The sequence below is a fragment of the Bacillus sp. FSL R7-0646 genome (genome assembly GCF_037969865.1).
Classification (GTDB): Bacteria; Bacillota; Bacilli; order Bacillales; family Bacillaceae; genus Bacillus; species Bacillus licheniformis.
Genome location: NZ_CP150217.1, coordinates 732,843 through 963,528, shown reverse-complemented (window position 1 = coordinate 963,528; position 230,686 = coordinate 732,843). Strand labels below are relative to the sequence as shown.

The window sequence follows — 230,686 nt, the reverse complement described above, 5'->3', positions numbered from 1 at the left end:
CAAATCCCCAAGACCGCCTGCACCAATCGCACCAGCCATCGCCGACGCCCCGACCAATCCGACCGTTGCCACCGTAAAACTCAGCACAAGCGAACCGAGCGCTTCTGGAATCAGAAACCTGAAGATGATCTGTCTCGGAGTCGCTCCCATTGCTTCAGCGGCTTCAATGACTCCCGGATCCACTTCAAGCAGAGAGTTCTCGACGAGTCTAGCGATGTAAGGCCCCGCATAAAAAGTCAAGGGAACAATCGCTGCCGATGTGCCGATCGACGTCCCTACAATCAGCCTTGTCACTGGAATTAAAGCAACCATTAAAATGATAAACGGGACGGACCGGAAAATGTTAATGATCATATTGACAAACGTAAAAACTGCCGGATTCTCAAGCAGATGCCCCTTTCTTGTGACTACCAGCAAAATGCCGAGCGGAATGCCGATCACGCTTGAAAATAAAAGCGAAAAAACCGTCATTTGAATCGTCTGAACCAGTGCGTCAATGATTTGGTCATATGTAACTAGCATGCTTATACCTCCCTGATGCGAATGTTTTCCCTGCGTATATATTCGAGCGCCCGCCCGATTTCACCATCTTCCCCCTGCAGCTCGACCGTCATGCTGCCAAACGGAATTCCCTGAAGCTCTGTAATCGTTCCGTGCAGAATGTTGACTTCTACGTCATACCGCTTTGACACTTGAGAAAGAAAAGGCTTCCCAGAAGATTCGCCGACAAATTGAAGCTGGTAGAGGTGCTTCAGATTTAATTTTTGAATCGATTCAGGTATCTCGTGGTCGATGGCTGATTTGACAAAGCTTTTGGCCGTTTCGGTTTCCGGCGCGGAAAATACGTCAAACACACTGCCGGATTCAATGATTCTTCCTTTTTCAATTACCGCAACTTTGTCGCAGATTTCTTTTGCCACATTCATTTCATGAGTGATTAACAGAATCGTGATGTTATATTGTTCATTGACGCGCTTCAGCAGCTTCAAAATATCGCCGGTCGTCTGCGGGTCAAGCGCTGATGTCGCTTCATCACAGAGCAGAACCTCCGGATTTGTCGCCAGCGCCCGGGCAATCCCGACGCGCTGCTTTTGTCCGCCCGAAAGCTGATCCGGATAATCGCGGGCTTTATCCTCAAGTCCGACAAAACGGAGCAGCTCCGTCACTTTTTTCTTTATGTCGGCTTTCGGTGTTTTAACAAGCGCAAGCGGCTCAGCGACATTAGCGAAAATCGTCTTTGAATTTAACAGGTTAAAATGCTGAAAAACCATGCCGATCTTCCTTTTCACAGTTCGTATCTCAGCTTTCGACAGGGACATTAAGTCTCTTCCGCCGACGAAAACCTTTCCGGCCGTCGGTTTTTCAAGGAAGTTCACACAGCGGATCAGCGTGCTTTTTCCTGCGCCGCTGAAGCCGATGACGCCGTATATTTCCCCTTTATCCACATGAAGGTCGATTCCATTGAGCGCATGGACCTTCTGTCCGCCGCTTTCATAGACCTTTTCAACGCCTTCAAATGTAATCATGATGATCTCCTCCTCTTTTAGGGCTAACAAAAAAGGCTTCCTCTTAAAAAATAAGAAGAAGCCTTTGACGACACAAAGTAAATAGAGTGAGTCCGCTCTCTTCTTATCTTCCAAGCCCGTACGGCTTGTTGGATGTGGCACAGTATTCTGCTGTATGCAGAACCCGCTGCCGAGGTTTCACAGGGCCAATTCCCTCCGCCTCTCTGAATAAGAAGTATAGTTGCATGAAGTTTTACCTAACTTTACAGCTTCTTTGAAATGTTGTCAATCAGATTCGTGAAAATTTCAAAAACTCCCTTTTTACTCATTGTTTTTCACCCTGAGCATTAAATTTCACTTTTTTTAAAAAAATTGTGTTTAGCAGTTGTAATTTCGTTTAAACACTGGTAAAGTAAAGGTAATTATTTTTGTTCGAACTATCTTTAAGAAGAAAGTTTTGTAAGAGTTTTCGTCTTGGAAGTTTGTTTTAGAGCAAGAATAGTGAATTTAAGCGTTATCGCTTTAGGAGGAAATTTCATGCTAGAAGGTAAAGTAAAATGGTTTAACTCTGAAAAAGGTTTCGGATTCATCGAAGTTGAAGGACAAGACGATGTATTCGTTCATTTCTCTGCTATTCAAGGCGAAGGCTTCAAAACTTTGGAAGAAGGCCAATCTGTATCTTTCGAAATCGTTGAAGGAAACCGCGGACCACAAGCTGCTAACGTAACAAAAGCGTAAGCTGTGAACCGCTGATCTTCATACAGGACTGCTGACCGAATGTCAGCAGTCTTTTTATATTTAAAAAAAGCCTGACGCCCGGAAACCGGTGTCAGGCTTTTTTTAAACGTATACCGCTTATGAAGCGATGTCTCTCTTTGTGAATACAACAAAGGCGAGCACATGAAAAACGATAAAATAGACAGCCAGCATCACAATCGAGAATCCCAGCGTCATGTCTGAAACAACCGGAGATCCGTCAAAGTATTGAGTGAGGTCCGTGTTGGCAAACAGGATGTATTTCGCCCAAGCAAATTTCGTCGCGAGCAGGCCTGTCACCGTTCCGCCCATAACCAAAAGGAAAATCGAAATACCTACGGCGAGCGAGCTGTTTCTGAAAACCGCTGAAATCATAAAGGCCATTGTCGCCATCATCAAAAGCGAAATCGAATTCAGCAAATAGCTGCCGGCCAAATGCAATAGCAGGCTTTTTTCTTCAACCGTTCCACCGACATACACCAAGTGAACCTGGCTGCTGTCGCCTGCCCCGAATAAAGCAAGGCCTGTGATCCCTGCGCTTGCGAACAGAATGAAAAGCAAAGCCAATGCGAAAAGCAGGACCGTAAAATATTTTGCCAGCAGGATTTTAAAGCGGCTGATCGGCCTGATGACAAGCAGCTTCACCGTTCCCCAGCTGAATTCATTCGCAACGATTCCCGCCGCCACCGTGATTACAAACAAACCGGCGAGCGAGATGAGCCCGCTCGTATCGCTGATGAAAGACAGAGCTGAATAATCCCCATCTGCCGGTAAATCGTGCTTGATTCGATACTCATTAATTGCGATCGACTGTTCATAATTTTTTTCAAGTGTTGGATTGCTGTTCCCTTTAAGCTGTTCCTTCATGTCCTTATTTTCCTGCGCCAATTCCTTTTTCCAGTCCGTGTTTTGGTCTGTCTCTCCGATCGTCTTTGTGAGAACGCCCAGCCCGATGACAGCTAACAGCAAAATTCCGATCATGACGTATGTGCCTTTTCGATTAAAAATTTTGATCCATTCATTTACGATGAGATTAAACATGCTGAGCTTCCTCCTTATCTGCGGTGATTTCCAGGAATCGGTCTTCCAGCGATTTGTTCACAGCCTTCACTTCATATAAGCGAACACCGCTGTCTGTCAAGTGTTTAATCAAATCAGGCACTTCATCCTTTTGAATGCTGAGCTCTATCCCGCCTTCCGCTTCGTCAACCTTCACCTTTCTGAAAGCAGCCGCTTCCCGTGTGAGAGCCTGGGTGTCGTCCGCTTGAATATAATAGCGCTTCTTCTCATCCCGAGCGGGTCCGTGCACATGCTGAATATCCCGGAGCTTTCCGTTTTGAATAATGGCGATCCTGTCGCACATCAGCTCCATTTCTGAAAGCAGGTGGCTTGAAACGATGACCGCCATTCCCTTTTCTCTCGTCAGCTTTCTTAAATAGTCACGGATTTCCCGGATACCTGCCGGATCAAGCCCGTTCGTCGGCTCATCGAGAATCAACAGCTTTGGATCGTGCAAAAGGCTTTGGGCAAGGCCAAGCCTTTGTCTCATTCCTAACGAATACGTTTTGACCTTGTCGTTGATCCTGTTTTTCAATCCGACGAGCTCGACGATTTCGTCAATTTTCTTTTTCGTCACGCCTTTCGTCATGCGCGCGTATTGCTGAAGGTTTTGGTAGCCCGTTAAAAATTTATAAAGCTCCGGGTTTTCAACGATCGCTCCGATATGCCGTGCAGCCTTTTCAAAGTTTTCTTTTACGCTGACGCCGCACACGGCGATTTCACCGGCGGTAATGCTCATATGTCCGACAATCATCCGGATCGTCGTCGTTTTTCCGGCGCCGTTCGGCCCCAGGAAGCCGAATATCTCGCCTGCCCGCACGTCAAAACTCAAGCCCTCGATGATCTTTTTCCCCCTGATCGTTTTTGATACATTTTTTAATTCCAAAAGTGTTTCCAATGTTTCTCCTCCCGCTTTTTCAATTTTTTTCTTTAATAAACCGTTTCAGCCATTCCAAAAGCGACATTCCGGATTCCTCGCGCAGCTGTTCGACATCCTTTTTTGCTTCAATTCGGCCATTTAAGACGACATCCAATATTTGTTCAATTTCATAGGTGGCGATGGCGATTGTCTGCTTGTCAAGCTCCAAATATGTAAGAAGGCTTTTGACTGTCGACTCCCTCACCATCGGAGACCGGATGGTTCATCAAACAGCACGACCGCTGCATCGCTCGCCAATGTGAGCGCTAGCTTCAGCCTGCCCCGGTTCCCTTTGGAAAGCTTGCCGATTTTTATATCCCTGTCGATTTTTCTTGTCCTTTAACAGGTTCCACGCTTTGTTTATACGGAAATCGGAAAAATTGGTTTCATAATAGTGAATATATCCTTGACCCGAAATGGACGCAGAACATATCAAGCTCTGTTAAATAGAGACGTTCTTCGTCTCCTTTCTGGCTGTTCATCATGAAATTTGAAATCAGCATTTAAAGAAATGCTCCAGAATCTCTGCACTTTCTGGAATAAGCCGCTCTTGATGAACAGCGCCTCGAATAATCCATAAGCATCGTAGATCAACAAGGAAATGTCCCGGATGATTTTTTGATAGCCGAATATTTTCTGAGCGCTCATCTATCGTTCGAAAGAACATCACTCATGTGGAAAAAAACACGCAGCCTAAACAGACAGCGATATTGACGAGAAGCAAATGACGCGGAAAACAGGCTGTTGCTGCTTCGGATCAGAACGTTTCTGACAATCAGCTCGAAAATGAATAAACGGCGCGAAATATCAATTGGTATACAACAGCAATAACGCATTGTTGTTCGAATTTATAACTAAAGCTGCGTCTTCCCTTCCAGACCGAGCTGTATCAGAGTACTGCATCAGTAGTGCGGGGGGAATCGGAAGTAATATTGCAAAAAAAGCGCAAATAAAAAAGCAAACCCGCTGGTGCCCAGCGAATTTGCCTTTAATCCTGTTCCCGTTTTTTCATGGATTTTAATGCGTTTCGGTAATCCATATCGTCCATTTCCGTCTTCTCGGGATATTTTTTTTCCTCTTTTGGTTGTTGAAGTTTTTGCAGGATCGCCCGATAGGTTTGATCATTCATTTCGAACGGATCTTGCTGATCGGCTTTAACCTGCTCAGGCTCTTCTTCTTCCTGAACCTGAGGAATGCCAGCCGCAGATGCAGCTTTATCCTCATGTTCGGGTTTATCCTGAGAAGACGCCGACCGCACATTAAATACCACCAGACCGATAATGACGAGGACAGCAGCGATGATGGTCAGTATAATGGTCATGTCAAATCGCTCCTCACTGTCCTGCTGTAAAGCGGTCTGTCACCTGGGCGACGCGTCTGCCTAAAGCCCGGCCCAGCTCCAGGCCTTCCTCGCCGATCAATTCGTCACTGTCGACAGGACACGTGATGCCTGCACCGTAATAAGACCCGTATAAAGCATTTTCAGGTACATTTCCAGGCAAGCCGACGACCATCATGCCTTGATGAAGCATCGGTGTTATTAAGTTGAGCATTGTCGCCTCAAGACCGCCGTGGGTCGTCGCCGTTGTGCAGAAGACTGCGCCGATCTTATTGATCAGCTTTCCTTCCGCCCAAAGGTAGCCCAGCCTGTCGATCCAAGTTTTTAATCCGGAGCTGATTGTACCGAAATGGCCCGGGCATCCCCAGATGATAGCGTCCATTTCTTCGAGCTTTCTAATATCCGCCTGGCTGACATGATCGATCCGCACGTCTGCAGCATCATGTTCCCCCGCGCCTTCTGCAATGGCTTCAGCCAGCTTTTTCGTATGCTCGCCTTCACTGTCGTAAACAACATAAATTTTCATGTCAGAACCTCCTCATTTTAAGATTCTTTCGCTTCTTTAGGAGCCGGAAGCAATGTCAGCTCCTGCGCTTTGTTCTTCCTGCGCAGCTTGTCTTTTCTGACATCCCTCAAAAACAGGCTGAGAACGAGACCGATGACACAGAACCCGGCCGCCCACATAAACGCGTCATTAATACCCATGACGTTCGAGTTGAGCTGCGCCTGTCCGGTCAAATATTTCACGACATATTGTTGTGCTTGTTCGAGAGATATATGCATCGATTGCGCGGTTGACTGAATCGTTGACTGCAATGTGCTCATAAATGACGGATCAGCCGTATTTGTCTGATCGGCCATTGATGCATAGTGGAATGTCGTACGATTCGTATAAATCGTCGTGATCAAGCTCGTTCCGATCGAACCGCTGATTTGGCGAAGCGTATTCGACATCGCCGTTCCGTGGCTGTTTAGATGCTGCGGAAGCTGGTTCATGCCGGCAGTCATAATCGGCATCATCAGCATAGACATCCCAAACGCCCGAATCGCATAGATCAGCACGATGTACATATACGGCGTATCGATCGTAAGCGTCGTAAATTCGTAGGTCGTCACAACGGTGATCAATAAACCGACAATCGCCAGCGGCCTTGGGCCGACTTTATCAAATAAAATTCCTGAGATCGGCGACATCACAAGCATGACGAGTGCGCCCGGCAGCATAAGAAGCCCCGACTGAAGCGCTGTAAAACCGACCAGGTTTTGCAAATAAATCGGAATCAGGAACATTCCGGCATACAAAGCAACCGTAATGATGGCGTTGATCACGCTTGACAGTGAAAACATATCGTATTTGAACACTCTGAAGTCAAGCATCGGTTCTTTCGATTTCAACTGCTGGATGATAAAAGCGGCAATGCCGATTACACCGATCACAACTGTAGAAAGTACGATCGGATCATCCCAGCCGTCTGAGCCGGCTTCGCTCACGCCATACAGCAACGCCGCAAATCCGACGACTGAAAGAATCGCGCCTGCTGTATCCAATTTGATTTTTTTAGGTTCCGTCATATTTTTAAATAGGAAAAAACCGAAAATGATGACGATGACACCAACCGGCACAAGGCTGTAAAACATGATCCGCCAGCTGTAGTTTTCAATGACCCAGCCGGATAGAGTCGGACCGACAGCAGGAGCAAACATCATCGCAAGGCCAAAGATCCCCATTCCTTTCCCGCGGCTTTCCGGAGGAAAGATAAAGAGAATCGTCGTCATGACCAAAGGCTGAAGTATGCCTCCGCCGACTGCCTGAATGAGGCGTCCGGTTAACATCGTCGAGAAATTAGGCGAAATTCCGCATATCAGCGTTCCGGCCGTAAACAGCAGCATGGCCGTTAAAAACAGGCTCCGTCCGCCGAACCGCATAATCAGAAAGGCTGATAAAGGAATCAAAACGCCGTTGACAAGCATATATCCGGTTGTCAGCCATTGAATCGTTGTGGCGCTCACATTGAACTCTGTCATGAGATGAGGCATCGCCACATTCAGCAGCGTTTGGTTTAAAATGGCCAGAAACAAGCCGGCCATTAATATGATAAGCAGTGACATATTTCCTTTTTTCTGAGAAGCCACTTATGACATCCTCCTTTCGCTCGTTTTTATTTCCCCCGGTTATTTTGAAATTTTCACGGATGCGTTCATTCCCGGCAGCACTTTGTCAGACGGGTTTTTGATTGAAATTTTCACAGGTACTTTCTGCGTTACTTTCGTGTAGTTTCCGCTTGAATTGCTTTGAGAAAGCAAGTCAAATGTTGAGTTTGTCGCATAGCCGATTTCTTCGACATTTCCTTCAAATGTAGTGCCTGAATCACCGTCAACGACGATATCGACTTTGTCCCCTTTTTCGATGTCTTTCAGGTCGTTTTCTTCAATGTTAGCAGTAATGTACAGATGATCCATGTCGATTGTTTTCGCAAGCGTTTGACCGGCTTGTACGATCTGGCCTTCCTTCGCTTCGTTTTTGACAATCGTTCCGTCCATGATCGACTTCACGTCAACCGTTTGTTCCCCTTTGATTTTCGCTGTTTTTTCGTCCTTCGAAACTTTTGATCCTTCTTTCAAATCCCAATCTGCGAGCTTCCCTGATGCAGGCGCCGTAATATCGGCCATCTCGCCTGCCACGTGCGCTTCATCGGTTTTCACATAGCTGATGCTGTCATAATAGAAATACGCACCTCCTGCTAAGATGGCAAGCACGATGATGAGTCCGATAATGTTCGTCGCAATTAAACGTCCTTTGCTCATGTTTTATTTCTCCTTTCATATCCTTATATTTTGGGTGAAGCCGGTTTGAACGGCTCCCTCGGTTTTGCTTTTCCTATTTCCTGCTCAGCAGCTTGCGGGACGTGTACTGAATAAGTTGTTCAAAACTGAGCAAGAAAGATCGGAAACGGTAAATTTGTTTTTACCTCTGCACAACAAAATAAATAGTTAACAAGATTAAATATTAGTTAAAGTAATAAAGAATGTCAATAACCTTGCACTTAAAATTTTGATTTAAATATTTTCCAAACAAAAAACCTCCGGCAGCGGAGTGGAGAGACCCAAATAAATGAGACAAGGAAAAAACACCCCCTGAATCGTATTAATACAATATGATTCTTAGGAGGGTGTTTTTCTATGGGCACAAGAGTACATTACGCAGAAGAAGTAAAATGGGAAGTAATTAAAATGAAACAAGCTGGAATGACAAACAAAGAAATAATGGAACAACTGGGGATAAAAAATAAGACTCAAATTAAAACATGGATGCGATGGTACAAAACAGGCCAAACCTATCGATTTTCGCAACAAGTTGGAAAACAATATTCCTACGGTAAAGAATCGGAGGAAATGAGTGAGCTAGAAGAATTAAAACTAAAGAATAAACAGCTAGAGGCTCAATTGGCAATTATAAAAAAGTACCAGGAGATCGAAAGGAGTTGGAGCCACGAGTCATTGTCCAAGTTGTAGAAGAACTCTCAGCCACTTTTAAAATAATTGATATTCTTGGAGTATTAGGCATACCTAAGTCAACATATTACCGTTGGAAAAAGAAGTATAAAAAAGTTGAGCTAACTTCATTAGAAGAGCTAGTAATCAAGCTGTGTAAGAAAAACTTCTATCACTATGGTCATCGTAAAATTAAATCCATCTTAAACAGAAAGTATGGGATAAATGTAAACCGCAAAACTGTACAAAAAATTATGCAAAAGTTTGAGATTCAGTGTCAAGTTAAGAAGAAGCGACAAAAGTACATTTGTGGTGAGAGTAATATTATTGTGCCGAACACTCTCAATCGTAATTTTAAAGCAAGCCGATTAAATGAAAAATGGGTAACCGACATTACCTACTTACCTTATGGCTCGACTATGTTATATTTATCAACGATTATGGACTTATATAACAACGAAATAGTGGCTTACAAAATAGGTACGAGCCAAGATATTAACCTAGTATTAGACATATTGAGGGAAGCTGTAGAATTACGTAAACCAGTAGGGTTACTTCTTCATAGCGACCAGGGATCTGTCTATACTTCACATGCATATCAGAATTTGGCCAAAGAAAAAGGCATTACCACAAGCATGTCTCGAAAAGGAAACTGCCATGATAATGCCGTCATTGAATCCTTTCACTCCTCGCTAAAGTCGGAAGGATTTAACGCTCAAAGTAGAGCATCTATATCCAATTCTAAAGTAGTACAAATTGTAAATCAATACATGTATCGATATAATCATGTACGAATTCAGGCAAAATTAAACTACCTGTCCCCACTGGAATACAGGGGACAGGCAGCATAGGTGTTTTTTCTAAGTCTCATTTTAACGGGTCAGTTCAGAGGTTTAATTCAGGTTTTTTCATGTATATTGGTGCCGTTCTTCATTGTTGAAGAAGCTCTTCAGAGCCTGAAAAACATCGGCTTTCTGTTTCAGCACATAATACTTGAATTTTTCATTTTTAATATTTTTGTAGGCTGACATTAAAGTTGAATGTCTGTTGTACTGGTTGACTTCGCCGTAGCAAAATATATTCGCTTTCTCCATAATCTCTCCGACAAGCTTGACGCACCGCGCGTTGTCGGATGTCAGATTATCGCCGTCCGAAAAATGAAACGGATAAATGTTATAGCGTGTCGGATGGTATTTGTCTTCGATCAGCTCGAGGGATTTGCGGTATACAGATGAACAAATTGTTCCCCCGCTTTCCCCTTTCGAAAAGAAATCTTCTTCTGATACCACTTTGGCCTCTGTATGATGGGCGATAAACTCGATATCGACCGTTTCATACTTTGTCCGTAAAAAACGTGTCATCCAAAAGAAAAAACTTCGCGCCATATATTTTTCCCAAACGCCCATCGATCCGCTCGTATCCATCATGGCGAGCACAACGGCTTTTGATTCAGGCTTTACAGAGTCATTCCACGTTTTAAATTTTAAGTCTTCGGGATAGATTGGATAAAACGACGGTTTTCCAGTCATTGCGTTTCGCTTAAATGCGCTGAGCATCGTTCTTTTCTTATCGATGTTGCCCGTCAAACCCGTTTTGCGGATATCGTTGAATTCAATATCTTCGACAACGATATCATCGCGCTCTTTCTGTTCTAAATTCGGCAGCTCCATTTCGCTGAAGAGCGCCTCTTCCAAATCGATTAACGAAACTTCCGCTTCATAATAATCTTCACCGGCCTGATCGCCCGCTCCCTGGCCTTTGCCGGCGCCCCGCTTATCAGAGCCGTCCCTTGCGACGATATCTCCTACTTGGCTGTCGCCGTCTCCCTGGCCGGCATGTTTATTTTTATCATAGTTATAGCGGATTTTATACTCATCCAACGAGCGAATCGGAATTTTGACAATATCTTTGCCGTTGGACATAATGATGCTTTCTTCTGTAATCAGGTCAGGCAGATTGTTTTTGATCGCGTCCTGCACCTTTTTCTGGTGACGCTGTTGGTCATCATACCCTTTTCGGTGGAGGGACCAGTCTTCCTGAGAAATAATAAAATGGCCATTGTCTTTATGGGACATGAATTCCCCTCCTTATTGATAATCCCCTTAAATGGCTTCGGTTTATAGGTCAAAGTCCTGCGGATGCAAGTCTAAAAGTGTTTATTGTTATCTTATGCAGGTGCAAATAACTTTTGACAAACAATTTTGAAAATGGGACAAAAGGACCCGCCCTTCTCCGGACGGGTCTTCAAGCTACCGGTTTAATAAGCTTCCTACATATTTTAAGAGTTCGTTTGCGCTTGTCGAGTTGTAGCCGTGCTCATCAATGAGACGGGCGACGACCTCGTTGATTTTCTTGAGCTGCTGTTCGTCCGGCGTTTTTGTCGACGTCGTGATTTTGACGACATCTTTCAAGTCTGCAAACAGCTTTTTCTGAATCGCTTCCCTGAGCCGCTCATGGGAATTATAATCAAATCGCTTCCCTTTTCTTGCATAGGCAGAAATGCGGATGAGAATTTCTTCTCGGAATGCCTTTTTCGCATTTTCGGAAATGCCGATTTGTTCTTCTATTGACCTCATCAGCTTTTCATCCGGATTCATCTCTTCTCCTGTCAGCGGATCGCGGAGCTTAATTTTATTGCAGTACGCTTCGACATTATCAAGATAATTGTCCATCAGCGTTTTCGCCGACTCCTCATAAGAGTATACAAACGCTTTTTGGACTTCTTTCTTCGCCATTTCGTCGTACTCTTTTCTGGCGGCGGAAATAAAGTTCAAATAGCGCTCGCGGTCTTCTGCCGAAATCGACGGATGCTGGCCGAGTCCTTCTTTTAAAGAACGGAGGACATCGAGCGCATTGATCGACTCCATATTTTTGCGGATGATCGTCGACGAGATCCGGTTGATGACATAACGCGGATCGATTCCGCTCATTCCTTCATCAGTGTATTCTTTTTTCAAATCCTCGACATCGACTGAATTGTATCCTTCAACGCTCTCTCCGTCATACAGCCTCATTTTTTTGACGAGATCAATGTCTGACCTCTTCGGCTCCTTCAGCCTTGTCAAAATTGAAAACATCGCGGCCACTTTTAGCGTGTGCGGCGCAATATGAACATCAGACACATCGCTTTCAGCGATCATTTTCTCATAAATTCTTTCCTCTTCCGATACTTTTAAATTATATGGAATCGGCATGACGATAATCCGCGAATGGAGCGCCTCGTTTTTCTTATTGGATATAAATGAACGGTATTCGGTTTCATTCGTGTGGGCTACGATCAATTCATCCGCTGAGATGAGCGCGAACCGGCCCGCTTTGAAATTCCCTTCCTGTGTAAGCGATAAAAGGTGCCAGAGGAATTTTTCATCGCATTTCAGCATTTCCTGAAATTCCATCATTCCTCTGTTCGCTTTGTTTAATTCTCCGTCGAACCGGTATGCGCGCGGATCGGATTCCGATCCGTATTCGGCAATCGTCGAGAAATCAATGCTTCCCGTCAGATCGGCGATATCCTGCGATTTAGGGTCTGACGGACTGAACGTGCCGATCCCCGTCCGTTTATCCTCTGAAAAAAAGATTCTTTCAACCTTCACGTCTTCTATTCTTCCGCCGTATTCCTGTTCAAGCCTCATCATGTTCAACGGGGACAGGTTTCCTTGAATGCGGATGCCGTATTCATTGTAAAAATCGTCCCGCAGATGCTGAGGGATTAAATGAAGCGGATCTTCATGCATTGGGCAGCCCTTAATCGCATAGACAGCCCCTTCATCTGTAAGAGAGTATGCTTCAAGCCCCCTTTTCAGCATGGTGACCAAAGTCGATTTCCCCCCGCTGACAGGCCCCATCAAAAGCAGGATTCTTTTTCTGACATCAAGGCGTTTCGCGGCCGGATGAAAGTATTCTTCAACAAGGCGTTCCAAAGGCTCTTCAAGACCAAACAGCTCTTTGTCAAAGAAGCTGTATACTTTTTTGCCGTCTTTCTCTTCAATGCCGCTGTCTTTAATCATATTGTAAACGCGGGAATGAGCAGATTGCGCGACAGTCGGATTTTCTCTTACGATTTCCAGATATTCAGCGAAGGTTCCTTCCCATTTCAGACGCTGCTCTTCCTCTCTATACTGTTCAATCTTTTTTAATATATCCATAAGAACCTCCTATATGATGATAAATGCAAGGTGCCAAGTGAATCACTGTTACATTCACTCTATGCGAAGATGTCCCTTTAGATGCTTTTCATATGAAAAATGAAATGTACTTTCCTCGAATTGACAAGGCTGGAGCAAACCATTCATAATAAGAGCAGAAAAGTTCCGTCCGCATGTGCTCCTGCGGAACGGCTCGCCGCATCGGTGCAGATGACAACAAGGGATCAAGGATGAGAGGGGGATTTTAATGAGAACGCTGATCATGATGGGGGTCATCCTCGCGTTTCTCGTATCCATATTTACTGCCGGATACGAAAGCAAACCCGGAAAGTAAAATTAAAAAAGAAAAAAGGATGGCTCACTTTTAAAGCCATCCCTTTTTTCACAACATAACACTGTTTTATTGCTGTTGATCCTCATTTACCTCAGACTTCGGAGATACCCGGTAGCTGCTCTTGTATTCAACTTTCTCAATCTTGCATCCCGGTCCTATATGCACGCGGTTTCCTCTGACCATTCGGGCCGCCGTGTTTTCCAGGTAAATATCGTCTCCTTCAATCGTCCCTGCCGAGAGAGTACCTCCGTTTCTATTAAACAACAGCCCGCGTTTATTGACGATCTTAATATCCGTACCGCCGATATCGCCAATCGAACTGTTTCCGTACTTTAAGCCGATGTCAATCACACCTGCGTTCAGGAGGCCCTTTACATCCAGGCTGCCCGTCAGTTTAAAATCCTCTGCCTCGCAATCGCCTCTTACGTTCAGGGCGCCTTTGACATCGCAAGTGTCAGCCGTCATATTTCCCCCGATATTGATGATGCCTTTCACGGCTGCATCGCTGATCTCGGCGTTCTCAGAAACATCCGCCGTGCCGTATACTCTGGCTTTGTCAGCTTTCAGCCTCCCCCGGATCTCTGTTTCCCCGTGTACACTAAAGCTTTTAATTTTCGCGTCGCCTGACAGTTCGCTTGTACCGTGTGTACTGAATTTTTCGCAATCAATGTTTCCCGTGATCATTCCTTCACCTCTAATGAGAACACGATGGAATGATCCGCCCCCCGCGCTTCCGGATCCGTGTATTTTCAAGTCGTGTTTCTTCATGTCCTATCCCTCCGCTATAATTTCCTTTTCTCTCCGACTTTTGCCGTTTCGGCCACCCGGATATCTTCCTTATACTCAATCAGGCCGATGTCGCAATTTTCGCCGATGATAACCGAATTGCCGCGGACAACTTTTGCGGTCGTATTGGCAAGTTCGATATGATCCCCTTCAATCAGCTCGGCAGACAGCCTTGGAGGAGAAATAAGCTCCGATAAAAACGAGAACAGCTTCGATTGATGTGCAGTGCAGACGATCCTCCGGCAGCCGATTTCTTTCACTTTACTTTCGCCGCCGTGAACCTTAATTTCGATTTGCTCCGCGTTTAACAGCCCGTCGATTGTAAAATAGCCTTCTGCAGAAAAATGTTCCACTTGGCAGTCTTTGCCGATCGACGTTTTTCCGCGAACGATCGCTTCGTCGCCTTTCACATGTCCGCTAATGCCGGCGTAGCCTAAGATTTTAAGCTTTTCTGCTTCGACATCGCCATCCACTTTTGCAGAACCATCAATTCTAACCTTTGAAGCCTCGATGGCGCCGTTTAGTTTTGCATGGCCGCTGATTCTCAGCTCATCCGCTTTTACGTCTCCGTTTACAGTCCCGGTGCCGCTGCAGCTGAACCTTTCGCAGTCAATATCGCCGTTAATCGTACCTTTGCCGTTTAACTCAACCGTTTGATACGCGCCTCCGCCTGAACTGCCGAATCCGTTTATCAATAAATTCTCCATCTTTGATCCTCCAATTACATGAATTTTGTTTTCAATTCTTCACTGCTCGCCGCCAGATTGATGTCAGCGGCTACCTTGACTCCCTTTTCCAACACAATGCTGCCCTCGGCAATCAGACATGTTGCAACGCCGAGCTTCCGGAGCACAAGCAGCCTTCCCTTGTTTTCCGCCTCGTTCGACATGATGACATCCAGCACCATTTTCCCTTCATCCAGGCTGATGTCGCCGGATTGAAGCAAGCCTTCCAGCACATAAGCCGCAAGTGCTTCTGTCAAATTAAATGGATGATCGCGTTTTCCGGTGCATTCTTCAAAAAACGCCATGACCGCTTCTGAAACGATGCCTTTTTTTAGCAGCTCCCCGCGGCTCGCGTTTAGTTCGGTCAAATCGGGCGAAAACATTTCCGCCATCTCATCAAGGGAAAGGTTTTCTTTCATGCTTTGAATGGTTTCAATTCTTTTTAAAATGTCTTCCCTCGGAAAAAACGTTTCTTGTCCGGTGAACGTAGACTTCCGGATAAACCACTCTTCAGGTATTAAATTTTTCCGTTTCCATCTATAGAGCTGTCCGTACGAGATCGAAGTCAAATCCAGCAGCTCTTTTTTTGAAATTAAATCATCCTGAACCATCTGTTTCAGCTCCTTCACACACATTGTAACATAACACTGTTACATTGGAAAACAAAAAAAGAGCCCCTTTTGAAAAAGGGCTCTTTACCTATTAAGTCAAATCTCTGTAATTCTGCTGGCGAAGCGCCTCATACACGAGGATTGCCGCAGTGTTTGATAAGTTCAGTGATCTGACGTGCTCTGTCATCGGCAGGCGCAGACAGCGATCCATGTTTTGTTCGATCAGCTCTTTCGGCAAGCCGTTCGTCTCTCTGCCGAAGACAAAGAAGTAATCTTCGTTTTGATCTGAATAATCAAATGAAGTGTGCGGTTTTTGACCGAACTTTGTAATGAAGAAAAAACGGCCTTCAGGATGGGCATCAAACAATTCATCCAATGAGTCGTGGTAGACGACATTGACGAATTCCCAATAATCAAGACCTGCCCGCTTGAGCATTTTATCGTCGGTTGAAAAGCCGAGCGGTCTGATTAAATGAAGTGTTGCATCTGTTGCTGCACAAGTCCGTGCGATATTTCCTGTGTTTGCAGGAATTTCTGGTTGATATAGTACGACATGCAATGCCAAAGTATTCACCTCTGTTTTTCTAATCCGCTGTTTATTATACCACTCATTTCGATTTTGTCGTATCATCTGATATATGAAAAAACGCATATCGAATCGATGAAGTATAAGCAGGCGAATCTTCGTAAGACCAGTACCTCATCCGGCAGTCGTGCGTTTGCGCGTTCACCAGCGGCATATTGCTTTTATCCTTCGCTGTCACAAGGGCCACGTGGTCAAATCTGCCGTCTCCGTTAAAATCATAGCAGATGACATCGCCTTCGATCAGCTCTTTCGCAGCCGGCTTTTGAACCGCTCGGAGACCGGCTTTTGAATGCTTCAAAAAGGTTCTGAGCGAATGAGCGACAGTCCAGCTGTAGCTCCAGGAATGGTTTTGCATCCACCAGCCCTTGCCTCTGTTCGGATAGCCGCGCATCGGCGCATCTCCGGCCCTTATGCACTGGGAAATAAAGTTTGTGCAATTGTCTTCAAAGTTTTTATAAGCAGGATTTCGTTTATTCCAATACGTTTCAGCATAGCGCACCGCGGCAAGCCGGTCATAGCGGAACGCCCTTCCCAGCAATTCGCGCATATCTTCATCGCCGTTTTCAGGCTCAGGATGAGACTGTGCGGCCGGACGCAGGGCCTCGGAGTCTTTAATGACCATCTGATCATACAAAAGGGCGTTTCTGTCTTCCATATGTTCTTCCATATACATATCATCCCCGTCTTTGCACAAATATGCGGTATGGGTTTGATAGTTCACATGTGACGCGCCGTCTTCATCAAGCCAATGCTCTTTTACAGCCGCTTCTATATTGGCCTTCACGATATGCACGCCGCGTTTTTGAAAAAGCCTCCGCTTCCGTTCAATGACTTCAAAACCTCCGGCATCCCGCCAGTTTGTTTCATCATTGCCGTTAATTAAGTATTGAAGTCTGGCTTTCAGGAGCTGCTCGATGATCTGTTTCAAGGGCTACACCACCATATGTTTGTTAATTCGTTTCTCATCATTAAACATATGTCAGGACAGCCCTCAATTAGTCGCACTCGTTTCTTTTAACAGGCCGATGCCTTTTTGAATTTCAGCTTTTGCGTCTTCATCCTGCTCGTGCGCGAGCGCGCGCTCCAATTCACTCATCACATCCGCTCCGCCGATCTTTCCGACAGCCCATGCGGCGGTTCCCCTGATGACCGGCCGCGGATCTTTGTGCATCAGCTCAATCAGTTCAGGGAGAGCGTCCGTTTCTTTAAAATGGGCAAGTGCGATAATCGCATTTCTCTGAATCGGCTTTTTGCCTCTCCATGAGCCGGCCACGTGGCCGAACTTTTCTTTGAATTCGCGATTCGACATCGTCAGAAGCGGCTTTAAAAGCGGCTTGGCAATCTCAGGGTCCGGCTCCATTTCAGGATGCAGATGAAAATCGACCCCTTTATTTTTCGGGCATACCATCTGGCACGTATCACAGCCGTAGATCCTGTTTCCGATTTTCGTACGGAACTCGTCAGGCAGAAAACCCTTTGTCTGCGTCTGAAAAGCGATGCAGCGCTGGGAGTTGAGCTGCCCAGGCTTGACGAGCGCGCCGGTCGGGCATGCCTCGATGCACTTGTTGCATGAGCCGCATTGGTCTTCGATCCTCTCATCAGGCTCAAAGGGAATATTCGTAATCATTTCCGCCAAGTAAACGTAAGATCCGAATTCAGGCGTAATGATCATGCAGTTCTTTCCGCTCCAGCCGATGCCCGCACGCTCTGCGACAGCTCTGTCTGAAAGCTCACCGGTGTCCACCATCGACTTCGTTCTGACATCGCTTCGCTGTGCTTTCAAAAATTCTTCAAGCTGATCAAGCTTTTCGCGCAGGACATGATGATAATCCTTTCCCCAGGAAGCTCTGCAAAAGATGCCCCTTCGTTCGCCTTTCTTGCTTCTCGGCGCGTCTTTCATTTTTGAGGGGTATGCAAGGGCGATGGCGATAATCGACTTCGCCTTCGGCAAAAGCAGATCCGGGTTCGTCCGTTTTTCAAGATCGGGTTCTTCAAAGCCTGATTCATAGCCAAGGGCCCGGTTCTCAATCAATCGTTCTTTTAATGTTTCAAATGTATCTGCACTGGCGAACCGGATTTTATCAATGCCGATTTGCTGTGCGAATTCGATGACATCCTGTTTCAGTTTTTTCACATCCATCGCGCAGAGCCTCCTTTCTTTGTTTTCGTTTTCGCTCTCTGTATAATAGAGTGTACCATGACACGGGAGTTGAATTAAAATTGGAACTTCGTTTGCAAATTGCGCCTGCTATTTTAAACCGCATTCCTTCATTTAAGGTTGGCGCTGTGTTATATCAAGGTATTGAGATCAACGGCTCCCCGCAAATGCTTAAAGGCCGGCTCCGCCTTTTTCAGGAATCGCTGTTTTTTGACTATGCCGACCGCAGTATCGAAGATGAATCGGCCGTAAAAGAATGGCATGATGCCTTCAGGGAGCTGAATCCGTCTTTTTCAGGCCGGGAAAGCGGACTCGAACGGATGCTGGAAGACATCAAAGAGCAGCGCTTTGTCGAGCCGAAAAATTCAGCGGTTGATCTGAGCCGTTTTTTCTCTCTCAAATATTTGATTCCGGTTCATATATATGACGCCCGGAATTTGAAGGGGCCGATCAAAATCGAACCCGGCGGCCCGGACGAGATCATCACGTTCTCCGATGATGCGGGAGCATTCGGCACGATCACCGAAAACCTCAGTCTTCATCATGCAGGAGCGGACACAAAAGATGCCTTGCAGCTCGTCTTTTTCAGGCCGTCATTATCTAAAGAAGAAGCCAGCCGGCTGCTCGATTCTTTGACAAAAATGTTTGAACAAATTCACGGCGGCAGGCACATTTCAGCCGTCTTTCCGTAAAAACCTGTTCTTGAAAAGAGCAGGTTTTTTATGATGATTTCATACATGAAAAAACGCAATGCTTCGTTTAATCTGAGAAACGAAACACTGCGTTATAAACAGTATGTATGGAGCGGGTGATGGGAATCGAACCCACGACATCAGCTTGGAAGGCTGAGGTTTTACCACTAAACTACACCCGCATATGATCACTAAAAACAACATCATCGTTTTGACTTTTATTATGTTACACGTTTATTAAAATTTCGTCAAGGGTATATTAAAAATTTGTCGAAAAAAAACGCCGATTTAACATCGGCAGCTTTTTTCCGGACATTGACAGATTACCAGCTGGATTTCTTCACACCTGGAATCTGGCCTTTATATGCTAATTCTCTGAACGCGATCCGCGACATTTTAAACTTTCTCATATATCCTCTCGGCCTTCCGGTCACTTCGCAGCGGTTATGCAGCCTTGCTGGCGCCGAGTCGCGCGGAAGCTTGCTCAAAGCTCTGTAATCGCCTTTTTCTTTTAGTTCTTTTCTGAGTTCTGCATATTGTTCAACAAGCTTTTGGCGCTTTTTTTCTTTAGCAATTTTTGATTTCTTGGCCACTCTGAGTATCCTCCTTTATTCCAAAGCGTAATGATTACGATTTAAATTTACCACAACCTGACTGCCGATGCAAATAAAAAAAGCCTGCCTCAGGGAAGCAAGCTCTTTTAAGATTCACCCTTTTTTTTCTGATAAATTGATGAAATCGCAGCCGTTATAATAAAAATGCCGATAAACAGCCCGATCATAATGAAGAAAAAGTTTGGCTTCACCTGGAATGAAAAAGCCGATTCGCTCTCCATGACAAACGACAAACTGTTAAACAAGATATCATTGCTCGTTTGATTTGAAAAAAGGTGATAAAACAAAAGCGCAGTCGCAAGCATCGGAAATGCGAGAAAGCTTGAGAAACTGGCAAAGATTAGTCCCTGCTTTAAAGAGTTTGTATTCATGATGATTTACCTCCAATTCCTCTGATCATCAGCTGTTTCATAATCGACTTTCCGTCACCCATAAACGGAAGCAGATACATCATATGCAAAGCATAGGTGGAAAAGAACAGCAGCACTCCGACGGAAACCGCGTTTTCCTTAAGAAAAAAGACCGTAAACAGCACGCCGGCTATTCCGAGCACACCTGGAACAAGCGGTCCCAACGCCGTAATCCAAATCGACCTTTTATCATGCAGCGACATGACAGGGCGGACAAATTTGACTGACATCATATCAGCCGCTAAAAACCCCTGCGGGCCGTTCCTGCCGGCAGCTTTCCGGTGCGCGATGCCGTGCATCACTTCATGAAGCGCCGTTCCGGTAATCAACCCGAAATAGATGACGGAAAAATAAGCCGCGATGCCGACGATCGATCCATCCGGAACAACGGTGTACGCTGCAAGCGACAACATCAAAAAGACGAGCCAGAACACGATGATTTTCTTAGAAATCACTTGCAGAAACTTTATGTACAACAGCAGAAACGAATCAGAATGGCTTGAAAACCTCTCCTTGTAGCGGATATGATACTGGCTGAAGAATTGATAAAGCACTCCCGCAAAAGACGGGCCCTCTCCGTACCTCCAATTGATCAAATAACGGCGGTTGAGCCCTGTCAGCAATTCGTGCAAATCTTTCTGCAGCACCTCTTCCCTGACATTAAACACACCTTTGAGAGCTTCGGCAATCTCCAGCTCGTCTTTTTTCCCGTCGACTTCCTTCAGCATTTGATAAGCAGTCGGATTAATGGGAAAATCAGCATCAAGATCATGATCTGAAATATGCTTCCGATTCAGTGTCACATGCTCTGGGAAATAGGGAATTTTTTTGATTCCGGCCAGCGATTTCAACATATTAATGATCATAATGGTACCTCCATTTAAACCCTCCGTATAAAAGCAGGATCAGCAGTAATTCAAGGCACGGTATGAAAAACAGCAGCGCTTCGCCCGTGACGTTATCAACCGCATAATTCACGATGAAAAACAGCGGAATCAAAAAGAGCAGGAGCATTCCGAAAGAAAAGATCCCCATATAAGGGTTGTTTCGGTCAAGCGGAAAAATAATGCCCGCTAAATAGAACATCGCAATCGAGTTTAAGATCACAGCAACCGTCTTTAAAAAGACCGGAAAGCTCTCCGGGAAAGTCCACGTCAGCACGGAAAACAAAAAGAGCTGAATGAGGCCGAGCATACAGAGCCCGAGATATTTTGACCACAGTACCGTTGCCGTTTTTAAATGAAGCGCCTTATACATCTGCATCATCCGCAGATCGTTGCCAAATGAATTGAAGGCGATGATACCTGTCACGCCTCCCAGAACCAAATAGCTCTCACCGGTAAATCCAAACTGAAACTTGTATTTCAAAAAGCATAGAGCCAAAAGCAAAAAAATGAAGTTTAAAATATTTTCTTCATTTCGGGCTTGAGACTTTATTTCTTTCACCGCCAAAGACAGCGGCTTTGATGACGGGATTTTAATAAATGAAAACAGTTTAGATGATTTTTTTTCAGTGAGGATCGGCACAACATTCAGCGACATAAAAGAGGCCGTGACTGCTGCTGTCAAGATCAGCACAATCGGAATGACGCCGGCATCCGACGCCTGACCGTTCAGCATGAGAAACAGCGGCGCTGCAAAATATGTCAAATGATAATCAAAAGACGAATAAGCGTTCTGAATGTTTCCAAGATCGAATGATGTGATTCCGTAAAACACGGCTAACACGACAAGGACAAACATTGAAAAAAACTTTTGCAGCGGAAAGCCGAATTTTAAAATCAACATATACACCAAGTTATAGACAAGATTGAGAAGCGAAAAGAAAAAGATGATCTGTACAAAAAGAAGTGCAAAAAACGCAAAAGCAAACCAAAACCCAACACCGCTGGCGACAAAGTTCGGAATCAGCAGAATGAAAATCATAAACAGGACAAGAAATGAAACCGCTCCGGCAAACGGGATGAAATATCCGAGGCTTCTCTGGAAGGCCGTCAGCGGAAACCAGCTGAGCTGCATGGAAAAGCTGTGCTGCTCTGGCGTCCTTACTTTAAATAAAATGAAGAAAACAAATGTAAAAATCGACGCGTTCATAAACATGGAAATCACGAACAATCCGAGAGAACGAACTTCGCCGTTCAGAAACGCGCTTAAAAACATGCCTGTAAAACTGTAGCCGATGATGCTTCCCATCGTTACCGCCAAAAGCAAAAAAAGCACGGCGATCGCTTTTTTTGTACCGGTATTAAAGAGCTTGCCCATTTCCTTCTGCCACATTTTCAGCATCATTTTAGAAATTTCGAATGATTTGATCAAAATGAGCACCCCTATCACTCAGCATCGAAGCTTTTAAGAATACTTCTTCAAGTGAATCGCTGTTATATTTAGCCTTCAATTCTTTCACTTTTCCTTCATCCATTTTGACGCCTTTTGATAGAATTGCTATCTTATCGCACAGTTCTTCCGCAGAAAGCATGTCATGGGTGGCCAGCAGTATCGACCCTTGCGTGGCCGCATAGCGCTTCATCAGCTTTTTCGTATTGATGACCGCTTCTATATCGAGCCCGCGAAACGGCTCATCCATAATGACAAATTCGCTCTCCAGCATAAAAGCGGCGATCAGCTGCGTCTTTTTTTTCATTCCGTGCGAGTACGTTTCAATCGGCTCCTGCAAAGCCTCTTTCATATCGAAAAGCTCGATTAATTGTTTCCGTTTTTCATTTGATGTACAATGATACATAGAAGATACAAAATCCAAATATTCTGCGGCTGAAAGGGCGTCCGGCAAAAGGAGTTCATCGGGAACGTAGGCGAATTTCTGCTTGAATTCCGCCGTCGTGTTCGGCAGGTCATCCAACAGAATGGTTCCTTCGGTAGGCGTGATGATTCCTAAAATGGAGTTAATGATCGTCGTCTTCCCTGAACCGTTCGGACCCGCTATCGCGACGATCTGGTTTTTTTCGATTTTTATATGAAACCCGCTAACGGCAGTCACATTGTTTTTATATGTTTTAGACAGATGATCTATTATAAACATAATGCCTCCAGGGTATGATTAATGTCAGGAAAAGCTTAACCGCCCCCCACAGACGGTTAAGCCTCATCAAATATGTCTTGTTGTTGTGAACAGATACTTAAGTATGGCTATTTCCTACATTCGATGCTGACCTGCAAACCGCTGACCCATTTGACGGATCCCGTGAAGCTGCCGTTTCCGTTAGCCACACACCATACAGCGGCGCCAAGAACAACAGTTGCTCCAAGTGCCAAAAGCACTGCAACAAACACCAAGAACCAAGCCTGATCTTCGATCGACGGATTGACAGAATAGTCAACCTGAGGTGCTGCGTATGTCATTTTTCCCCCTCCTTTCTATCAAGTAACCAAAGAGTAACATATCCAAAATCATACTGAAATCTATGAAATTTCCTATTTCATAAACACTACGTTCCAACTATTTATTTAAGGATCTCTTGGTTTTTCAATCTAATGTCCCACCCTTTTCGGCTTGAATGAGAAAATTTAAGCCCCGTTTCCATTTTACGAAGCCTGTATAATCTATTTGTCTTATTTTCCCGCCTTCTTTTTCTCTTATTTTTTCTCTTTATAAATCTCGCGCCATACAAGGAGTTCGAGAAAAAAGAACTGGATAATAAGCCCTTTCTTCTCCCGGAATCCAGAAGCCAAAATACCCTCAAAGTCCTTTTTTTAAAAAAACGAGATGATTCTATTTTATCTATTCCATTTCTGTTATTTTTATGTATAAATTTAAATGTTGCCGTTACAAACCTGCCGATCCTAGATCAAAAGATATTGATTACATTGTAAAAACAAGTTAACATTATGTCAAATCTATTTAACAATATGTCAAATATACTATATAAACGAAGAATTGCAGGTGGTAGGATGAACAACAGGGTAAGAGAATTGAGAGCAAGATACGGGTATTCACAGGAAGCCCTTGCAAAGGCGATCGGGGTTACAAGGCAGACGGTTGCGGCCATTGAAAAAGGCAATTACATACCGTCGCTTCTTTTGGCTTTGAAAATTTGCAAGGAATTTCAATTAAAAATGGAAGACGTATTTTGGCTAGAGGGGGACAAAAACGAATGAATATGATAACACGGACTTTCTTTCACATCCTTCTGTTCGGACTCGCATGCTGGACGTTTATAACCTTTTTCCACACATCGGAACAAATTGCCAAAAGCCTGAAAACAAACGATTCAGAGCTTCATTTTGTGTTTAATCTGATTCCCATCCTTCTCTTTGGGCTCGTCCTTTCGATTTACACATACTTGGAGAAAAAAAGCGGTTCACGCAAGCAGCGCTTTATGCTCGTCCCCGACGAATTTAAAGAGCAGGATGAAAGAGAGCAGATGATTACCGCAAAAGCATGCAGAACATCATATATCGTGCTGTATGTGGCGATGCCGGTCGCAGCGCTTTTATTGATCTTTTATCCGTTTTTCCAAGTCAGGATTCCGTCTTTTCCGATTATCGTCATCTTTATGCTGATCATTATTCAGCATCTTTCATATATGTTTTCATTTTATAAAAACAGATAAAAAACTCCAGAATGTCTGGAGTTTTTTTATTTAAACGGTTTTTTCTTTTTGCCTCGACGGAAAATGGTCATTTCCGATGACTTCGCCTGATGCTTTACTTTGAAGTTTCGTTCGAAACGGAAGGAGCGGAAAAACCTTTTCTGCAAAATGGTACGCTTCTTCAAGATGTGGATAACCTGAGAAGATAAAGGACTCAATGCCGATGTCGGCGTATTCTTTTATTCGGCTGGCTACCGTTTCCGGATCACCGACGAGCGCTGTTCCCGCTCCGCCTCTGACCAGTCCGATCCCCGCCCAAAGATTCGGGCTGATCTCAAGATTGCTTCTGTTTCCCTGGTGAAGCTGAACCATCCTCTTTTGTCCTGATGAATCCATCCGTTTCATCGCGTTTTGGGCTGCGGCAATCGTTTCATCCTCCAAGCGGCTGATCAGTCTATCCGCCGCCTGCCAGGCCTCTTTTTCCGTTTCCCTGACGATCACGTGCAGCCTGATTCCAAAACGGACGGTTCTCCCTTCTTTTTCAGCCTTCTTTTTGACAGATTGGATTTTTTCTTTGACGAGATGAGGCGGCTCTCCCCATGTCAAATAGACGTCCGCGTGTTTGGCGGCAGTCTCCTGCCCGGCCTTTGACGAGCCGCCAAAATAGATTGGCGGATGAGGCTGTTGGGCGGGCGGGAAAAGCAAGCGCCCGTTTTCAGTCTTCAGGTGTTTCCCTGAGTAGCTGACGGTCTCGCCTTTTAAAAGCGACCGCCATATGTCGAGAAACTCATTTGTCGCTTCATACCGTTCATCATGGCTGATAAACAGGCCGTCGCCGGCTAATTCATACGGATCACCGCCGGCGACCACATTGATGAGAAGCCTGCCCTCTGCAAGACGATCGAATGTCGAAGCCATCCGCGCCGCAACCGACGGCTGCATCAAACCGGGTCTTACAGCGACCAAAAACTTCAGATTTTTCGTGACTGACGCCAGAGCGGCTGCGGTAATCCACGGGTCTTCGCACGATCTTCCCGTCGGAAGAAGAACCCCTGTATACCCAAGCCTGTCAGCCGCCTGCGCCACCTGCTGAAAGTAGGTGTGATCTGCGGCTCTTCCTCCCGTGTTTGTACCAAGATAACGTCCGTCGCCATGAGTCGGAATAAACCATAAAATGTCCAAAAAGATCTCCCCTTTACTTTTTGTTTCCTTGATAGCTGTTTCTCCAGCCAAGGCACTTTTTTTCCAGAATTCTGACGAATGAATCCGTCAGCTTGCCGACGGCGGCAAAAATCAAAATCCCGACAAACACCTTATCGGTTTGCGAAAACTGTCTGGCATCCATAATCATATAGCCGACTCCAGCGCTTGATCCCATCAGCTCGGCAACAACAAGGCCCAGCCACGATACGCCGAGCGACAGGCGGATGCCTAAGAGAATGTTCGGGAGCGATGCAGGAAGAATGAGCTTTGTCACCTGCTTCAGCCAATGGAACTCCAATACCCTCGCCACATCGAACAGTTTCGAATCGACGCCCCTGATCCCTGAAAATGTGTTGATATATACCGGGAAGAAAGCCCCAAGAGCGATCAAGAGCACCTTTGACAGCTCATCGAAACCGAACCATAAGATAAACAGCGGCGTGACGGCGAGATGCGGAACGGTTCTCAGCATTTGCAGAGAAGGATCGAGGTAATCCTCGGCAATTTTCGAAAACCCGATTACAAGCCCCAGCAGGAGCCCGAGCCCGGCCCCCAGGAAAAAGCCGAGCGCGGCGCGCTGAATGCTGATGCCTAAATGAGTGAAAAGCTCTCCTGATACGATAAGATCCCGAAATGTAAGCAATATATCTAAAGGAGCCGGAAGCACGGTTTTTGATATGAGCTCCAATGACCCGACAAGCTGCCATAATAAAATCAACATGACGGGTAATACAAATCCCTTCCCCCATGCCAGCCGAAAAGCGGCCGGTCTCAGTTTTGCGCCTGTTTTCGGCTGGATCGAGGGGGTGCTTGATGAAACAGCTCTCATTTGTCATCTCCTTCTTTCAGCGCTATTTTTATAAATGAATTGTCGACCACTTCTTTTACATCAATCTCTTTGTTAATCGCTTTTAATTTGTATTGAAAATCGGCGGTCTCCTGCTGTGTTTGAATGATGCGGTCTGTGATCGGCTCATTTAACGGTTCGGTGTTATTCAGCACGTTTTCAACGACCTCTTTGTCGAGGTTTTTAATTTTTGCGTACGCTTCAACCGCTTCTTTCTTATGGGTTTTCTGCCATTTCACGGCCTTGTCATACACCTTCAGAAAACGAATCACCTCATCCGGATGCTGTTCGGCGAATTTGCTTCGTACAAGCGTAAAACCCGGGGAATACTTGTCGATTTGTTCCCCGTCAACCAATATGTCCGCGTCACTTTTGATCGTTTTAAGAGACAAAAACGGCTCCCAAATCGACCAGGCGTCAATCGCTCCGCTGTCAAATGCCGGCATGGCTTCGTCAGGCTGAAGCTGAATGATGTTGACGTCTGTTGGCTTCAGACCCGCTTTATCGATCACTTTATACAGGAAATCGAACCCGCTGCTGCCTTTTGCCACCGCCACCTTCTTTCCTTTCAAATCTTTTATGTCATCGATTCCGCTCCCTTTTTTCACAAGAATGCCGTTCGCCTTTAAACCGTCTTGAGAAAGGCCGATTTCTTTAAAATCAATGCCAGCCGCCTGCCCTGCGATCACCGGTGAATTTCCGACTTGGGAAAAATCGAGTTTATCCGCGGCAAGACCTTCAAACTGCGGCGGACCGCTTTGAAACTCTGTCCATTTCACTTTAATTCCTTCTTTTGCGAACTCTTTTTCAAACCAGCCTTTTTCTTTCGCAAGGAGCAACGGGCTTAAGCTTTGCTGCACTCCGATGTTGATCTCTTTTAAATCTCCGCCCCCTTCACTTGATTTGGCTGCTGAACAGCCCGCAAGAAGCAACAGGCAGCCCAGCACATACAACGGCCATTTTTTCACGTTTTTCCGCTCCTTTCTGCTCAAATTCCTGAACCTTCCTGAAAGCTGAATGTTTCCGTTGTCTCGAACTCTTTCAGCACCTTTTGTCTAATTGTTTGAAAAACGGGCGATGTTCTGCTGCGCGGAAAAGGCAGATCGACCGGAATCAGCTTGTGGATTCTCCCCGGCTTTGCCGTAAGAATTGCGATCCGGTTGGCTAAATACACCGATTCGTCAATATCGTGCGTCACGAGGATCATCGTCATCTTCTTTTCTCTCCAAATGTCTGTCAGTACATCCTGCAGATGCTTTCTCGTAAAGGCGTCCAAGGCACCGAAGGGTTCATCAAGCAGCAAAATCTCAGGCTCCCTGAGCAAAGCCCTGGCAATCGCGACCCGCTGCGACATTCCGCCGGACAGCTCGCGCGGGTACTGTTTCTCCGCACCTTTCAGCCGTACCGTTTCAATCAATTCATCGACTTTTTTTCGCACTGCTGGTTCTTTCAGGCTTAAATCTGCGGCGATATTTTGCTCAACCGTCATCCATGGAAAAAGCCGATGCTCCTGAAAGATGAAGCCTTGCTGAATCCCCGGGCCCTTGATTTCTCTTCCTTTCATGCTGATTCGTCCTTCATAATCCCCGTCAAGACCGGCAGCGATTTTTAAGAGCGTACTTTTTCCGCACCCGCTCGGACCGATGACAGTCAAAAATTCGCCGTTTTCGACCGTAAGCTTCACGTCTTGGAGCACGCTTGTTTTAAAGCTGCCTTTTCCAAATGCTTTTTCATTCACACGAATTGATAAAGACATCTTGTTCTCCTTTCTTTTCTAAAACTGAAAATAAAAAGCTCTTATCCCAATTGAGATAAGAGCCTTCGGTTGACCGATCAGCGCTGATGGAATTTTCCGAAATATTAAATAACATACTAATTCATATTATTCCGACCTGTCAACCCTATATTATAAAAAAACAGATGAAAGGTTCCCCTTTCATCTGCTGTATTGCCCGCTTTTAACTGTAAATGCTGCCGCCTGCTTTTTTAAATTCCTTCGCCTTCTCTTCCAATCCTTTTTGGATAGCCTTTTCTTCATCAAGGTTGTTTTCCTTGGCGTAGTCGCGAATATCCTGAGAAATCCTCATGCTGCAAAATTTAGGCCCGCACATTGAACAAAAGTGTGCCGTTTTGGCGCCTTCCGCCGGAAGGGTTTCATCATGGTATTCGAGCGCTCTTTCCGGATCGAGCGACAAGTTGAACTGATCCCGCCAGCGGAATTCAAAGCGCGCCTTTGAAAGCGCGTCATCGCGGATTTGCGCGCCGGGGTGCCCTTTTGCAAGGTCAGCCGCATGGGCCGCGATTTTGTATGTTATGACGCCTTCGCGGACATCATCTTTGTTCGGCAGTCCCAAATGCTCCTTCGGCGTCACATAGCAAAGCATGGCCGTTCCGTACCAGCCGATCATCGCCGCTCCGATCGCCGATGTAATATGGTCGTAGCCCGGTGCAATATCGGTCGTCAGCGGACCGAGCGTGTAAAACGGTGCCTCTTTGCAAATCTCCATCTGCTTGTCGACATTCTCTTTGATTTTATGCATCGGCACGTGTCCCGGTCCTTCGATCATTACTTGAACATCATGCTTCCAGGCGATTTCCGTCAGCTCGCCGAGCGTCTCCAATTCGGCAAATTGGGCCTCATCATTCGCATCGGCAATCGAGCCGGGACGAAGACCGTCTCCGAGCGAAAATGCGATATCGTATGTTTTCATAATCTCGCATATCTCTTCAAAATGGGTGTACAGAAAGCTTTCCTCATGATGAGCCAAACACCACTGCGCCATGATCGCCCCGCCGCGGGATACGATTCCGGTGACGCGCTTTGCTGTTAACGGCACATACCGGAGAAGGACGCCGGCGTGAATCGTGAAATAATCAACGCCTTGCTCAGCCTGTTCGATCAATGTATCGCGGTAAATGTCCCAAGTAAGATCTTCCGCGACGCCGTTTACTTTTTCAAGCGCCTGATAAATCGGGACTGTTCCCACAGGCACCGGACAGTTGCGGATGATCCATTCTCTCGTTGTATGAATATCTTTACCTGTGGACAAGTCCATCATCGTATCAGCGCCCCAGCGGATGGCCCATGTCATTTTTTCCACTTCTTCTTCAATCGAAGAGGTGACAGCGGAATTGCCGATGTTGGCATTGATTTTGACGTGGAAGTTGCGGCCGATAATCATCGGTTCGCTTTCCGGATGATTGATGTTTGACGGAATAATCGCCCGTCCGCTTGCCACTTCATCACGAACAAATTCGGGGGATACGTGCTCTCGGATCGCGATAAATTCCATTTCGGGCGTAATGATCCCCTTTCTTGCGTAATGCAGCTGCGTGACATTTTGCCCTTTTTTCGCGCGCAGCGGTTTTCGTTTCAATCCTGGATAGCTGTGGCTCGCTTTCTCTTTGCTTTTGTAGCCGTTATCCTCCGGCCTTATTTCTCTGCCTTCATATTCCTCGGTATCGCCGCGCTCCCTGATCCAAGTCGCCCGCAAAGGTTTCAGCCCCTTGAGTATATCAACGTCCGCATTGGCGTCCGTATAGGGACCGCTCGTATCGTAGACGCGGACAGGCTGATTTTCCTCGTCGCCAAACGAACCCGTCGTCGGACTTAAAGAAATTTCTCTCATCGGCACTTGAATGTCAGGACGCGACCCTTCGACATACACTTTCCGGCTCCCTGAAAAACTTGACATGATCGAGATGTTTGTTTGCTGTACTGACTCCTGTTTCATGTAAAAATCCTTCCCCTCTAAAAAATTGATCAGGACGAAACTCCGGAACAGCACCAGCACAAAAAACCAGGCTCATATGTTGAACCTGGTTTTACAGTCAGTAAAATCGCTAGAAGACAGACGGACCATACCCATTCCCCATCTTCTCTCGAATCCTTTTTACTTCCCCACGCTGGTACGAACCAGATCAGGTCCAAAGGGTTAAGAAACGCGTGTCTCTCTCTCAGCCCGCATTCGGGCACCCCTAGTAATGCTATTAAATTTCGTGATTATCGTATCACAACCCATTATGAATGAAAAGGGAAAGTTAAAACGATTCCGAAAAGAAAGATAAATGAGTCGTTAGGACTACGAAAAAACTGACAAAGGAGCCGGCTGTCAGCCAGGCTCCTCTCAATCATCAAGTTATAAATTGCGATGCAATATATGAAGGATTTCCTTGAGCTCACCAGCTGCAATCTGCCCCGGTGCTGAAGCTTTCTTTGCGGCACCGAACGTCATTGCTGAACCGAATACCTCGCCCGCCAGGCGGCTGATGATACCTTTGCCGGCCATTGACATCGTAATAATCGGCCGATCTGCATACTTCTCATTCATCGTGCAAGTGGCTTCAAGCAGACGCAAGACATCAGCCGTGGTTTCCGGCATCACCGCGATTTTAGGCAGATCAGCCCCTAATTCCTGTGCTTTTCGCAAACGGGAAACAATTTCTTCTGCAGCTGGTGTCTTTTCAAAATCATGATTAGATATAATCACGGACACTTCATGACCATGTGCTGTTTCCACCAGCGCTTTCACTTGCTCTTCGTCATTGAACAGCTCGATATCAATCACATCGGCAAGCCCTGTTTTAACAACCGCTTCATTTAAAGAAAAATATCGCGCTGTGCTGATCTCTTTTTCTCCGCCTTCGGCGGCGCTGCGGAAAGTGAAAATGAGCGGAGTGTCCTTTAAAAGGCCGCGGATTTCCGCCAATGCCGCGCAGACTTGATCAACGTCATCTACATCTTCATAAAAATCAGCACGCCACTCCGCAATATCGGCATCAAGCGTTTGAAAATAAGCCGCTTCTTCTTTTAATTGGGCAAGGTTTTTTCCGACAAGCGGCACACAGATTTTTGGCCGGCCTTCACCCAATGTAATTCCTCTGACCTTCACCAGTTTCTTCAATGTTTCAGCTCCCGTCTTTCTGTATTCGAATTTCCTTTATCAAATCACTGTGACTACTGAATGTCAACTGTTCGTGCAAGTAAAATTTTTTATGCGAACCACTGCATATTCTCCGCTCTTCATTTTATTGCACAAGTATGCTGACCTTCAATAGCTATAACATAGAGGCCCGCCAATCGGAAGCTTTCTAACTGGAAGAAAGGACGATGCTGCCATAGACCAAGAAAAAACTGCCCTTCGGATCAAGGGCAGTTTTTAGAGCCTTGCTATTTAATGCGTGATGCGACTGAACATTTCTTTACTAACGATAACATGCTTCAGTTCTGCTTCCGACGCCTTGGACGAGACGCCTCCTGCGAGCCGTTTGAACTTTAGCTTTCCAACCTCTCACCGTTTTGATGATGGAGCATTGTCAGTTTTTCCGGGAGCGGCATTGAAAATCGAATTAGCCAGCAACCGATATTGATGCTGCGGATGATCGTCATTGGTTAAATCGTTAGCGAAAACAGTTAAGTTCTTGTTGTGATCTTTATACGTGAAGGCCATAATCTTCCCTTTGGCAGCATCATAAGCGATAAAACCGACATCAGATAACACTTTGTGCACGATTTCTTAAACACATCCCCATTTCTTAATATTTTCAAATTGTAATAAGAGAAAAGACGATACAAGGGTGAGGGGTCTTAGCTGGATTTCATTTATAGATAAACAAAGGCCTGTAGAACTTTTGGTTATACAAGTTTCCTCGGACTCTGGTTCAGCATGAACTCATCCACTGCATATTCCTCTCGACAGGCTAAAATCCTGAAGGAGCTGCCTCTCGGTTCCTTCAGGCAACATGTTGAAGACCGCCTATCTCAGTCTCGCCGGTCCCGTGACGGGTCCCAAATTGCTGAATGCCCGGTCAAAGCGTCGCATCGCTGTCTCGAGCGGACCGGTAGGAAGCCGTGCAATCAGCCACCCTGTCACCGTCGCCACGGCCGCGACGAACAGATCACCGAATGGAATTGCCCCGATATCATACTTGGCCCCCGAGATTTCAAGAGCCCATATGACAACAAACTGAGCTGCATACATCGTCAACGCTACACGTCCGACTCCCGCGAACGGCTTTAGCACTGCAGAAATCTTCTGCGGCACGAGACATACCATTCCTAGAACCAGAAAGGCAGCCCCAAGCCCCAGCATCGTCTGGAAAGTTGACGCACTGTGCGGAGCTATCGAAAGAAGATTGTGCCAAAGCGGCGGTGCCACGTTGTGCGGCCAGATTGCATACTGATCCGGCTCGGCGCCGGCGGTGCCTTGAACACTTACGAGCCATTCTTCGAAGGAACGGCTCAGCCAAGGAAGAACGAAAACGCCCAATAACTTAGAGACGATAAGCATGACTGCGCCGCTGCTTACTAGCGAAAGTGCCGTACGCATCCTGGTCAGATCAAAGCGCCCGATTGCCATACCGGCGACGAAAGCGGGTGCAAGTGCGAGCGCCGACATCGGGCCGCCTGCAATATCGCCAAGCAAGTTTGCTCCCGACAGGACGCTCCCTCCGAGAATCATCAGCGGCGGGCTCACCGCAAGCAAAACAGCTGCTGTTGTAACGAGCACACGCGTCGAACGGCGAATCAGCACCAATGCCAGCACAAAAAGTGCAGCATAAGCCGGCAAAATCACCCCGAACGGAGTATTCAGCATGATGAGCAGATATCCTATCATATCGATAAATACCGCGCGGGCAAGCATCCGCGTCCGAAATGCGGCCGGCTCCATTCCTCTGTCCATCATGCGCCCGGCCATGATCGAATAGGAGATTCCGCCGCAAAGCACAAATAGAAGCGTCGTATTCCCGGAAACGATCGAACCGTTCGTTTCGTTCAAGGCGAAGTGCTGCAAATACATCCCGATGACCGCCAGTCCCCGTGCTGCGTCAAGTGCCACAATACGCCCTTTCCCCCGCGATTTTTCACGCACGATCTTCTGTCCTTCTGCTGAGTCCCGGGTGACAATTTCAACGAGTGCACCGTCCTGAAGCGGAGTTGATAAATCTACAAGCTTTCCGTTTAATTTACCTGCAACCGCATGTTCCAGACCGCAGCTAATGGAAGCAGCAACATCTTCAATACTTGCTTCCTCCTCAAATTCTCTGACGGACCCGTCAGGCAGTTTAATGCGAATTGACAACTGTATTCCTCCTCAAAAAAAAATTAATCCTTTTCCTATATTTAGGTGAAGCCATGCTGTATTCAATATAGCGGGCAGATGTCGCTAAAGTTTGATCAACTTGTAAACAAAACGTAAAAAGGCGGTCGGAGGATCGGAACACATCATTGGTATAAAGAAAAGCACCTTGTCGATGACAAGGTGCTTCATTCTTACTGACTTACTGAGTGTGATCTTGATTGAATGGACTTCAATGAAGGGACAACTGTTTGAACGGTATGCATCATTTCACGGTGCGCTGAATGAAGAGTGAGAGTGCGGACAACAGTTGGTCATTGCGTTTATGTTGGCGGCTCTCCGCTTTGATGAGGAATAAACAAAAAGAGCATTCCTTGTGTAAGGAACGCTCTTTCGTCGTTTGGCAATACGGTTTTTAGCGATATCGGTGGTCGTGGTTGAATATACCCATAGAACCATTGATATATCAAGGTTTTTGTCTGCCTTTGTATAAAATTTGTGCAAAAAATTTAAAATTGTTAATAATGCGGACAGCCGCATATTCAAATATTGATATGATGAAAATTCCAACACAAGGGACGAAGAAAGATGAGTATTAACACAATCGTTCTGGTTTTCAAACTAAAATAATTCTTTCACCAAAAAGGCAGGCCATCACATGACCTGCCCAAACACAATTATGTTGCGAGCCTAGATGCTACAGAAAATTCTGCATGTTGTTGTTCAACAGATGTGTGAATGGAAGCGCTCGACACGACCAACAAGCCCAAAGCAAGGGTCAGCGAAAGAAACAGCTTAGATTTCATACAGAAAGTCGCCCCTTTTGATTTGTTTCTGAGCCTGCACCATCTGATCATAAAAAAATATGGAATCATTTGGCCGCTCATTCCTAGTATAGAATAGAGCTGCTTCTAATGCCAGTTCCTCAAGATAGGGGTAACCACGACTATCCCGTAATGGTTTCATTGTTTCTAGTACCTCTGACTTATTAGCTGATTTTATAAACAGTGCCTCTAAAACATCCAACAGACACAGGAATAATTCATCTTCAAATACCCGCGCACTTTCAAGCGCCTTTTCATAAAATTTTCGTCCTTCAATATTTTCGTTATTTCGAAAGTGAATTAATGCCAAATCATAATAAGCCTGAGTCAGTTCTTTTGCCTTTATTTCCTTTGCTACATCAATCGCCTTATGAAAGTATTCAATAGCTTTTGTTGGTCTCTCCATTGCATTATAACAATATGCTACATTTAAAAGAGCCTTTGCAACGATCGCCTTGTTTTGAATGTCTTCCGCGGATTCCTTAGCGCTTAAAAGATGCGGTAAAGCTTGATCATGGGTTGATAAATCAATGTAATTCCCAGCAACAACGAATAGACAATTAATTCTTCGAATCACATATGCATCATAGGATTTATAAATATCATAAGCGAGAGACACATAATACATTGACATATGAGTCTGTTTCATATGATAAAACACTTCCGCCATCTTATAATAGAATTCAGCCTTTTCTATTTTATCTGAAACTTTCGTCAACTTTTTTTCTGCTGCTCTATATGCCTTGATTGCCTTTATGTATTTTCCGCGAGAAAAATGATACATTCCGGTGAAAAAGGAAAAATAGTATTCGAGCAAGCCTGACAATTTTCTTCCCTGTCCCTCAATTTCCCTAAGATAATCAGATTTGCTCAGCTTTTTTTCTGCCGGGAAAAGATATTCCAACATTAACTCATGTCTAAAATTCATAAGCTGATAATAGGAAAGCAAGTCCTGATCTTCTTCCATTCTTTCTATAGCTAAGTGAACTTCCGCCTTTAATCGTTCTGCTTCTATTACGTTTAATTTTTGAATTTCGTTGTACCAGCGGTTTATTTTGATTCCAACTTCTGAAGACGGGATAGTCTCCAACTGCCATCATTCCCTTCCAGCTAACATCCTTTTTATGTTAAAGATTAACATACAATTCATAATTGCAAAACTTCTATCAGCCCAAAAAACGAAATTTTCGTGATACCGAAAGACCAATTTAAAACAAATGGCTTTTTGGTTTAGTCACAGAGCCTAAAGAATGCTACAACAAACTTGTTTACGGTAATCGAAATGAATCAATAGAAATAATGACCTAAGCCCAATGATTCATTTTCATGGTTGAACAGGATATATTCACCAAGTACTTTCTATAAAGTGGTAAACTATATACTGATTGTAATGAAAAGGATTAGAGGAGAATGCCATGAAGACTCTTGATGTTCAGGCGCTGCACAATGCAATAGATCAAACGCTGGAACAATTAAAACAACAATCAGACGAAATCGCCAAAGTCAAAAAGGCTGTTGAGGGCATCACATCACTTGATGATGCTTTAAAGGGAAAAGGCGGCGACGCGATCCGCGCCTTTTACGAGGAATGCCACACCCCTTTTCTACAGTTCTATGATACTTTTATAGAGGAATACAGTTCCGCGCTGAAGAAAATGAAAAGCGCGCTGAATTCCCTGGAACCAAACCATAACGGATTTATTTCACAGTCCTTTCTCGGGCATGAGTTGGAGAATGGCTTGAATGCCGCTGATCGCACAACGAAACATTTGGTTTCTAAAACCAACGCCACGATCGCAAAAGTCAGCCATATTGTCGATTTACCGGATTTGAATGACAGCGGTTTTCATGAACAAAATCAGAAAGCGTTAAAGGAAATCAGCACGACTCTTGAAAAGCTCCATGCGTTTGACCGCGGGCAAACCAACGCCCTCAAAACGGCTGAAAACGATCTTGAGACGATGCAGAGATACATGGCGCGGCTCGAAAAGATGTATACCGGACCAAAAATTGAAATAACCGGCTATCAAAAAGGTTCGATTTTAAAGCCGGATGAGATGGATACCTTGAGTGGAAATCAAGAAACAGCGATGGGTGTCATGTTGAAAAAAGTCGGAGACAAAGAAGATGCGGACATTAACACTCTCGCCGATCCAGATCGATTAAAAAAATTGGCGACACAAGTGTCCAAAAAAGTGTATACTGACGAAGAATTAGAAAACCTGAGTGAAAAAGAATTAGAAAAACTAAAAAAGGTTTATAAATATGTGAATGGTCATAAATACTGTTATTATTTAGATGGTAAATATGTCGTCGGCATACAGTTGGTTGACGATCCTCCTGCAGAGGATAAAGAAGTAAGTGATTTAGAGAAATATTCAAGAATTGGCTTGGAGCTCTTAGGTGAAAGTGACTTTGAACGAGCTGCATTGGGATATGATCCTGATACATACAAAAAGCTTTCTCTCTTTGAACGGTTCGAGGCCGCTGTTAATTTAACGCCTCCATTGAGGATTGTCAAATGGATTCGCAAGGGAGATAAGCTAGCAAAAGTTTCGAAGGTGGATAAAGGGGCTAAAACAGCTGGAGATGTTGGTAAGAAGACCGCTCCCGTTGCAACCAAAGAAAAAAACACTAAGCTGGGAAGTATAACAGGATACAAGTTTAAAAAAGGTATAGACTTGGATTTTAGAGGAACAGGTAAGACATATAAAGATGCATTAGATGAAGCCTTTAAAAGAACTGGAGTACCTAAAAAAGAATTTAAAGTTACAAAATGGGGAAAAGACGAAAATGGAAAATCATTCCCTGTTGAATGGAGATCTAAAAATGGGGCGGAAGTTAATATAGATGTTGGCCATACCAAAAACGGCCCGGATGTTCCTCACACTGGATATCAAACCGCTGGGAAAAGAGGTGGCGGAGGAGCAATTAGAGGTCATATTTTAGTAGACTCAGTCCCTATAAACAGATAATTTTGGAGGAGTTAGTATGTGGGATCTTAAAGAACAAATTTTAACTGCCGCTAAGTCAGTTGACATTAAGGTAAATGAATTATCAACAAATGATACAGAAATCATATTTCATAATTTGGCTAATAAATACGCGAATGGGAAAAAGCATTTTCCGTTGTGGGAGTTTGTAGAGAAAGATTTTTCTGTACAAAACCAAGATGCTTGGCAATGGATAGCCGATTATATTGCAGATTCTGAAGCAATTCTAATGTTTAACCCTTCAGATGAAAAATCTTCCTATAAAATTGATGGGGGGAATAATGTAGTAAAGATATTATCTGAAATGTTTAATGTCGAATTCTATGTCACTAATAAAAACAATGATTATTTATTAAGTTTTAACCATCACGATATACTAAGTGCATGTGGAAATGCAAAAGAATGGTTAAAACAGTATAACCCCCAGCAACAAGATTAAATATGTCAGTATGAATTCGTTTAAAAAGTAGGCTCTCTGTGAAAAGAGGGCCTTTTTCATTACTTCAGTAACGGTTCAATTTAGCCTTCATTTTTAGTCCGTAAATCCCATCAGAAAACATCGTTCATCAGCTGGAATCGTTTGACTTTATTCGCCACACGGTTAACGTCGTGAATGGGTTTAACAATTGAAAATACATTTTATAGTACCAATTATCATAATCACTTTCATTATATGTATTGTGGTCTAACTTCTTTTTTTCCTGTAGCTACAACACTTCTAAAACTTAAAGCTGCAGTATCAAAAAAATAATCAATTAAATCTAAATAAAAGTCTATTTTACTCATTGAAACTTTTGTCCACTTTACTTCAAACCAAGAGCTTAAACCATGATTAACTTTAATTTGACGAATGCGATTATAGATATCAGGAAGAAAACGAGCATCAACTTTCATTTCTCCTAATACCATTACATCACTATTATCCTTTTCTAAATGGCAACTCTCATCACAATATATATTAAACAAGGGCGGACCTCCTGGATCTTGAAAAATGCTTTACTGGTAATTATATCATGGTTTTCCATCCTCGAAAACCAATTAAGATCTTTTAAGCTATTAAAGCTTCTAAAAAATCAAGATCGGTTTATTCTCAAAAACAATAGTATTTAGGTTTATAGACCTGATCAATAAGATTCATTTTCATGGATGAACAGGATTTATTCCCCAATTGGTTTCCGTATAGTGGTAAACTCTATACTGATTGTAACCAAAAGGATTAGAGGAGAATGCCATGAAGACTCTTGATGTTCAGGCGCTGCACAATGCAATAGATCAAACGCTGGAACAATTAAAACAACAATCAGACGAAATCGCCAAAGTCAAAAAGGCTGTTGAGGGCATCACATCACTTGATGATGCTTTAAAGGGAAAAGGCGGCGACGCGATCCGCGCCTTTTACGAGGAATGCCACACCCCTTTTCTACAGTTCTATGATACTTTTATAGAGGAATACAGTTCCGCGCTGAAGAAAATGAAAAGCGCGCTGAATTCCCTGGAACCAAACCATAACGGATTTATTTCACAGTCCTTTCTCGGGCATGAGTTGGAGAATGGCTTGAATGCCGCTGATCGCACAACGAAACATTTGGTTTCTAAAACCAACGCCACGATCGCAAAAGTCAGCCATATTGTCGATTTACCGGATTTGAATGACAGCGGTTTTCATGAACAAAATCAGAAAGCGTTAAAGGAAATCAGCACGACTCTTGAAAAGCTCCATGCGTTTGACCGCGGGCAAACCAACGCCCTGAAGACGGCTGAAAACGACCTTGAGACGATGCAGAGATACATCGCAAGGCTCGAAAAAATGTATACCGGTCCCAAAATAGAAATCACCAGTTATCAAAAAGGCGCGATTTTAAAGTCGGATGATAACTCTACAATAAACGGACTACCTGGCGGACTTCAGGGCCAACTGGAGAATGTCGAACCGTCTCCGATGGAGATGATGCTTGAAAAGCTCAACAAAAATAAACGATCTAATGTGGATACGGTGATTAGGGAAGACAATAAAGAAAATATCAATCAAGACGTTTATGCGAACGATTTTGATTTGAATGCGTTGCAAAACGAAGCAGAAAAATATCCGAAGGTTTATGGAGATATTCGGGTCATTGATGGTAAACTATATAATCATAAAGGATGGAAAAGGGTCAAAACAGTTGATGTCGCCGATGAAGTGGTTCAAAATCCGGCAGACATTAAATATATCGGTGGGCGTTACCATGTATATGAAAATGGTCAAATCGTAAGAGAGTACATTGTAAACGGTAAAGTAGAGATGGAAGCTGTTAAACGTATTCCAAAAAGTCGAAGCCAAGGGAATCTTAAGCGAGATTTTGAAGGAACTCCTTTAGAACCAGTAAATGATATAGGGGATTTTGTTGCAAAAGAAATAGCGGGCGGTAATGATGCGGTTCGGGTCATAACAGGCAGAGATCCGGACACAGGTGAAAAAGTCTCTAATGTCGAGCGTGCTGCGTCCGGAACTTCTTTAACACCTGTTGGTCGGTTGCTAAAGTACGGGAAAAAAGGATTTAAGTTATTTAAAGGTGAAGAGGCGGGAAAGAAAGTTGCGAAGGTAGATAAAACACCTTCCTATGGCAAACAATCCGTACCAAAAGGTCCGTACCGTGAAGTAAATGGTTTCCCTGCAAAAGTTAAACCAGGAGCTCAAGAAAAACATATTCCAGGAACACCAAATTATAAACAAGAAGTTGCAAATGGCAGAACCAAGAGTATCTTCTACGGGGATAATAAAAAAGCGCAAGAGTTGCTTGATAAATATGCTGGCACAGGAGATATGTTAAAAAAAGGAAACAAAGAAAGAGTGGATTTTGGTCAAGTAATAGTAAAATACTATAATACAGAGACCCGTAAATATGAAGAGACTACAAGAGGCATGATACATTATGGAAAAAACGGCGCTCATATAGTACCTTCACAACCGTCTTAAATAAATATAGGAAAAGAGGATATACATGGAACCTGATTCTTTATTCAAAACATTATTAAAATACAAAGATAGAGAACTTATATTAGAATGGGAAAATGGATTAAGAGTAATTGGTAAAACTGATACATTTTTCGAAACAGACAACGGTCTGGAGGATGATGATATCAATTATAAAGAATATTACGCAACGGCTTTTCAAGTAAATAAGGTTTTATCTCCTCCCGTTAATAATGAAGAAGATAGTCTATATAATTGGCTATTGGAAGAGAAAAACTCCCTAGTTGAAATTTCTCTTTATGAAGATACACCGAATAAGATCTTAGTAGACGGTAACACAATATGGGAATTAGACAGTGATGAATAACAATTGACACGTTGGAATTTATAAAATCTAGGCCCTCTTGAAAGAGGGCCTTTTTGTATTAAACCAATAGCGACTCGAGCTGCGCCTTTGTCTTCGTTCCGTAATAGACATCAATGCCGTTATTTTTAGCGCCTTTGTCCGGATAGAAATAGAGGGCAGCTAAAGCCTCCTGAATCTGTCGGACGGCCGTTCCCTTCATAATTAGGCTTTTGTAAATTCCGGGCGGAATGGGTACTTTTTTGCTCCTGCTTTTTCGTGCTTTCTTTTTCGGGGCCGATGTTGCCGGTTGCTTGATCCACCACAAAGGCCGAGATATTTCGCAATACCTGTTCAAAAATTGCCTGGTAAAATTCGTCTGTCTGCTCCCGTGAGCATCCGGCAATAAATACCCGATGCATCCCCTCAACATGTCTGAACCTGCCGCGCCCATTCGTAAAAATCCAGCACCGCTTCAGCATCAAAATAATAGGGGCAATCCGGGTCCGCTAACACCTCGACATCTTTAAAAAATCGCTGCACAGCCCATTTATGCTTTTGACAAGCCTTTATCTCACCGGAAAGTATTTTTTCGCTAAGCCCATAACGCTCAATCAGAATTTCAGAGGTGACCTCTTGCATTACATCCGGCCCCCGAACCGCTCTTCCTCTTTTGATTTCGGCTTGTCGTCATCCTTTTTAGGAATCACGAGCTTGCAGCGCGAGGAAATGGTTAAAGCCCGCCGTGACTTTCGGCAGAAGATCATCTGGTACTTGCAGAAGAACCACTCTGTAATTAAGCGCCGCCTTTGCCTCTTTTAAGAATTTGCTTGTTTTTGTCCGTAATCTCTCGCCAAAAGCGCTCAGAGTGCTCCTGCGTTTTTTCAAGGTGGTTTTCTTTTATTGGGTTTCATGTCTTCTTCTCCTTTCACTAAAACCACATGCATGACAAATAAAAAACGGACACCAAACAAACAGCGTAAAAGCTGTAAGTTCAGTGTCCGCAGGCATTCCATCTTGGACTTAATTATTAATTTTCTCAATCTTAATGGGTACTTTATATAGTTCCTCTAATTTCATTACACAGCGTAGGCTCAGATTCGTTTCCCAATAAAATGACTTCCTTATTGATTGGATGCAATATATACCAAACTTGATTATTTTCATCCTCTATGAATACATTTTTCTTAGTTGACTAGTCAACCGTATTTAATACAATTGTTGAAAAGATAGGCACTGAGCACAAGCAATAAAATACATTACTATCCCAACAGTTAAAGATTTAACATCATTAAACTGAGAAAAAGAAAGCAACAAATATATCTCAGTATAAAAAATGAATAAAAAAATCAAATATGAACAAGTCATGAAAAATTTGAAGTATCTATTAGACTTTATTTTAAATAAAGTATGCTCTGGTTTTTTTACTAGATTCAAAGTTAAAAGAACAAAGACGTTTACTGCAATTAATATTTCAGCCGTACAGACAAATTTTCGTTATAATCCAAATTAAACTTTTTTTTAATGTCTCACCTAAAGATACAAAAATGACCATCCAAGCAAACGTATAAACCACATACATACATGCTCTGACAATGAACATTCTTTCCTTTGAAAAAAGCTTTTGTTCAAAAACAACTGAAGAAAACAAAGTATCGGCTGGAATACTCTAAAAGCTGTTATTATAAATAAAATAAAAAAATAACAACGGTCGGAACTCCAAAAGAACTCAATAATTCATTAAAGATTTCCAAAAGATTCACTTATTAACACCTTCTTTTTCTTTATCCTACTAATTTTATCAAGATATGATATCCTCCTCAATGCCCCTTGCTGCACCCATAGTTGGAACAGCAGGCCTTTTTACTCACGTCAGCTGTATTCGATCAACACCAACATCCCCTCAAATTCATTCAAAAAGTGATCAATGTTGAGCTAATTCTCGTTGAAATCAACTTCCTCCACCGTCTTCCCGGACTTATGAAGAAAAGCATTATTTTTAAAGTGCGGGAGCCGCCTGATGAGTCAATCTATTTCCACCGCGTCATTCCATGAAACTGGATCTTTTATATTCATATTTTGCCATGTATTGAAAACATGGAAAGGACAGCCGATACAATTAGATTTTGCATGTGTTATAAACCCCTCGCGTTCAACATAAGTGATGTAGCGCGATCGATCTATGAAAGCCACATCAACCAGTGGATGCTCAGCTATCTGCCAGCATTCCCGACTCGGCTTAACTCTTTGAGTCTCGTCAGTGCTGATCCCTTTACAAAGATGTACTACTTCTTTTATGAGCTGCCTTAGCTTGTAGCCAAGCAACAAGCGAATTTCCCTGTTTACAGGCTGTATTTTATATTCACTTGTACATTGCCGGCGCGCGATACCAATTTCACCGTTTGAATCCCGAATATAGAATGGCGTACTAGCGAAATTGAGTATTTCAACCGACTACAATTCATGGATTAAGGCACACTCACAAGCGTGCAGCTTTATAGAAAGGTGTCAATTTATTATGTAAGTGAAATTAGGACATGCTGATATAGAAACCACGTCAAATACATATGCTCACTTAATTAAAGAGCTTCGGGAAAGAGATGAAACTGAGACAGTAAACATTTTTGAAGATAGGCTGTTGAGGAAGTTGAAAAGCCTGAAGAAGTTGAGGATGTGTATGTGTAAAGAATGTGCAAAACCATTTCAAATCATAACGTTTTCTATCCAATTCTTTAAAAAGAGCTAAGGATTCCGGTGGTCGGGGTCAACCGACACTCTCGAAGGAACACGAATTTGAGTCGTGCCGATTCTATCGGAAAGCCCTAGCCCGCGGTATATTCGATATAATAAGCCATTACGGTCTAGCATAGCGTTAACTTCGCATTTTAGATATAACTATAGTATAGCATTCAAGTTACCAAGAAAACTGAAATCATAAAAAAGACGGCTGTAATAGCCGCCCTCTTACTGTTGTATTTTTGTTTTATGAGCCCGCTCCTCTTGAGGCAAGTAATGTTACTGAGTCTGCTGTTTGGATACTTTCTGCGAGGAAGTCTGCTGCGCTGGTTAAAACGAGTCCAAGCGATGCAGTAAGGAAAGCAGTTACAATAAGTTTTTTCATTTAAAGAACCTCCTTTCCTGTTAGTTTACTTGATTTTATTGCTTTTTCCAAGAATTATGTGGAATATTTGTAATTATTTAATGAGCTGTAGACGTTGGCCACATCCTCAGCAAGCGCCTCAATGTCTACGTAAGCCTCTCTCTCCTCGAGCATTTCGATAAACTCTTTTACTTGCGGTACACCCTCGATGGGAGCGCTATAGCATATATTTAGAATCGAGAATTTGAGCGAAAAGTTGATATTATCCGTTTTCTGAGCAAACTCAAAACCAAGATGAACCCACTTAAGCGCCTTATCAACCTCACCTATCTTATAAGTTGACCTAGCTGACTCGTATATGCACTGCATGTACATAATAGGCGCATTTTTTTCGATATCATCCGTTTTAAATGAGAGGTCGAAATACTCGAGTGCTTCTTCATGTTTATCCTCTTGAATTTTTAAAAAGCCGAGATCATAGTAGACAGCCGCCAGCAGATGATTATCGCCCATCTTGATCAGTCTTTCTGCGCAACTCTTAAGCATATTTTCAGCTCTTGTTAAACGTCCGTCGTCTATATAATTGAGTGCGAGCAGCACCGTACAGTTTATCGACTGTGTCTTATATTCTTCATAAGCCCTATAAATGCTCTTCGCGATTGAAAGATGATGAAAAGAAAGTAGAGTTGTTTTCGTAAAATAATAGAGATTTCCAAGCTTATAATGAAACTCGGCCTTTTCGATTTCATCTTCGACATTATCGAGCTGCCGCTCGGCAACTCTAAAACAATTAAGCGCTTTAGAGTAGTTGCTCCTCGCACTTTCATACATTCCTTTAAAGAGAAAGTAATAGTATCGTAACAAACCGTCTGTCTTCGCCTTATCTTCAGCAATAGGCGGAAGCTGCGGCTCCCCCGCGACGTCTTCCATTAATACTCTGAACCTGTAATCAAGTAGATTAAAGTAAAGCAAAACATCCTGATCTTCTTCCATTACGTTTAAAAGGCCTTTTATTCTGTCCCTAAGTTCTACGGCATTTGAAACATCTCTCTTTTTTATGTGAACATACCACTGATTGATGAGATTGGCTACGTTCACAGAGGCTGCTGCTTTCATTGTCAAACCTCCCACACTTTACTGCCTCTATCGCTATGAGAACATTTTACAGAAAGTTACCAATCTTTGCAAAGAAGTTTGTATCAATAATTTACTTTTCGCCCTATAAATAGATAATAAATCATCAGATATATTTTTGCTTTTGTAAAAGTTTCTGCACCGTATTAAGCTCATTTCGATAAATCTCACGGTATGTTCCCGTAGCTTCCGGAGCTCGCAGTCCTTAAGAAAAAATTCTTACGGCTTCGTTCCAAGATAAGGAATAAATAAAAAGAGCGCTCCTTTTGTAGGAACGCTCTTTCATCGTTTGGCAATACGATGTTTAGTGATACCGGTGGTCGGGGTCGAACCGACACTCCCGAAGGAACACGATTTTGAGTCGTGCGCGTCTGCCAATTCCGCCACACCGGCATGTGTGTGATCAATGGTGCCGAGGGCCGGACTTGAACCGGCACGGTAGTCACCTACCGCAGGATTTTAAGTCCTGTGTGTCTGCCAATTCCACCACCCCGGCACGGGAAATAAGGCGACACCCGGATTCGAACCGGGGATAAAGGTTTTGCAGACCTCTGCCTTACCACTTGGCTATGCCGCCATCATTTAAGAATTGGAGCGGAAGACGGGATTCGAACCCGCGACCCCCACCTTGGCAAGGTGGTGTTCTACCACTGAACTACTTCCGCATTTTAACTAATATTCATCTTATCATATGCAGGATGATAAAGAAAGATGAAAACTGGGCTAGCTGGATTCGAACCAGCGCATGACGGAGTCAAAGTCCGTTGCCTTACCGCTTGGCTATAGCCCAATATTAAGGGCGATTGATGGGAATCGAACCCACGAGTGCCAGAGCCACAATCTGGTGCGTTAACCACTTCGCCACAACCGCCATAAATTGTGAATTAAAATTGGCAGGGGCAGTAGGAATCGAACCCACACCGGAGGTTTTGGAGACCTCTGTTCTACCGTTAAACTATGCCCCTAAAAACATGGTGGAGGGGGACGGATTCGAACCGCCGAACCCTGAGGGAGCGGATTTACAGTCCGCCGCGTTTAGCCACTTCGCTACCCCTCCAAAACAGTGCCGGCCAGAGGACTTGAACCCCCAACCTACTGATTACAAGTCAGTTGCTCTACCAATTGAGCTAGACCGGCAAATGGTGGCTCGGGACGGAATCGAACCGCCGACACACGGATTTTCAGTCCGTTGCTCTACCAACTGAGCTACCGAGCCTCTATTTAAATGGCGGTCCGGACGGGACTCGAACCCGCGACCTCCTGCGTGACAGGCAGGCATTCTAACCAACTGAACTACCGGACCATTAATGAGTAATTTGGTTGCGGGGGCAGGATTTGAACCTGCGACCTTCGGGTTATGAGCCCGACGAGCTACCGAACTGCTCCACCCCGCGATAATATGATTTTCATAGAAATGGTGGAGGATGACGGGATCGAACCGCCGACCCTCTGCTTGTAAGGCAGATGCTCTCCCAGCTGAGCTAATCCTCCGAAGTACAGGACCTACAAGTGCATGCGTTGCAGCAGGACGTTGCGATCTTAGCATGCCTTCCTTTAAAAAGCTTTGGTGTAAACCTGATACTTTTCAGCGTGCTGTCCAAAAAAGAATGGTGACCCGTACGGGATTCGAACCCGTGTTACCGCCGTGAAAGGGCGGTGTCTTAACCACTTGACCAACGGGCCAGATGTATTTAAAGTGGCGGAGAGCAAGGGATTCGAACCCTTGAGACGGCGTTGGCCGCCTACACGATTTCCAATCGTGCTCCTTCGACCACTCGGACAGCTCTCCAATAAATGGCTCCGCAGGCAGGATTCGAACCTGCGACCGATCGGTTAACAGCCGATAGCTCTACCACTGAGCTACTGCGGAATAATGCCTGCCTGGCGATGTCCTACTCTCGCAGGGGGAAGCCCCCAACTACCATCGGCGCTGAAGAGCTTAACTTCCGTGTTCGGCATGGGAACGGGTGTGACCTCTTCGCCATCATCACCAGACAATTTAGTGACAAAGATCATTATACTATGTATTTGAAAAAATGCAAGTGCATTTTTTGAGAAATTATTCTCTCAAAACTAGATAACGGGCAGACGAGGCCCACAGGATGTGGGTCATGCAGGCGTTGCCACACGATGTGGCGTATTTAGCCAGCGTTCACTTATTTTATTAGGTTAAGTCCTCGATCGATTAGTATCTGTCAGCTCCATGTGTCGCCACACTTCCACCTCAGACCTATCAACCTGATCATCTTTCAGGGATCTTACTTCCTTATAGGAATGGGAAATCTCATCTTGAGGGGGGCTTCATGCTTAGATGCTTTCAGCACTTATCCCGTCCGCACATAGCTACCCAGCGATGCCCTTGGCAGAACAACTGGTACACCAGCGGTGCGTCCATCCCGGTCCTCTCGTACTAAGGACAGCTCCTCTCAAATTTCCTGCGCCCGCGACGGATAGGGACCGAACTGTCTCACGACGTTCTGAACCCAGCTCGCGTACCGCTTTAATGGGCGAACAGCCCAACCCTTGGGACCGACTACAGCCCCAGGATGCGATGAGCCGACATCGAGGTGCCAAACCTCCCCGTCGATGTGGACTCTTGGGGGAGATAAGCCTGTTATCCCCGGGGTAGCTTTTATCCGTTGAGCGATGGCCCTTCCATGCGGAACCACCGGATCACTAAGCCCGACTTTCGTCCCTGCTCGACTTGTAGGTCTCGCAGTCAAGCTCCCTTGTGCCTTTACACTCTGCGAATGATTTCCAACCATTCTGAGGGAACCTTTGGGCGCCTCCGTTACCTTTTAGGAGGCGACCGCCCCAGTCAAACTGCCCACCTGACACTGTCTCCCTGCCCGATAAGGGCAGCGGGTTAGAAGGTCAATACAGCCAGGGTAGTATCCCACCGATGCCTCCACCGAAGCTGGCGCTCCGGTTTCCAAGGCTCCTACCTATCCTGTACAAGCTGTACCAACATTCAATATCAGGCTGCAGTAAAGCTCCACGGGGTCTTTCCGTCCTGTCGCGGGTAACCTGCATCTTCACAGGTACTATAATTTCACCGAGTCTCTCGTTGAGACAGTGCCCAGATCGTTGCGCCTTTCGTGCGGGTCGGAACTTACCCGACAAGGAATTTCGCTACCTTAGGACCGTTATAGTTACGGCCGCCGTTTACTGGGGCTTCAATTCGCACCTTCGCTTACGCTAAGCGCTCCTCTTAACCTTCCAGCACCGGGCAGGCGTCAGCCCCTATACTTCGCCTTACGGCTTCGCAGAGACCTGTGTTTTTGCTAAACAGTCGCCTGGGCCTATTCACTGCGGCTCTCTCGGGCTTGCACCCTAACAGAGCACCCCTTCTCCCGAAGTTACGGGGTCATTTTGCCGAGTTCCTTAACGAGAGTTCTCTCGATCACCTTAGGATTCTCTCCTCGCCTACCTGTGTCGGTTTGCGGTACGGGCACCTCTCACCTCGCTAGAGGCTTTTCTTGGCAGTGTGGAATCAGGAACTTCGCTACTATATTTCGCTCGCCATCACAGCTCAGCCTTACGGGAAACGGATTTGCCTATTTCCCAGCCTAACTGCTTGGACGCGGATATCCAATACCGCGCTTGCCCTATCCTCCTGCGTCCCCCCATTGCTCAAATGGTGAGGAGGTGGTACAGGAATATCAACCTGTTGTCCATCGCCTACGCCTTTCGGCCTCGGCTTAGGTCCCGACTAACCCTGAGCGGACGAGCCTTCCTCAGGAAACCTTAGGCATTCGGTGGAGGGGATTCTCACCCCTCTTTCGCTACTCATACCGGCATTCTCACTTCTAAGCGCTCCACGAGTCCTTCCGGTCTCGCTTCACAGCCCTTAGAACGCTCTCCTACCACTGTTCGCAAGAACAGTCCGCAGCTTCGGTGATACGTTTAGCCCCGGTACATTTTCGGCGCAGAGTCACTCGACCAGTGAGCTATTACGCACTCTTTAAATGGTGGCTGCTTCTAAGCCAACATCCTGGTTGTCTAAGCAACTCCACATCCTTTTCCACTTAACGTATACTTTGGGACCTTAGCTGGCGGTCTGGGCTGTTTCCCTTTCGACTACGGATCTTATCACTCGCAGTCTGACTCCCAAGGATAAGTCTTTGGCATTCGGAGTTTGACTGAATTCGGTAACCCGGTAGGGGCCCCTAGTCCAATCAGTGCTCTACCTCCAAGACTCTTACCTTGAGGCTAGCCCTAAAGCTATTTCGGAGAGAACCAGCTATCTCCAGGTTCGATTGGCATTTCACCCCTACCCACACCTCATCCCCGCACTTTTCAACGTGCGTGGGTTCGGGCCTCCATTCAGTGTTACCTGAACTTCACCCTGGACATGGGTAGATCACCTGGTTTCGGGTCTACGACCACGTACTCATGCGCCCTATTCAGACTCGCTTTCGCTGCGGCTCCGTCTTTTCAAACTTAACCTTGCACGGGATCGTAACTCGCCGGTTCATTCTACAAAAGGCACGCCATCACCCGTTAACGGGCTCTGACTACTTGTAGGCACACGGTTTCAGGATCTCTTTCACTCCCCTTCCGGGGTGCTTTTCACCTTTCCCTCACGGTACTGGTTCACTATCGGTCACTAGGGAGTATTTAGCCTTGGGAGATGGTCCTCCCGGATTCCGACGGAATTTCACGTGTTCCGCCGTACTCAGGATCCACTCAGGAGAGAACGAAGTTTTGACTACAGGGCTGTTACCTCCTATGGCGGGCCTTTCCAGACCTCTTCATCTACCTCGTTCTTTTGTAACTCCGTACAGAGTGTCCTACAACCCCAAGAGGCAAGCCTCTTGGTTTGGGCTGTTCCCGTTTCGCTCGCCGCTACTCAGGGAATCGCATTTGCTTTCTCTTCCTCCGGGTACTTAGATGTTTCAGTTCCCCGGGTCTGCCTTCTCATATCCTATGAATTCAGATATGGATACTGCTCCATTACGAGCAGTGGGTTTCCCCATTCGGAAATCTCCGGATCAAAGCTTGCTTACAGCTCCCCGAAGCATATCGGTGTTCGTCCCGTCCTTCATCGGCTCCTAGTGCCAAGGCATCCACCGTGCGCCCTTTCTAACTTAACCGTTAAAAAGAATCACTACGTGATATCTTGCATTACAATTGAATGTGAATGTCTACTTTCGTTATCTAGTTTTCAAAGAACACGCTTTGAAGGAATGATCCTTCAAAACTAAACAAGATCCAAACGCACCTGTCTATAAGACCGCAAGGTCTTATATTCCGTATAATATCCTTAGAAAGGAGGTGATCCAGCCGCACCTTCCGATACGGCTACCTTGTTACGACTTCACCCCAATCATCTGTCCCACCTTCGGCGGCTGGCTCCAAAAGGTTACCTCACCGACTTCGGGTGTTACAAACTCTCGTGGTGTGACGGGCGGTGTGTACAAGGCCCGGGAACGTATTCACCGCGGCATGCTGATCCGCGATTACTAGCGATTCCAGCTTCACGCAGTCGAGTTGCAGACTGCGATCCGAACTGAGAACAGATTTGTGGGATTGGCTTAGCCTCGCGGCTTCGCTGCCCTTTGTTCTGCCCATTGTAGCACGTGTGTAGCCCAGGTCATAAGGGGCATGATGATTTGACGTCATCCCCACCTTCCTCCGGTTTGTCACCGGCAGTCACCTTAGAGTGCCCAACTGAATGCTGGCAACTAAGATCAAGGGTTGCGCTCGTTGCGGGACTTAACCCAACATCTCACGACACGAGCTGACGACAACCATGCACCACCTGTCACTCTGCCCCCGAAGGGGAAGCCCTATCTCTAGGGTTGTCAGAGGATGTCAAGACCTGGTAAGGTTCTTCGCGTTGCTTCGAATTAAACCACATGCTCCACCGCTTGTGCGGGCCCCCGTCAATTCCTTTGAGTTTCAGTCTTGCGACCGTACTCCCCAGGCGGAGTGCTTAATGCGTTTGCTGCAGCACTAAAGGGCGGAAACCCTCTAACACTTAGCACTCATCGTTTACGGCGTGGACTACCAGGGTATCTAATCCTGTTCGCTCCCCACGCTTTCGCGCCTCAGCGTCAGTTACAGACCAGAGAGTCGCCTTCGCCACTGGTGTTCCTCCACATCTCTACGCATTTCACCGCTACACGTGGAATTCCACTCTCCTCTTCTGCACTCAAGTTCCCCAGTTTCCAATGACCCTCCCCGGTTGAGCCGGGGGCTTTCACATCAGACTTAAGAAACCGCCTGCGCGCGCTTTACGCCCAATAATTCCGGACAACGCTTGCCACCTACGTATTACCGCGGCTGCTGGCACGTAGTTAGCCGTGGCTTTCTGGTTAGGTACCGTCAAGGTGCCGCCCTATTCGAACGGTACTTGTTCTTCCCTAACAACAGAGTTTTACGATCCGAAAACCTTCATCACTCACGCGGCGTTGCTCCGTCAGACTTTCGTCCATTGCGGAAGATTCCCTACTGCTGCCTCCCGTAGGAGTCTGGGCCGTGTCTCAGTCCCAGTGTGGCCGATCACCCTCTCAGGTCGGCTACGCATCGTCGCCTTGGTGAGCCGTTACCTCACCAACTAGCTAATGCGCCGCGGGTCCATCTGTAAGTGGTAGCTAAAAGCCACCTTTTATGATTGAACCATGCGGTTCAATCAAGCATCCGGTATTAGCCCCGGTTTCCCGGAGTTATCCCAGTCTTACAGGCAGGTTACCCACGTGTTACTCACCCGTCCGCCGCTGACCTAAGGGAGCAAGCTCCCGTCGGTCCGCTCGACTTGCATGTATTAGGCACGCCGCCAGCGTTCGTCCTGAGCCAGGATCAAACTCTCCATGAAGTAATGGAGCGCAGATTAAGTTCGTCACATCCTGTGACAACATCTGCATGACCTGCATCGTGCAGGCCCCTGACTACGCACATTCGCATGTACGATTTATTTAATGAATTAACAGGTACGTTTTGTCTTGTTTAGTTTTCAAAGATCATTTCCGCTTCTGTCCGAAGCGACTTTATTAGTATAACATTTTCAACGAGAAGTGTCAAATGTTTTTTTGATTTTTCGTCGCTGCTGCTTTCTGTTCAAAAACCGTTCCGCTAACAGCGACGCTTAATAATATATCACCGTTATAAATTAGTGTCAACACTTTTTTTAATAAAATATCCTCGGTGAAAAATCTTTTGGCCCTTTGTCTCTATCGGCTTTACTCCGACTAAATCCTTTTCAGCCAAGAACTCCAGTATAACTCCCAGGTCTGTCGTGAAATACTTGAGATCCGGATGTTTAAGAAGTTCGGCAAATTGCCAAACCGATTTTTCATCCATGACATTGAGAATATAGGCAGCCCCTATTTCGGCTTTTGAATGAATGAGAAAATCGCTTGCGAGGAATAATAACTCCAGCCGTTTTTGCAAGCTTTCATTGCTTTCAATTAATTCCTTATACAATTTATAAACCTGAGGTTCCATGTGGCGGACTTGGTTCCATACCGTAACTTCAGGGTGAAACCCCTTATCGATCACTTCGATTCTGGCCAAATGGTGGAGGGCGTGTACGATGGAATTGTAGGCATCCAAAAATTGACCGTCCTCAAAAAACGATTTTCCTTCTATATATCTTCTGATTAATTTCCCGTATTCAAGTCCGATTTTTAGTTTTCTTTCTGAAAACGGAAATGTATTGAGCTGATCAATCAGCTTGGCGATAAATTCGTTTCGGTCGAAAAGCACCTTTCCATTGAGAACCCAGTCTATGATTCTCCTGTTTGTTCCAAGCAGAATCCATTCCTGAAGCTGTTCAACAGAAATAATATGAAGAGAAGCCGTTTTTCCGTCGAACTCATAATGCTTCACGAATACAGGGTCTTCAGCCTTATTAACGATAATCAACAATGCCGCATCAAAATTATCTGTTGCAGATGAAGTTTGATTTCTCCTCTCAATCAGCATGACAGCGAGTGTGTCAGGGCGGCTTGCTCTTTCTTGGTAAATCGGACGGAGAAGATTTTCCATCACCATTCCTCCAATACGATGTAAATACGTTGCATAAAAGCTTCTCTCTTGTTTCTACCTATTTCTACGAGCCAATAAAAACTCCTTTATTTTGAAAACACATTGAATTATTATAATCAATTTCCCCAAAACTCTCTATAGAAATTTTCCAATTGATTCGTTTTAATTAAAGAATAACACATCTTTGATATGCTATATTAGAGACAGGGGGATGGATATGGCCAAATACTCTAGTAAAATCAACAAAATCAGAACGTTTGCGTTGAGCCTTGTATTTATAGGCTTCATTATTATGTATGTCGGGGTCTTTTTTAGGTCCTCGGTCCTCTTGATGTCGGTGTTTATGATCTTGGGGGTATTGTCTATCTTGTTGAGCACAGCGGTTTATTTTTGGATCGGCATGCTTTCAACGAAAGCGGTTCAAGTCGTCTGTCCAAACTGTGAAAAACCGACCAAGATTTTAGGCCGGGTTGATATGTGCATGCATTGCAGGGAGCCTTTGACATTGGACAAAAACCTCGAAGGAAAAGAGTTTAACGAATCGTATAATCGAAAGTCTCAGTAAATGCTGCAACAAAAATAAGCTGACCGTTAAAAAAGCGGCCAGCTCTTTTTAATGGCTTTCTTTTTTGTCGCATTCCTGACATAAACCGTATATCTCCAGTCTATGGTGACTGACTTTAAATCCTGTCACATGTGAAGCAAGCTGCTCCACTTCGTCGAGGCCGGGATAATGAAAGTCGACGATTTTCCCGCAGCGTTCGCAAATTGCGTGATAATGCTCGGAAGTCACGAAGTCAAACCGGCTGGAGGAATCTCCGTACGTTAATTCCTTAACGAGCCCTGATTCCTTAAAAACCCGCAAATTGTTGTAGACCGTTGCTACGCTCATGTTTGGAAATTTCCCTTCCAGAGCTTTATATATATCATCTGCAGTTGGATGAGACATAGAATTCACGAGAAATTCCAGAATGGCATGACGTTGAGGAGTAATTCGCACCCCGGTTTCCTTCAACGCTTCCAACGCTTCTTTCAGGTTATGTTCAGCCATCGTCATGCACCTCTCTTCTAAAAAAAATTCTTACATTATAACGTTTATAATTAGTGTAACTCCTGATCAGAATCTTTGTCAATTCCAATCCCTGTGAAAAAGCTATTTTTAAGGCGAAAAATGCCGCTATGATCAGCATGGCCGATCAGACAGGCGAATATGAGCGTAAAAAGAGACCAAACTAAAATACAGTCCGGCCTCCCCAGCGAGCTTTATGCTTCCGCGATTTCTTTTACTGCTTGAAGCGCTTCTGCGACATGGTCTTTTACCTTTACTTTCCGCCACTCTTTCACAAGGCGGCCTTCTTTATCAATCAGGAATGTCGACCGTTCGACACCCATGTATTCCTTGCCGAAATTCTTCTTCAGCTTCCATACGTCAAAGCTTTCAGCGAGCTTGTGTTCATCATCGACGAGCAGCAGAAACGGCAGATCGTGTTTTTGCTTGAATTTTTCATGCCTTGCCTGATCGTCGGGGCTGACTCCGATAATGACGGCATCAAGTTCCGCAAAGCTTTCATGACGGTCTCTGAAATCGCACGCTTCCGTTGTGCATCCCGGCGTCATATCTTTCGGGTAAAAATAGAGCACGACATACTTTCCTTCAAAATCCGACAGCTTTACTTTTTCTCCGTGATCGCCCAGCAGTTCAATATCAGGCACCTTTTGTCCAATTTCAACAGTCATTGTTTTGCCTCCTGTTATGTTTAATCGCTTGCTTTCCCCCATTATAAAAAACAGCGCCCTCTTGTTCAAATGTTCGGCGGCTTCTTTTTTGCGCTCTGTCCGCCTCGTGTTACAATATAGAAAATATAGAAATAGATAAAGGTGCAAAAATGAGGAGGATATTATGCAGCATACTCAATCTGAAAAGCTTCATGAAGAAGCTCTTCAACATATAGTCGGAGGCGTCAACAGCCCCTCAAGGTCTTACAAAGCGGTCGGCGGAGGTTCTCCCGTCGCGATGGAAAGGGGAAGCGGCGCTTATTTTTGGGATGTGGACGGCAACAAATACATAGACTACCTTGCCGCGTACGGACCGATTATTACGGGCCACGCCCACCCGCATATCACGAAAGCGATTCAAACAGCTGCTGAGAACGGGGTGCTTTACGGTACGCCGACAAAGCATGAAGTGACATTTGCCAAGATGCTTAAGGAAGCGATTCCTGCCTTGGATAAAGTGAGATTCGTCAATTCGGGAACGGAAGCTGTGATGACGACGATTCGCGTCGCCCGGGCCTATACAGGCAGAACGAAAATCATCAAGTTCGCCGGCTGCTACCACGGCCATTCCGATCTTGTGCTGGTGGCGGCCGGTTCAGGACCGTCAACGCTCGGCACGCCTGATTCCGCCGGGGTTCCAAAAAGCATCGCCAACGAGGTGATTACCGTTCCTTTCAATGATATCGACAGCTATAAAGAAGCGCTCGATAAATGGGGGAACGATATTGCGGCAGTCCTCGTTGAACCGATTGTCGGAAACTTCGGGATCGTCGAACCGAAGAGCGGATTCCTCGAGCAGGTCAATGAACTGACACATAAGGCGGGAGCCCTGGTCATCTACGATGAAGTCATTACCGCTTTCCGCTTTATGTACGGCGGCGCCCAGGATCTTCTTGGCGTCAAACCTGATTTGACGGCGCTCGGCAAAATCATCGGCGGCGGCCTGCCGATCGGCGCCTACGGAGGCAGAAAAGAGATTATGGAACAAGTCGCACCGCTCGGACCTGCTTATCAAGCGGGCACGATGGCGGGGAATCCGGCTTCCATCCTCTCTGGCATCGCCTGCCTTGAAGTGCTGAAAGAAAAAGGCACATACGAAAAACTTGACCGCCTCGGCGCCATGCTTGAAGAAGGCATCCTGGCACATGCCGAGACCCACGGCATCGACATCACTGTCAACCGTCTAAAAGGCGCGCTCACCGTATACTTCACGAACGAAAAAGTCGAAAACTATGAGCAAGCCGAAAATACGGACGGAGACATGTTCGCGGCCTTTTTCAAACTGATGCTTGAGCGCGGAATCAATCTTGCGCCTTCAAAATATGAAGCATGGTTTATCACCACCGCGCACACGGAAGAGGACATTAAAGATACGCTCAAAGCCGTGGATGACTCATTTAAACAATTGAAACAGCGCATGTAAAAAGAGAGCGGATCCGCTCTCTTTTTTATCAAATGCGGAGCACTTTGAAAGCGCGGTGAACAGGCACTTTCCGCCGGCTTGTCTTTCTTTTTTGTCAATGATTTGTTTTTTCTTAAAAATGGGTTGAATATTTCGGAAGATCGCTGTATATTACTTTATTGTTTGGCAAATTAACAGAGAGGGAATGTTCACTACAATTCATTTTCTGTAAAGAACGAATTTTATTATAGAAAGGGATGCAAGTACAGCCTAATGAAACTTGGTGCCCGTATTTTCAAAACAGGCATTGCCATTACGCTTGCGCTTTACCTCGCGTCTTGGCTCGGCCTTCCGACTCCTGTCTTCGCGGGAATCGCGGCTATCTTCGCGATCCAGCCTTCGATCTATCGTTCATTTTTGACGATTGTCGATCAAGTGCAGGCGAACATTATCGGAGCAGCCACAGCCATTATTTTTGGACTTATTTTTGAACCCAGTCCGATCATCATCGGATTGACGGCGGTAATCGTCATTACGATCAACTTGAAGCTGAAGATCGAGAACACGATTTCGATCGCTCTTGTCACCGTTATTGCCATACTGGAGAGCTCCGGCGACAACTTTTTATGGTTTGCTTTGGTGAGAACCGGAACGGTTATTTTGGGCGTGTTGTCTGCGTTCTTGGTCAACCTGATTTTTCTGCCGCCTAAATATGAAACGAAGCTCGTCAGCCATATTGTTGAAAATACAGATGAAGTCATTAAATGGATCAGATTGTTGACGCGGAAGACAACGGAACATTCCATGCTGAAAGAAGACATTGAAAAACTGAAAGAAAAAATGATGAAGGTTGACCACCTTTACTTGCTCTACAAAGAAGAAAGAAGCTATTTAAAACGTTCCACATATGTAAAACAGCGAAAGCTCGTGCTGTTCAGACAGGCGATCATTGCATCCAACCGTGCGCTTGATGCCCTGAAAAAGCTGCACCGGCTTGAAAACGAGTTTTATCACATGCCTGAAGAATTTCAAGAAACGCTGGTCGAAGAGCTCGATTATCTCCTCCATTGGCACGAACGAATTTTAATGAGATTCGTCGGCAGGATCAAAACGCAGGATCACGTCGACCTGCACGAAGAAGGAGACGTGTACAAACAGCACTTGACCGAATCATTCCTGAAAAACCAGGACAAATTAAAAGAAGAACTGTTGGACTACAATATGCTGACCATTATGGCGAGCACTGTAGAATACCGAGAACAGCTTGAGCATTTGGAAACCTTGCTCTCAAGCTTTCAGACGTACCACAAAAAAGACAGCGAGCTTGAAGTTGAGGAAGAATAAACCGGTTAAAGAATATGTTAACCGGTTTTTTATTTTCCTTCCTTCATTTTCGGATCAAGGGTGTCGCGCAGGCCGTCTCCCATCAGATTAAAGCCGAGAACGGTCAGCATGATCGCAAATCCCGGAAAAAACAATGTCCATGGAGCCTGCGCCAAGTAAGGCCTGGCATCCGCAAGCATTTTTCCCCACTCGGGGTTCGGCGCCTGCGCCCCCAACCCTAAAAATCCGAGCGCGGCCGCTTCTATAATCGCGGTTCCAATATTCAGCGTCGCTTGAACGATAACCGGGGCCATGCTGTTGGGGAGAATGTGTTTAAACATCAGCCTTATATTGGACATCCCGACAGCACGCGCTGATAAGATATACTCCTCCTGCCTGATGCTGAGCACTTTTGAACGAACGAGCCTGCCAAACGTCGGAACGTTGATGATGGCGATGGCAATCAGGGCATTTTCAAGAGAAGGCCCCAGAATCGCTACAATGGCGATCGCCAGCAGAATGCTCGGAAACGCGAGCATGATATCAAACAGCCGTGAAATCAATGCATCAGCCCATCTGCCGTAAAAACCGGCGATCAGCCCTAGCAGCGTCCCCGCCAAGGCCGATGCCAAACAGGAGAAAAAGCCGACCCATAAAGACAGCCTTGCGCCGTAAAGCACCCTAGAGAAAATATCCCTGCCAAAGTCATCCGTGCCAAAAAGGTGTTCCGCAGACGGAGCGGCGAGCCTGTCTGACAGTGACTGGTCGTTTATTCCGTATGGTGCGATGAGCGGCGCGAAGATGGCTAGCAGGATAAACAGCGCGACTAGAATCGTGCCGGCGGCAGCCAATTTATGCTCAAAAAACCGCCGAATATGTTCCGCCAAAGGCGAACGCACCTTCACGTCCTCCCTCTGCTGTTCATTTTGAAGCACAACCATGTTTCCCGCCTCCTAATATTTAATTCTCGGATCGATGACGGCGTACAGCAGATCAACGATGAAGTTAATCATGACGAAGATGAAGGCGATCACGAGGATGCCCGATTGGATAACCGGGTAGTCGCGGTAGCTGATCGCATCATAAATGTACCGGCCGATGCCGGGCCAGGCAAAAATAGTCTCTGTTAAAATTGCGCCGCCCAGTAACAGTCCGGTTTGCAGGCCGATGACGGTCAATACCGGAATGAATGCATTTTTTAAACCGTGCTTATAGATGACGAAAAACATATGCACGCCTTTTGCTTTTGCCGTGCGGATATAATCGGACTGCAGCACCTCTATCATGCTGGCTCTCGTAATTCTCGCAATGATCGCTGCGGGAATGGTGGCAAGAGCCGTTCCCGGCAGAATTAAATGGCGGATGGCTTCTGCAAACTGATCAAATCTTCCGTGCAAAAGGGTGTCCAATGTATGAATGTACGTAATGGCTTCGACCGGATTTCTGACATTCTCCCTTCCTGTTGTCGGCAGCCAGCCGAGCTCGATCGAAAAAAACCACTGGCCCATCAAACCGAGCCAAAAAATCGGCATCGACACGCCGATTAAAGCCACCAGCATCGCGATATAGTCGAATACCGAGTTCTTAAACCACGCGCTGATGATTCCGGCATTCACGCCGACAAACACTGCGATCAGCATCGCGAAAAAGGCAAGTTCGAGAGTGGCGAACAAATATGGCTTTATTTCTTGCGTAATCGCCGCTCCCGTGCGGATTGATGTCCCGAGATCCCCTTTCAGCAAATCCCCTATATATCTGGCATATTGCATATACCACGGCTGATCAAGGCCGAGCTGGACGGTCAGCTGCTGCACCGCTTCCTTTGTCGCCCTCTGGCCGAGAATAACCTGGGCGGGGTTGCCGGGAATAAAGCGGATGATCGAAAAAACGACCAATGTCATGCCGATGAGAACGGGGATCAGCATGGCCGTCCGTTTTAAACAGTACGCAAGCAATGGCTGTCACCACCTATTTAAACTCTACGCCGGACAATACTTCACTCCCTGTCGGGTGCGGAACATATCCGTCGATATCTTTTGAACCGGCCAAAATCGGCGTGGAATGGACAAGCGGAACCCAAGGCGATTCTTCATGGAGGAGCTCCTGCGCATCTTGATACAGTTTATTTCTTTTCTTTTGATCAGGGTCTGACTGCGCCTCGATTAAGATGTCATGAAGCTCATCATTGCTGAAGTACGTATAGTTGTTACCGCCGATATTATCTTTATCAAGCAGCGTATAAATGAAGTTGTCCGGATCTCCGTTGTCGCCGGTCCAGCCCATTAAAAACGCATCAGCTTCCCCTTTGCTCACCTTATCCAAGTACGTCGCCCAGTCGTAAGTGACGATTTCCGCTTTGACTCCGATTTTTTCAAAGCTTGATTGAATCACTTCGGCTATTTTCATACCGTCCGGCATATACGGCCGCGGTACCGGCATTGCCCAAAGCTTCATTTTAAACCCGTCCGGGTAGCCGGCTTCTTTTAAGAGTTCTTTTGCCTTTTTTAAATCATACGGATATTCCTTAACCTGGTCGTTGTACCCTTCGAGCGACGGAGGAAGCGGGTTTTTTGCAGATTCAGCGAGACCTCCGTAGAAGGAGTCGATAATCGCCTGTTTATCGACAGCATGGTTCAGCGCCTGGCGGACCAGCTTATTGTCAAATGGCTTTCTCGTCGTTGTCATTCCGAGATACCCGACGTTCATTGAAGGCCTTTCAAATATTTTCAGATTGGCGTCTGCTTTGATGCTTTCGATATCAGACGGATTGACGCCATCCATTAGGTCGATTTCGCCCGTCTTCAATGCATTTAAGCGGGCTGAGTTTTCAGGAATGGCTCTGAAAATGATCTTCTGCAATTTCGGTTTGCCTTGATCCCAATAGTCTTCATTTTTCTCAAGGACGATCCGGTCGTTCGGCTTCCATTCGACAAATTTGTAAGGGCCAGTGCCGACGGGGTGCTCCCTGAATTTTTCGCCGTATTTTTCAATGGCGGCAGGACTTGCAATCCCGAAAGAAGTCATGGCAAGGTTCTTTAAAAACGGCGCTTGCGGGCGTTTTAAAATGAACTGAATCTTATGGTCGTCGAGAACTTTTATGTCTTTGATGACGTGCCCCTCATCTTTCTTATAGCCTCCGAACATGCCGTAGTAAGGAAATTTTTCTTCATCCCCGTTCATCCACCGCTCAAAATTGTATTTGACGGCTTCTGCATTAAAATCCGTTCCATCATGGAATTTCACGCCTTTTCTCAGCTCCAATGTGTAGGTCAAACCGTCATCTGAAGCGTCCCATTTCACCGCGAGGCCTTCCTTCAGCGTTGTGTCTTGTTCCCCGTAATTCAGCAAGGTCTCAAACATATTGATCGTCACTTTAAACGCTTCGCCTTCTGTCGTTGTGATCGGATCAAGCGATGTCGAATCACCTCCTCTGCCGATGATCAGCGTATCTTTTCCGCCGTTCGTCCCTCCGTCGTTCTTTCCGCTTTCGTTACCGGAGCATCCCATTAAAAAAGCGGAAACAGACAGAATCATTCCCAAACAGATCAGCCAGCTTTTCTTTTTCATCGTACAGCCTCCTTATTGGTAAAATGGCATGCAGCATAATGCCCGTCCGCAGTCTCTTCAAGAAGCGGCTCCGCTTCAAGGCAGACGTCCGCCCGCTTCATGCATCGGCTGTAAAAAGGACAGCCCTTTTCACTCATGCGGGGCGCGGCAATATCCGGCGCCGTATGAACCGCCTCTCCTTTGCCGATGACGGGTACTGCCGCTAACAGTGTTTCTGTATAGGGGTGTTTCGGTTCTCTAAATAAAGAGTCGGCGTCCGCCATCTCGACAATCTTTCCGAAATACATCACGGCTACCCTGTCGCTGATATAGCGGACGACCCCGAGATCATGCGAAATAAACAGAAACGTTAAATTGAATGCCTCCTGCAGATCAGACAGCAGATTTAAGATCTGCGCCTGAACGGATACATCAAGCGCGGAAACAGGCTCATCGGCAATGATTAATTTCGGCTTTGTGATCAGCGCTTTTGCAATACCGATCCTTTGCCTCTGGCCGCCGCTGAATTGGTGTGCATATCGGTCGCCGTATGAAGCATCAAGACCGACAATTTCAAGCATCGAGCGAACGACTTCTCTCCTTTCCGCCTTCGTTCCGAGTTTATGAACGATCAGCGGTTCCTCCAAAATATCTTTTATTTTCATGCGCGGATTCAATGAAGCGTACGGATCTTGAAAAATCATTTGTATATGCCTTCTCATGTTGCGAAGCTGTTTTGCATCAAGGCCGGTCATCTCCCGCCCGAGAAACGTCACCTTTCCAGAAGTCGGTTCGGTCAGCCGCAGTATCGATTTTCCCAAGGTTGATTTTCCGCAGCCGGATTCCCCGACGATCCCTACGATTTCGCCTTTTTTGACTGACAGTGTAACATCATCGACCGCTTTGACGATTTTCTTGCGGGACACGCGGTAATACGTTTTCAGCTCTTGGACGTTCAGCAGTTCATGATTCATGTGAAAGCACCTTCCTCTTCGTAGAGAAAGCAGCTTACAGCATGGTCATCCGCCAGCCTGTTCAATCCAGGCTCCTCCTCTACGCAGCGTTCGCGTTTATGAGGGCACCTCGGCGCAAACATACAGCCTTTTTTTATCGACCCCGGTTTCGGCACCTGCCCCTCAATCGAAGACAGACGCTCGGATTTGCCTGTGAATGCCGGAATAGAGGCGAACAAGCCTTTTGTATAGGGGTGTTTCGGGCTGTCAAAAACAGCGGTGACACCGCCTTCTTCAACGATCCGCCCGGCATACATGATCATCACGCGTTCACATGTATTGTGAACGACGCCAAGGTCATGGGTAATAAGGAGAATGGCTGTGTTAAATTCGGCATTCATTTTTTTCAAAAGGGACAGAATCTGAGCCTGGATGGTGACGTCGAGAGCTGTTGTCGGTTCATCGGCAATCAGCAGTTTCGGTTCGCAAATTAATGCCATTGCGATCATGACCCGCTGCCTCATGCCTCCCGACAGTTCGTGGGGATATTGCTTCATCAGCTGGTCCGTCCTCGGCAGGCCGACGGTATCCAGCATTTGAACGGCTTTTCTTCTTGCTTCTTTTTTATGAATATTGGTATGGCTGGAGAGTGCTTCTGTTAGTTGATCGCCAATTGTAAAAAGGGGATTGAGGGAGGTCATCGGCTCTTGAAAAACCATCGCGATGTCATTGCCGCGCATCTGTCTCCATTCTTTTTCAGACTGCATGAGAAGGTCTTTGTTTTGAAACTTGATCCGGCCCGTCGTCCGGGTGTTTGCGTTCAGCCCCATTAAAGCCAAAGAGGTGACGCTTTTGCCGCAGCCGGACTCTCCGACGACTCCCATGATTTCTCCGGGATGGAGATCGAAAGAAACGCCTTGCACAATCGGGGTTTCGGACTTTTTCTTTTGAAACGAAATCGATAAATCCGATACTTCAAGCAATTTTTCTTTTGTCACTTATACACCTCCGGAGCTTGTATTTTTTAAATTGTATTTAAACGAGATAGGAAATATGTACGAAATTTGCGGGGAAAGAAAAAGCCTGACATCCGTTCAGCTTCAAACGAAAGTCAGGCTTTTTGCGGTTTTAGTTTAATTTTTGAATGGTGAATAAATGCTTATAGTGCCCGTCGCGGCTCATTAGTTCGTCATGTGTGCCGATTTCCGCGACACGTCCGTTTTCGATGACAACGATTTTGTCAGCGTGGGTAATCGTCGACAGTCTGTGAGCAACGATAAAGGTCGTCCGGTCTTTCGCGAGCTTTTCCATCGCTTCCTGGATATAGTGCTCGCTTTCAAGGTCAAGCGCTGACGTCGCTTCATCCAAAATTAAGAGCGGCGGGTTCTTCAGGAACACCCTGGCGATTGATATCCGCTGTTTTTGGCCTCCGGACAGCTTGACTCCCCTTTCTCCGACCTTTGTATCATAGCCTTGCGGCAGCTCCATAATAAAATCATGGGCATTCGCAGCTTTTGCCGCTTCAATGATGTCTTCCATCGAAGCTTCGGGATTCCCGATCGATATGTTTTCGCGTACCGATTCGCTGAATAAAAACGTATCCTGGAGAACCATGCCGATTTGGTTTCTAAGGCTTCGCGCCTCATAATCGCGCACATCGATGCCGTCGATCTCCAGGCTTCCGGCTGAGACATCGTAGAATCTCGGAATGAGGCTGACAAGCGTCGATTTGCCGCCTCCGCTCATCCCGACGAGCGCAACCGTTTCGCCCCGTTCGGCTTTCAAAGAAAGATCCTGCAAAATCATTTCCTCCGATTTTTCGTATTGAAAGGAAACGTTTTTAAATTCAACAATCCCTTTTAATCGCTCTGCTTTTACAGCATTGGGCTTATCTTTTAAATCATACGGTTCATCAATAAATTCAAACAGCCTGTCCATTGATGCGATCGACTGCGTCAATGTTGTCGAGGAATTGATCAGGCGGCGCAGCGGGTTGTAGAGGCGTTCGATATATCCGAAAAACGCCACCATCGTTCCTACAGTAAGGTTCCCGTGAATCACATGATAACCTGCAACCGTAATGATGATCAGCGGAGCGAGGTCTGTAACCGTATTGACGACGGCAAAGGTTTTGGCATTCCAGGCCGTATGGCGGATTGCTTTACCGAGAAAATTCCCGTTCTCGTGATCAAATTGCTTTTGTTCATAATCCTCGATCGCAAAACTCCTGATGACAGGCATTCCCTGAACCCTTTCATGAAGATGGCCCTGCACTTCGGCCAGCGCTTGGGAACGTTCTCTCGTCAGCTTTCTGAGCCTGCCGTAGAAGAATTTAACAGACAGTCCGTAAAGCGGAAACAGCACGATCGAAATAAGCGTCAGCTTCACGTCCATCGTCATCATAATGGCGATGGCGATAAAAATCGTCATCACGTCAAGCCATACATTCATCAATCCGATGATGACGAATTCCTTCGTCTGCTCGACATCATTGATGACCCTTGAAATAATTTCTCCTGCGCGGGTGTTCGCATAATACCTGAGGCTCAGCTTTTGTATATGCGCAAAAAGCTTGTCCCTGATATCATAAAGCACCTTGCTTGCCGTCCACTGCGCGAAATACTGACGGTAATATTCGACAGGCGGCCGAAGCACCAAAAAAATGGCGAACATAACCGCCATTACCATGAATAATGTGGATGTTTTTTCCTCAGCAGTCCCGCTCCCCTGGATGATGTCGTCCACGACGTATTTCAGCAGAAGCGGGATGACCAGCGGAATAGAAAATTTAATAATACCGATTAAAACCGTCAAAACGATTTTCCATTTATACGGCTTCACAAATTCCATGTACCTTCTGATTACCCCCACACGTCTTCCCCCCTCTATATCTTGATGTGTGAGTACACCGCAAAAAACCTGTTGGCCTCAACAGGTTTTTTAGGATTATTTTGTATAATGCAAATACCGTTCATACCAAATATCAATAAATTCAGATGCAAACGGGCCTTTTCTTTGGTGTATCCAATGCAGCAGCGTATTTAAGTGGTACCTTAAAATGCCGTCGATTTCCTTCGGATAATTCATCGCCTTTTTATGATCCGCGTACTCATCTTCATCAAGAATATGATACGTCATATCCGGGAAGACCTTTACATCTAAATCATAGTCGATGTATTTGATGGCTTCATCGTCCAAAGCAAACGGCGAGCTGATGTTGCAATAGTAATAAATCCCGTCTTCACGAAGCATGCCGATGACGTTAAACCACTGCTTTGCATGGAAATAACAAATGGCGGGCTCTCGCGTCACCCATGTCCGGCCGTCAGATTCCGTGACCATTGTCCGGTCATTGGCGCCGATGATGCACAATTCCGTTGCTTTTAAAATCGTTGTTTCGTTCCAAATCCGATGAATCTGCCCATTGTGCTTATAGCTATGAATTTGAATGGTTTCTCCTTCCTTGGGAAAGCCCATGTTTTCTCCCCTACTTTCTTTGCAAAAGCCTTACAAGTCAGTGTGTCACATCGCCTGTCCGACAGTTCTTTTATTTATTATAACGTTTGAAAATAAAAAATGAAAATAAAAGAGCCACTCCCGAACAGGAATGGCTCTTTTCTAAAAAACGATAAAGAGAGGCTCATGCCTCGATTCTTTGATAAGCCTGAATCACCTGCTCCGTCTGCTTTTGGAACAAATCCTGAATCTGAGCAAGATCTTTCCGCTTCTGGGATATATCTTCCCGGATCGATAAAAGCTGGGCTTTCTTTTCAAGGGCAGCCAGTTCTTTTTCAATTTTCTGGCATCTTTCAATCTCCGCTTGCAGATACAACAGCTTATCCATAATCTCCATCTGCCCCTGAACCAAATTTTCAAATTCCGGCATTCGGGATCCTCCATTCTATGCTCTACTCCATTTATTGCCTAAGTATCATTTCTCTATACATGCCGGATGTCCTTTGACTGATTCTGGCTAAGATTCGGAAGTTTTGTCGGAACAAAAAGAAAAAAGCACCTCATCCGATGGTGAAGTGCTTTTTCCTGTTTCAGTGATTAGCTGTTTTGCTGTTTTTTTTGCTCAGCTTGTTGGTTATTTTGTCTTACTTGCTGCGCGTCAGTTTCGCTGGCAAATTCAGTGCCGAACTGACCACCTTGTGCAGAAGCTTGGTTTTGTTGTCTTACTTTTTGTGCGTTTGTTTTGGATTGTTGGTTAGCCATTGTATATCACCTCCACGACCATTAGATTGTGCAGGAGGGTGATATCCTATTCATTGAACGCGAAAAATTTATACGAGCAGTGAACGGCCGCCGTCAATAATGATCGTCTGTCCGCGGATCATGTCCGCTTTCCCTGACGTTAAAAATTCCACCGCATCGACCATGTCGCTGATCTCTACCATGCGGCCGGCAGGCGTATTTTGCCGGGCATCTTCCAGAAGCTCTTCGCGGTTCGGAAAATGCTTCAGGGCGTCTGTATCAATCGCGCCTCCCGAAACCGCATTAACGATGATGTTTTTCTGCGCAAGCTCTACGGCAAGATATCTCGTCAATGATTCAAGCGCAGCTTTTGAAACGCCTACTGTCGTATAGTTTTCCAAATAACGGATTGAACCGAGCGAGCTGATGCTGACAATGTGGCCGCCTCCCGTTTTCTCCATCAGCTTTGCCGCTTCCTGCGCGCAGAATAGCAGAGCTTTCGCATTGATGTTCATCGTCCAGTCCCAATGGCTTTCCTCAAGCTCCATGACAGGGCGCAATACGCCGGATGCAGCATTGTTGACGAACACGTCCAGTCTGCCGAACGCCTCCTCGATTTGCTGAAACATATCTTTTATTTTCGCCGGCTGTCCGACATTCGCCTTGACGACCAATGCTTTGACACCGAGCTTTTCGATTTCTTCAGCCGTCTCAAGGGCCGCTTTTTTGCTTCTAGCATAGTTGATGACGATATTGTAGCCGTTTTCGGCAAACCTCAGCGCTGCTGCTTTGCCGACGCCGCGGCTGCTTCCTGTAATAAGGGCACATTTTCTTTGTTCCATCTGTCATTCATCTCCTAGTATAGTGATTGAAAATCTGATAAAAAATAGCTCATAACACGATCAAAAAGGAGGCATTCGCCTTATGTACGTAGGACGCGATATGAGCGAGCTCGACCACACGCCGAAAAACGAGTGGAAAGATGCGGAGCTTCTCTATTTTCACCGCGCCTTCCAGCAAATCATGCCATTTCTCAATGAAGAAGGGCATGCCGAGTACCTGGAGGTTGTGAAAGAAATTCAAGCAAGAGGCGGACTGTGCCGCCAGGAAGCCGATTATACGCACGGCACCACCATCCAGTACGACTAACGGGCAGCATGCACAGTCAAGCTGCCTATTTCATATACATATTCCATATTTTCTGATGCGAAACCGGGAAGGCGTATTCAGCAAGCTCTTCTTTCGTGACCTTTTTAAAGTATGAATCATCCGGTTGATCGAGAGTTTTCCCGAAAAAGACAGAAATGTTCCAGACAAGGTGTGTAAACACATGCTCTACGACTCCTTCGAGCGGACCGATTTCAGCTTCTATTCCGGCCTCTTCTTTCAAAAACGCCGCAAGCTGCTCGCGCTCGTACTTCAGGCCTTTCTGCGTTTCTGTGTTTGGGAATTCCCAAAGGTTTGCCAAAAGACCTGATGCCGGTCTTTTATGGATATAGATGTATCCTTCTTCATCAGTCAGGACGACAGCTGCAAGGGTTTTTACCGAAGGTTTTTTCTTTTTGCTTTTAACCGGAAGCTCTTTTTCACAGCCTTCTGCAAAAGCAGAACAGTGCTCTCGGACCGGGCAGAGAAGGCATGATGGCGATTTCGGCGTACAGATGACAGCGCCCAGCTCCATCAGCCCCTGGTTAAACTCGGACGGTTTTTCCTCAGAAATAAACGCTTCGACAATTTTTTCAAACAGGGTTTTGGTTTTAGGCTTTGCAATATCATCCCATACGGAAAGAATCCGTGACATGACCCGCATGACATTTCCGTCTACCGCGGGGACCGGCTGATTGTAGGCGATGCTCAGCACCGCGCCTCTTGTATAAGGGCCGACGCCTTTTAAGCTGCCGAATTCCTCTTTTGAAGGAGGGACCACACCCCCGTATCGTTCGTGAACTTCCCTGACAGCGCTCTGCAAGTTCCGAACCCTTGAATAGTATCCCAGTCCTTCCCAGGCTTTAAGCACTTTTTCTTCGTCGGCTTCAGCGAGCGCTTCCACGGTCGGAAACTTTTCGATAAAGTTGTTGAAGTAAGGAATCACCGTGTCCACTCTCGTCTGCTGAAGCATTACTTCCGACACCCACACCTTATAAGGGTCGCTGTCTGAGCGCCAAGGCAGATCCCGTTTTTCTTGCTCATACCAAGAAATTAAATCTTCTTGAAATTGTTTGATGTTTTTTTGCTCTAATTTCTTTTGCAGATCCATCATGAAACTTCTCCTTGCCTGTGCACGTCACATTTGCATACCGATCTTTTGTTACTTCGGCTTTTTGTTGTAAACTATATGCATATACGATAACATGTTACATTAAAAGTGAAGAAAGCAAAAGCGTTAAATATTTCAGGCAAGGTCCATCGTTCGTTCTGTTTTTGGAAAATAAAAATGATTTTCTAGCACCATTAGGGGAGGTCACCAATGGATACTGGCACACATGTTGTCATGGGCGTTGCACTCGGAGGCATCGCGACGCTTGATCCAGTTGTCGGAATGGACCCATCAATGGCTCAAGCCGTGATGATTGCGACAATCGCCGGATCTCAGGCTCCGGATATCGATACCGTTTTGAAATTGAAAAACAACGCTGTTTATATTAGGCACCACAGGGGATTCACCCACTCCATCCCCGCTGTTCTCGCCTGGTCGCTGATGATTCCGGGCATTCTCATGCTGTTTTATCCCGAAGCCAATCTGCTTCACCTGTGGCTTTGGACCCTTGCCGCGGTCGCGCTTCATGTGTTCGTGGATATTTTTAACGCATACGGGACACAGGCGGTCAGACCGTTTTCAAGGAAATGGGTAGCGCTCGGCTTGATTAATACATTTGATCCGTTTATTTTCGTCAGCCATCTCATAGCCATCGCCTTTTGGCTGGCAGGCGCGCATCAAGGCTATACATTTTTGGCTCTTTACATCGTCTTGGCCGGTTATTATCTGGTGAGGTATTTCATGCAGAGGAAAATCAAGCATGAGCTCCGTGAAAAAATCGATGATATTGAAGAAATCATTATTTCGCCTACGATGAAATTCAGGCAATGGCGAATCGCCGTCAAAGCAAAATCGGCTTTTTACGTCGGACGGAGCATGGATGGAAACGTCGTGATCGTCGACACATTCAACAGGGTGCCTTTACCGGATACGGATGTGATGAAAGCGGCGAAACAGGATAAGAACATTTCGGCGTTTCTTTCGTTCTCACCGGTTTACAAATGGGAGATCGATACGTATAAGGATCATTACGAAGTCCGCTTTATCGATCTGCGATACCGCAGCAAAGGACACTACCCTTTCGTGGCGATCGCACACATCGACAGGGACACGCTCGAATTAATCACCTCCTATACCGGATGGATTTTCAGCGAGGAAAAACTTCAAAAAAAATTAAAGCTTGGCTCTGTTTAAGAGCCAAGCTTTTTTCTCCTTCTGCTGTACCAGATTCCGATGATGAGGCTGATGACTGTAACCGCCAAGGTAGCTTTGAAGTACGGCGGGTAATAAACGAGACGGATGTTGTTCTTCCCTTTTTCGATGGGGATTCCAATAAACGCGTAATTTGCCTTTTGAACGGTTTGCGTTTTTCCGTTTACAGTGACTTCCCAGCCTTTTTCGTACGGAACCGGCAGCACCATGTAGCGGTCTCCGTTTTGATTGTCAAAGCTGATGGACACTTGATTGTTCCGCCAGTTCAAGTCGGCGGCCGGCGTTTTTTTGGCGGCGGCTTTTTTCAGCAATTGATAGTCTTCCTGGTGCAGCCTCAAATGGTCCAATTGATATTTCCCTTTTGGCAGCCTGATTGAAATTTTATCTGTTTTCGGCACCCTGATCGTTAAATCGTAAACACCTGTTTTGTAAATCGACTGGTTTGACTTTCTTGATGTTACATAATCATTGACCCGCAAGTTGAAGAACTGGTCTTTTGCAAGGCTTTTTAAATAAAATCCGACATAATAGTCGCCTTCTTTTGGAACCCCGCCTTCGGGAATGAGATCGATGCCTCCGTTTTCAGCGGTGACGTCGAGGAAGCCGTTATGATAGCTCGCCCCCTCGGTTTTCAGCTTCGTCTGCTTCATCAAATCAGGAACGCTCGGCGGCTGCTCTTTTCCGTTACCGCCATTCTCAAGCACGATTCCTTCAAGCATCGCATGCTCCCGCGCTAAAACTGGCGCATCTGCTAAAGCTTTTTCCGTAAACAACGTTCGCGCCGTCCGGATAAACGGCAAGGTGTATTTGTTTTTATAAACTGTGTAGTGCTCTGATTCATCCGTTTGAATAAACCCGTACGGAACATTGGCGGCATTGTCTTTTTCCGTCATGTAATACTTGCCGTACAGCAGACTGTACAAGTTGGCCCGGTCGCCCATCGATGCGTAGCGGCTGACGCTTTCCCTTCCCATATCGATTTGAAGGTCTTCCCAATAAAACAGAAGAAGATCGCGATTGAGAATGCTTGAGTAGGCGCTGAAGCCGTTAAAATCCTGCATCAGCGGAGTATTGTTGCGGACGCCGTTCATCCAGTCGATCCTTGTATAGGGGTCACCCTTATCGTCTTTTCGAATGTTGTTCAGGAGGCGGCGCTGTTCTTCGCCATTGTACTCATTGCTGGTCAAATAGCTTTTCGTGACGTTTTTAATGCCGCTTGACTCAGACAGAACATACTTTTGATACGTGTTCGCCACGAGGACGGACGATAATAAAATGCAGACGTGCAAAAAAAGCTGCGATTTCTTATATTGAAACCCCGCCGCCGTAAATATGGCGATTGTCAGGAACAGAAGCACAATAATGCTCCAATTTTGCATAAGTGATAAATCCAAGTCTTTCCGCCAAATGACCGCGATATAAACCAGAAGGACAAGCAGGATAGACCATATCATCTCTTTCCGCCTGATGTTTTTCAGTTCGGTCATTCCTGCGGCCGCCGCTCCCCCGATCGTAAAAGCGAGCAGGTATTCAAAGCGGTTCTGCGGAGCGGAGAAACCGTTGAATGCGCTTGCCGCAAGCGGGCTGTAATGCAGAAGCACAAGCAGCACACTGATTGAGGCAAACAGCCTGAACGTTTTATTTTTATAGAAGGAAAATGCGAACAAGAACAGCATAAAGACAGCCGGCAGCAAGACAATGCGGCTGGAAAACAGAATGTTGTCCGTCAGATCGTATACAGCGACAGCCTGGTCATACGGCGGCCGCAAATTGTTTAAAAAGCCGTAAACTGCAGGCACAAAGGAAATCGCGCTGATTCCGAAAGAAATCAGGCCTGAAGCGGCGAACATTCTGAATTGTTTCCACCTCGGCGCCTCCTTTTCCGGGTCAAGCCTGATCAGCCAGCGGAAGATGATATAGATCGCAATGAAAATCAAGTTGATATAGGCAAAGTAAAAGTTATTGATCAGCGTCAAAGAACAAGCGGTAATAAACAGTGCTGTCCGCTTTTCTCTGATGACTTTCTCAGCTCCGGCGACAAGCAGCGGCAGCCACAGCATGGCGTCGCTGAAAAATTCCCAGAACACCGTGTGCCTGAAATAGATTACCGATGTGCCATACAAAACCGCACCCGTAAAGGCGGCAAGCTTGTTTTTCACCATTCCGTTTAACGCATACGCTGCCGCTAAAATGATCAGGCTGAGCTTGATGACACTGATGAATACGGCGGCCTGCGCCCAAAACAAAGGATCCGCATCCCCGGCCAAATGCAAAAGCTGCATCAGAAAAACGGCCGCGAATGAAGCGATGAAGACAAAAGAAGTCGTGAAATAATAGCCGAGCTGGCTGTAGATGCCGCCCCCGAGACCGAAAGAATACGAATAAAAGAAGTTCCCTTGTTTGTATTGCTCAAAAAGAAACGACTTAAAAATGATCATTTGTGCAAGTCCGTCGCCGTTCCCCGTCATATAACGGTCATGCGCCCATTCATACAGAAAAAAAGAATGGGCGGCCACGGAAACTGCAATGCTTGCGATCACAAATAGAAAAACTGTTTTCTTCATACTCTTCCCCTGTCTTTTTTCAAAATCTTCCCTGTCACTAAAAATGTCAGAGGAACGGTTAAAAACATGGAGGCAAGCGGAGCTGCCTCACTGTTCATCTTGAAAAAATTCACAAACGTGTAGACGAACAAAGAAGATACCGTCAAATTAAAGAGCTGTGTCAGCGGAAATTGCAAAAACTTTGCCAGCGTCGGCTTGATTTTAAAAGTAAAATAGCAGTTCAGAAAAAAGGAAATCACAAGGCTGACGAAAAAAGCTGCAATATGCGAAACCATATAATTCAACTGAAGCAAAACATGCAGCAGCAAATAAACCGCATAGTAATTCAAAGTATTCACTACACCGACAACGGCAAAGCGAATAAATTCAGGATTCACGATTTTCATGAGTTTCTCCATGAGCGATGTTTGCCTCCTGTATCAAGTAATGAGGCCGCTTTTTCGTCTCATAATAAATGCGCCCGATGTATTCGCCGATAATTCCGAGGCTGAGAAGCTGAACGCCGCCGAGAAACAGGACGGCGGAAATAATCGTAAAATAGCCGGGAACAATCACACCGTATTTTAAGATCCTGATGAATGTGGCCGCGATATAAATAAGCGATAGAAAAAGGATAAAAATACCGGCGTAAAAACACATTCTCAGCGGTCTGTTGTTGAACGACACAATCCCGTCGATTCCATAGTTCAACAAGTGGCGGAACGACCACTTGGATTTTCCGTTTTTCCTTTCGACGTTCTCGTAATAAACAATCTTTTGGTCAAAACCGATCCAGCAAAACAGCCCTTTTGAGAACCTGTTGCCTTCGCTCAGCTTCAGCATCGCATTAACGGCTTTTCTGCTTAAAAGACGAAAATCGCCGACGCCGTCCCTTAAATCAACCTCTACCGCATTGTTGATAAAGCGGTAATAAAGGGATGACAAATAGGAGCGCACGGGGTTGTCTCCCTTTCTGTTGCGCTGGGCGACCACTTGATCATAGCCTTCCTCATACCCTTTAATAAAATCGTGCAGGAGGTATGTCGGGTGCTGCAAATCCGCATCCATCACCACAACAGCATCGCCGCGGGCATGCTGAAAACCGGCAAGGATGGCTGCCTCCTTGCCGAAATTCCGTGAAAACGAAATATATTTCACATGCTCGCTTTTTTCGGCTAGTTTTTTAATTTCCTCCAATGTTCGATCAGTGCTTCCATCATTTATGTAATAAATTTCATAATCATAATCAATGGATTGAAATTCGTTCCTTAACGATTCATAAATCAATTTAATATTGCTTGCTTCATTGTATGAAGGAATAATGATTGAAACGAATCCTTTCTTCACTTAAAGGCACCTCTTTTGGACATAATAAAATTGCATCCGGCATCCGCTTGGCAGGATACTTGCATCTAGCCGCTTCCCACACAACAAAAGGAAAACTGTGGGCACGCTGTACTATTTTCTACAAGATTATTTTGTCATTATATCAGACATCTATGAACAAGTGGTAAAAAAATGATATTCCTTTAGCTTCAATCAGGGCAACATAACAATTTTTCCTTTTGCGACATTTTTCACATAAGTTCAATCTTCCCCGAAACCAAAGCAGCCGCAAGAGAACTTGCATCAGGACTGATTGTTAGGGGCCAAACCCCGCCGCCGCAATCAAATCCGTTTCCTTGATATGTTCGGGCAAAAGGGAGCAAGTCTTTGTCATCGGGCGAAAACCGGATCTGGCTCCGCCGCCGGCCGTTTTCGCATGACAGCTTCACTTTCCCATTCCGCAAAACGGCAACATGTTTTCTGCCGCCCGAAGGAGAGCTTTTCTGCTCTTGCTCGGCTCTCTCTGCAAGCGGAGGAAAAAGCTTTCTTCTTTCACAGTTCGTTAACCGGACGATTTGACCTCGCGGCGCGAAAGCCGCTTCATTTTCTTTATATTTGCTGACGCGGAGCGCACCTGTTTTAGTGTGCCCTTACCGTCCTCATCCAGTAAGGCCAGTGCCAGGCGGCACAGTCAGACAATGCATCATTTCCTTCTAAAGCAATGCTTAATGAAGCAGCCCGCGGGCTCCGGAGAACAGATCCTGGTAAGAAGGCTTGTCATTTTGAAATAAATGCAACTGGCTGCCGTAGTGCTCAATCCACTCTTTGACGACTCGCTCTGTCAGCTCTTTTCCTCTGTACGGGTGGCCGGCCTTTGCAAATGTCGCCTCGAAATCGCCCCACAGCAGTTCAACCCATGTTCTGGCTTGTGCGTAGCTCAGCATATGATTTTTTTCAAGAAGCGCATTTGTCAGTTTTTCAAAGTACTCTTCCACTTGGCTTTTCCCCCTTTCCCTAAGGAAAAAACTTTCTTTTTGAAAACGTCGTCCTTTTCATATACTAACCTTACGTCTTCCGAACCGAAGACGCAAATATTATGGACTTGATTGGAGGAGCCTAAAAAGAGATGCGAAATAAATCAAGAGGCTTTCCGAACATGAACAACAATAAATTTGAAGGCGAGCCCCGGGCCAAAGATGATTTTGCTTCAAAGCGCCCTGACGGAAGCACAAATACTCATCCTCAAGAAAGAATGAGGGCTTCCGGCAAACGCTAAACTTTTCTGGGATGGAGTGATTTCTGTTGTGTGCAAATCGCAAACCGTATACAAACGATTTTAACCAGATGAAAACGCAAAACTATCCGCAGCCATGGGCAAACACAAAGCATGCGCGCGCACAGGTGAACGGAGAAACGCAGCAGACTCAGGACCTCATCATTCTCCAGCGCAACACGCGCATCCGGACAAGATAGCAGTTATGAAAAGGGTTTAGGCTTTTTGTCTTAGCCCTTTTCTTTTAATAAAGAAATTGGCAGAGCCTCTTCATGATCCGGTGACGAAAGACGGTATCCCCAGGCGAATACGCCGTTTAAATAGCGGATATGGAAATCGTCGCCCCCATCTTCGATTTCGTATACGTTGCCGGCTTTAAAATCGGCCGGATCAAGAAGGTAGGCTTTCGCCATCGCGATTTTCCGTTCGTGAACGGCCAGTTCATTCACAATCCCCATTTGTTCTGCTTTTCTTGCCTTTTCGGTCAGACCCGCAATTTCCTGGTGCAGTTCGTGTGCAGTCATTTCACTGTATCTTTTCTCCATCTTCTCATCCCTTTTCATCTAAAAATTGGTCAATCAAGTCAATTGAAAATCCTTTTCTAAACAGATACTGTTTGACCTTCATTTTCGTTTCGTATGATCCGTCATAACCGTACCTCTTCATTGCTTTTTCTCCTTGCTTCTCAAGCGCTTCTCTCTCAGCGCCATCGTCGTTTTCGTAATCGGTTTCCTGAAGCGCGGCCGAAATGACATCGAAGGAGAAACCCTTTCTGACAAGGTGCTGTTCGATGGCCTGCTTCGTCTCTTTGGAGGACAGCTTTTTTTCTTTTTTCAGTACTTTTTCCGCATGCTTGACCGCGGCCTCGACCTGATCGGAAAACGAAAACGAACTGAGCGCTTCATGAATCAGTTCATCATCGATCCCTTTCAATTTAAGCTCTCTGAATAAGACATCAGGGCCTTTGCCGCTCGTTTTTCTGTGGGTGCTGACATATGCAGCCGCAAATTCGCGGTCGTCCAAATATTTATAACCTTTAAGCATATGCAGAATTTCTGTGATCGCGGAGTCTGCGACGCCTTTTTTCTTAAGATGGTCTTGAACTTCCTTTGTCGAGCGCATCCGGTATGACAAATAATCGAGCGCTTTTTTGAACCCTTTTTTAACGTCGTCTCCGTATTGAATCTCAATGATATCAAGCTCATCAAGCTCTTTGCCTTTTCGCAGGTCAAACTTGACGAGCACGTCCAGGTCGACGCTGAACGCATATTTTTCATCCAGAAAAATATTGACCCGCTCTTCATTGTTTTTCTGGGCAGAAATCTTTGTAATATATGGCATAAATAACTCCCTTCTTTTGTTTTCTTCTTTTACAATAAGGTTAATGATCATGAAAGGGAGGAATCATGATGAAGATTGCGATTGCCGGGGGGACAGGTTTTATCGGCAGACATTTGACAAACGCCTTAACCGCCCGGGGACATCACGTCTATATTTTAACAAGAAAACCGGCCGAAACCGAACAAAAAAACACTTCTTTCGTTCTCTGGCAAAAAAACGGCGCCCGTCCTGAAAAAGATCTGACCGATATCGATGTTTGGATCAATTTAGCCGGAAAATCGCTTTTCGGCCGTTGGAATGAAAAAACGAAGGCGGAGATCGCGACAAGCCGCCTCCGCTCTGTGGAGGAGTCGGCCCGCATCATACAAAGTCTTCAGAAGAAGCCGAACACCCTCATTCAGGCGAGCGCAGTCGGAATTTACGGAACCAGTCTTGAACAGACATTCACGGAGGAATCTCCAGTTTCGGCTGAGGATTTTTTAAGCAGAACGACAGCTTTGTGGGAACAGGCAGCCGAACCAATCGAAGCGCTTGGCATCCGCACCGTCTGGATGCGTTTTGGCCTTGTGCTTGGAAAAGACGGAGGCGCGCTCCCGAAAATGGCGCTCCCCTATCAATTGTTTGCAGGCGGACGCATCGGCTCGGGGCGGCAATGGGTGCCATGGATTCATATCGAAGACGCCGTCGGCATGATTTTATCTGCGATTGAACAGACGCTGATGTCCGGCCCCGTCAATGTCACGGCACCGAATCCCGTTCAGATGGATACATTCGGGCAAACCGTCGCGAAAGTAGAAAAACGCCCACACTGGCTCCCGGTTCCCGAATTTGCGATAAAAGGCGTACTTGGAGAAATGAGCATGCTCGTGCTGAAAGGACAGCGCGTCCTCCCGAAAAAAGCGCTTCAGAACGGCTATCATTTCTTATATCCCGATCTGGAAGATGCCCTGCACAACCTTCTGGCATAAAAGGCGTTTTCCGGCAAAATCCTTGTAGCTTTTCCTTTCCCAGCTGCGTAAAATGTAAGTATCTTTTTAGCAGCATACACGTACAGGGAAGGCAAATGGTGCGCCACCAGATCTCTGGTTTTAGTGGGTTCGATTCCCACCCCGAATTTTTTAATGGATGTGCAAGATACGCGGACAACTGCTTCCGCTAATTAAAAAATTCCGAGGGTGGATTCACGCGTCCCGTTCTGCTGTAAAAGCCGCCCTCAAACTAAGGAGGGGCTGCCATGCTGAAGAAACGGGAACTGACCGACTGCTATGCACTTTTTGAACTGATGATTCATCCGGATGTCTTCCCTTTTGTCAGAAATAAAGCGGAGACGATTGAAGAGTATATGTTTCATGTCAAAAACATGATTGAAGAGGAAGAACAGGGAAAGCTGATATCGCGAACAATACTTGATGAATGGGAAAACCCGATCGGCTGCATCAGCTTGTATGAAATCGAAGAGCAAAAAGGCTTCCTCGGCACATGGCTCGGCAAGCCTTACCATGGAAAAGGCTATAACCAGCGGGCGAAAGACGCGTTTTTTTGCGAGCTTTTTTATGAAAAGCAAATTGAAGCCGTTTTTATGAAAATCAGAAAAACAAATATGCGCTCCCTCAAAGCCGCGGAAAAGCTCCCATATGCCGTCAAGACTGATCTTGACTGGGCCGGCAGCGATACATTTCACCTGTATGAAATCCCGAAAGATTTGTACACGCTGTACAGCATGAGAACATTCGAGGAGGAAAACAGCCGGTTAAAAGAAGCTTAAAACTTGTATAAATGCCGCGGAAACGGACAGCCTGTGAATAACTTAGGTTTTTAGGAGGCTTAAAAGATGGCTGACAAGAAAAAACGCGAACGTTTTAAATCCACTCTGAACAAGACGCAGGAAGTCAGATATTCGCGCGAATTTAAAATGGCAGAGCGCGCCGCAAGGGAAAAATCGTAATGCATAGCGGGAGCCTGATCAGCGAACAATAAGGCTTGACCGGCCGATTATTGATGAGGAGTGATCATATGGGCAGAAATGCAATCCACAAAAACCGGGATAAAAACAAGCAAAAACTCCCTCAAGTTCCTGATCAGTATAAGCGAGAAGCTGACGGAGTGTATGAGGAATATTCAGCAGAACTCGCCGATCAGGATGACCGCGAAGCACAAGCCCGCATGCAGGCAGCTGATAAGCGCGCGAAAAAGCGGCAGTCAAAATAATAATCGAGGCCCGGGATTCGACGTTCCGGGCCTCATTCTTTAAGTTAATTCGGTAAAAAGCTGTGCGGCCGGCGTCCTGTGCTTCGCTTCAGGAATTTCCGCAGGATATCCGATCTGCAAGAGAGCTGCTACCTGCTCATCGCGCTTCAGTCCCATTAACCTGTGCAGTGTTTCATGAGAGAGAACTTCCCCGCTTTTCCATACCATGCCGATGCCTTTTTCCCAAGCGAGCAGCTGCAGATTTTGGATTAAACAGCTGACGGCTGCAAAATCATCCCGTCTGACCCGTTCGTTTTCGTCTTCTTTCATAATAACGAAGAGAAAAGCCGGAACGCTGAGAATATGCTCCCTGAACTTATTGATTTGTTCTTCCTGCATATTCGGCTTGAGCTCTTTAAACGCCGCTTTTAAATTGTCGGCATGCTTCTTTTTCCCGTTTTCCGTCCCGATATAAATGAATCGCCACGGTTCTGTCAGCTTGTGGTTCGGAGCATAAATCGCATCTTCCAAGAGTTCCAGCACCACTTCCTTCGGCACCGGATCCTGTTTAAACTTTCGAATCGTTCTTCTATTTCTGACGCAATCGCGAATACTTTGGATTTCTAGCGTGTCGTTCATGTGGCCGCCCCCTTAATGAAAATGATTATCATTGTTGATTATAATGTTAACTGCTGGCGTTTGCAATGATCTCCACTCGCTAAAAAAGGCGGTGTTTGTTTACACTTCAAAGCTTTGCTTTTCAGCAAATACAGCGGTTCCTGTCATGCGCACTTTCATGATGCCGTTTTGTTCCGCAACTTCGATTTTCACTTTTCCGTCTTTCCCCATTTCCTGGCCCTGTTCGATCTGAAAATCAGTCTGGCCCTCTTCACAGAATTCCTTTCCGAACGTTTTCATATAAGCGCCCATCACTCCTGATGCCGTTCCTGTGACAGGATCTTCGCTCGTTCCGGAATAAGGCGATGAAAAATGCCTGCCGTGAAGCTGGCAATCCCGATGGATCGTCTCCAGGCAAAACGGGTGGACAGATGCTCGCGGCATCTCGGTTAAAACGTTCGGAAATTCAGCTTGAACGGGCTTCATCCTGCGGATTGCGGCCAAATCTCTCACCGGCACAAGCAATGTCCATATACCTGTGCTTCCATAAACAACGGGCAATGCTTCATGAAAGTCCGCTTCGCTGATCCCCAGCGCTTCCGCCAATTGGCTTCTGCTTCCTGTGAAAGACTGAAAACACGGGGGCGCCTGCTCCAGCGTCACCAAAAAACGCCGATTGCCGTCTGAGGCGGTATACACAGAAAGGACGCCCGCTTTTGTTTCGACCTTCAGCTCCGCGCCAGCTTCAATCGCGCCTTTTTCCAAAAGCGCATAAAGAGAAGCAACAGTCGCATGTCCGCATAAATTCATTTCATGGCCCGGCGTAAAGTAGCGGATCCTTATGTCGGCCGACTCGCTCGGCAGCAGGAAAGCCGTTTCATTATAGCCTGCCTGTTCAGCGATCTTCTGCATCTCCCAATCGGTCAACCCGTCTGCTTCAAGCACGATGCCCGCCGGATTTCCTTGACCCGCAGTCTTTGAAAATGCGTCATATCTTAATACTTCAATTGGCTTCATTTTGATCCCCCATTTGTCGATTCGATCCTTCCCTTCCAATCATTTGCAGTATACCGCCTTTTGAGTGCTTCTTACAATGGCAATATAAAAAAAAGGCCGTTTTAATAAACGGCCTCATTTCGTTCTCCTTCCGATCAGCCTTGTCACAAGGATCATCGTTACCGGGAGAGATCGGTTTTTCCGATAGGCTAAATATTTCCCCCGCCAAACCGGCTTATATTTTTCTTTAAAAGACCGCAGTCCGCTGAAACTGTACATGTAGCTGACATTGTTGAAAATCACGGCGGCCAGCCGCTCCGTCCAGAATGACTGAAACGTTGTCCCTACATTCGATAAAGGGGCCATTCCCATATTGAAGGCCGTGTAGCCCTGTTCTTTTCCCCATTGAAATAAATAGATGAACAGCGCATCCATGATTCCTTTCGGCGCCTTTTTCGAATAGCGCATCAGATCGATGGATATTTCCCCTTCGCGGTACATCGGCATGATATTCATAAACGCGACGATCTCGCCTTCTTCGCTTTTTAAAACGGCAATTGGCGCCTTTTGCAAATAATCTTCTTGAAAAAACCCGAGCGAAAAGCCTTTTTCTTTTTTGCGGCCGAGCCATTCATCAGACACCTGCCTCAGCTCGTTGAGGAATTCTCTCGAAAACGGCGGCTGTTCGACATGGAACGTATACCCTTCCCGTTCAAAACGGTTGTAGATCGCCCTTAGTCCGGCCCGCTTTTTTCCGCTGATTGTAAAGGTGTCAAGGTCGACAATCGCCTCTTCTCCAAGCTTGAAAAAGCGGTATCCGAAGTCATGATAGAGCGCCATGTCTTCGCGTTCGATCTGATAGAAAATGACAAGATACCCTTTTTGGTCAGCCGCATGAAGGAATTCTTTGATCACGAGCGGAAACGAGTCTTCCCGGCCGGACGGGTCGCCGAGCACAACGAGGCGCTGGCCGACTTTGGCGAATTGAATCAGCGCATTCCCGTCGCTTGAATAAAAAAACCGCTTGTCCCCTAAAAAGCCTAAATGGCTCAAAGCGTTGCCGCCTTTTTCTTCTAAGAATGCCTCCAGTTTCTCCGGATCAGGCTCTTCACCGATCTCTTTCGTTTTCCTGTTAAACGCCCAGATGAAAACAGCGAAATACAGCGGAACGAAAAATAACGCAAAAAACGTCGCGAAGTCGACATGGCGTTCACTGTGAATGAAATAATCTTTCACAAGAAGATGGCCGAGCGCCTCCCAAATGTGTGAAGCGATAATATTGTAATTCAATAAAGTAAAGAGGAAGATAAAAGCTCCCCATGCGATTTGCCCGAATGTGTAGACAGCCCGCTCCCTTGTAAACTGCCCCCTCAGCAATACAAACAGGGCAAACACCACAGGAATCATGAAGACGGCGCTAATATTAAAGCCTTTAAAAAGCGTGAACAGAAAGGCAAGCGCCAAAGCGGTCAGCGTCATATAATAAGATCTCTTTGTCCTCCGATAAAGTTCAAGCGGCAGAATCAGCAAAATCAAGCCGAAACTGAGGGACAAACCGTTAAAAAACACCAGCATGAACTTCGAAATATTCGGTATCAATGTAATCCTGTCAATCGGCAGCGCCACAGATGCGATCACAATCGCTCCGCTGCAAAATGCGATGACTGAAAGCGAACCGTTCAGCAGTCTGAATAGGAGCGCTCTGTGTAAAATCAACAGAATATTGGTCGTTTCTATTGCCGGGGCAATAATCGGTTTTTCTTCGAGCCTCTTCATCGTATTTCCAGTCAAATCGGCTGCTGCAAAAATAAGACCGAACACAAAAGGGATAAACGAATAGGCGATCCGGTAGAGCACAATCGCCGTCAGAGTGATTTCCTGATCAACCCCCAGCTGGCTCATTCCGACCAAAAAAAGCAGGTCGAACGAACCGAATCCGCCGGGAACGAGACTGATCATTCCGGCCACCGAAGCAATCGTAAAAACGCCGATGACGGTTTTTAAGTCCAATTCGACGCCCATCGTTGCAAGGGAATAATACATGACCGCTGCTGCGGCAACCCACTCGATCACCGATGCACCCAGATAAGAAAAGAAGACCGAAAGCCGCATGCCCTTTTCGGCTCCTCTGCTTCTCTTCTTTTTGATCATTAAAATGACGGCCGCACCGGGAGCGATCATCGCCGTACCGGCAACAGCCAGCAGCACCCACGTTTTTTCTGTAAACAGATCCCCGGCAGGCAGAATTCCGGCAAGGACGAGAAGGCTGAGGACAGACAGCCCGAGAAGAACCGAAGACGCAAGCCAAGCGATCCCCCTGATCAGCTTCTTCACATCATCAACATGCTCTTTGTAAAGGATCGTTCTCAATCCTGCACCGGACAATCCGCCGAACCCGAGAACATTGTTAAGTGAGTTGGCGATCCATGATACTTTGATCGTTTTCCATTTCGAAACCTTCATTCCGAGGGAGCGGACCAGAACAAAATCGTATAATGTCATCGCCAAAATGGCGGCAAGTCCGAGAAAAACAAGGATGAATAGGTCAATCCGATTAATTTGATCGATAATCAAAAATGTTTCTTTAAAAGACAGCCCGGCCAGTTCTTTTTTCGCTTGAAAAAAGACAAACAAAAGAACAGCCGCCGGAATCACGATCCTTAAAATCGCCAGCGCATTTTTTTTCATGAAAAACCACTTCTCTCTAATCTAATCGCAAGATAAATCCATCACGTTTTGGGTGATAACTCATATATCTTACCTTAATTTACCGGCTAGAAAAAGCAATAACCAACGATTCCGCTGTTATGTTATTGTTAACAATCCCCTCTGAAAACAAACGGCAAACAAAAAACGCGCCCGCGGCGCGTTTTTTTCAATTCCAGCCCATTCTTTTTCGATGCGCTTTAATATGGGCAATATGGTGTTGTGAGTGCCACACATAGAGAGCAAGCGCTTGATACAGCTTCATCTCCTCACCTGTGCCAGGATAAATGTACGCTTTTTCAAAATCCGCTTCTGTCAAAGATTCAAAAAAGAGCAGCCCAGCGCAGATGCAGCGTGTCTAAAAGCGCCAGCGACAAATCCGGATCCAGCGTTCTGGCATCGGTAAGCCCGGCCCAATTCTGTTCGTCAAACGTGCGGATCAAAGGCGTCTCTTCTGTCAGCGCCAATTTGCTTCGAATATAGCCGTTCATATGGCTGTCGGCAAGATGGTGAACGACTTGGCGGACAGCCCAGCCTCCGGTCCGGTACGGCGTATCAAGCTGTTCTTCATTTAGTTCCGCCGCCGCGCTTCTCAGGAGATGCGGCGCTTGCTTCAGATCCCCGATCCATTTTTCCAGTTCCCTTTCGTCCGCTTCAAGCGGTTTGGAAAAGGTGCCGATCGGATATTTCAACTGATCCATTGTCTGTTCCTCCCTTAGTCGCAATACACTTCATCATGCTTTTCAAAAAGATATTCGATCTGTTCATAGGTATTCCTTGCTGCCGATAATTCAGGCAGATTCTCCAATGAGAAAAAACCAAGGTTTTGTGTTTCAGTCCCCGCTTCCGCCTTGCCTCCGACAATTTGACAGGAGATAAACAGCTTATAGATGTGGAAGGCGGAAGGGGGGTGGTTGTGGCGCTTTTTATCCATGACCGCCAGAAGTTTATGCGCCTTGACTTTCAAACCTGTCTCTTCAAGCGTTTCTTTAACCGCGATTTCTTTCGGCGTAAAGCCGATGTCTGCCCATCCGCCTGGCAGCGCCCATTTGCCGTCTGCTTTTTCCTGGACAAGGAGGAGCTTATGATCTTTAAAAATTACGGCTCTCACATCGACTTTAGGCGTTTGATAGCCCGATTCCCCGGCAAAAAGCTCTTTCACTTTAGAGAAGTCCGTTTCCGTATAATCGGCGATGATTTCGCAGCTCAGCTCGCGAAGCTGCTCAAAACGTTCACGATCAAAGTCATCTTTTGTATAGGCAAGCCCCGCCTGGGCGATAGCTTGAATTTCCTTTGCCCAATCCAGCCACTTCATCTCCTTTGTCATTTGCTGATCCCCCGATCTGCAGGAGCTATAGACCGGTAGACACGGTCAAGCCATTGCGTGCGTTTTTCTTCAGAGCTGTCTTTCACGCCGGCAAACAGCAGGCGCTTTACCCGCCGTACGCCGCAAAACTTCAACATCACATCTTTAACCGTCACCCAGTCGGCATCCCGCTGCCAAAACCGCAAATACCAAGACGGAGCGTCAGCCGTGTAGTAAACTGATGCCGTGCGCGCCTTCAGCAGGCCTTTTGGCAGCTTTCCTTGATATGTATAGGCTTCTCCGGCGGCAAAAACGCGGTCAATAAAGCCTTTCATGATCGCTGGCATTCCGCCCCACCAAAGCGGATAAATGAAAATCAGATGGTCGGCGTTTTTGACAATTCTTCGATATTCGGCAGTTTCCGGATCGCGATTCATATCTGAGCGCCTTTTCTTTTCATCAAATAATAGAACGGGATCAAACCGGTCTCTATACAAATCAATGACGTCATAAAAATGCTTACCGTCCTCAAGCGCCTTTATGACTTGATTTAAAATGGCTCCGTTGAAACTGTTTGGATTTGGGTGTGCATATATAACGGCAGTCTGCATATCGCTTCCTCCTTTTCGTCCTATGATGGAATTATATTGTTTATTTTGCAGAATTTAAAGAAAATGAACTTGGAGCGAATACGATGAAAAACCCTTTCCTTTTCAAAAAAATGGAAAGGGTTTTCTGTTTAGTTTGCTTTTTTCAGATCTTCATTCAGTTCTTTCATGATCTTTCCGCCGCCATGCTTCTCCCATTTCAGGACTGCCTGGTCAAAGCTTTTTCATTGATTTCCCCGAGAATAAATTGAAATGTGGCGTCATCAATGATTTTCTTCAATTCTGTTCCCCTGTCCATCTGTGCGGCAGAATACAGCGGTTCGGCCGGATTCTGGACTGCGATTGCCCGGTTGTCCTCCTCAAGCTTTTCATTTTTGGCGCGGAGCGGATCTTCAGCGCTTTTTAAAGCTTGTTTATTGACGCCAATCAGCTGGTTTAACGGCTGAATTTCCGCTTCCCACAGATGGTAGTTTTCCTGCTTTCGAAAATAGCCGCTCCCCCCTTTCTTTTCATAGTGTACGCCTTCTATTCCATACAACATCAAATTGTTGAGGTCTTCTTCAGCGATTCTGTCAAAAAATGCGAGGATTTTTCTGACCTCTTTTTCAGTCTTGACGCTTGATTTCGAAATGGCGAACATCCCGCCATGCCCGCCGAGCGCCCATGTGCGCTCCTTGCCGTCGGGGCCCTTGATCCGGTTTGCGATATCAAGCTGAAAGCCGGGGTTCAAAGCGAGTCCCTGATCACGCAAGTTCATGGCATCGCTCATCGCGCCGATATAGATTCCCGCTTTCCCCTGAATCACTAAATCCTGCTGCTGCGTTTTGCTTGTCACCGCAAAGTCCCTGTTCATCAGGCCTTCTTCATAAAGCTTTTTCATGTATGCCATTGCGTCTTTATAGGCCTCATGCTTAAAATAGGGGAAGAGATTTCCGTCTTCGTCCGTTCCCCATTCGTTCGGCGCGCCAAAGTACGAAGCCAGGGTTTTAAACGCTCCGAAGGTGAGATCATTGCGGTCGGCGAGACCGAACGTGTCGTCTTTTCCGTTTTGATCGGGGTCCTGTTCTGTAAATGCTTTCGCTATTTTATAAAGGTCATCAACGGTTTCCGGCATTTCCAATCCGAGATTGTCGAGCCAGTCTTTCCGAATCACGACTCCCTGCCTGGCCATCGGCCTTTCTCTATAAATCCCGTAAACTTTGCCATCAACCGAAATATTTTTCAATATAGTTTTATCAAGTTTTCTTAAATTCGGATAGTCTTTGAAATACGGTCCGATTTCCCAGAACATTCCCGAGCGCAGCGCGCTGACAACCGCTGAATCTTCAAGATCAGGCAATGTCATTACTTTAGGCATGTTTCCGCTTGCAAGGGTTGTATTGATCCGCTCTTCTTTTGTTGAATCCGGAACCCAGATGAGCTTCAGCTTTGTATTCGTTTTGTCTTCAATGATGTCAAGCGCCTTCTCTTTCGGAGGCTGCGGTGTGTGGAGCGGTACGAGCCAATTGATTTCAAGCGCCCCGTCCTCTTCCGTTGATGCCTTTTGCTGAGTACAGCCCGCGGAAAAAACCAAGACCAAGATCAGGCAACATAACTTTTTCATACGATCCCTCCCGTTTGTTAAGAAAACGCTCTCAAGGAGGAATGCCCGACATGCTCCATCCTAAATATTTCATAGCCGAGCATTCTTTTTCGATTCAATATATGCAGAGAAAAGGATTTACCGAGATGAACGCGCCGCATGTTCATGAAGGCTATGAACTGTATTATCTGCTGAGCGGAGAACGCACGTATTTTATTAACCAAAGCGTCTATACCGCGGAAAAAGGCACGATGATCATCATCAATCCCCACGACCTCCACCGAACGTCAAGCACGGAAGTTCAAGAGTTCGAACGCATCCTGATTAATTTCTCGCACGATTTCATAGAACCATTGCTGAAGTGCAGCCATTATCGGCTTCTTCCGTTTCCGGAAAATCAAAACTTCATCGCATTTTCCCTGCGTGAACAGGCCGCAGTCGAACATATGCTGATGGAGATGAAAAAGGAGTGCAAGCTGAAAAAAGAAGGACACGAGGATGTCGTCAGGGCGCTGCTGTTTCAGCTGCTTTTCACCATTTACCGGAGCCTTGCGGGCGGCGGCCGCAATCAAACACGGCCGCTTCACCCGATGGATGAAAAAATCTCGGAAATCGCTTCATATATCAATTGCAGCTTTCAAGAAACGATGACGTTAGACGGATTGGCCGGACAATTTTATATCAGCCCATCCTATTTAAGCAGAGTGTTTAAAAAAGTGACCGGCTTTCATCTTCAGGAGTATATCCGGCACATCAGGATCCGCGAAGCGAAAAAACGGCTTCGTGATACAGACGAGAAAATATTGGACATCGCTGCGGATACCGGTTTTAAGCATATCAGCCATTTCAATAAAGTGTTTAAAGAGATCGTCGGCATCCCGCCGCTTCAATACAGGAAAAAAAGCAGAGACATTTAATATGCAATATAGCGGAACCAGTCAAAATCAGCGGCAGCCTTTCTGCCGCTTCCGCCGTTATTGGCGAATATCCCGACCATCGTTCCCGTATGTCCCTTTGCGTCACGCGAACCCTCATCGCTTAAAAAACTGGCGTCCTCTGTACCGCCCGCGTGGTGCCAATGCTTCCCTTCATAACTGTAGTAAAAATCCCTCTTTTGCTTATTGATGACAGCTTTCAGAAACAGCGGGCCGGCCTCGGCATGTTTTTTCCCCAGCGTTTTTTGGCAACCGGAGCGATTTTCCACGACCTTGATCTTCAATCCTTCTTCATAGATCAAGCAGCATTTCAAATAATTATTCGTGCTGTAGTAGCAGACGATCCCCGCTTGCTCTCCGGAGGCCGAAGGTGAAAAGTCGAGTTTCACGCCGGCGCTGTATAGGTGGTGCTTTTCCCTTCTGACGACCGTATTTTTTGCACGGATGTCATGTAGATCCCAATCACCTGTCCACAGCCTGAGATATCCCGGTCTCTCGGTCAAAGACCAGCTGGAATGATCGGGATTCCTGACAAACTGCCAGTCAAGACCGAGCGTATCCTCGTCAAAATCGTCGAAATTCTTTTCATCCCATTTGACTTGGGGGAGGTTTGGAGCGCGCTGAACAAGACTCGGGCCCTTCAGGCTGTTGATGACAAACCAGCCGTCATCCGTCCATTCGACGGGATCCAAAGCGGTCTCCCTCCCAACCGTTGTATAGCTACCTTGATTGGGCCGTCCGCATAGATACACCGCCCACCATTCTCCATTCTGGGTTTCAACGAGCTTGCCGTGTCCTGCTCTTTGAATCGGAGCATCCGGGTCTGTCTGCGTTAAAATCGGATTATACGGGCAGGGCTCATAAGGACCGTACAAATGCGTTGAGCGGGCTGTCGTAATCGAGTGGGAATATCCGGTTCCTCCTTCTGCCAATATCGCGTAGTAATAACCGTCTTTTTTCAGCAAATGCGGCCCTTCAGGCGCCCTTCTCCCAGTCCCTTCCCATATCTGAACCGGCTCGCCGGAGATGTCTGTGCATTCTTCATTTAGAGGAAAGAGCGTGCAGGCAGGACTGAGCAGCATATAGTGTTTCCCGTCGCCGTCAACGAAGTGAGAAGGATCGATGCCGCTGCCTTCATCAATGAAAACGGGCTTTGAATAAGGCCCTTCGGGGCGGCTGGACTTGATCATAATCTGTCTGCGGATCAGCTTTCGGCCGTTGATGACAGTCGGTCCGTTCAGCCTGTGCGTCGCGAAGATGTAGAAGGTTCCGTTATGATACGAAATATCAGGCGCCCAAATGCCGTGCGAATCATTGATATCCGACAGGTCCAATCCTTCATTTTCCGTGATTCCGTGGCCGATGATCTTCCAATGGACTAAATCTTTAGAGTGGGAAATAACGATTGCCGGGAAATACTGGAACGTTGAGTTCACCATGTAATAATCTTCCCCGACTCTGATAATTGAAGGGTCCGGATGAAAACCGGTCAACACCGGGTTCGTATATGTGTGTTCACCGCTCATGGCATTCCCCTCCTGCCGGTTCGACACTGAACCATTCGATATCGCACCATCCGTCCTGTCCGTCTTCTCCGCCGGTATCGGCGCAATATACACCTGCTTTGGCACCCGTCCACAGTCCGGGAACAGCCTGAAACGAATTCCCAATCTGTGTGAAATGACGCCGGTCCATGCTGCAGCTGAAACGGCAGACCGCCTGTTCATCAACAGTCACGCGCAAATAGACCATTTCCGCATGTACGCCGCGCTCTTCTGTTTTGACATCTTCCTGATCACCTTCTATACGGCCTTCGTATACAGAAAGCCGATAACCGTTTTCTGATTTCGAGAAGCCGAGATAGGCGTATTCCCTTCCCATGACAGCCAAGCCGGCCATCATAGTTTCCGACAAGGCGTTTAGCGACAATTTGACCGTTGCTGTGAAGCTTGGCCCCGAAAATTTCTGCATCAGAAGGTTCGGCAGGCGGCTCAGTTTGAACGGATGAGCGATGCCGCGGCTGTATAAGCGAAGCCGGCCGGGACTGGCGCTGAGAGAGTACCATTCTTGCTTCGGATTCGCTTCCCATTGCCAATGAAGCGCAAGGCGGTCTGAAGAAGAAAAATCATCATTGCCATGATCAAAGGGCAGTTTCACTTCTTTGGCGCCCGTCTTCGGCTTTTCCCAATGCAAAACCGGTTCTCCGATCCCGTCGCCGTTTATGTCTTCACCCATCAGCGGCCAGCCGTCGAACCAGCGGACAGGTTGAAGTTGCACAACTCTGCCGAATGCTCCGCGATCTTGAAAGTGGATAAACCATGACTCTCCGGAATCAAGTTCAACCCAGCCTCCCTGGTGCGGACCGTTAATGACCGTATTTCCTTGGTGAAGGACAACCTTGTCTTCATAGGGACCGTAAATCTGCTTGCTCCGCAAAACCGTCTGCCAGCCTGTCTTCACCCCTCCCGCCGGAGCAAAGATATAATAATAGCCGTCTTTTTTATACAATTTCGGTCCTTCAATCGTAGGGTGGTTCAGCGTGCCGTCAAAGACGATTTCTCCATCGTCTTCCAAAGCCGTTCCGTCTTTTTTCATTCGGCAAAGATTCAGCTTGCTCTTGATCCCGATTCTGCTGTTTGCGTAAGCATGGATCAGATAGGCATTTCCATCGTCATCCCAAAATGGACAAGGATCAATCCAGCCCTTTGTCTTTTTGACCTGTATGAGAGGCTCCCATCCTTTAAACGGATCTGATGTTTTGCTCATGAAGATTCCTTCATCAGGCGTTGCGAAATACACCCAGAATTCTCCGTTATGGTATCGAATGCTCGGCGCCCACGCTCCTTTGCCATGAGCAGGGGCCTCATATTCGCCGAAGGGGAGCTCGTCAAACACATGGCTGATCAATGACCAGTTCACCAAATCTGTCGAGTGCAAAATGGGAATTCCGGGAAAACAGGAAAAACTTGAAGCCGCCATAAAAAAGTCGCTGCCTTTCCGAATGACATCCGGATCTGAGTAGTCCATGAAAAGAACGGGATTGCAAAACCGCCCGCCGTCAATGTTCGGATTCCAGACAGGCGGATGATGTTTCGCCTTGCCAGTCAGGCTTTTTGCCATCAACCTTCACCCCTCATTTCCAGATTTTCAAATTCATGTTAGCATAGCTGCTGCCCCTGAATCTTTGTTATTAATGTCTGTTTCTTCTCATTCTTTGCTTTTGTTGTCCTTTGATTGAATGGCATAAAAAAAGGCGAAACTGGAGTTTCACCTTTTCAAACGGTCAATCTGATATCAATACCTGATGCCGGGTCTTTAACAAACCATGCGTTTTCTTGATGCTCAACGGCATAACCCGAGCTTTTCAGTTTTTTTGCAATTCGGTCAAGTTCCGCTCGATTCGGTAAAAGAACCGTGTAATACGCCATGCCTGCCGCATCAAGCGGGGCAAATGGCGCATGCTGTCCGGCCCAGATGTTTAAGCCGATATGATGATGGTAGCCTCCGGCAGAGACAAAAAGCGCTGACATGTGTTGATAATCTCCTGTGATATCAAATCCCAGTACAGAGTGGTAAAATTCTTTCGCCTGCTTCAAATCCCGGACGTGAAAATGGACGTGTCCGATTTTTGTTTCCGGGGGAAGACCTTGCCATTCGTGGCCATCGGCTTCTTCCAGAAGTCCTTGGACATCAACCGGCTCCGTACCCATCACGTAGTTCCCCTGCTCATCGCGCTTCCATCCCTCTCGCGGACGGTCGCGGTAGATTTCGATTCCATTTTGATCAGGATCTGACAAGTAAAACGCCTCGCTGACAAGGTGATCTCCCTGGCCGAGTTCAATGCCGGCGCGGATCAAATGCTTCACAGCCATGCCGAGCTGCTTTCGGTTTGGAAGCAAAATGGCAAAATGATAAAGGCCTGCTGCCGATCGTTCAGGAAGAACAACAGCATTTGGAATCTCCTCAATGATCAAAAGCGGATTTTTTCCGTCAACTGTGAACTCCGCCGTTTTGCCGTCCTGTTTTAATACTTGAAAACCGATCACATCCCTGTAAAAAGAAACCGATCTTTCAAGACGGCTCACCTTCAGCTTGACATATCCGAGCTCAGTGCCCGGGTGGATTTGCTGCGTCATCTGTTTTTCCTTCTTTCCTTGATTTCAGGATCATTTCCCCAAGGGACAGCATGCTGCTTCCGCTCAAGGCCAAGTATACAGACATTGCAAGAAGCGTAACGTCAAATTCATAGCCTGCGCCTCCATCCGTTCCCATGAAACCGGCGGAGAGCTTAACAGTGAAAATGGCCCCCAGCATGACAATCGCAAATAAAAGGCCAATCACACGTGTACCGAGCCCGAGAATCATCAAAGCCCCTCCGGCCAATTCGATAATCGCTACGATATAGGCGAGAAAGCCCGGAATTCCGACACTGCTGAAGAATCCTACAGTATTTTCAATCCCGCCTTGAAATTTTGAAAGCCCGTGAAGCAAAAATGTAAGACCTGTAACCAAACGTAAAATTAATGCACCTAATTCGTATTTGTTGCTCATTATTTTCTCCTCTTGTTCAATTTTTATTTTAAAGACCAATGACGAACGCCAACTTTATCCATCTATCAACATATCCCCTTGAATAAGTCTGCAGTGTCCTCCTTTTTTCGTTCGTTACTTACTTTGTGTAAGTTAGTATATATAAATAACAAACTTACGTCAAGACATTTTATGAGCTTTGCTCATTCATTGATATACCGTTATAATAGACCTAGAGAGGTGAGGAACATGAGCCTATCATCTTTATGTCCGAAATTTGAAAAAGGAATGAAAATGATAAGTCAGCGCTGGAACGGATTCATCATTCACCAGCTTCTTAACGGCCCGCAGCGGTTTTGCCATATAGAATCTTCCCTTCCCATCAGCGGAAGGCTGTTATCCGAAAGATTAAAAGAACTCGAACACGAGGGCATCATCCACCGGCATGTGTATCCAGAAACTCCGGTGCGGATCGAATACTCCCTGACTGAAAAAGGGCAGGCGCTCGAACCGGTCCTTAAAGGAATGGAAAAATGGTCGCAGGAATGGATCGATCTGGACGAAGCCAATGAACGGGAAAATCATTAAAAAAGGCGTGCATCTCAGGTGCATCGCCTTTTTGTTTTGCTGATTAATTCCGCATATTTTCAAGCTGCCCCCAGCCCCCCGTCTTTTTAACGCTTGCCTGAACATCAATTTTTAATCCTCATATATTAAATAGGGAAAGATGACGAAGATGTCTTGAGAGGAGAAAGAAATGCGGAGATGCTTGAAAATATTAGTTCTGATTAAAACGTTTTGGAAGACCATGCCCAAACATGAAGTAAAGTATAAAATGATGAAATCTCTTGAGGAGTTTGCCGAAGTCATGTACTGGCATACGGACGGCTATCTTCCGGATATATTGGACAAAATCCAATTTCGTCCTGATTTCATTTTCCACTACGACATTGCCTACGGCTTCTCATTGTCCCCAAACATTAGGGGGCTCAAAGATACAAACATCCCCACCGGCGCGTTTGTGATCGATTCTCATTTTAATAAACAGATCAGAAGCAGCTATTTCGAAGACAACCAAATTGATTTAATTTTTTCAGTGACAAAAGAGCATTTTTTAAATGAATACCCCCAGTACAAAGACAAATTCAGATGGGTTCCATGGGCAGTTGATCCAGAAATATTCAAGGACTGGAAGTTGAAGAAAACGATAGACTATTTGCTCATGGGGCTTGTACATGAAGGAAACAAAAGATATCCCCCAAAAGGAAAATACCTTTTTAGGGAGGCTGTATTGCAGACCATGAAGCATGAAGAAGGGTTTGTTCACCACCCCCATCCCGGCAATGTCATAACTGACGAAGAAGAAATCAAGCAGGCTTTTTTGAATGAAAAATATGCCCAGGAATTGAACAGAGCAAAGATATTTTTCACATGCGGAAGCGCCCTCCGCTACCCGTTGTTAAAATTTTATGAAGCCCCTGCCTGCAGAACGCTGTTGCTGGCGGAGCCAAATCAAGATATTTTCGATCTTGGCTTTAAAGACGGCACCCATTTCATTGCTTGTGAAGTTGAAGACTTTTATGACAAAGCAAAATACTATCTTCAAAATAAAAAAGAAAGGCAGCGTATCACAGACAACGGCTACCGTCTCGTTCATTCACAGCATACCTATCATGCGCGTGCACAAGAAATAGTAGACACAATAATAGATTTTTTAGAGCAGCAGGAACAATGATGAATAGATCTATTTTTCTTATCGGCTGGATTCTTCCCGCACGCATTTTCTTTCCGGACATATATTTCTATTACTGATGATTTAAAAGATTTCGAGGTGAAAAACATGGGAACGGAAATGCCAGCTGAATTTTATGATCAATTTATTGACCGACATCTGATTCCGCTTGAAAAAAGCCCGTGGAGAAAGGTGTATGAAGAAGCTGCACGTTTATTGCCGGAGTCCAAAGATGAAACGATTGTCGATATCGGCTGCGGCACTGGGAGATTCGCAAAGCTTTTATATGACAAAGGATACAGAAAATATTTAGGCATCGATTTTTCCAAAGGAATGCTTGAAGAAGCCAAAAGGTATAATCCCTCGTTTACTTTCATCGAAGGAAATGTATATGACGAGGCGATCGTCCGGATGCTGCAAAAATATCATGTTTTTGTTTTGCTGGAAGTGTTAGAGCATATAGAGAAAGACAAAGCGTTTTTATCGAGTCTTCCTCAAGGGAGCGACATGGTGATTTCTGTGCCTAACTATGATTCACGCGCCCACGTCCGCCACTTCAAACATATTGACGAAGTCATCGAAAGATACGACGGCATTTTGGATTTTCAGGGCACCGAAAAAGTTGTCATTAAAACATCTGAACGGCTGAAGAATGAAATTTACGTGCTGAATTGTAAAAAAAGGTAAACATCGGCATAGAGCGAGCTAATGTGGATAACCTGTGAAGCGTTAGCTTGTCTTTGCATTAAAAGAGCATCCCCCAATCGCACATGCAAGTCTCTGCAGCTTGCATGTGTCATTTCAGGAGATGCCATTTGCACCGGCGCAATTATGATTGGTTCAGCAGCTTCTCGACCCTTTCACGGACTTGCGGAACCGAAAGACCGATAATAATTTGCAAGGCTTTTCCGTTTCTGACGACACCGTGAACGCCAAAGGACTTAAACGTACTGTCCGGCTCCACTTTTGACTCGTCATACACGCTGACTCTCAGTCTTGTCGCGCAGTTTGTCACCTCCGCAATGTTTTCTTTTCCGCCGAGCGCTTTGATGCAAAGAACCGCCTGATCGGTCTCAGCAATTTCCTGCGCCGCAGAAACCTCTTTTTCGGATTCTTTTTTCGCCTTGTAATCTTTTTTCGAATAAAATTTTGTCTCCTGCTGCTGGTCTTTTTCACGCCCCGGCGTGGCAATATCCAATTTTAAAATCAAGAACCTGAATACGAAGAAGTAAATGGCGGTGAAAGACAAGCCGATCAAAATTTGAAAAACATAAGTGCTGCCGTGCTGATGAAACAGAGGGATCCAGTTGAGCGTTAAAATCTCGATTAAACCGCCGCCCATATTTCCGACCACCCCTGCAGCATACATCAAGGTTGCCATCGTCGCGGCCAAGAGGCTGTGTACGAAAAACAGCAGCGGCGAAATGAACAAAAACGTAAATTCAATCGGCTCCGTGATCCCCGCAATTACCGCTGTCAGCGTGATCGGAATCAGCAGACCGGCAACGATTTTTTTCTTTTCTTTTTTGGCTGTTACATAGATGGCTAGTGCGATCCCCAGAATTCCGAAGATTTTGGAGTTTCCGTGGAGCGCGAATCCGCCTTGAGGAAAGAGCTCTTTCAACGGTTCAGAGCTTGCTGAAAACTCGCTGAGATGCTGCGCCCAATAGGTGACAATCCCGCCTTCAACTACGGCCGGGCCGAAAACAAATGGCGTGTATATGAAGTGATGCAGGCCCGTAGGGATCAAAATTCTTTCTAAAAATGTGTAAACCCATACACCGAAAGCACCTGAGGCGACAAGGAAGCTTTGCAGCGACGCAATGCCGTCCTGCACCATCGGCCAAATCCACGCGGTTGCCAGTGCTACCGGAAACATAATCGCAAATGAAATAATGACGACGAATGAAGAGCCTTGAAAAATCCCTAAAAAATCGGGCAGCTTCTTATCAAAATAGCGGTTGTGGATATAAACGACAATCGATGAAATCAGAATCGCCCCGATAATGTTCGTATCAAGGGTTTTGATGCCGGCAATTTCTGCAAGCCCGCTTGTTCCTCCTGCTTCCTGAGTCATATCAACTCCGAAAAAGTCGCCCCATACAGTCAAAATAGCGCTGACAAAATAATTGAAGGTCAAATAAGTAGTAAGCGCTTCCAAACATGCCCGCGCTTGCGCTTTTTTTGCCAGTGCGATCGGAATTCCGACCGCAAACAACAGCGGCATTTGCCTGAAAACGGTCCAGCCGCCTTCCTCAAGGATATACCAGAATTGATACCAAAAGGTATCCTGACTGGCAAGCGATCCCATCAGCTGCTCATTCTTAAATAATGTGCTGAGGCCCACGACGATCCCGGCAAAAGCAAATAGCAAAACCGGCACAAACATGGCGCTTCCGAACCGCTGTACTTTTTGCATCAATGCGAATCCCCCCTGTTACTCCTGATTTTTCTTTTCTTCAGCATAGTCGACATAGCTGCGAAACAGCGCTTCCCCAACGAGAAAAAAGGGTGCAAAAGCGGTCAGCTCTGTTTTTGGATAAACCGTCACCGTCTGGCTCGGCGCATAGAGATTGTAAGGAGTGAGCTGGGCGAGCAGATTATTTTTCAAATTCGTCAAAGAGATAAAAGGAATGCCTTTAGCCGACAAAGACTGTGCCTGCGGAATCAGCGACGGGGTTTCTCCTGACAGCGAAATGATGATGATCAGATCGGCCGTGCTAAAATCAGGAAACATGAGGTCGAAATCGATTTGATCTTTGATCACCGTCAAATAACGGTGCTGAGAAACAAACATTCGCTGCAGCTCATAAGCGCACGTCGTCTGAGCCGTGCCTGAACCATAGACAAAAATCCGGTCCGCTTCGTCAATGAGCTGGCACATCTTTCGCAAATCCGTATTTTTCAAATATTTCATGCTCGCTTCCATATCCCTCATGAGGCTTTCAAAGGAACGGCAATCTTCCCGCTCTTCTTCCCGCTTCTCGGCCTCCCACTTCAGAAACACCCTGAACTCGCTGTACCCGCTGAAATCCAGTTTTTGAGAAAGTCTTAAAATCGATGTGCGGGATACATTGCACTTCTTTGCTAATTCGTTGATGCCCAGCTTGTAGCAAGTGTCTTGATGGTTCAAAATATATTTCAAAACATGAAAATCGTTTTCGTTCAATTTTTTATAATGCTTGTTCATTAATTCTTCCAACTGCATCATTTTCACCCCATTTATTCTCTGTCTCTATTATATAAAATACGAGAATAAATGGGGGGATATGCCTGGGCTGGCGGTCTGGCTCAGGAGCCCCAGGCGCTTTCATCCTTAAAGCGACGGCTGAAGATTTTCCGCGGAGAGCTCCGGCCAATAGCCTTTGTTCGCTTCAATCAGATCATCGAGAATCAGTTTGGCTGTTCGTGCATTCGGCACAGTCCGCGACAAAATCAGAGCCTGCCAAAGCTTTTGATACGATTTTTCAATCCAGGCTTCAACGACAAGCTTTTCAACCGACACCTGCTGTTCCATCAGCCCTTTTTGGAACTGCGGTATTTTGCCGATTGTGATCGGCTCCGGACCGTTCTTGCCGACAATGCAAGGCACCTCTACCATCGCCGATGAATCGAAGTTTTGGATCGCTCCGTTATTTTCAACGATTAAAAGCATCCGTTCACCGGTATTGAATGCAAGGGCGCGCGCAAGGTCGACAATATATGAAGCATGATCATCAATTTCGATTTTGCTGCCGGCGCTGGATTGGGCTTTTGCGATTTTTTCACACTCGCCGAAAATGAATTTCTCCCGCCCTTCCATTACTTCGTTCGCCCGGGTAAATTCAGGGTTTGATTTTTTCACCATATCATCAGGATAAAAATAATATTGCAAATACGTATTTGGAAGCGTCTCAGGATCGAGTTCAAATACTTCCCGCGCTTTTTTGAACGTGTCATTCCAGCTCGCCTCAGCCTTTTCATGCTCCTGTTCCGGAATATAGCCGAACCTCCTGACATGCTCTTTGATCGCCGGCATCAGATCGTTGCCGTCTTTATCACAAATTGACGTCCACCAGCCAAAATGATTAAGGCCGTAATAGCGGACAACCATCTCCTTCCGCGAAGACAGTCCGAGAATCTGAGCCATCCTGTCTTCGATACCGATCGGCATATCGCAAATGTTCAGCACTTTTGATGTCGGCCGCAGCCTTCTTGTCGCTTCGGCGACGATTGCAGCCGGGTTTGAATAGTTCAGCATCCACGCGTCAGGCGAATAGGTTTCCATATAATCAATGAGCTCAAGCACGCCGCCAATCGACCTCATTCCGTACGCAATCCCTCCGGGTCCGCACGTCTCCTGGCCGACGACTCCGTATTTCAGAGGGATCTTTTCATCGAGCTCACGCATTGCATATTTACCGACTCTGATATGAGCCATGACGAAATCAACATCGGAAAACGCCTCTTCCGGATCGGTCGTCGCTAAAAATTGAATATGCGGAGCTCTTTCTTTAACCAACACTTCACAGGCGCCGGCTATTTTGTCTTGCCGCTCTCCATCATTGTCATACAATTTCAGCTGTCGGATCGGGAAATCATCCAGATTGTCCAAGAGCATCAATACAATCCCCGGGGTAAATGTGCTTCCTCCGCCTGCAATGACAATCGAATACGTTTTATCCATTTTTAAAGCCCCCTTATAAGCGTTTACAATTTACTTATATCATGCTGAAGGAGCCGTTCCAACAGGTTCGGGGGAGACAGTTCCTATACTCGCGTTCTGTTTATTTTCCCGAAAAACGGGAACTTTCCCGGCCGTTTTATGTCGTGTAGAATAGAGACAATTCACGTGAATTGGAGTGTGTTGTTGATGATGATCGCAATCGGTTTATTTTTACTGGCGGGTTTGGCTGAAATCGCGGGCGGCTATCTCGTATGGCTGTGGCTGAGGGAATCCAAACCATTGTGGTACGGGTTGGCCGGAGGGCTGACTTTAATCATTTACGGCGTCATCCCGGCTTTTCAGGCATTTCCATCGTTCGGGCGCGTCTATGCCGCGTACGGGGGCGTATTTATTATTCTGGCTGTGCTTTGGGGGTGGCTGGTCGACAAAAAAACCCCCGACCTCTATGATTGGGCCGGGGCTGTGATCTGTTTAGCCGGCGTCAGCGTCATGCTTTGGGCGCCGAGAGGCTAAAGGTTATATTTTCGAAGCCGCTTGTAAAATGTGCTTCTTGGAATTCCGGCCAGCTTGGCCGCTTCGGACACATTTCCTTTCGTTTTTTGCAAAGCTTCCATCATCGTTTGTTTTAGAACACGTTCTCTGAATGTGAGCCGGTCTTCTTCAGAAGGTGCGCCGCTGTTCCAATCGAGTCCGTCCAGCACCGCGCTGTATTGGGACGGATCGATCAGTCCGCCTTCCGGAAATAAAACCCTGAGCCTTTCAAATGTATTAAAGAGCTCACGGATGTTACCAGGCCAATGATATTCCTGAAGCCGCTTGAAAAAATTCGGCGGAAACTCGGCCTTCCACTCGTGTTGTTGTTGATAGTGGCGGAACAAATCAGATATGTCCTCTTTGCGCTCTCTGAGCGGCGGTATTTTTACGGGGTAAACATGAAGGCGGTAATACAGATCTTCACGTATCTTTCCTTTTTGGAGAAGGTCTTTCAGATCACGGTGTGTTGCTGTGATGATTCTGATGTCGAGGGGAACTTCACGGGTTCCGCCGATCGGAGTGACCTTCCGCTCTTCGATGATCCTTAAGAGCGCCACTTGCATCTGATAAGGGATCTCACCGATTTCATCGAGAAAAATCGTACCGCGGTGAGCCTGTTCAAACTTCCCTTTTGAACCGCGGCGCTTTGCTCCTGTAAATGCGCCTTCGGCATAGCCGAACAATTCGCTCTCCATCAAGCTTTCAGGAATGGCGCCGCAGTTGACGGCGATAAAAGGGCCGTTTCTCCGTGCGCTCGCCTGATGAATGGCCCTCGCGGCAAGTTCCTTTCCGGAGCCTGTTTCCCCCCATATGTATACATTCGCATCCGTCTTAGCCGCAAGCCTCATGTGGTGAAGCGCCTGCTGAAACGCCCGGCTTGTTCCTGTTTCACCCGGATAGATGAAACGGGATACGAGTGATGGAGCTGTTTTATTGCGGGACACTTCAGCCAGTGCAATCGACTTACCGAGGGGCCTCCCGTCTTTGGCGGAGAAAATTGTCTGCTTGTGCCCCCCGGCAAACCCGCGCTCATACAGATCATTGACATCCATTCTCCTCCAGTCGGAAAAACGTTCCCGCACCGGTCTGCTCGCGGCTACGATTTTGTCTTTTTCATTGCAGACGATAAACGGCTGATCCGAATCGATTTTTTCAAGACAATGGCTGATGAGCTCGGCTTCGTTTTTTTTCGTATGTGCGCTGATCTCGCGTTCGATGGCGTGTGCGGCAATGGCAGCCATCCCAAGCATAAAGGGATGCCTTCTATCCGTGAGGCAGGAAATATCGATTAAACCCATAACGGTGCCGTCTTCATCGCGAATCGGTGCAGCAGAACAGCTCCAATGGTGGGAAGCGACCGAAAAATGCTCGGTCCCGTGAATGGTGACAGCTTCGCCGATTTCAAGTGCGGTTCCGATGGCGTTCGTGCCGACTTCTGTTTCCGTCCAGCGCACGCCCTCGACAAAATTGATTTTTTTCGCCTCTTCAAGCGTCCTCCGGCAGCCGGCCAAGCTTAATACGTACCCGTCGGCATCGATCAGGAGCGCCATCATTTCCGACTCTTTTAATTCACGGCTGATATTGTGTAGATAAGGCAGGGCGATATCGAGGAATAACGAGTGTTTCTTTTTTTGAGCGTCGAATAAATCCTTTTTTAAAATTGACTGTCCTTTATCTAAATACGGATTGACATTTCGATTTTTGCAGCGGTACCATGATTCCATGACTCTTTTGTTCAAGCGGGCCTGATCAAGAAGCCCTTCCTGAACAAAGCGTTTCCACGTATTTAAATAGCAGGGCGTCGGATTCATTCCATCCTCTCCTCATGCTTTTTCCTCATTATATTATAAAAGCGCTTTCAATATCGATAAAAAAAACTCCGCACTCTCACGCTGTGCGAAGTTCTCCCTTATTCAGCAGTGAATGGCCCGACCTGCGGCTTGCAGCAAAGCTTCGTGAATCGTTTCCGAAAGAGTCGGATGGGCCGCGATGAAGTGCTCCATTGCGTCTGCCGTCAGCTCTGCATGCAACATTACGGCTGCCTGGCCGATCAGTTCGGTTGCTCCCGGACCCACGATCGAAACCCCGACAATTTCCTGATACTCCGGCTCTATGATGATTTTGACCTTGCCGGCAGTTTCATTCAAAATAAGCGCTTTTCCGTTTGAAGAAAACGGAAACTCTCCGATACGAACATCCCTGTAGCGCTCCCTCGCCTTTTTTTCATTTAAGCCGACGCTTGCGATTTCAGGCGAAGTATAGATGCAGCGCGGAATAATGTCACTGTTGACCTTCATGTCTCTGCCTGAGGCATGGGATGCGGCGACGGTTCCTTCGTGAAAAGCGGCATGCGCCAGCTGAACCCCGCCTGTGATATCCCCGCACGCATAAATATGCGGGATGTTTGTCTGCATATGCTGGTTGACATGAATCCCTTTCCTGTCATATTGGACTCCGATATGGTCAAGCTTCAGATCATCAGTCCTCGGCTTTCGGCCGACGGCGACGAGACATCGATCAGCTTGAATATTAAAGCTGTCATCGCCATTTTTCAGAAAGACGCGCTGCCTGGCAGGATCAAGACGCTCCACTTGTACAGATGTGAAAACACGGACGCCGGACTCCTCGAGACTTGTGCGAAGAAAGGCGGCAATATCCGGATCTTCCTCAGGCAGAATCTGTTCCGCCTGCTCGGCTATGATCACATTCGCTCCCAGCCTGCTGTATATACTGGCAAATTCACAGCCGATGATTCCTCCGCCGATAATAAAAATCGTTTCAGGGATGGACGGCAATGACATGGCATCTCCGCTGTGGATGATCCAGCTCCCGTCAAAAGACGCAAAAGGCAGTGCGGCAGGTGCTGCCCCTGCCGCTATAATCACATGCCCGGCATTGATGACCTCCTGTTTTCCGTCCTTTTCAACAAGTATGTCGTGTTCGGACAAAAACGATGCTTTTCCTTGCAGAACCTTGATTTTATTTTTATTCATCAAATATTCAATACCCCCGGCGAGCCGCTGAATGATCTCTCTCTTACGGCTTTGGACGGCCTCCCACTGAACCGTCGGGCTTTCGCCTGACAGCCCGATTCCGAATGCGCCGGCGGATTTTATTTTCTCGAACATATCTGCGCTTTCAAGAAGCGCTTTGGTCGGTATGCATCCTTCATTTAAACACGTTCCTCCGAGGGAACCATCTTCAATCAGGATGACTTCTCTGCTATTTTTGGCCGCTGTAATCGCCGCCACGTAACCCGCAGGTCCCCCTCCTATAATTGCAAGTGTCACAGTCTATCCACCTTCTCTCTATAAAAGAATTGATGCCGGATCTTCCAAATAGTTTTTCACATCTGAAAGGAATGCTGCAGCAGGCGCACCATCAAGCGCGCGGTGATCAAAAGTCAGACTGAGCGGCAGAATGGCGCCCTTTGTCAGTTCTCCGTCTTGATAAACGGGTGCCGAATACATTTGGCCGACTCCGAGTATCCCGGTTTCCGGCGGATTCAAGATCGGGGTAAAGTGCTCGACACCATATGCGCCGAGGTTTGTAATCGTAAATGTCGATCCTTCTATTTCATCGTGTAGAAGCCGGCCTTCCCGCGCTTTTTTGGCGTACCATTTGATTTTCTTGGCCAATTCGATCAGCGGGAGCCGCTCGGCATGGCGGATGACGGGAACGGCCAGGCCTTCGTCCAAAGCGGCCGCCACTCCTAAATGAACATGCTCAAAGGTCGCAAGCCTTCCGTCTTGATAAACACTGTTCATGGCCGGATGATCCAAAAGCGAAAAAACAGCTGCCCTGGCGGCAAAATCAGTGATCGTCAGCTTCGTATCGTATCTTGATTGAGCGGTTTCATTAAGCTGTTTTTGCAGGACTGTTAATTTCGTGATGTCCGCCTTCATCGTAATCGTCAGCTGGGCGCTGTTTTGCAGGCTTTCCGTCATTCTTGCGGCTATCGTTTTCCTCATCGGGCTTGCCGGCGGCCGCTCTTCAGCTTCAGCCTTAGCCGCCTGCTTGTTCGGCCGGCCGGGAAGCGCCTGCAACACATCCGCTTTCGTAATTCTCCCCCCGGGGCCTGTGCCCTTCAGCGTTTTGATGTCTATATTTGCGCTTTGCGCAATTTTGCGCGCAGCCGGAGAAATTTTAATCCGTTCTTTCGTGGGATCCGGCTGTTTTGTTTGGCTCTCCTGCGTTTGTTCGTTTTCATTTCCGATGCGGCAGATGACGGTTCCCGGCGGCACTCCCTCTCCTTCAGATACTTGGATGTCCAACACGGTTCCGTTTGCCGGAGATTCGATTTCCATTTCGATTTTTTCGGAATTGATGCTGGCAATGCTTTCTCCTTTTTCAACGGCTTCCCCGACTTTTTTATTCCAGACGGAAACCGTACCTTCTTTCATCGACATCCCCAATTTCGGCATGACCACTTCGACAGCCATGTTCTCCTCTCCTTTCCAATCTTTACACCGTATGTGTTGATGTTTCTCCGAGCATCTCAAGCACGGTGTTCACGACTTTTTCCGGCGTCGGCAAATACAGGTCTTCAAGAGGCGGTGAAAATGGCACCGGCGTATGCGGAGCCGTCACCTTTTTAACCGGTGCGTCAAGCGAATCAAATCCTTTATCTGCCGCCAATGATGCGATATCCGCGGCGATGCTGCATCTCGGATTGGCCTCATCGACGATCACAAGCCTGTTTGTTTTTTCTACGGATGCAAGGACGGCCTCTTCATCAAGCGGCGAAAGGCTTCGCGGATCAAGGATTTCGGCTTCGATTCCCCGCGCTGAGAGCTGTTCCGCCGCTTGAAGCGCCGTATGAACCTGTTTGCCGATTGCAACAATCGTTACATCGGCGCCTTTCCGCTTGATATCTGCTTTTCCGATTGGAAGCGTGTAATATTCTTCCGGCACATCGCCTGTCATGTTGTACAGCGTTTTGTCTTCAAAAAAGATAACCGGGTCCTGATCTTCAATCGCAGCGAGCAATAATCCTTTTGCGTCGTACGGGGTCGACGGCACAATCACTTTCAGTCCGGGAATGCTTGTAAATAGGGCATACAAGCTTTGCGAATGCTGGGCGGCCGCCCTAAAGCCGGCGCCGTGGGTCGTCCGGATCGTAATCGGAACTTCCGCTTTGCCGCCAAACATGTAGCGGAATTTCGCTCCCTGGTTCAGCACCTGGTCCAAACATGTTCCGATAAAATCGTTAAACATCAATTCCGCGATCGGCCTTAAACCGGTTGAAGCAGCAGCCATGGCTGCGCCGATGTACCCCGCTTCACTGATCGGCGTATCAAGGACGCGCTCCCGTCCAAATTCCTGAACAATCCCTTTCGTGACGCCGAGCACACCGCCCCATGCTTCATCATCCTGCAGATGATCGACATTCGCTCCTCCTGCGACATCTTCCCCCATTAAAATGACGTGATCGTCCCTTCTCATCGCAAGTTTGATCGCTTCATTCAATGCGGCTGACATGCTGATTTCCCTCGTCATGTTTCCTTCCCCCTTCATGAATTAATAGGATACATATACATCCGTCAGCAGTTCGGTTTCTTCCGGATAAGCGCTTTTTTCGCTGAATGCGACCGCTTCCTCGACCGCTTCTTCAACTTCTTTTTCAATCCGCGACTGCTCTTCTTCACTCATCAGCCCTTTTGCCAGCAGTTCGCTTTTGAACACGGCAATGGCATCTTTTTCTTCCTGATGCACCGCTTTTTCTTCATTTGTTTTGTAGCGCTGGGCATCTCCTTCAAAATGGCCGTAGTTCCGGTATGTCATACACTCAATGAGCGTCGGTCCTTCTCCGTTTTTGGCACGCTCTATCGCCCGGCCCGCAGCCTGGAAGACCGCGGCCGCATCTTTTCCATCAACGCGAACGCCCGGAATCCCATAAGCGGCCGCACGATCTGCGATCGACTCGCAGCTTGACGCATAGGAAAACGGAGTCGCTTCGCCATACCCGTTGTTTTCGGCGACAAATATGACAGGGAGCTTCCAGATGGCGGCAAGGTTGATCCCTTCGTGAAATGTCCCCTGGTTGTTGGCGCCGTCGCCAAAAAAGCAAACGCTTACATTTTTAGTCTTTTTATACTTTGCAGTGAGAGCTGCTCCGCAGGCCAAAGGAAATCCCCCGCCGACGATTCCGTTTGCGCCTAGCATCCCTTTGTCAAAGTCTGCAATATGCATCGATCCGCCTTTTCCTTTACAAAGTCCTGCAGATTTTCCGTATATCTCGGCCATCATGCCTTTCAAGTCGCACCCTTTTGCAATGCAGTGCCCATGGCCGCGATGTGTGCTCGTGATGGTGTCTTCATCATTCAGATGAGCGCAGACGCCCGCAGCGACCGCTTCTTCTCCGGCGTAAAGATGGACAAAACCCGGCAGTATTCCTTTAGCAAACAGCTGATGAACCTGATCTTCGAAATAGCGGATTTCCAGCATTTTTTGATACATCCACACTGCTTTTTCCTTTGTCAGTGCCTCTTCCATATGAAAAAACCTCCTGTCTTTTTTACTCACACGTTATGATGCAAAAATCGTGCCAGCTCTCCGAAGCGAACATAAGCCGCTTTTCAGGCGGACATCCTTTCAGAACAAGAGACAAAACGAGACAGGTGTCTCAATTTGTCTACTTCGTCAGTTGCGGAAATGTCGTTGCCGCGGTTAGAATGAACGGTAGAGACGAAGGAGGTTTTTTCATGAAGAAAGCGTATGTTTTTTTAATCGACGGATTCGAAGAAATTGAAGCGATAGCAACAATTGATGTTTTACGAAGGGCAGAAGTTGAGACCGTCACCGTCTCGCTTGATCCATCGCGCAGCGTGAAAGGCGGACATGACATTGTCGTCGAGGCAGACGTCATGTTTGACGATGCTGATTGGCAAGAAGCGGATATGCTGATTCTTCCGGGCGGAAATGTAGGCAGCAAAAAAATGCTGGAGCATCAAGCTCTGCATAAGACGCTGACAGAAGCGGCAAATGCAGGAAAATATGTTGCCGCCATTTGTGCGGCAACGATGACGCTCGGAAAAACGGGGCTTGTCAGCGGAAAAAAAGCGACCTGCTATCCGGGAGTTGAAGAACATTTAACAGGGGCGGATGTCACCGCACATGAAAACGTCGTCGTTGATGGAAATATCATTACTTCCAGAGGGCCGGCGACCACGATCCCGTTTGCCCTCAAGCTTGCCGAACTGCTGAACGGCAAGGAAAAAGCCGGTGCAGTCGCCAAGGGAATGCTCGTCTGCTAAGACGGCATTCCTCTTTTTTATCCAATAAAAGAACGGTATTGACATCATAAATCTTAAAAGATATGATATTTAAAAAGTAATTCCGTAAAATCAATAATCGTAATCTCATGCAAAAGAGCTTTAGCATTCGGCTATAATCCCATTATGGTCGCATGAAAAAGCAACCTTTACCATGCATGACATTAACATTTTGATAGGACGGTATATTTCATTTTCCCTATTCTCTTGTATAAGGAAAAGAAATATACCGTTTTTCAGGAGGATATAGCATTGGAAAAACAGAAAGTGACGAAGGGGTCTTTGGAGGCGGAGATAAGCAAAGCCTTAACCCAATGGGAAAAAGACTATTTGGGACGCGGATCCGTATCTGTTAAAACAGATATTATAAGAAATATGGTCATCGTTTCCCTGAACGGTATTTTGACGCCCGCCGAATACGAACTTTGCAGTACAAAAGAAGGCCTGCTGTCAATTAAAAGAACCCGCTCCGGTTTGGTGGAATCGGGTATAGAGCAGCTGAGCCGCATGATGAAGAAGCTGACCGGTGAAGAGACGATCAGCTTTCATACGGATATCAGCACGCACACAGGCGAACGGATTATGGTGTTTAAATTGGCAAACGACCTGCAAAAAAAATTGTCATAGAAAAACGGAAGATCTTTAAAGCATGAACATGAGTTAAAGATAAGCCGGTATCATTCAGAAAGATTGGCTGAAATAGGCCAGTCCTGAATATACCGGCTTTTTTTACGTTTTCAGAAAGGAAGGCAAGATATGAAACAGTATGTTCTATTCCATCATCCCGACGGAGGGATGCCGGATGTTTGATATGCTAGATTCTTTATTTTGGCTGAAAATATTTTTCGCGTCGCTTGCGCTTTGTATGTTCAGCGCACTGCTCGTCCTGAATCGAAAGGTTCCATTGGCATATGTACGGATTCATGCCAAAATCATCGCCCTGCCTCCGCTTGCCGCGCTGGCAGCATTGATAACGGCAAATCCCGGGCAGGCTGAAGCTTCTTGGCGCTTGGATTCGCTTGCTTGGCTGATCGCCTTGTTTGTCTTGACTATCGGCTTCATCGTCCAGCGCTACTCTGTCCGGTATTTATTCGGCGACCGCTCCTACCGTAAATTTTTTGTGCTGCTGACGCTTACGACAGGAGGAGCTTCATGCGCCTGGCTGAACGATGATCTTCGCTGGCTCCTTTTATGCTGGGGGATCACGCTGCTCGGCTTGACTGCGCTAATCGGCTTAAACAGCGCGTGGCAGGCGGCGAAAAATGCCGCTTTGTATGCGGGCCGGATCTTTGCGCTCAGCTGGCTGGCGATAGCAGCTGCCGCTCTTTGGCTGTCTCTTTCGACGGGACACTGGCGATTATCATCCGCCATAGCGGAAGAAAGCCTTGTACAGCTCAGCTCATGGGAGAAAACCGGGATCGGCCTCCTCGTCATTTTAACGGTGATGATTCCTGCGGCACAGTGGCCGTTTCATCGTTGGCTGCTCGATTCAGCAATCGCTCCGACTCCCGTTTCCGCAGTCATGCACGCCGGACTTGTAAATGTAGGCGGCGTCATGCTGACTCGTTTTGCACCGATGTTCAGCGGTGATGTACTGCAGCTTATTCTGCTTGTACCCGCCGTCCTTTCCGTCTTGCTCGGAACGGGCATGATGATCGTCCAAACGGACTACAAGCGGCAGCTCGCAGCTTCAACGGTCGCGCAGATGGGTTTTATGCTCGTCCAATGCGCATTAGGGGCCTATATTGCGGCTGTTATTCACCTCATTTTGCACGGCCTGTTCAAAGCCGCCCTTTTCCTGCAAGCCGGATCAGCGGTGCGCCGTTATGAATCGTTCGCATCTAAACCGGGCAGACCGGCTCTTTTTTGGAACATGATAGGCGGCGTCTTTGCTCTTGCTCTCGTCATCGGAATCTGGGCCTCAGCTGCGGACGATGGCTATCAATTGATCAGCGCCCTTGTTTTAGGCTGGGCACTGTTCATTGCTTGGAGGCAGCTTGTCACAGCCAATTACGGACGCGTCACACGAATTGCCGGACTTTTCATTTTAACAGGGGCTTCACTCGCGTTTGCCATCATTCATTCCGTTTTACACGGGCTCCTGAAGGATGCTGTTGTACAGGGGGCTGAGCCGCCTGCAATGGCGGCCGTTTTGACGGCAGTCGTTTTGTTAGCCGGCAGTGCGGCCGGCGCGTTGATCGTTCGGCAGCGCTTTGCATGGTCCGGCGCACTTTATTTACGTCTTGTGAAAACGGGTGAACCCCATTTCGAATCGGTCGAAGAACGGCCGAATTATCTTGACCAATATCTTACTCAGGGAGGTCGCCAATCATGAAAGCAGCACCCACATTGTCTAAACAATTGATATTCCAATATGAACATCAGACTGCGGACTTTAATATGGATGAGTTGGTTCAATCAGCAGCACGGGTCATCGCGCCGCTTTGGCCGATTGAAACCTTTGCCGCTCGTCATCCGTGGATGGGCCTTGAAGAACAAACATTTGAACAGACGGCCCGGCAGCTTAAACAGCAGCTTCATGTTGATATCTACCCAAAGTCCTCCATTTTCCGTTCCGCAAAACAACGGGGAGAAATCGTTGAGACGATTCTTGAAAAAAAGCTGATCAATTGGCTCGATTCACATCAGCCCGGCATGCAGAGGGAAACAGCGGAGGCATTTTGCAAAGCCGCCCTCAAGCTGGACGAAATACCTGGACAGCTCTTGAGATCCCGGCAAGTGAAAAAGCTTGCCAAACAAGCGGCCCGCGGGACAATCGATGGCCGAAAAACAAGCTTTATCAAACCGCTCAGCGTTTTTGCCGGACAGAAAAGTGCTCACCTCCTTGACCATCATGTGATTAAATGGTGCAAGCTGTTCCTTGATGAATCACAATCGGCATGGCGGCTTCCGCATCGTGAGAAAGGGTTTTACAGCGCATGGCGGCAGCTTGTTGAACATGATCCCGCTCTGTCGCGCGCAGAACGCCAACGCCTGAATGGATGGCCGGAAGAGCCGCGGGACGCTATGAAAAAAGCGCTCCGAGCGTTTGATATTTCCAATGCAGACGTTCAGGCATACCTTGAAGCTCATCTGCTTTCTCTGCCGGGATGGGCCGGGATGATGCTTTGGCGTTCTCAGCAATCGCAGGACGAAGAAGAACTGCTGCTCGAGTATTTGGCTGTCCGGCTTTCAATGGAATGGATGCTTATTGAGCCTTATTTACCGATGCCTAAGCCGAATCCTGAAAAAGAGATGCAGCTCGTTCCTTTGATTGCGTCCTGGCTGCATTGGGGCGGCCTTACGCCTGAAGAATGGCTCGAACTTTCCGCAGCAGAGCAAAAAGCGAGATTAACACTCGCCCGCCGCTTTGATGATATAACGCGCAGGCGTCTCTGGCTGGAAGCTTGGGAACAAACATACGCCGCTGAGGTAAGGAAGCTCATCACGGCAAACAAACCTGCCGCTGCTGACAAAAGCGAAACGGTGCTGGCCCAATTCGCATTTTGTATTGACGTCCGTTCAGAGCCGTTCCGCAGGGCATTGGAAAAGTCAGGCCCTTTTGAAACATATGGAACAGCGGGCTTTTTCAATATGGCAATCGAAACGTGCGAACTAGGCACTAAACACAGCCACAGCTCTCTGCCGGTCATCCTAAAACCGCAGCATCGAGTAGAAGAAACGGCCGAAGAATTACCCTTTAAGTCGTATCAAGAACATAAAAAAGCGGCAGCCTCACTGAGCTCCGCCTTTAAAACGATGAAACAGAATCTATTGGCGGGCATGCTGCTTCCCGAAGTGAGCGGGCCTTGGCTGAGCCTGCAAATGGCCGCGCGCAGCCTTGTCCCCCGCGCAGCCGGTCAAGCATTCAGAAATGCGCGGAAAACATGGCTGAAGAAGCCTCAGACAAAGCTCTCGCTTGATCGCATGGAAACATCTGAAGCCGGCATTCCAGTCGGATTTACGGAAGAAGAAAAAGCCGCTTATGCCAGACAGGCATTGAAGATGATGGGCATCACAGACCGGTTCGCTCCGCTGGTTGTCATTTGCGGGCACGGCAGCAGAAGCACGAATAACCCTTATGCCTCTGCACTGGACTGCGGCGCCTGCGGGGGCGCCTCAGGCGCTTTCAACGCACGCGTCCTAGCCGCTTTATGCAATCTTCCAAGCGTCAGACAGAGGCTTCGCTCCGACGGCATTTTTATTCCGGATGATACGGTATTCGCTGCCGCAGAGCACATTACAACTTTGGATGAACTGCACTGGCTCTATGTACCTGAGCTGCCGGCTAAAGCTCAACAAGCGTTTGACCGCATCAACTCTGTGCTTCCCGATGTGAGCCGTACTGTCGGAGCCGAACGCTTAGAAGAGCTGCCGCAGCTCGGCTATCAAAATCCGCGGAATGAAGTTGAGCGCTTCGCCGAAGATTGGAGCGAAATCCGTCCCGAATGGGGGCTGGCCCGAAATGCCTCATTCATCATCGGCACACGCCGGCTTACACGGGGGGCCGACCTTGAGGGAAGGGCTTTTCTGCACAGCTATGACTGGCGGAATGACGAGGACGGCTCCATCCTTAGCGGCATCATTTCAGGGCCTGGAACAGTGGCCCAATGGATCAATCTGCAGTATTACGCGTCAACCGTTGCACCGCATTATTATGGAAGCGGAAATAAAGCAACTCAAACCGTCACTGCCGGTCTCGGCGTTATGCAAGGAAATGCAAGCGATCTTTTGGCCGGTCTCCCATGGCAGTCCGTCATGCGGTCAGATGACGAAATCTATCATGCGCCTCTCAGGCTGCTGATCGTGATTGAAGCGCCGGATGATGATATCGAACGGCTCCTTGACCGCGATCACAGCTTCCGGCAAAAGGCGGAGAACGGATGGATTCATCTGGCATCTATTAATCCGGAGGGAAAATGGAAGAACTGGACAAACACGATAAATGAATGAGGTGAAATGTCATGGAAGAAAACAAAAAAATACTCATGATTATCGGAATGGAGAAACAGCTTGAACAGACCATCTGCCGGGCAGCAAATATTCAGCCGGAGGACGCCCTCGTTTTAAAAAGCGTCTTCCCTGATATTTCACAGCCCTACGGTGATTTCATGAGGGATATCATCACCCTTGTCCACCGGAACAAAGCGGAAGAAATCTGGATTGTCCGCGACAAATACGAACCATCGGCAGATGAAGATATTTCTGACCTTTTAAATAGAGACAAAGATTTAAAAGATAGAATGCAAACTTTAGAGTACCTTTTCCAAAACTGCAGTCCGGAATTTACGCAAGGCAGCATTGATGAATGGCTGTCACCGAGCGAAAACGTGGCCGAAGGTGTACAAAAAAGCGTCGCCGCCATCCGCAGGCACCCGTTAATCCCTTTGCACGTCAAAGTGAAAGGATTTCTAATCGATAAATCGGTTTTAACGGAAGTTGAAGCTTTAAACAAAAACGGAGCCCGTTAACAGGGCTCCGTTTTGTCTTAAACGCAGGCATCTTTACACGACAGCAGACCGCTGATAAAATCTCTGAATATGCATGGTAATGTAGCACAGCTCTTTTTCCGGAAATTCAAAGCCATACTCCCGCTTCACAAATGCCCCGATTTCTTCTGCGCACATAAACGCTTGTCCAAACTTCTTTTTAATGAGGCTGATCATCTCACCATCCATTTCGTAAAATGTCTCTCCCGACTCGATATGCTGAATGGCGAAACGGAGATGGTTGACAAGCCGCTCATACGAAATCGTCTCATCCTTTATTTTAATGTTGAGTTTGTTTTCGATGATCTCGATAATATCCTTGATCATCGTTGTGAGATCGAGCGTTTTTGTCATATCTCCCGCGTTTGTTTTGGCTGTGTGGATATGCAGCGCAATATTGGCGACTTCATCCTCGGGGATATCGATCTTCAGCTTTTCTTTAATGAGAGCCTTTGCCCAGCGGCCGATTTGAAATTCTTTCGTGTAGAGGACTTTGACTTCTTGAAGCAGCGGATTTTTAATGACCATTCCCTTGCTTAACCGTTCTATCGCGAAGGATAAATGATCTGAAAAGGCGACATGGATTCGCTCATTGATTTTGATCCCGAGCTCTTTTTCCGCATAAGAAATAATATCCTCCGCCACCTGAATATGATCTTCCGGCAATGTTTTTAAGATCTCCTCGAATTGGCGGTATTCTGATGAATCTTTCATCACGAATATTTTTTCAATTTTAGATCTGTCGACAATATCATTCTTCTTTTTTTGAAATGCGATTCCGGACCCTAATACGATCTTTTCCTCGCCGCGATCCTTTACGACGAGCGCATTGTTGTTTAAGATTTTTTTTACTTTCATAGCTGCCTTCCTTTCATCCTGTTTTAATGAATGAAAACGGAATTATTCTTTTTCATCTTTAAAGCCAAGACACAAAGTCGCAATGAATGCTGAAATCACCGCAATCGCAAAAGCGATTAAATAATGAATGAGATTGGCGGTGCCAAGAGGGAGAATAATTGAAATCATCGGGATGCCGGACAATCCGTAAGAATTTGCCGCCACGTGTGTGAAGACGGCGTATGCACCTCCGAGTGCGCCTCCGATCGATGCGCCGATAAACGGCCTGACGAGTTTCAGGTTGACGCCAAACATGACCGGTTCGACGATTCCCAAAAAGGCCGTGAGAGAAGCCGGAATCGCAATCTTTCTGATGCCGGCATTCTTTGTTTTCAAAAATACGGCGAGTCCCGCTCCTCCCTGCGCGACATTGGCCATCGACCATATTGGAAGCAGAAAATTGACCCCGTATTCGGGATCTGCGAGCAGCGACGCTTCAATCACATAAAAACTGTGGTGAAGGCCGCTCAAAACGAGTAAGGCGTAAAGCCCGCCAAATAAAAATCCGGCGCACGCCCCCGCAAAATGATAAACAAACCCGAGACAGTCGCTTATGAAATGGGCGATCATCAGTGAGAGCGGGCCCATGATAAACAGCGCGGCAAACCCGGAAGCCATGACTGTAATAAACGGGGCAACGATCAAATCTAAAGAACTGGGGACGATTCTTTTCAAGAATTTTTCGATTTTGCTCATCATGTAGACGGATAAGAGAATCGGAATGACTGTCCCCTGGTATCCGATCAAAGGGACTTCAAGGCCGAATACTTCGATGGATTCCGGCTTTTGGCTGCCGAGCATTGAAGGATCGAGCAAATCAGGATGGGTCAAAATACCGCCGATGACGGCGCCTAAAAATGGATTGGCTCCAAACTGTTTAGCCGCACTGAACCCGATCAGCACAGGCAAAATGACAAACGCTGAGCTTGAAAAAATGTCGAGCATTTTCATCAGCGGGCCGCCATAAGCGCCGAGGCTGAATTCTTTAAGCACACTAATGAGACCCATGAGCAATCCGCTCGCAACGATTGCAGGAATGATCGGCACAAAGATGTCTGACAGCCTTTTGGCAAATCGCGTCAATACGTTCATGTTCGGCCGCGCCTCCCGACGGGCTTCTTCAAAAGGAGCCGGATCGCTGTATTGGATCATTTCCTTATAAATTTTATTGACCACACCTGTACCGAAAATGATCTGGAACAAACCGTATCTGAAAAAAGTCCCCTGCACAGACTCCATCTTTTCAATAGCAGCTATATCGATTTTTTCTTCATCCCTGACATTGAAGCGCAGCCTTGTCGTACAATGGCTGATGCTGATGATATTCTCCGCGCCTCCAATGAGGGGCAAGAGTTCTCTTGCAATCTCTTTATGCTGCACCCGCACCTACCTCCTCCAATTTTTCTATCCTATCAAATCAACAGAAGACGATCAAAATGAAAAATGTGTCATTACGTCTAAAGCCCCCTGGCGAAAGAAACAAAAAAAGACCTAAAACATGCGAAAGCATCAGCCGATAGGCGCAAAAAAGCACACTAAGGGCTGCGGTTCCTTTAGCACATTTTAGGTCTTGCCTGCCTTACCAGTAACAATCCCGGCGATATTGGTTCTTAATATGATTCTATTCTCTTCGGCCATGGACATCAATAGTGCAAACCACCTATATATCCTGCATATATAAAAAAGAGAAGGCGCTACAAGCGCCTTCTCTACGTATTCAGGTGGCAATTGCGCGTTCCTTGCAGCCGGGCCGTTCTTCCCCCTTCTAAACCCATACTGTCAATCTCAATGTTTTCATAATGGCTTTCTTTTTCAATTCAATCAACTCTTTCCAAATTTTCGCGTCCGTCTATTATGACGCAGAATTCAGACATTAGGCAAGCTCTTTCTGCTTCGTCTCGGTCCCCAAAAAGATGATGGCTGCGACGGCCGCAACAACGGCGATGCAGAAGATGAAAAAGATCATTGAAATCTCTGTTCCCCGGGCGACGAGATAGCCGACAAGAAGCGGGCCCAGGATGCCGCCGATTCGGCCAAAGCCGGCTGCCATTCCTGCGCCGGTCCCCCTGATTGACGTCGGGTATTGTTCCGGGGTATAAGCGTAAAGCGCACCCCACGCACCAAGGTTGAAAAATGATAAAAACATGCCTGACACAAGCAAAAGCGCCAGCGATTCAGCCGATCCGAAGAAGTAGGCGCTGACAGCCGTCCCCAGCAAGTAGACGGTAAGCACCATTTTCCGACCGGCTTTTTCAATCAGCCATGCCGCGGAGAAATAGCCGGGCAGCTGAGCCAGCGTCATAATCAGGACGTACTCAAAGCTCTTGATCATGCTGAATCCTTTCATCACCATGACGCTCGGCAGCCAAAGAAACATGCCATAGTAGGAAAAGACGACGCAAAACCAGACGATCCACAGCATGGCCGTAGGCCGGGCATATTTGCGGGACCAGACGCTTTTCACATTTTCCATGATGGTCGGCTTCCTTTCCTGCGCAAGCTTCTCATATTTCGGAGAATCCGGCAGGGCAATCCGCAAATATAAGGCGTAAAAAGCCGGTATCGCAGTTATCAATAAAGCAATCTGCCAGCCGTAGGCCGGAATAATAAAATACGAAATGAGCGCTGCAGCCAGCCAGCCGAATGCCCAGAAACTTTCGAGCAGGACGACGACTCTTCCCCTCCGATCAGGCGCAACGGTTTCAGATACGAGCGTAGATGCGACTGGAAGCTCTCCCCCGAGCCCCATTCCGACGAAAAAGCGCAGCACTAAAAATGCCCACAATGTCGTCGTTAAAGCGGACAACCCGCTGCCGATCGAGAAAAACAGCAGCGTAATAATAAAAACATATTTTCTTCCGACGCGGTCAGCCAAAAGGCCAAAGACAAATGCCCCGACAGCCATGCCGATTGAGTTGACGCTGCCGATCCAGCTCATTTCCTGCGGCGTCAACTTCCATTCCGCGTGCAAAGCGGCGATAATAAACGATAATATACCAACGTCCATGGCATCAAAAAGCCAGCCGAGGCCTGCGATGCCAAGCAGTCTGCGCTCTGAAACAGGACGGTTCTTCATACTCACAACACCTCTTTTACTCTCTTAGCAGTTTACATGAGTATTAGTTTACACCTGTCTTTACACTTTTGTCACGAAGAAAATGAGGCGCCGTCTTTTTCAGTTTAATGAATGTGATGCGGGCGAAACTTTTCTTTATGGTGCTTCCACTTTGGCAAAAATCCGTCTTCCCGCTCTTTTTCATAGCGCTTTTCAATATGAGACTTGATTTCCTTTCCCCTTTCCTGATCAAGTATTCCGTACTCCACATACTTATTGATCAGCTGTTTTTTCTTTTCCATAATGTCCTTTTGCAAAGAAGCCAGTTCATTTTTCTGCTTGTCCGTCAACTCTTGATAAACGCGTGTTTCCCCGTAGGCAGAGGGCATGACAGCCGTACATGACAGCGGAATGACGAGAAGCAGGCAAACGCACAGTTTGCGCATCATGCAACATCCTTTCTGATCTATGATTCATTCTATTTTTTTCTTTTTTGCGGTGTTTATGCATAAAAAAAGCCGCTTAGTAGCGGCTTTCTGTTATGGCTGCAGCGACTTTTTCCGCGCCGTATATTCATCAATACGCGCCAATGCATCTTTAATGTCCATGCAGTTGCTGAAGCTTTCATCAATTTTTTGAATACCTTCCTGATATTTTCCGTCAGTGAGCACTTGTTCTGCTGCATCTCTCAATCTTTCAGCATTCACTTCTTCTGCAAACAGAGGATATCCCGCATTCAGCTCTTTCAAGCGCTGGGCGATCATCGGCTGATCTTTATCATGCGGAAGCACGACCATCGGGACACGGTAATGGATGCCTTCATTGACGCTGTTCATGCCGCCGTGCGTGATGAACACATCGGCCTCTTTAAGCACCTCTAATTGCGGCACATACGGGGCGATGATAAAATGCTCCGGCACTTCTTTAATTTCCGCGTAGTCCGATTTTTCGCCAGCGGCGATGACAACCTTGCCGTCGAAATCACGGAAAGCATCAATGCACATATTGAAAAAATCCGCAGTTTTGCCAAGTACGGTTCCCATTGAAATATAAATGACTTTCTCATTCTTCAACGATTCTACCGGAAAATCGGTCTTGTCCAGGCGCTTTGGAAAACGCGGGCCGATAAACAGCACATCATCCCCAAAACGGCCGCTGTCAGGCTGAAAATACCGGCTTGTATACACAACGGTCAGCTCCGCCTGATTGCTCATAAACTGTCCTGTATGCCTAGGCGAGACGCCGTACTTTTCTTTCAGTTCCGTAAGCAGGTCCTCACATTCTTTGTCCAAGTGCAGCTCCGCGCCTGAATCCGGATGCAACGGCAGAATCTTCATATGTTCTTGTCCGAAGAGAAATGAAGCCGACGAAGCGATTCCCGGAATGTTCAAATAATCCCTGACCAATTCACCCGCACCGAATGTGTCATAATACACGACATCGAACGAAATGCTTTTGGACAGCTCTTTTACAATGTCTAGAATATACAGCGAGGTTTTGAGATGAATTTTTAAAAATTCAAGAAGGCCGGACGGTGAATTCGGATCAATATGCGCGTTTCTCACCAGATCTTTGTATAAATGAACGGTAGCTCCGACGCCCTCCAGCCTGTCTTTATACTTTTCTGTTGAAAGATAGTGCACATTGTCGCCTCTGTCAGCAAATGCTTTGGTGATCCCTAATGTAGGATTGACATGACCTTCCGCCGGAAAATTGACGATTAAAATATTTTTCATGATCATAACTCCTTTTTATCCTTTTTGAAACAGGTTGACATCAATTGAGCGCCTGATTAGACTGATGTTAGTTACTACTAACTATCATAAAATGGGGGTAAACACCTTTGCAAGAGACGAACGAACGGATCATATCTGCTGCTTTAGACTTAATGCAAAAATACGGATTCAAGTCGGTGACAATAAAGGATATCGCGCTTCATTCAGGCGTCAGCGAGATGACGGTCTACCGCCACTTCAAAACTAAGCTTGGACTTTTGGAAGCGGCCGTTCAACAATTTTCTTATATACCAGCCTTTCAGCGCGTATTTGAAAACGATATCACTTGGAACCTGGAGAAAGACTTAACATTGATTGCAGAATCGTATTTGCTTCATATGGAAAAAAACAAGCCGCTCTACCTTATCGCTGTTCAAGACGGCGGAAGGATGACTGATCTTTTCGGTTCTCTGTTAAAGCATATGGAGGAGCTCCTTTGTTATTTAACAGACTACTTTCGGACGATGCAGGACAAAAACCTGATGAAAAAGGGAGATGCAGATTCACAGGCCTTCGCTTTTCTGTCATCTTTATACGGATACTTCTCGTCTGGCGCATTGGCTGGCGGCCGTTTTCAAAAAGTCGCTAAAGACACTTATATTAAACAGATAACCGCCGCCTTCTGCGGCGGCTTGCATGTATGATATCATCCTTCAAACTGAAGGATGGATCGTTAATCATTTAGCTCTTCAACATCCTTCAGCTTGATTTCCGTATTTTTTTCAAAGGAGGTGCTGTATTTAAGACAGCCGATCTCCTCGTCTTTAATATCTTCCCCATCAAAAATGTTGGCATTAATCGTCACGCTTTCGTAGTCGTACCCTTCTTCATTCAACAGGCGCTGAATCTTTTGCGCCGTATTGTATACTTCTTTTCGGCCGGCATTTTCGGCATCAAGTAAAATATGAATCTGCATCGGCTTGTCTAAGCGGATGCTTTTCTCCCATTTTGCGTCATTTTTCAGCTTTCCTTTTAATACTTCCACATGCACGTCAACGTCTTTCAGTTGGTCTATGCTTTTTGATAAAAGCGCTTTGATTTCTTTTCCTGCTTCTTCTCCAAGCCGCTCCATCAGCGGTTCATTGACGTTCTCTTCATAGATTCCGTCCGTGTATACTTCAGGTTGAACAAACCCTCTCAAAGTAAGCAGATAGGGATCTTTGCGCTTTGGATCACCGGTGTCAGTGACTTCAAATACATATTCCGTGAACTTGAAATTATAGATGCCGCTGTCGATCCGCAAGTCTTTTTCAGGATAGCGGTCAGTCAAATAATGCTCAAGCGCCGTTTGAGACAGCTTCTTGCTTACGGGATTTCCGTTGAAGGCGTTGTAAGCGGCAAGCACAAAGGAAACGAGCAGCACAATCAACACGCTATACAAGACTTTCTTTTTCATCATATCAACTTCTTTCCTTCAGCTTTAAGAACAGCCAGCCGATCATCATCCCAACCGCGGCGAAAAAACAGTGAATAACAGCGAGCACGAAAGCGCCAAGGACGGCATACAGCAGGTGCTCCACAACCCCTGTACCGCCGGCTGCGTCCCATCCGGCCAAAATATCCCCCATCCCCCAAACGAAAATCGGCGCAAAGGAGAGGAGCATCACGAGTTTCATATCCCAGAAAAACAGATACCCCGCAAACCCAAGCACGGCGTACCACAAAATAAAGCCGAAGCTTTCATTTAACAGGGATGTGCGAATCGCGAGAAAAAATGAAATCGCCATAAACATCAGCTGGTACAAGGAGAGCTTTCGATTGATTCTTTTAAACATTTGCCCTTCATGAACAGACGACTCGATATGTTCCTTCGGAAGCTCGTCTTCCGACATCTTCAAAAGCTTTTGAAGCTCCTCATCGTTTTCGGCCGCTTCCTCAATCCATTCAGCCGTCTCTTTGCTTAACAGCCCCTCATGGTATAAAGGAAGCAAATCTTCGAATATACTGCGTTCCTTATCCTTCATCATACCCCTCCATTTCTTGCTGAAGCTTGACCTTCGCCCTGTGAACCCCCACCCTGGCATAGTTTTCGGTTTTGCCTGTGAGCATGCCGATTTTCGTAGATGCGGAGGCTGACAATCTCCTGTAAATTCTCATCAAGCCGGTTGATTTCCTCGAGAAGCCGCCGCTCTTTCACGGTTTTCAGGAAGTGTTCTTCCGGAGATAAGCAAGCTGCCTTAACTTGGTGAATCATTGTGTTTGCCCCGGCTTTCGACGCTCCTGAACGAAAGTGTTTTTTTAGCAATCGCAAACACCCGTGTTTTGATTGTCGGCTTTCCCAAAAATGTGTGGGAGCCAGCCTTTCACAGCCTGATAAAATGCTTCCTGTGTTAAATCTTCCGCTGTTTCTTTAATTTTTCCATTCACTTATTAGTACCGCTGACCTTCTTTTCGTTACAAAAATCACATAAAAAAAAGAGACAAAAATGAATATTTCATTTTGCCTCCCGATATCCCAATCGCCAAACAAACATCTTCCGGTCTCTCGGATGATGCCCTGTCCTTTATTTTGAGGGCCCTGCCAGCGATTTTAAAAAAACTCATTTTTTTCATGTTCACCAAGTTCCCGGCCTTCATCGACAGCCCGCTTCAGCGCCTGCAGCATATAGCCGATTCCCCGATATCCCGCCAGCGGGTATATGATCTGCTGTCCGCTGCCAAACACGTTCCTCAGTACAGGCCTGTATTTTTTTCCGCCGAGCATGACGATTTCATCGCAATCCATCAGGTTTTTCCGTTCACCTTGAGCCTTCAGCCCGCCATCCGGCATAATCTCTGGGTGGCGCATCCCAAATGTGACGTCATAGTTTTCAGGAACGATATCTTCAGGTTTTAAAAAACCGTGTTTTGCTGAAAGAATCACCCAATCCGTAAAAAATGTCTGCGCATATGCGCGGCACGCCCGGTGAAATGGGCTTAGATAGACATCCTTTGCGGCGGACGGGCCGATGTCCGGATCAACATCCCAGATTTTTTTCGCCCCGCACGGGATGATGCAAAGTCTTTTCATCATGTATCCCCCTTTTGTTTCCGCTAAAAAACGCCTTTAAAAAGGCGTTTTATTTCAGCTTCAGCGATACGACCGATTCGACGTGCGCCGTCTGCGGAAACATATCGACAGGCTGAATGTATTCTACATGGTAATCCTTCGCCAAGTACTGCAAATCTTTCGCAAGTGTTGACGGATTGCATGAGACATAAACGAACCGCTTCGGCTTAACCTGCCTGATCGTATCAAGGAACGTGCGGTCACAGCCTGTTCTTGGCGGATCGACGATGACGACGTCGGGCCTGAAGCCTTCTTTTGTCCATTTCGGCAGCCAGTGCTCGGCCGTTCCTGTTACATAGCGCGCATTTTCGATTCCGTGCTTTTTGGCGTTTTGGTTGGCGTCATCAATCGATTCTTTGATGACGTCCATGCCGCGGATTTCTTTTGCCCCGTCGGCGATCCACATTCCGATCGTGCCGACGCCGCAATATGCGTCGACGACTTTTTCGCGCCCGGTCAGTTTTGCCGCTTTTTTCACTTCGTCATACAGCTTGACTGTCTGGATCGGATTGAGCTGAAAAAAAGCGCGGGCGCTCAGCTCAAATGAAACCTCTCCGAGAAATTCCTGAATGACCATATTGCCGGCTAAGAGCCTTGTATCATCGCCGAAGACAACCGATGTTTTGGCTTTGTTGACGTTTTGAATCACAGATGTCACTTCAGGCAGACGCTTCTTGATTTCTTCTGCAATGAGCTCCTTGCGCGGCAGGTCTTCTTTTGACGTGACAAGGACAACCTGCACTTCCCCCGTCTCGAAGCCGACCCTCGTCACGATCGTGCGGACATCGCCCGTGCGCTTCCGTTCGTTGTAGACGGAAATGCCGAAGTCTTCAAGAACCTGCTTGACGGTTTGCGTCGTTTTGTTCGTCGCCGGATGCTGAACAATGCATTCCGTAATCGGGACAAGACGGTGCGAGTCAAGGCCGTACAGCCCGGCCACCATCTTTCCGTTTTTCGAAAGCCCGAGCTGAAACTGGCTTTTATTCCGATAGTGCCACGGGTTTTCCATGCCGATCGTCGGCCTGATGTCCATTTTGCCGATGTCAAAACGGGTGTGCCGTTCGAGCGATTGAATGACGATGTCCCGTTTTCCTTTCAGCTGCTCTTCATAAGCCAGATGCTGGAGCTGGCAGCCCCCGCATTGCTCATAGATGATGCAGGGCGGCTTGACGCGGTGCTCTGAACGTTTGCGCACCTTTTTGACCCGCCCTTCGGAAAATTTCGGATGAACCTTTGTCGCCTCGACGACGACTTCTTCTCCCGGCAGCGCGCCGGGGACGAAGACGACTTTTTTCTTGAAGTAGCCGACGCCTTCGCCATTGATGCCGAGGCGCTTGATCGTCAGCGGAAATTGCTGTCCGACTTTTAATTCTGCTGATGATCCTTTTTTGTCACGTTTCACTGATGTTCTCTCCATTTCTACTCGATGCTCCTCCATAAATACAAGGAAGCATAGCTTAAATAAGGGTGCCATTCTTTGCTCATTTCAAGCATTTGTTCTTTTGTCGGTTTATCGTTTAAGCCAAAATGGCGTTTGATGGCATTTTGGATGCCGATATCGGCTGCCGGAAACAGATTGGGACGGCCGAGTCCGAACAGCAGAACGTTTTGGACGGTCCACGGGCCGATTCCTCTGATTTTCACCAGCTTTTCCATAATATCTTCATCTGATAATTGATCAAGCTCATCAAGATCTAAACGGCCGTCTGCGATCATCCTTGATGTATCGATGACATATTCAGCCTTTCGCATGCTGAATTGAAGTTCGCGCAGATCGTTGTAGTCAAGCTGTGCAATCGTTTCGGGAAGCGGATAAAACCAGACCCCGTCCTTTTGCTCTCCAAAAGTGTGAACGAACCGCTCCGTGAGCGTATAAGCAAAAGACAGGTTCAGCTGCTGGTGGATAATGCATTTCATCAGGCAATGATACAAATGAAAATCGAGCACCAGCGGCGTTCCGGCATGCTCCTCAAAAATCGATGATAGGCTTGATTGTGAAAAGTGATCCAGTACAGGCTGAAGACTTTCTTCCCATCTGAAGATCCGTTTCACTTCTTTTATCATGTCATCTCGATCGTCTATTCCGCTGACGGCAAACGCCGGGGCTTCAGCAGTTCCCGTCGCCTGCACAGCGACAACCCGAGGCTCTTTGTTTTGATTGCGGAGCGGCAGCTTGACCTCCCTTTTGTCGAGGTTGACCGCATTGAGCGGATCAAGCGAAAGCCTGTCCAACACGCGGTCAAAATGATAAGGCGGTGTTACGCTTACAGTTTCCTTCCACATCGCTTCCCATCCCTTTTTCTTCTTTGTCCACAGTATACCATGTTTCAAATTCTCTTAAAAAAGAACAACATTTTATTTTTCATCGAATGAATCACAGCACAGCGCAGCATCCTATGTAAGCGGAGGGGTATCGATGATTAAACATTTTGCGATGACAAAGGACGGACGGCTTTTATCCGACAACAAAGCAGAAAGGCTGACAGATCAAGATATTGAGTGGTTTTGGACCGATTTCGATCAGCCTTCGGAAGAAGAAGTCTCCTTGCTCAAAAGCCATTTTCACTTTCACCCTTTATCGGTCGAAGACTGCGTACATCGCTTGCAGCGTCCCAAGCTCGATCAATACGAAGATTATCTTTTTTTCGTCATACATGCGTTGAATCAAAAGACTTTGGCGTCTGAAGAAGTTGATTTATTCGTTGGAAAGGATTTCATCGTTACATTTCATTTTCATCACTCAGACGGCATTGAAAAAGTAAGAAGACAGCTTTCGGAAAACAGCGAGTTGTGGAAAAACGGACCGGGCCACATCGCCTATATGGTCATGGATACGCTTGTGGACGAATATTTCCCGATTCTTTACAAAATAGAAGACCGCCTCAATGAAATTGCCGAAAGCGACAGCAGGAAAACGTATGGAACGCTGATGAACGAGGTGTTTGATATCCGTGGCGACCTTTTAAAGCTGAGGAAAACAATCATTCCGATGCGGGATTTGCTTTACCGGATTTTAAACATTGAAATTTCAAAAGAAAACCGCGAACGAAAAGCGTATTACAGCGACATTTACGACCATCTCTTGAAGCTGGCCGAAATCGTCGAAAACAACCGTGACATGACAGCCGATTTGAGGGACAGCTACCAGACGCTCAACTCCAACCGGATGAACGCCATTATGATGACGCTGACGATCGTCTCAACGATTTTTATTCCGCTCACCTTCATTGCCGGAGTGTACGGCATGAACTTTGACAACATGCCTGAACTGCATTGGCGCTACGGCTATTTTTTCATCCTCGGAATAATGGCAGCCGTTGTCGCCGGCATGATCTTCTGGTTCCGGCATAAAGGATGGTTTGACATTTTCAAGTAAAACCGGAAACCTTTTTCCTCTCTGTTCGACTATTTCTACAACTGAGGAGGGAAAGAAATGAAGGTACATACAGGGCTTGCCGGCATCATCATGATCGTTATCGGGCTGTTGATCAGCGCCGAGAATCATCAAGGCGCGTCTGTAGCAGACGCGCTTTCGGGCTTTTTAAAACTGCCCATCCGGAATTTAGTGGTTCTGATCTGCATGTTTATGATCATCGCCGGCTTCATTATGGCGTGGCGCCATTATTATGGAGTACCGTGGATCCGCTTTAAGCTGTTTTTGTTTATCATCGGTAATTCAGTATTTTACCCGCTGGTCACAGAACAGCTGATGTTCTTTCAAAAATGGAATGCACAAGGCGATAGCGCCGTGGAATATATGAAAAGGGGAAGCGCTTGCAGCTATCAGGGCGATATGGAAGCAGGAAGCATGGACTGTGAGGTGAAAGTCAACAACTACGGGAAAAAGACCGCACGCGTCCAGCTCACCCCTGATATAATAAATGAATTTGACTTTCAGCCGGAAGAGCTGGAACTGTCGCCGCATTCACAGGAAACGTACAGCGTCACCTTTACGGCTCCGGGAAATGAGGATGCATTTGCATCCGGAATTGAAGAAGAGCCGAGGTTGAAGATTAAAGTGGTGAAATGAACGGCTGTCACACGAGTCAAACAGCTCGTTTTTGGGAAACTGCTATAAAAGAAATTCATAATTTTACTCTGGGAAACGTACCACACAATTCATATTCAAAAGCACGGACAGACCGCCGATTCACAAACTAATATACTAACCCAAAGCAGAAAGCCGCTCCTTCACGGAAACGGCTTTTCGTCTATTAATCGTGATAAGATTCTGCAATCGCGTTGGCGGCGACGATCGCATTGTAGACGTCGTCAGGGGTGACTGGGAACGGCATGTTGCCCATTGTGTCGCCTTCCGCGCAAGCGCTTTGAGCGACTTGGCGCCATTCTTCTTCGACAAATTCGTCGACTCCGAGGTCTTTTAATGTCAACGGAAGACCGACGCCTTTGATAAAGTCAATAACGGTCTCCAATTCTTCGGCCGGCGCGTTTTCAAGAACAAGCTGCGCCAAAAGGCCGAACGTGACTTTTTCGCCGTGCTGAGCCCTGTGCAGAGAAGGAACGGCTGTCATTCCGTTGTGGATCGCGTGTGCGGCGGCAAGACCGCCTGATTCGGCACCGACGCCGCTTAAATAGATGGTCGCCTCGATTGTATCTTCGACCGCTCGTGTGGAAACGCCGTGCTTAACCGCCTGCATCGCTTTCACACCGTTTTCCAACAGCGTATCATAGCAAAGACGGGCAAGTCCCAATCCAGTTGTTGAAGGCTTCATCAGCACGAGGTTATCGCCGTTTGCTTTAAAGCAGGCGCGCGCTTCAAAATACGTCGCCAAGGCGTCACCGATACCGGCTGCGAAAAAGCGCGGCGGCGCGGATGCCAAAATCTCAGAGTCCGCAAGAACGACATCTGGGTTCGTCGGCAAAAACAGATAGCGGTCAAACGATCCGTCGTGTTTATAAATGACGGCAAGGGCCGTACATGGAGCATCCGTAGAAGCAATTGTCGGGAAAATCACAACCGGCAGCTTCTCGTAATAAGCGGTGGCTTTTGCGGTATCAAGCGTTTTACCGCCTCCGATCCCAACGATGATATTAGCGCCTGCATTGCGTGCAAGCTCCCGGTTGCGATCGATTTCTTCCTGTGTGCATTCGTAATTGAATTTTTCAAAAACGGCTTGATTGCCGGCTTTCTGAATCGAATTCCCCGCTTCTTTTTGAGCGCGTTCCAAAATGAATTCATCGCAAATGATATATGCGTTGTCGCCAAAATCTTCAATGTAGTCGTTCAAGTTCTCCAGCAGTCGTTTTCCTGTAATAAATTTTTTAGGTGATGTGACTGATTTTACTGATTTTGACATGGTAATTCCCCCTTCACTATCAATGATATACCTATTTTCTTTTTAAATCTAGTAATATATGTATATAAAATGGATTTTTATTCTATAGAATTGACTAGGGGAAATAAAAAGAGCCTGAAGCATCAATTTTTTCAGCCAAAGCAAAACCCCGGCAAAGCGGCCGGGGCATTGTTCTTTCAAAGGGTCTCAAGCATCATAGATTTTTCAAACATCAGGTCATCGAGGCTTTTAAATGTATAACCTTCTTTTTTCAAGTCGGTGATCGCCTGATCAAGCGCTTCGGCATTGTCTCTCGAGACGGTGTGAAGCAGATAGATGGCGCCGGGGTGAGCCTGTTTCATCATATTGTCGTACGCATAGCGCCACCCTTTTTGGGCATTGATTTTCCAATCGACAAAAGCAACAGACCAGAATACCGTTTGATAGCCGAGCTTTTTCGTTTCTTCGAGCACCCGCTCGCTGAAAATGCCCCGAGGCGGTCTCAGGTAGAGGTTGTTTTTTTCGCCTGTGATTTTGTAAACCTCCTCATCGACCGATTCCAATTCCTCTTGAATGACGCGGCTTGTTTTCGTCGTCAGATCCGGATGGTGATATGAATGATTCCCGATGATATGCCCCTCCTCGGCCATTCGCTTGATCAGCTCCGGCTGATCTTTGACAAAATGGCCCGTCACAAAAAAGGCCGCTTTGACGTTTTGTTTTTTCAGAACATCGAGCACCTGAGGGGTGTAGCCGTTTTCATAGCCGTTATCAAAGGTCAGATAGATCGTTTTTTCCTTTGTGTTGCCCAAATAAAAGGCGTCGTACTGCTGTAAAAGGTTGGTCAGCTCTTGACCCGCATCTGCCGGCTGATGGTTTTTGCTTTTTGAAAAACCCCAATGGATCGCCTTGTTGGAAATCGCTTCAGCATTGCCGCTGAACGCCAGCGTCAGCAGGAATCCGCAGCATATGGCACAGATTCGTTTCATCATCTTCTCGCTCCCAGTTTTATTTTTTCTTATTGTGCAGAAGGGCTGAGCATTTCATACCAAGCAACACTTGGAAAACAAAAAAAACCGCGGCAGAGAATGCGCGGTTTTATTTCCAGTCTTTTTTAAAGCGCTCGTATTTGGCTTCCAAATCGTCGAGCATGCTGATCAGTCTGTCAATATCTTCAAGGTCGGTCGATTCCGGGTCTAAAGAATCGATGACTGACATAAACATATCCAATCTGTTTTTCAAATAATTGACTTGCTGTTCTTTGTCATGTACTGCGTTACCCATGATTCTCCTCCTTTTGTTCCTTTATCGTAGCCTATAAACGGCCTTTTTTCAATCATCCATGACTTGCATGCCTCAAGGATCAGGTCTAAAATGAATAGTTGGGCTATATTAGTATGTCCTATCATAAAGGAGTTAGATATGTCATGACAGAAAAAATGCAGGCTCGTCCGATCACCCCGGAATATGATCCGTGGGAAGCCTACATGGACGTTGACCAATTTGGAGATATACAGCTGACGAACGTTGAATTTACGACGACGACTCTTTGCAATATGCGCTGCGAGCACTGCGCCGTCGGGTATACGCTCCAGACGAAGGACCCGGACGCGCTGCCAGTCAGCCTTCTGTTGAAACGGCTTGATGAGATTCCCCGCCTTCGTTCTTTAAGCATTACGGGCGGCGAGCCGATGCTCTCATTAAAATCTGTAAAGGAATATGTCGTTCCTTTATTAAAATACGCTCATGAACGCGGCGTGCGGACGCAGATCAACTCAAACTTGACGCTCGATATCGGCCGCTACGAGCTGATCATCCCCTACCTGGATGTGCTTCATATTTCCCACAACTGGGGAACGGTCGAAGACTTTGCAGAAATCGGCTTCGCTATGATGGATAAAAAGCCGACGTTTGCACAGCGGGCGCGCTATTTCGAAAAAATGATCGAAAACAGCCGGACGCTTGTTGATGAAGGGGTCATGGTCTCCGCCGAGACGATGCTCAACAAACGGACGCTTCCTCATATCGAGCATATTCACCGGCAAATTGTCGAAGACATGAAATGCCAGCGCCATGAGGTCCATCCGATGTATCCGAGCGACTTTGCAAGCGCACTTGAATCTTTAAGCTTAAAAGACATGAGAAAAGCGATCCACCGCCTTCTTGACATTCGCGACGAAAATACGTGGATGCTGTTCGGCACTCTGCCGTTTTACGCGTGCAGCCCTGATCCTGAAGATCACGCCCTCTTACAGCGGCTGCGCGAAGCGAAAAACGTCACCGTCAGAAACGACCCTGACGGCAGATCGCGCCTGAACGTCAATATTTTTGACGGCAATATCATCGTGACCGATTTCGGAGATACTCCGCCGCTCGGCAACATTCAGACAGACAGCCTGCCAAGCGCCTACGCGAAGTGGAGAAAAACAGAGCTTGCCAAAGAACTCAACTGCCACTGCCCGCACGTCCGGTGCCTCGGACCGAATGTGCTCGTCAAAAACAGCTATTATCAAGATGTTGATTTTACTTCCAGAACAGCAAGAGTATGAAAAAAGCAAGCCGCAAAGGCTTGCTTTTTTATTTCGGCTGATGGCTGAGCTGAAAGCCGAATGTCAGGTGATCCTGTACAGGAATCCAAGCGCCGATTCCTTGCGAGGTGATATTTTTGACGACTAGCTTTCTTTTGTTGCCTTTTAATACGATGTACACTTCGCCGTAGGTGACTTTTCCTTTTTCATTGACGGCAGGTGCATAGGCGTGTAAATTTCCCAGTTTTTTCGGCTGCACTTTATAAATCTGATCGCGTTTTGTACCGGAGCCGACCACTGTTTCAAAGGCGAGCGGCAGCTTTGTTTTTTCCATGGCTTTGAGCATCATCATATTTTTGACATCTTCCGCCTTTGGAACTTTCGCTGTTAAGCCGCCTTTGATTTTGCTCGTCTGTTCCTGGGAATACGTGAGTTCTGCAGGTGCTTTCCCGCCCCGGTTGTCAAAGCGGTTTGTGTTGATTTTGCGGTATTCCCAGTTCGCAACGGTTTCATTCGAGGTGTAACCTAGCGCCCATCTGCCCAAATAAATCGTCGCCCGATAGCCGATTGCCAGCGGTGTGCCGGAAATGCTTGACTCATTCAGCATTTTAATCAGATGCGGATTTTCAATCGCAATATCGGTTGTTTTCAGCAGCTCTTCGGCTAATTCGCTCGGCTGCAGCCTCGGCTGATCCTGAGAGGCGTTAGGGTATGTGTTCTCTTTGGAAATATTCGTGACAGAGCTTGGAATCTTGATCGGCTTGGCTGCGTCAGCTTCCTGTACAGCGAAAAAACTAAAGGATAAAAACGCAGTCAGCGTAAAACACAAAAGCTTTTTCATACTATCACTCTTTCTGTTTCTTTTTCCTTATTGTTTTCCGGATGCTCTCTGTTTATCCCGATTTTTTTAAAGAAGGAAAAAACCGATTCCCATGATGATATAAGCGGCCAGCAATGTCGCGCCTTCAAACCAGTTCGTGTCCCCGTCGTTGGAAATGATGATCATCAAAAGGACGGCGGAAGCCATGGCGACCAGCTCCGGCAAGGTAAAGACGAGCGGCATGCTCGTTGGAAAAAACAAAGAGCTGATGACAAGAACAGGGGCGACAAACATCGCGATCTGAAGCGTTGATCCGATCGCAATTTCAACCGCGACATCCATTTTGTCCTTATAGGCCATAATGACGGCGGAAGCATGCTCTGCCGCGTTTCCGACGATCGCGACAATGATGACCCCGATGAAAAGCTCCGACCAGCCGAATTGTTCGGCCACCGTATCAAACGTATGGACGAGGTGCTCGGAAATGTAGGCGACGGCAACAGTTGCCAAAAATAAGATCAATGTTGCGCGCTTTCCCGACCATTCCGGCTCTTCATGCGATTCTTCCTGCTCATTTTGATTCGTCTGGTAAACCCCGCGGTGGCTGACAAGCTTGAAATAAAGTGCAGCCAGGTAAAGCAAAATCATGATGATGCTGATGCCGACGCTCATCGACAGCTTCCTCGGCTCTGTCATTTCAGCTGAAAACACTTCAGGGATAACGAAAGCGACAATCACCGCGAACATGAGCAGACCTGAATTGTGTCTCGCATCATACACGTTGAATTCCTGGCGCTTATATTTCAGGCCCCCGATGAAAAACGAAAGCCCGGCGACCAGGAGAAGGTTGCCCAAGACAGATCCTGTCAGCGATGCGAGCACAATTCCGATCAGTCCTTCCCGCAACGCGAAAATCGAAATGATCAGCTCAACGGCGTTTCCGAACGTCGCATTTAAAAGGCCTCCGATCCTCGGTCCCGCAATGATCGCAAGGCTTTCGGTGGCTCTTCCCATATAGCTTGCAAGCGCGATGATCGTCAGGCAGTATATGTTGAACAATAAAACCTGCGGCCAATGCAGAAGGCTCCCTGCGACAGAAAGTGGAACACCTGCAGCCATCATCCAAAAGAAAAAACGGCTCATTTTTCATTCCTCTTTTCTTTTTTGGTGTAGGTTATTTTTGTGCGAACTTTTCGCTTTATATACGGCATACTGATCTATTCCGCAGCGGCGCATGTTTTTAAACATCAGCGAATCTCAAATGTTTCGGTGATGTCAATACTGTTTTCAACAGACCTCACCATGGCGCAGTTTTTCAGCGCTATTCTCAGCGCCTTTTTGATTTGTTCTGCACCGAGGTTTTCTCCCTTCAATATGAAGTGAAGATGGATGCTTTTGATGCGGCCAGCCTCTTCGGAAATGCGTTCTTCTTTTGTTTCGATGATCATATCTTTCAGCTGTATCCTTTTCTTTTCCAAAATTTTACGAAGAACGGTTCCGCTGCATGCCGCAATCGAAGCGGCCAGCAATTGATAAGGCCTGAATCCCGCTTCTTCATTGCTTGATATTTTAAGCTTCCCATATTCCAGATCAGCCTCAAAGCCGTTCTGATTCCACACGATTTCCATGAATCACACCTCTTATGAAAGAAAAAGAAAAATCGCCTTGCCTGAAAACTTCTGAAAGTTGTACGATCAAAGAAGGATTACGGATAAGGAGAATCGGCCGATGACTAGATTTCACTTTTTCATTCTCGTTTTGATTGTCAGTATATCAGGTTTTTCGCAAGGGATGCTCCTTCCGGTCATCTCTGTTATTTTCGAACAGGAAGGCCATTCGGCTGCACTGAACGGGCTTCATGCGACAGGCCTCTACATCGGCGTCCTGATCGCTTCGCCTTTCATGGAAGCGCCGCTTCGCAGGCTCGGTTTTAAACCGCTGATTGTCATCGGCGGGGTGATGGTGTGCGCGAGTTTGTTCGCCTTTGTTTTTATTCAGTCGTTTATCGTTTGGTTCTTTTTGCGGCTCTTGATCGGAATCGGGGATCATATGCTGCACTTTTCAACGCAAACTTGGGTGACCACATTATCGTCTGAAAAAAAACGCGGCCGCAATATCTCTTTGTACGGCCTTTCGTTTGGTTTGGGATTTGCAGCCGGGCCTTTTTTAACGCCGCTTGTCAACATCGCCCCATCATTGCCGTTTATCGTCTCAGGTGCGTTCAGCCTGCTGGCATGGCTGTTTATTTTTTGCCTGCAAAACGATTTCCCTGAGAAAAGCGGCTCTGAAAGCCGCAGCGATAACAGCTTGAAGCGTTTCGCTCAAGCCTTCCTGCTTGGGTGGGTCGCGTTTTTGCCGACATTCGGCTACGGCTTTTTGGAAACCGCCCTGAACGGCAATTTTCCCGTCTATGCGCTCCGGTCGGGCATTTCCGTCGAAGGCGTATCGATCATTCTTCCGGCTTTTGCGATCGGAAGCATCGTCTTTCAGTATCCGCTCGGCGTGTTGAGCGACAAGTACGGAAGGCGAAATGTACTCCTTGTCATATTGGCTGTCGGGGCAGGCTGCTTCTTTGCTGCGGGCTTTTCCGAATCCGTTCTTCTGCTTGCGGCATGTTTTTTCATAGCCGGAATGGCTGTGGGATCAACTTTTTCACTCGGCATCAGTTTTATGGCCGACCTGCTTCCAAAACGCCTTCTCCCGGCCGGGAACTTGATGTGCGGAATTACATTCAGCTTCGGAAGCATTTTCGGTCCGGTTGCAGGCGGGTGGTATATGCAGATATTCCATAACAGCAACCTGTTTTATTTGATTACATGCGTGATGGTGTTGATCTGGATCGGGGTGCTCTTTGGCAAAACGAAGAAAAACGGCGCTCTCGAACAATCTGAGGCGGCGCCAATGTAAAAAAGGCCGGCTGCTGGAGCCGGCCTTTTAAGGCAATTTTTAATGATATCCGTTTTGTCCGTTGGCGCTTCCGCTCGTTTTGTTCTTCGGACTTTGCTTTGAATTTTGTTTATTATGGCTGCCGCCTTTTTTCGTGTGTTTTGCCATGATGATCCCTCCGCTTTTGAACTCATGAAACGTTCATATATAGATTGCTCAATTCCGCGGATTTTCTTCAGGAATGATTTTACGCTTATGTAAAAGGGCATTGATTTCCCCTCCAAGAATAATCATCATTCCGCTTAAATAAAACCAGATCATCAGGACGATGATGCCGCCGAGGCTTCCGTATGTCGCACTGTAGTTTGCAAATTCGCTGACATAGTATGAGAACAGGACGCTGACGAGGATCCAGCCGGCGGTCGCTGCAACAGCTCCCGGAAGCACGAATTTAAATGACAGCCGTTTATTCGGAGCAAAAAAGTACAAAGCCGTAAAGACGATCAGCAGCACAAGCGGGCTGATTCCCCAGCGAAGCGCTGACCATGCCGTCAGAAACATCTCCGGCGTACCGTCCAGATTGGCGATAAAATGGCCGATGGCCCTCCCGAATACAGGCAGAAGAAGCGCGACCAATATTGTGAAAACCATCGCGGCGGTCAAAAGGAGCGATGTCAGCCGAACCATGATAAAAGAGCGGTTTTCCTCTACTTCATAAGCATGGTTAAAGGCCCTGACAATCGCGTTCAATCCGTTTGATGCAGACCAGAGCGCCGCAATGATCCCGAAAGAAAGCAGGCCCCTGTTTCCGGTATTCAGGGTCTCTTCAATGACGGACATCGTGTCTTCTGGGGCATACTGTTCGATCAGCCCGATGACATCGCCCGTTTTGACAGGCAGGTAGCCGATCAATGTCAATAGGAAAATCATAAACGGAAACAGAGACAATAGAAAAAAGTAGGCAAGTTCCGCCGATTTGCTCGGTCCTTCATGAAGGAAAAAACGCCAGCCCAGCTCTTTCAAAAAACTCATTCTTTTTCCGGCTCCGTACGTCCTTTGGATTTGGCTGTGAAGTGATCCCTCGTTTCCTCAATCAGGCCGATCACTTTTGGCGTCGTTTCCTTCAGCTCTTTTATCTGTTGATTTAAGAAGCTCAAATCATCCGATATGGAAGCCGTCAGCTTTTTGGCTTCGTCCATTTTTTCTTTCACGCATTCGGTGAGCATGCCGGGATTTGCACGGTAAAGGCGGACTTTGTTTTTGCACGCGGTAAGCTTTGCACCGCACGCTTCCCTAGTCGGTTTGTGCAGCAGTGACATAACCGCCCCGACCGAAGCGCCGAGGAGGATATTTCTGATGAAAACGCGGTCGTTTTTCATAAAAAATCTCTCCCTTCGTTTTTATAGATTGTGTTCTTTTCGAATGTCCTTCAGCAATTCGCGGCACCCTTTCGCGACGAGTTCGTACACCTCTTCAAAGTTCCCGGTGTAGTATGGATCAGGAACATCTGCCGTCTCACAGTCTTCGACATAGTCGAGCAGCCTCCGGATGACGGCTTTGCTCCCGTAGCCGGCAAGGCTTCTCACATGGCCTGCATTTTCGGCATCCATTGCGATGATATAATCGAACGCTTCCGGGTCCTTGTCAGTAATCTGCCTTGCATACAGGCCTTCGCAGCTTATCTTTTTTTCAGACAGCAGCGACCTTGTGCCTTCATGAGGCGGTTTGCCGACATGCCAGCTTCCTGTGCCAGCCGAATCGGCTTCGATCCGGTCCTCCAGTCCGCTTTTTTTGAGCATATCGTTAAATACAGCTTCTGCCATCGGAGATCGGCAAATATTGCCGAGGCAGACAAATAACACTTTGATCATCACTCAGGAGCCTCCTCTATTCTTTCCCCACTTTTCAGAAAGAAAAAACACTTTTGCTTTTATACTAAAGATTTTTCTGTTTTTTTCAACTTTGGGAAGAAAAGATGACAATGCTATTGACAAATCTAACAAACTTTCAGAATATTCTAGTTAGACACAAAATTAAAGGGGGATATTTCGCCTATGGAATTTATTTCACATATTGTAGATACAATGAACGGTTTTTTATGGGGGCCTCCGCTTTTGATTCTCATTGTTGGAACAGGGATTTATTTGACTTTCAGGCTGGCTTTTTTGCAGGTCAGACTTTTGCCTTACTCTTTAAAGCTCGCCTTTTCAAGGCATCAGGATAAATCCTCCGAAGGCGATATTTCCCACTTTCAGGCGCTGATGACCGCCCTTGCCGCTACGGTCGGCACAGGGAATATCGTCGGCGTCGCCTCAGCTGTTATTGCCGGCGGGCCGGGCGCCGTATTTTGGATGTGGCTCGCCGCCTTCTTCGGAATGGCGACGAAATATGCTGAAGCGGTGCTTGCTGTCAGATTCCGCGTGAAAGATAAAAACGGCGAAATGTCAGGCGGTCCGATGTATTATTTGGAACACGGCCTCAAGCAAAAGTGGCTTGGCGTGTTATTTGCCATATTCGGGGCGCTTGCCGCTTTTGGAATAGGCAATATGGTTCAGTCAAATTCTGTATCCGGAGTCATGAGCTCCACTTTTTCCGTTCCTGCCTGGGTAACCGGCATTATTGTCACGACTTTTACCGCCCTTGTCATTCTCGGGGGAATTAAAAGCATCGGCAGAGTCACCTCGCTGTTCGTGCCGGTCATGGCTTTATTTTATGTCATCGCCGGATTGATCATTCTTGTCACAAACTTTGAACTTGTCCCCGGCGCTGTCGGTTTAATTTTCTCTGACGCGTTTACCGGGCAAGCCGTGGCAGGAGGCGCGATCGGAACCGTGATCCGCTGGGGCGTAGCGCGGGGCGTATTTTCAAATGAAGCAGGTCTCGGCTCGGCGCCGATCGCCGCAGCCGCGGCAAAAACCGATATGCCGGCCCGCCAGGCGCTTGTCTCTATGACCCAGGTTTTCATCGACACATTGATTGTCTGTTCGATTACGGGGATATCAATTGTCATGGGAAATATGTATCTGACAGAAAAAACCGATGCCCTGACATCGATGACATTCGCACACTTTCTTGGTCCTGCGGGATCGACAATCGTCGCGATCGGACTGCTGCTGTTCGCCTACTCGACGATTTTGGGCTGGTCGTACTACGGAGAAAAATGCTTCACCTACCTGCTGAATGAAAAATATGCGATCGTCTATCGTATCATCTTTGTGATCGCCGTCTTTTTCGGAGCGGTCTTTAAAAATGACTTCGTCTGGGCGCTTGCCGATATGCTGAACGGCCTGATGGCAATTCCGAACCTGATCGGCCTGCTCGGTTTGACAGGCATTGTCGTCTATGAATCCAAACAGATCCTCGCCAAAATCAAAGCCGAAAAAGAAGAAAAGCAAAACAGCGTATCTGTTTAAGCCAAATGCTTTTTGACAGCCGTCCTTTTCTTCTCGCTTAATTCTGTTACAATAAAGACTACGAAATCAGTGAGAAAGGATGTGCCTTCTTGTCAGATCAAAAAACAGCCGAGCTGAACAAAATGATCGAAGAGATCTCACAGAAATTAAACATGCTGAACATCGGCGTCATTAAAGCTGAAGACTTCAGCAATGAAAAGCTTGAAGACCTTGAATACCTGCACCAAATGGTGATGAAAAAGAAATCTTTCAGTCCGAGCGAAATGCAGGCAATCGCAGAGGAACTGGCCGCACTCCGAAAATAAACATAAAAAAAGACCGGAAATCTATTCCGGTCTTTTTTCATCAGCCGAGCAGCTTCAAAGATTCTCGTGTAAACGCAGGGATGTCGTCAGGCGTCCGGCTTGTGACAAGCTGGTTCTGGCAGACGACAACTTCCTCGTCCTTAAATTTGACCCCGGCGTTTTCCAAATCGACTTGAATCGATGTGTAGCCTGTCGCACCGCGACCGTCCAGAGCCTTGGCGGTGATTAAAAGCTGCGGGCCGTGGCAGATCGCAAACACCGGTTTTTTGTCATCCATAAAGGATTTTGCAAACGATACGAAACGCTGGTCGGCTCTAAGAATATCCGGCGAAAATCCGCCCGGAATCAACAATGCGTCAAAATCAGCCGGGCTGACTTCGTCAATGGACGCATCTGTTTCCACTTGCGCCTCGCCTTGTTTGCCTTTCAGCGTTTTGCCTTTTTCTTTTTCAATAACCGTAAGCTGGTGTCCGGCGTCTTTGAACGCTTTCGCAGGCTCGGTATACTCCGAATCCTCAAAGTAATCTGTCAGAACAACTGCAATTTTTTTGCTCATATTGATCACCCTCCCAGAAGCTTCTGTCTACATAAATCTATTTACCCCTGCCACACTAAATAAAACATCCCCACGCCCTCGCGACAAAGTACCTAAGTCACCCGGCAGACAGAGACAGACTTTGGAATCATTTTCTGAGTGTTTACAATATTCGCAACGAAAGTTCTACAAAACTTTACAAAAAGTTCTTACAATAGAAATTGTTACTCTAATCTGAAAGGTGGAGAAATGGTGGGAATACAGAAAAGACGGTTTTCAAGGAAAAACATTCTCCGTATTCTGCTAACCTCAGTGATGATACTCAGTTTACTCATGCCAAACACCCAGACATATGCAGAAGAACAAAACGAACACCCGCTGATCAGCCTCAGCATCTTGGGTACGACAGATATCCACGCCCATATGATGGATTATGACTACTATGCCGACAAAGAAACGGCTGAATTCGGACTGGCACGAACGGCTCAGCTGATCGAAAAGTACCGGAGCCGGAATCCTAACACGATTCTTGTCGACAACGGCGACTTAATTCAAGGAAACCCTCTAGGGGAATACATCTTCAAACATGAACGTGAATCGATTATCTCCGGAACGAAAACACACCCGATCATTGATGTCATGAACAAACTGCAATATGACGCCGGCACGCTCGGAAACCACGAATTCAACTACGGCCTTGAATTCCTTGACGGCACGATAAAAGGGGCCGAATTTCCCATCGTCAATGCCAATATTAAAACACCGGACGGAAAGAACAAATATACGCCATATCATATTGAAGACCGGACGGTGACGGATGAAAGCGGCCGAAAGCACCAGCTTAAAGTCGGCTATATCGGCTTCGTTCCGCCTCAGATTTTAACATGGGATAAAAAGCACCTGGACGGCAAAATCACAGTGCAGGACATCACCGAATCAGCGAAAGAAACGATTCCAAAAATGAAACAGGAAGGCGCCGACGTGATCATCGCGATCGCCCACTCCGGAATTGAAAATGGCGAACAGGCGGCGGGAGCCGAAAACGCCGTATACGACCTGGCTCTCAAGACGGAAGGAATAGATGCGATCATCTCCGGACATCAGCACGGTCTGTTCCCCGGCACCGACTATCCCGGTAACGGCGTGATCGACAACCAAAAAGGAACGATCAACGGCATTCCTGTCGTCATGCCGAAGAACTGGGGCAGCCATTTAGGAATTATCGATATGCAGCTTGAACTGGACGGCGGCAAATGGAAAGTGAAAGATGCCAGCGCAAAAACGGAAGCGATTGCCGGAAATGTGATGTCGCGAAACGAAACCGTCGTTTCCGCGATTAAAGATACGCACGAAAAAACGCTCGAATACGTCCGCGCGCCGGTTGGCCAAACAGAAGCTGATATTAACAGCTTTTTCGCGCAGGTAAAAGACGATCCTTCAATCCAGATTGTCACAGACGCACAAAAATGGTATGCGGAAGATGTCATGAAGGGAACGGAATACGAAAACCTGCCGATTTTATCAGCGGGCGCGCCGTTCAAAGCAGGAGGACGCAACGGTGCTGGTTATTATACAAACATTAAAGCAGGAAACCTTGCGATCAAAAACATCGGCGATTTGTATTTGTACGACAATACGCTCTATATCGTCAAACTGACGGGAAGCGAAGTGAAGGACTGGATCGAAATGTCGGCCGGGCAGTTCAATCAGATCGATCCTTCAAAATCGGGTGAACAGGCGCTCCTCAATCCCGATTTCAGGTCGTATAATTTCGATGTCATTGACGGTGTGACCTACCAGATCGATGTCACACAGCCTGCAAAATACAATGCCTCAGGCGGGGTGAAAAATCCGCAGGCGAACCGCGTCAAACAGTTGTCTTACAACGGAAAACCCGTCCGCGACGACCAGGAATTCCTTGTCGTCACAAATAATTACCGCGCCTCCGGGGGCGGCGGATTCCCGCATCTGACTCAGGACAAAGTCGTTTATGCGGCGGCTGATGAAAACAGGCAGGTGCTCATGAACTACATTATGGAGAAGAAAACGGTCAATCCCGCCGCCGACAACAACTGGTCGATCGCTCCGATTAAAGGAGCCGACGTGACATTCGAGTCTTCCCTCCTTGCCAAACCGTTTGCTGAAAAAGCGAATGACATCGATTTTGTCAGGGAATCCGAAAACAAAGGATATGGCGTCTATAAGCTGAACTTTGACGGTTCAGAGCCTCCAGTTGATGATGAAAACTGGACATTAACCGTCATGCACACGAACGACACGCATGCCCACCTTGATGGAGCGGCAAGGCGCGCTGCCAAAGTGAAAGAAATCCGCAGTGAAACAGAAAACAATGTGCTGCTCGATGCCGGCGACGTCTTTTCCGGCGATCTGTATTTTACAAAATGGAACGGACTCGCCGATTTGAAACTGATGAACATGATGGGCTATGACGCCATGACCTTCGGCAACCATGAATTTGATAAAGGGCCTAAAGTGCTCGCAGACTTTCTCAGCGGAAACTATACAGCCGTAGACCCGTTAAACAGACACCAGCTGGAAAAGCCCGATTTTCCGATCGTCAGCTCCAATGTGGATGTATCAAAAGAGCCGAAGCTGCGAAGCTTTCAGAAAGAGCCTGCAGTCTTAGCAGCGGGAAAAAAGAAAGAAAGCGGCATCTATCCTTATATTCTGCTTGATGTAAACGGCGAACAAGTCGGCGTATTCGGCTTGACGACGGAAGATACGTCATATACATCAAGCCCCGGTCCGAACATTGCGTTTCATGACGCTTATCAGTCAGCAGAGAAAACGGTGAAGGAACTGAAAGAAAAAGAAAAGGTCAACAAAATCATCGCCCTCACCCACCTCGGCTACAACCGGGATCTGGAGCTTGCCAAGAAAGTGAAGGGCATCGATTTGATTATCGGCGGGCATACGCATACACTTGTCGATCACTTGAAAGTGGTGGAGAACGAAGAACCGACAATCGTCGCTCAAGTGAAAGACTACGGACAGTTTTTGGGAAGGGTCGATGTGGTGTTTGATGAGAACGGCGTCGTTCAAACGGACCAATCAAGGTTCAATTTGATCGCGATCGACGACAAAGTGGACGAAGACCCTCCTGGGAAAGAAGTGCTTGACGGCTTTAAAGAAGATATTGACGAACTGAAAAAGAAAAAAGTAGGCTATGCCGATGTCCCGCTGGACGGAAAACGCGAGCATGTCCGCTCAAAAGAAACCAACCTCGGCAATTTTATCGCGGACGGCATGCTGAAGAAAGCAAAACAAGCCGGCGGAGCTGACATCGCCATCACAAACGGCGGCGGAATCAGAAGCGGTATTGCCAAAGGCGAAATCACACTCGGCGATGTGCTGACGGTCATGCCGTTCGGCAACACCCTTTATGCCGCTGATTTGACGGGGGCGCAAATCAAAGAAGCGCTTGAGCACGGGGTGAGCCAAGTCGAAGAAGGCGGAGGCGCGTTTCCGCATGTTTCGGGTCTATCCTTCACCTTTACACTGAGCAAGCCAAAAGGTGAGCGAATCCTTGATGTGAACCTAGTCAATGACAAAGGGGACGCTGTTCCGCTCGATTTGGACAAAACCTACCGTGTCGCTACAAATAACTTCATGGGCGGCGGCGGAGACGGCTATTCCGTTTTTAAAGAAGCGAAAAACGGTGTCGATCTCGGCTTTACCGATTACGACATTTTTACAGAGCAGCTTGCCTTATACGATTCTGTTTCACCGAACATCGAGAACAGAATCACAGAAGTGTTCCTTCCCGACCGTCAGGCAGACGGCACTTGGACGCTTGCGGAAAAGCCGTTCGAAACATACGGGAAAAACGCAAATCAGGCGATTGCCTATTTCCCTGACACAGAAAAGGAACACATCAAGCTGAATATGACAAAAGCACAGACTGACCTTGTCAAAGAAAGAACCGGTGATCCAAGCATCACCCTGAAAAACGATCGCATTGCGATGCAGCTTCCAGCCGTTAATCTGGCAAGCGAAAAGACAAAAATCAGCATTAAAATCGCCAAGGATATCAAACAGGCGGTCACAAAGGTATATGATTTCAACATTCAGCAGAATGGTAAAACGGTCAGCACATTTAAAGAGCCTGTCGGACTGTTGTTCCAAGTCGATGCTCCTGATAAACATTTGAGCGTCTATTATGTCGACCGCAAAAACAACAGCTTCACAAAAGTAACAAACGGCTATACGAAAGGCCGTACCGTTGCAGGCTATGTCGACCATTTCAGCGAGTATACCGTGATGAATGACAATGATGCCGGGTCGCCTTCCCTTCCGCCGGGTTCCGGCGATGATGACACTCCGGATGGCGGCAGCGGCGGTGAACCCCCTGCTTCGCCCGGCGCCGGCAGCGGCGGAGACGGATCAGGCGGTCATGACAGCGGCGGAGCAGATGACGGAAATGAACCTTCCGATGGTTCAAACGGCGGTTTTTTGCCTGACACCGCTTCAAACGCCTATCATTGGCTGATGCTCGGCCTGCTGTTGCTTATATCCGGAAGCGGCCTGTACCTTTACCAAAGGAAGCGGCGCAAGCTCCAGATCTAAATATAAAAAGTGCGGTCTGCTTATGCAGAACCGCACTTTTCTTATTCGACCCATTTCACGATTTGATCAAGCGCCCGTCTCGTCTTCGGACGCGGCTCTTTCACACGGTATCCGAAAGCGGCCATGACCGAGATGTCAAAGCGGCCATCCTCCAACACCCCTTCTTTTTCAAGGATGTCGTGGACTTTGTCGTAGTTAAAGCCTTCAATCGGGCAGGAGTCAATGCCGATCAAAGCGGCAGCCGTCATCATGTTGGCGAGCGCGATGTACGTTTGCTTTGATACCCAGTCAAACATCGCCCTGTCGCTTTCGTACAAATGAAAATCGCCGTCTTGGAAACTTTCCAGAACGCCGTCTTCTTTCAGCATATTTTCAATGATGTCCTCCGGCATTTTTTTCACATGCTTTAATTGATCTGCAACATAGCCGGAATCACGTCGCATTTCCTTAGCCGTGCGTCCGAGCAGCAAAACGAAATGGCTGGCTGTCGGAAGCTGCCCCTGTGCACCCCATGAGACTTGACGCAGTTTTTCACGCAGCTCTTTATTTTGGACGACGACAAATTGCCACGGTTCGAGGCCGACCGAGCTTGGCGACAGTCTGCCCGCTTCTAAAATGAACTGAAAATCCTCATCTGATATCTTTCTGTCCGGATCAAATTCTTTTGTCGCATGTCTAAATTGGAATGCGTCAAGAATCTCTTGCTTCTTGGATTGCTCTGTCATATTATGTTCTCTCCTTTTCTCTATAGTTTATATTCCTTTCTCAATTTCATTCTAATCATTATAATAGCAATAAGAAAGTACGCACATTTTTGTGGCATAGTATCATTTTTTATACTAAGGAGAGAAGAAAATGAAAAAACATCCGGCAGCATGCGAAGCACCGGACGGTTATTCATGTCCGGTGGAAGCAACGATCGATATCATCGGCGGCAAATGGAAAAGCGTCATTCTGTATCACTTGATCGATGATAAAAAACGCTTTAATGAACTGCGGCGCTTAATTCCCGGCGTGACTCAGCGGATGCTGACCCTCCAGCTTCGAGAGCTTGAGCGCGACGGCATCGTCTGCCGTACAATTTACAAACAGGTTCCTCCGAAAGTCGAGTACAGTTTAACCGAGTTCGGCAAGACGCTGATCCCGATCATCCGGCAAATGATGAATTGGGGAACGTCCTACGCCGGCAAAATCAAGGAAGCGCGCCAAAGATCGGCAGCCGCTGAAAAACTGGAATCGCAAGGCTAATTGGCCGGCTCGATTTTCAAGATAAAGTCTTTGATTTTATTTAAGTATTCCTCAGGATTGTGGCGAAATCCGCCGACATGTCCGGCGCCTTCAATCCAGTACAGTTTCTTGAATCCCTTTTTCCTCTCATACAGGCTTTTGGCCATTTCCGGCGGAACAAGCTGATCCTTTGTGCCGTGGATGATCAACAGCGGCGTGTCTGACTGCTCAAGGTTGCTGACCGGCGATATATCAGCAAGGCTCCAGCCGTGGCGCCGCTTGATCAGCCCGCTTGCCAACGGGATGAGAAACGGCACGGACAATTTGACGGCGGCTTTCAGCTGAAAGCGGCATAGCTCTGTTAAATCGCTGAAGCAGGAATCGGCAATACAAAACTTGATTCTCCGATCCTGTTTCATCAGCTCGATGGCAGCCGCCGCTCCGAGCGATTCGCCAAGCACCCCGATCCAAAGATCTTTGCCGAACCTGTTCTCAAGCTCGTCAGCCCACCTCGCCAAATCATCCTTTTCGTAAAACCCGTAGGAAACGTGTGAACCGCCGCTCAACCCGTGGCACCTGCTGTCGCAAAGCAGGACATTGTAGCCGATGGACTGAAACAGCTCGACGTGTTTATACCCGCCAAACAGCGACCACTTGATGCCGTGGGAGATGATGACGGCTTTCCTGCTCTTTTGAACGGGAAATAGCAGCGCATGCAGCCGGCATCCATCCCCTGCTGTCAAAAACAGCTCTTCTTTGTCGTGGGACTCAAACACGTCATCGATGATCTCGCCGTGTTTGAGTCCGCTGAAAAAAGTTTCTTCATATGTGCTCCGGTTCGGCAAAACAAACAAATAGCTGACAATCAGACTGACGGCGAAAATACTGATCCCAATCCCAGAGACCATCAACAGAATTCCGATCCACACGGCCCTCACCCTTTTCGTTCTTGTTTTAACTTATTGTATTCCGAACGGATCTGGGCGTGAGTCGCTGCAGAAAAATTGATTCAGGAGCGCCCGTTTCCGAGCTGGATGACTTTTGCTTTTCCGGCTGCTTCCCTCAGCACTCCTCTCGTATCAAATATCACGTTTGCATGGTTTAATAACAGCTCTTTCGGGAGTGCGTCATGATCAGTTAAAATGACAACACAGTCATACTCTTTCAGCATCTTTGAATCTATCGGCACGCTTGCTAGCTTTTTGCCGCTGAGGTCGAGGTCCGGAACGTGCGGATCATGGTAGGAAACATCTGCTCCCATGCCGATCAGCTTCTCTATAATATCAAGCGATTTTGATTCGCGGACATCCGCGATATTTCGTTTATAGGTGACGCCGTAGATTAAGATGCGGGCGTCTGTCGCCTTGTCTTTCCCTGCCAGCTGCAAGGAGCGCTCTGCGATATAGCGGACGATTCTATCATTTGTCGCTTCCGACAGCTCGATAAAGTCGCTCGATAATCCGCTTTGTTTCATGACAAACTGCAAATACAGCGGGTCGACGGGGATGCAATGGCCGCCGATGCCGGGGCCTGGATAAAAAGCCGCAAACCCATACGGCTTCGTGCTTGCCGCCTCGATGACTTCCCACACATTCACCCCGAGCCTGTCGCATATCATCGCGAATTCATTAATGAATGAAATATTAATAAACCGGTACGTATTTTCGAGCAGCTTTGTCAGCTCCGCTGTTTCTGGCGATGTAACAGGCACAACCTCTTCATAAATGCCGCTGTATAATTGATGCACCTTTTCAAGGCATGCATCCGTCGCTCCTCCTACTACCTTCGGCACGACCTCAATCGGGAACTGATTGCCCGGATCAACGCGTTCTGGAGAATAAGCCAAGTAAAAATCCTTCCCGCATACAAGGCCGCTTTTTTCCAGGATCGGTTTGACGATGTCTCTTGTCGTACCCGGATATGTCGAGCTTTCCAACACGACGAGCTGCCCTTTTTTCAAGTGCGCTCCAATCAATTGCGCCGCTCTTTTCACATAATTCAAATCAGGACCCGCATCATCATTCAAAGGCGTCGGCACGCAGATGATGACGGCATCCGCTTCACCGATTAAACTGTAGTCCGAAACAGGACGAAAGAAACCGGTGCCTATTCCGTCCTGCACCGCTTGATCGTTTATATCCGAAATATAGCTGGTTCCTTTCCGCAATGCCTCGACTTTCTTTTTGTCCAAATCAACACCGATAACCCGCATTCCTTTTGATATCAACAACATGGCCAAGGGCAGACCGACAAACCCCAAGCCGATGACCGCTATCGTTTCGTTATGAATTTCCTGTTTGCTCATTTATCAACTCGCCCCTTCTGTACATTCCTTTAATAAACTATGTTTCAAATCTTTTTTTGAAAGGGACGATCTACCAAAACAAAACCTATTTATTTTTCATATCAGTTGTTTGAAATGAAGAAAGAGGCAGCTGCACCGGTTGCTTCTGCAGCACAGATTGATAGATTCCAAAGATGGTTTCAATCGCCTTTTTTCCTTCATAGCCGTCAACCAATAGCGTGTCTTGGCGCTTGAGGGCGCTTATAAAGTTTTGATACATTGCGGTTTGTTCGCCGCCGATGTCAATCAGCTTTGCCGCTTCTTCAGCATCCGCCTTCTCCCCGTGGATGTACCAGCGGCTGATCCGGTTTAATGCCGGACCTTCCAATGAAATCGTTCCATTTTCTCCAAAAATCGAGAGAGAGCTTCCGATATTGTTTGGCTGTGTGACGATATTCGCTTCTACTACACCTTTCGCCTGACTGGCAAACGTCAGAATACCGACAGCAACATCTTCCGTTTCTTTAGCTCCGGAGCCGCCCAGCATATCTCCGTAAACGCCTTTTACATCACCTAAAAACCATTGCAGCAGATCGATCAGATGTATCCCTTGATTGACCAGCATCCCGCCGTCTTTTTCCCAGCTTCCCCGCCAGGATGCCGCTTCATAATAAGCGGGGGACCTGTTTAAGCGGAGCGATACCGTGCCCAAGTAGATCTTTCCCAGCTTTCCTTCCTCAATCGTTTCCTTCAGTTTTTTCATGATCGGCCGGTGGCGCATCTGGTGGCAGACCATGAGCTTCAGCCCGTTCTGCTCCGCCAGTTCTATAAGCTCATCGGCATCCCGTAATGACAAGGTCATCGGTTTTTCGACGATGACGTGCTTGCCTGCCAGCAGCGCATGTTTGGCCATTTCGGCGTGCAGTCCCGAAACCGCCGCAATAATGACCGCTTCAATTTTAGGATCTGAAAGCAGCGCTTGATACTGCGGATAGCGGGTCATTCGGCTTTCCTCACCGGCGAGGGAAGCATAGTATTCTTCCGCTTCCTTCATTCTTTCTTCCTGCAAATCACTGACGGCCGACAACTTTGCATCATCGCACTCGGCCAGTGCTTGAAGATGTTTTCTTGACATATAGCCGCAGCCGATTAAACCAAAATGAACCGTCACTTTTCCCCTCCTCCTTTTTTCAGCAGCGCAGAAATAATCTGATCTTGTTCCTCGGCGGCTAGAAAAGGATCCATCGGAATGGCGAAAAGGGTTTCGGACAAGGACTCGGCTATAGGAAAATCGCCTTTTTTGTACTGCAGTGAAGAATAGACCGATTGCAGATGAAGGCAGCAAGGATAATACACACCTGAATGAATGTCCTGCTCTTTCAGCGATTGTATGATGTAGTCGCGGTTTTTCGCGCCGATACAATAGAGATGATAGATATGTGTGCGGTCCTCTTTCTCTGCCGGCAGTGTGAGGTGCTCCGCCGTTTTCAAACCTTCTCTGTAGCGGCTGGCCACTCTTCTTCTTTGTTCATTCCAGCCGTCGATTTTCTCAAGAAGAATGAGTAAAGCTGCGGCGTGTAATTCATCAAGACGGCTGTTGAAACCGATTTTGTCATGGAAGTATTTTTTGCTAGTGCCATGGGTTCTGAGTGTTCTTAATTGCCGGGCTGCATCCGGGTCTGAAATCGTCACCATTCCCCCGTCTCCCAATGTTCCCAAGTTTTTTGTAGGGAAAAATGAAAAACAGGCGGCATCCCCGATGCTGCCGACAGGCCGCTCTTTATACGATGCGCCGAACGCTTGGCAGGCATCCTCAATCACAAGCAGTCCGTGTTTTTTGGCAAGCTCCATGATCTCGTCCATATCAGCCGGCTGTCCGAAGATATGGACGGGAATGATCGCTTTAGTAGCAGGGGTGATCTTTTCTTCTATTTTTTTCGGATCAAGATTGTATGTTTCAGGATCGACATCAGCAAACACAGGTTCAGCCCCCACCCTTGAGACGGCTTCGGCGGTGGCGAAAAAAGTGAACGGGGTCGTAATCACTTCATCCCCTTTGCCGATGCCGAAAGCTTCAAGCGTCAGCACCAATGCATCCGTTCCGTTGGCGACCGCGACCGCTTCTTTTACACCAAGCTTTTCAGCTATTCTTTTCTCTAATTCTTCAACCTTTGGCCCCAATATATATTGGCCGCTGTCCAGCACATGTTCAAACTCTTTTAAAATATCCTGTTTTACTGTTTGAAATTGACGTTTTAAATTGACTAACGGGATCATCCTTTGTTCCTCCTCTAAATTCAAAAAGTTCCAAAATAAGTTATGATGCCTGCCGCTAAATTGGCACGGCTTGATTTTATTCATAAAAAAAAGACCTACTTGTTCAGTAAGTCTTTACAATGCTAATTGTTAATGCCTAATTTCCCTTCCAGCAGCTGTTTGTTATGAAGGACGGATTTGTCTTCGGGACGGTATTTCCTCGCCTCTTCATTATGATGATACGACTTTTCAAAGTCTCCTAAATTGTAATAGCACACACACATTTGCAAATGAGGGTACCAAGTATAGTATGCCGGATAGGTGAAGCTCCATTTATTTGAATCAGGCACCAATGTTGTGGCCAGCTCATACCAGTAGATAGCGGCCTTGTATTCCCGCCTCCGCTGAAAGTTATAGCCGATTCTTGAGCATGTTTCGGCACGAGGCGTTTTAGAAAATTCAAATGACTGGAACAGAGATCTCAGCTCATTGTCCATGTCGCCGAGAAAGCGGTGGCAGTCGGCTTTGTTGATGCAGGCGTATACTTTGTCTTCAATCCATCCTTCTTTCATTTCAATGTTTTTATTGTAGCTTTCAATCGCTTTTTCGTAGTGTCTGTTTTCTCTTAATTCATTACCGTAGTAAAAATAGTCGCGCGGGGTAAACGTGTCGCCGCGATCAATCTTCTTTTGGTAAATATTGAGGTTTCGTCCGACAGAGTGGCGGATTTTTTTATGCGTCACTGAAATATCGGCATTGATGATGTTCCCGAATACCTCCAAATATTGATGGCAGTCGCCTTTCCATTTAAAGTTCTTCTCCCTTTTCACCAGACGGTTGCGGCGGTACCTTAATGTCACATTTCCGAATTCGTCGGTTCCAGCATCATAGTACATAGACACGGAATCAACGGAAGGATCAAGCGTTTCCTTCAACTCTTTCAGTTTTTTCTGATCTTCTTCAAGCAAAACATCATCCGCATCCAGATAGAGAATATAATCCTTAGTGGCGTGTTTGAACGATTCATTGCGGGCAGCCGCAAAATCGCCGATCCATTCAAAGAAAAAGACGCGGTCTGTGTATCGCTTCGCAATCTCTACAGTTTTATCTGTCGACCCCGTATCAACAATATTAATCTCATCTACAATGTCTTTCACTGTATCAAGGCATCTCGCTAATACTTCTTCTTCATTTTTGACAATCATACATAGACTGATTGTAACCAAAGCCTTCACTCCCTGAGACTCTTTTTTAAAATCTACCCATAAAATATGAAACAGCAGCTGATCGCGTTTGTGCCACTATCACTGTTTTATATTTTCAAGGCTGCGCCATTTCCAAAGTATTTTTCATAGAACTTTCTTTTTTCGTTTGAATATAGATACTACTAGCGAAAATGTGTTTAACCAGGAGGTTTCAGATGGATAATGAATTGGAATATCTGCTAGACTCTGTTGGGCTTAGCTGGAGAGAAACTGAAATATCCCAACTGATTTTTCATCACAAATGGCACGATGCTGCGCAGAAGCTTGAAGAGAAGCTGAAAGCCGCTCCCTTCGATCCCGGCTTGCTGATAAGCGCTGCTTTTGTCTGTGAAAAAAAGCAGCAGGCTCAGAGAGCGTCTGAATTATATGATGATGCCCTCCTATTTGTCAGGCGCGAACATCGACCTCGCCTCATGAAGGAGAAAGAAGACCTTTTCAAAAAAATGGTCAGGCGTCCAAAAATCATTTTTTTCGTCAAACCGGATTTGGACCGGTTTTTGAATTCTGTCGTTGAGCACCTTTCCGGAACTTACCGGACAAAAAAAATCGTGGTTCATGACCTGAATCAAATCGACGCTGGCATGCAATGGGCGGATATTTGCTGGTTTGAATGGTGCGATGATTTATTGATCCACGGGAGCAAAGTCCCTTCTGCAGCGGCTAAAACATTAATATGCAGACTCCACAGCTATGAAGCATTTACTTTTTATATTAAAAAGGTATATTGGCAAGCGGTGGACCAAGTGATTTTTGACGGAGAGCATTTGCGGGAATACGTATTGGATCAAGTCAAGGCGTTGAAAAAAGAGAAAACGGCCGTCGTTCCAAATGGAATCAAGCTAGATCAATACACTTTTAAACAAAGGCAAAAAGGCTTTCACATCGCTTATGTCGGCTATATCAACTATAAAAAAGGGCCGATGCTTTTGCTGCAGGCTTTCAAAGCACTGATTGACAAAGACCCAAGATACAAATTGTTTATCGCCGGGACGTTTCAGGACGCCCGCTATCAGTTGTATTTCAATCAAATGATTGATGAGCTCCGGCTGACTGACAACGTCCAATTTGACGGATGGCAGGATGATATGAATCAATACTTGGAAGATAAGCATTACCTGATTTGCACGAGCCTTCTTGAAAGTCAGCATATGTCGGCCATGGAAGCGATGGCTAAAGGCATAAAACCGCTGATTCACAATTTTTACGGCGCAAAGACGATATACGATGAATCAGTTGTTTGGAATACAATAGATGAATTCGTGGCCATGATCACAAGCGGTGATTATACATCTCTCCATTATCGGTCGTTTATTGAAGAGCATTATTCATATGACCTGAGCATGCGCAAAATTGAAGAGATGATTTCAGGCTTTGCAAAGCAGTCAGAGTTGACGGTTATGCCAAATCCGCCGCTGATTACGGTAGGCATCATCAACTATAATTACAGTAATTTTATTGATGAATGCCTTCAATCCGTTTTAAATCAACTCTACCCTAATATCGACATTCTGATCGTTGACGACCATTCAACTGACGGCTCCATGCAAAAAACCAGCAGCTATCAAAAAACGCATCCGCACATTCGAGCGATATGCCACAGCGAAAATACAAAACTTCCTGATCTCGCTTTTAAAGAAATCTTCCAAGAGGCTAAAGGCGAATATGTTCTGCTTTTAAGCGCAGATGATTTCCTCCCGCACAATTTGGTGATCCATGACTTTATGCAATGCTTTTTTGAAGAAGAGGGATTGGATTATGTTTACGGCGACCTTTTGCTCGTTGATCAACACGGGAAAAATGCGGGTCTGTGGACATATCAAGAGTATGGCGATGAGGAGCTGGTGAGGACGATTTTTCAAAGGGGCGGCTCAGGCATTGTCCCGATGGTGGGCATGTTTAAAGCATCTTATTATCAGCAAAAAGGCTTCACTTGGCTGGTTGATCCGCAAAAGCCGCTTGCAGGGGATGTGCTGAATTGTTTAGCCAATACGAAGCGCGGCTGGAAGCGGCGCTATTTAAAAAAACCTGTATTATGCTACCGCCGCCACCAAAAAAACATTTCCTACCAATTGCATAAAAGAATTCAATCGCTTGTGTACGTCATGGATTATATTGTGAAAGAATTTGACGAAAGCGTCTATTTTCCTCATATCAAATGGAAGGAGCTTGAGGAAAATCAAAGACAGTCCTTGAAATATTTCAGCATCGGGAAAACCTTTTGGAGAATGGCCCGGAGATACGCACAAAACGGATATACCCGGCATCTAGACCATGACGGCAAAAAAGAATGCATTCAGCCGCTCCTGAACAAAATGGATGAGTACTTCCAATTAAGCCTCGCTTCAGACAATCAGTATGAACGATATATGAAAAATATTAAAAAAATCCAGCTGATATAAAACCTTCCGTTCTTTGGAAGGTTTTTCTCTTGCACTCTCGCACAAATACACAGTCATATAGATTCATTTATACGTATGATAGAGCGCACAAAGTGTTTTGTATTCTGCTATTTAAAAGGAGAAATTGAATCAGCATGATCGATGGGAGGTCATCATGAAAGATTTCAAATCAGATATCATTCATTGTCTGGAACAAAAAGAGTGGAACAAAGCCATGAAGCGCCTAAAGGAGTGGGAAGCCGAGGGATCGCATAACGAGCCTGACTTTTATTTTCTTCAAGCCTCTCTTTCTGTTTATCTCGGCCATGACCATAACGCTTGGCTGTGGCTCTGGAGAGGGCTAGATCTTTTTCCTGAAAACAGATCTTTAAATCTGCTGATGGGAAAAGTGTGCCTGCGCACCGGAAGGGAAAAAGAAAGCGCAGCCTATCTTCAAAAAGGAGATGGAGCAGAAACCGCAAGCGCGCCGAAGCTTGACCTTCCTGTTGACGAAAAAACCGAACCTCCGGCTGGGCAAATCCGCATTTTGCAAGGCACAATGGAAATCGCCAATCAAATGAATACCTTGGCTAAAGGGCTCTCACAGCATGGCGCGCTTGCCCACACTTTAAATTACTATCCGTATTATTTAAATTACGCTGCCGACTACACCTGGTCATTGCTGAAAGAACGCAATACGCCCGCCATGAATGCGAAGCTGAGAAGGCTTGCCAATGATCTCCTGCCATCCTATGATTTGTTCCATTTTCATTTCGGCACAAGCTTCACGCTGGACATGTCGGATTATCCCATTTTAAAACAGGCTGAGAAACCAATGGTCATGCATCATTGGGGCAGCGATGTGAGGCTTTATTCAACATTGGCTAAAACAAATCCATACGCCGTTGTTAAAACGAAAAACGAAGCTCGAATTCGATACCACCTCAAACGAATTTCCCAATATGTCCAGCACTGCATCGTCGCCGATATGGAGCTTTACGAGTATGTAAAAGACTATTATGAGCATGTCCACATGATTCCGACCATGATCCAGCTTGACCGCTATACTCCCGACTACAGGTCAAATGAAAAGCCGCTCATCGTTCATGCCCCCACCTCTCCCGGAATAAAAGGAACCCGCCACATCCTTAAGGCGGTGGAATCTTTAAAAGAAAAATACGATTTTCATTTTCACCTAGTACAAGGGGTTTCTCATGAACAGGCAAAGAAAATCTATCAAAAGGCGGATTTGATCATTGATCAGCTTCATATCGGAAGCTACGGATTATTTGCCGTCGAATCGATGGCAATGGGGAAACCCGTTATCTGCTGGATCAGTGATTTTATGAAGGATCACTATCCTTCCGAACTGCCTCTCATAAGAGCAAATCCCGCCAACATTACAGAGGTGATAGAAAGTGTACTGAAAAACCGGGATATGCTGCCGGAAATCGGCCAGAAAGGAAGAAAGTATGCAGAAGTTCATCATGATATGGTGAAAAACAGCAAAAAAACATTGGCTGTTTATCAGTCGCTACTTTCGGAATGAAGTTGAACAACTTTCCCGTCGCGGGATTTGTATGTCAAAAAAACGAAACAAGCAGGTGAACAATTGATGAGCAATATGACAGAGTTATCCGGCCAGCATATTTTCATAACTGGCGGAGCAGGCTTTATCGGATCCTCTTTAATAGGAAAGCTGATAGAGCGCAACAGCGTCACCGTATATGACAATTTTTCAAGAGACTCCCTCCGGTATAAGCCTTACCGGGACCATCCTCACTTGAAAGTGGTGCAGGGAGACATTTTGGATTTGAACGCGCTTAAAAAGGCGATCCAGGGGGCCAGCCACATTGTCCACGCCGCCGGCATCGCTGGGATTGACACGGTCATTCAAAACCCGGTTAAAACGATGCAGGTCAACATGATCGGTTCAGCCAATCTGCTTGAAGCGGCTGCCGGTTTAACCGAATGCAAAAGGGTTGTCTGTTTCAGTACAAGCGAAGTGTTCGGCCAAATCGCTTTCAGAGCGCGCGAGACCAGTCATACTGTTTTAGGAGCGGTGGGAGAAGCCCGCTGGACATATGCTGTCAGCAAACTCGCCGAGGAGCATATGGCATATGCCTATTTTAAAGAACTGGGGCTTCCGACCGTCACCGTCCGCCCTTTTAATGTTTATGGACCGGAACAAGTCGGCGAAGGCGCCATCAAAACGATGGTTCACAGAGCTCTGTTGGATGAGCCGATCTATATTCACGGCGATGGAACGCAAATCCGGGCCTGGTGTTACGTAGATGACATGATCGACGGAATTTTGCGCTGTTTGACGATGAAAGAAGCCGTCGGAGAGTCTTTCAACATCGGCAATGAACGCACTGTGATCACCGTATACGGATTGGCAAGCACGATTATCAGAGTTCTCGGATCAAAATCACAAATCTTCTTTGGGGAGAAAAAAGAAGCCGATATTGAACTGCGCATCCCTCAGGTCAATAAAGCAAAAGAGATGCTCGGTTTCAGCGCTAAAGTTGATCTGGAAGAAGGCATCAGAAGAACAGCTGAAAGCATTAAAAAAAATTTGGAGCAATAAGAAAGGAGGCGCTTTTGTTGAAACAATGGAAAAGCGAAGGAAAAGGTGAATTCACTCTTTCCCAGCTTGGGGGCTGCGGCGAAAACGTCGTTATCGAAGACGGGGTCCGCATTTTTCATCCGGAAAACATCTATATCGGAGATAACGTTTATATCGGCCATGACACGATTTTAAAAGGCTATTATAAGCATGACCTGGTCATCGGTTCAAACAGCTGGATCGGACAGCAATGTTTTATACACGGTGCCGGCGGGGTTACAATCGGAGAATTTGCAGGAATTGGTCCGAACGTCCGGATGCATGCCGCTTACCATACCGATCCTGATAAACCCGACAGTACCATTTTGTTTTCGCCGCTTACATTCGCTCCTATTCATATTGAAGAAAACTGCAACATCGGGATCGGTGCGTCTATCCTAGCAGGCGTTACGATAGGCGCCCACTCCAAAATCGGAGCAAATGCCGTCGTCAATCGCAATATTCCCCCGTACAGCATAGCAGTAGGCGTGCCGGCAAAGGTGATTAAAAACCGAAGAATGAAAGATGAGGATCTCTCATGATCAGATTGATCGAGCCGTATATTACATTTGAAGAAGTGCAAGCAGAATTAAAGGAGATATTTTCCTCTGGCATGCTGACAAAAGGCCCTTATGTCAGAACATTTGCTGATCATATGAGACAGTATGTCAGTGCAAAGCATGCTTTTTTAACAACATCGGCAACAACGGCTTTATCGATGTGCCTTAAAAGCCTGAACGTGCAACCCGGAGATGAAGTAATCGTCTCAGACTTCTCGTTCCCCGCCACTGTCAATGTAATAGAAGATTTAGGAGCCAAGCCGGTTTTTGCCGATGTTGATCTTGAAACATTTAACATGCTTCCAGAAGAACTGGAAAGTCAAATCACGTCCCGTACAAAAGCCGTTCTTTTTGTAGATGCTCTTGGAAACCCGACAGGCATCACCAACATTAAGCAAATTTGTAAGGAGTACGGCTTACCCCTTGTGGATGATGCCGCTTGTGCGATCGGCAGCAGCGAATACGGCTGTAAATCCGGAAAAATTGCCGATCTCACCTGTTTCAGCTTTCACCCAAGAAAGCTGCTTACGACAGGCGAAGGCGGGGCAATTACAACCGACCGGGAAGAGTTGAAAGACTGGCTTTCGGTCAAATTAAACCATGGCGCTGCCATCTCTGACGGAAAATTGGATTTTATAGATTTCGGCTACAACTACAGATTATCCGATATCCAAGCCGCTCTTGGAATTAAACAGCTCCAAAAACTTGATGACATCATTCATCGGAGAAACCTTCAGCAGAAAGCATATAGTGAACAGCTTGAACCCCTCGGATTCCAAAGTCAACAAATCGGTCCTAACGTTGTACACAACATACAATCCGCCGTTTTCAAAGTTCCAAAAAACATCGTTCGCGACGAATTGATTCAATATTTGAGCGACTGCCATATAGAGTCGACTTTCGGAACTTATTGTTTAAGCGGCACTACCTATTACCGCCGCAAATACAGGCAGATTAAACCGAATTCCATTTTTCTGGAACAAAATACGATCACCCTTCCCTGCCATGATCAAGTCAATGTGGATCAGGTAGTCTCAGCCATTCAATCATTTAGCCAACGTAAAGGCTAATCAATCAAAAACATCCCTTTCACAAAATAGTGACAGGGATGTTTTTTTATTCTTAGAAATAAGCAATAGAAAAAAGGCAGTAAACCATAGGTTTACTGCCCCCTGAATCATTCGCATAGCATTCCAGCGAAGTTCCGGAAAAACAAACGGAAAATATTTGCTAATAGTCGTTAAATATTAAGCGCCGGTTGGACCTGTCGGGCCAGTTGGACCTGTCGCTCCGGTTGGACCTGTTGGACCTGTCGCTCCCGTTGCTCCGGTTGGACCTGTTGCTCCTGTCGGGCCGGTTGCTCCTGTCGCTCCCGTTGCTCCCGTCGGGCCGGTTGCTCCCGTTGCTCCGGTTGGGCCTGTCGCTCCGGTTGCTCCCGTTGCTCCGGTTGGGCCTGTCGCTCCGGTTGCTCCCGTTGCGCCTGTCGCTCCCGTTGGACCTGTTGGGCCTGTCGCTCCGGTTGCTCCCGTTGCGCCTGTCGCTCCCGTTGGACCTGTCGGGCCGGTTGCTCCCGTTGCGCCTGTCGCTCCCGTTGGACCTGTCGGGCCGGTTGCTCCCGTTGCTCCTGTTGGACCTGTTGCTCCCGTTGGACCTGTCGGGCCGGTTGCTCCCGTTGCTCCGGTTGCTCCTGTCGCTCCGGTTGCTCCCGTCGGGCCGGTTGCTCCTGTCGGGCCGGTTGCTCCTGTCGGGCCGGTTGCTCCGGTTGCTCCTGTCGCTCCGGTTGGACCTGTTGCGCCTGTCGCTCCCGTTGGACCTGTCGGGCCGGTTGCTCCGGTTGGACCTGTTGCGCCTGTCGCTCCGGTTGCTCCCGTTGCGCCTGTCGCTCCCGTTGGACCTGTCGGGCCGGTTGCTCCCGTTGCTCCGGTTGCGCCGGTTGCTCCGGTTGCGCCTGTTGCTCCCGTCGGACCTGTTGCTCCTGTCGGGCCGGTTGCTCCTGTCGCTCCGGTTGCGCCGGTTGCTCCCGTCGGACCTGTTGCTCCTGTCGGGCCGGTTGCTCCCGTTGGACCTGTTGCGCCTGTCGGGCCGGTTGCTCCCGTTGCTCCGGTTGCGCCGGTTGCTCCTGTCGGGCCGGTTGCTCCCGTTGCTCCGGTTACGCCTGTCGGGCCGGTTGCTCCCGTTGCTCCGGTTGGACCTGTTGCTCCCGTTGGACCTGTCGGGCCGGTTGCTCCCGTTGCGCCTGTCGCTCCCGTTGGACCTGTTGCTCCTGTCGCTCCGGTTGCTCCTGTCGCTCCTGTGGCTCCCGTCGGACCTGTTGGGCCTGTCGCTCCGGTTGCTCCCGTCGGGCCGGTTGCTCCAGTTGGGCCTGTTGGGCCTGTCGCTCCCGTTGGACCTGTCGGGCCGGTTGCTCCGGTTGGACCTGTTGCGCCTGTCGCTCCAGTTGCTCCCGTTGCGCCTGTCGCTCCCGTTGGACCTGTCGGGCCGGTTGCTCCCGTTGCTCCGGTTGGACCGGTTGCTCCCGTTGCGCCTGTCGGGCCGGTTGCTCCCGTTGCTCCGGTTGCTCCTGTCGCTCCGGTTGCTCCCGTTGCTCCCGTCGGACCTGTTGCTCCTGTCGGGCCGGTTGCGCCTGTTGCTCCCGTCGGACCTGTTGCTCCTGTCGGGCCGGTTGCTCCTGTCGGGCCGGTTGCTCCTGTCGCTCCGGTTGCTCCCGTTGCGCCTGTCGGGCCGGTTGCTCCCGTTGGACCTGTTGCTCCCGTCGGACCGGTTGGGCCGGTTGCTCCTGTCGGGCCGGTTGCTCCCGTCGGACCGGTTGGGCCTGTCGCTCCTGTCGGGCCGGTTGCTCCCGTCGGACCTGTTGGGCCTGTCGCTCCTGTTGGACCGGTTGGACCTGTCGGGCCGGTTGGGCCGGTTGGACCTGTCGGGCCGGTTGGACCTGTTCCTCCGCCTTCTACATCTAATAGTGCTACATCATCTACAATGACATTCGCTGTACCTGCCTGCGGCAAAGTATTAATCAAAATGAAAGCCATAGTAGAGCCAGCTGGAGCTGGGGTCGTCGTTTGATAGACTTCAAGCCATGTATTATTTTGGACAATCGGTAGTCTGTTGAACGGGATATTTAAAAAGAGACCTTGGCCTAAAAAGTTAAATGAACTATCAAAATAAGACACTTGAATTTGCACCTGAGGCGATGGAGCAGGAAAACCTTCTTTAGCTAGAGAAACTAAAAATTCCAATCCTTCTCCTGCATCTACTGGAACAAATTGTGCAATAAAAGAAGTAACAGCCCCGCCCAGTAATCTTGCCGACCAAAAACCTGAATGAGAAAATTGAGTTGTGACGGTTGCATTTTGGCCTACCCAGGGTGGAAGTGCCCCGTTTTCAAAGCTGCCGTTTACAACCAAATTTTGGATCGACATCTAGGATTTTACCTCCCTTTCACTAGATTAGCTTCAATTCCCTTTTCGAGAATGAAGCTAACATATACTATGTCTCCTTGCTAAGCTCGGTCACGTTATTTTCCATACGATTAAAACACATTTATAGAAGTTAAATCCGAGTGAATCAAACTATATTAACTTTAAAGCAACGTTCTTTCACTTAATATGAAACTTCAAAAGGGGAAAGCTCCATTTAGCTTTCCCCCCTCCCTTTAAGGGAACCGAATGAGATTTAAATCTCTATTAAATGCTGCAGCGGAAGTAACATTTGAAGCCGTTGTTACCGCTACCCTAACTGAATAATCAACTGTTGCGGTGGCAGGAACTGTATCAACAATTGTGCTGGCTAATGGAAACCTTTGAGTGCCGGCAGCCGCGAGACTCCTATTAAATATTCTTGTTTGAACTAAAGTTCCTCCTCTATATAGCCTTATTTCAAAAATTATATTACTGTTTGCAGTATTTACAGCTTCTATAGCCAATGCATAATCCACCTTAATATTTTGCCCACTAGTGACCGATACATTAGGAACCGATACAACAGTTACTTCTGTATTTAAAGGAACCGTTGGCGGATTGTAAACAGTAGTAGACCCAAATAGATTGTTAAAGAATATAGCAGTTTGTGGACTGGCTGGTCCTGTTGGTCCTGTTGGACCAGCTGCTCCCATTGTTCCTGCTTCACCCGGCGGACCCGTTGGACCCTGTGGACCTGTTGGGCCGGTTGCTCCTGTTGCCCCTGTTGGACCCGTTGCTCCGGTTGCCCCGGTTACTCCTGTTGGACCTGTGGCTCCCGTTGCGCCTGTCGGGCCTGTTGATCCTGTTGAGCCGGTTGCTCCCGTTGGTCCTGTTGGACCCGTTGCTCCTGTTGGGCCTGTTGCCCCTGTTGGGCCTGTCGCTCCCGTTGGGCCAGTTGCGCCTGTCGCTCCTGTCGGGCCGGTTGCTCCTGTTGGACCCGTTGGGCCTGTCGCCCCTGTTGGACCCGTTGCTCCGGTTGCCCCGGTTACTCCTGTTGGACCTGTGGCTCCCGTTGCGCCTGTCGGGCCTGTTGATCCTGTTGAGCCGGTTGCTCCCGTCGCTCCTGGTTGATCAATTGTTATCATTGCAACATCATCAATTAGTATCGGTGCCCCCCCACTAAGAGGGAGTTTTTGAATAGTTACCACTCCTATAACGGTTCCAGGAGGAGCACTATTCGTTGTAGCATATATTTCATTCCACACATTTACTGCAGATAGACGGTTTACTGGAATTGTTAAGCTTAATCCCTGCGACAAAAAGTCAAAAGAGGAGTTGTAATAATCTACTGTTATTACAATCGCAGGATTAGGAGCGCTGCTAGCTTTTGAAATAGATATAACAAATTCAAAATTCTCTCCCGGGTTAACCAGAAAGCTCTGAGCTAAGATTCCAATCGATGAAGTTACCAAGTTAACACTATAAATCCCTGAATGGCTGAAATTAGAAGTAACTACGGCATTAAATCCTGTCCAAGGCGGCAGAGAACCGGTTTCAAACCCTCCATTTATTATTCGATTCTCAATGGTCAATCAAGTTTCACCACCCTTTCTCAAAAATTGAGATAATAATATCCCTCAAACAAAATATGAAATATCTATGTATACCGTTTGGATAAAACTCTATTTCTTTGAATTTTTATAACGCCAATCGCTATAAATGATAAATTTTATAATTTATCATTAGAATCTTTTAAACAAAAACCCCCTTTAAGCTTTATGAAAACTTAAAGGGGACTCTTCATTTTACAATCAATCAAAGATTACAGCATTTAGCGCTCTTGTATTAACATTGGCTGCCAAAAGGTTAGTCCCTGTTACATTAATTCTAACCTCATAAGTTTGTGTTCCTGCCCCTGGTGTATCAACCCATGTAAGGTTAGGAATATCACCATATACACGAACCGAACCTGCCGATTTTTCATCCTGAGAATCAACAGACACTTGTGCGATAGCGCTGTTATTTCTATACAATGTAAAAATTATACTGTATTCAAAAGTAGTAGCTGGCCCTATGATAATATCAACTTCAGCCATAGAATCGAGTTTTATATTCTGTCCAGCTGAAGAGGTAACAGTTGTCGTTAGAATTGGTGTTTCGCTGCCAACTGTGAGTGAAACAGGGTCAGTTGACTGCGCCGGTGTTCCCAACAGACTTCCCGGACCCGTTGCGCCTGTTGGACCTGTTGCTCCCGTCGGACCGGTGGCTCCCGTTGCGCCTGTTGCTCCCGTCGGACCTGTCACTCCGGTCGGACCCGTCGCTCCTGTCGAACCTGTTGCTCCTGTCGGACCTGTTGCTCCCGTCGGACCTGTCACTCCTGTTGGACCTGTCGCTCCGGTGGCTCCGGTGGCTCCGGTCGGGCCGGTGGCTCCCGTTGGACCGGTCGTTCCTGTCGGACCTGTCGCTCCGGTGGCTCCGGTGGCTCCGGTCGGGCCGGTGGCTCCCGTTGGACCGGTCGGGCCGGTTGCGCCTGTTACTCCCGTCGGACCTGTTACTCCTGTTGGACCCGGCGCTCCTGTCGGACCTGTCACTCCTGTTGCTCCTGTCGCTCCCGTGGCTCCCGTTACTCCTGTTGCTCCCGTCGGACCTGTCGCTCCTGTTGGACCTCCTCCACCCTCAACACTCAATAGAGCAACATCATCCACAAGCACACTTGCAGTTCCCGCCTGCGGAATGTTGTTGATCAAAATGAATGCCTGGGTGGTGCCAGAGGGAGCCGGTGAAGTTGTTTGATAGACTTCAAGCCATGTCCCATTTTCGGCTGCCGGTATTCTGCTTGACGGCACAGTGGCAAACAGCCCGTATCCGAGAAAATTAAATTGACTGTCAAAATAAGTAACCTGTATCGTTACAGAAGGTGCCGGGAGAAAGCTTGCTCTCGCAAGAGAAACAAGAAATTCGCTTCCTTCCCCCGCCCTGGCCGGAACAAATTGAGCAATATATGATGTGACTGTTCCGCCAAGAAATCTCGCAGAGAAAAAACCTGAATGCGAAAACTGGCTTGTAACAGATGCGTTTACGCCTAACCAGGACGAGAGGGTACCTGTCTCAAAACCCCCGTTCATCACCGCGTTTCGAATGGACATTTTTCCACCCCCAATTCCTCTTCAATTTGTGGCTGCAATGATCTTTAATAGATATTGAAGCTCTATATCCTATGATCTCTCTTTTTATGCAGACACGTTATATAACACGGCTGAGATGAAAAACCGTCACTTCATCAACCGGCCTGGATTGCCCACAGCCGTTTTGCCTGCGGGAACATCTTTTGTAATGACGGCACCCGCTCCAATGACCGCCCCCTCCCCGACGACAACCGCCGGCAGCAATGTTGCGTTATTCCCGATTTTCGCTCCTCTTTTAATAGTTGGACCTTGATACGGGTAGTTTCCCTTTCCCATATATTTATCATTTGACGTGGAACAGCAGGGACCGATAAACACTTCATCCTCAATCGTCATATCAGCAGTGATATAGCAGCCCGTTTGAATTGTTGCTTTACTTCCAATTCTGGTATTGTTTTCAACCATCGCATTGCGTCCTATAATGCTTTCTCTGCCGATCGCGACATTTTCGCGAATGCTCGCCATATCCCCCACGAAGACGCCTTGTTCCAACAGCACGTCTCGGTAAATCACAGCGCTTGCTCCAACTATGGCATCATCTTCTATCCGCAAAGGGGCTCCTGCCTGCTTCGGCTGGCGAGCCATTTTTTTATTTGAAGAAGCCGCTTTGCCAAGGACGGCCAAATCGCCGATTTTCACCCCGCTGCCGATATGAGTGTCCTTTTTAATAATGGCATGATGGCCGATTGTTACGTTGTCCCCGATGACCACATTTTCTTCAATAACGGCATGCTCTCCCAATACCACGTTCTTTCCGATCTTTGCAGTTTCATGAATCATTGCTTACATCCTCCATTTCTCATTTACACCTGCTGTAGCATATTCAATGCGGACGTAATGAGAAACGGCTTCATAAAAAAACACGGCCGCCGTCAGGCGAACCGTGCTACTTTTCTCTTCTTGCAAAATCGACAAACCGGAATTTATCAAGGCGGTGTCTGCTTTCCGTATATTGAAACAAGGTCGTATCATCAAGAAAAACGAAATTTTTCACGACCACAATGTGCTCGTATCCGTTCAGATCCAAATACTCTTGATCCTCTGCCGTACATGGCTCGACTACAATTTCCTTATGAGCATAGCTGATGACGAGCCCGCATTCATCTTCAAGGTATTGATAGATCGAGTCCTCGCATATTTCTTTCGTTAAAAGCGGCACGTGTTTGCGGATAAGATAGTCTTTATCCAGGATGATACGCTCTCCGTTGATGTTCCGCGACCTGACAACCCGCCATACCTCTTCATCTCCGGAAGTGCGGAGCTGCTTTTGAATATATGCGTCCGGATGCGTCAAGCCGAACTCATGGACCGTCGTGCTTGTCTCTTTTCCGAGCGTTTCTGAAAGCTCCTTAAAGCTGACCAAACCGGAAACCGGGAACTGCATTTTCTCCCTGTGCAGCACGACTGACCCCTTCCCTTTAATCTTCTGAATATATCCGTTCTGAGCAAGCACGTTCAGCGCTTTCCGAACGGTTTCCCTCGAGGTGTCGTGCTGTTCGGCAAGGTCGTTTTCAGACGGCAGGATATCTCCGGCATTCAGTATGCTTTGATCGATTTGTTCCGCGATTTGTTTGTAAATCATCATATACTTGTTGATCTTCATTTTTTTACCACCACGCTTAGTTTAGCATGGTTTGGCAAGATGATAAACAATCGATTGATATGGTTTCACTGTGAAGCGTTTAAATGACTCGGGAAGATCGGTGTCATTGGAAATGAGAACCTTGGCATCATAGCCTTCAATATCAATATCGTCAGGCAGCTGAAACTCGGTCTCTTTCCCGTAAAAATTATTGATCACCAGCAGTTTTTCATCCGCTCCGTTTCTCAAATACGCGTAAAGCTCTTGATCGTCTTCCAGTATGAGCTGATAATCGCCGGTTGTAATGATATCGAATTCCTTGCGGAGCTCATTCAGCTTTTTATAATGGTAGAAAATCGAATCAGGATCGTTGAGCGCTTCTTCTGCGTTGATTTCTTTGTAGTTGTCAGGCACCGGAATCCACGGTGTGCCCGCCGTAAACCCGGCATTTTCTTCTCCGTTCCACTGCACCGGCGTCCGCGAATTATCACGGGATTTCGCTTTCAAGATTTCGATGATTTCGGCTTCCGGCTTCCCTGCTTCTTTCAGGATACGGTACATATTGAGAGATTCGACATCCCTGTAAAGGGAGATGTCATCGAATTTCGGGTTGGTCATCCCAAGCTCTTCTCCCTGGTAAATGTATGGCGTTCCCTGAAGCATATGAATCGCGGTTGCCAGCATTTTCGCAGACTTTTTGCGGTATTTTCCGTCGTCCCCGTACCGTGAGACGATCCGCGGCTGGTCGTGGTTGCACCAGAACAATGCGTTCCATCCGCCCCCTTTATTCATTTCCGTCTGCCATTCAGAAAGAATCTTCTTCAGCTTTAGAAAATCAAAATCCGCAAGCGCCCATTTTTCCCCGTTTGGATAGTCGGCCTTTAAATGATGAAAGTTAAACACCATATCGAGCTCACGGCTTTCGGGGTTTGTATACCGGATGCAATCTGCGATTGTAGTCGATGACATTTCTCCGACCGTCATGCTGTCATATTTTGAAAAAACCTCCCTGTTCATTTCATTCAAAAACTCGTGAACCCTCGGCCCGTCCGTATAAAATCTGCGTCCGTCCCCCTCGTCATCATCAGGGAAACGCTGGTCTTTTGAGATGACATTGATGACATCAAGTCTGAAGCCGTCGATTCCTTTTTCAAACCAGAAATGCATCATCTCGTACACTTTTTTTCTGACTGCTTCATTCTCCCAATTCAAATCCGCCTGTGTCACATCATAGAGATGGAGATAATACTGTCCGCTCTCTGCATGAAACTCCCACGCCGAGCCGCCGAATTTCGATTCCCAATTTGTCGGCGGAGCGCCGTTCGGCTTCATGTCTTTCCAAATATAAAAGTCGCGGTACAGATTTTCTTTGCCGGACGCCGCTTCTTTAAACCATCTGTGCTCTGTTGATGTATGGTTGACGACAAGATCCATGATCACCTTTATGCCGCGCTTGTGGGCCTCTTCAAGAAGCTCTTCAAAGTCGGCCATTGTTCCATATTCTTCATGGATGCTGTAATAGTCGCTGATGTCATAGCCGTTGTCGTTTTGCGGCGATTGATAAATCGGCGTCAGCCAAATGACATCACAGGCGAGCTCCTTGATGTAGTCGAGCTTTTCGATGATGCCGCGTATGTCGCCGACACCGTTTCCTGTTGTATCTTTAAAGCTTTTCGGATAAATTTGGTAGACGACTGCTTTTTTCCACCATGGATTTTCTTTCGTTTCCATTTTCAACACCACCGCTTTCTTCTTTATGAAAATGGGAAAAGGGCAGACAAATATGCGCGCCCCTCTCCCTCTCTTATTTCATTTTTAATTTTGCGTAGAGATATGTTCCGGCAAACGGCGCGATCAACACGATCGCCATTCCGATCGCAAACGCTCCCCAGTATTGGCTCATAATAGAGAAAATTCCAGGTACGCCGCCGACGCCGACAGAGCTTGCCAAAACCCCTTGCGAGGAAATGAACATACCGGCAATCCCCGAACTGATCATCGCGATCACGAACGGAAATCTGTATCTGAGATTCACTCCGAACAATGCCGGTTCGGTAATTCCGAGATAAGCTGAAATTCCGGATGTCAGGGACAGGCCTTTCTGCTTCTCATCTTTGACAATAAACATCATCGCAAGCGCGGCTGAACCTTGTGCAATATTGGACAGCGCGAGCATCGGCCATAAAAATGTTCCGCCGAGCTTTGAGCCGATCAGCTGAAGGTCAACGGCAAGGAATGTATGATGCATTCCGGTAATGACGAGAGCGGCGTAAAGCCCTCCGTATAACAGTCCGCCCAGTACGGCGAATTGTTCAAAGACAGCAATAAGGCCTGATGTTAAAACATTTCCGATGGCAAATGTAATCGGTCCAATGACAATAAATGAAGCAAAACCTGTGACAAGCAGCGTAATCGGTGCCACAACAAGGAGCTGAATGCTCTCAGGCGTCCGCTTTGTCAAAAAGCGCTCAATTTTTGCCAGCAAATAAGAAGCGAGCAAAATGGGAAGCACCTGCCCCTGGTAGCCGACCTTCTGCACTTCCAAACCGAATAAATTCCAGACAGGAATCTCTCCGCTTTGCTCCGCAGCCCCGTATCCCCAGGCGTTTAACAAATCAGGGTGCACAAGCATGACGCCGAGCACGATGCCGAGCAGCGGATTTCCGCCAAACCGCTTGACGGCCGACCAGCCGATTAGCGCAGGGAGAAATGCGAAAGCAGTCCCCGCGATCAAGTTAATCATATTAGCGAGATCCGCCCATTGCGGATAGACTTCAACGATTGATTTTCCGCTGAAGAAAATGTCTTGAGCCGTCAGGATATTGTTGATCCCCATCAGCAGCCCGGCAGTGACAATCGCCGGCAATATTGGAATAAATATATCTGCAAGCGTTTTCACGGCACGCTGTAAAGGATTCATATTTTTCTCTGAGGCTTTCTTAACATCATCCTTTGACGATTCGCCGATTCCTGTTGCCTTCACCAGCTCCGCGTACACATTGTTGACCGTTCCTTGGCCGATCACCACTTGAAATTGGCCGTTAGTCGAAAACGATCCTTTGACAACATCTATTTGCTCCAGCACCTCTTGATTGACTTTGCTTTCATCGAGCAATGCAAATCGCAAACGCGTTACACAATGGGTTACCGCTGCAATGTTGTCAGCACCGCCGACAGCATCGACAATCCGTCGCGCTGATTGATTCAAATCAGTCATTCCAATCCCTCCTTCTCCTCTTATAACCTGTATATACACGTTATAGGTATATTGTATTCCTGTATATACAAGTAGTCAATATATTTTTGTAGCGCTTTCAAAAATTAAAAAAAGCCGGATGTTCCCTTCATAAAACGTAGGAGAGCAAGGCTTCCTCCGATTTATGAGCCGGGAACAAACCGGCTGTGATCATAAATTGTTCACTTTTTCGTCACCTTCATAAACGCCGTCCTGCTGACCGATGTCTTTCAAATAATACTTTTCTGATGTAAAAAACTCATCATATAAAGACCTTACTTTTCTGCTCAAGAGCAGCACCGCCAAAATATTCGGAAGAAGAATGAAAACGAGCGCGAGATCGAGGAATCCCCATATCGCCTTTGCTCCTCCGGCAGCACCGATGACGACGGCGGCCAGGTAGATGAATTTAATCACATGTCCCGCGAGCCGTCCGAACAGAAATTCAGCTTGTTTTACACCGTAAAAAATGACTACTGTGATCGTTGATAAGACAAAGAAAACGAGCGAGACAGAGACGAAGTATCCGCCCACAGGGCCAAAATAGCTGCGAAATGCGGCTGCGGCCAGCGCCCCCGGATCGCTTGATGCGTTTTCGCCGGTCCAGACGCCTGATGCGAGCACGACGAAGGCGGTGGTCGTGCAAATCAGCAGCGTATCGACCACGATGCCGATCACCGCCCAGAACCCCTGTCTCACAGGGTGGTCGGTCATCGCCGCTGCGTGGGCAATCGGCGCCGTCCCCATCCCGGCTTCGTTGGAATAAAGGCCTCGTGCAAACCCCCAGCGAACGGTTTCGGCAACTGCCGCACCTGCAAAGCCGCCGAATGCCGAAGAAGATGTAAACGCATTCAAAAAGATGAGAGAGAAAAAAGCGGGTACAGAGGAAAGGTTTGTGACGACAATCAGGAAACCGGCCCCGATGTACACCCCTGCCATAAGCGGAACTGCGAGCTCCGTCACTTTTCCAATCCGTTTAATCCCTCCGATCACCACTAAACCGATCAAAAAAGCAATCCCGATTCCGGTGTATAAACGATTGAACGAGAACGTCTCAGCCAGCGATGCGGAAACCGAATTTCCCTGCACCATGATGCTCGGTACAAGTTCGATCATCAGCGCTACTGAAAAAAAGACGCCGAGCCATTTCATGGAGAGCCCTTTTGTAATGTAATACATCGGTCCCCCGACATATTCGCCCTCTTCATTTTTTTCTCTGTAGTGGACGGCGAGGACGCTTTCCGAAAACTTGATCGCCATGGCAAACAGCGCGACCAGCCACATCCAAAAAACGGCTCCCGGACCGCCGAACATGATGGCCGCAGGCACACCGACGATATTGGCGGCGCCGACTGTTGAGCTGAGAGCCGATGTCAAAGCCTGCAGCGGTGTAACCGTCCCTTCTCCTTTCGGCTTTTTGCCGACACTTCCGATCGTCTGCTTAAAGATATAGAGAGGATAGCGAAATTGAAAAAATTTCAGCAGGATCGTCAAGTAGACTCCTGTCCCTGTCAGCAGTATGATCAGCGGTGGCCCCCACAGCCAATCTGATATGTATTCAACCCAATTCAATAATCGTTCCATCCTATCACCCTTTTGTTCGTTTACGGGTCAATACCACTACAGGGGAGAAATAAACCTGCTTTTAGCGCTTTTTATTTCCGCTCAGCCTTCGGTACACTTTTTCTTTATAAAACGCTGAGGCAGGCTTGGAAAACATGCCTTTTTTGTCGGCGAGCCTGTCGAGCCTGAGCCGGGTTTCTGTTTTTCTCTCAATTAAACGCTCGCGCTCGTCTTCATCCGCGCACTTTGCGATTAAGTCGTCAATCGTCATCAGTTCTTTCTTTAAAGCGCCTTCATCCCCCGCCATTCCGGCGTTTTTCATCACTCTGTAAGCCATGCGGAGATGCTCTGGAACATGGGCGGCATCGTCTTTTTTCAAAGGTTTCCCCATTCCCGGAAGCCCTTCGAATTCGCCGTCCTTAATGGCCTGCTTAATCTTGTCTTCAGAAACGATGCTCGAAAAATCCATGGTCTAAATCCTCCCTTTTCGTTCATATACTAACAACAGTCTGCCATAAAGATCAGTTCCCGCCAATGCAATACAAGCGTAAAATATTCCCAAACATCTTTTTTAAAGCTGTAAAACCCTGATTTGACAGGGGTTTTGCGATTTTTTTCGCAAGGCCGGTTTCCGCTTTTCTAAATCGGTATTTCATGGTATATTTTATACATTCGTTTTTTTCTTTCGTTCCGATGGTTTTTACTGATCCGGAAAAAAGGAGTGTAACAATTGAAAAGATTTATTAAGGAAAGAGGCCTTGCCTTCTTCCTGATAGCCGCTATATTGCTATGGCTAAAAACTTATGCTGCGTATGTAATTGAATTTAATTTAGGAATAACCAACACAGTACAACACATTTTGCTTTTTGTGAATCCGATTAGCTCAAGCTTGTTCTTTCTTGGATTGGGACTCTTGTTCAAGAAAAAAATACAGCAGACAGCGATTATAGTGATTCATTTTTTAATGTCTTTTTTGCTATATGCGAACGTTGTATACTACAGATTTTTCAGCGACTTTATCACGCTGCCTGCAATCATGCAGGCAAAAACAAACGGAGGACAGCTCGGGGACAGCATCTTCTCGCTTATGCACCCGCTTGATGTTCTGTATTTCATCGACACCTTTATTTTAATCGGGCTGGCTGTTTTCTATAACAGACCATCTGAAACAACAACGAAGCGTCCGTTTAAAATTGTGATGGGAGCAAGCATCCTCGTCTTCCTCGCCAACCTGGCCGTTGCCGAGATCGATCGTCCGGAGCTTCTGACCCGTTCTTTTGACCGCAACTACCTTGTGAAATATTTGGGAACCTACAACTTCACAATCTATGATGCGGTGCAAAATATCAAGTCAAACAGCCAGCGCGCACTGGCAAGTTCCAGCGACGTAACGGAAGTTGAGAACTATATTAAAGCCAATCATGATAAGCCGAATGCCGAATACTTCGGAAAAGCGAAAGGCATGAACGTGGTTTACATTTCACTGGAATCACTTCAGACCTTCCTGATCGATTATAAGCTCGACGGCAAAGAAGTCACGCCATTCTTAAATTCACTGGCGCACGACAATGAAACGTTTTATTTCGATAACTTTTTCCACCAAACCGGACAAGGTAAAACGTCCGACGCCGAATTTATGATGGACAACTCGCTGTATCCTTTATCGCAAGGGTCAGTGTTCATTAATAAAGCGCAAAACACGCTGCAGTCGGCTCCGGCCATTTTGAAGTCTCAAGGCTATACATCAGCGGCGTTCCACGGCAACTACAAAACGTTCTGGAACCGCAATGAAATGTATAAAGCCATCGGTTATGACAAATTCTTTGACGCTACGTATTACGATATGAGCGAAGATAAAACGAAAAACTACGGGTTGAAAGATAAACCGTTCTTTGAAGAATCAATGCCGCTGTTGAAAAGCCTGAAACAGCCGTTCTATACGAAGTTTATCACCCTTTCGAACCATTTTCCGTTCGAGATGGATGAAGGCGATACAGACTTCCCTGCCGGGGATACCGGCGACAGCGTCGTTGACCATTATTTCCAGTCGGCCAACTACATGGACCAGGCGCTTGAACAATTCTTCAACGACCTGAAAAAAGCCGGACTGTATGATAATACGATTGTCGTCATGTACGGGGACCACTACGGTATTTCTGAAAATCACAACAAAGCGATGGCCAAAGTTTTGGGCAAAGACATCACACCATATGAAAACGCCCAATTGCAAAGGGTGCCGCTGTTCATCCACGCGCCTGGGGTCAAGGGAATCAAATCCCATAAATACGGCGGCGAAGTCGATGTAGCCCCTACCCTGCTTCATTTGATGGGCGTGAATACGAAAGATTACCTGATGAGCGGTTCAGACCTTCTGTCACCGGAACACCGTGAAATTATTCCGTTCCGCAACGGCGATTTCGTCTCTCCGGAATATACGAAAACGAACGGAAACTACTATGACACGAAAACAGGAGAGCTACTGAACGAAAAAGACATCGATCCGAACATCGAAGAGGCCGTGAAAAAAGAACTCGAAATGTCGGATAAAATCGTCGACGGAGATTTGCTGCGCTTCTATAAACCGAAGGGCTTTAAAGCGATCAATCCGAGCGACTACGACTATACCAACCACAATCCGAAAACATCAGAATCTGATGCGGCGCAAACAACGAAATCGGATTCCGGACAATAAACAGACAGCACCCGCTTCTAAATAAGCGGGTGCTTTTTTTGTCTTGAAGCCGCTCTGTTCCTTTTTCGCAAACAAATATGGTAAGCTTGAAATGGAATATAAAAAAAGAAAGCGGGAATGAATTGTGATTGTAACGAATGACCAAGAGCTGGAAGGGCTCAAGAAAATCGGCAGAATCGTCGCTTTAGCCAGGGAGGAAATGAAGGCAAAAGCAGCTCCCGGCATGAGCACAAAAGAGCTGGATCTCATCGGAAAAGAAGTGCTTGAAGCCCATGGCGCCGCATCGGCTCCGGAAAAAGAATACGACTTCCCGGGAACGACGTGCATCAGTGTGAACGATGAAGTCGCCCACGGCATCCCAAGCGAATCCAGAATTTTAAAAGAAGGGGATTTGATCAACATCGACATCTCCGCTGAATTTGGCGGCTACTATTCTGATACGGGCATTTCTTTTGTACTCGGAAAAGGCGATGAAATGCTGCACAAGCTTTGCCAAAGTGCGGAAAGCGCTTTTCAAAAGGGGCTTTTGCAGGCGCGCGCCGGCAAGAAACAAAACCAAATCGGCAGAGCCGTATACAATGAAGCAAAAGCAAACGGATTTACCGTCATTAAAAACCTGACGGGACACGGGATTGGAAGGAACCTCCATGAAGCGCCCAACCATATCTTAAATTACTATGACCCGTTTGATAATGCGCTCTTTAAAAACGGAACCGTCATCGCCCTTGAGCCGTTTGTTTCCACAAAAGCAGAACATACCATCGAAGCCGGAGACGGCTGGACATTCAAAACGCCTGACGGCAGCTTTGTGGCGCAGATCGAGCATACGATCGTCATCACGAAAAACGAACCGATCATTTTAACACAGCTTGACTGATTACGCATAAAAAAGCCCGGCTCATAGAAGCGCGGGCTTTTATGCTAAAATAAAAGACAAACTGTGCCGAAAGGAGCTTTACCGCATGCTGTTTGCCATCATCGGGCTGATCTTTTTTATCGAGAGCATCCTGTTAATCGTATATGCTCATAAAAAAAAGAACGGCTTCTTAAAATATATTGGGATCGTCCTCAGCATCGCGATCATTGTGATGATCGTCACCAGTTTGACACACGGCTGACGCCTGCCCTCAAACTTCCAGACTATGTCGAAAGACTCAGTTTTTAAAAATTGCCGCCTATCCCTTTTCAGCGTTTTTCTATAGATGTTAGAATCCCAATTGCATCGAAATATAGAAGGGAGTTTTCTGCCATGCATTACGGAAGCAAAGGCTGGTATGTAGAAGAACTGAAAAAGCTGGGAATGACGAAGTATGAAGGAAGAAAGCTTCAAAGCTATAAAAAACACTTTTTGGCCAACCTGCTTGAAAGCGTCAAAAAATAAACATCCTTTAAGCTCAGCGTGACCCGCAACCCTTGCAGTCTAGGAAGGCCGAGCATCGAAGCAGACTTTCACAGGAGGTGATTACGGCGGCGTTCAGGCAGGACGCCTGGCGGTTAGCCGCCGATCCTTCCTCTATTCGTGAGCACCGACTTAGCAGGCCTGACAACGAATGCGAGGGTTTGTCGACACGCTGAAAGCCGTATTCCTCTTCAGACACGGCTTGTTTTTATGCGCTCAGCTGCTTTAAAAATGAGCTTCTCCAGCTTTCCGACAGCGCTTCAACCTCAAGGATCTTCCGAATGGCTGGGTGATTGCCCATGTCATGGTACATCAAATGATTGGCATACGAGACCGTGGCTTCATGCGCATCTCTTGAAACGAGCTGCAGCCGCGAATCAGGCGCAACAATTCCTTCTTCGAGAACCCTGAAATAGAATCCGCTGTACCCGGTGTCCCTCACTTTTAACACCATATCTTTTTGATTCAGACGTTTGGCCAGCTTGAAACAAGGCTGGCGCGGCTGGCTGACTTGAACAAGAGCTTCCCCCAGCTTAAAGATATCGCCGATGCACACTTCTTTTTCGGTGAGCCCTTTAACTGTCACGTTTTCTCCAAATGCCGCCTCTGGCAGCTTTCGCTTCAAGACGCTTTCCCAATACATGTAGTGATCCGCCGGATAGACGCAAACCGCTTTATCCTCTCCCCCGTGGTGAATCAGATCCGCCTGCCCGTCCCCTTCAAAATTCGTACGGCTCAAATAGACAGGTCCGCTGACAGGCTCCTTCACGATTGCCGTTTCCACCTGCTTACCGTCGAATTCGTATGTACGCGGACGGCCTACATGAATAGATATGATTTCATACTCCTGATTTTCCAAAACCTCACGCCCTTCCTTTATTTTCATATTTTAACGATTCATCCGAAGCATGTCTATCCCATGATCTCAAAATGGGAAATATGGTAGCATAAAAGAAAAGGGGTGTTCTCGATGCTTCAATACAGAATCATTGTAGACGGACGCGTTCAGGGCGTGGGATTTCGCTATTTTGTTCAAATGGAAGCAGATAAACACAAATTGACAGGCTGGGTTCGAAACCGCGACGACGGCACAGTTGAAATCCGCGCCGAGGGACTTGAGGAAAGCCTGAAGCAATTTTTAAAAGCAATTCAAAAAGGAAGTCCATTCTCAAAAGTAACGGATGTAAAAGTGGAAGAAACCAAAGAATTGGACGGATTCCAAAAGTTTAATATCAGCTATTGAGAAATCCGCCGGAGATGGCGGATTTTTTTAATAAATCTTGACTAAATTTTTCTTTTATTTTAGTATTTAGTTAAATAACTAAATACTTATTCTAAGGATGCTAAATATGAATCAAACCTTTAAAGCTCTAGCTGATCCGACGAGAAGAAAGATTTTGAACCTGCTGAAGGACCGGGATATGACCGCCGGTGAAATTTCCGACCAGTTTCAAATGTCTAAACCAAGTATTTCTCAGCATTTAAAAATTTTAAAACAGGCTGAATTAATTCAGGATGAAAAAAAAGGCCAATACATCATCTACTCGCTAAACACTACAATGTTTCAAGAAATCATCGGCTGGGCTTTCAGTTTTACTGAACAAGCCGGCAAAGATAAAGGGGATGCAAAATGAGAAAACACATTTTTTCGCTCGCTATAATCGCTATGAATCTAATCATGTGGGCAATCGCTTATCCGCACATTTCCGGTCAAGTTCCAATCCATTGGTCATCTTCGGGGGAAATCGACAGGTATGCTTCCAAAATGGAAGCGATGCTTGCCATGATTGGGCTGCTCGTTTTTGTATATGTCTTGATGTTCTTAACGCCGAAAATCGATCCGCGCAGAAAAAACTATCAGCTTTTTTCGAAGACTTATTACATTCTCATCAATGCCATGCTGCTTATATTTTCTCTGATCAACGTGCTTGTTATCATGACCGGGCTCGGGTATGATCTGCCGGCGGGCAGCATCGTACCGGTTCTTGTAGGCGCTCTATTAATCGTCATAGGCAATTACCTACCGAGAGTCCGCTCCAACTTTTTTTTCGGGATCAAGAACCCTTGGACATTGAGCAGTGATTCAATCTGGAAAAAAACCCACAGATTTGCGGCGAAAGTATTTACTTTGGCAGGACTTCTAATAGCTGCGGACGGGTTGTTATCAATCAGTCCAGAAATCATGCTTCCGGTTATTTTGGCAACGGTTTTGGCGCCCTATATTTATTCTTATGTTTTGTACCGGAAGGAAATCAATATGAAAAGCTGAGACGATTCAAAAAGGCTCCGATTTGGAGCCTTTTAGCTTCTCCTCAGAAAAGGCGGCATTGTTGGGTAGCCGCTTTTCCTGAGGATTTTATTTGTTAAGGTAAGGCTTTTCCTGATAAAAGTAATTCGGTTTCAGCGTTTTATTTTCATAATAGCTGTGAAAGATATGGGTCGCTGCCGGCGATAACGGCGGAATCAGCCACGTCCAGCTTGCTGCAAGCTCCCTTCCGGCTTCAGCCTCCTGCTCCTCGAACCGCTTGAATTGGCTTGCCGCAGTATGGTGGTCGACGATGCTGACGCCGGCTTTTTTATAGGAGTGAAGCACCGCAGTATTTAATTCAACAAGCGCCTTGTCTTTCCACAGCGAAGTATTCCGCTCCGTATCAAGCCCCATAATGGCTGCCACTTTTTCGAGCGCATTATAGCGGTCTGCATCCGCGAGGTTGCGCGCTCCGATTTCAGTTCCCATATACCAGCCGTTAAACGGGGCGGCATTATAATGAATCCCTCCGACTTCCAGCTTCATATCGGCTATAATCGGTACAGCGTACCACTTCAGCCCCAAACTTTTGAAGCCTTCAATCTCCGGATGTTCAATCCGAACCTCTTTGACGATTTCACGAGGCAGCTCATACCACACAGGAGGACGCCCATCTATTTGAAAAACAAGCGGCAATACGTCAAAAGGCGTACCTTCGCCTTTCCAGCCGAGCGCTTCACACGCCTTTGTCAGTTCCAATGACGCCGGATCGCCGATAACGCCTTGCTCAGTTTCATACCCCGCATACCTGATCAGCTGGTGGTTCCAAATGGACACTTTTTTTTGTCCGTTTTGTTCCGGGGGGAAAACCGTAATGAACGGTCTGATTTTCCCTCCGTTTGTTGCAAGCTGAATATGGTGGAAAAGCGCATCCCGCACCTCTGCCTCGGTTTGAACGCCTCTTTGATCGATGACAGTAAGAGAGTGCCAAAACAGCCTGCCGATGCAGCGGCTGCTGTTTCTCCACGCCATTCTGGCTCCATGTTCGATTTCTTCTAATGTATGTGTATAGCTTCCGGTTTCTCTGATTTCTTTATCTATTTTATGTAAGCGCATCCTTGTTTCTTCTTCGGACTTCGACAGTTCCCCGTAGCAGAGCTCGATGAAGGCCTTGGCTTCCCTCCATAATTCTTCATGTGATTCCAACCGGATTCTCTCCTTCCAGATTTCAGACTGATATTTATTGTATAGGTTTCGATCTCAGTTTAAAACAATTATGTATGAAAAAACAAAAAACCGCTAAAAAGCATCCGTCAAAGACGGATGCCTGGTGATTATTCCTTAAAATTAAGCGTTTTGGTGTTCAGCATGAAGCGGTAAACCGGCAGCTCTTTGCCTTTTTGAGAAGGAATGTAACCTGTGCTTACATAACTGTCAACCGACTCCGGCTCAAGTGCGATTGACAGCAGATTGCTTTGCTGCTGAGCTGTAAAATAGATTTTTGTTCCTTTAGGAAACTCTTTTTTCTGTTTTTTGAGCTTCGTTTCTACCTTGATCACTGGCCGGCCCTCAGATTCTCCCGCTGTTTCTTTCGATAAAACCTCATACGCTTCAGCGGTGAGTTTTTGTTTGAAAGCCAGTGTCACGCTCTTTAATCCCTGATCCTTCAGCTTCTGTTCGATATCTTGATGGCCCGGAAGGACAAGGTAAGCGGTCGGCCGAGTTCTTGACAGCACAGGAACGGCCTCTGAGGCGCTGTAATATTGGACAGGAACGTCAACTGCTTGTCCTGAGGCAATATCAGCGACTTTAAGCGTGTCTTTAAACGGGCCTGCAAACTCACTGTTGATGACCACTTGGTCTTTATCGCTCACTTTAGCGCCGTTTTGTATCAGCTTTAATTTTTCTTTGGAGACAAGGCGCTTGATCTCGGCTGCATGCTTCACTGTCGTGTCGATGATCGTCTCATGTGTAGCAACCTGAGCCGCGACTCTTCTTGCAAAATTTTCGCGTCCGATGTCTATTCCCCTGCTTTCCACCAGGAAGGAAAGGGCAGGCTGGAGGGCGAATGCATTACGCCCGATTCTCGCTTCTGTACCGCCTTCATAGATTTCGATTTTTCCGTCCTTGCTTTTTCCTGTCGTATAATAAGCATCATTAGAAAATCCTTTTTCATCAAGTTTAGCTCTGACGCCGTTCACATAAAGGCTGTCGGACGCATGCCTGATCGACTTGGGAATGTTTAAATTTTTTCCTGATAAAATTAAAATATCATGGTATTTTAATGACCCTTTTTCGCCTATGCTCTGAAATTCGTTTTGGCCGACACCGTATTCATGGGCATCGATAACGACTTCAGGCGAATACTTATTGAATTCTTGGTGAATGGCGCGCACTTCTGGAGACTCGAGCTTGACATGATCCCTGTTTCCGTCGATTCCGTTCGCCAGCCGTCTGTTGAACTGATATGATCCGTCAGGATTGACCCGCGGAACAACGATGACATTGATCTTGTCCAACACTTTGTCGCCATACGGTCCGGCCAGTTTTTCAGCTATCGCCAGAGCAGATTCTCCCGCTGCCGGCTCATTTCCATGTATCTGTCCTTGCAGCCAGACGGTTGGTTTTTTTGATATGGAACGTATTTGCTTGTCCTTTGTGAAGTAAAGCACAGGAATATTTCTTTTTTCAATTGAAAAACCGATATTCCCGATTTTGACATTCGGGCTTTTCTTTGTCAGACTGGTTATAAACTTCATCATTTCTTCTTGTGTCGTAAAGGCTTCCCCTTCTTTTACAAAAGCAGGGGTTGAGAATGTTTCTTCAGGCTCCGGATATAATGATGACACTTGCTCTGGCTGAGTATAGTTCTTTCCATAGTAAGGGGTTTCCGCAGCGTACACCGCATCGGACAGCATCAGTCCTGCAAACATTGCCGAAGTTGCCAGCAAAGCTTGGACCCTTTTTTGAATTTTCATCTTTTCTCAGCTCCTTTCAGGCATACCTGCATTATAAATGAAATATCAACATATTTTGTCTAAAATTTCAGAAAATGATTCCTTTGGTATACATCAACATCCGGAATTTAGAACAATGGACGGCCATCATCACATGTAAAATGGTTAGTTTTTCCCTATAAAAAAACATTCAGCCTGGCTGAATGTTTTAAGCGCAGCATATGACAATTTACGAATCAGAGGCGGGCAAGCGGTCTGATAGATCAAGGAGCGCTTCGGAAAAATCGCTTCCTTTCATCGGTACACCGTGTCCCGTCAATAATGCAGCCGGTTTTAATCCTGCCAGCTTCCGAACCGAATCTGCTGCTTTTGTCCAATCCATTGTGAAATAAGCCGGCGGTCCGTTCAGCTCCTGCTTTTGAATTGCCACTTCAAATAGAGACTCCTGCTCAACAGTTGTAACGGCGTCCCCTGCGATCAAGGTTCTGTCCGACTGCCGGAAAAGCGAAACATGCCCCGGTGTATGGCCCGGCGTCTCAATCCATTTCCATCCTTCAAGAAACGGAAGCGAACCATCTTTATTAAGCTGCTTTACATGGAACGAAATGTTGATGGAGTGCCTCGGAAATAACGGAGACATCTTTGCAACCAGCCCGCTTTTCACTTGCGGTTTTGCAGGCGGATAATCGGCTTTTCCCATTAAATAAGGCATTTCTTTCTCATGGGCGTAAACTGGAACCGGCCATGTTTCGAGAAGACTTTCCAAAGCGCCGACATGGTCGAAATGTCCGTGTGTCAAAACGATTCCTTTAAGCCGAAAATCGCCAAACCGCTCTTTCGCCTCTCTTAAAATGAATGGAGCGGACTTGGGCATACCGGCATCGATTAAAACGGCTTCCCGCGAATCGGGATCGAAAATAAAATACACATTGACGATTTGCACCGTCAAACCAAATACACCTTCGGCATACTCCTCCAGGACCCCGCTGTTAACGGATGTCAAAGGCATGTAAGGATCACTCATCATGTTCACCACTCTCACCTATTATGTATTTTATTATTTTGCACATTTGACTGGGAGATATGCATCGATGAGCACCTTTGAAAAAAATGAAGGAGGGACAAACCAATGGCAGATAGTCAGTGGTTTACTGTGACAGAGCTTGATGAATCCACATATGCGATCAGCGAATACGGGCATTGGGAAAAAGTACACTCTTATTTGCTTATAGGGGCGAAGGATGCCGTTTTAATTGATACGGGTCTTGGCATCGGCAGCATGAAGACGGTGACGGACGGTCTGACCGATCTGCCGGTCAGCGTCATCACAACCCATGTCCATTGGGATCACATCGGAAGCCACGATGAATATCAGCGCATTTACGTCCATGAAGCTGAGAGAGAATGGCTGACGGACGGAATCAAAGGACTTCCGATCGAGCAAATTCGCCGCGATGTCTCGAGAGATATCACCAAGCCTGTTCCGGCCGGCTTTTCCGCTGAAACATACACCCCGTTCAGAGGCGAACCGTCGGGAACGCTGCAAGACGGAGATACGGTCGGCTGCGACTCAAGGCCGCTTGTTATTTATCATACGCCTGGACACTCCCCGGGGCATATTTGCATCTTTGATCCAGCGTCAGGCTACTTGTTTACCGGCGATCTGCTGTATACCGGAGCTCCAATCTATGCATTCTATCCGACGACTGATCCGGCTCAACTGGTTCAGTCGCTTGAAAAAGTTTCGGCTATCGGGCGCGTAAAAAAGGTTTTCGGCGGGCATCATCAGCTCGGTCTTGCTCCTGACATTTTAGAGGAAGCCGGACATGCGGCACGGCACTTGAAGAAACACGGACTGGCACAGCACGGCACAGGCATGCACCGATTTAAGAGCCTGAGCTTTCAATTTTAACTAAAAAAGATGATTGCCTAGCCGGGAACCAACTTTCGCGCTTTCTTCAAAAATGCAGACCTTTCCTGCGGGAATCTGATCCTTTAGCTCCGAACATGAAAGACGTCAGGCAGAAACCGATTACACCGCCGGCCGTATTTAAAATTAAATCATCCACATTAAAGGTTCTCGCCATTATTAATCCTGTCACAGACAGCACAAGCTGGAGACTCTCAATCAAAAAGCTCGTCAAAAAAACAAAAACTGCCGCTTTTTTAAGCGAAGTTTTTCTCCATAGAACGGAAAGATACACACCTAAAGGAATGAGCAATAAAACATTAAAAAATGTAAGCTTGACGGAATTCCAAAAAAACAATCAAAGCCGCTCTGCTGATACATTTGCACCCATTCAGTGACAAAATAAAACGGAATGAGCTGAATGTTCATTTGAGCGTATGCCGGCTGCGGCGGAATGTTGATTCCGCCTATCGTATAGTGATAAACGGCGCTCAAATAAACAATAAAACTGGCAAACACTATTTTTCTAAAAAAACTTGTCTTTTTTCGGTTTTTCACAATGTCGTACAAAAAGTAGACGATCGCATACAAGAAACCGAGCAGCATGAAATCAACTGACCAAAACATTAACGTTCACCCCCTTACGTTCGGTGTATTTAAACAAACCCTTTCTAGACTACAAATCGTGGAATTTCAAATCAACAGCGTCGATATGAACATAAAAAGAAGGACAGGATCTCTCCCGCCCTTCATTTTACCATATGCCCAGTAATTTCCACCATAACCCTCCGACAACAAGCCATGTCACAATATGAACAATCGACAAGATGAAGCCGATTGACCACCATTTGCTTTGCGGAATATAGCCGGCCCCGAAAAAGACGGGAGCCGCTCCCGCTCCGTAATGCGTTGTCGAAGCAAAAAGGTTGCTGAAAAACGCAAGGCTTAATGCTGCGAGAAGCGGCGGAGCGCCTGCAGCGATAATCACGGCGAGAAAGGCCGAATACATCGCGCTGATATGAGCGGTTGCACTCGCAAAGAAATAATGCGAATAATAGTAAACCGCAATTAAAATGAGAAATGCGCTGATCCAGGAGAATCCTGAAACATACGATTTCATCGCATCGCTGAACCAGCCGACCATGCCGAGTTCATTCAAGAAGCTCGCCAGCATGACGAGCGCGGCAAACCATGTCAGCGTATCCCATGCGCCTTGCTCTTTCTTAATATCGTCCCACGTCAGAACCTGTGTCAAAAGCAGGACGGCTAAACCGATCAATGCCGTTGTTGTCGCGTCAATATTCAGGTTGCCTCCGAAAATCCATAAAAAAAGGACGAGCAAAAAGACCGCGACCATAGAGAGTTCCGATTTTTTGAACGGGCCCATTTCTTTGAGCTTCTCTGTTGCGATTTTCGCCGCATCAGGCGTTTCTTTCACCTCAGGTGGATACAGTTTATAAATGACAAGCGGGGTGATGATCAAGCTGACAAGTCCCGGGACGATGGCCGCCACAGCCCAGCTTGTCCAGGTCAGATTCACACCTGCCACATCATGGGCAAGTTTGGCAATCAGCGGGTTTGCCGCCATAGCCGTTAAGAACATCGCAGAAGTGATCAAGTTCCCCTGAAAGCCCACCTTCAGCAAGAAAGCGCCGATGCGCCGTTCCGTGCCGTCCTTGGGCGTCGACTGAAAAGTTTCGGATAACGAACGGATAATCGGAAAAATAATTCCCCCGGCACGTGCGGTATTACTCGGGATCGCCGGCGATAAAATCAAATCGCTGACAAGGAGTGAATACGAGAGTCCGAGTGTTTTTTTGCCGAACATCCGTACAAATAAATAGGCGATTCGCGCACCTAAACCGGTTTTAATAAATCCCCGCGAAATAAAAAAGGCAATGACGATCAGCCAAATCGTCTTGTTTCCAAACCCGCTGAGCGTTTCTTCAATCGACAGCGTTCCAGTGAGCGCCGTGATCGCCAATGCGAATACGGCGATTGCCCCCATCGGCAGCGGTTTTGATATAAAGCCGATAATCGTTGCCACAAAGATTGCAAATAAGTGCCATGCTTTCGGGTCCAATCCGGCGGGCGACGGAATAAACCAAATAACCGCTCCGACTAAAATCGTGACCGCAAGAGGAATGATGTTCAGTGCCGATTTTTGTTCTGCATCTTTTTCTTTAGCCACAGCTTTTCCTCCTATTCATATCGTTTTCGTTTATTATTCTACTCCTTTCAAGCTATCATTCAAATTTTATTTTATTAAAAAAACTGCCGACCATGTCGGCAGTTGCAAATTATACCCAGGATTTCACTTTTTCATGATCCGTAACGAAGAGGAGGACTTTTCCTTCATCAAGCTGTTTCTCGAATTGTTCTGCTTCTTGTTTTGAAAAGCCGATCTCATGAATTTTATTGCGGAGCTCGTCCCCTTTTTTGTTGAAGATATTGCCGACGGCATTTTTGATGCCTGTCTCTTCGGCTCCAATCGTATTGGCATCCGCGTTGTCTGCAAGTCTTTCAGTACGGTCGTCGTCATGTGACAAAACGTAAATATCTTCTCTTGCAACTCCGATTTCCCTGAGTTCCTCAACATCCTTCATCAGTTTTTCATCGTTTGTATATTGTCTTACTACTGGTTTCATATGAATCTCCTCCCTTTTTCATGTTGTATTTAAAACTTACCCTTTGTTCACACGGCTAAACGGAGGAATGCTCTGTCATGACATTTTCATTTCAATGTTACAATTGTTATAAATTTTCAGACAAAATGTTTGAAAGGGTTGCCAATTCAGGTACATTAACAAATAGACAAGGCTTTTAGATGGGGTGATTTAGCGTGTATTATTTTTCACCGGAACAGCAATACAACGCATGGATCATTAGCGATTTGGTCAAGCAGATTTTTTCAAGAGAGGGTCATCAGGAAGCTGATACTCATCGATTTGAATCATTTGCCGCCAGACGATTCGGCATCAATATCGATTATGTCTTTTCGATCATCATGAACATCGGCGATCCGGAAGAAAGGAGAACGGCAAGCAGCACCGAAGACCTCCTCTCTTCTTATCTCCTGTCATTGCTTCCTTTTATCACAAAAGACATGTTCCAATATTCAAGAGAAAATGCCAATCAATATCTTTTAAATGAAAGAAATGCCGATGTTTTTCACCTTTTTCTGCCCGATTCTGTACTGAAGAAAACATTTCGTGCAATCCGCTGATCTTTTGCTAAACCTCTTTTTTACGTGGTAAGTTATAAGTAAAAGGAGGAATCATTATGCCGCAAAAGCAAATTGAACTTGCAAGACGTCCGCAGGGCATACCTGTTATGGACGATTTCCGCATAAAAGAAACGGAAATTCCGGAAGCAAAAAACGGTGAAGCGCTTGTAAAAACGCTTTATGTCTCAGTGGACCCTTATATGAGGGGAAGAATGCAGGATACGAAATCCTATGTCGAGCCATTTCCGCTTGATGAAGTGATCACCGGGGGCGTGATCGGCGAAGTGATATCTGCAAAAGGAGACAAGCTCAAAAAAGGGGATATTGTTTTGGGCCGCTTGGGCTGGCAGGAGTATTCAGCGGTTCGCGAAGACAATCTCCAGAAAATCGATCCGTCCCTCGCACCTGTTACCGCTTTTCTTGGAATTCTCGGCATGACCGGTTTGACGGCCTATTTCGGACTTCTGGACATCGGACAGCCAAAAGCCGGTGAAACGGTTGTTGTCTCCGGGGCCGCCGGAGCAGTCGGCTCCGCCGTCGGACAAATCGCCAAAATCAAAGGGGCAAGAGTCGTCGGAATTGCGGGCTCTGATGAAAAAACGGCATATTTAAAAGAAAAGCTCGGTTTTGATGAAGCAATCAATTATAAAACAACGGAAAATATGGCTTCAGCGCTTGAACAAGCTTGCCCGGACGGTGTCGATGTTTACTTTGACAACGTCGGTGCGCGATTTCAGATGCCGTCTTCACCCTGATCAATAAGTTTGCACGAATTCCAGTCTGCGGGGCGATTTCTTCTTATAACGTCAAAAGCGCAGAAGAAGATATGGGACCGCGCGTACAAACGGCCTTGATTAAATCAAGCGCCCTGATGAAGGGATTTGTCGTAAACGATTACAGGGACCGCTTTCCTGAAGGAATCAAACAGCTCGCCGAATGGGTGAAAAGCGGACAGCTTCAATATGAGGAAACGATAACAGAAGGTTTCGAGCGGATACCTGAGGCATTTTTAGGCTTGTTTGAAGGAAAAAACCTCGGCAAGCAGCTGATCAAAGTCGCCGATTCCGACAATGCCTGAGCATTCATATAAAAAGAGGCCTGCCGGCGGCAGGCCTCTTTTCTTATCTTTCAATAATCCGTCCTCTTTCATACACGATCCGCTGAAGCGGAATTTCAAGCTTCTTCGCCAGCTTTTTCAGCCTTTCTTCTTCAATGCGGTTGACAAGGCTGATCACGGTTCCTTCATTCCCCGCTCTTCCCGTCCTTCCCGACCGGTGGATATAGCCTTCAACGTTTGGCAAATCGGCGTGGATGACATAAGGGAGATCTTCGATGTCGATCCCGCGCGCTGCGATATCGGTCGCGAGAAGCAGTGTGAACTCTCCCGCCTCAAATGCCTGCAATATTTTGGCGCGCTCAATTTTTTTCGCCTCGCTGTGAAGGACGCCGATTTCTACATGATGAAATTTGAGCTTTTCGGCATATACGTTTAAATTGCCGATGTCTTTAACAAAGACGAGCGCCTGCATGCCTGGAAGCCGAGAGAATTTCTGCAGAATTTTCACCTTATCCCGCTGGTCGCATACGAGAAATTGATGTTTGACTTTTGCCGATTCTTCTTTCGACCTCTTGATCTTGAGAACTTCCGCATCCTTGGTCATTTCACGAAGCTCGCGTTCGGCATCGTCTTTTAAAGTCGCCGAAAAACAGAGGAGCTGCCTGTCGCGGAGCGTCGATTTGATGATGCTTTGTATCGTCCCGCGGTGCTCCGGCGTAAGCAGATGATCGGTTTCGTCAAGGACGATCGTTTTCACTTCGTGCATTTTCAGCTTTTTCATTTTAATCAGCTCAAATACGCGTCCAGGCGTACCTGCAATGATGTGCGGGTGTTTTTTCAGCTTTTCCTGCTGCTTTTTGATATTGGCGCCGCCGATCAGGGAAGCGGCTCTGATATCAGAGCCTTTTTTCCATTCAACGATCACATCAAAAATCTGCATGACAAGCTCGCGGGATGGAGCCAGAATCACAGCTTGCACGTTCTTTTGATCCGCCTCCAGCTTTTCCAGAATCGGCAGGACGTATGCGAGCGTTTTGCCCGTTCCAGTCGGCGACTCGGCGATCACGTCACGCCCGTCCAAAATCAGATCGACCGCGTTTTTTTGGACATTCGTCGGATCTTGAAAGCCCGACGCCTTCCAGTTTTCTTGAATAAACGGTTTTGCTTTATTTAAAAATGGCCATCTTTCTGTCATGTTTTTCTCCTTTTATCAGGTTGATTCTGCTCCTAGTATCTCAAAACAAAAGCGGCTTCGCAATTTTTCTTTTATTGTTCCCTCCGAGTTCGATATAATCTTATAGAATACAGATTATATTTCTTGAGGTGCAAAACATGAGTTTACTTACAGTTACAAAGCTGAGCCACGGTTTTGGCGACCGGGCGATCTTTCATGATATATCCTTTCGCTTGCTGAAAGGCGAACATGTCGGTCTCATCGGAGCAAACGGCGAAGGAAAATCGACCTTCATGAATATCATTACGGGCAAACTTGAGCCTGACGAAGGAAAAGTAGAATGGTCAAAAAACGTCCGGGTCGGCTATCTTGACCAGCATACATCGCTTGAGCGCGGACAAACGATCCGCGATGTGCTGAGAAACGCTTTCCATTATTTATTTGCGATGGAAGAAGAAGTGAATGCCATCTACACAAAAATGGGCGAGGCCGACCCCGACGAGCTTGAAAAGCTTCTCGAAGAAGTCGGAACGATTCAGGACGCCCTGACCAACAACGACTTTTACGCGATTGACGCAAAAGTTGAAGAAATCGCCCGCGGCCTCGGGCTCAACGATCTCGGACTTGACAGGGATGTCGCGGAATTGAGCGGCGGTCAGCGGACAAAGGTGCTGCTCGCCAAACTGCTCTTGGAAAAGCCCGACATCCTGCTGCTCGATGAGCCGACAAACTATCTGGACGAACAGCATATCGAATGGCTGAAACGCTATTTGCAGGAGTACGAGAACGCCTTTATTTTGATTTCTCACGACATTCCGTTTTTAAACAGCGTCATCAATCTGATCTACCATGTGGAAAACCAGGAGCTGACCCGCTATGTCGGCGACTACAACCAATTCCGCGAAGTATATGAAGTGAAAAAACAACAGCTTGAAGCCGCCTACAAAAAACAGCAGCAGGAGATTTCAGAGCTGAAAGACTTCGTCGCCCGCAACAAAGCGCGCGTCAGCACAAGAAATATGGCAATGTCACGGCAAAAAAAGCTCGATAAAATGGATATGATCGAGCTCCCTTCGGAAAAACCGAAGCCTGAATTTCACTTTAAACAAGCAAGAACATCCGGAAAGCTGATTTTTGAAACGAAGGAGCTCGTCATCGGCTATGATGAGCCGTTGTCCCGCCCGCTGAACTTGAGAATGGAGCGCGGCCAAAAAATCGCTCTGTACGGAGCCAACGGCATTGGAAAAACGACATTGCTGAAAAGCCTCCTGGGGGAAATTTCACCGCTGTCGGGAGAAGTCGAACGCGGCGAACACCTTCATATCGGCTATTTCGAGCAGGAAGTCAAAGAGACCAACAACAACACATGCATAGAAGAAGTGTGGAACGACTTCCCGTCCTTTACACAGTACGAAATCCGCGCGGCCCTGGCGAAGTGCGGGCTGACGACAAAGCATATCGAAAGCAGGGTTTCCGTATTAAGCGGAGGGGAAAAAGCAAAAGTCAGACTATGCAAGCTTATCAATTCAGAAACGAATCTGCTTGTACTCGATGAACCGACAAACCACCTTGATGTTGAAGCAAAAGAAGAATTAAAAAGAGCTTTGAAAGAATACAAAGGCTCTGTCCTGCTCATCTCTCACGAACCTGAATTCTATATGGACATAGCGACAGAAACATGGAATTGCGAGTCATGGACAACGAAAGTTTTATAAACAAAAAAGCTTGTTTCCTTTTAGGGAAACAAGCTTTTTTCATTAATGACCGGCTTTGATGCCCGCCAAATAACGGCGGCCTCCAGCCAAGACGGCGATGCCGGCAAGCACGGCGATGCATCCTGCAAAATATGGAGTATGCGCAGTAAAATGATCGGCTAACACACCGGCGATCCAAGGCGCAATGGCCCCGCCGATGAACCGGATGGAGCTGTAGGCAGATGAAGCAACAGACCGTTCGACAGGCGCGGCTTCCATCACCGCGGTTGTCAAAATCGTATTGATCATGCCAAGAATACCTCCGGCTATGATGATCGCCCCGATGACGAGCGCCATGTGCTCCGTCCAAATCCCGATCGCGAGCAAATCAGCTGCAAACAGCATAAACAGAAGGATCAGAGATCGGACGGTTCCGAAGATCCGCTGTACGGCCGGAGCGATAAAAACGGAAGTGATCGCAAGAAACAGCCCCCAGCCGAAAAAGACATAGCCGAGGCCCCGTTCATTTAAGTCAAGAACAAACGGCGAATATGCAAGCAGGGTGAAGAAACCGAAATTATATAAGAATGCGGCTCCTGACAGCGTCAACAGCCCTTTATAACGAAGCGCTTTGATCGGCGCACTGACGGAAATTTTCTTCTGCGGCTTTTGGACAGGCGGCAAAAGAAAAAAGATGGCCAAAAGAGCAGCGGCCATTAAAACCGATACACCGAAAAACGGCGCTCTCCACGATATCGTGCCAAGCTCTCCGCCGGCAAGCGGTCCAACCGAAATGCCCAATCCCAAAGCAGCCTCATACAAAATAATGGCTTTTGCGCTTCCGCCAGAAGCCACGCTGACAATGACGGCAAGCGCAGTGGAGATAAACATGGCGTTTCCGAGTCCCCAGCCGCCGCGGAAGCCGACAAGCTGAGAGATGGAATGCGAGAGCCCGCCCAGGCCCGCAAAGACGATGATCAGGATCAAACCGCTGATTAACGTCAGCTTTGCTCCAATCCGGCTCGAGACAGCGCCTGATAAAAGCATGGCAAAACCTGTGACTAACAGATAGCTTGTAAATAAAAGCGAAACCTGGCTGGGGGAAGCATGCAGCTGCTGCGCGATCGCCGGCAGAATCGGATCGACGAGCCCGATCCCCATAAACGAGATCACGCAGGCAAAGGCTACCGCCCAGACCGCTTTTGGCTGTTTAAACATACTGGAGTTCTCAGGTGGTTGTTCATTCATTATCTATCAAACCTTCTTTCCAAATAAAGAAACGCTATGAAAATAGCGTTTGTCTTGTTTAATCAATTGATTGTAGGGCATTCTCGGCTTTTGCCTGCATACCTTCCAAGCGCTTCTTGAATGATTGAAATTTTTCAATCTTTTCATCAATCATTCTCATCTGTTCATTCAGCATCCTCTGAATGTCTTCAAGCTTTTCTTTTCGTTCCCGTTTATCCAGCGACAATAGGTATCCTTCTTTATTCATCTCCAGGTGCTTGCCCGTTTCCATGAACTGCTGGAGCTCCTGCAGCGAGAATCCCAGCACTTCCTTCGCGCTGATCACTCTTTCAAGTTCCTCAAGATCGTCTTCAGAGTAAAGACGGACTCCGCCTTCCGTCCGCTTCGGTGAAGAAAGCAGACCGATTTCTTCGTAAAAGCGGATCGTTCTTTTCGTCAGGCCGCTTCGCTTGGCCATTTGATCAATCTTCATCCACTCCACGTCCATATCCCCCCGAGATTTTTCTTCTTTTCTATTATACTACCTTTATACTTTTACGTAAACGTTAAGTTTTCGATGCAAAAATAAAGGAACTGACTTGACATCTTCCTGCTGTTGTAACGTATCATAGAAATACATCAAAACAGGAGGACAAATAACAAGAGTGAACACTCATCAAAATCGATATTCGGTTCAAAGCAAGGTTTCGGCATTGATTAATTGCCGGCTGTTTCAGTCATTCATCACGACGGTCATTGTGTTGAATGCCATCTCGATCGGTTTGGAAACTTACGCTTTCTTTAAGCCTTATCAAAAAGTATTTTTTATTGTGGATTGCTTGTTTTTAACGATATTTGTAATCGAACTTTCTCTTAAACTGTTCGTTCAAAAACAGCACTTTTTTAAAAACAACTGGAACGTTTTTGACTTCGTGATCGTCGCCGGCAGTTTGATTCTTTACAATACGAATTTCGTCAGCGTTCTCCGTATTTTCCGGGTGCTGCGGGTCCTGCGGACGATCACTTCGGTCCCCTCATTAAGACGGATCGTCAACGCGCTGTTTATGGCGATTCCGACCATCAGCAGCGTCATTATCCTGATGAGCATCATTTTTTACGTGTACGCCGTCATCGGTACGATGTTCTTCTCCGCCATCGCGCCGGAATACTTCGGCAACCTGCAGCTCAGCCTTCTGACACTGTTTCAAACCTTTACGCTCGAATCGTGGGCAAGCGGCATATTCAGGCCCATTTTTGCCGAGAGCGGCTGGTCATGGCTCTATTTCGTTTCATTTATCGTCATTGCGACTTTCATTATGATCAACTTGATCGTCGGGGAAATCGTGAATAATGCGCAAAAAATTTCTCAGGAAATAGAGGATGAGACAGGCGAGCTGAAAGAGGATACAAAAGAAATCAAAGAACTGCGCGCAGAAGTCAAAGAATTAAAGGCGCTTCTGCAAACCTATATTACCCAAAATGAAAAGAAAGATTAAAAAGGGCCGGCACCTGTAAGCCAGCCCCTTTTTTCGTCGTCTTTAATTGAGGATGACAGGCAGCTCGGCCAGCGATCTAAAGCCGATTAGCCTGCGAAATGGAACGTCTGTTGAAGCAAGCTTCAAGTTAGGCAGCCGCGCCAACAGTGCGGGAATGGCAATTTGCGCTTCGAGCCGCGCCAATGCCGAGCCTAAACATACGTGCGCACCGGCTCCAAAGGCAAGGTGCGGATTCGGCTTTCTTGTGATGTCAAATAGATGCGGGTTTTGAAATATCTTTGGATCGCGGTTGGCGGCGCCTAAAAGGATATATAAGTGCTCTCCTTTTTTGATGATTTTCCCGTTGATTTCGCAGTCCTCCGACGCGGTGCGCGCTGTCAGCTGTGTCGGGCTTTCATAGCGAAGACATTCTTCGACGGCCGACTCAATCAGCAGCGGATTTTCTTTCAGCTCACTGAGCTGGTCAGGATGTGTCATGAGCAAAAACAACCCGTTCGTCAAAAGGTTGACTGTCGTCTCATGTCCGGCAATCACAAGCAGGATGCACGTCGCAAGCACTTCTTCATCAGCAAGCTGCTCATGACCGGCGAATGTGCTGATCAGGTCTTCAGAAGGATGCGCTTTTCGCTTTTCAATTAAATTTTTAAAATAAGCCGTCAGCTTGGCAACGGTATCACCGCCTTTTGCCATTACCTTTCGTGTACGGGTCAAATCGATCGTTTGAATGAGATCCGCCGTCCATTGCCTGAATTGGTACCTTTCCTCTTCCGGGACGCCGAGCATGCCGGCAATGATAAGGCTTGCCAAAGGAAAGGCGAATTCCGATACCATGTCCGCCGTCTTCTTGTTTTCAAGCTGATCGAGCAATTCATGGACGGTTTCTTCTATAGCAGGGCGGAAAGTTGCCGTCTTCTGCGGCATGAATTCTTTGCCGGCAATCGTCCGCATCCGCTTATGGCCGGACTCATTTTGAAACAGCATCATATTTCGCTGCAATCGCTGAAGTTGTTCATATTTAGTAGAAGCTTCTGGGAGAGGAACGCGGTTTATAAATGCCGGTTCCTTCAAAATCGCTGCCGCTTCTTCATATCCGGTGACATACCAGCCCGGATGCTTTAAAACGGTTCCTTTATATACAGGATGAATGGACCGCAGCTGATCGTAAAACAGATATGGATCTCTCCAAAAATCCGAATCCGATTTCAGGCTCGGCCCTGCCTCGTGCAGTTCTGTCGTCATGTTATATCTCCCCCGTGCTACCGCTGTAAACTGGCTTTCATTTCTTCGACCGATTCGACTTCGAACCCTAAATCATGAAGCATCTTATGGTCCTCTGTTTCATTCTGTCCTGCCGTCGTTAAATAGTCTCCGACGAAGATTGAATTGGCGGCATACAGCCCCAACGGCTGCAAGGAGCGGAGGTTGACTTCGCGCCCCCCTGAAATGCGGATTTCCTTTGTCGGGTTGATAAAGCGGAACAAAGCTAAAACCTTTAAACAATAAAGCGGATTCAATTCATTGACCCCTTCCAGCGGAGTCCCGTCGATCGCATGCAAAAAATTAACTGGAATCGAGTCGGCATCCAGCGCCTTTAAGCTTTTCGCCATATCAACGACATCCTGCTTCGTCTCTTTCATCCCGACGATGACGCCCGAACATGGGGACATCCCGGATTTTTTGGCTGTTTCCACAGTGTTCACCCTGTCATCATACGTGTGGGACGTTGTAATATTTGAATGGTTGGTTTTTGATGTATTGATGTTGTGATTGTACCGGTCTACTCCGGCTTCCTTCAGCCGCTCGGCTTGCCCGGGCTTTAGCAGTCCGAGGCATGCGCAGATTTTTAAACCGTACGTTTCTTTGATTTCTTTAACGGCGTCGACCACTTGATCGACTTCTCTGTTGGACGGTCCTCTGCCGCTCGCCACGATGCAGTATGTTCCGATATTTAAATCGTGCGCACGCTTTGCGCCTTCAAGCAAGGTCGTTTTGTCGACCATCCGGTAGCTGTCGATCGGCGCTTTTGATATCGAAGACTGCGAGCAGTAGCCGCAGTTTTCCGGACAAAGGCCGGATTTTGCATTCATAATCATATTGAGCTTTACTTTTTTTCCGTAGTAGCGTTTTCTGATTTGAAAAGCGGCATGCATAAGCAGAAGAACGTCGTCATCCGGGCATTCCAAGATGGAAAGCGCCTCTTTTTCAGTTACTTCCCCGCCATCCAGCACACGTTCTGCAAGTTCCATCCACTGATTCATTTTTCTGCCCCCATTTGCATTTGATTCATAATCAAGGAAACATCGACATGATCCTTGATCATGTGGTGAATTTGTGTTGGTGAAGCGTCTTCAAGCTTCGGTGTAACGCCGAGGAGCGGTACACCGCAAAATCTTTCAATCATGTCCGGATTCGTCTGTTCGTCAAGTCCCGGCCGGCTGCTGATGCCGTTGATCACGATGCCGATCACGCGTATCCCCATTTGTTTTGCGTATTGGGCGGTTAAATACGTATGGTTGATCGTTCCGAGATTGGGACGCGCCACAATGACGGCCGGCAAATCGAGCGCTTTGATCAAGTCGCTGACGAAATAATCCTCCCCGAGCGGCACAGCAATTCCGCCTGCCCCTTCAACGATGAAGCACTCGTGCCGATCCTTTATCTTTTTCCAATGGTTCACGGCATCTTCCAGCCCGACTGTCCTCCCTTCGAGCTTCGCAGCTGTGTATGGTGCAAGCGGCTCTTTAAAAATAAAAGGCGTAACCTCTTCATCAGTAAGAGGCGTTTCAGACATGTTCTTTAAAAGAGCTGTATCACTCTGCGGATCGCTAGCGAGCTCGCCGCTCAAAAACGGCTTAAACACGCCGACATCTACATGCTGCTCTTTCAGTAAAGCGGCAAGACCGCAAGCGATAAACGTCTTCCCGACTCCCGTATCTGTTCCCGTTACAAAAAAACCCTTCATTTCACCAAGTTCAACTCTCTTCCCATTAATTTAAACCCCTCTAATAGATCTTCAATATCTTTCAACCTGCGTTCTGCGGTGACGGTCAGCCTGATCCGGCTCTCTCCTTCTGCAACAGTCGGCGGTCGGATGGCCGGGGCTTCAATCCCCTTCTCCTTCAGGCCGTTTGCAAATTGAACAGCTTTTTGGGGATCTCCGATCATAACGGGTATGATCGGCGTATCTTCTCCGTTGACCGTAAACCCGATATCCACGAGACTCCGTTTGATCGTGTTCACCGATGATTGCAAAAGCCGGCGTTTAGCCCGGCTGTCTTCGATGATATCTAAAGCTTTGCATGCCGCCGCACAGCTTGCGGGCGGGACAGCCGTTTGAAAGATAAACGTTCTCGCATGATTCAGCAAAAAATCGATCAATGTTTTAGAACCTGCGACGAAGCCGCCTTCTGCGCCTACAGCTTTACTTAACGTACCGATCACAACATCGGGAGAGACGCCGAAATACTCGCTCGTTCCCCTGCCGGCTTCTCCCAAAACCCCTGTTGCATGGGCATCATCTACGATAACAAAGGCCCGGTACTGCTTGGCGAGCAGCATGATTTCGTCAAGCGGCGCAATCGTGCCGTCCATGCTGAACACGCCGTCTGTCACAATAAAGCGGCGTGCACGGCTCTGTGCGGCGCGGAGCTTTTCTTCAAGATCATTCATATCCTTGTGGCGGTAAACAACCGTATCAGCTTTTGAAAGGCGGCAGCCGTCGATGATGCTGGCGTGGTTCAATTGATCGCTTAATATGACGTCTCCTTTTTCAGGCAAAGACGAAAGCACGCCGACATTGGCCAAATATCCGCTTGAAAACAAGAGAGCCGCTTCCGTCTGCTTAAAACCGGCGATTTTCCGCTCAAGTTTTTCATGCCATGCGGTATTGCCTGACGTCAGCCTTGATCCTGTGCTTCCGGCTCCAAAGCGGCGGAGCGCTGTTTCTGCGGCATGAATCAGCCGTTTGTCGTTCGCCAGGCCCAAATAATCGTTTGACGCCCAATTCGTACGTTCAGCTTGAGGCAGTTTAAGCGAGCGGTAAAGCCCGGCTGCTTTCGTCTTTGCGAGCCGGCTGCTGAGCCATTCGTCAATACGCACGGCCTGTAACCTCTTGAATCGCTTCTTTCATAATCGACACCATGGCGCGCAGGTCATCGGCGGTGCTGGCGAGCGGAGGAAGAAATGCGACAACATCCCCGAGCGGCCTCGTCAGCATGCCAAGCTCTCTCATTTTCAAAGACACCCGGTATCCGATTCGCTCTTCGGGCGGATAAGGCTGCCTCGTTTCCTTCGACTGAACGAGCTCGATCCCGCTCATAAAACCGAGCTGGCGGATGTCGCCGACATGAGGGAGCGCTGCCAGATCATGAAAGAGCGATTCCAGTATTTTCGACTTTTCCGCAACTTGAGCGACGATTTTTTCCGATTCGAACAGGCGCAAATTTTCCAGCGCAACGGCACAACCAAGCTGGTTCCCCGTGTATGAGTGGCCGTGGAAAAACGTTTTGAGTTTGTTGTAGTCATCATAGAACGCCTCATAAATTTCCTCTGTCGCAAACGTTACGGCGATCGGCAAATAGCCTCCGGTAATGGCCTTTCCAGCCGCCATCAAGTCAGGTTGAACACGTTCATGCTCACAGGCAAACATTTTCCCGGTTCGGCCGAATCCTGTCGCCACTTCATCGACAATCATTAAAACGTCATATTTCGTGCAGAGCTCCCGGACGCCTGCCAAATATCCTTCAGGCATCACGATCATCCCTGATGCCCCTTGAACCATCGATTCGACCGACATCGCGGCGATCTCATCGTGCCGCTCGCTCAGGAGCCGTTCGAGTTCTGCGAGACATTCATCGCGGCACTCGTCCGGGTTGCCGCTTTTCGAGCGGTATACGTATGGAACGTTCACCTTAAAGCTTTCAAACATAAGCGGCCCGTATACATGGTGGAAGAGCTCGATTGCACCGACGCTGACAGCGCCGATCGTATCGCCGTGATAGCCGTTTTTCATCGAAATGAATTTTTGTTTCTCCGGCTTGCCGATGTTTTTCCAATATTGAAAGGCCATCTTCAGCGCGATTTCCATTGCTGCGGCGCCGCTGTCCGAATAAAAAACACGCGTCAGATTTTCCGGCGTGATCTTGATTAACACCTCGGCAAGTTCTGTCGCCGGAACATTTGTCATTCCCAGCAATGTCGAATGAGCGATTTTGCCGAGCTGTTTTTTGATGGCCTCATCCAGTTCCTTCTTGCGATGGCCATGGACATTGAGCCATACTGAAGAAAATCCGTCGTAGTACACCCTGCCGTCGATATCTTTCAGCTTGATTCCCTGCCCGCTTTCGATGATCAGCGGGTTTTCGTCATAGTCTTTCATTTGGGTAAAAGGCAGCCAAAGATATTGTTTGCTTTTCTCAACGAATGATTGATTCATGATTTACCTCCTGACCAATGAATACAGGCTGTTTTTCCAAATCGTCTATGCAGCTTTTTACATCTGCTGATCCATCAACAAAAAAAATCCGGCAGCCGCTTTCGTCCCCATGCTCTTTCATCTTTGTCATCCGCTGATAACCCAGCTTTTTAGCCGCAACATAGCCCGTTATGTAATCAGGGTCATCCGACCAGCATAATTCGGCGATGACGGCCGGGTGCTCACATACCTTTGAGGCGATGGCAAGCGCCTCTTTCAACCGTGGATTTGGCGGCACCCCGCACAAAGCGGCCCACCTTTGAAAATCGGCCTCCGGCCAATCGAGCCGCGAGACGCGCACTCCTTTTTCTTTTCTTCCGTCAATCCGCCGGCCGGAATGAATATCAAACAAAACGGCGCCCCTCACGCCCCAGTATTCGGCAATGCCTTGAAACGCTTTTTCAACCGCGCTTTCCGGCACGCCGGCGCGGCTGATCAGCTCACGGGCGAGCGCTTGTCCTTCTTCCGCTGATACCGTTTCATTCGTTTCAATGCGCAAAGGTTGAACAAGCTTTATCGGTTCGTTTACAAGATCGAACTGAATTTGCATAAAGTCCGGCCTGCCCCGCGAATGAGACATACCTTTTTCCAATAAATCGCTGACGGCATCATTTAAACCGATGAAAGGCACAAGCCGCTCTCCTCCGGATATGTGTTTTCCCCCCTCTTCATGGGGACCGTTCTCGGAGGCTCTCATTCTCACACTGTAATACGCTTCCCCCTTCATGCTTTCATCCCCCTTCTTGTTCATATGTTAACCTATTATTAATTAGAGTTAACATTACAATAAAATATTAGTATTCCTTTCCTGATATGTCAACATCGCGTCCAAAACACCGGTTTGTTGGAAATAAAAAAGACAAAAGAGATGTCTCTCTTTTGTCTTTTTTTAGAATTATCTAGCTCTTTCAATCTGCCAATCGAACGGGTCAGATAAAAGCGACCAGTCGGCCGCCATCTCCGAATCTGTTAAAAGGCATCGATCCGCTTCTGCGGTAATTTCAGACGGCGACAGATCCAATCCGATAAAGACGAGCTTTGTATGGCGGTCTCCGAATTCTTCATTCCATTCTTTTAAAAGCTCAGGGTTCTGTCTGAGAATTTGTTCCTGTTCCGGTTTGGACAGTGCGGCCACCCAATAAGAGATCGGTTCCAGCGACACGGAAGGACCCGCCTGCGACATCAAAAGGGCAAGGGTGTTGCGCGTCGCACACCAGGCTATTCCTTTCGCCCTGACGACGTTTTCCGGCAGCGAATGAATCCAGTTATAAAACCGCTCTGTATGAAAAGGACGGCGCGCTTCGTATACAAACGAAGATATTCCGTATTCTTCAGTCTCAGGCGTATGCTGGTGGTGTCCTTGGTTTAATTCCCTGATCCAGCCTGCTGAACCGCTCGCTTCGTCAAAATTGAAGAGACCGGTGTTTAAGATGGCCTTCGGATCGACCTCTCCTTTGACCGCTCTGATGATGTTTGCTTTAGGCTGCAAAGTTTTCAGCACTTTCTCAAGCTTTTGCAGATCTTCCTCGGAGACAAGGTCGCATTTATTCAAAATCAGCACATCGCAGAACTCGATTTGATCGATGAGCAGATCGGCGATGTCGCGTTCATCCTCTTCGCCGACAGCCTCTTTCCGGTCCAGCAGGCTGTCCCCCGACTGAAAATCGTGCCAAAAACGATTGGCGTCGACAACCGTCACCATTGTGTCCAAGCGGCAGAACCGGGTCAAATCAATACCCAATTCTTCGTCGATGTAAGAGAACGTCTGAGCGACCGGGATCGGTTCGCTGATACCGGTCGATTCGATCACGATATAATCAATATTTCCCTGCTTCGCCAGCTTTTCGACTTCAACCAGCAAATCCTCTCTGAGTGTGCAGCAAATGCAGCCGTTTGACATTTCGACCAGCTTTTCATCCGTCCTCGACAGGCCGCCGCCTTGCTTGACAAGCCCTGCATCAATGTTGACTTCGCTCATGTCATTAACAATAACGGCGACTTTCAGCCCTTGGCGGTTTTGCAATATGTGATTCAGCAGCGTCGTTTTACCCGCCCCCAGGTATCCGCTTAATACTGTCACAGGAATCTTTTTACTCATTTTTTCATTCTCCTTCCTCTTATCAAATAGTAATTATTACGATTTATATTTTATTTCACCACACTTTATTTAAAAATGCAAAGCGTCAGCTTCAAGATGATCATGATGATCAAAACCGAAACGACTGAAGTGGCCATCTGTTTTCCCATAATGGCTGCCGCCGTTTTCATCCCCAGTTCCTTGGCAATTGTCCAAACCGTCACCATGCATGGAGTAAAGGTTGATGCCAAGTAAATGAGCAGAAAGAGCGTTGCTCCCGGCAGCATGTCAAGAAGCGCTCCATTCCCTTCATTGAACAAGAGAATGCCGTCTTTCCTGATCAGGGAAAAAACAAGGCCAGGCGCCGCATCTTCTGGAGCGCCGAACAGGCTTAAAACAGGCGAGACAAGCAATGTCACAAGACGGATGACACCGAGTTCATTCAATACGGTCGCCGCCAGGCAAATGATGAGAAAGATCGGCATCGCCTGAAAGATAAATTGCTGAAGCACTTCTTTTACTCGAAAGACGATCCCTTTCCAGGACGGCTTCTGCAAAAACGTTTGCCGTCGCTCGAAGTAAGCGGCCCATTTCTGATCGATGCGATACCATATCCGGTTATGAACGGCCGCTGCGGCAACAAGAACAGCGAGGTAAGGAATAAACAGCCACTCCCTTCCCGCAGCATGAAAAATCGACAGCGTCGCACCGATTTGGTAGCTGCACGCTGATCCGAAAGAAATAAACGATACACAGCGCTTTCTCGTACACATGCTGCATGACCGCGTCTGCTGAACGGCCACGACATTGCAGCCAAATCCGGTCAAAAGCGGAACTAAATCACGGCCGTTCAGACCGATCTTCCGCATCAGCGGGTCCAATGAATCGACGATCCGGTCCTTTAAACCCGAATCATCCGCTGCAGCATTCGCTATAGACATAAACAAAACGACAGGAAACGCCCAAACAAACGAGTAAATGCCAAGGGATAACAGGCCATAGTTCCCCGCCAATGCCGCGCCCAGCCATGACGGCAAGCCCCCGACCGCATTTTGGAGCGGTTCAACCGCCCATTTGTCCGCAGATTGCTGCACCCACTCTGATGTATGATAAGCCAATACGATCGGCGCCATAAACAACAAACATAAAAGTGCAGCGCTCACTACAGGCCCCGCTACGGGACGATGAAACACAGACTGCTGAACAGCCACACTTTCAAGTTCAATCTGTTTCATCCGCCTCCGTTTGAGCGGATGAAATTCAGCCTCTTTTCTTAAAAAAGCGATGATCCGCTCTTTTTTATCGTCTGTCACGGTTCTCGTATCAACCAGCAGGACCGGGAGACTGTGCTTGGCCACTTGCTCAGAAAGCTTCCGGCGCATGGCGTCCGTCATTTTATCCTGAAACGTAACGATAAAGCAGACGCGCCGGGCTTCCGGCGGAATCAGCTCCAAGACCGCGTTCAGCTCTTCAGAAAAATGGGTGCCGCGCAAGACGGCAACCACCTCATCGGCCTTTTCGATCTCTTTTTTCAGCGCTCGTTTCGACACGCTGCCATCCTCCCGAATGCCCGGTGTATCAATGGCTTGCCAGCCCGGAAGGCTTTTGATCTCCCGTTCAGCCGCAAATATCGTCGATCCTTTCACATTTGCTGCTTCGCCTGCCCTCTGATCAGTGATCGCTGAAAAAAGCGTTGTTTTTCCGACCGATTCGAGTCCGATGAAGAGCATGCGCTGCCGCCGCGTTGGTTCTTTCAGCATTCACACTGCACCTCACAGCAGCTCAAATCTGTGAGAAACATTTGATTTTCCCTGTATTCTGTCAGCACCTTTTCATCGATCGAAAACCTTCGTTTTTTCAACAAATGCTCGGCGATGACGGCGAATCGCTGCCTGAATTTATAAATGAAGCAAAAGACCGCGTTTTGATGCTGAACGCTCGGCCCGATTAAATAAAGACCGTCCGTCACGGTCGACATGTCTTCATTTGTTAAAAGCGGCTTGCCGTTCTCTCCCCATTCAAACAAATGCTCGATTTGTTTTGCGCCGGAATGAAAGCCTGTCGCGATAATCGGCCGTGTTTCCGAACGGATCTTCCTCGCGTCTGACAAATATAAATCATAGGCTGGTCCGTTTTTCGCCAGTTTCTCTACAACGGCTTTTTCCAAAAACTGAACCTTCCCTTTTTCATACGCATCTTCTAGACGCTCCCATGTGTAAGGTGAAAGCGACCTGCTCGGATCGGCTTCAGCGTTTTCGCGGAGCGAATTCGGCATCACAACCGTCACATCGCTGCCATAGGACGCCAGTTGTACCGCCGCATCCATTGCGCTCTCATAGCCGCCTACCACGTAAAAATGGGCTTTTTCAAATTGGCTCCATCTGGCGACCTTGCTGTTGTGGATGCCAATCTCTGCACCATGAAACGAATATTTCGGGAATTGGAATTCACCGGCTCCCCAAATAACGTCTTTGGCCTTCATAGTGCCTTTATCTGTTTCAACTGAAAAACCGCCGTCGTCTTTATGAACGCTGCGAACCGATGTGCCTTCTTGAATTGGAAGCTGAAAATGATCGGCCAAAAGCGCCAAATAATCTCCATACTCCCGTCCGCTCAAGTGCTCGCGTTGAAAAGTAAAGGCAGGGGATGTTCCCGGAGCAACAGCGTTTAAATCCAAAGCCCCGAATCCCTGCCCGGTAAAGGACGGCGTTATCAGTTTCATTTCTTCAGGCCAGCTTCGGAATGAAGCTCCTGCACGGTCTTTTTCCAAAATCGTAAACGATTTAAAACCGAGTTTTTTCAGAACGATCCCCATTCCAATACCTGCGGGTCCCGCTCCAACAATGACGATTTCGCTATGCTGCAAAACAACCACTCCCTAAACGAAATCATTTCGATTTAATTTGCATGCTTTAGACATGACCACTTGATTTTATCACAGCATTGCCTCAAAATAAATAGGAACTATTTCTATTTACTGAAGAAAGGGGTCTCATCAATGGAACGCAAACTGCATTTGCCCGCAAAACCCGAACGCCACCGCCGCTTCGGATCTGTCGAAGCCGTGAAAGGAATAAAACCGACTGATAAAGAACAGATGAAGGATATTCAAAATACACCGAACGACTATTTTTTTGACATTGACCATGTCGGTGTCTCAAACGTTTCGCATCCGATTTTGATTGCTTCCTCGCTCAAGCCGTTTACACAAACGACGATCGGCGCTTTTTCCTTTACGACGAGCCTTGCGCGCGACCGCAAAGGAATCAATATGAGCCGCCTGACAGAACAGCTGCAGCGCTATCACGAAGCAAACTGGACGGTTGACTTCCATACACTGAAAGATTTTGCAAAGGATTTAGCCGGCAATATGGAACAGGAAAGCGCATCCGTCTCCGTCAGTTTTCCATGGTATTTCGAACGCATCAGCCCGGAAACCAAATTGTCCGGACTGATGCATGCCGATATCCATATGACAGTCTCTTATCATGAAAACAAAGGCTTTTCGCAAACCGCCGGCATCACCGCCCATGCGACGACGCTCTGCCCTTGTTCAAAAGAAATCAGCGAATACAGCGCCCATAACCAGCGCGGCATAATCAAGATCACCGCGCATATCAATGAACAGGCGGAGATGCCGGACGATTTCAAAGCCGAGCTTCTTGCCGCAGCGGAAACGAACGCAAGCGCAAAGCTCCATCCCGTCTTAAAAAGACCCGATGAAAAGAGAGTGACTGAACAGGCTTATGAGAATCCAAGATTTGTAGAAGACGTCCTCCGCTTAACAGCTGCCGACTTATACGAAATGGACTGGATCTCCGCCTTTGAGATCGAATGCCGGAACGAAGAATCGATTCACTTGCACGATGCCGTGGCGCGGCTGTCGTTTTCCAAATGTTAAAAAGCTCGGCCGAAAAAATGGCCGAGCTTTACAATTTTAATGATGAGCGTGGTCAAGCAGACGATGCTGAACATCATAAAGAATGCCAGCGAGCCTCTTCTGTTTTCTTTGCGGCAGCCCATTGCTTTTATAAACAAGAGAACACATAATGCGGCCATCAGCAGACAGTTACGATTGTTCAAGCTCTTCGATCAACAGCGACAGCTCTGTCCAGCGCTCCATTGCCGCTTCGAGCTCTTCGGCTGTTTGCGCCTGCTCTTCCATCAATGTCTGGATTTTGGCAAAATCGCTGCCGGCGGCGGCGATTTCCTCTTCAAGCCGTTTATGCTTTTCTTCCAGAGCGGCGATTCTGTCTTCGATGCCGTCCCATTCCAGCTGATCTTTATAAGACAGTTTCTTCCTTTTCTTTTTCTCAGGTTTGACAGGTTCTGCGGCTTCAGACGCCGGCTTTTGACGGCTGTTCTCCTTTTGCTTCTCCATATATTCGCTGTAGGAACCTTGAAAACGCGATACGTTTCCGCCGCCTTCAAATACAAGCAGCCTGTCGACTACGCGGTCAAGGAAATAGCGGTCATGGGATACGGTCACGACAACGCCGGGAAACTGCTCCAAATAATCTTCGAGCACGCCGAGCGTCTCGGTATCAAGGTCGTTTGTCGGCTCATCGAGGAACAGGACGTTCGGCTCCTCCATCAGCACTTTCAAGAGATAAAGGCGCCTCTTTTCCCCGCCTGACAGCTTGCGGATCAAGTTGCGCTGCACGCTCCGCGGAAAGAGGAACCTTTCCAGCATCTGCTCCGCTGTGACCACTTGTCCGTCGGCCGTTTTGACGACCTCAGCCGTCTCCTTGATGTATTCGACGACCTGCAGCGCATCGTTCATTTCGCTGTGATCCTGTGTATAATAGCCGATTCTTACGGTCTGGCCGATCGTGATCTGTCCTCCGTCAGGCTTAATGCGCCCGGCAAGCGCGTTTAAGAGTGTTGTTTTGCCGATCCCGTTCGGTCCGATGATGCCGATCCGGTCCCCCGGCACAATCAGTTCATTGAATGAACGGACAAGCTGATTCCCGCCGCGGCTGATGTCAACGCCTTCCGCTTCAATCACCTGCTTGCCGAGACGGTGGGAGCCGATCGCGAAATCAAGGGAAGAACCGGTTTCAGGCGCGTCCTGCTCCTTTAGTTCCTCCACCCGCTGAATTCTTGCTTTTTGCTTTGTCGAACGGGCTTTGGCCCCCCTTCTCAGCCAAGCAAGCTCCCTTCTGAGAAGGTTTTGCCGCTTCGTTTCGTTTTGTTCGGCGAGCGCTTCTCTTTCGGCCCGCTTTTCCAAAAACACTTCGTAGTTCCCTTTGTATGTGTATAGGCGCCCTCGATCCAGTTCATAGATCCTGTTGGTCACCCGGTTTAAAAAATAGCGGTCATGGGTGACGAGGACGACGGAGCCCGGATACCCGCTCAAATAGCCTTCAAGCCATTCGATCGTTTCATTGTCAAGGTGGTTTGTCGGCTCATCCAAAATGAGGAGGTCAGCGGGCTGAATTAATGTTTTCGCAATCGCAACACGCTTTTTTTGCCCCCCGGAAAGGGAGCTCACTTCTTTTGCCACATCCGCGACGCCAAGCTTCGTCAATATCGTTTTTGCCGCCGTATTCGCGTCCCAGGCGCCATGTTCGTCCATTTTCCCCTGCGCCGCCAGCAGGTTTTCCTGCTTCTTCGGATCATCAGGCGCCGCATTCAGCTCCTGAAGCGCCTGCTCATACGTCCTCATCGTCCGCATCATCACGGAATCTCCCGAATAAATGTGCTCAAGCACGGTTTCCGGACCGTCCAAATCAGGATCCTGATCCAAGTACTCGATATGGAGGCTGCCGGGCTTTGTGATGTCTCCTTTTTCGGTCGATTCATGGCCGGCGATCACTTTCAGCAAGCTGCTTTTTCCCGTTCCGTTCGGTCCGATCAAGCCGATCCGTTCGTTTTCTTCAATATGGAACGATATATGGTCAAATAATGTTTTGTCTCCGTAAGTTTTATATAAACCTTCCGCTTTAAAAATGCTCATCTGTCTACCAATCCTAACGTAATGTCATAACTTTATTTTAATGCAGATGATGCAAGAAAACTAGTGAGAGCTTTTTCGCGGACATTATTGAAAGACGGCCGGAAGCCAAAAATATGCGCTGATCACAATCAAGAAGACACCTGCGATATTGAGCCAAAAGCCCGCCCTGACCATATCCTTTATCGTCAGCAGATTGGAGCTGAAGACGGCCGCATTCGGCGGGGTGGAGATCGGAAGCATGAAGGCGCACGATGAAGCAAGCGCAGCTGCCGCCATCAGCCCGTACGGCTCGACCTGAAGCGCGGCGCCAAGGCCGATCGTCATCGGAATCACCATATTGGCGACAGCCGTATTAGACATGATTTCAGTCATAAATAAAATCGCAGCCGTCAAAATAATCAGGACAAATAAGTAAGGGTGGCCTTCCAACAGCTTGAGCTTGCCGCCGATCCATGCTGTCAGATTGGTCGCCGAAAAACCGGCCGCAAGCGACAAGCCGCCTCCAAACAATAGAAGCAGTCCCCATGGCAGCGACTGCATATCCTTCCATTCCAAAATCCGTTCATCCTTTGTACTCGGAATTAAAAACAGCAGAACCGCTCCGAAAATCGCGATCGACGTATCTGATATTTGAAACGGAAGGATAAATTTGAACATCCACAAACATGCGGTTAATAAAAAAACGGTAAAAACCGATTTTTCCTCCCTCGTCATTGCGCCAAGCGCCTTTAAATCATGATCGATAAAATCAGGCTTTTTTCCTTGAAAAGCGCTCACTTTAAATTTTATTTTCGTTAAATAAACATATAAAATGGCAAGAAACAGAATGGAAACCGGGAACCCGAATAAAAACCATTCAAAAAACATAATTTCGTGATTGAGCATCTGCTTGGACATCGCAGCAAACACCGCGTTCGGAACGGAACCGACCAATGTGGCAAGTCCGCCGATCGACGCCGCATACGCGACAGCCAGCAAAATGCTTTTGCTGAACTTCTGCAGCGATTCGCCTTTTAAAATTTCTTTTTCCTGCACTTCTTTAATGACTGCTAGCGCTACGGGAAGCATCATCAAAGCGGTGGCAGCATTCGAAATCCACATCGATAAAAACGCAGTCGCCGCCATCACGCCAAGCACGATCCGGTGGCTTTCAGCCCCGATCCGCTTTAAAATGTGCAAAGCCATCCGTTTATGAAGATTCCATTTTTCGATGGCGATCGCAATGATAAATCCCCCCATATACATAAACACAATCGGATCGCCGTATGCTTTGGCCGTCGTTTCCATATCTAAACCACCCAATGTCGGCAGCAAAATGACTGGCAAGAGCGATGCCGCCGGAATCGGCACGGCTTCCGTAATCCACCAGACGGCCGTCCAGGCTGTAACCGCAAGAACGATTCGCGGCGCGTAAGCCAGCTCAGCTTCCGGTATCAAGCCGAGAATCAGCAAAAAACTGATCGGCCCCAATAACAATCCGGTCAGTTTAGTCGTTGTATATACTCTCATCTATCCCATCCCCCTTGAAAGCGGTTTCCCATTCATCACTTTTCGCTTTGACCGGGGAAAATTCCTCTAAAAAATTTAAAATAAAATTTTAATAAATGAAAAATTAGAAAAGCCCGCCGATTTTGCCAGCGGGCCTGTGAAAGTTCTAGTCTTCAAATTGGTGTTCCGCCATCTTGGCAAGGTTTTGCGCGTTGCTGCTGATCTCCTGCATCGTGGCGGAAATTTGTTCAACACCTGCGGCCTGGCCGCTCGTATGTTCATTGATGACTTCGATCGAATGCTCAAGGTCTTTTAATAACGCGTGGATTTTCTTCGTGATTTGGTCAATCTGGCCGACGTTTTCTTTTGAGTGTGTCGCAAGCTTGCGGATTTCGTCGGCGACGACGGAGAACCCTTTTCCTGACTCTCCGGCTCTCGCCGCTTCAATCGCCGCGTTCAGCCCGAGCAGGTTGCTTTGATCTGAAATGCCTTTTACGGTGACTGAAATTTTCTCGATTTCTCCGGCGCTTTCACTGACTTCCTTCGCCTGCTTGGAGATGTCGGACATTTGTCCGGAGAAGCCGCTGACAGATTCGGCGATATCCTGAATGGCCGAAGCCGTCTGCTCGACGATGACCGACAGGCTTTCCGCGACGCGGTGAAGCTGATCCGATTTTTCAAGGCTCGTGCCGAGCCCGACTCCGCCGATAACCCTTCCGTTCTCGTCGTGGAGCGGGATCGCTCTCGCCGCAAGAGGGAAGCCGAACAGCTCCTTAGGCACCATGCTTACTTTCTTTTTGTTTTGGCGGATGGCGTCTGTAATAATATCGCCTTCCTGCAAAGGGTCACCCGCTTTGACATTCAGGGAAAATGTCTTTCCCGGGATGTTGACGATCAGCTTTTCGGTATCGTAAATCCCCACTGTCACATCGTCCTGAATCAGCTGATTCAGGAACGGCGCCACTTTCACAAAAGCATCCAGCAGCGGGTGGATGTCCGTTTTTACTGCTTCATTCATGTATCAAATCCTCCTCTTAATATGGAAAACTCCTTTTTTGGTGCTGGACGGAAATCCATTTTAATGTCGTAAATTCGTCAAGGCTCCACTCTCCGTTCAGCCTTCCGATCCCCGATTGCTTTTCACCGCCGAAAGCGACATGCGGCTCATCGTTGATCGTCGTGTCATTGACATGGATCATGCCCGTCTCGATTTGCTTTGCGATGGCAACGCCGCTCTCCACATTTCCCGTGTGTACGGCTCCGCTCAGTCCGAAAGGCGTGTCATTCGCGATCTCAACCGCGTCTGCTTCGGTCTCAAACGGCATGACGCATACAACCGGACCGAACAGCTCTTCCTTGGCGACAGACATATCAGGCGTGACATCCGCAAGAATCGTCGGCTCGACGAGATTGCCTTTAATATCGCCTTTCAGAAGCGGTGTGGCGCCTTCTTCGATGCCTTTTTCAATCGATTTTCTTAAATGTTCAGCTTGGCGTTCATTAATAACAGGGCCGATAACGGTTTCAGGGTCCAGCGGATCGCCCGTTTTAAGCCCGGATACTTTTTGGCTGAACAGCTTTAAAAATTCCGGATACACTTCTTTTTGAACAAGAATCCGGTTGGCCGACATGCAGATTTGCCCTTGATGTGTGAAGCGGCTGAAAGTCGCGGCATTGACGGCGTATTCCAAATCGGCATCCTCGAGAACGATCAAGGCGCTGTTTCCTCCGAGTTCAAGCAGCGGTTTTTTGAAATGTTTGATCGCCAGCTGCCCGATATAGCTGCCGACCTTCGTTGAACCGGTAAACGAGATGATTCGCGGAATCGGATGCTCAACGAAGCTGTCGCCGATTTCCCCGATATCTGTGACCACGACATTCAGCAGTCCCTTCGGAAGACCGGCTTCTTCAAAAATCTTTGCAATCAGCGTGCCGCCGCAAATCGGTGTTTCCTCATGCGGCTTTAAAACAACGCCGTTCCCGGCGCCAAGCGCGGGCGCAACTGATTTTACAGATAAAAAGAACGGAAAATTGAACGGACTGATGACGCCGACCACTCCCGCCGGAATGCGGTATATCCGATTTTCTTTCCCATCAACCGGTGAAGGGAGAATTTTGCCTTCCATTTTGAGCGGGAAGCCCGCCGCTTCTTTGATCATATTGACGACAAGATCGATTTCAAAAGCCGCTTTCAGCCGTGTTCCGCCAAGCTCCTCCATAATGAGAAACACAATCGCTTCTCTATTGTCTTCAATATAAGCCGCGGCTTTTTCTAAAATTGCCCTTTTTTCATAGGGATTGACGCCATCCCATTTCTTTTTCGCCTCAAGCGCAGCTTTGTAAGCCGCATCGACATCCTCCCGCGTCGCTTTCCGAAAAGAGGCAATCGTTTTATGGGTAAAAGGATTCAGATCGGCCAACACGCTTTCACTTTGGCCGTCTCTCCATTCCCCTCCTATGTATTGACGGTTGAGGTCAGTTATTTGAATCATTCAGTCCATCTCCTATCAAACAGTTTTGGGAAAAGTTAGACTACATCTTATGTATCGGCAATCTTTCAAGAAAATTCAATCTTATGGGTCTTTTGGATATAAAAAAAGATTTTACCGATAAATCGGTAAAATCCGGATACAAGGGGAACAGCACCGCTCAGTTTTTCTGAGCAAGATAAACGGTTGTGATCAGCATTGATAAATATTGCAGGATATATAAACCTGTTATTAGGAAAAATGAAAAGGATATTCCTTGGAAAATGATCACCAACGCCCAGGCAATTAAAATGGCCGCCATTGTAATGTTCCAGGAGAGCGCCTTAGCCTGATAGCTAATCTTCTGCTGGCGCTCATCGAACAGCCTCTCTTTTTTTCCAATTCGTCTGTTTACTTTGTAAACAATTGCGATCCCGAGCACGCCTATTCCTAAGCCCGCTAAAGCGATCAGTATGTTTGTCATCGTTTCAGTCAATATTTTCATCCCCCTCAAAAATAAATAAATCTTCAATCAGACATTCAAAAATTTGAGCCAGTTTATGCGCCAGAACGAGTGAAGGTTTATATTTTCCCTTTTCAAGGGAAATCACCGTTTGCCTCGACACATTAAGCCTTTTAGCCAGTTCTTCTTGTGTCATGTTCAGCGAAGTGCGCTTTTCCTTTATTAACGTTTTCATCTTTCCTCCATTGGGAATGTAAAGTTCACTATACGTAAAGTATACTTAACAAAAAAATAAAATGTCAAGTTAACTTTACAATAAAAAAAGATAGACAAAACAGGTCGTCCTCCTGTTCATCTATCTTTTCTTTCCCGATTTTTTCAGGGCCTCTTTTTACGCCCCTAAATCGACATTATGGTAAACTTGCTGAACGTCTTCCAGATCTTCCAGCGCGTCAATCAGCTTTTCAAACTGTGCGCGCGCGTCCTCTGGAAGGGCGACGTCATTTTGCGCGAGCATCGTCAGCTCGGCCACCGTGAACTCAGTAATGCCGGCGTTTTGCAGCGCCTCCTGTACGGCGTGGAACTGATCGGGCTCGGCATAGACGATCACTGCATCGTCTTCCTCTAAAATATCACGGACATCGATATCCGCTTCCATCAATAATTCGAGCGTTTCATCAGCCGTTTTGCCTTCAAAGCCGATGACGGCCGTCGGATCAAACATGTAAGCGACAGATCCGCTCACTCCCATGTTTCCGCCGTTTTTGCCAAATGTGGAGCGCACATCGGCAGCCGTGCGGTTGACGTTGTTTGTCAACGCGTCAACGATCACCATCGCTCCGTTCGGACCGAAGCCTTCATAGCGCAGCTCGTCGTAATTTTCCTCAGAGCCGCCCTTCGCTTTTTCGATCGCCCGCTCAATAATCGCTTTCGGGACATTGTATGTTTTGGCGCGCTCAAGCACGAATTTCAGGTTCTGGTTCAGTTCGGGATCGGGCTCTCCCTGCTTTGCCGCCACATAGATTTCGCGGCCGAACTTCGCGTAGATTCGGCTCGTATTCGCATCCTTGGACGCTTTCTTCTCTTTTATATTGTTCCATTTACGGCCCATGATGTAACCACTCTCTTTCAACATTGAATCTTTCATTCACAAAATCTATTATACCCCAGGGCCGGGCGATTTCATCAAATTGATGCATCGAATTTACGACATTTTTTTGGAAATCCTTCTAAGACGCGAGTTTTCCGCTGCCTTTCTTCTGCTCCTTCTTCACAACCGTGACAAAGATTCCGGCAATCACAAACACGATTCCGGCCAAATGAACGAATAGAGTAAAAAGCAAGCACCGTAACAATCATCGCATAATAGTCGCAGCCGCACTATCGAGAAAATAATTGGTAACAGTTTGGGATGACATCGCTTTTCCTCCTGATGTATGGATAAATAACCGGCTTTAAGAAAAAAAAGGATGTCACCATATAATATGAGACACCCTTCTTAGGCACAATCTTTGATCAAACTCTAAATCGCTTCCGCTAAAATCATAAACCGGTACTGTGTGACGTCAAAATAGCCCTTTTCTTCAATCATTTTATGAATCTCGTACAATTCATCCTTGTATTGATTCACTTCAAAACCGGGCGCCTGCCAGGGAATGGCTTTCAAATAATAGACCAGAGCCCCAATATCATAAAACCTTTGGACTGGAAACTCTTCCCTGCTTTTTAGAATCTTAAAATCTTGCTTTTCTATTTCTTTTAACGCTGTTTCCAAGTCCCAATCCTTAAATTCTTCATTTAGCGGCACGCCAAGTTTTTCATTGATTTCTTCGCAATCATGCCCGCCGACTTGCTGAGTGAGGAACAGTCCTCCTTTTGAAAGGATTCTCCTCACCTCTTGTGCTGAATATGATTCGTGTTTATTGATGATCAGGTCAAATTGGCCGGATTCAAATGGAAGCTCTTCATCATCATCAATTTGAACGACCTGAACCCCTAAAGGCGTCAATCGTTCCTTTGCGACTGGCACATTTGGCATATAACATTCAGTAGCGTATGCTGACGGAGGAAACGGCCCCAATTTCGATAAAAACTCGCCGCCGCCTGTCCCCATATCGAGCATGGATTTGGAATCTTGTATAAGAGACAGAGCCATGCTTCCGTATGACCATGAAAGCAGGTCGCTTTTCATTCGTCCTGTGTCTTCAATGAAAGAAAAATCCCAGCCGCTGAAAGGCTTGTCTGCGTGCTTTAAATATGAAAGAAATGTTTTGTCATTCATAATATTCCCCTCCAATTTTTAATGTTTAAATATGTTTTAAACGATTGGAGGGCCTCTCGCGAATCTGGAAGGTTTTTATATTTCATGCTCTGGCAGATTCATTGTAATTCCACACCCCGTTTCATGATTTAAAAAAGAAGCCCTGTAAAAGGACTTCAGCGAACATTAACCCCCAACCGGCAGCTCCGCTGTTTGAACGCCGCCTGACGCCTGATTGTGGCTTTGGGATAAAGCAGCTCCGCCTAAGACCATAGCAGTTAACGACAAGCAAAGAATTAATTTTTTCATGACAATACCTCACTCCCTAATGATCTCATTTTGTTTTCGGCTTTCATGAATATTTTAACAAATTCCAGCGCTTTCTTGTCATCTCCTTTTTTCTCAAAATAGCTTGAGATGAGCAAAGAAAGATCGCAGACACCGTCTAAATCATTCATCTCGTCCAAGGAATGGATGTCGTCTTTGATGCTTTTTACGTTTTCATGGCAATACAGCTCATAAATAATATTTATTTTCTTTTCATAATGCTTATTCCCGTTTTTCTTTAATTCCTCCTGTCCTTTTTTATGATAGAACAGGGCCGCTTCTGTTTCGCCGATTTTGAAAAACTCTCTGGTCAGCATGTAAAGCGAGTTGATATAGTAGCTTGACTTGCACCATTCGGCGTTGCTCAAAGCATGCTGGACGGCGAGAATGCATTCCTGAGACCGGCCGGAATTGGAATACAGAATGCTGATATTGTGATGAAGCATCGCTTCTAAAAATGAATCGTCAATCTTTTTGGAAATTTCAATCGATTCTTCAAAGTACTTCTCCGCATCTTTAAAGCGCTGCATCTGCATGTAATTTGTCCCCATCACAACTTGGGAAATCGCCAGCTTTTTTTCGTACCCGTCATGCATTTTGTAAATATTCATCGCGTCTCTCGCATAATTGAGAGAAACCGCATTTTGCCGAAGAGACATATACAGCCAGGACACTTTAAAATAAAACTCGGCCGCTTCAATCTGATCGGGCACCTTCGCCAGTTTTTTCTCGGCAACCTTGTACAGACTGATCGCCCGCTCAACATTCTTGTTGTACGCTTCATGCATCGCCTCAAAAAAGTAGAAATAGTAATCGATCATATGATCCGTCTGCTCGATGCACTCGATTTGCGAATCATTAAAGTAAGACTCCCGCGGCAGCCGCTCTCCCCTCGCATCATAAAGCATCATCCGGTACCGCTCCTCAAGAAGCGAAAAATAAGCCAGCACATTCTGATCCTCTTCCATCTCGGAAAACATCGACTTCGCCTCATCAAAAAGATGCTTTGCCTGCTCAGTATCGTGCTTTTTAATGGCCAAATGGAATTCGTTCAACACCCCCGCAACCACCTCTGAAGCGACCTTGCTCATGCCGAACCCCCTCTTTCTTTTTAAGATTGTTCTCTATCTTTAACATGATCTTATCACACGTGTAAATTTTTGTAATGACCTTTTGTCAATTAGTAATCTGTTTTTGTCAACAATTGAAAAAGCCTTTTGTTGTCAATTTCAACTGTTGGTAGTGATCAACAACTCATCTTGCCTATAAACAAAAAACGCTCCTTCTTTTTCAAAAACAAGAAACCACTCGCCTTCCACAAAGGCAAGTGGCTCTCATTTATTTTAATTGCTGATAAGAAATCAATCGATGAATATGGACTGCCAAGTATGTCAGTTCATCATTCGGAATGACGTTTCCGTGTACCTGCTTGATATAATCCTTAATTTTGAAAGCTACATCCATTGCTTGCGGATATAAATTAGCAATTTGCTCAAATAATTCATTCTCCTGATTTGCCAGCAATTTATCAGCGTAAAATCTTTCAACGAAAAATTTAACGTGTGTGATAAATCTGCTGTAGTGGATGTTTTCTTGATCTAATTTCATGTTTAATGTGTAACGGACAAGGTTGACAATGCTCCCGATCATTTTTGCATTTTTCATTCCATCTTTTGACTCTGTCTCTTCACCTAATGCATTGATTAAGTGGAACGCAATATTTGCCGCTTCCTCTTTCGGCAATTGGATCCCAAATGTTTCATTGATGAGCTGAAGCGCATAATTCCCTGCCTCAAACTCTTCCGTATAGTAGTTTTTAATTTCCCAGTAGACGCGATTCGTAATATTGATGTTCTTTTTATAGCGCTCTACTGCAAAATTCAAGTGATCCATTAATGTGAAGTATACACCGGAATTTAGCTTTGTTTTTAATCTTTCTTCTGCATGCTGAACAATTTGCTGGGTCAATTCAATAAATTCTTGCGGAATTGAATCCAACAGTTGGAGAAATTCCTTTGCCTTCATATTGTCTACTGGCATAAACACTTGATCAGCCTGTTTTTCTTCAATCATATTCCCAGGTTTTCGTCCGTAACCGATGCCCCTGCCGCATAAAACCATCTCCTGTCGGTTCTGGTCTACAGCCAGTACCACACTCGAGTTTAAAACTTTTTTTATTTTAAACATCGCCATCACCTTTTCATGAATGCGGTTTTTTAGTCTAATACTTCTCCGTTTGTCTCAATCACTTTCTTATACCAGTAGAATGAATCTTTACGTGAGCGCTTCAATGTCCCGTTGCCATCGTCATCTTGATCAACATGGATAAATCCATATCGTTTGGACATTTGAGATGTTCCCGCACTAATAATGTCAATGGGTCCCCAGCTGGTATATCCAAAGAGATCAACACCTTCTTCAATGGCTTCTTTCATCTGACGGAAATGCTCTCTGAAATAGCTAATACGATAGTCATCATGGATCGATCCATCGCTTTCGACAACATCTTTCGCACCCATGCCGTTCTCCACAATAATGAGAGGTTTTTGATAGCGATCATACAATTCAATGAGCGAAATCTTTAAGCCGACCGGATCGATTTGCCAGCCCCAATCTGTTGACGGCAAATATGGATTTTTCACACCGCGAATCGTATTGCCATCTGTTTTTTCCAGACCCTCCTGTGCAGATTCTGTCAGGGACATATAGTAGCTAAACGAAACGAAGTCTACCGTATGTTCTTTTATAATGGCAAGATCGTCCGCTTCCATCTTAATATTGATATTTTTTCGTTCCAGCATGCGTTTGATCAATGGCGGATATTCGCCAAACACTTGAACATCTGCATAGAAATAGTTATCAAGGTTTTGCTTCAGTGCGCGTTCAACATCACTCGGATGGCAAGTGTGCGGGTATGTCGTGAGTTTCGTTAGCATACATCCCACCTGACTGCCGGGAATGATGCGATGACAATCTGCAGTCACAAGAGCGGATGCCACAAATTGATGGTGCAATGCTTGATAAACCGTTTCTTCTACTTTCCCTTCAGGACAGCGATCAGGAATGATTCCCGCTGTAATGAAAGAATGGCGGTGTATACTGTCAATTTCATTAAAGGTAAGCCAGTATTTTACGACATCTTTATAGCGTTCAAAACACACATTTGCGAACTTCACAAAGAGGTCGATCACTTTTCTTTCAACCCATCCGTTGTATTTCAGACTAAGTGCTAATGGCATTTCATAATGTGACAGAGTCACGATCGGTTCAATGTTATGTTTTTTAATTTCTTGAAACAGACGATCATAAAACTGAAGGCCTTTCTCGCTAGGCTCTGCTTCTTCTCCTGTCGGGAAAATTCGGCTCCATGCAATCGATATACGCAATGTTTTAAAACCCATTTCTGCAAAGAGAGCCACATCTTCTTTATAGTGATGATAAAAGTCAATCCCTCTGCGCTTCGGATATTTTTTTACGTCCGGGTCTTTCATTGCACGATCAATGTTTTCAGAAGAAACAGCAAGATGTCCTTCGTAATCTTCAACACTCAAATTCGAACGGTACATGGCAATATCAGCAACAGACGGTCCTTTTCCATCAACATTCCAGGCTCCTTCTGCTTGGTTTGCGGCAATCGCCCCGCCCCATAAAAAGTCTTTCGGAAATCCTTTTGTTTTTGTCATCATGATTACCCTCCTAATTGTGTAACAACCATCAACGTATCTTGACGATTGACCTCTTTTAATTGCGTGACTTTTATATCATATTGATCCGTATTCGTAATAACTGCTAGTGTAACTGGATCATAACCTGCTTCTTTAATTTTCTCCAGTTCAAATTGAATGAGCAGATCACCCGCTTTGACTTGATCCCCCACTTTTACCAATGGTTTAAAGAACTTGCCCTCTAGCTGAACGGTGTCGATTCCAATGTGGAAAAGAACCTCAACTCCGTTTGCTGTTTTCATACCGAGTGCATGGTTTGTTTCAAAGAGAAGAGAAATCTCGCCATCTATCGGTGCATATAGTTCACCCTTTGAAGGAATAATGGCAATTCCTTCTCCCATTACCTTTGAAGAGAATATGTCATCTTCTACATCAGACAGTGAAATCATTTGACCGATGACTGGACTTTTGAACGTCTCATCTGCGCCAAGTTTTTCAGCGAAAACACCTGGCTCTGCTTCTTTTTCTGTTTCTTCTGTCTTTCGATCCTTTCCTAAAATAAAGGCAGCAGCAAACGCAACAGCAAATGAGATGGCAAAACCAATCACTGCGAACATGAAGTTGCGTGGAAGCTCGTCAGATATAAACATCGACATACTTGCAAGACCAGGTCCAACAAGAACAAACGCTTGAAGTCCGACAAGTCCAATGAAGATGCCGCCGATGAAAGAACCGATCATGACACTGCTGAGCACACGTTTATTTTGCAGTGTCACCCCGTATAATGCAGGTTCGGTAATGCCAAAGAATGCGGAAATTCCTGCAGAAATGGCAGTTGAACGAAGCACTTTATCTTTTGTACGAAGGGCAATTGCGAAACACGCTCCGCTTTCGGCGATATTGTGTGCAAGTGATGCAGGCAAGTAAAGTGCTTCTTTTCCGAGATTGCCCATTGTTGTTACAGCGTACGGCACCATCGCTTTGTGCATCCCTGATGCAACCATAAATGGAAGAACCGCTGCAAGGATCGCAACTGCAATCCAGCCTACTTTGTCAAACATAGCAAGGATGAGTGCTGTGAAGCCTTGCCCTGCTGTAAAACCGATTGGTCCCAGCAGCAGGAGAGTGATCGGAACTGTAATAACCAAAGACATCATCGGTACGAAGAAGATACGAATGGGTTTTGGCGAAATACGAGTAAACCATTTTTCCACCTGTGTATACAACAGGACAGATAAAATCGCCGGAAACACCTGATAGGCATACGCAATATTTTTCACATCGAATGAAAATAATTGAGCGCCTTCTGTCAGCATCGCCGTCATGTTTGGCAGAATAAGAGCGCCGACTGCCGATAATGCAACAAGCGGATTCACTTTTAGTTTATTGGCTGTCGTCACGGCGACTAGCAATGGCAGGAAGTAAAGCGGCGCATCGCCAACCATATTTAAAATCTGATACGTTTGCCCTTTGGCATCAATGAATCCGAATAACGAGAAGAGGAGGAGAAACGATTTTAAAATCCCTCCACCCGCAATGGCTGGAACAAGCGGTTGAAAAACACCGACAATGAAGTCTAATAGTACAGTCCCCACTTTTCGCTTTTCCTTCGGCTGATGGGAAGACCCATTTTGTCCAGAAAGTGCTCCGCCGAGAAGGCCGGTCAATTCCTCATAGACTTCGATGACATCGTTTCCAATCACGACCTGGCATTGGCCCGACATACGGACAGCGATGACACCTGGTGTTTTCTCAAGCGCAGGTACATCCGCCTTGTTTTGATCAATCAATGTAAAACGGAGTCGTGTCGAACAATGCTCCAAATGGGCAATATTCTCTTTACCGCCGACATGCTGCAATACGTCTCTTGCTGTTTGTATGTAATTCACTGTTTCTCCCCCTTTTCTGAAACATGAGACCTATATTTAGGCAATAAAAAAAGGACCCAAACCGACAAATTAAAAAATTTATCGGTTTTAGATCCTGCCTGCATGACCAGTCACATGTCTAATTTATCAATATTGGATTTGATTAAAGTATATATCGGTTTTATGAAAGCGTCAACATTTATTTTATTTTTTTCGGAAAGAAGCGAATTTCCTGGTCAAATGGCCTATAGTTGTTTCATAATAGCGATGATAAACATCTTCATGCATCCTCAAATTGCGCGCCAAGATTCCATGGTTAAAAACATAAACTACACGCTTCGAATTTATCTCAATAATTGTCCGCAGCAAAGCATCATCCGACACAGCTCCACAAGCAGCGAGAAGTAACGAGCACATTCTAATTCTCTTCCACCTCGAAAAACATTGACTTCTCCTGTTCAATATTTATGCTTTTTAGTTGCCAAATGGAATTCGTTCAACAACCTCGTAACCACTTCTGAACCGACCTTGCTCATGTCGAATCCCTCTTTCCCTTTAAGATGTTATCTATTATTAAAATGATCTCATCACATGTGCAAATTTTTGTAATATCCTTTTGTCAATTATGTTAAAAAGCAAAAAGCCTTGGTAGCACTTGACCAAAGCTTTTAATTTGAATCTAATTATTCGATATTTCATATATTCGTTTAAGTTCTGAAAAAGTAATTTCAATTCCTACCTTTTTTAAGTGATCCTTACGCTGATCATACAGTTTTTTCAACAGTTTTTCCTTCTCCTCATCTTGACCATAATGAATAAGACGATGACAGTGTGGACATAGGCTTACCAAGTTTGCTAGTTGATCTAAGTCATATTTGAACTTCACTTGCTTAGCGATAGGGACAAGATGATGACATTCAACATAAGGCTTGTTGGTAGATTTAGAGATAAAAGTTTTGTGTGAATGATCAATTTCACAATTGTAGTTCGAAAGCACCATAGCTTTTGAGGCAAGACTTGCATTTCTTGTCCATTGCCTTTGACCACCTTGATTAATGATAGGTTGCGGACGTTCTCTCTTTTGATTGATTTCATATCCGACATTCGAATTCTCGGATATGATGAAGGTTTGAGCCGCTATCTGATACTCCTCTTCGTTAACCCGGTCTTCTAAAAATTGGCCATCTTCCTGCAACAGAATAAAATCATTAAACTGTTCTATCGATCGATTTCCGATAAGACCTTCTACTTCTTTGTATGTAACTAATAGAGCTTGTAAATCGTTTATAATGTCTTCTGAACTCGGAAAATTGCTTACACCATAAAAACAACCACATACATGTCCTAACTCATAGCCCCTCGCAAGATCACCTTTACCCTTTAAATCGATATTTGAAAGGTTCATATTTTGAGGGATGGTATTTAGTTTTTCTCTAATAATAGAAGCTGTTTTTTGGATTTTCGCCCTACCTATCTTTGTACCATACTTTTCTTTAAAGTATGTCCATCCTTGATTCAAACTTACATAAACACCGCTTCCATCTGCACTAAATAAGTAAACAATATAGTAGCCTCTTGTCGCCGAAGTCGTTAAGTTCTTTAGAAAAATTGAAATCCAAGGAATCTCAGCCCAACGGCCTTTTCCAACCGAACCTGCTACATGATATATATTAGGATCTAAGTCAACAACTTTAAAAAGAGTATCCTTTATTTCACGACAAATAAGATCTAACAAAGGGTGCCCCTTAAACTCCTCATTTTTTGCTTGTTGATATGTTGATAAAACGCGCTTCATTTGTTCACTAATCGTTAGTTGATTCGAGATTTTCTGTTCTATTTTGATACACCTCTTTTATTCAGTAGGACTTTATGCAAGAAATGGAACCTTCATATAACATTATAAGCCTCTCCTGGGTTGGAGAGGCTTATGTTTTTAGATTTTTATTTATCTTTTTTGACGAGTACAGCCACACACTCCACATGCGCCGTATGCGGAAACATATCAACAGGCTGTACCTCACGCGTCACATACCCGCCATCCTCCAGCACCCGCAAATCGCGCGCCAGGGTTCCCGGGTTGCAAGACACATACACTACACGTTTCGGCTTCATCTCCAAAATCGTCCGCAGCAAGGCCTCGTCGCAGCCTTTGCGCGGCGGGTCAACCACTAGCGTGTCAGCCGCAATGCCTTCCTCATACCACTCCGGAATGACCGTTTCCGCTTCGCCAACTTCAAACTCAGCGTTCTCAATGCCGTTCAACTCAGCATTCCGTTTCGCGTCCTCAATCGCTTCCGGCACAATTTCGACGCCGTACACTTTTTTCGCCTGCTTCGCTAAAAACAGCGAGATCGTGCCAATGCCGCAGTACGCGTCAATGACGGTCTCTTCGCCGTTTAGTTCGGCGTATTCAAGCGCTTTGTCGTAGAGCACTTTTGTTTGCTCAGGGTTGACTTGGTAGAACGATCTGGCGGAAATGGCGAATTTGATGCCGCCGATGGTGTCGTAAATGTATTCTTCTCCCAAGATGACGGTTGTTTCGTCGCCGAAGATGACGTTTGTTTTTTTCGGGTTGATGTTTTGGACGATCGATTTGACGTGCGGGAATGCCGCGGTGATCTCCTCGACGATTTTCGCTTTGTGCGGGAAGTCGTTTGTTCTTGTGATGAAGACGACCATCATTTCGCCTGTCGCGGCGCCGTATCTGACCATGATGTGTCTGAGCCAGCCTTTGTGGCGTTCTTCGTTGTACGCTTTGATGCCGTATTTGCCGCAAATTTCTTTAATCGCTTGAACGACGCGGTCGTTTTCCGACTGCTGGATCAGACATTCGTTCATGTCGATGATCTCATGGCTGCGCTGCTGGTAGAAGCCTGCGATCAGACCGCCTTCTCTTTCGCCGACAGGGACCTGCGCTTTGTTTCGGTAGTTCCACGGGTCTTCCATGCCGAGGGTCGGGTGGACGGTGATCCGGCTTAAATCGAGCTTGCCGATTCGCTCGAGCACGTCTTTGACTTGCTTCTGCTTGTAGAGAAGCTGGCCTTCGTAATTGATGTGCTGCAGCTGGCAGCCGCCGCACTGCTTGTAGATCGGGCACGGCGCGTCCGTGCGAAAGCGGCTTTCTTCTTTCAAGTCGATGAGGCGGCCGAAGGCGAAGCCTTTTTTGACCCGGGTCACTTTAATCTGCGCCTTTTCGTCAGGCAGCGCGTTCGGCACGAAAATCGGGAAGCCGTCGACTTTGGCGACGCCGGCTCCTTCGTGTGTTAAATCTTCAAATACGACATTGTAATATTCATTTTTTTGAACGGGGGCTTTTTGTTTCATCTTTTTCACCTGCTATAAGAAAAACTTGGCCAGCTCTTTAGACCAAGTTCAATCATCCAATTTTCTCGCTTTTTCTTTTGACATGACGACGTCGATATGGCGGTAGAGGTTCTCGAATTCGCCCGGCAGTTCGCCGCCGTATTCGCCGTCAAGGTTGAGGAGCATTTTGTCTTTGACCGTCACTTTGACGCGGTTTGCTTTCGTGTAGATGACATGCTCGTCATTGATATGTTCGCCGCGGAGGGCAAGTCCGACAAGTCTGATGAATTCGGCGAGGTTTGTCCGTTTTAAAATGACGAGGTCAAACATGCCGTCATTCAAGCTTGAGTCGGGGGCGAGCTTCTCAAAGCCGCCGACTGAGTTCGTCAGCATGACGAGAAACAGCATTACTTCTCCTTCAAACAGCTTGCCGTCGTATTCGATTTCGACCTCGGTCGGCCGCAGTGAAGGAAGGAGCATTTCCATTCCTTTCAAATAATAGGCAAGATGGCCGAGCATCGTCTTCAATTTGCTTGGTACGTCATATGTCAGTTCTGTAAGGCGTCCGCCGCCGGCGATATTGATGAAATATTGGCCGTTGACGCGGCCGATGTCAATCGGACGGGCCTCTCCCTCTAGTATTGTGTCAACCGCCTTTAAAATATCCTCGCGCGGAATGCCGAGCGCTCTCGCAAAGTCATTCGTCGTTCCGACCGGAATGACTCCGAGCTTGGGGCGGTGTTCCAACGGCGCCAGTCCGTTGATGACTTCATTTAATGTCCCGTCTCCTCCGGCCGCAACAATCAAGTCAAATTCCCGCTCAGCGGCGTGTCTGGCGGCCTGTACGGCATCCCCTTCCCCTGTTGTCGCGTGGCATGACGTTTCATAGCCTGCCTGCTCGAACTTCTGCAGAACTTGGGCAAGGTTTTTTTTGAAGATTTCTCGTCCGGAAGTCGGATTGTATATGATTCGTGCACGTTTCATGTTTTCATCATCCTATTAGAGTATCCGTATCATTTCTTTACCAACAACCTTTAATTATACTAGCTGTTGAAAAAATCGCAACAAAATGGGTATCATCATTTGTTTAATTTTAGATAAAATATCCTAATTAATGGTAAAAAAGACTTCAGGATCTAATTGATGTAAAATAATTAATATTAAGAAAAAAGGAGATGTTGCTGTGAAAAAGCCCGTTTATTTTAACCATGACGGAGGCGTCGATGATCTCGTCTCTTTATTTCTGCTATTGCAGATGGAAGATGTCAAATTGATCGGAACATCCGTCATACCGGCGGATTGCTATTTGGAGCCTGCTCTCAGTGCCAGTCGAAAAATCATTGACCGCTTCGGTTCGTACCAGGTCGAGACTGCGGCATCCGATTCGAGAGGGGTGCACCCGTTCCCGAAGGAGTGGCGCATGCACGCCTTTTATGTCGACGCTCTGCCGATTTTAAATGAAAAAGGCGAAGTCCGGACTCCGGTGTCAGAACTGCCCGCCCACCTTCATCTGATTGAATGCGTGAGGCAGAGCCCCGAACCGGTGACACTGCTGTTTACCGGCCCGCTGACAGACTTGGCGAGGGCCCTTGAGGAAGAGCCGGCGATCATAAAGCACATTGCAAAGCTTGTCTGGATGGGCGGCACCTTCCTTGAGAAAGGAAATGTGGAAGAGCCTGAGCACGACGGGACGGCGGAATGGAACGCTTTTTGGGACCCTTACAGCGTGAAGACGGTATTCGAGAGCGACATTCAGATCGAAATGGTCGCGCTTGAAAGCACGAACCAGGTGCCTTTGACAAACGAAATCCGCTCCCATTGGGCGAGCCTCAGAAAGCATATCGGGATCGACTTTATCGGCCAATGCTATGCGATGTGTCCGCCGCTTGTCCATAACGAAACGAATTCGACATACTACCTTTGGGATGTGCTGACGACGCTGACGCTCGGCACAGTCGATATGACACGCTCGCGCAGCATCAAGGCGGTTGTCCATACACAAAGCCCGCGCCAAGGAACGACAGAAGAGCATCCTGACGGCAGAATGGTCAAAGTCGTTGATCAAGTCGACAGGGATCAATTTTTTGCGTATTTTGAAGAGTTGATGAAAAGAGCCGACCGCATTCCATCTTTATAAAAGGAGACTTTCCATGATTAAAAAAGGGACAAACATTTACATCAGGCCGCTCACGGCTGAAGACGCCGAGGCATGCCTCGAATTGCAGAACGCAAACCGCCCGTTCTTTGAACAGTTTTCAATGGAGCGGAACGAGGAGTTTTATACAATCGAAGGACAAAAGAAGAGGCTTCAAAGATTATATGAAAATATGGAGAACGATGAAGATTATTATTTTGGCATCTTTGATCCGGCAAACGATGCGCTGATCGGAACGATCAACCTTTTCCAAGTGCTGCGCGTTTCCTTGCAAAGCGCCTTCATCGGCTATTTTTTGGATCAGAAGCACAACGGCAAAGGCTACACGACCGAAGCCGTCAAGCTGATGGTCGAGTTCGCCTTTCACGATCTCAAGCTCCATCGCATCGAAGCCGGCGTCATGCCCCGTAATATTGCCTCGATCCGGGTGCTGGAGAAGGCGGGTTTTCACAAAGAAGGCATCGCCCGGAAAAACGTCAAGATCAACGGAAAATGGGAAGATCATCAGCTGCTGGCTGTGATCAATCCGCATGATTAGCCGCTTCTTCGCCGACTGGAGAACGCAGCATTAAAAAAGCTTGTCGATGAAGATCACTTCAACCTTTATCGACAAGCTCAAAACATGCTTTCATCTGCTCTTTGTCTCTTTCATGATGCTGAAAATCACTAGGGTGATAACACCTGCACATACAATATAAAATAAAACATCAGTCACAGGGTTTCTTATATTTTTTAAGAGAAATATGACTCCGATCAACACGATCGGTATGATCCAGGTGAGCCGCTTTACGATTTTGGGGCTTGGTTCGCTGTTTCCTTTCGATTCCATTCAATGCCTCCTCATCAGGTTGCCTTTTCTAACAAAGCATAACACAGGATATTTTTGTTAAACACCGACGATCGTCTCTTCAAAGAAAAAACCCCTTAGAATGGACCATTTCCTGTGTCCATTCCAAGGGGTTGATGTTATACCATCTTACTCTTCTTCCATACCCGGTTTTTTCCGGCGGAATTTCGCCAGTACTTCGTATACGATCGGTACGATCAGAAGGGTGAGGAGCGTTGAACTGATCAGACCGCCGATAACGGTGACGCCGAGCCCTTTTGAAATGACCTGGCTGCCGCCTTCAAATCCGAGCGCCAATGGAATCAGGGCGCCGATTGTGGCGATGGCCGTCATCAGGATCGGACGGAGCCTTGTAGAGCCGGCTTCCAGGAGTGCTTCTCTCGTTGAGAGCCCTTCCGCTTCCTTATGGATGACGCGGTCGATTAGGACAATCGCGTTTGTGACGACGATACCGATCAGCATCAGCATTCCGATCATTGCGTTCAAGCTGATTGTTTCTCCTGATACGTAAAGTCCCACCAAGGCGCCGATGACGGTAAACGGCAGCGAGAACAGGATCGCAAATGGCGCCAGTGCTCCGCCGAATGTAATCACAAGCACGAGGTAGACGATCGCAACCGCCGCAAGCATTGCGAGTCCGAGTTTTGTAAAGGAATCTTCGATATCAGCGGATACGCCGCCGGTATCGATTGTGACGTTGTCAGGCAGGTCGATCTTGTCGATGTTTTTCTGTACGTCGACTGATACGGCCGTGACGTTGTCTGATGTGACTTCCGCCGTGACATCGGCATAGATTTTGCCGTCCCGTTTCGAAATTGTGTCGGATGTCGTGCCTTCCTTCACTTTCGCGACATCGCCGATTTTCACTTCCTGGCCGGTCGGAGTTGTGATTTTTTTGTCTTCTAAATCTTTGACGCTTTTATATGTTTCTTCTTCTGTTTTAATCGTAACATCAAGATCTTTCCCGTCTTTTTTCACGGTTGTAAGCGGCGCCTGCGATGTTTCTTTCATGAGCGCCTGAGAAATCTGTGATGCCGTTAACCCGAGTTTGCTTAATTTCTCCTGGTCAGCGACAAATGTATATTCGTCATATGTGCTGGACAGGCCTGAGCTTACGTTTTTCAGGTCTTTTTGGTCTTTCATTATCTTTTCGATCTCTTTTACAGTGCCTTTAATCTCTTTTTCAGAATCCCCGTACACATAATACGTTAACTCATTGTTGTTGCCTGAGGAGCTGAAATCCTGAGTTTTCCATTCTCCGCGTTTGGATTGCTTCTGAATGTCTTTTAAGACGCTGTCCTTTTCTTGATCAAAATCAGGCGTGTCTTCCTCATATTTGATATAGAACAACGCGCCGTTTGAACTTCCGCCCATCAGCGGATTTCCCTCTCCTAACGTATACTGAACCGTATCGACGTGTTTGCGGTCCAATAGGATTTCTTCAGCTTTTTGCGCTTCCTTTTCCGCTTCTTTTTTCGTTTCTCCCGGTTCAGGGGTGTACGTGATCTGCACCATTTTTTCTTTTGTGGCAGGCAAGTAGCTCGCTCCGATCAGCGGCACGAGGAACAAGCTTCCGACCAGCATCAGAACCGCGATGATCGATGTGATCCATTTATGGCTGAGCGACCAATTCAACACTTTTTTGTAGAAGTTGGCCAGTACCCCAGGCTTGTGTTCTTTCGCCTTTACCGGCGCGCCTGTCAATGATTTTTTGAAGAGGGTGTGCGCAAGCATCGGCACGAGCGTGATCGCGATCAAGAGGGATGCAGCGAGCGCGAATACAATCGTTAAAGCAAACGGCATGAACAATTCGCCGATTTGACCGCCGACAAGTGCGAGCGGCAGGAATACCGCGATTGTCACGATCGTTGATGACATGATCGGCATGAACATTTCCTTCGTCGCTTCGCGCACGAGCGCTTTTCCGCGCAGCGGCTCATCTTTCAGCCTCATGCGGCGGTAAATGTTTTCGATGACGACGATCGAGTCGTCGACAACCCGTCCGATGGCGACTGTCATGGCGCCGAGCGTCATGATATTCAGCGTGATATCAAGCTGGTTCAGGACGAGCAGTGCGATTAACAATGACAATGGAATCGAAATGACCGAGATTAATGTTGATTTAATATCCCTTAGGAATAAGAGAATGATCACAACCGCAAAGATCGCTCCGAAAATCGCTTTGCTCAGCATCGTCTCGACCGACTCGGTGATCGGTTCGGCCTGATCGTATGTCGAGCTGTATTTGAAGCCTTTGTGGTCTTTTTTGAATTGTTCGAGTTCAGCTTTTACGTTGTCGGCTACCTCGACGGTATTGGCGTCGTTTGCTTTAATGACGCTGATGCCGATGCTGTCTTTGCCATTGGTTCGTGAAATGGATTCGGCTTTTTTGACATCTTTAATCGTTGCGATGTCAGACAGCTTAACCGTCGGGACTCCCGCGCTTTGCTGAGCTTGTCCGGCGCTCTGTGCCCCGGCTTGAGCCTGCGCCCCCTGGGCCGCCTGCGCACTTTGCGCTCCGGCTTGCGCGCTTGCGCCTCCGGCAGACGCCGCTGGAATTCTCATATTTTTCAAGTCTTTAATTGTGTCGATATCGCCGCTGACGACGACCGATTTTTCTTCTTTGCCGAATGTGTACAACCCAAGCGGAGTCGTCACATCAGATCCTTGAATCACTTGCTTGACTGTATCCTCGTCAAGCCCGTATTGCTTCAATTTGTCTTTTTTAAATGAAAATTCGACTTCTTCAACCTGCTGACCGGAAAGCTGAACGGAAGCTACGCCTTCAAGGCCTTCAAGCTTCGTCAGGAGGCTGTCTTCCACTTTTTTCGTCAAGCTTTGAAGATCGTCTTTATCACTGGACACGCTGAGCGCGAGAATCGGGAAGGAATTCATGCTGTAGCGCGAAATGCTCGGCTCTTTCGCATTGTCCGGCAGATCGAGATTCGCCAATGCTTCAGCGGCTTCCGTCTTCGCTTTGTCCATATCCTTTTCATAATCGTATTCAATCATCACCGATGATGCGTTTTCATACGATGTGGACGTCACAACGCTGACGCCGTCCAGATTTTGCACGGCTTGTTCAACCGGCTTTGTGACTTCATCAGCTACCTGGCTCGGAGTGGCTCCGGGATATGTCGTGCTGATGGTCAAATAAGGCATGTTCACATCAGGAATCGATTCCTGCTTCATATTTAAACCCGCATAAATGCCGGCAACCGTAACAATAATCGTCATCAGCCACACAGCGAACTTGTTCTTTAGTACAAAATTAATGATAGAATTCATTACGACCTCCATTGTGTATCATTTTCAGAATACAGATTGACTGACTGGTCATTCTATACAATAATAAACTTCAAAAGTAAACAGCGTCAACTTATATATGTTAAAATTTATTCAATTTTAAAGAAGTGTTAAAGGGGTACATTCATGACAGAAAAAGAAGAAAAAATCATTAAAGCAGGCCTGCACCTGTTCGCGAAAAACGGTTTTGCTTCCACAACGATTCAAGACATCGCCAATGAATGCAACATCTCAAAAGGGGCTTTCTACCTGCATTTCAAGTCGAAAGAAGCTCTTTTGCTCGCAATCATTAAGTATTATATCGATCGAATGATGGAAAATATGAAGATCATTCAGCAGAAGAATTTCCCTCCTAAGGAAACGTTCAAGGAGCAGATTGCTTATCAATTCAGCGAGAGCAAGGAGCACCGCGATTTTATTCTCGTGATGATCAGCGAACACAGCATACCGGAAAACAGCAAGATCGAAGAATATTTTAAAAATGTCAGCCAAAAATTCCACGAGACGTATCAAAACGCGCTGTCAGCCGCCTACGGTGACATTGTGAAGCCTTATCTGTCAGACTTGTCCGTGATCGTTCAAGGCATCGTGCAGTCTTATCAAAATTTGTTTATCTTTAATGAACTGGATATCGATTTTTACGAACTTGCGGATTTTATTATGAGAAGAATCGATGACATGATTGATGGCATGGTTCAAAACGGGGAGCAGCCGATCTTGGCCGGCCGGACGTACAGCTATTACCGGAACGCCGGCAATACGGCCGATAAACATACGATTTTGCGGGAGCTTGAAGATGCCAAACGTCAGCCGGAGCTTTCGGAAGACATTCTCATTACACTGGATGTGATCGAGGAAGAGCTGAGAAAGGATTCGCCCCGCGCACCCGTGCTCCAAGGCATGCTGACAAACTTGCAGCATCAGGACAATGTTCAGCATCTATATGGAATGATCACCCGTTTCCTTCATTCATAAAGCAGCCTTATGGCTGTTTTTTTATTCCCTTACAATAAGACGATCTGACCATGTATTTTTTGGAAGCAGCATGTATAATAAGATCGCTTAAGACAATCTATATGTTTCAGGGGGTTTTACCTTAGTGAAAAAAAACATCGTTTGTTCAATCTTCGCGCTGCTCCTTGCTTTTGCCGTTTCGCAGCCGAGCTATGCACACACCGTTTCTCCGGTGAACCCGAATGCCCAGCCGACGACGAAAGCGGTGATGAACTGGCTCGCCCACCTGCCCAATCGGACGGAAAGCCGGGTGATGTCCGGGGCGTTCGGAGGATACAGCCTCGACACATTTTCAACGGCTGAAGCCGACCGGATCAAACAGGCAACAGGACAGCTGCCGGCCATATACGGCTGCGATTATGCAAGAGGATGGCTGGAGCCGGAAAAGATCGCCGATACGATTGACTACAGCTGCAACCGTGATTTGATCGCATACTGGAAAAGCGGAGGCATTCCGCAAATCAGCATGCACCTCGCAAACCCCGCGTTTACTTCGGGTCATTATAAAACTCAGATTTCAAACAGCCAGTATGAGAGAATTTTAGATTCTTCCACTCCTGAAGGAAAGCGGCTTGAGGCGATGCTGAGCAAAATCGCGGACGGCCTCCAGGAGCTTGAAAATGAAGGCGTGCCCGTTCTATTCAGACCCCTTCACGAAATGAACGGCGAATGGTTCTGGTGGGGGCTGACGCAATATAATCAAAAAGACAGCGAAAGAATCTCCTTGTACAAACAGCTCTATGTGAAAATCTATGACTATATGACAAAAACAAGAGGCCTGGATCATCTCTTGTGGGTGTATGCGCCGGACGCCAACAGAGACTTTAAAACGGACTTTTATCCGGGCGCATCATATGTGGACATTGTCGGGCTTGACGCTTATTTTGATGACCCGTACGCCATTGATGGCTACGAAGAGCTCACATCGCTGAACAAGCCGTTTGCCTTTACAGAAGTCGGACCGCAGACGACAAACGGCGGGCTGGATTACGCGCGGTTTATCCATGCCATCAAAGAAAAATACCCGAAAACGACGTACTTCCTGGCGTGGAACGATGAGTGGAGCCCGGCTGTGAATAAGGGAGCGGACACCCTCTATCTTCATCCATGGACGCTGAATAAAGGAGAGATATGGGACGGCGATTCTTTGACGCCTGTCGTGGAATAATGAAAAAACCTTGGAGAGTCATTCTCCAAGGTTTTTTTGAAACAGCTTGTTCTGTCCTTTTGAGGCTGATCCTGTTATTTAATATCCATGGCTTTCATTATTCTCATTTCTCTTTCCCGCTTTTTTTTCAAAGCTTCTCTGCCTTTAATCCATTCTCCCAACAATAAAGCCAATCCGCCGATAAGAGGAAGAAAGAATGATGCGAAAGATTTTCCTTCATAAATGGATAATGCCACGAGAAAAACGATATAAGCTGTAGGCAGTATAGCTCCCCAAAAGGTATGATTTCTGGTCGATAAAAAATATTGAATCCCTAGTATTGTAAAGCCAATGAGTAGTATATAAATAGGATTCATTTATGAACACCCCGCTCTTTTTTGTATTTCTCAATGATTAGCTTTGCATTTTCCAGACTAATCTGATCATCGATAGCTAACTGTTTTATAAAGTTAACAAAAGTCTCATTTTCTAACTCGTCAATTAGTTGAATTTTTTGAATTAATCGATCCAATCTAACCCTGACTGTTGGATAAGATACTTGATAACTCTTTGCAATTTCTTTTAAAGATCCAGATTTCAGCATAAAGTTTTTAATAAATTCTACATCTTCTTCTTCTAAAGCTAAGATCCACTCGGGTACATCCTTTCTTTCCATAGACAGCCCCTCTTATTAACAAATTTAAAAACAAAATTCAAATAAATGATAATATATTATTAAATAAAATTCAAATAAATTTTAATATTATTGAACAGAAGAAGTTTTTTCATTTGTATTTTCATACAAATAAAAAAGGTCCTCAACATGAGGACCTCCATTTAATTAGGCATAGTCTGTTTTTTATCGTTTATTGATTTCTTCAAGAAGAAGCTTGTTGACCATCGGCGGGTTCGCTTGTCCTTTTGAGGCTTTCATGATTTGGCCGACAAGGAAGCCGATCGCGCGGTCTTTTCCGTTTTTAAAGTCTTCGATTGATTGCGGATTGTTGTCGAGCGCTTCTGTGACAAGCTTTCTGAGCGTCGCTTCGTCAGAGATTTGCACAAGGCCTTTTTCTTTGACGATTTTTTCTGCGTCTCCGCCTTTTTCAATCAATTCTTTGAAGACCTTTTTCGCGATTTTCGATGAAATCGTTCCTTTTTCGATCAGCTTGACCAATCCGGCAAGGCCTTCAGGTGTGAGTTCGACATCCGCAAGCTCTTTTTGCTGGGCGTTCAAGTAAGCCGATACTTCACCCATCAGCCAGTTCGACGCCAGCTTCGCGTCTGCGCCTTTTTCAACGGCCGCTTCGAAGAAGTCGGACATTTCTTTTGTCAAAGTCAGCACTTTCGCGTCATAGGCAGGGAGGCCAAGCTCTTCGATGTAGCGCTTGCGGCGCTCGTCCGGAAGCTCAGGAATGCTGTCTTTCACGCGTTGCTTCCACTCGTCGTCTATGTAAAGCTCGACAAGATCAGGCTCAGGGAAGTAGCGGTAGTCGTCAGATCCCTCTTTGACCCTCATCAAAATCGTCGTTTTGGACGCTTCATCATAGCGGCGCGTCTCCTGCTGAATGACACCGCCTGACAAAAGAACCTGCGCCTGGCGTTTTTCTTCGTGCTCAAGGCCTTTTTGAACAAAGGCGAATGAGTTCAGGTTTTTCAGCTCTGTCTTTGTACCGAACTCCTCTTGTCCGATCGGACGGAGCGAGATGTTGGCGTCGCAGCGGAGCGACCCCTCTTCCATCTTACAATCGGACACGCCTGTATACTGAATGATTGATTTCAGTTTTTCAAGGTAGGCGTAAGCTTCTTCAGGCGTTCTGATATCGGGCTCGGAGACGATTTCAACGAGCGGTGTTCCCTGGCGGTTATAGTCGACAAGGGAGTAGCCGTCGCCTGTATGCGTCAGTTTTCCCGCATCCTCTTCCAAATGAAGGCGGGTAATGCCGATGCGCTTCGTTTTTCCGCCGACTTCGATTTCGATCCAGCCGTTTTCGCCGATCGGTTTATCAAATTGTGAAATTTGATAAGCTTTCGGGTTGTCGGGGTAGAAATAGTTTTTCCGGTCGAATTTCGTTTCTGTCGCAATTTCGCAGTTGAGCGCCATTGCGGCTTTCATCGCGAAATTGACGGCTTCTTTGTTCAACACAGGCAGTACACCTGGATAGCCTAAGTCGATAACGCTTGTCTGCGTGTTGGCCGCCGCGCCGAATGGCGTTGGAGAACTGGAGAAAATTTTCGATTTTGTTTTGAGCTCCACGTGGACTTCAAGTCCGATTACCGTTTCAAAGTTCATGTTTTTTCACCCCTTACAGTTCAGGTTTTGCTTTATGGTGGTCTGTCGCCTGTTCGAATGCGTGGGCGACGCGGTATACTGTGCTTTCGTCAAAGTGTTTGCCGATGATTTGCAGGCCGAGCGGCAAGCCGTTCGCAAATCCGCACGGTACGCTGATTCCCGGAACGCCCGCAAGGTTGACAGGAATCGTCAGGATGTCGTTGGCGTACATGGTCAGCGGATCGCTCGTTTTTTCGCCGATTTTAAATGCCGGCGTCGGCGTTGTCGGTCCGATGATGACGTCATAGTTTGCAAATACGTCTTCAAAGTCCTTTTTGATCAGCGTTCTGACTTTCTGCGCTTTTTTATAGTATGCGTCGTAATAGCCGGAGCTCAGAGCAAACGTACCGAGCATGATGCGGCGTTTGACTTCGTTTCCGAATCCTTCGGAACGCGTCTGTTTGTACAGGTCGATCAGGTTGTCGGCATTGTCCGTGCGGTAGCCGTAGCGGATGCCGTCGAAGCGCGCCAAGTTTGCCGACGCTTCAGATGAAGAAAGCAGGTAGTAAGTCGCCAGCGCGTATTTGCTGTGCGGAAGCGATACCTCTTCCCATGTCGCGCCAAGGCTTTCGAGCACTTTCAGCGCTTCAAGCACGGACTGCTTCGCTTCTTCGCTTACCCCTTCGCCGAGATATTCTTTCGGAACGGCGATTTTTAAGCCTTTAATATCGCCTGTCAGCGCAGACAGGTAGTCAGGCACGTCCACATTGGCGCTCGTTGAATCCATTTTGTCAACGCCTGAAATCGCCTGCAGAAGGTAGGCGTTGTCTTCGACAGATCTTGTGATCGGGCCGATTTGATCCAATGAAGATGCAAATGCGACAAGGCCGTATCTGGAAACGCGTCCGTATGTAGGCTTTAAGCCGACGACGCCGCAGAAAGATGCCGGCTGGCGAATCGATCCGCCCGTGTCAGATCCAAGTGAAAACGGCACTTCCCCGGCCGCAACCGCAGCCGCTGAGCCTCCGCTTGATCCGCCAGGAACAGTTTCGAGGTTCCACGGGTTTTTTGTCTTTTTAAAGCCTGAGTTCTCTGTGGAAGAGCCCATCGCGAATTCATCCATATTCAGCTTTCCGATGGTAACCGCTTCAGCTTCATGAAGACGCTCAACAACGGTTGCATCATAGATCGGATCAAAATTCTCGAGAATTTTGCTTGCGCACGTTGTCCGCAGATCTTTTGTTACGATATTGTCCTTAATGCCGATCGGCATCCCGAAAAGAAGACCGTGCTCATCCCGGGTATCAAGCGCTTCGTCCAATTCTTTGGCATATGCGCGGGCTTTTTCTTCATCAAGCTGCAAAAAGGCTTGTACCTTTCCGTCAACTTCGTGAATCCGTTTGTAAGATTCATCGACTAAATCTGATATGCTGATCTCTTTATTATGTATGAGACGTTTTAATTCAGATATTTTATGGTCAAACAGTGACATGTTTTCTCGCTCCCTCCTTTATTAGTCCAAGATTGACGGCACGCGGATGTAGCCGTCTTTATGATCAGGCGCATTTTTGACGACGTCTTCAACCGGAAGCCCTTTATCAGGTACATCTTCCCTCATGATATTCTTCATTTGCAATACGTGCGTTGTTGGTTTAACATTCTCTGTATCGACTTCGTTCAGCTCTTCTGCAAATGAAATAATGCTGTCAAGCTGTTCGGTAAACATCGCCGCTTCCTCGTCCGTAATCGCCAGTCTGGCAAGATGGGCGACATGCTTTACTTCTTCTATAGAAATACGCGACATACTAAAAACACCTCCAAGGTTATTCTCGCTTAGTCATATAATACTGATCATATCAAATTTTAGCCTTCTAAATCAACAAAACCGCGATCTTCGCCCCATTTGGCGCCTTTTATTTCATTGTACATGAAAAATTCAGTAAAACGGCACGTACTAATATTCAGAATATTTTTACTTTGTATATCATTTGTAAACGCTTTCATAATGATGCTCATCAAAACCATCACGCCCTTTTTCAATAAAATCGGATGTTTTTCACGGTTGATTGATTGGGAATAGTTTGATAGGTTAGGTAACTAAGTACGATCTAGGCAGCGCCTTAATTCCAATACTTGATCTTTTATAGAGGAGGCCCTGCAATTTTCTTCGTACCCGCAAATCAGTATTGTTGAAAATTTTAAAGAGGTGATGCCACATTATTTTTAAAGAGGAGAGATATGAAACGTGAGTGTTGAAGTATTTATTTCGTTGGGGATTTATTTTGCCGCGATGCTCTTAATCGGCTGGTACTCCTATAGAAAGACATCCAATTTGAATGACTACATGCTTGGCGGCAGAGGTCTTGGGCCTGCTGTTACGGCTTTATCGGCCGGCGCGTCTGACATGAGCGGCTGGATGCTGATGGGACTGCCCGGAGCCATGTATGTGACAGGACTTTCAAGCGCCTGGCTTGCCGTCGGTTTAACAATCGGAGCTTATGTGAACTATTTGGTGGTCGCTCCCCGGCTGCGCACATATACAGAAGTAGCAAACGATGCGATTACAATTCCGGACTTTTTCGAAAATCGGTTTAATGATACAACAAGAATCTTGCGCCTGGCATCAGCCATCGTCATCATGGTGTTTTTCACATTGTACACGTCGGCGGGTATGGTGTCCGGAGGAAGACTGTTTGAAACGGCGTTTGGCCTCGATTATAAAATCGGTCTTTTCTTAACGGCCGCAGTCGTAATTGCCTATACGCTGTTCGGAGGATTTTTGGCCGTCAGTCTGACAGACTTCGTGCAAGGTTTGATTATGTTTATCGCTTTAGTGCTCGTGCCGATCGTTGCCTTTACTCAATTAGGCGGAATTACGCCGACTTTCAATGTGATCGAAGAAATCAATCCAAGCTTGCTCGATTTCTTCAAAGGAACGACCGTCATTAGCATTATTTCATTTCTCGCCTGGGGACTGGGCTATTTCGGTCAGCCGCATATTATCGTCCGCTTTATGGCGATTTCATCCGTAAAAGAACTGAAGCCTGCGCGCCGCATCGCGATGGGCTGGATGATCATCTCCGTAATCGGCGCTCTGCTCGTCGGACTGACCGGTGTGGCGTATGTCCATGAGACGGGTACAGCGCTTAAAGATCCGGAAACGATTTTTATCGTGTTTTCAAAGGTATTATTCCATCCGCTCATCACCGGATTTTTGCTTTCCGCTTTGCTCGCGGCGATTATGAGTACGGTGTCTTCCCAGCTGCTTGTTACATCAAGCGCCATGACGGAAGATTTTTACCGGACGTTTTTCCGGCGCAAAGCTTCGGATAAGGAACTCGTTCTTGTCGGACGTCTGAGCGTTCTGCTTGTCGC

General features: G+C 46.8%; 214 protein-coding genes, 17 tRNA genes, 3 rRNA genes, 3 pseudogenes and 2 riboswitches (2 of these 239 only partly in view). Of the genes and pseudogenes, 62 read left to right on the top strand and 175 right to left on the bottom strand.

Annotated features, from left to right (window positions below; all coding sequences use genetic code 11):
• Both MKY62_RS04830 and MKY62_RS04825 read right to left on the bottom strand, forming a co-directional pair.
• A protein-coding gene (locus tag MKY62_RS04830) for a methionine ABC transporter permease (RefSeq protein WP_003180045.1) crosses the window boundary here: on the bottom strand, positions 1 to 522 show its 5' portion. Its footprint begins 129 nt before the window's first position; 522 of the gene's 651 nt are visible here — the first part of the coding sequence; it begins with the start codon at positions 520 to 522; its stop codon lies off the left edge, out of view.
• 2 nt (positions 523 to 524) lie between these two features.
• On the bottom strand, positions 525 to 1,526 hold the full coding sequence (locus MKY62_RS04825) for a methionine ABC transporter ATP-binding protein (protein WP_003180043.1): 1,002 nt from the start codon (positions 1,524 to 1,526) through the stop codon (positions 525 to 527).
• A gap of 100 nt (positions 1,527 to 1,626) precedes the next feature.
• Positions 1,627 to 1,740: riboswitch (SAM riboswitch) on the bottom strand.
• Positions 1,741 to 2,042: 302 nt separating this feature from the next.
• Here MKY62_RS04825 and cspB point away from each other — a divergent pair.
• Positions 2,043 to 2,243, top strand: coding sequence for a cold shock-like protein CspB (gene cspB, locus MKY62_RS04820; RefSeq protein ID WP_003155376.1), 201 nt, complete (start codon positions 2,043 to 2,045; stop codon positions 2,241 to 2,243).
• A gap of 117 nt (positions 2,244 to 2,360) precedes the next feature.
• Here the strand turns inward: cspB and MKY62_RS04815 are convergent, their stop codons facing one another.
• The 7 genes from MKY62_RS04815 to MKY62_RS04785 form a co-directional block, all read right to left on the bottom strand.
• A complete protein-coding gene (locus MKY62_RS04815) occupies positions 2,361 to 3,302 on the bottom strand; it encodes an ABC transporter permease (protein ID WP_003180041.1) in 942 nt (313 codons plus the stop codon).
• Positions 3,295 to 4,218, bottom strand: a complete 924-nt coding sequence (locus MKY62_RS04810) for an ABC transporter ATP-binding protein (RefSeq protein ID WP_003180039.1) — start codon at positions 4,216 to 4,218, stop codon at positions 3,295 to 3,297. The genes MKY62_RS04815 and MKY62_RS04810 overlap by 8 nt, the downstream gene beginning before the upstream one ends.
• A gap of 19 nt (positions 4,219 to 4,237) precedes the next feature.
• Positions 4,238 to 4,447, bottom strand: a complete 210-nt coding sequence (locus tag MKY62_RS04805) for a hypothetical protein (protein ID WP_003180037.1) — start codon at positions 4,445 to 4,447, stop codon at positions 4,238 to 4,240.
• A 780-nt stretch (positions 4,448 to 5,227) separates the two neighbouring features.
• Positions 5,228 to 5,560 (bottom strand): hypothetical protein, encoded by a 333-nt coding sequence (locus MKY62_RS04800; RefSeq protein ID WP_003180034.1) that lies wholly within the window; start codon positions 5,558 to 5,560, stop codon positions 5,228 to 5,230.
• 13 nt (positions 5,561 to 5,573) lie between these two features.
• On the bottom strand, positions 5,574 to 6,104 hold the full coding sequence (locus MKY62_RS04795; RefSeq protein WP_003180033.1) for an NAD(P)H-dependent oxidoreductase: 531 nt from the start codon (positions 6,102 to 6,104) through the stop codon (positions 5,574 to 5,576).
• 17 nt (positions 6,105 to 6,121) lie between these two features.
• Positions 6,122 to 7,711 carry a DHA2 family efflux MFS transporter permease subunit gene (locus MKY62_RS04790; RefSeq protein ID WP_003180032.1) on the bottom strand — a complete coding sequence of 530 codons (1,590 nt, stop codon included), beginning with the start codon at positions 7,709 to 7,711 and terminating at the stop codon, positions 6,122 to 6,124.
• A 39-nt stretch (positions 7,712 to 7,750) separates the two neighbouring features.
• Positions 7,751 to 8,383 carry an HlyD family efflux transporter periplasmic adaptor subunit gene (locus MKY62_RS04785; RefSeq protein WP_003180031.1) on the bottom strand — a complete coding sequence of 211 codons (633 nt, stop codon included), beginning with the start codon at positions 8,381 to 8,383 and terminating at the stop codon, positions 7,751 to 7,753.
• Positions 8,384 to 8,758: 375 nt separating this feature from the next.
• On the opposite strand from MKY62_RS04785, the gene MKY62_RS04780 reads away from it, so the two are divergent.
• Positions 8,759 to 9,921, top strand: a protein-coding gene (locus tag MKY62_RS04780) for an IS3 family transposase (RefSeq protein WP_144620601.1) whose coding sequence is annotated in 2 segments (ribosomal slippage) — positions 8,759 to 9,035 and positions 9,035 to 9,921 — 1,164 coding nt in all. Because the reading frame shifts where the segments join, the coding sequence is not laid out codon by codon here.
• A 57-nt stretch (positions 9,922 to 9,978) separates the two neighbouring features.
• Here the strand turns inward: MKY62_RS04780 and yhbH are convergent.
• The 8 genes from yhbH to queG all read right to left on the bottom strand — a co-directional run bounded on the left by yhbH (position 9,979) and on the right by queG (position 18,397).
• Positions 9,979 to 11,145, bottom strand: a complete 1,167-nt coding sequence (gene yhbH, locus MKY62_RS04775) for a sporulation protein YhbH (RefSeq protein ID WP_003180030.1) — start codon at positions 11,143 to 11,145, stop codon at positions 9,979 to 9,981.
• Between the two features lie 174 nt (positions 11,146 to 11,319).
• Positions 11,320 to 13,215 carry a serine/threonine protein kinase PrkA gene (gene prkA, locus MKY62_RS04770; RefSeq protein ID WP_003180029.1) on the bottom strand — a complete coding sequence of 632 codons (1,896 nt, stop codon included), beginning with the start codon at positions 13,213 to 13,215 and terminating at the stop codon, positions 11,320 to 11,322.
• Between the two features lie 400 nt (positions 13,216 to 13,615).
• Positions 13,616 to 14,317, bottom strand: coding sequence for a hypothetical protein (locus tag MKY62_RS04765; protein ID WP_003180026.1), 702 nt, complete (start codon positions 14,315 to 14,317; stop codon positions 13,616 to 13,618).
• Between the two features lie 14 nt (positions 14,318 to 14,331).
• Positions 14,332 to 15,042 (bottom strand): polymer-forming cytoskeletal protein, encoded by a 711-nt coding sequence (locus MKY62_RS04760; RefSeq protein ID WP_003180023.1) that lies wholly within the window; start codon positions 15,040 to 15,042, stop codon positions 14,332 to 14,334.
• Positions 15,043 to 15,056: 14 nt separating this feature from the next.
• Complete coding sequence (locus MKY62_RS04755) at positions 15,057 to 15,671, bottom strand: YhbD family protein (RefSeq protein WP_003180021.1); 615 nt, start codon at positions 15,669 to 15,671, stop codon at positions 15,057 to 15,059.
• Between the two features lie 91 nt (positions 15,672 to 15,762).
• Positions 15,763 to 16,245, bottom strand: a complete 483-nt coding sequence (trmL, locus tag MKY62_RS04750; protein ID WP_085960399.1) for a tRNA (uridine(34)/cytosine(34)/5-carboxymethylaminomethyluridine(34)-2'-O)-methyltransferase TrmL — start codon at positions 16,243 to 16,245, stop codon at positions 15,763 to 15,765.
• A gap of 34 nt (positions 16,246 to 16,279) precedes the next feature.
• Positions 16,280 to 17,185: an amidase domain-containing protein gene (locus MKY62_RS04745; protein WP_009328996.1), complete on the bottom strand. Its 906-nt coding sequence runs from the start codon at positions 17,183 to 17,185 to the stop codon at positions 16,280 to 16,282.
• Between the two features lie 63 nt (positions 17,186 to 17,248).
• Entirely contained in the window at positions 17,249 to 18,397 is a 1,149-nt protein-coding gene (queG, locus tag MKY62_RS04740; protein WP_003180014.1) for a tRNA epoxyqueuosine(34) reductase QueG, read from the bottom strand.
• Positions 18,398 to 18,477: 80 nt separating this feature from the next.
• Here queG and MKY62_RS04735 point away from each other — a divergent pair, with 80 nt between their 5' ends.
• Positions 18,478 to 19,107, top strand: coding sequence for a hypothetical protein (locus MKY62_RS04735; protein ID WP_009328997.1), 630 nt, complete (start codon positions 18,478 to 18,480; stop codon positions 19,105 to 19,107).
• A 108-nt stretch (positions 19,108 to 19,215) separates the two neighbouring features.
• Here the strand turns inward: MKY62_RS04735 and MKY62_RS04730 are convergent.
• The 7 genes from MKY62_RS04730 to MKY62_RS04700 form a co-directional block, all read right to left on the bottom strand.
• Positions 19,216 to 19,289: transfer RNA gene (locus tag MKY62_RS04730), tRNA-Gly, on the bottom strand.
• A gap of 141 nt (positions 19,290 to 19,430) precedes the next feature.
• Positions 19,431 to 19,700 carry a 30S ribosomal protein S14 gene (rpsN, locus tag MKY62_RS04725; RefSeq protein WP_003180010.1) on the bottom strand — a complete coding sequence of 90 codons (270 nt, stop codon included), beginning with the start codon at positions 19,698 to 19,700 and terminating at the stop codon, positions 19,431 to 19,433.
• Between the two features lie 107 nt (positions 19,701 to 19,807).
• Entirely contained in the window at positions 19,808 to 20,092 is a 285-nt protein-coding gene (locus MKY62_RS04720; RefSeq protein WP_003180008.1) for a hypothetical protein, read from the bottom strand.
• Positions 20,089 to 20,997, bottom strand: coding sequence for a PqqD family protein (locus MKY62_RS04715; RefSeq protein ID WP_003180005.1), 909 nt, complete (start codon positions 20,995 to 20,997; stop codon positions 20,089 to 20,091). Before MKY62_RS04715 ends, MKY62_RS04720 begins: the two co-directional genes overlap by 4 nt.
• Entirely contained in the window at positions 20,987 to 22,456 is a 1,470-nt protein-coding gene (locus tag MKY62_RS04710; RefSeq protein WP_011201596.1) for a hypothetical protein, read from the bottom strand. The genes MKY62_RS04715 and MKY62_RS04710 overlap by 11 nt, the downstream gene beginning before the upstream one ends.
• A complete protein-coding gene (locus MKY62_RS04705; RefSeq protein ID WP_003180002.1) occupies positions 22,422 to 23,168 on the bottom strand; it encodes an ABC transporter ATP-binding protein in 747 nt (248 codons plus the stop codon). The genes MKY62_RS04710 and MKY62_RS04705 overlap by 35 nt, the downstream gene beginning before the upstream one ends.
• Positions 23,169 to 23,275: 107 nt before the next feature.
• Positions 23,276 to 23,488 (bottom strand): hypothetical protein, encoded by a 213-nt coding sequence (locus tag MKY62_RS04700; protein WP_003180000.1) that lies wholly within the window; start codon positions 23,486 to 23,488, stop codon positions 23,276 to 23,278.
• A 549-nt stretch (positions 23,489 to 24,037) separates the two neighbouring features.
• Between MKY62_RS04700 and MKY62_RS04695 the strand changes: the two genes are divergently transcribed.
• Both MKY62_RS04695 and MKY62_RS04690 read left to right on the top strand, forming a co-directional pair.
• On the top strand, positions 24,038 to 24,244 hold the full coding sequence (locus MKY62_RS04695; protein WP_003179999.1) for a helix-turn-helix transcriptional regulator: 207 nt from the start codon (positions 24,038 to 24,040) through the stop codon (positions 24,242 to 24,244).
• Positions 24,241 to 24,699, top strand: coding sequence for a hypothetical protein (locus MKY62_RS04690; protein WP_003179997.1), 459 nt, complete (start codon positions 24,241 to 24,243; stop codon positions 24,697 to 24,699). Before MKY62_RS04695 ends, MKY62_RS04690 begins: the two co-directional genes overlap by 4 nt.
• A gap of 30 nt (positions 24,700 to 24,729) precedes the next feature.
• On the opposite strand, the gene ssuD is transcribed toward MKY62_RS04690, so the two are convergent.
• From ssuD to MKY62_RS04645, 9 genes are all read right to left on the bottom strand, one after another.
• Positions 24,730 to 25,860, bottom strand: coding sequence for an FMNH2-dependent alkanesulfonate monooxygenase (gene ssuD / locus MKY62_RS04685; RefSeq protein ID WP_003179995.1), 1,131 nt, complete (start codon positions 25,858 to 25,860; stop codon positions 24,730 to 24,732).
• A gap of 13 nt (positions 25,861 to 25,873) precedes the next feature.
• Complete coding sequence (locus MKY62_RS04680) at positions 25,874 to 26,602, bottom strand: ABC transporter permease (protein WP_223307105.1); 729 nt, start codon at positions 26,600 to 26,602, stop codon at positions 25,874 to 25,876.
• A 104-nt stretch (positions 26,603 to 26,706) separates the two neighbouring features.
• A complete protein-coding gene (locus MKY62_RS04675; protein ID WP_035334153.1) occupies positions 26,707 to 27,696 on the bottom strand; it encodes an aliphatic sulfonate ABC transporter substrate-binding protein in 990 nt (329 codons plus the stop codon).
• Positions 27,697 to 27,716: 20 nt separating this feature from the next.
• On the bottom strand, positions 27,717 to 28,484 hold the full coding sequence (locus MKY62_RS04670) for an ABC transporter ATP-binding protein (protein WP_003179988.1): 768 nt from the start codon (positions 28,482 to 28,484) through the stop codon (positions 27,717 to 27,719).
• 202 nt (positions 28,485 to 28,686) lie between these two features.
• Positions 28,687 to 30,462, bottom strand: coding sequence for a phosphomethylpyrimidine synthase ThiC (thiC, locus tag MKY62_RS04665; protein WP_003179984.1), 1,776 nt, complete (start codon positions 30,460 to 30,462; stop codon positions 28,687 to 28,689).
• Between the two features lie 147 nt (positions 30,463 to 30,609).
• Positions 30,610 to 30,718, bottom strand: a riboswitch (TPP riboswitch).
• Positions 30,719 to 30,867: 149 nt separating this feature from the next.
• Complete coding sequence (gene aroD, locus MKY62_RS04660) at positions 30,868 to 31,632, bottom strand: type I 3-dehydroquinate dehydratase (RefSeq protein ID WP_003179983.1); 765 nt, start codon at positions 31,630 to 31,632, stop codon at positions 30,868 to 30,870.
• 387 nt (positions 31,633 to 32,019) lie between these two features.
• Complete coding sequence (locus tag MKY62_RS04655) at positions 32,020 to 32,238, bottom strand: hypothetical protein (protein WP_003179982.1); 219 nt, start codon at positions 32,236 to 32,238, stop codon at positions 32,020 to 32,022.
• A gap of 246 nt (positions 32,239 to 32,484) precedes the next feature.
• Entirely contained in the window at positions 32,485 to 33,810 is a 1,326-nt protein-coding gene (locus MKY62_RS04650; RefSeq protein ID WP_009329004.1) for a TGS domain-containing protein, read from the bottom strand.
• A gap of 792 nt (positions 33,811 to 34,602) precedes the next feature.
• Entirely contained in the window at positions 34,603 to 35,721 is a 1,119-nt protein-coding gene (locus MKY62_RS04645) for a Rap family tetratricopeptide repeat protein (protein ID WP_003179978.1), read from the bottom strand.
• Between the two features lie 325 nt (positions 35,722 to 36,046).
• Here MKY62_RS04645 and MKY62_RS04640 point away from each other — a divergent pair, with 325 nt between their 5' ends.
• The gene (locus tag MKY62_RS04640; RefSeq protein ID WP_011197679.1) at positions 36,047 to 37,606 is read left to right on the top strand and encodes a T7SS effector LXG polymorphic toxin; all 1,560 of its coding nucleotides are present in this window, start codon (positions 36,047 to 36,049) and stop codon (positions 37,604 to 37,606) included.
• A 16-nt stretch (positions 37,607 to 37,622) separates the two neighbouring features.
• A complete protein-coding gene (locus tag MKY62_RS04635; RefSeq protein WP_009329006.1) occupies positions 37,623 to 38,063 on the top strand; it encodes a DUF6756 family protein in 441 nt (146 codons plus the stop codon).
• Positions 38,064 to 38,293: 230 nt separating this feature from the next.
• On the opposite strand, the gene MKY62_RS04630 is transcribed toward MKY62_RS04635, so the two are convergent.
• A complete protein-coding gene (locus MKY62_RS04630; RefSeq protein WP_011201595.1) occupies positions 38,294 to 38,590 on the bottom strand; it encodes a DUF3800 domain-containing protein in 297 nt (98 codons plus the stop codon).
• Positions 38,591 to 38,855: 265 nt separating this feature from the next.
• Here MKY62_RS04630 and MKY62_RS04625 point away from each other — a divergent pair, with 265 nt between their 5' ends.
• Together MKY62_RS04625 and MKY62_RS04620 are read left to right on the top strand one after the other, a co-directional pair.
• Complete coding sequence (locus MKY62_RS04625; RefSeq protein WP_107026729.1) at positions 38,856 to 40,580, top strand: T7SS effector LXG polymorphic toxin; 1,725 nt, start codon at positions 38,856 to 38,858, stop codon at positions 40,578 to 40,580.
• A 25-nt stretch (positions 40,581 to 40,605) separates the two neighbouring features.
• Positions 40,606 to 40,944 (top strand): hypothetical protein, encoded by a 339-nt coding sequence (locus tag MKY62_RS04620; protein ID WP_009329009.1) that lies wholly within the window; start codon positions 40,606 to 40,608, stop codon positions 40,942 to 40,944.
• Between the two features lie 103 nt (positions 40,945 to 41,047).
• Here the strand turns inward: MKY62_RS04620 and MKY62_RS04615 are convergent.
• From MKY62_RS04615 to MKY62_RS04500, 24 genes and pseudogenes are all read right to left on the bottom strand, one after another.
• Positions 41,048 to 41,182, bottom strand: a pseudogene (locus MKY62_RS04615) (N-acetylmuramoyl-L-alanine amidase); the annotation flags it as partial.
• 164 nt (positions 41,183 to 41,346) lie between these two features.
• On the bottom strand, positions 41,347 to 41,562 hold the full coding sequence (locus MKY62_RS04610) for a hypothetical protein (protein ID WP_003179974.1): 216 nt from the start codon (positions 41,560 to 41,562) through the stop codon (positions 41,347 to 41,349).
• 2,341 nt (positions 41,563 to 43,903) lie between these two features.
• Entirely contained in the window at positions 43,904 to 44,041 is a 138-nt protein-coding gene (locus tag MKY62_RS04605; protein ID WP_011201590.1) for a hypothetical protein, read from the bottom strand.
• Between the two features lie 54 nt (positions 44,042 to 44,095).
• Positions 44,096 to 45,136, bottom strand: coding sequence for a Rap family tetratricopeptide repeat protein (locus MKY62_RS04600; RefSeq protein ID WP_009329010.1), 1,041 nt, complete (start codon positions 45,134 to 45,136; stop codon positions 44,096 to 44,098).
• 329 nt (positions 45,137 to 45,465) lie between these two features.
• Positions 45,466 to 45,547: transfer RNA gene (locus MKY62_RS04595), tRNA-Leu, on the bottom strand.
• A gap of 14 nt (positions 45,548 to 45,561) precedes the next feature.
• Positions 45,562 to 45,650: transfer RNA gene (locus tag MKY62_RS04590), tRNA-Leu, on the bottom strand.
• A gap of 10 nt (positions 45,651 to 45,660) precedes the next feature.
• A tRNA-Cys gene (locus MKY62_RS04585) sits at positions 45,661 to 45,731 on the bottom strand.
• Positions 45,732 to 45,744: 13 nt separating this feature from the next.
• Positions 45,745 to 45,819, bottom strand: a tRNA-Gly gene (locus MKY62_RS04580).
• Positions 45,820 to 45,872: 53 nt separating this feature from the next.
• A tRNA-Gln gene (locus tag MKY62_RS04575) sits at positions 45,873 to 45,944 on the bottom strand.
• Positions 45,945 to 45,952: 8 nt separating this feature from the next.
• Positions 45,953 to 46,025 (bottom strand) — tRNA-His (locus tag MKY62_RS04570).
• Between the two features lie 20 nt (positions 46,026 to 46,045).
• Positions 46,046 to 46,119, bottom strand: a tRNA-Trp gene (locus MKY62_RS04565).
• 7 nt (positions 46,120 to 46,126) lie between these two features.
• Positions 46,127 to 46,211, bottom strand: a tRNA-Tyr gene (locus MKY62_RS04560).
• A 7-nt stretch (positions 46,212 to 46,218) separates the two neighbouring features.
• Positions 46,219 to 46,291 (bottom strand) — tRNA-Thr (locus MKY62_RS04555).
• Between the two features lie 3 nt (positions 46,292 to 46,294).
• A tRNA-Phe gene (locus MKY62_RS04550) sits at positions 46,295 to 46,370 on the bottom strand.
• A gap of 10 nt (positions 46,371 to 46,380) precedes the next feature.
• Positions 46,381 to 46,457: transfer RNA gene (locus MKY62_RS04545), tRNA-Asp, on the bottom strand.
• Between the two features lie 14 nt (positions 46,458 to 46,471).
• A tRNA-Met gene (locus MKY62_RS04540) sits at positions 46,472 to 46,548 on the bottom strand.
• 21 nt (positions 46,549 to 46,569) lie between these two features.
• A tRNA-Val gene (locus MKY62_RS04535) sits at positions 46,570 to 46,645 on the bottom strand.
• Positions 46,646 to 46,762: 117 nt separating this feature from the next.
• A tRNA-Glu gene (locus MKY62_RS04530) sits at positions 46,763 to 46,837 on the bottom strand.
• Between the two features lie 14 nt (positions 46,838 to 46,851).
• Positions 46,852 to 46,943, bottom strand: a tRNA-Ser gene (locus tag MKY62_RS04525).
• Between the two features lie 6 nt (positions 46,944 to 46,949).
• Positions 46,950 to 47,024: transfer RNA gene (locus MKY62_RS04520), tRNA-Asn, on the bottom strand.
• A 9-nt stretch (positions 47,025 to 47,033) separates the two neighbouring features.
• Positions 47,034 to 47,149, bottom strand: a 5S ribosomal RNA gene (rrf, locus tag MKY62_RS04515).
• A gap of 170 nt (positions 47,150 to 47,319) precedes the next feature.
• Positions 47,320 to 50,250: ribosomal RNA gene (locus MKY62_RS04510) — 23S ribosomal RNA — on the bottom strand.
• Positions 50,251 to 50,424: 174 nt separating this feature from the next.
• Positions 50,425 to 51,974: ribosomal RNA gene (locus MKY62_RS04505) — 16S ribosomal RNA — on the bottom strand.
• The 16S, 23S and 5S rRNA genes sit together here with 16 tRNA genes alongside, the layout of an rRNA operon.
• A gap of 287 nt (positions 51,975 to 52,261) precedes the next feature.
• On the bottom strand, positions 52,262 to 53,146 hold the full coding sequence (locus tag MKY62_RS04500; RefSeq protein ID WP_016886292.1) for a nucleotidyltransferase-like protein: 885 nt from the start codon (positions 53,144 to 53,146) through the stop codon (positions 52,262 to 52,264).
• 217 nt (positions 53,147 to 53,363) lie between these two features.
• Here MKY62_RS04500 and MKY62_RS04495 point away from each other — a divergent pair, with 217 nt between their 5' ends.
• The gene (locus MKY62_RS04495; protein ID WP_003179962.1) at positions 53,364 to 53,711 is read left to right on the top strand and encodes a YgzB family protein; all 348 of its coding nucleotides are present in this window, start codon (positions 53,364 to 53,366) and stop codon (positions 53,709 to 53,711) included.
• A 48-nt stretch (positions 53,712 to 53,759) separates the two neighbouring features.
• On the opposite strand, the gene perR is transcribed toward MKY62_RS04495, so the two are convergent.
• Positions 53,760 to 54,197 (bottom strand): peroxide-responsive transcriptional repressor PerR, encoded by a 438-nt coding sequence (gene perR, locus MKY62_RS04490; RefSeq protein WP_003179961.1) that lies wholly within the window; start codon positions 54,195 to 54,197, stop codon positions 53,760 to 53,762.
• Between the two features lie 212 nt (positions 54,198 to 54,409).
• On the bottom strand, positions 54,410 to 54,883 hold the full coding sequence (gene bcp, locus MKY62_RS04485) for a thioredoxin-dependent thiol peroxidase (RefSeq protein ID WP_003179960.1): 474 nt from the start codon (positions 54,881 to 54,883) through the stop codon (positions 54,410 to 54,412).
• Between the two features lie 163 nt (positions 54,884 to 55,046).
• On the opposite strand from bcp, the gene MKY62_RS04480 reads away from it, so the two are divergent.
• Positions 55,047 to 56,345 carry a glutamate-1-semialdehyde 2,1-aminomutase gene (locus MKY62_RS04480; RefSeq protein ID WP_009329014.1) on the top strand — a complete coding sequence of 433 codons (1,299 nt, stop codon included), beginning with the start codon at positions 55,047 to 55,049 and terminating at the stop codon, positions 56,343 to 56,345.
• Between the two features lie 252 nt (positions 56,346 to 56,597).
• A complete protein-coding gene (locus MKY62_RS04475; protein WP_003179957.1) occupies positions 56,598 to 57,668 on the top strand; it encodes an aromatic acid exporter family protein in 1,071 nt (356 codons plus the stop codon).
• Between the two features lie 29 nt (positions 57,669 to 57,697).
• On the opposite strand, the gene MKY62_RS04470 is transcribed toward MKY62_RS04475, so the two are convergent.
• The 10 genes from MKY62_RS04470 to fabL all read right to left on the bottom strand — a co-directional run bounded on the left by MKY62_RS04470 (position 57,698) and on the right by fabL (position 67,185).
• A complete protein-coding gene (locus MKY62_RS04470; RefSeq protein ID WP_003179955.1) occupies positions 57,698 to 58,588 on the bottom strand; it encodes an ABC transporter permease in 891 nt (296 codons plus the stop codon).
• A 12-nt stretch (positions 58,589 to 58,600) separates the two neighbouring features.
• Positions 58,601 to 59,602: an ABC transporter permease gene (locus MKY62_RS04465; RefSeq protein WP_009329015.1), complete on the bottom strand. Its 1,002-nt coding sequence runs from the start codon at positions 59,600 to 59,602 to the stop codon at positions 58,601 to 58,603.
• A gap of 13 nt (positions 59,603 to 59,615) precedes the next feature.
• Complete coding sequence (locus MKY62_RS04460; RefSeq protein WP_009329016.1) at positions 59,616 to 61,214, bottom strand: ABC transporter substrate-binding protein; 1,599 nt, start codon at positions 61,212 to 61,214, stop codon at positions 59,616 to 59,618.
• A complete protein-coding gene (locus MKY62_RS04455; RefSeq protein WP_003179948.1) occupies positions 61,211 to 62,167 on the bottom strand; it encodes an ABC transporter ATP-binding protein in 957 nt (318 codons plus the stop codon). Before MKY62_RS04455 ends, MKY62_RS04460 begins: the two co-directional genes overlap by 4 nt.
• A complete protein-coding gene (locus MKY62_RS04450) occupies positions 62,164 to 63,144 on the bottom strand; it encodes an ABC transporter ATP-binding protein (protein WP_003179945.1) in 981 nt (326 codons plus the stop codon). Before MKY62_RS04450 ends, MKY62_RS04455 begins: the two co-directional genes overlap by 4 nt.
• A 130-nt stretch (positions 63,145 to 63,274) precedes the next feature.
• Positions 63,275 to 65,017, bottom strand: a complete 1,743-nt coding sequence (locus MKY62_RS04445) for an ABC transporter ATP-binding protein (RefSeq protein WP_003179944.1) — start codon at positions 65,015 to 65,017, stop codon at positions 63,275 to 63,277.
• Positions 65,018 to 65,092: 75 nt separating this feature from the next.
• Complete coding sequence (locus MKY62_RS04440) at positions 65,093 to 65,623, bottom strand: DUF402 domain-containing protein (protein WP_003179942.1); 531 nt, start codon at positions 65,621 to 65,623, stop codon at positions 65,093 to 65,095.
• 163 nt (positions 65,624 to 65,786) lie between these two features.
• The gene (locus tag MKY62_RS04435) at positions 65,787 to 66,032 is read right to left on the bottom strand and encodes a YgaB family protein (protein ID WP_003179940.1); all 246 of its coding nucleotides are present in this window, start codon (positions 66,030 to 66,032) and stop codon (positions 65,787 to 65,789) included.
• Positions 66,033 to 66,199: 167 nt separating this feature from the next.
• Entirely contained in the window at positions 66,200 to 66,364 is a 165-nt protein-coding gene (locus MKY62_RS04430) for a gamma-type small acid-soluble spore protein (protein ID WP_003179939.1), read from the bottom strand.
• A 68-nt stretch (positions 66,365 to 66,432) separates the two neighbouring features.
• Positions 66,433 to 67,185, bottom strand: a complete 753-nt coding sequence (gene fabL, locus MKY62_RS04425) for an enoyl-[acyl-carrier-protein] reductase FabL (RefSeq protein ID WP_003179938.1) — start codon at positions 67,183 to 67,185, stop codon at positions 66,433 to 66,435.
• An 82-nt stretch (positions 67,186 to 67,267) separates the two neighbouring features.
• Between fabL and MKY62_RS04420 the strand changes: the two genes are divergently transcribed.
• The gene (locus MKY62_RS04420; RefSeq protein ID WP_003179936.1) at positions 67,268 to 67,492 is read left to right on the top strand and encodes a hypothetical protein; all 225 of its coding nucleotides are present in this window, start codon (positions 67,268 to 67,270) and stop codon (positions 67,490 to 67,492) included.
• 25 nt (positions 67,493 to 67,517) lie between these two features.
• Here the strand turns inward: MKY62_RS04420 and mutY are convergent, their stop codons facing one another.
• Positions 67,518 to 68,603 carry an A/G-specific adenine glycosylase gene (mutY, locus tag MKY62_RS04415; protein ID WP_003179934.1) on the bottom strand — a complete coding sequence of 362 codons (1,086 nt, stop codon included), beginning with the start codon at positions 68,601 to 68,603 and terminating at the stop codon, positions 67,518 to 67,520.
• A gap of 207 nt (positions 68,604 to 68,810) precedes the next feature.
• On the opposite strand from mutY, the gene MKY62_RS04410 reads away from it, so the two are divergent.
• Positions 68,811 to 69,794, top strand: a complete 984-nt coding sequence (locus MKY62_RS04410) for a metal-dependent hydrolase (RefSeq protein ID WP_003179931.1) — start codon at positions 68,811 to 68,813, stop codon at positions 69,792 to 69,794.
• Here the strand turns inward: MKY62_RS04410 and MKY62_RS04405 are convergent.
• The 4 genes from MKY62_RS04405 to MKY62_RS04390 all read right to left on the bottom strand — a co-directional run bounded on the left by MKY62_RS04405 (position 69,791) and on the right by MKY62_RS04390 (position 74,676).
• Positions 69,791 to 72,376 (bottom strand): YfhO family protein, encoded by a 2,586-nt coding sequence (locus tag MKY62_RS04405; RefSeq protein ID WP_009329017.1) that lies wholly within the window; start codon positions 72,374 to 72,376, stop codon positions 69,791 to 69,793. The genes MKY62_RS04410 and MKY62_RS04405 overlap by 4 nt on opposite strands.
• A complete protein-coding gene (locus MKY62_RS04400) occupies positions 72,373 to 72,774 on the bottom strand; it encodes a GtrA family protein (protein ID WP_003179929.1) in 402 nt (133 codons plus the stop codon). The genes MKY62_RS04405 and MKY62_RS04400 overlap by 4 nt, the downstream gene beginning before the upstream one ends.
• Positions 72,743 to 73,702 (bottom strand): glycosyltransferase family 2 protein, encoded by a 960-nt coding sequence (locus MKY62_RS04395; RefSeq protein ID WP_009329019.1) that lies wholly within the window; start codon positions 73,700 to 73,702, stop codon positions 72,743 to 72,745. Before MKY62_RS04395 ends, MKY62_RS04400 begins: the two co-directional genes overlap by 32 nt.
• A gap of 704 nt (positions 73,703 to 74,406) precedes the next feature.
• The gene (locus tag MKY62_RS04390) at positions 74,407 to 74,676 is read right to left on the bottom strand and encodes a YfhJ family protein (RefSeq protein WP_003179927.1); all 270 of its coding nucleotides are present in this window, start codon (positions 74,674 to 74,676) and stop codon (positions 74,407 to 74,409) included.
• 131 nt (positions 74,677 to 74,807) lie between these two features.
• Between MKY62_RS04390 and MKY62_RS04385 the strand changes: the two genes are divergently transcribed.
• Positions 74,808 to 74,957, top strand: a complete 150-nt coding sequence (locus MKY62_RS04385; RefSeq protein WP_003179924.1) for a small, acid-soluble spore protein K — start codon at positions 74,808 to 74,810, stop codon at positions 74,955 to 74,957.
• A gap of 26 nt (positions 74,958 to 74,983) precedes the next feature.
• On the top strand, positions 74,984 to 75,154 hold the full coding sequence (locus MKY62_RS04380) for a YpzG family protein (RefSeq protein ID WP_003179922.1): 171 nt from the start codon (positions 74,984 to 74,986) through the stop codon (positions 75,152 to 75,154).
• A 30-nt stretch (positions 75,155 to 75,184) separates the two neighbouring features.
• Here MKY62_RS04380 and MKY62_RS04375 read toward each other — a convergent pair whose 3' ends face one another.
• Both MKY62_RS04375 and recX read right to left on the bottom strand, forming a co-directional pair.
• The gene (locus tag MKY62_RS04375) at positions 75,185 to 75,499 is read right to left on the bottom strand and encodes a YfhH family protein (RefSeq protein WP_003179919.1); all 315 of its coding nucleotides are present in this window, start codon (positions 75,497 to 75,499) and stop codon (positions 75,185 to 75,187) included.
• A gap of 4 nt (positions 75,500 to 75,503) precedes the next feature.
• On the bottom strand, positions 75,504 to 76,295 hold the full coding sequence (gene recX / locus MKY62_RS04370) for a recombination regulator RecX (protein WP_003179917.1): 792 nt from the start codon (positions 76,293 to 76,295) through the stop codon (positions 75,504 to 75,506).
• A 68-nt stretch (positions 76,296 to 76,363) separates the two neighbouring features.
• On the opposite strand from recX, the gene MKY62_RS04365 reads away from it, so the two are divergent.
• From MKY62_RS04365 to MKY62_RS04350, 4 genes are all read left to right on the top strand, one after another.
• Positions 76,364 to 77,263 carry a TIGR01777 family oxidoreductase gene (locus MKY62_RS04365; protein WP_011197673.1) on the top strand — a complete coding sequence of 300 codons (900 nt, stop codon included), beginning with the start codon at positions 76,364 to 76,366 and terminating at the stop codon, positions 77,261 to 77,263.
• 266 nt (positions 77,264 to 77,529) lie between these two features.
• The gene (locus MKY62_RS04360) at positions 77,530 to 78,060 is read left to right on the top strand and encodes a GNAT family N-acetyltransferase (protein WP_003179913.1); all 531 of its coding nucleotides are present in this window, start codon (positions 77,530 to 77,532) and stop codon (positions 78,058 to 78,060) included.
• Positions 78,061 to 78,126: 66 nt separating this feature from the next.
• Positions 78,127 to 78,240, top strand: a complete 114-nt coding sequence (locus MKY62_RS04355) for a YfhE family protein (protein WP_003179911.1) — start codon at positions 78,127 to 78,129, stop codon at positions 78,238 to 78,240.
• A 68-nt stretch (positions 78,241 to 78,308) separates the two neighbouring features.
• On the top strand, positions 78,309 to 78,503 hold the full coding sequence (locus MKY62_RS04350; RefSeq protein ID WP_003179908.1) for a YfhD family protein: 195 nt from the start codon (positions 78,309 to 78,311) through the stop codon (positions 78,501 to 78,503).
• A gap of 39 nt (positions 78,504 to 78,542) precedes the next feature.
• On the opposite strand, the gene MKY62_RS04345 is transcribed toward MKY62_RS04350, so the two are convergent.
• The 7 genes and pseudogenes from MKY62_RS04345 to MKY62_RS04315 all read right to left on the bottom strand — a co-directional run bounded on the left by MKY62_RS04345 (position 78,543) and on the right by MKY62_RS04315 (position 86,319).
• Positions 78,543 to 79,121, bottom strand: a complete 579-nt coding sequence (locus MKY62_RS04345; protein ID WP_003179905.1) for a nitroreductase — start codon at positions 79,119 to 79,121, stop codon at positions 78,543 to 78,545.
• A gap of 99 nt (positions 79,122 to 79,220) precedes the next feature.
• Positions 79,221 to 80,117, bottom strand: a complete 897-nt coding sequence (locus MKY62_RS04340; protein WP_003179904.1) for a PhzF family phenazine biosynthesis isomerase — start codon at positions 80,115 to 80,117, stop codon at positions 79,221 to 79,223.
• A 114-nt stretch (positions 80,118 to 80,231) separates the two neighbouring features.
• Positions 80,232 to 82,784 carry a bifunctional lysylphosphatidylglycerol flippase/synthetase MprF gene (mprF, locus tag MKY62_RS04335; protein WP_003179900.1) on the bottom strand — a complete coding sequence of 851 codons (2,553 nt, stop codon included), beginning with the start codon at positions 82,782 to 82,784 and terminating at the stop codon, positions 80,232 to 80,234.
• A gap of 187 nt (positions 82,785 to 82,971) precedes the next feature.
• Positions 82,972 to 83,503, bottom strand: a pseudogene (locus MKY62_RS04330) (YfiT family bacillithiol transferase).
• A gap of 14 nt (positions 83,504 to 83,517) precedes the next feature.
• Positions 83,518 to 84,129, bottom strand: a complete 612-nt coding sequence (locus tag MKY62_RS04325; RefSeq protein WP_009329023.1) for an NUDIX hydrolase — start codon at positions 84,127 to 84,129, stop codon at positions 83,518 to 83,520.
• On the bottom strand, positions 84,126 to 84,719 hold the full coding sequence (locus MKY62_RS04320; RefSeq protein ID WP_003179893.1) for an NAD(P)H-dependent oxidoreductase: 594 nt from the start codon (positions 84,717 to 84,719) through the stop codon (positions 84,126 to 84,128). The genes MKY62_RS04325 and MKY62_RS04320 overlap by 4 nt, the downstream gene beginning before the upstream one ends.
• Before the next feature lie 196 nt (positions 84,720 to 84,915).
• Positions 84,916 to 86,319, bottom strand: coding sequence for an extracellular solute-binding protein (locus tag MKY62_RS04315; RefSeq protein WP_003179892.1), 1,404 nt, complete (start codon positions 86,317 to 86,319; stop codon positions 84,916 to 84,918).
• 50 nt (positions 86,320 to 86,369) lie between these two features.
• Here MKY62_RS04315 and MKY62_RS04310 point away from each other — a divergent pair, with 50 nt between their 5' ends.
• A complete protein-coding gene (locus MKY62_RS04310; protein WP_003179889.1) occupies positions 86,370 to 87,215 on the top strand; it encodes an AraC family transcriptional regulator in 846 nt (281 codons plus the stop codon).
• Here MKY62_RS04310 and MKY62_RS04305 read toward each other — a convergent pair.
• From MKY62_RS04305 to MKY62_RS04290, 4 genes are all read right to left on the bottom strand, one after another.
• A complete protein-coding gene (locus MKY62_RS04305) occupies positions 87,212 to 88,759 on the bottom strand; it encodes a glycoside hydrolase family 43 protein (RefSeq protein WP_003179888.1) in 1,548 nt (515 codons plus the stop codon). The two genes, MKY62_RS04310 and MKY62_RS04305, sit on opposite strands and share 4 nt — an antisense overlap.
• Entirely contained in the window at positions 88,749 to 90,353 is a 1,605-nt protein-coding gene (locus MKY62_RS04300; RefSeq protein WP_003179886.1) for a glycoside hydrolase 43 family protein, read from the bottom strand. Before MKY62_RS04300 ends, MKY62_RS04305 begins: the two co-directional genes overlap by 11 nt.
• A 155-nt stretch (positions 90,354 to 90,508) precedes the next feature.
• Entirely contained in the window at positions 90,509 to 91,369 is an 861-nt protein-coding gene (locus MKY62_RS04295; protein WP_003179883.1) for a VOC family protein, read from the bottom strand.
• On the bottom strand, positions 91,341 to 91,784 hold the full coding sequence (locus MKY62_RS04290) for a DoxX family protein (RefSeq protein WP_003179881.1): 444 nt from the start codon (positions 91,782 to 91,784) through the stop codon (positions 91,341 to 91,343). Before MKY62_RS04290 ends, MKY62_RS04295 begins: the two co-directional genes overlap by 29 nt.
• Before the next feature lie 228 nt (positions 91,785 to 92,012).
• Here MKY62_RS04290 and MKY62_RS04285 point away from each other — a divergent pair, with 228 nt between their 5' ends.
• The 3 genes from MKY62_RS04285 to MKY62_RS04275 all read left to right on the top strand — a co-directional run bounded on the left by MKY62_RS04285 (position 92,013) and on the right by MKY62_RS04275 (position 94,182).
• The gene (locus MKY62_RS04285) at positions 92,013 to 92,351 is read left to right on the top strand and encodes a winged helix-turn-helix transcriptional regulator (protein WP_003179879.1); all 339 of its coding nucleotides are present in this window, start codon (positions 92,013 to 92,015) and stop codon (positions 92,349 to 92,351) included.
• A gap of 169 nt (positions 92,352 to 92,520) precedes the next feature.
• Positions 92,521 to 93,498, top strand: coding sequence for a glycosyltransferase (locus MKY62_RS04280; protein ID WP_003179877.1), 978 nt, complete (start codon positions 92,521 to 92,523; stop codon positions 93,496 to 93,498).
• 105 nt (positions 93,499 to 93,603) lie between these two features.
• A complete protein-coding gene (locus tag MKY62_RS04275; RefSeq protein ID WP_003179875.1) occupies positions 93,604 to 94,182 on the top strand; it encodes a methyltransferase domain-containing protein in 579 nt (192 codons plus the stop codon).
• Between the two features lie 142 nt (positions 94,183 to 94,324).
• Here the strand turns inward: MKY62_RS04275 and MKY62_RS04270 are convergent, their stop codons facing one another.
• The 3 genes from MKY62_RS04270 to glvA form a co-directional block, all read right to left on the bottom strand.
• Positions 94,325 to 95,917 (bottom strand): alpha-glucoside-specific PTS transporter subunit IIBC, encoded by a 1,593-nt coding sequence (locus MKY62_RS04270; RefSeq protein WP_119498781.1) that lies wholly within the window; start codon positions 95,915 to 95,917, stop codon positions 94,325 to 94,327.
• Positions 95,918 to 95,932: 15 nt separating this feature from the next.
• A complete protein-coding gene (locus MKY62_RS04265) occupies positions 95,933 to 96,703 on the bottom strand; it encodes a MurR/RpiR family transcriptional regulator (protein ID WP_003179870.1) in 771 nt (256 codons plus the stop codon).
• A gap of 108 nt (positions 96,704 to 96,811) precedes the next feature.
• A complete protein-coding gene (glvA, locus tag MKY62_RS04260) occupies positions 96,812 to 98,161 on the bottom strand; it encodes a maltose-6'-phosphate glucosidase (RefSeq protein WP_003179867.1) in 1,350 nt (449 codons plus the stop codon).
• Positions 98,162 to 98,344: 183 nt separating this feature from the next.
• Between glvA and MKY62_RS04255 the strand changes: the two genes are divergently transcribed.
• Positions 98,345 to 98,674, top strand: coding sequence for a YnfA family protein (locus tag MKY62_RS04255; protein WP_161621015.1), 330 nt, complete (start codon positions 98,345 to 98,347; stop codon positions 98,672 to 98,674).
• Here the strand turns inward: MKY62_RS04255 and MKY62_RS04250 are convergent.
• The 5 genes from MKY62_RS04250 to MKY62_RS04230 all read right to left on the bottom strand — a co-directional run bounded on the left by MKY62_RS04250 (position 98,671) and on the right by MKY62_RS04230 (position 105,190).
• On the bottom strand, positions 98,671 to 100,506 hold the full coding sequence (locus MKY62_RS04250; RefSeq protein WP_339613945.1) for a sigma-54-dependent Fis family transcriptional regulator: 1,836 nt from the start codon (positions 100,504 to 100,506) through the stop codon (positions 98,671 to 98,673). The genes MKY62_RS04255 and MKY62_RS04250 overlap by 4 nt on opposite strands.
• A gap of 102 nt (positions 100,507 to 100,608) precedes the next feature.
• Positions 100,609 to 101,985 (bottom strand): dihydrolipoyl dehydrogenase, encoded by a 1,377-nt coding sequence (lpdA, locus tag MKY62_RS04245; RefSeq protein ID WP_003179861.1) that lies wholly within the window; start codon positions 101,983 to 101,985, stop codon positions 100,609 to 100,611.
• Between the two features lie 18 nt (positions 101,986 to 102,003).
• The gene (locus tag MKY62_RS04240) at positions 102,004 to 103,170 is read right to left on the bottom strand and encodes a dihydrolipoamide acetyltransferase family protein (RefSeq protein WP_254926399.1); all 1,167 of its coding nucleotides are present in this window, start codon (positions 103,168 to 103,170) and stop codon (positions 102,004 to 102,006) included.
• Positions 103,160 to 104,194 carry an alpha-ketoacid dehydrogenase subunit beta gene (locus MKY62_RS04235; protein WP_003179856.1) on the bottom strand — a complete coding sequence of 345 codons (1,035 nt, stop codon included), beginning with the start codon at positions 104,192 to 104,194 and terminating at the stop codon, positions 103,160 to 103,162. The genes MKY62_RS04240 and MKY62_RS04235 overlap by 11 nt, the downstream gene beginning before the upstream one ends.
• Before the next feature lie 21 nt (positions 104,195 to 104,215).
• Positions 104,216 to 105,190, bottom strand: a complete 975-nt coding sequence (locus MKY62_RS04230) for a thiamine pyrophosphate-dependent dehydrogenase E1 component subunit alpha (protein ID WP_003179854.1) — start codon at positions 105,188 to 105,190, stop codon at positions 104,216 to 104,218.
• 209 nt (positions 105,191 to 105,399) lie between these two features.
• On the opposite strand from MKY62_RS04230, the gene MKY62_RS04225 reads away from it, so the two are divergent.
• The 5 genes from MKY62_RS04225 (at position 105,400) to MKY62_RS04205 (ending at position 111,440) form a co-directional block, all read left to right on the top strand.
• A complete protein-coding gene (locus tag MKY62_RS04225; protein ID WP_003179852.1) occupies positions 105,400 to 105,951 on the top strand; it encodes a DJ-1 family glyoxalase III in 552 nt (183 codons plus the stop codon).
• Between the two features lie 270 nt (positions 105,952 to 106,221).
• On the top strand, positions 106,222 to 106,596 hold the full coding sequence (locus MKY62_RS04220; RefSeq protein ID WP_003179850.1) for a DUF2294 domain-containing protein: 375 nt from the start codon (positions 106,222 to 106,224) through the stop codon (positions 106,594 to 106,596).
• Positions 106,597 to 106,771: 175 nt separating this feature from the next.
• Positions 106,772 to 108,304, top strand: coding sequence for an NADH dehydrogenase subunit 5 (locus tag MKY62_RS04215; protein WP_003179847.1), 1,533 nt, complete (start codon positions 106,772 to 106,774; stop codon positions 108,302 to 108,304).
• Entirely contained in the window at positions 108,301 to 110,922 is a 2,622-nt protein-coding gene (locus tag MKY62_RS04210; protein ID WP_003179844.1) for a putative inorganic carbon transporter subunit DabA, read from the top strand. The genes MKY62_RS04215 and MKY62_RS04210 overlap by 4 nt, the downstream gene beginning before the upstream one ends.
• An 11-nt stretch (positions 110,923 to 110,933) precedes the next feature.
• The gene (locus MKY62_RS04205; protein WP_003179842.1) at positions 110,934 to 111,440 is read left to right on the top strand and encodes a carbonic anhydrase; all 507 of its coding nucleotides are present in this window, start codon (positions 110,934 to 110,936) and stop codon (positions 111,438 to 111,440) included.
• A 33-nt stretch (positions 111,441 to 111,473) separates the two neighbouring features.
• Here MKY62_RS04205 and MKY62_RS04200 read toward each other — a convergent pair whose 3' ends face one another.
• The 5 genes from MKY62_RS04200 to MKY62_RS04180 form a co-directional block, all read right to left on the bottom strand.
• Positions 111,474 to 112,316 (bottom strand): PRD domain-containing protein, encoded by an 843-nt coding sequence (locus MKY62_RS04200; protein WP_003179841.1) that lies wholly within the window; start codon positions 112,314 to 112,316, stop codon positions 111,474 to 111,476.
• Between the two features lie 42 nt (positions 112,317 to 112,358).
• Entirely contained in the window at positions 112,359 to 113,735 is a 1,377-nt protein-coding gene (locus MKY62_RS04195) for a sucrose-specific PTS transporter subunit IIBC (RefSeq protein ID WP_003179839.1), read from the bottom strand.
• Between the two features lie 493 nt (positions 113,736 to 114,228).
• The gene (locus MKY62_RS04190; protein WP_003179838.1) at positions 114,229 to 115,431 is read right to left on the bottom strand and encodes an MFS transporter; all 1,203 of its coding nucleotides are present in this window, start codon (positions 115,429 to 115,431) and stop codon (positions 114,229 to 114,231) included.
• A 104-nt stretch (positions 115,432 to 115,535) separates the two neighbouring features.
• Positions 115,536 to 115,856, bottom strand: coding sequence for a YckD family protein (locus MKY62_RS04185; protein ID WP_011197663.1), 321 nt, complete (start codon positions 115,854 to 115,856; stop codon positions 115,536 to 115,538).
• 93 nt (positions 115,857 to 115,949) lie between these two features.
• Positions 115,950 to 117,146: a macrolide family glycosyltransferase gene (locus tag MKY62_RS04180; protein ID WP_003179833.1), complete on the bottom strand. Its 1,197-nt coding sequence runs from the start codon at positions 117,144 to 117,146 to the stop codon at positions 115,950 to 115,952.
• A gap of 107 nt (positions 117,147 to 117,253) precedes the next feature.
• Here MKY62_RS04180 and MKY62_RS04175 point away from each other — a divergent pair, with 107 nt between their 5' ends.
• Positions 117,254 to 117,829, top strand: coding sequence for a TetR/AcrR family transcriptional regulator (locus tag MKY62_RS04175; RefSeq protein WP_003179830.1), 576 nt, complete (start codon positions 117,254 to 117,256; stop codon positions 117,827 to 117,829).
• Between the two features lie 29 nt (positions 117,830 to 117,858).
• Here MKY62_RS04175 and MKY62_RS04170 read toward each other — a convergent pair whose 3' ends face one another.
• The 6 genes from MKY62_RS04170 to MKY62_RS04145 all read right to left on the bottom strand — a co-directional run bounded on the left by MKY62_RS04170 (position 117,859) and on the right by MKY62_RS04145 (position 122,517).
• Positions 117,859 to 118,581 (bottom strand): hypothetical protein, encoded by a 723-nt coding sequence (locus MKY62_RS04170; RefSeq protein WP_339613944.1) that lies wholly within the window; start codon positions 118,579 to 118,581, stop codon positions 117,859 to 117,861.
• A gap of 4 nt (positions 118,582 to 118,585) precedes the next feature.
• Positions 118,586 to 119,149, bottom strand: a complete 564-nt coding sequence (locus tag MKY62_RS04165) for a hypothetical protein (protein ID WP_003179825.1) — start codon at positions 119,147 to 119,149, stop codon at positions 118,586 to 118,588.
• Positions 119,139 to 119,285 carry a hypothetical protein gene (locus tag MKY62_RS04160; RefSeq protein ID WP_171003041.1) on the bottom strand — a complete coding sequence of 49 codons (147 nt, stop codon included), beginning with the start codon at positions 119,283 to 119,285 and terminating at the stop codon, positions 119,139 to 119,141. The genes MKY62_RS04165 and MKY62_RS04160 overlap by 11 nt, the downstream gene beginning before the upstream one ends.
• A gap of 430 nt (positions 119,286 to 119,715) precedes the next feature.
• Positions 119,716 to 120,195 carry a DUF6884 domain-containing protein gene (locus tag MKY62_RS04155; RefSeq protein WP_011197658.1) on the bottom strand — a complete coding sequence of 160 codons (480 nt, stop codon included), beginning with the start codon at positions 120,193 to 120,195 and terminating at the stop codon, positions 119,716 to 119,718.
• Between the two features lie 49 nt (positions 120,196 to 120,244).
• Positions 120,245 to 121,636: a 23S rRNA (uracil(1939)-C(5))-methyltransferase RlmD gene (gene rlmD, locus MKY62_RS04150; protein ID WP_011197657.1), complete on the bottom strand. Its 1,392-nt coding sequence runs from the start codon at positions 121,634 to 121,636 to the stop codon at positions 120,245 to 120,247.
• A 17-nt stretch (positions 121,637 to 121,653) separates the two neighbouring features.
• A complete protein-coding gene (locus MKY62_RS04145) occupies positions 121,654 to 122,517 on the bottom strand; it encodes a DNA-3-methyladenine glycosylase (RefSeq protein ID WP_003179816.1) in 864 nt (287 codons plus the stop codon).
• Between the two features lie 133 nt (positions 122,518 to 122,650).
• On the opposite strand from MKY62_RS04145, the gene corA reads away from it, so the two are divergent.
• Together corA and MKY62_RS04135 are read left to right on the top strand one after the other, a co-directional pair.
• Positions 122,651 to 123,610 carry a magnesium/cobalt transporter CorA gene (gene corA, locus MKY62_RS04140; RefSeq protein ID WP_003179814.1) on the top strand — a complete coding sequence of 320 codons (960 nt, stop codon included), beginning with the start codon at positions 122,651 to 122,653 and terminating at the stop codon, positions 123,608 to 123,610.
• Positions 123,611 to 123,667: 57 nt separating this feature from the next.
• Entirely contained in the window at positions 123,668 to 124,264 is a 597-nt protein-coding gene (locus MKY62_RS04135; RefSeq protein WP_003179812.1) for a hypothetical protein, read from the top strand.
• Positions 124,265 to 124,448: 184 nt separating this feature from the next.
• Here MKY62_RS04135 and MKY62_RS04130 read toward each other — a convergent pair whose 3' ends face one another.
• The 3 genes from MKY62_RS04130 to MKY62_RS04120 form a co-directional block, all read right to left on the bottom strand.
• Complete coding sequence (locus MKY62_RS04130) at positions 124,449 to 125,552, bottom strand: glycerol dehydrogenase (protein WP_003179810.1); 1,104 nt, start codon at positions 125,550 to 125,552, stop codon at positions 124,449 to 124,451.
• A 176-nt stretch (positions 125,553 to 125,728) separates the two neighbouring features.
• Positions 125,729 to 126,520 (bottom strand): delta-lactam-biosynthetic de-N-acetylase, encoded by a 792-nt coding sequence (gene pdaA / locus MKY62_RS04125; RefSeq protein WP_011197655.1) that lies wholly within the window; start codon positions 126,518 to 126,520, stop codon positions 125,729 to 125,731.
• Between the two features lie 109 nt (positions 126,521 to 126,629).
• Positions 126,630 to 126,815, bottom strand: a complete 186-nt coding sequence (locus tag MKY62_RS04120) for an SE1561 family protein (RefSeq protein ID WP_003179806.1) — start codon at positions 126,813 to 126,815, stop codon at positions 126,630 to 126,632.
• 143 nt (positions 126,816 to 126,958) lie between these two features.
• On the opposite strand from MKY62_RS04120, the gene yfkAB reads away from it, so the two are divergent.
• Positions 126,959 to 128,080, top strand: a complete 1,122-nt coding sequence (yfkAB, locus tag MKY62_RS04115) for a radical SAM/CxCxxxxC motif protein YfkAB (RefSeq protein WP_003179804.1) — start codon at positions 126,959 to 126,961, stop codon at positions 128,078 to 128,080.
• 28 nt (positions 128,081 to 128,108) lie between these two features.
• Here yfkAB and MKY62_RS04110 read toward each other — a convergent pair whose 3' ends face one another.
• The 3 genes from MKY62_RS04110 to MKY62_RS04100 form a co-directional block, all read right to left on the bottom strand.
• Positions 128,109 to 128,900 carry a YfkD famly protein gene (locus MKY62_RS04110; RefSeq protein WP_003179802.1) on the bottom strand — a complete coding sequence of 264 codons (792 nt, stop codon included), beginning with the start codon at positions 128,898 to 128,900 and terminating at the stop codon, positions 128,109 to 128,111.
• Positions 128,901 to 128,966: 66 nt separating this feature from the next.
• Positions 128,967 to 130,022, bottom strand: coding sequence for a calcium/proton exchanger (gene cax, locus MKY62_RS04105; RefSeq protein WP_339613943.1), 1,056 nt, complete (start codon positions 130,020 to 130,022; stop codon positions 128,967 to 128,969).
• Between the two features lie 104 nt (positions 130,023 to 130,126).
• Positions 130,127 to 130,507, bottom strand: coding sequence for an OsmC family protein (locus tag MKY62_RS04100; protein ID WP_003179798.1), 381 nt, complete (start codon positions 130,505 to 130,507; stop codon positions 130,127 to 130,129).
• A 100-nt stretch (positions 130,508 to 130,607) separates the two neighbouring features.
• On the opposite strand from MKY62_RS04100, the gene MKY62_RS04095 reads away from it, so the two are divergent.
• Positions 130,608 to 131,786, top strand: a complete 1,179-nt coding sequence (locus MKY62_RS04095; protein ID WP_003179795.1) for an MFS transporter — start codon at positions 130,608 to 130,610, stop codon at positions 131,784 to 131,786.
• Positions 131,787 to 131,981: 195 nt separating this feature from the next.
• On the opposite strand, the gene MKY62_RS04090 is transcribed toward MKY62_RS04095, so the two are convergent.
• Genes MKY62_RS04090 through MKY62_RS04080 form a run of 3 tightly spaced genes read right to left on the bottom strand, consistent with a single transcriptional unit; the run spans position 131,982 to position 133,636 of the window.
• Positions 131,982 to 132,797: a YhjD/YihY/BrkB family envelope integrity protein gene (locus tag MKY62_RS04090; RefSeq protein WP_003179792.1), complete on the bottom strand. Its 816-nt coding sequence runs from the start codon at positions 132,795 to 132,797 to the stop codon at positions 131,982 to 131,984.
• Positions 132,794 to 133,144, bottom strand: coding sequence for a hypothetical protein (locus MKY62_RS04085; RefSeq protein WP_003179790.1), 351 nt, complete (start codon positions 133,142 to 133,144; stop codon positions 132,794 to 132,796). Before MKY62_RS04085 ends, MKY62_RS04090 begins: the two co-directional genes overlap by 4 nt.
• Before the next feature lie 21 nt (positions 133,145 to 133,165).
• Positions 133,166 to 133,636, bottom strand: coding sequence for a low molecular weight protein-tyrosine-phosphatase (locus MKY62_RS04080; protein WP_003179788.1), 471 nt, complete (start codon positions 133,634 to 133,636; stop codon positions 133,166 to 133,168).
• A 183-nt stretch (positions 133,637 to 133,819) separates the two neighbouring features.
• Here MKY62_RS04080 and MKY62_RS04075 point away from each other — a divergent pair, with 183 nt between their 5' ends.
• Both MKY62_RS04075 and MKY62_RS04070 read left to right on the top strand, forming a co-directional pair.
• Positions 133,820 to 135,178, top strand: coding sequence for a sodium:alanine symporter family protein (locus MKY62_RS04075; RefSeq protein ID WP_003179786.1), 1,359 nt, complete (start codon positions 133,820 to 133,822; stop codon positions 135,176 to 135,178).
• Between the two features lie 89 nt (positions 135,179 to 135,267).
• Complete coding sequence (locus tag MKY62_RS04070) at positions 135,268 to 135,483, top strand: DUF1128 domain-containing protein (RefSeq protein WP_003179785.1); 216 nt, start codon at positions 135,268 to 135,270, stop codon at positions 135,481 to 135,483.
• 40 nt (positions 135,484 to 135,523) lie between these two features.
• Here MKY62_RS04070 and MKY62_RS04065 read toward each other — a convergent pair whose 3' ends face one another.
• Positions 135,524 to 136,039, bottom strand: coding sequence for a type 1 glutamine amidotransferase domain-containing protein (locus MKY62_RS04065; protein ID WP_003179783.1), 516 nt, complete (start codon positions 136,037 to 136,039; stop codon positions 135,524 to 135,526).
• Positions 136,040 to 136,267: 228 nt separating this feature from the next.
• Here MKY62_RS04065 and MKY62_RS04060 point away from each other — a divergent pair, with 228 nt between their 5' ends.
• Complete coding sequence (locus tag MKY62_RS04060; protein ID WP_016886260.1) at positions 136,268 to 140,605, top strand: multifunctional 2',3'-cyclic-nucleotide 2'-phosphodiesterase/3'-nucleotidase/5'-nucleotidase; 4,338 nt, start codon at positions 136,268 to 136,270, stop codon at positions 140,603 to 140,605.
• A 41-nt stretch (positions 140,606 to 140,646) separates the two neighbouring features.
• Here MKY62_RS04060 and MKY62_RS04055 read toward each other — a convergent pair whose 3' ends face one another.
• Positions 140,647 to 141,330 carry an NAD(P)H-dependent oxidoreductase gene (locus tag MKY62_RS04055; protein ID WP_003179779.1) on the bottom strand — a complete coding sequence of 228 codons (684 nt, stop codon included), beginning with the start codon at positions 141,328 to 141,330 and terminating at the stop codon, positions 140,647 to 140,649.
• Positions 141,331 to 141,460: 130 nt separating this feature from the next.
• Between MKY62_RS04055 and MKY62_RS04050 the strand changes: the two genes are divergently transcribed.
• Positions 141,461 to 141,853 (top strand): helix-turn-helix domain-containing protein, encoded by a 393-nt coding sequence (locus MKY62_RS04050; RefSeq protein ID WP_003179777.1) that lies wholly within the window; start codon positions 141,461 to 141,463, stop codon positions 141,851 to 141,853.
• On the opposite strand, the gene MKY62_RS04045 is transcribed toward MKY62_RS04050, so the two are convergent.
• From MKY62_RS04045 to MKY62_RS04025, 5 genes are all read right to left on the bottom strand, one after another.
• Positions 141,850 to 142,761 carry an alpha/beta hydrolase gene (locus MKY62_RS04045; RefSeq protein WP_003179775.1) on the bottom strand — a complete coding sequence of 304 codons (912 nt, stop codon included), beginning with the start codon at positions 142,759 to 142,761 and terminating at the stop codon, positions 141,850 to 141,852. The genes MKY62_RS04050 and MKY62_RS04045 overlap by 4 nt on opposite strands.
• A gap of 80 nt (positions 142,762 to 142,841) precedes the next feature.
• Positions 142,842 to 144,137 carry a nucleotide sugar dehydrogenase gene (locus MKY62_RS04040; RefSeq protein WP_003179773.1) on the bottom strand — a complete coding sequence of 432 codons (1,296 nt, stop codon included), beginning with the start codon at positions 144,135 to 144,137 and terminating at the stop codon, positions 142,842 to 142,844.
• 85 nt (positions 144,138 to 144,222) lie between these two features.
• Positions 144,223 to 145,287 (bottom strand): Gfo/Idh/MocA family oxidoreductase, encoded by a 1,065-nt coding sequence (locus MKY62_RS04035; RefSeq protein WP_003179771.1) that lies wholly within the window; start codon positions 145,285 to 145,287, stop codon positions 144,223 to 144,225.
• Positions 145,284 to 146,393 (bottom strand): DegT/DnrJ/EryC1/StrS family aminotransferase, encoded by a 1,110-nt coding sequence (locus MKY62_RS04030; RefSeq protein ID WP_003179769.1) that lies wholly within the window; start codon positions 146,391 to 146,393, stop codon positions 145,284 to 145,286. Before MKY62_RS04030 ends, MKY62_RS04035 begins: the two co-directional genes overlap by 4 nt.
• Before the next feature lie 122 nt (positions 146,394 to 146,515).
• Positions 146,516 to 147,598 carry a glycosyltransferase gene (locus MKY62_RS04025; protein WP_003179768.1) on the bottom strand — a complete coding sequence of 361 codons (1,083 nt, stop codon included), beginning with the start codon at positions 147,596 to 147,598 and terminating at the stop codon, positions 146,516 to 146,518.
• A 194-nt stretch (positions 147,599 to 147,792) separates the two neighbouring features.
• On the opposite strand from MKY62_RS04025, the gene MKY62_RS04020 reads away from it, so the two are divergent.
• From MKY62_RS04020 to MKY62_RS04000, 5 genes are all read left to right on the top strand, one after another.
• Positions 147,793 to 150,036, top strand: a complete 2,244-nt coding sequence (locus MKY62_RS04020) for a glycosyltransferase (RefSeq protein WP_003179764.1) — start codon at positions 147,793 to 147,795, stop codon at positions 150,034 to 150,036.
• 154 nt (positions 150,037 to 150,190) lie between these two features.
• The gene (locus tag MKY62_RS04015; protein WP_003179762.1) at positions 150,191 to 151,564 is read left to right on the top strand and encodes a glycosyltransferase; all 1,374 of its coding nucleotides are present in this window, start codon (positions 150,191 to 150,193) and stop codon (positions 151,562 to 151,564) included.
• 66 nt (positions 151,565 to 151,630) lie between these two features.
• Positions 151,631 to 152,605 (top strand): NAD-dependent epimerase/dehydratase family protein, encoded by a 975-nt coding sequence (locus MKY62_RS04010; protein WP_003179761.1) that lies wholly within the window; start codon positions 151,631 to 151,633, stop codon positions 152,603 to 152,605.
• A 17-nt stretch (positions 152,606 to 152,622) separates the two neighbouring features.
• Positions 152,623 to 153,165, top strand: coding sequence for a DapH/DapD/GlmU-related protein (locus MKY62_RS04005; RefSeq protein WP_016886263.1), 543 nt, complete (start codon positions 152,623 to 152,625; stop codon positions 153,163 to 153,165).
• Positions 153,162 to 154,253, top strand: a complete 1,092-nt coding sequence (locus tag MKY62_RS04000; RefSeq protein ID WP_003179756.1) for a DegT/DnrJ/EryC1/StrS family aminotransferase — start codon at positions 153,162 to 153,164, stop codon at positions 154,251 to 154,253. The genes MKY62_RS04005 and MKY62_RS04000 overlap by 4 nt, the downstream gene beginning before the upstream one ends.
• Before the next feature lie 177 nt (positions 154,254 to 154,430).
• Here the strand turns inward: MKY62_RS04000 and MKY62_RS03995 are convergent, their stop codons facing one another.
• From MKY62_RS03995 to MKY62_RS03955, 9 genes are all read right to left on the bottom strand, one after another.
• On the bottom strand, positions 154,431 to 156,599 hold the full coding sequence (locus MKY62_RS03995) for an NTTRR-F1 domain (protein ID WP_339613942.1): 2,169 nt from the start codon (positions 156,597 to 156,599) through the stop codon (positions 154,431 to 154,433).
• Positions 156,600 to 156,832: 233 nt separating this feature from the next.
• A complete protein-coding gene (locus MKY62_RS03990) occupies positions 156,833 to 158,170 on the bottom strand; it encodes an NTTRR-F1 domain (RefSeq protein WP_339613941.1) in 1,338 nt (445 codons plus the stop codon).
• A 219-nt stretch (positions 158,171 to 158,389) separates the two neighbouring features.
• The gene (locus MKY62_RS03985) at positions 158,390 to 159,724 is read right to left on the bottom strand and encodes an NTTRR-F1 domain (RefSeq protein WP_003179752.1); all 1,335 of its coding nucleotides are present in this window, start codon (positions 159,722 to 159,724) and stop codon (positions 158,390 to 158,392) included.
• A 126-nt stretch (positions 159,725 to 159,850) separates the two neighbouring features.
• On the bottom strand, positions 159,851 to 160,543 hold the full coding sequence (locus tag MKY62_RS03980) for an N-acetyltransferase (RefSeq protein WP_003179750.1): 693 nt from the start codon (positions 160,541 to 160,543) through the stop codon (positions 159,851 to 159,853).
• Positions 160,544 to 160,649: 106 nt separating this feature from the next.
• On the bottom strand, positions 160,650 to 161,366 hold the full coding sequence (gene treR, locus MKY62_RS03975) for a trehalose operon repressor (RefSeq protein WP_003179748.1): 717 nt from the start codon (positions 161,364 to 161,366) through the stop codon (positions 160,650 to 160,652).
• 21 nt (positions 161,367 to 161,387) lie between these two features.
• A complete protein-coding gene (treC, locus tag MKY62_RS03970) occupies positions 161,388 to 163,076 on the bottom strand; it encodes an alpha,alpha-phosphotrehalase (RefSeq protein WP_003179746.1) in 1,689 nt (562 codons plus the stop codon).
• A 73-nt stretch (positions 163,077 to 163,149) separates the two neighbouring features.
• The gene (treP, locus tag MKY62_RS03965) at positions 163,150 to 164,562 is read right to left on the bottom strand and encodes a PTS system trehalose-specific EIIBC component (protein WP_003179744.1); all 1,413 of its coding nucleotides are present in this window, start codon (positions 164,560 to 164,562) and stop codon (positions 163,150 to 163,152) included.
• 189 nt (positions 164,563 to 164,751) lie between these two features.
• Positions 164,752 to 166,164: a sodium:alanine symporter family protein gene (locus MKY62_RS03960; RefSeq protein ID WP_339613939.1), complete on the bottom strand. Its 1,413-nt coding sequence runs from the start codon at positions 166,162 to 166,164 to the stop codon at positions 164,752 to 164,754.
• Between the two features lie 61 nt (positions 166,165 to 166,225).
• A complete protein-coding gene (locus MKY62_RS03955; RefSeq protein WP_003179739.1) occupies positions 166,226 to 166,612 on the bottom strand; it encodes a DUF1992 domain-containing protein in 387 nt (128 codons plus the stop codon).
• A 261-nt stretch (positions 166,613 to 166,873) separates the two neighbouring features.
• Here MKY62_RS03955 and MKY62_RS03950 point away from each other — a divergent pair, with 261 nt between their 5' ends.
• The 4 genes from MKY62_RS03950 to MKY62_RS03935 all read left to right on the top strand — a co-directional run bounded on the left by MKY62_RS03950 (position 166,874) and on the right by MKY62_RS03935 (position 170,216).
• Positions 166,874 to 168,835 (top strand): LTA synthase family protein, encoded by a 1,962-nt coding sequence (locus MKY62_RS03950; protein ID WP_003179737.1) that lies wholly within the window; start codon positions 166,874 to 166,876, stop codon positions 168,833 to 168,835.
• Between the two features lie 124 nt (positions 168,836 to 168,959).
• Positions 168,960 to 169,712, top strand: a complete 753-nt coding sequence (gene map / locus MKY62_RS03945) for a type I methionyl aminopeptidase (protein ID WP_003179735.1) — start codon at positions 168,960 to 168,962, stop codon at positions 169,710 to 169,712.
• Positions 169,713 to 169,797: 85 nt separating this feature from the next.
• Positions 169,798 to 169,953 (top strand): hypothetical protein, encoded by a 156-nt coding sequence (locus tag MKY62_RS03940; protein ID WP_003179733.1) that lies wholly within the window; start codon positions 169,798 to 169,800, stop codon positions 169,951 to 169,953.
• 131 nt (positions 169,954 to 170,084) lie between these two features.
• Positions 170,085 to 170,216, top strand: a complete 132-nt coding sequence (locus MKY62_RS03935; RefSeq protein WP_003179731.1) for a DUF2639 domain-containing protein — start codon at positions 170,085 to 170,087, stop codon at positions 170,214 to 170,216.
• A gap of 226 nt (positions 170,217 to 170,442) precedes the next feature.
• Here MKY62_RS03935 and MKY62_RS03930 read toward each other — a convergent pair whose 3' ends face one another.
• Complete coding sequence (locus tag MKY62_RS03930) at positions 170,443 to 171,093, bottom strand: MOSC domain-containing protein (RefSeq protein WP_011197643.1); 651 nt, start codon at positions 171,091 to 171,093, stop codon at positions 170,443 to 170,445.
• Between the two features lie 111 nt (positions 171,094 to 171,204).
• On the opposite strand from MKY62_RS03930, the gene MKY62_RS03925 reads away from it, so the two are divergent.
• The 3 genes from MKY62_RS03925 to MKY62_RS03915 all read left to right on the top strand — a co-directional run bounded on the left by MKY62_RS03925 (position 171,205) and on the right by MKY62_RS03915 (position 172,503).
• The gene (locus MKY62_RS03925) at positions 171,205 to 171,477 is read left to right on the top strand and encodes an acylphosphatase (RefSeq protein WP_003179727.1); all 273 of its coding nucleotides are present in this window, start codon (positions 171,205 to 171,207) and stop codon (positions 171,475 to 171,477) included.
• Between the two features lie 106 nt (positions 171,478 to 171,583).
• Positions 171,584 to 171,868 carry an autorepressor SdpR family transcription factor gene (locus tag MKY62_RS03920; RefSeq protein WP_009329070.1) on the top strand — a complete coding sequence of 95 codons (285 nt, stop codon included), beginning with the start codon at positions 171,584 to 171,586 and terminating at the stop codon, positions 171,866 to 171,868.
• Positions 171,865 to 172,503, top strand: coding sequence for an SdpI family protein (locus tag MKY62_RS03915; protein WP_003179724.1), 639 nt, complete (start codon positions 171,865 to 171,867; stop codon positions 172,501 to 172,503). Before MKY62_RS03920 ends, MKY62_RS03915 begins: the two co-directional genes overlap by 4 nt.
• Positions 172,504 to 172,590: 87 nt before the next feature.
• On the opposite strand, the gene MKY62_RS03910 is transcribed toward MKY62_RS03915, so the two are convergent.
• The 3 genes from MKY62_RS03910 to MKY62_RS03900 form a co-directional block, all read right to left on the bottom strand.
• Positions 172,591 to 173,688, bottom strand: a complete 1,098-nt coding sequence (locus MKY62_RS03910; RefSeq protein ID WP_003179722.1) for a nitric oxide synthase oxygenase — start codon at positions 173,686 to 173,688, stop codon at positions 172,591 to 172,593.
• A 128-nt stretch (positions 173,689 to 173,816) separates the two neighbouring features.
• Complete coding sequence (locus MKY62_RS03905) at positions 173,817 to 175,460, bottom strand: M14 family metallocarboxypeptidase (protein ID WP_003179721.1); 1,644 nt, start codon at positions 175,458 to 175,460, stop codon at positions 173,817 to 173,819.
• A 208-nt stretch (positions 175,461 to 175,668) separates the two neighbouring features.
• Positions 175,669 to 176,463, bottom strand: coding sequence for an MBL fold metallo-hydrolase (locus MKY62_RS03900; RefSeq protein ID WP_026080777.1), 795 nt, complete (start codon positions 176,461 to 176,463; stop codon positions 175,669 to 175,671).
• Between the two features lie 105 nt (positions 176,464 to 176,568).
• Here MKY62_RS03900 and MKY62_RS03895 point away from each other — a divergent pair, with 105 nt between their 5' ends.
• Positions 176,569 to 177,351 (top strand): MBL fold metallo-hydrolase, encoded by a 783-nt coding sequence (locus tag MKY62_RS03895; RefSeq protein WP_003179719.1) that lies wholly within the window; start codon positions 176,569 to 176,571, stop codon positions 177,349 to 177,351.
• 46 nt (positions 177,352 to 177,397) lie between these two features.
• Here MKY62_RS03895 and MKY62_RS03890 read toward each other — a convergent pair whose 3' ends face one another.
• The 4 genes from MKY62_RS03890 to MKY62_RS03875 form a co-directional block, all read right to left on the bottom strand.
• Positions 177,398 to 177,643 (bottom strand): VanZ family protein, encoded by a 246-nt coding sequence (locus tag MKY62_RS03890; protein WP_228767674.1) that lies wholly within the window; start codon positions 177,641 to 177,643, stop codon positions 177,398 to 177,400.
• 2 nt (positions 177,644 to 177,645) lie between these two features.
• On the bottom strand, positions 177,646 to 177,975 hold the full coding sequence (locus tag MKY62_RS03885; RefSeq protein WP_003179718.1) for a hypothetical protein: 330 nt from the start codon (positions 177,973 to 177,975) through the stop codon (positions 177,646 to 177,648).
• Between the two features lie 127 nt (positions 177,976 to 178,102).
• Positions 178,103 to 179,539, bottom strand: coding sequence for an anion permease (locus MKY62_RS03880; RefSeq protein WP_003179716.1), 1,437 nt, complete (start codon positions 179,537 to 179,539; stop codon positions 178,103 to 178,105).
• 109 nt (positions 179,540 to 179,648) lie between these two features.
• Positions 179,649 to 179,996, bottom strand: coding sequence for a general stress protein (locus MKY62_RS03875; RefSeq protein ID WP_003179714.1), 348 nt, complete (start codon positions 179,994 to 179,996; stop codon positions 179,649 to 179,651).
• A gap of 194 nt (positions 179,997 to 180,190) precedes the next feature.
• Here MKY62_RS03875 and MKY62_RS03870 point away from each other — a divergent pair, with 194 nt between their 5' ends.
• Both MKY62_RS03870 and MKY62_RS03865 read left to right on the top strand, forming a co-directional pair.
• Positions 180,191 to 180,574: a YfmB family protein gene (locus tag MKY62_RS03870; protein WP_003179712.1), complete on the top strand. Its 384-nt coding sequence runs from the start codon at positions 180,191 to 180,193 to the stop codon at positions 180,572 to 180,574.
• Positions 180,575 to 180,630: 56 nt separating this feature from the next.
• Positions 180,631 to 181,652: pseudogene (locus MKY62_RS03865) on the top strand (NADP-dependent oxidoreductase).
• 43 nt (positions 181,653 to 181,695) lie between these two features.
• On the opposite strand, the gene MKY62_RS03860 reads toward MKY62_RS03865, so the two are convergent.
• A complete protein-coding gene (locus MKY62_RS03860; RefSeq protein WP_003179708.1) occupies positions 181,696 to 182,826 on the bottom strand; it encodes a DEAD/DEAH box helicase in 1,131 nt (376 codons plus the stop codon).
• A gap of 137 nt (positions 182,827 to 182,963) precedes the next feature.
• Between MKY62_RS03860 and MKY62_RS03855 the strand changes: the two genes are divergently transcribed.
• Positions 182,964 to 184,520 carry an ABC-F family ATP-binding cassette domain-containing protein gene (locus tag MKY62_RS03855; protein ID WP_003179706.1) on the top strand — a complete coding sequence of 519 codons (1,557 nt, stop codon included), beginning with the start codon at positions 182,964 to 182,966 and terminating at the stop codon, positions 184,518 to 184,520.
• 42 nt (positions 184,521 to 184,562) lie between these two features.
• Here MKY62_RS03855 and MKY62_RS03850 read toward each other — a convergent pair whose 3' ends face one another.
• Positions 184,563 to 185,747 (bottom strand): MFS transporter, encoded by a 1,185-nt coding sequence (locus tag MKY62_RS03850; RefSeq protein ID WP_003179705.1) that lies wholly within the window; start codon positions 185,745 to 185,747, stop codon positions 184,563 to 184,565.
• Between the two features lie 58 nt (positions 185,748 to 185,805).
• Entirely contained in the window at positions 185,806 to 186,228 is a 423-nt protein-coding gene (locus MKY62_RS03845) for a MerR family transcriptional regulator (protein ID WP_003179703.1), read from the bottom strand.
• A 163-nt stretch (positions 186,229 to 186,391) separates the two neighbouring features.
• Here MKY62_RS03845 and MKY62_RS03840 point away from each other — a divergent pair, with 163 nt between their 5' ends.
• The gene (locus MKY62_RS03840; protein ID WP_003179701.1) at positions 186,392 to 187,222 is read left to right on the top strand and encodes an ion transporter; all 831 of its coding nucleotides are present in this window, start codon (positions 186,392 to 186,394) and stop codon (positions 187,220 to 187,222) included.
• Between the two features lie 42 nt (positions 187,223 to 187,264).
• Here the strand turns inward: MKY62_RS03840 and MKY62_RS03835 are convergent, their stop codons facing one another.
• The 9 genes from MKY62_RS03835 to MKY62_RS03795 form a co-directional block, all read right to left on the bottom strand.
• The gene (locus MKY62_RS03835) at positions 187,265 to 188,461 is read right to left on the bottom strand and encodes a cytochrome P450 (protein ID WP_003179699.1); all 1,197 of its coding nucleotides are present in this window, start codon (positions 188,459 to 188,461) and stop codon (positions 187,265 to 187,267) included.
• 17 nt (positions 188,462 to 188,478) lie between these two features.
• Positions 188,479 to 189,480, bottom strand: a complete 1,002-nt coding sequence (bioB, locus tag MKY62_RS03830; RefSeq protein WP_003179696.1) for a biotin synthase BioB — start codon at positions 189,478 to 189,480, stop codon at positions 188,479 to 188,481.
• Positions 189,477 to 190,184 carry a dethiobiotin synthase gene (gene bioD, locus MKY62_RS03825; RefSeq protein WP_003179691.1) on the bottom strand — a complete coding sequence of 236 codons (708 nt, stop codon included), beginning with the start codon at positions 190,182 to 190,184 and terminating at the stop codon, positions 189,477 to 189,479. Before bioD ends, bioB begins: the two co-directional genes overlap by 4 nt.
• Positions 190,181 to 191,320 carry an 8-amino-7-oxononanoate synthase gene (gene bioF, locus MKY62_RS03820; protein ID WP_003179689.1) on the bottom strand — a complete coding sequence of 380 codons (1,140 nt, stop codon included), beginning with the start codon at positions 191,318 to 191,320 and terminating at the stop codon, positions 190,181 to 190,183. Before bioF ends, bioD begins: the two co-directional genes overlap by 4 nt.
• The gene (gene bioA, locus MKY62_RS03815; RefSeq protein WP_003179686.1) at positions 191,310 to 192,656 is read right to left on the bottom strand and encodes an adenosylmethionine--8-amino-7-oxononanoate transaminase; all 1,347 of its coding nucleotides are present in this window, start codon (positions 192,654 to 192,656) and stop codon (positions 191,310 to 191,312) included. Before bioA ends, bioF begins: the two co-directional genes overlap by 11 nt.
• A complete protein-coding gene (locus MKY62_RS03810) occupies positions 192,637 to 193,422 on the bottom strand; it encodes a 6-carboxyhexanoate--CoA ligase (protein WP_003179683.1) in 786 nt (261 codons plus the stop codon). Before MKY62_RS03810 ends, bioA begins: the two co-directional genes overlap by 20 nt.
• A 168-nt stretch (positions 193,423 to 193,590) precedes the next feature.
• The gene (locus MKY62_RS03805; protein WP_003179681.1) at positions 193,591 to 194,793 is read right to left on the bottom strand and encodes a GTP-binding protein; all 1,203 of its coding nucleotides are present in this window, start codon (positions 194,791 to 194,793) and stop codon (positions 193,591 to 193,593) included.
• 65 nt (positions 194,794 to 194,858) lie between these two features.
• Positions 194,859 to 196,532, bottom strand: coding sequence for a nucleoside recognition domain-containing protein (locus MKY62_RS03800; RefSeq protein WP_003179680.1), 1,674 nt, complete (start codon positions 196,530 to 196,532; stop codon positions 194,859 to 194,861).
• Positions 196,526 to 197,638, bottom strand: a complete 1,113-nt coding sequence (locus MKY62_RS03795; protein ID WP_003179677.1) for an NAD(P)/FAD-dependent oxidoreductase — start codon at positions 197,636 to 197,638, stop codon at positions 196,526 to 196,528. The genes MKY62_RS03800 and MKY62_RS03795 overlap by 7 nt, the downstream gene beginning before the upstream one ends.
• Before the next feature lie 132 nt (positions 197,639 to 197,770).
• Between MKY62_RS03795 and folE2 the strand changes: the two genes are divergently transcribed.
• The gene (gene folE2 / locus MKY62_RS03790) at positions 197,771 to 198,673 is read left to right on the top strand and encodes a GTP cyclohydrolase FolE2 (protein ID WP_003179674.1); all 903 of its coding nucleotides are present in this window, start codon (positions 197,771 to 197,773) and stop codon (positions 198,671 to 198,673) included.
• A gap of 168 nt (positions 198,674 to 198,841) precedes the next feature.
• Here the strand turns inward: folE2 and MKY62_RS03785 are convergent, their stop codons facing one another.
• From MKY62_RS03785 to MKY62_RS03710, 16 genes are all read right to left on the bottom strand, one after another.
• Positions 198,842 to 200,731: an ABC-F family ATP-binding cassette domain-containing protein gene (locus MKY62_RS03785; protein WP_003179669.1), complete on the bottom strand. Its 1,890-nt coding sequence runs from the start codon at positions 200,729 to 200,731 to the stop codon at positions 198,842 to 198,844.
• Between the two features lie 84 nt (positions 200,732 to 200,815).
• The gene (locus tag MKY62_RS03780; RefSeq protein ID WP_003179667.1) at positions 200,816 to 202,240 is read right to left on the bottom strand and encodes a DASS family sodium-coupled anion symporter; all 1,425 of its coding nucleotides are present in this window, start codon (positions 202,238 to 202,240) and stop codon (positions 200,816 to 200,818) included.
• A 145-nt stretch (positions 202,241 to 202,385) separates the two neighbouring features.
• Positions 202,386 to 203,237: a methyl-accepting chemotaxis protein gene (locus MKY62_RS03775; RefSeq protein WP_003179665.1), complete on the bottom strand. Its 852-nt coding sequence runs from the start codon at positions 203,235 to 203,237 to the stop codon at positions 202,386 to 202,388.
• A gap of 16 nt (positions 203,238 to 203,253) precedes the next feature.
• Positions 203,254 to 204,711, bottom strand: coding sequence for an aldehyde dehydrogenase family protein (locus MKY62_RS03770; RefSeq protein WP_003179663.1), 1,458 nt, complete (start codon positions 204,709 to 204,711; stop codon positions 203,254 to 203,256).
• Positions 204,712 to 204,868: 157 nt separating this feature from the next.
• Positions 204,869 to 205,192, bottom strand: a complete 324-nt coding sequence (locus MKY62_RS03765; protein ID WP_223307071.1) for a DUF2178 domain-containing protein — start codon at positions 205,190 to 205,192, stop codon at positions 204,869 to 204,871.
• On the bottom strand, positions 205,176 to 205,385 hold the full coding sequence (locus MKY62_RS03760) for a helix-turn-helix transcriptional regulator (protein ID WP_003179660.1): 210 nt from the start codon (positions 205,383 to 205,385) through the stop codon (positions 205,176 to 205,178). The genes MKY62_RS03765 and MKY62_RS03760 overlap by 17 nt, the downstream gene beginning before the upstream one ends.
• A 156-nt stretch (positions 205,386 to 205,541) precedes the next feature.
• Positions 205,542 to 206,261, bottom strand: coding sequence for a YebC/PmpR family DNA-binding transcriptional regulator (locus MKY62_RS03755; RefSeq protein ID WP_003179658.1), 720 nt, complete (start codon positions 206,259 to 206,261; stop codon positions 205,542 to 205,544).
• Between the two features lie 411 nt (positions 206,262 to 206,672).
• Entirely contained in the window at positions 206,673 to 207,431 is a 759-nt protein-coding gene (locus tag MKY62_RS03750) for a class I SAM-dependent methyltransferase (protein ID WP_003179654.1), read from the bottom strand.
• A 165-nt stretch (positions 207,432 to 207,596) separates the two neighbouring features.
• The gene (locus tag MKY62_RS03745) at positions 207,597 to 207,719 is read right to left on the bottom strand and encodes a PhrK family phosphatase-inhibitory pheromone (RefSeq protein WP_011197633.1); all 123 of its coding nucleotides are present in this window, start codon (positions 207,717 to 207,719) and stop codon (positions 207,597 to 207,599) included.
• Positions 207,716 to 208,828: a Rap family tetratricopeptide repeat protein gene (locus tag MKY62_RS03740; protein ID WP_003179651.1), complete on the bottom strand. Its 1,113-nt coding sequence runs from the start codon at positions 208,826 to 208,828 to the stop codon at positions 207,716 to 207,718. Before MKY62_RS03740 ends, MKY62_RS03745 begins: the two co-directional genes overlap by 4 nt.
• A 247-nt stretch (positions 208,829 to 209,075) precedes the next feature.
• Positions 209,076 to 209,924 carry a PRD domain-containing protein gene (locus tag MKY62_RS03735; protein WP_003179649.1) on the bottom strand — a complete coding sequence of 283 codons (849 nt, stop codon included), beginning with the start codon at positions 209,922 to 209,924 and terminating at the stop codon, positions 209,076 to 209,078.
• 29 nt (positions 209,925 to 209,953) lie between these two features.
• Positions 209,954 to 211,420, bottom strand: coding sequence for a glycoside hydrolase family 1 protein (locus tag MKY62_RS03730; RefSeq protein WP_339614131.1), 1,467 nt, complete (start codon positions 211,418 to 211,420; stop codon positions 209,954 to 209,956).
• A gap of 5 nt (positions 211,421 to 211,425) precedes the next feature.
• Positions 211,426 to 213,291, bottom strand: coding sequence for a beta-glucoside-specific PTS transporter subunit IIABC (locus MKY62_RS03725; protein WP_003179645.1), 1,866 nt, complete (start codon positions 213,289 to 213,291; stop codon positions 211,426 to 211,428).
• A 658-nt stretch (positions 213,292 to 213,949) separates the two neighbouring features.
• Entirely contained in the window at positions 213,950 to 215,065 is a 1,116-nt protein-coding gene (locus MKY62_RS03720; RefSeq protein WP_003179643.1) for a DUF3578 domain-containing protein, read from the bottom strand.
• A 146-nt stretch (positions 215,066 to 215,211) separates the two neighbouring features.
• A complete protein-coding gene (gene rlmD, locus MKY62_RS03715) occupies positions 215,212 to 216,594 on the bottom strand; it encodes a 23S rRNA (uracil(1939)-C(5))-methyltransferase RlmD (protein WP_003179626.1) in 1,383 nt (460 codons plus the stop codon).
• 48 nt (positions 216,595 to 216,642) lie between these two features.
• On the bottom strand, positions 216,643 to 217,557 hold the full coding sequence (locus tag MKY62_RS03710) for a diacylglycerol kinase (protein ID WP_003179624.1): 915 nt from the start codon (positions 217,555 to 217,557) through the stop codon (positions 216,643 to 216,645).
• Between the two features lie 199 nt (positions 217,558 to 217,756).
• Here MKY62_RS03710 and MKY62_RS03705 point away from each other — a divergent pair, with 199 nt between their 5' ends.
• A complete protein-coding gene (locus tag MKY62_RS03705; protein WP_003179622.1) occupies positions 217,757 to 218,710 on the top strand; it encodes a nucleoside hydrolase in 954 nt (317 codons plus the stop codon).
• A 13-nt stretch (positions 218,711 to 218,723) separates the two neighbouring features.
• The gene (locus MKY62_RS03700; RefSeq protein ID WP_003179620.1) at positions 218,724 to 219,266 is read left to right on the top strand and encodes a GNAT family protein; all 543 of its coding nucleotides are present in this window, start codon (positions 218,724 to 218,726) and stop codon (positions 219,264 to 219,266) included.
• A 90-nt stretch (positions 219,267 to 219,356) separates the two neighbouring features.
• Here the strand turns inward: MKY62_RS03700 and MKY62_RS03695 are convergent, their stop codons facing one another.
• A complete protein-coding gene (locus MKY62_RS03695; RefSeq protein ID WP_003179611.1) occupies positions 219,357 to 219,557 on the bottom strand; it encodes a hypothetical protein in 201 nt (66 codons plus the stop codon).
• A 147-nt stretch (positions 219,558 to 219,704) separates the two neighbouring features.
• Complete coding sequence (locus MKY62_RS03690; RefSeq protein ID WP_016886486.1) at positions 219,705 to 222,863, bottom strand: efflux RND transporter permease subunit; 3,159 nt, start codon at positions 222,861 to 222,863, stop codon at positions 219,705 to 219,707.
• A gap of 144 nt (positions 222,864 to 223,007) precedes the next feature.
• On the opposite strand from MKY62_RS03690, the gene MKY62_RS03685 reads away from it, so the two are divergent.
• Both MKY62_RS03685 and MKY62_RS03680 read left to right on the top strand, forming a co-directional pair.
• Positions 223,008 to 223,856, top strand: coding sequence for a TetR/AcrR family transcriptional regulator (locus MKY62_RS03685; protein ID WP_011197622.1), 849 nt, complete (start codon positions 223,008 to 223,010; stop codon positions 223,854 to 223,856).
• A 124-nt stretch (positions 223,857 to 223,980) separates the two neighbouring features.
• Positions 223,981 to 225,063, top strand: coding sequence for a glycoside hydrolase family 26 protein (locus MKY62_RS03680; RefSeq protein ID WP_003179605.1), 1,083 nt, complete (start codon positions 223,981 to 223,983; stop codon positions 225,061 to 225,063).
• Between the two features lie 74 nt (positions 225,064 to 225,137).
• On the opposite strand, the gene MKY62_RS03675 is transcribed toward MKY62_RS03680, so the two are convergent.
• From MKY62_RS03675 to gatC, 5 genes are all read right to left on the bottom strand, one after another.
• Positions 225,138 to 225,419 (bottom strand): hypothetical protein, encoded by a 282-nt coding sequence (locus MKY62_RS03675; RefSeq protein WP_003179603.1) that lies wholly within the window; start codon positions 225,417 to 225,419, stop codon positions 225,138 to 225,140.
• On the bottom strand, positions 225,416 to 225,718 hold the full coding sequence (locus MKY62_RS03670) for a DUF2089 family protein (RefSeq protein ID WP_003179601.1): 303 nt from the start codon (positions 225,716 to 225,718) through the stop codon (positions 225,416 to 225,418). Before MKY62_RS03670 ends, MKY62_RS03675 begins: the two co-directional genes overlap by 4 nt.
• Before the next feature lie 183 nt (positions 225,719 to 225,901).
• Positions 225,902 to 227,332, bottom strand: a complete 1,431-nt coding sequence (gene gatB, locus MKY62_RS03665; protein WP_003179599.1) for an Asp-tRNA(Asn)/Glu-tRNA(Gln) amidotransferase subunit GatB — start codon at positions 227,330 to 227,332, stop codon at positions 225,902 to 225,904.
• Between the two features lie 13 nt (positions 227,333 to 227,345).
• Complete coding sequence (gatA, locus tag MKY62_RS03660; RefSeq protein ID WP_003179591.1) at positions 227,346 to 228,803, bottom strand: Asp-tRNA(Asn)/Glu-tRNA(Gln) amidotransferase subunit GatA; 1,458 nt, start codon at positions 228,801 to 228,803, stop codon at positions 227,346 to 227,348.
• A 21-nt stretch (positions 228,804 to 228,824) separates the two neighbouring features.
• Positions 228,825 to 229,115 (bottom strand): Asp-tRNA(Asn)/Glu-tRNA(Gln) amidotransferase subunit GatC, encoded by a 291-nt coding sequence (gene gatC, locus MKY62_RS03655; RefSeq protein WP_003179590.1) that lies wholly within the window; start codon positions 229,113 to 229,115, stop codon positions 228,825 to 228,827.
• Positions 229,116 to 229,556: 441 nt separating this feature from the next.
• Here gatC and putP point away from each other — a divergent pair, with 441 nt between their 5' ends.
• A protein-coding gene (gene putP / locus MKY62_RS03650) for a sodium/proline symporter PutP (protein WP_003179589.1) crosses the window boundary here: on the top strand, positions 229,557 to 230,686 show its 5' portion. Its footprint extends 352 nt past the window's final position; only the first 1,130 of its 1,482 coding nucleotides appear in the window; the start codon lies at positions 229,557 to 229,559; the stop codon falls past the right edge of the window.

Bases quoted from the DNA above. Each gene is read 5' to 3' on its own strand.
- MKY62_RS04825 (WP_003180043.1), bottom strand. From the start codon at position 1,526: ATGATTACATTTGAAGGCGTTGAAAAGGTCTATGAAAGCGGCGGACAG.
- cspB (WP_003155376.1), top strand. From the start codon at position 2,043: ATGCTAGAAGGTAAAGTAAAATGGTTTAACTCTGAAAAAGGTTTCGGA.
- MKY62_RS04815 (WP_003180041.1), bottom strand. From the start codon at position 3,302: ATGTTTAATCTCATCGTAAATGAATGGATCAAAATTTTTAATCGAAAA.
- MKY62_RS04805 (WP_003180037.1), bottom strand. From the start codon at position 4,447: ATGGTGAGGGAGTCGACAGTCAAAAGCCTTCTTACATATTTGGAGCTT.
- MKY62_RS04800 (WP_003180034.1), bottom strand. From the start codon at position 5,560: ATGACCATTATACTGACCATCATCGCTGCTGTCCTCGTCATTATCGGT.
- MKY62_RS04795 (WP_003180033.1), bottom strand. From the start codon at position 6,104: ATGAAAATTTATGTTGTTTACGACAGTGAAGGCGAGCATACGAAAAAG.
- MKY62_RS04785 (WP_003180031.1), bottom strand. From the start codon at position 8,383: ATGAGCAAAGGACGTTTAATTGCGACGAACATTATCGGACTCATCATC.
- yhbH (WP_003180030.1), bottom strand. From the start codon at position 11,145: ATGTCCCATAAAGACAATGGCCATTTTATTATTTCTCAGGAAGACTGG.
- prkA (WP_003180029.1), bottom strand. From the start codon at position 13,215: ATGGATATATTAAAAAAGATTGAACAGTATAGAGAGGAAGAGCAGCGT.
- MKY62_RS04765 (WP_003180026.1), bottom strand. From the start codon at position 14,317: ATGAAGAAACACGACTTGAAAATACACGGATCCGGAAGCGCGGGGGGC.
- MKY62_RS04760 (WP_003180023.1), bottom strand. From the start codon at position 15,042: ATGGAGAATTTATTGATAAACGGATTCGGCAGTTCAGGCGGAGGCGCG.
- MKY62_RS04755 (WP_003180021.1), bottom strand. From the start codon at position 15,671: ATGGTTCAGGATGATTTAATTTCAAAAAAAGAGCTGCTGGATTTGACT.
- queG (WP_003180014.1), bottom strand. From the start codon at position 18,397: ATGGATGTGAAAAAACTGAAACAGGATGTCATCGAATTCGCACAGCAA.
- MKY62_RS04720 (WP_003180008.1), bottom strand. From the start codon at position 20,092: ATGAATACAAACTCTTTAAAGCAGGGACTAATCTTTGCCAGTTTCTCA.
- MKY62_RS04715 (WP_003180005.1), bottom strand. From the start codon at position 20,997: ATGATCATTAATATGTTGAAATCGCTGGCCGGAATCAAAAAAATTCCC.
- MKY62_RS04705 (WP_003180002.1), bottom strand. From the start codon at position 23,168: ATGTTTATAATAGATCATCTGTCTAAAACATATAAAAACAATGTGACT.
- MKY62_RS04700 (WP_003180000.1), bottom strand. From the start codon at position 23,488: ATGACATACGCAGCACCTCAGGTTGACTATTCTGTCAATCCGTCGATC.
- MKY62_RS04695 (WP_003179999.1), top strand. From the start codon at position 24,038: ATGAACAACAGGGTAAGAGAATTGAGAGCAAGATACGGGTATTCACAG.
- MKY62_RS04690 (WP_003179997.1), top strand. From the start codon at position 24,241: ATGAATATGATAACACGGACTTTCTTTCACATCCTTCTGTTCGGACTC.
- MKY62_RS04680 (WP_223307105.1), bottom strand. From the start codon at position 26,602: ATGTTGATTTTATTATGGCAGCTTGTCGGGTCATTGGAGCTCATATCA.
- MKY62_RS04670 (WP_003179988.1), bottom strand. From the start codon at position 28,484: ATGTCTTTATCAATTCGTGTGAATGAAAAAGCATTTGGAAAAGGCAGC.
- thiC (WP_003179984.1), bottom strand. From the start codon at position 30,462: ATGAAACAGGAGTCAGTACAGCAAACAAACATCTCGATCATGTCAAGT.
- MKY62_RS04640 (WP_011197679.1), top strand. From the start codon at position 36,047: ATGAAGACTCTTGATGTTCAGGCGCTGCACAATGCAATAGATCAAACG.
- MKY62_RS04635 (WP_009329006.1), top strand. From the start codon at position 37,623: ATGTGGGATCTTAAAGAACAAATTTTAACTGCCGCTAAGTCAGTTGAC.
- MKY62_RS04625 (WP_107026729.1), top strand. From the start codon at position 38,856: ATGAAGACTCTTGATGTTCAGGCGCTGCACAATGCAATAGATCAAACG.
- MKY62_RS04620 (WP_009329009.1), top strand. From the start codon at position 40,606: ATGGAACCTGATTCTTTATTCAAAACATTATTAAAATACAAAGATAGA.
- MKY62_RS04610 (WP_003179974.1), bottom strand. From the start codon at position 41,562: ATGCAAGAGGTCACCTCTGAAATTCTGATTGAGCGTTATGGGCTTAGC.
- MKY62_RS04605 (WP_011201590.1), bottom strand. From the start codon at position 44,041: ATGAAAAAACTTATTGTAACTGCTTTCCTTACTGCATCGCTTGGACTC.
- MKY62_RS04600 (WP_009329010.1), bottom strand. From the start codon at position 45,136: ATGAAAGCAGCAGCCTCTGTGAACGTAGCCAATCTCATCAATCAGTGG.
- MKY62_RS04500 (WP_016886292.1), bottom strand. From the start codon at position 53,146: ATGGAAAATCTTCTCCGTCCGATTTACCAAGAAAGAGCAAGCCGCCCT.
- MKY62_RS04495 (WP_003179962.1), top strand. From the start codon at position 53,364: ATGGCCAAATACTCTAGTAAAATCAACAAAATCAGAACGTTTGCGTTG.
- perR (WP_003179961.1), bottom strand. From the start codon at position 54,197: ATGGCTGAACATAACCTGAAAGAAGCGTTGGAAGCGTTGAAGGAAACC.
- bcp (WP_003179960.1), bottom strand. From the start codon at position 54,883: ATGACTGTTGAAATTGGACAAAAGGTGCCTGATATTGAACTGCTGGGC.
- MKY62_RS04480 (WP_009329014.1), top strand. From the start codon at position 55,047: ATGCAGCATACTCAATCTGAAAAGCTTCATGAAGAAGCTCTTCAACAT.
- MKY62_RS04475 (WP_003179957.1), top strand. From the start codon at position 56,598: ATGAAACTTGGTGCCCGTATTTTCAAAACAGGCATTGCCATTACGCTT.
- MKY62_RS04470 (WP_003179955.1), bottom strand. From the start codon at position 58,588: ATGGTTGTGCTTCAAAATGAACAGCAGAGGGAGGACGTGAAGGTGCGT.
- MKY62_RS04460 (WP_009329016.1), bottom strand. From the start codon at position 61,214: ATGAAAAAGAAAAGCTGGCTGATCTGTTTGGGAATGATTCTGTCTGTT.
- MKY62_RS04455 (WP_003179948.1), bottom strand. From the start codon at position 62,167: ATGAATCATGAACTGCTGAACGTCCAAGAGCTGAAAACGTATTACCGC.
- MKY62_RS04440 (WP_003179942.1), bottom strand. From the start codon at position 65,623: ATGGGCTTTCCCAAGGAAGGAGAAACCATTCAAATTCATAGCTATAAG.
- MKY62_RS04435 (WP_003179940.1), bottom strand. From the start codon at position 66,032: ATGCCGGAATTTGAAAATTTGGTTCAGGGGCAGATGGAGATTATGGAT.
- MKY62_RS04430 (WP_003179939.1), bottom strand. From the start codon at position 66,364: ATGGCTAACCAACAATCCAAAACAAACGCACAAAAAGTAAGACAACAA.
- fabL (WP_003179938.1), bottom strand. From the start codon at position 67,185: ATGGAACAAAGAAAATGTGCCCTTATTACAGGAAGCAGCCGCGGCGTC.
- MKY62_RS04420 (WP_003179936.1), top strand. From the start codon at position 67,268: ATGTACGTAGGACGCGATATGAGCGAGCTCGACCACACGCCGAAAAAC.
- mutY (WP_003179934.1), bottom strand. From the start codon at position 68,603: ATGATGGATCTGCAAAAGAAATTAGAGCAAAAAAACATCAAACAATTT.
- MKY62_RS04410 (WP_003179931.1), top strand. From the start codon at position 68,811: ATGGATACTGGCACACATGTTGTCATGGGCGTTGCACTCGGAGGCATC.
- MKY62_RS04405 (WP_009329017.1), bottom strand. From the start codon at position 72,376: ATGAAGAAAACAGTTTTTCTATTTGTGATCGCAAGCATTGCAGTTTCC.
- MKY62_RS04400 (WP_003179929.1), bottom strand. From the start codon at position 72,774: ATGGAGAAACTCATGAAAATCGTGAATCCTGAATTTATTCGCTTTGCC.
- MKY62_RS04385 (WP_003179924.1), top strand. From the start codon at position 74,808: ATGCGAAATAAATCAAGAGGCTTTCCGAACATGAACAACAATAAATTT.
- MKY62_RS04375 (WP_003179919.1), bottom strand. From the start codon at position 75,499: ATGGAGAAAAGATACAGTGAAATGACTGCACACGAACTGCACCAGGAA.
- recX (WP_003179917.1), bottom strand. From the start codon at position 76,295: ATGCCATATATTACAAAGATTTCTGCCCAGAAAAACAATGAAGAGCGG.
- MKY62_RS04365 (WP_011197673.1), top strand. From the start codon at position 76,364: ATGAAGATTGCGATTGCCGGGGGGACAGGTTTTATCGGCAGACATTTG.
- MKY62_RS04360 (WP_003179913.1), top strand. From the start codon at position 77,530: ATGCTGAAGAAACGGGAACTGACCGACTGCTATGCACTTTTTGAACTG.
- MKY62_RS04355 (WP_003179911.1), top strand. From the start codon at position 78,127: ATGGCTGACAAGAAAAAACGCGAACGTTTTAAATCCACTCTGAACAAG.
- MKY62_RS04350 (WP_003179908.1), top strand. From the start codon at position 78,309: ATGGGCAGAAATGCAATCCACAAAAACCGGGATAAAAACAAGCAAAAA.
- MKY62_RS04345 (WP_003179905.1), bottom strand. From the start codon at position 79,121: ATGAACGACACGCTAGAAATCCAAAGTATTCGCGATTGCGTCAGAAAT.
- MKY62_RS04340 (WP_003179904.1), bottom strand. From the start codon at position 80,117: ATGAAGCCAATTGAAGTATTAAGATATGACGCATTTTCAAAGACTGCG.
- mprF (WP_003179900.1), bottom strand. From the start codon at position 82,784: ATGAAAAAAAATGCGCTGGCGATTTTAAGGATCGTGATTCCGGCGGCT.
- MKY62_RS04325 (WP_009329023.1), bottom strand. From the start codon at position 84,129: ATGACAAAGGAGATGAAGTGGCTGGATTGGGCAAAGGAAATTCAAGCT.
- MKY62_RS04320 (WP_003179893.1), bottom strand. From the start codon at position 84,719: ATGCAGACTGCCGTTATATATGCACACCCAAATCCAAACAGTTTCAAC.
- MKY62_RS04315 (WP_003179892.1), bottom strand. From the start codon at position 86,319: ATGAAAAAGTTATGTTGCCTGATCTTGGTCTTGGTTTTTTCCGCGGGC.
- MKY62_RS04310 (WP_003179889.1), top strand. From the start codon at position 86,370: ATGCTCCATCCTAAATATTTCATAGCCGAGCATTCTTTTTCGATTCAA.
- MKY62_RS04305 (WP_003179888.1), bottom strand. From the start codon at position 88,759: ATGAGCGGTGAACACACATATACGAACCCGGTGTTGACCGGTTTTCAT.
- MKY62_RS04300 (WP_003179886.1), bottom strand. From the start codon at position 90,353: ATGGCAAAAAGCCTGACTGGCAAGGCGAAACATCATCCGCCTGTCTGG.
- MKY62_RS04295 (WP_003179883.1), bottom strand. From the start codon at position 91,369: ATGACGCAGCAAATCCACCCGGGCACTGAGCTCGGATATGTCAAGCTG.
- MKY62_RS04290 (WP_003179881.1), bottom strand. From the start codon at position 91,784: ATGAGCAACAAATACGAATTAGGTGCATTAATTTTACGTTTGGTTACA.
- MKY62_RS04285 (WP_003179879.1), top strand. From the start codon at position 92,013: ATGAGCCTATCATCTTTATGTCCGAAATTTGAAAAAGGAATGAAAATG.
- MKY62_RS04280 (WP_003179877.1), top strand. From the start codon at position 92,521: ATGCGGAGATGCTTGAAAATATTAGTTCTGATTAAAACGTTTTGGAAG.
- MKY62_RS04275 (WP_003179875.1), top strand. From the start codon at position 93,604: ATGGGAACGGAAATGCCAGCTGAATTTTATGATCAATTTATTGACCGA.
- MKY62_RS04265 (WP_003179870.1), bottom strand. From the start codon at position 96,703: ATGCAGTTGGAAGAATTAATGAACAAGCATTATAAAAAATTGAACGAA.
- glvA (WP_003179867.1), bottom strand. From the start codon at position 98,161: ATGGATAAAACGTATTCGATTGTCATTGCAGGCGGAGGAAGCACATTT.
- MKY62_RS04250 (WP_339613945.1), bottom strand. From the start codon at position 100,506: ATGAATCCGACGCCCTGCTATTTAAATACGTGGAAACGCTTTGTTCAG.
- MKY62_RS04235 (WP_003179856.1), bottom strand. From the start codon at position 104,194: ATGACGAGGGAAATCAGCATGTCAGCCGCATTGAATGAAGCGATCAAA.
- MKY62_RS04230 (WP_003179854.1), bottom strand. From the start codon at position 105,190: ATGGAAGAGGCACTGACAAAGGAAAAAGCAGTGTGGATGTATCAAAAA.
- MKY62_RS04225 (WP_003179852.1), top strand. From the start codon at position 105,400: ATGAAGAAAGCGTATGTTTTTTTAATCGACGGATTCGAAGAAATTGAA.
- MKY62_RS04215 (WP_003179847.1), top strand. From the start codon at position 106,772: ATGTTTGATATGCTAGATTCTTTATTTTGGCTGAAAATATTTTTCGCG.
- MKY62_RS04210 (WP_003179844.1), top strand. From the start codon at position 108,301: ATGAAAGCAGCACCCACATTGTCTAAACAATTGATATTCCAATATGAA.
- MKY62_RS04205 (WP_003179842.1), top strand. From the start codon at position 110,934: ATGGAAGAAAACAAAAAAATACTCATGATTATCGGAATGGAGAAACAG.
- MKY62_RS04200 (WP_003179841.1), bottom strand. From the start codon at position 112,316: ATGAAAGTAAAAAAAATCTTAAACAACAATGCGCTCGTCGTAAAGGAT.
- MKY62_RS04190 (WP_003179838.1), bottom strand. From the start codon at position 115,431: ATGAAGAACCGTCCTGTTTCAGAGCGCAGACTGCTTGGCATCGCAGGC.
- MKY62_RS04185 (WP_011197663.1), bottom strand. From the start codon at position 115,856: ATGCGCAAACTGTGCGTTTGCCTGCTTCTCGTCATTCCGCTGTCATGT.
- MKY62_RS04180 (WP_003179833.1), bottom strand. From the start codon at position 117,146: ATGAAAAATATTTTAATCGTCAATTTTCCGGCGGAAGGTCATGTCAAT.
- MKY62_RS04170 (WP_339613944.1), bottom strand. From the start codon at position 118,581: ATGAAAAAGAAAGTCTTGTATAGCGTGTTGATTGTGCTGCTCGTTTCC.
- MKY62_RS04165 (WP_003179825.1), bottom strand. From the start codon at position 119,149: ATGAAGGATAAGGAACGCAGTATATTCGAAGATTTGCTTCCTTTATAC.
- MKY62_RS04155 (WP_011197658.1), bottom strand. From the start codon at position 120,195: ATGAAAAGACTTTGCATCATCCCGTGCGGGGCGAAAAAAATCTGGGAT.
- MKY62_RS04145 (WP_003179816.1), bottom strand. From the start codon at position 122,517: ATGTGGAAGGAAACTGTAAGCGTAACACCGCCTTATCATTTTGACCGC.
- corA (WP_003179814.1), top strand. From the start codon at position 122,651: ATGATTAAACATTTTGCGATGACAAAGGACGGACGGCTTTTATCCGAC.
- MKY62_RS04135 (WP_003179812.1), top strand. From the start codon at position 123,668: ATGAAGGTACATACAGGGCTTGCCGGCATCATCATGATCGTTATCGGG.
- MKY62_RS04130 (WP_003179810.1), bottom strand. From the start codon at position 125,552: ATGTCAAAATCAGTAAAATCAGTCACATCACCTAAAAAATTTATTACA.
- pdaA (WP_011197655.1), bottom strand. From the start codon at position 126,520: ATGAAACGAATCTGTGCCATATGCTGCGGATTCCTGCTGACGCTGGCG.
- MKY62_RS04120 (WP_003179806.1), bottom strand. From the start codon at position 126,815: ATGGGTAACGCAGTACATGACAAAGAACAGCAAGTCAATTATTTGAAA.
- yfkAB (WP_003179804.1), top strand. From the start codon at position 126,959: ATGACAGAAAAAATGCAGGCTCGTCCGATCACCCCGGAATATGATCCG.
- MKY62_RS04110 (WP_003179802.1), bottom strand. From the start codon at position 128,900: ATGAAAAAGCTTTTGTGTTTTACGCTGACTGCGTTTTTATCCTTTAGT.
- cax (WP_339613943.1), bottom strand. From the start codon at position 130,022: ATGAGCCGTTTTTTCTTTTGGATGATGGCTGCAGGTGTTCCACTTTCT.
- MKY62_RS04100 (WP_003179798.1), bottom strand. From the start codon at position 130,507: ATGGAAATCGTGTGGAATCAGAACGGCTTTGAGGCTGATCTGGAATAT.
- MKY62_RS04095 (WP_003179795.1), top strand. From the start codon at position 130,608: ATGACTAGATTTCACTTTTTCATTCTCGTTTTGATTGTCAGTATATCA.
- MKY62_RS04090 (WP_003179792.1), bottom strand. From the start codon at position 132,797: ATGAGTTTTTTGAAAGAGCTGGGCTGGCGTTTTTTCCTTCATGAAGGA.
- MKY62_RS04085 (WP_003179790.1), bottom strand. From the start codon at position 133,144: ATGAAAAACGACCGCGTTTTCATCAGAAATATCCTCCTCGGCGCTTCG.
- MKY62_RS04080 (WP_003179788.1), bottom strand. From the start codon at position 133,636: ATGATCAAAGTGTTATTTGTCTGCCTCGGCAATATTTGCCGATCTCCG.
- MKY62_RS04075 (WP_003179786.1), top strand. From the start codon at position 133,820: ATGGAATTTATTTCACATATTGTAGATACAATGAACGGTTTTTTATGG.
- MKY62_RS04065 (WP_003179783.1), bottom strand. From the start codon at position 136,039: ATGAGCAAAAAAATTGCAGTTGTTCTGACAGATTACTTTGAGGATTCG.
- MKY62_RS04060 (WP_016886260.1), top strand. From the start codon at position 136,268: ATGGTGGGAATACAGAAAAGACGGTTTTCAAGGAAAAACATTCTCCGT.
- MKY62_RS04055 (WP_003179779.1), bottom strand. From the start codon at position 141,330: ATGACAGAGCAATCCAAGAAGCAAGAGATTCTTGACGCATTCCAATTT.
- MKY62_RS04050 (WP_003179777.1), top strand. From the start codon at position 141,461: ATGAAAAAACATCCGGCAGCATGCGAAGCACCGGACGGTTATTCATGT.
- MKY62_RS04040 (WP_003179773.1), bottom strand. From the start codon at position 144,137: ATGAGCAAACAGGAAATTCATAACGAAACGATAGCGGTCATCGGCTTG.
- MKY62_RS04030 (WP_003179769.1), bottom strand. From the start codon at position 146,393: ATGATCCCGTTAGTCAATTTAAAACGTCAATTTCAAACAGTAAAACAG.
- MKY62_RS04020 (WP_003179764.1), top strand. From the start codon at position 147,793: ATGGATAATGAATTGGAATATCTGCTAGACTCTGTTGGGCTTAGCTGG.
- MKY62_RS04015 (WP_003179762.1), top strand. From the start codon at position 150,191: ATGAAAGATTTCAAATCAGATATCATTCATTGTCTGGAACAAAAAGAG.
- MKY62_RS04010 (WP_003179761.1), top strand. From the start codon at position 151,631: ATGAGCAATATGACAGAGTTATCCGGCCAGCATATTTTCATAACTGGC.
- MKY62_RS04000 (WP_003179756.1), top strand. From the start codon at position 153,162: ATGATCAGATTGATCGAGCCGTATATTACATTTGAAGAAGTGCAAGCA.
- MKY62_RS03995 (WP_339613942.1), bottom strand. From the start codon at position 156,599: ATGTCGATCCAAAATTTGGTTGTAAACGGCAGCTTTGAAAACGGGGCA.
- MKY62_RS03985 (WP_003179752.1), bottom strand. From the start codon at position 159,724: ATGTCCATTCGAAACGCGGTGATGAACGGGGGTTTTGAGACAGGTACC.
- MKY62_RS03980 (WP_003179750.1), bottom strand. From the start codon at position 160,543: ATGATTCATGAAACTGCAAAGATCGGAAAGAACGTGGTATTGGGAGAG.
- treR (WP_003179748.1), bottom strand. From the start codon at position 161,366: ATGAAGATCAACAAGTATATGATGATTTACAAACAAATCGCGGAACAA.
- treC (WP_003179746.1), bottom strand. From the start codon at position 163,076: ATGGAAACGAAAGAAAATCCATGGTGGAAAAAAGCAGTCGTCTACCAA.
- treP (WP_003179744.1), bottom strand. From the start codon at position 164,562: ATGACTGATTTGAATCAATCAGCGCGACGGATTGTCGATGCTGTCGGC.
- MKY62_RS03960 (WP_339613939.1), bottom strand. From the start codon at position 166,164: ATGGAACGATTATTGAATTGGGTTGAATACATATCAGATTGGCTGTGG.
- MKY62_RS03955 (WP_003179739.1), bottom strand. From the start codon at position 166,612: ATGGATTTTTCGAGCATCGTTTCTGAAGACAAGATTAAGCAGGCCATT.
- MKY62_RS03940 (WP_003179733.1), top strand. From the start codon at position 169,798: ATGCTGTTTGCCATCATCGGGCTGATCTTTTTTATCGAGAGCATCCTG.
- MKY62_RS03935 (WP_003179731.1), top strand. From the start codon at position 170,085: ATGCATTACGGAAGCAAAGGCTGGTATGTAGAAGAACTGAAAAAGCTG.
- MKY62_RS03925 (WP_003179727.1), top strand. From the start codon at position 171,205: ATGCTTCAATACAGAATCATTGTAGACGGACGCGTTCAGGGCGTGGGA.
- MKY62_RS03920 (WP_009329070.1), top strand. From the start codon at position 171,584: ATGAATCAAACCTTTAAAGCTCTAGCTGATCCGACGAGAAGAAAGATT.
- MKY62_RS03915 (WP_003179724.1), top strand. From the start codon at position 171,865: ATGAGAAAACACATTTTTTCGCTCGCTATAATCGCTATGAATCTAATC.
- MKY62_RS03905 (WP_003179721.1), bottom strand. From the start codon at position 175,460: ATGAAAATTCAAAAAAGGGTCCAAGCTTTGCTGGCAACTTCGGCAATG.
- MKY62_RS03900 (WP_026080777.1), bottom strand. From the start codon at position 176,463: ATGAGTGATCCTTACATGCCTTTGACATCCGTTAACAGCGGGGTCCTG.
- MKY62_RS03895 (WP_003179719.1), top strand. From the start codon at position 176,569: ATGGCAGATAGTCAGTGGTTTACTGTGACAGAGCTTGATGAATCCACA.
- MKY62_RS03885 (WP_003179718.1), bottom strand. From the start codon at position 177,975: ATGTTTTGGTCAGTTGATTTCATGCTGCTCGGTTTCTTGTATGCGATC.
- MKY62_RS03875 (WP_003179714.1), bottom strand. From the start codon at position 179,996: ATGAAACCAGTAGTAAGACAATATACAAACGATGAAAAACTGATGAAG.
- MKY62_RS03860 (WP_003179708.1), bottom strand. From the start codon at position 182,826: ATGACAGAAAGATGGCCATTTTTAAATAAAGCAAAACCGTTTATTCAA.
- MKY62_RS03855 (WP_003179706.1), top strand. From the start codon at position 182,964: ATGAGTTTACTTACAGTTACAAAGCTGAGCCACGGTTTTGGCGACCGG.
- MKY62_RS03850 (WP_003179705.1), bottom strand. From the start codon at position 185,747: ATGAATGAACAACCACCTGAGAACTCCAGTATGTTTAAACAGCCAAAA.
- MKY62_RS03835 (WP_003179699.1), bottom strand. From the start codon at position 188,461: ATGACGACAGAACTGCACGAGGCAGGGCCGAGCCTGAAATCGGATTCG.
- bioB (WP_003179696.1), bottom strand. From the start codon at position 189,480: ATGAATCAGTGGATGGAACTTGCAGAACGTGTGCTGGATGGCGGGGAA.
- bioD (WP_003179691.1), bottom strand. From the start codon at position 190,184: ATGAAGGGTTTTTTTGTAACGGGAACAGATACGGGAGTCGGGAAGACG.
- bioA (WP_003179686.1), bottom strand. From the start codon at position 192,656: ATGAATCAATCATTCGTTGAGAAAAGCAAACAATATCTTTGGCTGCCT.
- MKY62_RS03810 (WP_003179683.1), bottom strand. From the start codon at position 193,422: ATGAAGGGGGAAGCGTATTACAGTGTGAGAATGAGAGCCTCCGAGAAC.
- MKY62_RS03805 (WP_003179681.1), bottom strand. From the start codon at position 194,793: ATGAGTAAAAAGATTCCTGTGACAGTATTAAGCGGATACCTGGGGGCG.
- MKY62_RS03800 (WP_003179680.1), bottom strand. From the start codon at position 196,532: ATGCTGAAAGAACCAACGCGGCGGCAGCGCATGCTCTTCATCGGACTC.
- folE2 (WP_003179674.1), top strand. From the start codon at position 197,771: ATGGAACGCAAACTGCATTTGCCCGCAAAACCCGAACGCCACCGCCGC.
- MKY62_RS03785 (WP_003179669.1), bottom strand. From the start codon at position 200,731: ATGAGCATTTTTAAAGCGGAAGGTTTATATAAAACTTACGGAGACAAA.
- MKY62_RS03780 (WP_003179667.1), bottom strand. From the start codon at position 202,240: ATGAGAGTATATACAACGACTAAACTGACCGGATTGTTATTGGGGCCG.
- MKY62_RS03775 (WP_003179665.1), bottom strand. From the start codon at position 203,237: ATGAATGAAGCAGTAAAAACGGACATCCACCCGCTGCTGGATGCTTTT.
- MKY62_RS03770 (WP_003179663.1), bottom strand. From the start codon at position 204,711: ATGATTCAAATAACTGACCTCAACCGTCAATACATAGGAGGGGAATGG.
- MKY62_RS03765 (WP_223307071.1), bottom strand. From the start codon at position 205,192: ATGAAAATATTGACTGAAACGATGACAAACATACTGATCGCTTTAGCG.
- MKY62_RS03760 (WP_003179660.1), bottom strand. From the start codon at position 205,385: ATGAAAACGTTAATAAAGGAAAAGCGCACTTCGCTGAACATGACACAA.
- MKY62_RS03755 (WP_003179658.1), bottom strand. From the start codon at position 206,261: ATGGGCCGTAAATGGAACAATATAAAAGAGAAGAAAGCGTCCAAGGAT.
- MKY62_RS03750 (WP_003179654.1), bottom strand. From the start codon at position 207,431: ATGAATGACAAAACATTTCTTTCATATTTAAAGCACGCAGACAAGCCT.
- MKY62_RS03745 (WP_011197633.1), bottom strand. From the start codon at position 207,719: ATGAAAAAATTAATTCTTTGCTTGTCGTTAACTGCTATGGTCTTAGGC.
- MKY62_RS03740 (WP_003179651.1), bottom strand. From the start codon at position 208,828: ATGAGCAAGGTCGCTTCAGAGGTGGTTGCGGGGGTGTTGAACGAATTC.
- MKY62_RS03735 (WP_003179649.1), bottom strand. From the start codon at position 209,924: ATGTTTAAAATAAAAAAAGTTTTAAACTCGAGTGTGGTACTGGCTGTA.
- MKY62_RS03730 (WP_339614131.1), bottom strand. From the start codon at position 211,420: ATGACAAAAACAAAAGGATTTCCGAAAGACTTTTTATGGGGCGGGGCG.
- MKY62_RS03720 (WP_003179643.1), bottom strand. From the start codon at position 215,065: ATGAAGCGCGTTTTATCAACATATCAACAAGCAAAAAATGAGGAGTTT.
- rlmD (WP_003179626.1), bottom strand. From the start codon at position 216,594: ATGAAACAAAAAGCCCCCGTTCAAAAAAATGAATATTACAATGTCGTA.
- MKY62_RS03710 (WP_003179624.1), bottom strand. From the start codon at position 217,557: ATGAAACGTGCACGAATCATATACAATCCGACTTCCGGACGAGAAATC.
- MKY62_RS03700 (WP_003179620.1), top strand. From the start codon at position 218,724: ATGATTAAAAAAGGGACAAACATTTACATCAGGCCGCTCACGGCTGAA.
- MKY62_RS03695 (WP_003179611.1), bottom strand. From the start codon at position 219,557: ATGGAATCGAAAGGAAACAGCGAACCAAGCCCCAAAATCGTAAAGCGG.
- MKY62_RS03690 (WP_016886486.1), bottom strand. From the start codon at position 222,863: ATGAATTCTATCATTAATTTTGTACTAAAGAACAAGTTCGCTGTGTGG.
- MKY62_RS03685 (WP_011197622.1), top strand. From the start codon at position 223,008: ATGACAGAAAAAGAAGAAAAAATCATTAAAGCAGGCCTGCACCTGTTC.
- MKY62_RS03675 (WP_003179603.1), bottom strand. From the start codon at position 225,419: ATGAATCCTATTTATATACTACTCATTGGCTTTACAATACTAGGGATT.
- MKY62_RS03670 (WP_003179601.1), bottom strand. From the start codon at position 225,718: ATGGAAAGAAAGGATGTACCCGAGTGGATCTTAGCTTTAGAAGAAGAA.
- gatB (WP_003179599.1), bottom strand. From the start codon at position 227,332: ATGAACTTTGAAACGGTAATCGGACTTGAAGTCCACGTGGAGCTCAAA.
- gatA (WP_003179591.1), bottom strand. From the start codon at position 228,803: ATGTCACTGTTTGACCATAAAATATCTGAATTAAAACGTCTCATACAT.
- gatC (WP_003179590.1), bottom strand. From the start codon at position 229,115: ATGTCGCGTATTTCTATAGAAGAAGTAAAGCATGTCGCCCATCTTGCC.